This is a genomic window from Flavobacterium hankyongi (assembly GCF_036840915.1).
Classification (GTDB): domain Bacteria; phylum Bacteroidota; class Bacteroidia; order Flavobacteriales; family Flavobacteriaceae; genus Flavobacterium; species Flavobacterium hankyongi.
This window is the reverse complement of record NZ_CP085725.1, coordinates 2,940,912-3,171,597: the sequence shown is the minus strand read 5'-3', so window position 1 is coordinate 3,171,597 and position 230,686 is coordinate 2,940,912. Positions and strand designations below refer to the sequence as shown.

At 32.7% G+C, this 230,686-nt stretch carries 191 protein-coding genes, 4 tRNA genes, 3 rRNA genes, 3 pseudogenes and 1 riboswitch (1 of these 202 running past the window's edge); of the genes and pseudogenes, 68 read left to right on the top strand and 133 right to left on the bottom strand.

Annotation, left to right across the window (positions count from 1 at the left end; genetic code table 11):
- Positions 1–109 precede the first annotated feature (109 nt).
- The 6 genes from LJY17_RS14415 to LJY17_RS14390 all read right to left on the bottom strand — a co-directional run bounded on the left by LJY17_RS14415 (position 110) and on the right by LJY17_RS14390 (position 4,993).
- Entirely contained in the window at positions 110–1,129 is a 1,020-nt protein-coding gene (locus tag LJY17_RS14415) for a T9SS type A sorting domain-containing protein (RefSeq protein WP_264544510.1), read from the bottom strand.
- Between the two features lie 115 nt (positions 1,130–1,244).
- Positions 1,245–2,711, bottom strand: coding sequence for a lipopolysaccharide biosynthesis protein (locus LJY17_RS14410; RefSeq protein WP_264544509.1), 1,467 nt, complete (start codon positions 2,709–2,711; stop codon positions 1,245–1,247).
- A gap of 48 nt (positions 2,712–2,759) precedes the next feature.
- Positions 2,760–2,888 (bottom strand): hypothetical protein, encoded by a 129-nt coding sequence (locus LJY17_RS14405; protein WP_338441552.1) that lies wholly within the window; start codon positions 2,886–2,888, stop codon positions 2,760–2,762.
- Positions 2,875–3,099: a four helix bundle protein gene (locus tag LJY17_RS14400; RefSeq protein ID WP_264544508.1), complete on the bottom strand. Its 225-nt coding sequence runs from the start codon at positions 3,097–3,099 to the stop codon at positions 2,875–2,877. The genes LJY17_RS14405 and LJY17_RS14400 overlap by 14 nt, the downstream gene beginning before the upstream one ends.
- A 16-nt stretch (positions 3,100–3,115) precedes the next feature.
- Positions 3,116–3,880 (bottom strand): FkbM family methyltransferase, encoded by a 765-nt coding sequence (locus LJY17_RS14395; RefSeq protein ID WP_264544507.1) that lies wholly within the window; start codon positions 3,878–3,880, stop codon positions 3,116–3,118.
- The gene (locus LJY17_RS14390; RefSeq protein WP_264544506.1) at positions 3,881–4,993 is read right to left on the bottom strand and encodes a hypothetical protein; all 1,113 of its coding nucleotides are present in this window, start codon (positions 4,991–4,993) and stop codon (positions 3,881–3,883) included.
- Positions 4,994–5,052: 59 nt separating this feature from the next.
- Here LJY17_RS14390 and LJY17_RS14385 point away from each other — a divergent pair, with 59 nt between their 5' ends.
- The 3 genes from LJY17_RS14385 to LJY17_RS14375 all read left to right on the top strand — a co-directional run bounded on the left by LJY17_RS14385 (position 5,053) and on the right by LJY17_RS14375 (position 7,532).
- On the top strand, positions 5,053–5,904 hold the full coding sequence (locus LJY17_RS14385) for a glycosyltransferase (RefSeq protein ID WP_264544505.1): 852 nt from the start codon (positions 5,053–5,055) through the stop codon (positions 5,902–5,904).
- Positions 5,905–6,012: 108 nt separating this feature from the next.
- Entirely contained in the window at positions 6,013–6,762 is a 750-nt protein-coding gene (locus LJY17_RS14380; RefSeq protein ID WP_264544504.1) for an MlaE family ABC transporter permease, read from the top strand.
- A gap of 2 nt (positions 6,763–6,764) precedes the next feature.
- Positions 6,765–7,532, top strand: a complete 768-nt coding sequence (locus tag LJY17_RS14375; RefSeq protein ID WP_264544503.1) for an ABC transporter ATP-binding protein — start codon at positions 6,765–6,767, stop codon at positions 7,530–7,532.
- A 74-nt stretch (positions 7,533–7,606) separates the two neighbouring features.
- Here LJY17_RS14375 and LJY17_RS14370 read toward each other — a convergent pair whose 3' ends face one another.
- The 8 genes from LJY17_RS14370 to porU form a co-directional block, all read right to left on the bottom strand.
- Positions 7,607–8,665, bottom strand: a complete 1,059-nt coding sequence (locus LJY17_RS14370; RefSeq protein ID WP_264544502.1) for a mannose-1-phosphate guanylyltransferase — start codon at positions 8,663–8,665, stop codon at positions 7,607–7,609.
- 49 nt (positions 8,666–8,714) lie between these two features.
- Positions 8,715–9,308 (bottom strand): SprT-like domain-containing protein, encoded by a 594-nt coding sequence (locus LJY17_RS14365; protein ID WP_264544501.1) that lies wholly within the window; start codon positions 9,306–9,308, stop codon positions 8,715–8,717.
- Between the two features lie 21 nt (positions 9,309–9,329).
- Entirely contained in the window at positions 9,330–10,049 is a 720-nt protein-coding gene (locus tag LJY17_RS14360) for an SDR family NAD(P)-dependent oxidoreductase (protein ID WP_264544500.1), read from the bottom strand.
- 103 nt (positions 10,050–10,152) lie between these two features.
- Positions 10,153–11,769 (bottom strand): pyruvate dehydrogenase complex dihydrolipoamide acetyltransferase, encoded by a 1,617-nt coding sequence (locus LJY17_RS14355; RefSeq protein ID WP_264544499.1) that lies wholly within the window; start codon positions 11,767–11,769, stop codon positions 10,153–10,155.
- 3 nt (positions 11,770–11,772) lie between these two features.
- Positions 11,773–12,771, bottom strand: a complete 999-nt coding sequence (pdhA, locus tag LJY17_RS14350; protein ID WP_264544498.1) for a pyruvate dehydrogenase (acetyl-transferring) E1 component subunit alpha — start codon at positions 12,769–12,771, stop codon at positions 11,773–11,775.
- 128 nt (positions 12,772–12,899) lie between these two features.
- Complete coding sequence (gene cdd, locus LJY17_RS14345; RefSeq protein WP_264544497.1) at positions 12,900–13,382, bottom strand: cytidine deaminase; 483 nt, start codon at positions 13,380–13,382, stop codon at positions 12,900–12,902.
- A gap of 72 nt (positions 13,383–13,454) precedes the next feature.
- Positions 13,455–14,627: a type IX secretion system outer membrane channel protein PorV gene (gene porV, locus LJY17_RS14340; RefSeq protein ID WP_264544496.1), complete on the bottom strand. Its 1,173-nt coding sequence runs from the start codon at positions 14,625–14,627 to the stop codon at positions 13,455–13,457.
- 40 nt (positions 14,628–14,667) lie between these two features.
- Positions 14,668–18,489, bottom strand: a complete 3,822-nt coding sequence (gene porU, locus LJY17_RS14335; RefSeq protein WP_264544495.1) for a type IX secretion system sortase PorU — start codon at positions 18,487–18,489, stop codon at positions 14,668–14,670.
- A 203-nt stretch (positions 18,490–18,692) separates the two neighbouring features.
- Here porU and gldJ point away from each other — a divergent pair, with 203 nt between their 5' ends.
- The 3 genes from gldJ (at position 18,693) to LJY17_RS14320 (ending at position 22,491) form a co-directional block, all read left to right on the top strand.
- On the top strand, positions 18,693–20,444 hold the full coding sequence (gene gldJ / locus LJY17_RS14330; protein WP_264544494.1) for a gliding motility lipoprotein GldJ: 1,752 nt from the start codon (positions 18,693–18,695) through the stop codon (positions 20,442–20,444).
- A 66-nt stretch (positions 20,445–20,510) separates the two neighbouring features.
- Complete coding sequence (locus LJY17_RS14325; RefSeq protein ID WP_264544493.1) at positions 20,511–21,794, top strand: UDP-N-acetylmuramoyl-tripeptide--D-alanyl-D-alanine ligase; 1,284 nt, start codon at positions 20,511–20,513, stop codon at positions 21,792–21,794.
- A gap of 58 nt (positions 21,795–21,852) precedes the next feature.
- On the top strand, positions 21,853–22,491 hold the full coding sequence (locus LJY17_RS14320; protein ID WP_264544492.1) for an endonuclease III domain-containing protein: 639 nt from the start codon (positions 21,853–21,855) through the stop codon (positions 22,489–22,491).
- Between the two features lie 238 nt (positions 22,492–22,729).
- Here the strand turns inward: LJY17_RS14320 and rrf are convergent.
- From rrf to LJY17_RS14290, 6 genes are all read right to left on the bottom strand, one after another.
- Positions 22,730–22,839 (bottom strand): 5S ribosomal RNA (rrf, locus tag LJY17_RS14315).
- Positions 22,840–22,978: 139 nt separating this feature from the next.
- A 23S ribosomal RNA gene (locus LJY17_RS14310) occupies positions 22,979–25,855 on the bottom strand.
- A 106-nt stretch (positions 25,856–25,961) separates the two neighbouring features.
- Positions 25,962–26,035, bottom strand: a tRNA-Ala gene (locus LJY17_RS14305).
- Between the two features lie 94 nt (positions 26,036–26,129).
- Positions 26,130–26,203, bottom strand: a tRNA-Ile gene (locus LJY17_RS14300).
- 90 nt (positions 26,204–26,293) lie between these two features.
- Positions 26,294–27,809 (bottom strand): 16S ribosomal RNA (locus LJY17_RS14295).
- Together the 16S, 23S and 5S rRNA genes with 2 tRNA genes alongside form the textbook arrangement of a ribosomal RNA operon.
- A 960-nt stretch (positions 27,810–28,769) precedes the next feature.
- Positions 28,770–30,023, bottom strand: coding sequence for an ABC transporter permease (locus tag LJY17_RS14290; RefSeq protein ID WP_264544491.1), 1,254 nt, complete (start codon positions 30,021–30,023; stop codon positions 28,770–28,772).
- Positions 30,024–30,029: 6 nt separating this feature from the next.
- Between LJY17_RS14290 and LJY17_RS14285 the strand changes: the two genes are divergently transcribed.
- Positions 30,030–31,325: an exo-beta-N-acetylmuramidase NamZ family protein gene (locus LJY17_RS14285; protein ID WP_264544490.1), complete on the top strand. Its 1,296-nt coding sequence runs from the start codon at positions 30,030–30,032 to the stop codon at positions 31,323–31,325.
- Positions 31,326–31,366: 41 nt separating this feature from the next.
- Here the strand turns inward: LJY17_RS14285 and LJY17_RS14280 are convergent, their stop codons facing one another.
- Entirely contained in the window at positions 31,367–31,864 is a 498-nt protein-coding gene (locus LJY17_RS14280; protein ID WP_264544489.1) for a YkgJ family cysteine cluster protein, read from the bottom strand.
- 71 nt (positions 31,865–31,935) lie between these two features.
- Between LJY17_RS14280 and LJY17_RS14275 the strand changes: the two genes are divergently transcribed.
- A complete protein-coding gene (locus tag LJY17_RS14275) occupies positions 31,936–32,637 on the top strand; it encodes a class I SAM-dependent methyltransferase (RefSeq protein WP_264544488.1) in 702 nt (233 codons plus the stop codon).
- 46 nt (positions 32,638–32,683) lie between these two features.
- Here LJY17_RS14275 and LJY17_RS14270 read toward each other — a convergent pair whose 3' ends face one another.
- The 10 genes from LJY17_RS14270 to LJY17_RS14225 form a co-directional block, all read right to left on the bottom strand.
- Entirely contained in the window at positions 32,684–33,841 is a 1,158-nt protein-coding gene (locus LJY17_RS14270; protein WP_264544487.1) for an aminotransferase class V-fold PLP-dependent enzyme, read from the bottom strand.
- Positions 33,842–33,898: 57 nt separating this feature from the next.
- Positions 33,899–34,291 (bottom strand): energy transducer TonB, encoded by a 393-nt coding sequence (locus LJY17_RS14265; protein ID WP_264544486.1) that lies wholly within the window; start codon positions 34,289–34,291, stop codon positions 33,899–33,901.
- 165 nt (positions 34,292–34,456) lie between these two features.
- Positions 34,457–34,855: an energy transducer TonB gene (locus tag LJY17_RS14260; protein WP_264544485.1), complete on the bottom strand. Its 399-nt coding sequence runs from the start codon at positions 34,853–34,855 to the stop codon at positions 34,457–34,459.
- Positions 34,856–35,150: 295 nt separating this feature from the next.
- A complete protein-coding gene (locus tag LJY17_RS14255) occupies positions 35,151–35,783 on the bottom strand; it encodes a 7-carboxy-7-deazaguanine synthase QueE (RefSeq protein ID WP_264544484.1) in 633 nt (210 codons plus the stop codon).
- Between the two features lie 157 nt (positions 35,784–35,940).
- On the bottom strand, positions 35,941–37,629 hold the full coding sequence (locus tag LJY17_RS14250) for a tetratricopeptide repeat protein (protein WP_264544483.1): 1,689 nt from the start codon (positions 37,627–37,629) through the stop codon (positions 35,941–35,943).
- 19 nt (positions 37,630–37,648) lie between these two features.
- Positions 37,649–38,437 carry a substrate-binding domain-containing protein gene (locus LJY17_RS14245; protein ID WP_338441542.1) on the bottom strand — a complete coding sequence of 263 codons (789 nt, stop codon included), beginning with the start codon at positions 38,435–38,437 and terminating at the stop codon, positions 37,649–37,651.
- Positions 38,438–38,781: 344 nt separating this feature from the next.
- Positions 38,782–39,588 carry an energy transducer TonB gene (locus LJY17_RS14240; RefSeq protein ID WP_264544480.1) on the bottom strand — a complete coding sequence of 269 codons (807 nt, stop codon included), beginning with the start codon at positions 39,586–39,588 and terminating at the stop codon, positions 38,782–38,784.
- A 24-nt stretch (positions 39,589–39,612) separates the two neighbouring features.
- Complete coding sequence (locus LJY17_RS14235; protein ID WP_264544479.1) at positions 39,613–40,161, bottom strand: ExbD/TolR family protein; 549 nt, start codon at positions 40,159–40,161, stop codon at positions 39,613–39,615.
- A gap of 18 nt (positions 40,162–40,179) precedes the next feature.
- Positions 40,180–40,791, bottom strand: coding sequence for an ExbD/TolR family protein (locus LJY17_RS14230; protein ID WP_264544478.1), 612 nt, complete (start codon positions 40,789–40,791; stop codon positions 40,180–40,182).
- A 61-nt stretch (positions 40,792–40,852) separates the two neighbouring features.
- Positions 40,853–41,680 (bottom strand): MotA/TolQ/ExbB proton channel family protein, encoded by an 828-nt coding sequence (locus LJY17_RS14225; RefSeq protein ID WP_264544477.1) that lies wholly within the window; start codon positions 41,678–41,680, stop codon positions 40,853–40,855.
- Between the two features lie 384 nt (positions 41,681–42,064).
- Between LJY17_RS14225 and LJY17_RS14220 the strand changes: the two genes are divergently transcribed.
- The 4 genes from LJY17_RS14220 to LJY17_RS14205 are packed head-to-tail and all read left to right on the top strand — an operon-like array spanning position 42,065 to position 44,762.
- Positions 42,065–43,570, top strand: a complete 1,506-nt coding sequence (locus tag LJY17_RS14220) for a DUF853 domain-containing protein (protein WP_264544476.1) — start codon at positions 42,065–42,067, stop codon at positions 43,568–43,570.
- Between the two features lie 6 nt (positions 43,571–43,576).
- On the top strand, positions 43,577–43,945 hold the full coding sequence (locus tag LJY17_RS14215) for a DMT family protein (protein WP_264544475.1): 369 nt from the start codon (positions 43,577–43,579) through the stop codon (positions 43,943–43,945).
- Between the two features lie 4 nt (positions 43,946–43,949).
- Positions 43,950–44,384, top strand: coding sequence for a YybH family protein (locus LJY17_RS14210; RefSeq protein ID WP_264544474.1), 435 nt, complete (start codon positions 43,950–43,952; stop codon positions 44,382–44,384).
- A gap of 12 nt (positions 44,385–44,396) precedes the next feature.
- Positions 44,397–44,762, top strand: coding sequence for a cupin domain-containing protein (locus tag LJY17_RS14205; protein WP_264544473.1), 366 nt, complete (start codon positions 44,397–44,399; stop codon positions 44,760–44,762).
- On the opposite strand, the gene LJY17_RS14200 is transcribed toward LJY17_RS14205, so the two are convergent.
- From LJY17_RS14200 to LJY17_RS14085, 24 genes are all read right to left on the bottom strand, one after another.
- Complete coding sequence (locus LJY17_RS14200) at positions 44,759–45,979, bottom strand: hypothetical protein (RefSeq protein WP_264544472.1); 1,221 nt, start codon at positions 45,977–45,979, stop codon at positions 44,759–44,761. The two genes, LJY17_RS14205 and LJY17_RS14200, sit on opposite strands and share 4 nt — an antisense overlap.
- Positions 45,963–48,461 carry a DUF2339 domain-containing protein gene (locus tag LJY17_RS14195; RefSeq protein ID WP_264544471.1) on the bottom strand — a complete coding sequence of 833 codons (2,499 nt, stop codon included), beginning with the start codon at positions 48,459–48,461 and terminating at the stop codon, positions 45,963–45,965. Before LJY17_RS14195 ends, LJY17_RS14200 begins: the two co-directional genes overlap by 17 nt.
- Before the next feature lie 130 nt (positions 48,462–48,591).
- Positions 48,592–49,944, bottom strand: a complete 1,353-nt coding sequence (locus LJY17_RS14190; RefSeq protein ID WP_264544470.1) for an FAD-dependent oxidoreductase — start codon at positions 49,942–49,944, stop codon at positions 48,592–48,594.
- Between the two features lie 65 nt (positions 49,945–50,009).
- Positions 50,010–52,397, bottom strand: a complete 2,388-nt coding sequence (locus LJY17_RS14185) for a penicillin acylase family protein (protein WP_264544469.1) — start codon at positions 52,395–52,397, stop codon at positions 50,010–50,012.
- Positions 52,398–52,512: 115 nt separating this feature from the next.
- On the bottom strand, positions 52,513–52,920 hold the full coding sequence (locus tag LJY17_RS14180) for a glycine zipper family protein (RefSeq protein ID WP_264544468.1): 408 nt from the start codon (positions 52,918–52,920) through the stop codon (positions 52,513–52,515).
- A gap of 163 nt (positions 52,921–53,083) precedes the next feature.
- A complete protein-coding gene (locus LJY17_RS14175) occupies positions 53,084–54,169 on the bottom strand; it encodes an agmatinase family protein (RefSeq protein WP_264544467.1) in 1,086 nt (361 codons plus the stop codon).
- Positions 54,170–54,265: 96 nt separating this feature from the next.
- Positions 54,266–56,365, bottom strand: coding sequence for a T9SS type A sorting domain-containing protein (locus LJY17_RS14170; protein WP_264544466.1), 2,100 nt, complete (start codon positions 56,363–56,365; stop codon positions 54,266–54,268).
- An 83-nt stretch (positions 56,366–56,448) separates the two neighbouring features.
- Complete coding sequence (kynU, locus tag LJY17_RS14165) at positions 56,449–57,714, bottom strand: kynureninase (RefSeq protein WP_264544465.1); 1,266 nt, start codon at positions 57,712–57,714, stop codon at positions 56,449–56,451.
- A 282-nt stretch (positions 57,715–57,996) separates the two neighbouring features.
- Positions 57,997–59,046: a tRNA preQ1(34) S-adenosylmethionine ribosyltransferase-isomerase QueA gene (gene queA, locus LJY17_RS14160; RefSeq protein WP_264544464.1), complete on the bottom strand. Its 1,050-nt coding sequence runs from the start codon at positions 59,044–59,046 to the stop codon at positions 57,997–57,999.
- A gap of 127 nt (positions 59,047–59,173) precedes the next feature.
- The gene (locus LJY17_RS14155) at positions 59,174–60,403 is read right to left on the bottom strand and encodes a 3-phosphoshikimate 1-carboxyvinyltransferase (protein ID WP_264544463.1); all 1,230 of its coding nucleotides are present in this window, start codon (positions 60,401–60,403) and stop codon (positions 59,174–59,176) included.
- Positions 60,400–60,729 carry a DMT family transporter gene (locus LJY17_RS14150; RefSeq protein WP_264544462.1) on the bottom strand — a complete coding sequence of 110 codons (330 nt, stop codon included), beginning with the start codon at positions 60,727–60,729 and terminating at the stop codon, positions 60,400–60,402. The genes LJY17_RS14155 and LJY17_RS14150 overlap by 4 nt, the downstream gene beginning before the upstream one ends.
- Positions 60,729–61,055: a nucleotide pyrophosphohydrolase gene (locus LJY17_RS14145; RefSeq protein WP_264544461.1), complete on the bottom strand. Its 327-nt coding sequence runs from the start codon at positions 61,053–61,055 to the stop codon at positions 60,729–60,731. The genes LJY17_RS14150 and LJY17_RS14145 overlap by 1 nt, the downstream gene beginning before the upstream one ends.
- Positions 61,055–61,507, bottom strand: a complete 453-nt coding sequence (gene dtd / locus LJY17_RS14140; RefSeq protein WP_264544460.1) for a D-aminoacyl-tRNA deacylase — start codon at positions 61,505–61,507, stop codon at positions 61,055–61,057. Before dtd ends, LJY17_RS14145 begins: the two co-directional genes overlap by 1 nt.
- A 3-nt stretch (positions 61,508–61,510) precedes the next feature.
- Entirely contained in the window at positions 61,511–62,479 is a 969-nt protein-coding gene (gene rsgA, locus LJY17_RS14135) for a ribosome small subunit-dependent GTPase A (RefSeq protein WP_264544459.1), read from the bottom strand.
- Between the two features lie 75 nt (positions 62,480–62,554).
- On the bottom strand, positions 62,555–63,640 hold the full coding sequence (locus LJY17_RS14130) for a bifunctional 3-deoxy-7-phosphoheptulonate synthase/chorismate mutase type II (RefSeq protein ID WP_264544458.1): 1,086 nt from the start codon (positions 63,638–63,640) through the stop codon (positions 62,555–62,557).
- Position 63,641: 1 nt separating this feature from the next.
- Entirely contained in the window at positions 63,642–64,517 is an 876-nt protein-coding gene (locus tag LJY17_RS14125; RefSeq protein WP_264544457.1) for a prephenate dehydratase, read from the bottom strand.
- Positions 64,518–64,760: 243 nt separating this feature from the next.
- The gene (folE, locus tag LJY17_RS14120; protein ID WP_264544456.1) at positions 64,761–65,447 is read right to left on the bottom strand and encodes a GTP cyclohydrolase I FolE; all 687 of its coding nucleotides are present in this window, start codon (positions 65,445–65,447) and stop codon (positions 64,761–64,763) included.
- 11 nt (positions 65,448–65,458) lie between these two features.
- On the bottom strand, positions 65,459–66,142 hold the full coding sequence (locus tag LJY17_RS14115; RefSeq protein ID WP_264544455.1) for an SDR family NAD(P)-dependent oxidoreductase: 684 nt from the start codon (positions 66,140–66,142) through the stop codon (positions 65,459–65,461).
- A gap of 6 nt (positions 66,143–66,148) precedes the next feature.
- Positions 66,149–66,460 (bottom strand): TIGR03643 family protein, encoded by a 312-nt coding sequence (locus tag LJY17_RS14110; protein WP_250592814.1) that lies wholly within the window; start codon positions 66,458–66,460, stop codon positions 66,149–66,151.
- A 7-nt stretch (positions 66,461–66,467) separates the two neighbouring features.
- On the bottom strand, positions 66,468–67,994 hold the full coding sequence (locus LJY17_RS14105; protein ID WP_264544454.1) for a cryptochrome/photolyase family protein: 1,527 nt from the start codon (positions 67,992–67,994) through the stop codon (positions 66,468–66,470).
- Positions 67,991–69,304 (bottom strand): DASH family cryptochrome, encoded by a 1,314-nt coding sequence (locus LJY17_RS14100; protein ID WP_264544453.1) that lies wholly within the window; start codon positions 69,302–69,304, stop codon positions 67,991–67,993. Before LJY17_RS14100 ends, LJY17_RS14105 begins: the two co-directional genes overlap by 4 nt.
- A complete protein-coding gene (locus LJY17_RS14095) occupies positions 69,282–69,431 on the bottom strand; it encodes a DUF2256 domain-containing protein (RefSeq protein WP_264544452.1) in 150 nt (49 codons plus the stop codon). Before LJY17_RS14095 ends, LJY17_RS14100 begins: the two co-directional genes overlap by 23 nt.
- The gene (locus LJY17_RS14090; protein ID WP_264544451.1) at positions 69,412–70,719 is read right to left on the bottom strand and encodes an ABC1 kinase family protein; all 1,308 of its coding nucleotides are present in this window, start codon (positions 70,717–70,719) and stop codon (positions 69,412–69,414) included. The genes LJY17_RS14095 and LJY17_RS14090 overlap by 20 nt, the downstream gene beginning before the upstream one ends.
- Complete coding sequence (locus LJY17_RS14085; RefSeq protein ID WP_264544450.1) at positions 70,716–71,390, bottom strand: TetR family transcriptional regulator C-terminal domain-containing protein; 675 nt, start codon at positions 71,388–71,390, stop codon at positions 70,716–70,718. Before LJY17_RS14085 ends, LJY17_RS14090 begins: the two co-directional genes overlap by 4 nt.
- A 123-nt stretch (positions 71,391–71,513) precedes the next feature.
- On the opposite strand from LJY17_RS14085, the gene gldA reads away from it, so the two are divergent.
- Complete coding sequence (gene gldA / locus LJY17_RS14080; protein ID WP_264544449.1) at positions 71,514–72,407, top strand: gliding motility-associated ABC transporter ATP-binding subunit GldA; 894 nt, start codon at positions 71,514–71,516, stop codon at positions 72,405–72,407.
- 12 nt (positions 72,408–72,419) lie between these two features.
- A complete protein-coding gene (locus LJY17_RS14075) occupies positions 72,420–72,992 on the top strand; it encodes a hypothetical protein (protein WP_264544448.1) in 573 nt (190 codons plus the stop codon).
- On the opposite strand, the gene metF is transcribed toward LJY17_RS14075, so the two are convergent.
- The 9 genes from metF to LJY17_RS14030 form a co-directional block, all read right to left on the bottom strand.
- A complete protein-coding gene (gene metF, locus LJY17_RS14070) occupies positions 72,989–73,945 on the bottom strand; it encodes a methylenetetrahydrofolate reductase [NAD(P)H] (RefSeq protein ID WP_264544447.1) in 957 nt (318 codons plus the stop codon). The genes LJY17_RS14075 and metF overlap by 4 nt on opposite strands.
- Before the next feature lies 1 nt (position 73,946).
- A complete protein-coding gene (metH, locus tag LJY17_RS14065) occupies positions 73,947–76,625 on the bottom strand; it encodes a methionine synthase (protein ID WP_264544446.1) in 2,679 nt (892 codons plus the stop codon).
- A complete protein-coding gene (locus tag LJY17_RS14060) occupies positions 76,625–77,620 on the bottom strand; it encodes a homocysteine S-methyltransferase family protein (RefSeq protein WP_319800132.1) in 996 nt (331 codons plus the stop codon). The genes metH and LJY17_RS14060 overlap by 1 nt, the downstream gene beginning before the upstream one ends.
- 164 nt (positions 77,621–77,784) lie before the next feature.
- Positions 77,785–77,886, bottom strand: a riboswitch (SAM riboswitch).
- Positions 77,887–77,943: 57 nt separating this feature from the next.
- Positions 77,944–79,203 (bottom strand): trans-sulfuration enzyme family protein, encoded by a 1,260-nt coding sequence (locus LJY17_RS14055; protein ID WP_264544445.1) that lies wholly within the window; start codon positions 79,201–79,203, stop codon positions 77,944–77,946.
- 25 nt (positions 79,204–79,228) lie between these two features.
- Positions 79,229–79,654, bottom strand: a complete 426-nt coding sequence (locus LJY17_RS14050; protein ID WP_264544444.1) for an OsmC family protein — start codon at positions 79,652–79,654, stop codon at positions 79,229–79,231.
- Between the two features lie 11 nt (positions 79,655–79,665).
- Positions 79,666–82,074 carry a bifunctional aspartate kinase/homoserine dehydrogenase I gene (gene thrA / locus LJY17_RS14045; protein WP_264544443.1) on the bottom strand — a complete coding sequence of 803 codons (2,409 nt, stop codon included), beginning with the start codon at positions 82,072–82,074 and terminating at the stop codon, positions 79,666–79,668.
- 13 nt (positions 82,075–82,087) lie between these two features.
- On the bottom strand, positions 82,088–83,059 hold the full coding sequence (locus LJY17_RS14040; protein WP_264544442.1) for an alpha/beta fold hydrolase: 972 nt from the start codon (positions 83,057–83,059) through the stop codon (positions 82,088–82,090).
- Positions 83,060–83,170: 111 nt separating this feature from the next.
- Positions 83,171–83,620, bottom strand: coding sequence for an OsmC family protein (locus tag LJY17_RS14035; RefSeq protein ID WP_264544441.1), 450 nt, complete (start codon positions 83,618–83,620; stop codon positions 83,171–83,173).
- Positions 83,621–83,630: 10 nt separating this feature from the next.
- Entirely contained in the window at positions 83,631–83,795 is a 165-nt protein-coding gene (locus LJY17_RS14030) for a hypothetical protein (protein ID WP_264544440.1), read from the bottom strand.
- A gap of 739 nt (positions 83,796–84,534) precedes the next feature.
- Here LJY17_RS14030 and metK point away from each other — a divergent pair.
- Positions 84,535–85,785 (top strand): methionine adenosyltransferase, encoded by a 1,251-nt coding sequence (metK, locus tag LJY17_RS14025; protein WP_264544439.1) that lies wholly within the window; start codon positions 84,535–84,537, stop codon positions 85,783–85,785.
- Positions 85,786–85,897: 112 nt separating this feature from the next.
- Positions 85,898–86,755, top strand: coding sequence for a porin family protein (locus LJY17_RS14020; RefSeq protein WP_264544438.1), 858 nt, complete (start codon positions 85,898–85,900; stop codon positions 86,753–86,755).
- A gap of 64 nt (positions 86,756–86,819) precedes the next feature.
- Here LJY17_RS14020 and LJY17_RS14015 read toward each other — a convergent pair whose 3' ends face one another.
- The 6 genes from LJY17_RS14015 to LJY17_RS13990 form a co-directional block, all read right to left on the bottom strand.
- Positions 86,820–89,105, bottom strand: coding sequence for a hypothetical protein (locus LJY17_RS14015; RefSeq protein ID WP_264544437.1), 2,286 nt, complete (start codon positions 89,103–89,105; stop codon positions 86,820–86,822).
- 155 nt (positions 89,106–89,260) lie between these two features.
- Entirely contained in the window at positions 89,261–91,960 is a 2,700-nt protein-coding gene (locus LJY17_RS14010; protein WP_264544436.1) for a TonB-dependent receptor, read from the bottom strand.
- 57 nt (positions 91,961–92,017) lie between these two features.
- Positions 92,018–92,893, bottom strand: coding sequence for a GLPGLI family protein (locus tag LJY17_RS14005; protein WP_264544435.1), 876 nt, complete (start codon positions 92,891–92,893; stop codon positions 92,018–92,020).
- A gap of 108 nt (positions 92,894–93,001) precedes the next feature.
- Positions 93,002–93,820, bottom strand: a complete 819-nt coding sequence (locus LJY17_RS14000; RefSeq protein WP_264544434.1) for a GLPGLI family protein — start codon at positions 93,818–93,820, stop codon at positions 93,002–93,004.
- Position 93,821: 1 nt separating this feature from the next.
- Positions 93,822–94,742 (bottom strand): carboxypeptidase-like regulatory domain-containing protein, encoded by a 921-nt coding sequence (locus LJY17_RS13995; RefSeq protein ID WP_264544433.1) that lies wholly within the window; start codon positions 94,740–94,742, stop codon positions 93,822–93,824.
- 47 nt (positions 94,743–94,789) lie between these two features.
- Positions 94,790–94,957 carry a hypothetical protein gene (locus LJY17_RS13990; protein ID WP_264544432.1) on the bottom strand — a complete coding sequence of 56 codons (168 nt, stop codon included), beginning with the start codon at positions 94,955–94,957 and terminating at the stop codon, positions 94,790–94,792.
- 169 nt (positions 94,958–95,126) lie between these two features.
- Between LJY17_RS13990 and LJY17_RS13985 the strand changes: the two genes are divergently transcribed.
- Entirely contained in the window at positions 95,127–95,915 is a 789-nt protein-coding gene (locus LJY17_RS13985; RefSeq protein WP_264544431.1) for a hypothetical protein, read from the top strand.
- On the top strand, positions 95,915–96,529 hold the full coding sequence (locus LJY17_RS13980; protein ID WP_264544430.1) for a deoxynucleoside kinase: 615 nt from the start codon (positions 95,915–95,917) through the stop codon (positions 96,527–96,529). Before LJY17_RS13985 ends, LJY17_RS13980 begins: the two co-directional genes overlap by 1 nt.
- Positions 96,530–96,560: 31 nt before the next feature.
- Here LJY17_RS13980 and LJY17_RS13975 read toward each other — a convergent pair whose 3' ends face one another.
- The 5 genes from LJY17_RS13975 to LJY17_RS13955 all read right to left on the bottom strand — a co-directional run bounded on the left by LJY17_RS13975 (position 96,561) and on the right by LJY17_RS13955 (position 104,025).
- Positions 96,561–98,987, bottom strand: a complete 2,427-nt coding sequence (locus LJY17_RS13975) for a sodium-translocating pyrophosphatase (RefSeq protein ID WP_264544850.1) — start codon at positions 98,985–98,987, stop codon at positions 96,561–96,563.
- Positions 98,988–99,095: 108 nt separating this feature from the next.
- A complete protein-coding gene (locus LJY17_RS13970) occupies positions 99,096–99,626 on the bottom strand; it encodes an inorganic diphosphatase (protein WP_264544429.1) in 531 nt (176 codons plus the stop codon).
- Between the two features lie 98 nt (positions 99,627–99,724).
- Positions 99,725–100,336, bottom strand: coding sequence for a DNA-3-methyladenine glycosylase family protein (locus tag LJY17_RS13965; protein ID WP_264544428.1), 612 nt, complete (start codon positions 100,334–100,336; stop codon positions 99,725–99,727).
- A gap of 102 nt (positions 100,337–100,438) precedes the next feature.
- Positions 100,439–102,907: a DUF5686 and carboxypeptidase regulatory-like domain-containing protein gene (locus tag LJY17_RS13960; RefSeq protein WP_264544427.1), complete on the bottom strand. Its 2,469-nt coding sequence runs from the start codon at positions 102,905–102,907 to the stop codon at positions 100,439–100,441.
- A gap of 140 nt (positions 102,908–103,047) precedes the next feature.
- On the bottom strand, positions 103,048–104,025 hold the full coding sequence (locus LJY17_RS13955; RefSeq protein ID WP_264544426.1) for a pyruvate dehydrogenase complex E1 component subunit beta: 978 nt from the start codon (positions 104,023–104,025) through the stop codon (positions 103,048–103,050).
- A gap of 208 nt (positions 104,026–104,233) precedes the next feature.
- Between LJY17_RS13955 and LJY17_RS13950 the strand changes: the two genes are divergently transcribed.
- The 9 genes from LJY17_RS13950 (at position 104,234) to LJY17_RS13910 (ending at position 111,292) form a co-directional block, all read left to right on the top strand.
- Positions 104,234–104,980 carry an electron transfer flavoprotein subunit beta/FixA family protein gene (locus tag LJY17_RS13950; RefSeq protein ID WP_264544425.1) on the top strand — a complete coding sequence of 249 codons (747 nt, stop codon included), beginning with the start codon at positions 104,234–104,236 and terminating at the stop codon, positions 104,978–104,980.
- 57 nt (positions 104,981–105,037) lie between these two features.
- Positions 105,038–106,006, top strand: a complete 969-nt coding sequence (locus tag LJY17_RS13945) for an electron transfer flavoprotein subunit alpha/FixB family protein (protein WP_264544424.1) — start codon at positions 105,038–105,040, stop codon at positions 106,004–106,006.
- Between the two features lie 218 nt (positions 106,007–106,224).
- On the top strand, positions 106,225–106,845 hold the full coding sequence (locus LJY17_RS13940; RefSeq protein WP_264544423.1) for a bifunctional nuclease family protein: 621 nt from the start codon (positions 106,225–106,227) through the stop codon (positions 106,843–106,845).
- Positions 106,845–107,669, top strand: a complete 825-nt coding sequence (locus LJY17_RS13935) for a thymidylate synthase (RefSeq protein WP_264544422.1) — start codon at positions 106,845–106,847, stop codon at positions 107,667–107,669. Before LJY17_RS13940 ends, LJY17_RS13935 begins: the two co-directional genes overlap by 1 nt.
- A gap of 17 nt (positions 107,670–107,686) precedes the next feature.
- Positions 107,687–108,493, top strand: coding sequence for an energy transducer TonB (locus LJY17_RS13930; protein WP_264544421.1), 807 nt, complete (start codon positions 107,687–107,689; stop codon positions 108,491–108,493).
- Between the two features lie 31 nt (positions 108,494–108,524).
- Positions 108,525–108,854, top strand: coding sequence for a 2TM domain-containing protein (locus LJY17_RS13925; RefSeq protein ID WP_264544420.1), 330 nt, complete (start codon positions 108,525–108,527; stop codon positions 108,852–108,854).
- Positions 108,854–109,345, top strand: coding sequence for a dihydrofolate reductase (locus LJY17_RS13920; RefSeq protein WP_264544419.1), 492 nt, complete (start codon positions 108,854–108,856; stop codon positions 109,343–109,345). Before LJY17_RS13925 ends, LJY17_RS13920 begins: the two co-directional genes overlap by 1 nt.
- Positions 109,346–109,845: 500 nt before the next feature.
- Positions 109,846–110,577 (top strand): bifunctional demethylmenaquinone methyltransferase/2-methoxy-6-polyprenyl-1,4-benzoquinol methylase UbiE, encoded by a 732-nt coding sequence (gene ubiE / locus LJY17_RS13915; protein WP_264544418.1) that lies wholly within the window; start codon positions 109,846–109,848, stop codon positions 110,575–110,577.
- Positions 110,578–110,581: 4 nt separating this feature from the next.
- The gene (locus LJY17_RS13910; RefSeq protein ID WP_264544417.1) at positions 110,582–111,292 is read left to right on the top strand and encodes a porin family protein; all 711 of its coding nucleotides are present in this window, start codon (positions 110,582–110,584) and stop codon (positions 111,290–111,292) included.
- Positions 111,293–111,295: 3 nt separating this feature from the next.
- On the opposite strand, the gene LJY17_RS13905 is transcribed toward LJY17_RS13910, so the two are convergent.
- Positions 111,296–112,024 carry a TrmH family RNA methyltransferase gene (locus LJY17_RS13905; RefSeq protein WP_264544416.1) on the bottom strand — a complete coding sequence of 243 codons (729 nt, stop codon included), beginning with the start codon at positions 112,022–112,024 and terminating at the stop codon, positions 111,296–111,298.
- 35 nt (positions 112,025–112,059) lie between these two features.
- Between LJY17_RS13905 and LJY17_RS13900 the strand changes: the two genes are divergently transcribed.
- From LJY17_RS13900 to accD, 3 genes are all read left to right on the top strand, one after another.
- Positions 112,060–114,600, top strand: coding sequence for a BamA/TamA family outer membrane protein (locus LJY17_RS13900; RefSeq protein WP_264544415.1), 2,541 nt, complete (start codon positions 112,060–112,062; stop codon positions 114,598–114,600).
- 42 nt (positions 114,601–114,642) lie between these two features.
- The gene (gene fbaA, locus LJY17_RS13895) at positions 114,643–115,710 is read left to right on the top strand and encodes a class II fructose-bisphosphate aldolase (RefSeq protein WP_264544414.1); all 1,068 of its coding nucleotides are present in this window, start codon (positions 114,643–114,645) and stop codon (positions 115,708–115,710) included.
- A 79-nt stretch (positions 115,711–115,789) separates the two neighbouring features.
- Positions 115,790–116,644, top strand: a complete 855-nt coding sequence (gene accD, locus LJY17_RS13890) for an acetyl-CoA carboxylase, carboxyltransferase subunit beta (RefSeq protein WP_264544413.1) — start codon at positions 115,790–115,792, stop codon at positions 116,642–116,644.
- A 52-nt stretch (positions 116,645–116,696) separates the two neighbouring features.
- Here the strand turns inward: accD and LJY17_RS13885 are convergent, their stop codons facing one another.
- Positions 116,697–117,947 carry an ABC transporter permease gene (locus tag LJY17_RS13885; RefSeq protein ID WP_264544412.1) on the bottom strand — a complete coding sequence of 417 codons (1,251 nt, stop codon included), beginning with the start codon at positions 117,945–117,947 and terminating at the stop codon, positions 116,697–116,699.
- 124 nt (positions 117,948–118,071) lie between these two features.
- On the opposite strand from LJY17_RS13885, the gene purH reads away from it, so the two are divergent.
- The 6 genes from purH to rodA all read left to right on the top strand — a co-directional run bounded on the left by purH (position 118,072) and on the right by rodA (position 125,371).
- A complete protein-coding gene (gene purH / locus LJY17_RS13880; protein WP_264544411.1) occupies positions 118,072–119,604 on the top strand; it encodes a bifunctional phosphoribosylaminoimidazolecarboxamide formyltransferase/IMP cyclohydrolase in 1,533 nt (510 codons plus the stop codon).
- A 143-nt stretch (positions 119,605–119,747) separates the two neighbouring features.
- Positions 119,748–120,776: a rod shape-determining protein gene (locus LJY17_RS13875; RefSeq protein ID WP_264544410.1), complete on the top strand. Its 1,029-nt coding sequence runs from the start codon at positions 119,748–119,750 to the stop codon at positions 120,774–120,776.
- Positions 120,777–120,850: 74 nt separating this feature from the next.
- Positions 120,851–121,678 carry a rod shape-determining protein MreC gene (gene mreC / locus LJY17_RS13870; protein WP_264544409.1) on the top strand — a complete coding sequence of 276 codons (828 nt, stop codon included), beginning with the start codon at positions 120,851–120,853 and terminating at the stop codon, positions 121,676–121,678.
- Positions 121,671–122,177, top strand: a complete 507-nt coding sequence (locus LJY17_RS13865) for a rod shape-determining protein MreD (protein WP_264544408.1) — start codon at positions 121,671–121,673, stop codon at positions 122,175–122,177. Before mreC ends, LJY17_RS13865 begins: the two co-directional genes overlap by 8 nt.
- The gene (gene mrdA, locus LJY17_RS13860; RefSeq protein WP_264544407.1) at positions 122,174–124,114 is read left to right on the top strand and encodes a penicillin-binding protein 2; all 1,941 of its coding nucleotides are present in this window, start codon (positions 122,174–122,176) and stop codon (positions 124,112–124,114) included. The genes LJY17_RS13865 and mrdA overlap by 4 nt, the downstream gene beginning before the upstream one ends.
- A complete protein-coding gene (rodA, locus tag LJY17_RS13855; RefSeq protein WP_264544406.1) occupies positions 124,115–125,371 on the top strand; it encodes a rod shape-determining protein RodA in 1,257 nt (418 codons plus the stop codon).
- Positions 125,372–125,382: 11 nt separating this feature from the next.
- Here the strand turns inward: rodA and LJY17_RS13850 are convergent, their stop codons facing one another.
- Entirely contained in the window at positions 125,383–126,195 is an 813-nt protein-coding gene (locus LJY17_RS13850) for a DNA/RNA non-specific endonuclease (protein ID WP_264544405.1), read from the bottom strand.
- An 89-nt stretch (positions 126,196–126,284) separates the two neighbouring features.
- Here LJY17_RS13850 and LJY17_RS13845 point away from each other — a divergent pair, with 89 nt between their 5' ends.
- A complete protein-coding gene (locus LJY17_RS13845; protein WP_264544404.1) occupies positions 126,285–126,911 on the top strand; it encodes a hypothetical protein in 627 nt (208 codons plus the stop codon).
- 54 nt (positions 126,912–126,965) lie between these two features.
- Here the strand turns inward: LJY17_RS13845 and LJY17_RS13840 are convergent, their stop codons facing one another.
- The 4 genes from LJY17_RS13840 to LJY17_RS13825 form a co-directional block, all read right to left on the bottom strand.
- The gene (locus LJY17_RS13840) at positions 126,966–129,068 is read right to left on the bottom strand and encodes an OmpA family protein (protein ID WP_264544403.1); all 2,103 of its coding nucleotides are present in this window, start codon (positions 129,066–129,068) and stop codon (positions 126,966–126,968) included.
- Between the two features lie 10 nt (positions 129,069–129,078).
- Positions 129,079–130,014, bottom strand: coding sequence for a PorP/SprF family type IX secretion system membrane protein (locus tag LJY17_RS13835; protein WP_264544402.1), 936 nt, complete (start codon positions 130,012–130,014; stop codon positions 129,079–129,081).
- A 30-nt stretch (positions 130,015–130,044) separates the two neighbouring features.
- Positions 130,045–132,702 carry a gliding motility-associated C-terminal domain-containing protein gene (locus LJY17_RS13830; RefSeq protein ID WP_264544401.1) on the bottom strand — a complete coding sequence of 886 codons (2,658 nt, stop codon included), beginning with the start codon at positions 132,700–132,702 and terminating at the stop codon, positions 130,045–130,047.
- A gap of 224 nt (positions 132,703–132,926) precedes the next feature.
- On the bottom strand, positions 132,927–135,092 hold the full coding sequence (locus tag LJY17_RS13825; RefSeq protein ID WP_264544400.1) for a carboxy terminal-processing peptidase: 2,166 nt from the start codon (positions 135,090–135,092) through the stop codon (positions 132,927–132,929).
- A gap of 143 nt (positions 135,093–135,235) precedes the next feature.
- Between LJY17_RS13825 and surE the strand changes: the two genes are divergently transcribed.
- The 4 genes from surE to LJY17_RS13805 are packed head-to-tail and all read left to right on the top strand — an operon-like array spanning position 135,236 to position 139,453.
- The gene (surE, locus tag LJY17_RS13820) at positions 135,236–136,003 is read left to right on the top strand and encodes a 5'/3'-nucleotidase SurE (protein WP_264544399.1); all 768 of its coding nucleotides are present in this window, start codon (positions 135,236–135,238) and stop codon (positions 136,001–136,003) included.
- On the top strand, positions 136,000–136,272 hold the full coding sequence (locus tag LJY17_RS13815; RefSeq protein ID WP_264544398.1) for a hypothetical protein: 273 nt from the start codon (positions 136,000–136,002) through the stop codon (positions 136,270–136,272). Before surE ends, LJY17_RS13815 begins: the two co-directional genes overlap by 4 nt.
- Before the next feature lies 1 nt (position 136,273).
- The gene (gene lpxB, locus LJY17_RS13810) at positions 136,274–137,386 is read left to right on the top strand and encodes a lipid-A-disaccharide synthase (RefSeq protein WP_264544397.1); all 1,113 of its coding nucleotides are present in this window, start codon (positions 136,274–136,276) and stop codon (positions 137,384–137,386) included.
- Positions 137,387–137,422: 36 nt separating this feature from the next.
- Complete coding sequence (locus LJY17_RS13805; protein ID WP_264544396.1) at positions 137,423–139,453, top strand: ComEC/Rec2 family competence protein; 2,031 nt, start codon at positions 137,423–137,425, stop codon at positions 139,451–139,453.
- A 6-nt stretch (positions 139,454–139,459) separates the two neighbouring features.
- Here LJY17_RS13805 and LJY17_RS13800 read toward each other — a convergent pair whose 3' ends face one another.
- The 6 genes from LJY17_RS13800 to LJY17_RS13775 all read right to left on the bottom strand — a co-directional run bounded on the left by LJY17_RS13800 (position 139,460) and on the right by LJY17_RS13775 (position 147,646).
- Entirely contained in the window at positions 139,460–139,999 is a 540-nt protein-coding gene (locus tag LJY17_RS13800) for a thioredoxin family protein (protein ID WP_264544395.1), read from the bottom strand.
- 4 nt (positions 140,000–140,003) lie between these two features.
- A complete protein-coding gene (locus LJY17_RS13795; RefSeq protein WP_338441511.1) occupies positions 140,004–140,462 on the bottom strand; it encodes a thioredoxin family protein in 459 nt (152 codons plus the stop codon).
- Between the two features lie 47 nt (positions 140,463–140,509).
- Positions 140,510–142,015, bottom strand: a complete 1,506-nt coding sequence (locus LJY17_RS13790; protein ID WP_264544393.1) for a peptide MFS transporter — start codon at positions 142,013–142,015, stop codon at positions 140,510–140,512.
- A gap of 1 nt (position 142,016) precedes the next feature.
- On the bottom strand, positions 142,017–143,675 hold the full coding sequence (locus tag LJY17_RS13785; RefSeq protein WP_264544392.1) for a peptide MFS transporter: 1,659 nt from the start codon (positions 143,673–143,675) through the stop codon (positions 142,017–142,019).
- A 78-nt stretch (positions 143,676–143,753) separates the two neighbouring features.
- Positions 143,754–145,445 (bottom strand): peptide MFS transporter, encoded by a 1,692-nt coding sequence (locus LJY17_RS13780; RefSeq protein ID WP_264544391.1) that lies wholly within the window; start codon positions 145,443–145,445, stop codon positions 143,754–143,756.
- A gap of 29 nt (positions 145,446–145,474) precedes the next feature.
- On the bottom strand, positions 145,475–147,646 hold the full coding sequence (locus tag LJY17_RS13775; protein ID WP_264544390.1) for a S9 family peptidase: 2,172 nt from the start codon (positions 147,644–147,646) through the stop codon (positions 145,475–145,477).
- Between the two features lie 145 nt (positions 147,647–147,791).
- On the opposite strand from LJY17_RS13775, the gene LJY17_RS13770 reads away from it, so the two are divergent.
- Positions 147,792–149,108, top strand: a complete 1,317-nt coding sequence (locus tag LJY17_RS13770) for a hydroxymethylglutaryl-CoA reductase, degradative (protein WP_264544389.1) — start codon at positions 147,792–147,794, stop codon at positions 149,106–149,108.
- Between the two features lie 2 nt (positions 149,109–149,110).
- Positions 149,111–150,022: a GYDIA family GHMP kinase gene (locus LJY17_RS13765; RefSeq protein ID WP_264544388.1), complete on the top strand. Its 912-nt coding sequence runs from the start codon at positions 149,111–149,113 to the stop codon at positions 150,020–150,022.
- A gap of 59 nt (positions 150,023–150,081) precedes the next feature.
- On the opposite strand, the gene LJY17_RS13760 is transcribed toward LJY17_RS13765, so the two are convergent.
- The 5 genes from LJY17_RS13760 to LJY17_RS13740 form a co-directional block, all read right to left on the bottom strand.
- Positions 150,082–152,175 carry a peptidylprolyl isomerase gene (locus tag LJY17_RS13760; protein ID WP_264544387.1) on the bottom strand — a complete coding sequence of 698 codons (2,094 nt, stop codon included), beginning with the start codon at positions 152,173–152,175 and terminating at the stop codon, positions 150,082–150,084.
- A gap of 96 nt (positions 152,176–152,271) precedes the next feature.
- Positions 152,272–152,466 carry a hypothetical protein gene (locus LJY17_RS13755; RefSeq protein ID WP_264544386.1) on the bottom strand — a complete coding sequence of 65 codons (195 nt, stop codon included), beginning with the start codon at positions 152,464–152,466 and terminating at the stop codon, positions 152,272–152,274.
- A 10-nt stretch (positions 152,467–152,476) separates the two neighbouring features.
- Positions 152,477–153,031 carry an LPS export ABC transporter periplasmic protein LptC gene (lptC, locus tag LJY17_RS13750; RefSeq protein ID WP_264544385.1) on the bottom strand — a complete coding sequence of 185 codons (555 nt, stop codon included), beginning with the start codon at positions 153,029–153,031 and terminating at the stop codon, positions 152,477–152,479.
- Positions 153,032–153,034: 3 nt separating this feature from the next.
- Positions 153,035–154,264, bottom strand: a complete 1,230-nt coding sequence (locus tag LJY17_RS13745; RefSeq protein WP_264544384.1) for a hypothetical protein — start codon at positions 154,262–154,264, stop codon at positions 153,035–153,037.
- Entirely contained in the window at positions 154,257–154,991 is a 735-nt protein-coding gene (locus LJY17_RS13740) for a type III pantothenate kinase (RefSeq protein ID WP_264544383.1), read from the bottom strand. The genes LJY17_RS13745 and LJY17_RS13740 overlap by 8 nt, the downstream gene beginning before the upstream one ends.
- A 128-nt stretch (positions 154,992–155,119) precedes the next feature.
- Between LJY17_RS13740 and LJY17_RS13735 the strand changes: the two genes are divergently transcribed.
- Positions 155,120–155,192 (top strand) — tRNA-Phe (locus tag LJY17_RS13735).
- 48 nt (positions 155,193–155,240) lie between these two features.
- On the opposite strand, the gene LJY17_RS13730 is transcribed toward LJY17_RS13735, so the two are convergent.
- The 8 genes from LJY17_RS13730 to LJY17_RS13695 form a co-directional block, all read right to left on the bottom strand.
- Entirely contained in the window at positions 155,241–156,287 is a 1,047-nt protein-coding gene (locus LJY17_RS13730; protein WP_264544382.1) for a T9SS type A sorting domain-containing protein, read from the bottom strand.
- 119 nt (positions 156,288–156,406) lie between these two features.
- Positions 156,407–158,161 carry a DUF885 domain-containing protein gene (locus LJY17_RS13725; RefSeq protein WP_264544381.1) on the bottom strand — a complete coding sequence of 585 codons (1,755 nt, stop codon included), beginning with the start codon at positions 158,159–158,161 and terminating at the stop codon, positions 156,407–156,409.
- A 105-nt stretch (positions 158,162–158,266) separates the two neighbouring features.
- Complete coding sequence (locus tag LJY17_RS13720; protein WP_264544380.1) at positions 158,267–158,629, bottom strand: nuclear transport factor 2 family protein; 363 nt, start codon at positions 158,627–158,629, stop codon at positions 158,267–158,269.
- A 40-nt stretch (positions 158,630–158,669) separates the two neighbouring features.
- Positions 158,670–159,572, bottom strand: coding sequence for a pseudouridine synthase (locus LJY17_RS13715; protein ID WP_264544379.1), 903 nt, complete (start codon positions 159,570–159,572; stop codon positions 158,670–158,672).
- A 44-nt stretch (positions 159,573–159,616) separates the two neighbouring features.
- Positions 159,617–160,405 carry a tetratricopeptide repeat protein gene (locus tag LJY17_RS13710; protein ID WP_264544378.1) on the bottom strand — a complete coding sequence of 263 codons (789 nt, stop codon included), beginning with the start codon at positions 160,403–160,405 and terminating at the stop codon, positions 159,617–159,619.
- On the bottom strand, positions 160,402–161,319 hold the full coding sequence (locus tag LJY17_RS13705; protein ID WP_264544377.1) for a geranylgeranylglycerol-phosphate geranylgeranyltransferase: 918 nt from the start codon (positions 161,317–161,319) through the stop codon (positions 160,402–160,404). Before LJY17_RS13705 ends, LJY17_RS13710 begins: the two co-directional genes overlap by 4 nt.
- 44 nt (positions 161,320–161,363) lie before the next feature.
- The gene (locus LJY17_RS13700; RefSeq protein WP_264544376.1) at positions 161,364–162,302 is read right to left on the bottom strand and encodes a mevalonate kinase family protein; all 939 of its coding nucleotides are present in this window, start codon (positions 162,300–162,302) and stop codon (positions 161,364–161,366) included.
- A gap of 47 nt (positions 162,303–162,349) precedes the next feature.
- Positions 162,350–163,429 carry a diphosphomevalonate/mevalonate 3,5-bisphosphate decarboxylase family protein gene (locus LJY17_RS13695; protein WP_264544375.1) on the bottom strand — a complete coding sequence of 360 codons (1,080 nt, stop codon included), beginning with the start codon at positions 163,427–163,429 and terminating at the stop codon, positions 162,350–162,352.
- Between the two features lie 78 nt (positions 163,430–163,507).
- Between LJY17_RS13695 and LJY17_RS13690 the strand changes: the two genes are divergently transcribed.
- Positions 163,508–163,984 (top strand): TspO/MBR family protein, encoded by a 477-nt coding sequence (locus LJY17_RS13690; protein ID WP_319800131.1) that lies wholly within the window; start codon positions 163,508–163,510, stop codon positions 163,982–163,984.
- Positions 163,985–164,091: 107 nt separating this feature from the next.
- Here the strand turns inward: LJY17_RS13690 and LJY17_RS13685 are convergent, their stop codons facing one another.
- The 11 genes from LJY17_RS13685 to LJY17_RS13635 form a co-directional block, all read right to left on the bottom strand.
- The gene (locus LJY17_RS13685; RefSeq protein ID WP_264544374.1) at positions 164,092–164,988 is read right to left on the bottom strand and encodes a hypothetical protein; all 897 of its coding nucleotides are present in this window, start codon (positions 164,986–164,988) and stop codon (positions 164,092–164,094) included.
- A 206-nt stretch (positions 164,989–165,194) separates the two neighbouring features.
- Positions 165,195–167,747, bottom strand: coding sequence for a ligand-binding sensor domain-containing protein (locus LJY17_RS13680; protein ID WP_264544373.1), 2,553 nt, complete (start codon positions 167,745–167,747; stop codon positions 165,195–165,197).
- Positions 167,748–167,795: 48 nt separating this feature from the next.
- Positions 167,796–169,013, bottom strand: coding sequence for an NAD(P)/FAD-dependent oxidoreductase (locus LJY17_RS13675; RefSeq protein ID WP_264544372.1), 1,218 nt, complete (start codon positions 169,011–169,013; stop codon positions 167,796–167,798).
- Entirely contained in the window at positions 169,010–169,675 is a 666-nt protein-coding gene (locus tag LJY17_RS13670; RefSeq protein ID WP_264544371.1) for a glycerophosphodiester phosphodiesterase, read from the bottom strand. Before LJY17_RS13670 ends, LJY17_RS13675 begins: the two co-directional genes overlap by 4 nt.
- Positions 169,676–169,741: 66 nt before the next feature.
- Positions 169,742–171,145 carry an alpha-amylase family glycosyl hydrolase gene (locus LJY17_RS13665; RefSeq protein ID WP_264544370.1) on the bottom strand — a complete coding sequence of 468 codons (1,404 nt, stop codon included), beginning with the start codon at positions 171,143–171,145 and terminating at the stop codon, positions 169,742–169,744.
- 2 nt (positions 171,146–171,147) lie between these two features.
- Complete coding sequence (locus tag LJY17_RS13660) at positions 171,148–172,986, bottom strand: glycoside hydrolase family 13 protein (RefSeq protein ID WP_264544369.1); 1,839 nt, start codon at positions 172,984–172,986, stop codon at positions 171,148–171,150.
- A 41-nt stretch (positions 172,987–173,027) separates the two neighbouring features.
- Complete coding sequence (locus tag LJY17_RS13655) at positions 173,028–175,142, bottom strand: glycoside hydrolase family 97 protein (protein ID WP_264544368.1); 2,115 nt, start codon at positions 175,140–175,142, stop codon at positions 173,028–173,030.
- 4 nt (positions 175,143–175,146) lie between these two features.
- Entirely contained in the window at positions 175,147–177,438 is a 2,292-nt protein-coding gene (locus LJY17_RS13650; RefSeq protein WP_264544367.1) for a glycoside hydrolase family 65 protein, read from the bottom strand.
- Positions 177,439–177,456: 18 nt separating this feature from the next.
- Complete coding sequence (gene pgmB, locus LJY17_RS13645) at positions 177,457–178,113, bottom strand: beta-phosphoglucomutase (protein ID WP_264544366.1); 657 nt, start codon at positions 178,111–178,113, stop codon at positions 177,457–177,459.
- Positions 178,113–179,471: an MFS transporter gene (locus LJY17_RS13640; RefSeq protein ID WP_264544365.1), complete on the bottom strand. Its 1,359-nt coding sequence runs from the start codon at positions 179,469–179,471 to the stop codon at positions 178,113–178,115. The genes pgmB and LJY17_RS13640 overlap by 1 nt, the downstream gene beginning before the upstream one ends.
- A 191-nt stretch (positions 179,472–179,662) precedes the next feature.
- The gene (locus LJY17_RS13635; RefSeq protein WP_264544364.1) at positions 179,663–180,679 is read right to left on the bottom strand and encodes a LacI family DNA-binding transcriptional regulator; all 1,017 of its coding nucleotides are present in this window, start codon (positions 180,677–180,679) and stop codon (positions 179,663–179,665) included.
- A 228-nt stretch (positions 180,680–180,907) separates the two neighbouring features.
- Here LJY17_RS13635 and LJY17_RS13630 point away from each other — a divergent pair, with 228 nt between their 5' ends.
- From LJY17_RS13630 to LJY17_RS13615, 4 genes are read left to right on the top strand one after another with little or no spacing between them, the layout of a single operon-like run.
- Complete coding sequence (locus LJY17_RS13630) at positions 180,908–183,943, top strand: SusC/RagA family TonB-linked outer membrane protein (protein WP_264544363.1); 3,036 nt, start codon at positions 180,908–180,910, stop codon at positions 183,941–183,943.
- 9 nt (positions 183,944–183,952) lie between these two features.
- Positions 183,953–185,515 (top strand): RagB/SusD family nutrient uptake outer membrane protein, encoded by a 1,563-nt coding sequence (locus tag LJY17_RS13625; protein ID WP_264544362.1) that lies wholly within the window; start codon positions 183,953–183,955, stop codon positions 185,513–185,515.
- 17 nt (positions 185,516–185,532) lie between these two features.
- Positions 185,533–186,636: a SusE domain-containing protein gene (locus LJY17_RS13620; RefSeq protein WP_264544361.1), complete on the top strand. Its 1,104-nt coding sequence runs from the start codon at positions 185,533–185,535 to the stop codon at positions 186,634–186,636.
- Between the two features lie 46 nt (positions 186,637–186,682).
- Positions 186,683–189,565 (top strand): alpha-amylase family glycosyl hydrolase, encoded by a 2,883-nt coding sequence (locus LJY17_RS13615; protein ID WP_264544360.1) that lies wholly within the window; start codon positions 186,683–186,685, stop codon positions 189,563–189,565.
- 90 nt (positions 189,566–189,655) lie between these two features.
- On the opposite strand, the gene LJY17_RS13610 is transcribed toward LJY17_RS13615, so the two are convergent.
- From LJY17_RS13610 to LJY17_RS13590, 5 genes are all read right to left on the bottom strand, one after another.
- Positions 189,656–190,306, bottom strand: coding sequence for a hypothetical protein (locus LJY17_RS13610; RefSeq protein ID WP_264544359.1), 651 nt, complete (start codon positions 190,304–190,306; stop codon positions 189,656–189,658).
- A 61-nt stretch (positions 190,307–190,367) separates the two neighbouring features.
- On the bottom strand, positions 190,368–193,772 hold the full coding sequence (locus LJY17_RS13605; protein WP_264544358.1) for a hypothetical protein: 3,405 nt from the start codon (positions 193,770–193,772) through the stop codon (positions 190,368–190,370).
- Positions 193,773–193,861: 89 nt separating this feature from the next.
- Positions 193,862–195,115: an aspartate kinase gene (locus tag LJY17_RS13600; RefSeq protein WP_264544357.1), complete on the bottom strand. Its 1,254-nt coding sequence runs from the start codon at positions 195,113–195,115 to the stop codon at positions 193,862–193,864.
- Positions 195,116–195,158: 43 nt separating this feature from the next.
- On the bottom strand, positions 195,159–195,632 hold the full coding sequence (locus tag LJY17_RS13595) for a GNAT family N-acetyltransferase (protein WP_264544356.1): 474 nt from the start codon (positions 195,630–195,632) through the stop codon (positions 195,159–195,161).
- Position 195,633: 1 nt separating this feature from the next.
- A complete protein-coding gene (locus tag LJY17_RS13590; RefSeq protein ID WP_264544355.1) occupies positions 195,634–196,458 on the bottom strand; it encodes a M48 family metalloprotease in 825 nt (274 codons plus the stop codon).
- Positions 196,459–196,587: 129 nt separating this feature from the next.
- On the opposite strand from LJY17_RS13590, the gene fbp reads away from it, so the two are divergent.
- A complete protein-coding gene (fbp, locus tag LJY17_RS13585) occupies positions 196,588–197,595 on the top strand; it encodes a class 1 fructose-bisphosphatase (RefSeq protein WP_264544354.1) in 1,008 nt (335 codons plus the stop codon).
- A 33-nt stretch (positions 197,596–197,628) separates the two neighbouring features.
- On the opposite strand, the gene LJY17_RS13580 is transcribed toward fbp, so the two are convergent.
- From LJY17_RS13580 to LJY17_RS13565, 4 genes are all read right to left on the bottom strand, one after another.
- Positions 197,629–198,135 (bottom strand): TlpA family protein disulfide reductase, encoded by a 507-nt coding sequence (locus LJY17_RS13580; protein ID WP_264544353.1) that lies wholly within the window; start codon positions 198,133–198,135, stop codon positions 197,629–197,631.
- A 10-nt stretch (positions 198,136–198,145) separates the two neighbouring features.
- Entirely contained in the window at positions 198,146–199,033 is an 888-nt protein-coding gene (locus LJY17_RS13575; RefSeq protein ID WP_264544352.1) for a carboxypeptidase-like regulatory domain-containing protein, read from the bottom strand.
- Between the two features lie 54 nt (positions 199,034–199,087).
- A complete protein-coding gene (locus LJY17_RS13570) occupies positions 199,088–199,291 on the bottom strand; it encodes a hypothetical protein (RefSeq protein ID WP_264544351.1) in 204 nt (67 codons plus the stop codon).
- A gap of 340 nt (positions 199,292–199,631) precedes the next feature.
- A tRNA-Gln gene (locus tag LJY17_RS13565) sits at positions 199,632–199,702 on the bottom strand.
- A gap of 161 nt (positions 199,703–199,863) precedes the next feature.
- Between LJY17_RS13565 and LJY17_RS13560 the strand changes: the two genes are divergently transcribed.
- Together LJY17_RS13560 and LJY17_RS13555 are read left to right on the top strand one after the other, a co-directional pair.
- A complete protein-coding gene (locus tag LJY17_RS13560) occupies positions 199,864–203,064 on the top strand; it encodes a DUF2723 domain-containing protein (protein ID WP_264544350.1) in 3,201 nt (1,066 codons plus the stop codon).
- 64 nt (positions 203,065–203,128) lie between these two features.
- Entirely contained in the window at positions 203,129–203,755 is a 627-nt protein-coding gene (locus LJY17_RS13555; RefSeq protein ID WP_264544349.1) for a polysaccharide deacetylase family protein, read from the top strand.
- Position 203,756: 1 nt separating this feature from the next.
- Here the strand turns inward: LJY17_RS13555 and LJY17_RS13550 are convergent, their stop codons facing one another.
- Positions 203,757–204,053 (bottom strand): thioredoxin family protein, encoded by a 297-nt coding sequence (locus LJY17_RS13550; protein WP_264544348.1) that lies wholly within the window; start codon positions 204,051–204,053, stop codon positions 203,757–203,759.
- Positions 204,054–204,105: 52 nt separating this feature from the next.
- Positions 204,106–205,341, bottom strand: coding sequence for a metallophosphoesterase (locus LJY17_RS13545; RefSeq protein ID WP_264544347.1), 1,236 nt, complete (start codon positions 205,339–205,341; stop codon positions 204,106–204,108).
- 125 nt (positions 205,342–205,466) lie between these two features.
- Here LJY17_RS13545 and polA point away from each other — a divergent pair, with 125 nt between their 5' ends.
- Entirely contained in the window at positions 205,467–208,313 is a 2,847-nt protein-coding gene (gene polA / locus LJY17_RS13540) for a DNA polymerase I (RefSeq protein WP_264544346.1), read from the top strand.
- A gap of 307 nt (positions 208,314–208,620) precedes the next feature.
- Here the strand turns inward: polA and LJY17_RS13535 are convergent, their stop codons facing one another.
- A complete protein-coding gene (locus LJY17_RS13535; protein WP_338441492.1) occupies positions 208,621–208,839 on the bottom strand; it encodes a hypothetical protein in 219 nt (72 codons plus the stop codon).
- A 179-nt stretch (positions 208,840–209,018) separates the two neighbouring features.
- Positions 209,019–210,044 carry a LacI family DNA-binding transcriptional regulator gene (locus tag LJY17_RS13530; protein WP_264544345.1) on the bottom strand — a complete coding sequence of 342 codons (1,026 nt, stop codon included), beginning with the start codon at positions 210,042–210,044 and terminating at the stop codon, positions 209,019–209,021.
- Between the two features lie 234 nt (positions 210,045–210,278).
- On the opposite strand from LJY17_RS13530, the gene rplM reads away from it, so the two are divergent.
- The 4 genes from rplM (at position 210,279) to tsf (ending at position 213,114) form a co-directional block, all read left to right on the top strand.
- Positions 210,279–210,734, top strand: a complete 456-nt coding sequence (rplM, locus tag LJY17_RS13525) for a 50S ribosomal protein L13 (protein WP_264544344.1) — start codon at positions 210,279–210,281, stop codon at positions 210,732–210,734.
- Positions 210,734–211,120: a 30S ribosomal protein S9 gene (gene rpsI / locus LJY17_RS13520; protein ID WP_264544343.1), complete on the top strand. Its 387-nt coding sequence runs from the start codon at positions 210,734–210,736 to the stop codon at positions 211,118–211,120. The genes rplM and rpsI overlap by 1 nt, the downstream gene beginning before the upstream one ends.
- A 144-nt stretch (positions 211,121–211,264) precedes the next feature.
- Complete coding sequence (gene rpsB, locus LJY17_RS13515; protein WP_264544342.1) at positions 211,265–212,023, top strand: 30S ribosomal protein S2; 759 nt, start codon at positions 211,265–211,267, stop codon at positions 212,021–212,023.
- Between the two features lie 128 nt (positions 212,024–212,151).
- Positions 212,152–213,114 carry a translation elongation factor Ts gene (gene tsf / locus LJY17_RS13510; RefSeq protein WP_264544341.1) on the top strand — a complete coding sequence of 321 codons (963 nt, stop codon included), beginning with the start codon at positions 212,152–212,154 and terminating at the stop codon, positions 213,112–213,114.
- 55 nt (positions 213,115–213,169) lie between these two features.
- Here tsf and LJY17_RS13505 read toward each other — a convergent pair whose 3' ends face one another.
- Positions 213,170–215,272 carry a M3 family metallopeptidase gene (locus LJY17_RS13505; RefSeq protein WP_264544340.1) on the bottom strand — a complete coding sequence of 701 codons (2,103 nt, stop codon included), beginning with the start codon at positions 215,270–215,272 and terminating at the stop codon, positions 213,170–213,172.
- A gap of 88 nt (positions 215,273–215,360) precedes the next feature.
- On the opposite strand from LJY17_RS13505, the gene LJY17_RS13500 reads away from it, so the two are divergent.
- Positions 215,361–216,011, top strand: a complete 651-nt coding sequence (locus LJY17_RS13500; RefSeq protein WP_264544339.1) for a queuosine precursor transporter — start codon at positions 215,361–215,363, stop codon at positions 216,009–216,011.
- A gap of 52 nt (positions 216,012–216,063) precedes the next feature.
- On the top strand, positions 216,064–216,432 hold the full coding sequence (locus LJY17_RS13495) for a hypothetical protein (protein WP_264544338.1): 369 nt from the start codon (positions 216,064–216,066) through the stop codon (positions 216,430–216,432).
- A gap of 20 nt (positions 216,433–216,452) precedes the next feature.
- On the opposite strand, the gene LJY17_RS13490 is transcribed toward LJY17_RS13495, so the two are convergent.
- Together LJY17_RS13490 and LJY17_RS13485 are read right to left on the bottom strand one after the other, a co-directional pair.
- On the bottom strand, positions 216,453–217,691 hold the full coding sequence (locus LJY17_RS13490; RefSeq protein ID WP_264544337.1) for an MFS transporter: 1,239 nt from the start codon (positions 217,689–217,691) through the stop codon (positions 216,453–216,455).
- 29 nt (positions 217,692–217,720) lie between these two features.
- Positions 217,721–218,347 (bottom strand): PAS domain-containing protein, encoded by a 627-nt coding sequence (locus LJY17_RS13485; protein WP_264544336.1) that lies wholly within the window; start codon positions 218,345–218,347, stop codon positions 217,721–217,723.
- A 185-nt stretch (positions 218,348–218,532) separates the two neighbouring features.
- On the opposite strand from LJY17_RS13485, the gene pyrH reads away from it, so the two are divergent.
- Positions 218,533–219,240 carry a UMP kinase gene (gene pyrH / locus LJY17_RS13480; protein ID WP_264544335.1) on the top strand — a complete coding sequence of 236 codons (708 nt, stop codon included), beginning with the start codon at positions 218,533–218,535 and terminating at the stop codon, positions 219,238–219,240.
- A gap of 56 nt (positions 219,241–219,296) precedes the next feature.
- On the top strand, positions 219,297–219,860 hold the full coding sequence (gene frr, locus LJY17_RS13475) for a ribosome recycling factor (RefSeq protein ID WP_264544334.1): 564 nt from the start codon (positions 219,297–219,299) through the stop codon (positions 219,858–219,860).
- A 163-nt stretch (positions 219,861–220,023) separates the two neighbouring features.
- On the opposite strand, the pseudogene LJY17_RS13470 reads toward frr (LJY17_RS13475), so the two are convergent.
- A pseudogene (locus LJY17_RS13470) lies at positions 220,024–220,500 on the bottom strand (IS982 family transposase); the annotation flags it as partial.
- Positions 220,501–220,680: 180 nt separating this feature from the next.
- On the opposite strand from LJY17_RS13470, the gene LJY17_RS13465 reads away from it, so the two are divergent.
- Positions 220,681–221,055 carry a hypothetical protein gene (locus tag LJY17_RS13465; RefSeq protein WP_264544333.1) on the top strand — a complete coding sequence of 125 codons (375 nt, stop codon included), beginning with the start codon at positions 220,681–220,683 and terminating at the stop codon, positions 221,053–221,055.
- Positions 221,056–221,082: 27 nt separating this feature from the next.
- Here the strand turns inward: LJY17_RS13465 and LJY17_RS13460 are convergent, their stop codons facing one another.
- The 3 genes from LJY17_RS13460 to LJY17_RS13450 are packed head-to-tail and all read right to left on the bottom strand — an operon-like array spanning position 221,083 to position 223,461.
- Positions 221,083–221,589, bottom strand: a complete 507-nt coding sequence (locus LJY17_RS13460; protein WP_264544332.1) for a GNAT family N-acetyltransferase — start codon at positions 221,587–221,589, stop codon at positions 221,083–221,085.
- A 20-nt stretch (positions 221,590–221,609) separates the two neighbouring features.
- Entirely contained in the window at positions 221,610–222,206 is a 597-nt protein-coding gene (locus tag LJY17_RS13455; RefSeq protein WP_264544331.1) for a response regulator transcription factor, read from the bottom strand.
- Positions 222,207–222,225: 19 nt separating this feature from the next.
- A complete protein-coding gene (locus LJY17_RS13450) occupies positions 222,226–223,461 on the bottom strand; it encodes an MFS transporter (RefSeq protein ID WP_264544330.1) in 1,236 nt (411 codons plus the stop codon).
- 83 nt (positions 223,462–223,544) lie between these two features.
- On the opposite strand from LJY17_RS13450, the pseudogene LJY17_RS13445 reads away from it, so the two are divergent.
- The 6 genes and pseudogenes from LJY17_RS13445 (at position 223,545) to LJY17_RS13420 (ending at position 230,349) form a co-directional block, all read left to right on the top strand.
- Positions 223,545–223,987 (top strand): annotated as a pseudogene (locus tag LJY17_RS13445) (hypothetical protein).
- 55 nt (positions 223,988–224,042) lie between these two features.
- A pseudogene (gene frr / locus LJY17_RS13440) lies at positions 224,043–224,598 on the top strand (ribosome recycling factor).
- Between the two features lie 134 nt (positions 224,599–224,732).
- Positions 224,733–225,809, top strand: a complete 1,077-nt coding sequence (locus tag LJY17_RS13435; RefSeq protein WP_264544329.1) for an exopolyphosphatase — start codon at positions 224,733–224,735, stop codon at positions 225,807–225,809.
- A gap of 65 nt (positions 225,810–225,874) precedes the next feature.
- The gene (locus LJY17_RS13430; RefSeq protein WP_264544328.1) at positions 225,875–227,116 is read left to right on the top strand and encodes an MDR family MFS transporter; all 1,242 of its coding nucleotides are present in this window, start codon (positions 225,875–225,877) and stop codon (positions 227,114–227,116) included.
- Positions 227,117–227,124: 8 nt separating this feature from the next.
- Positions 227,125–227,988, top strand: a complete 864-nt coding sequence (locus LJY17_RS13425) for a hypothetical protein (protein WP_264544327.1) — start codon at positions 227,125–227,127, stop codon at positions 227,986–227,988.
- A 39-nt stretch (positions 227,989–228,027) separates the two neighbouring features.
- On the top strand, positions 228,028–230,349 hold the full coding sequence (locus LJY17_RS13420) for a DUF5686 family protein (RefSeq protein ID WP_264544326.1): 2,322 nt from the start codon (positions 228,028–228,030) through the stop codon (positions 230,347–230,349).
- On the opposite strand, the gene LJY17_RS13415 is transcribed toward LJY17_RS13420, so the two are convergent.
- Positions 230,332–230,686 carry the end of a cation:proton antiporter gene (locus LJY17_RS13415; protein ID WP_264544325.1) on the bottom strand. It continues 1,919 nt past the right edge of the window, so only the last 355 of its 2,274 coding nucleotides appear in the window; its start codon lies beyond the right edge, outside the window; the stop codon is at positions 230,332–230,334. The two genes, LJY17_RS13420 and LJY17_RS13415, sit on opposite strands and share 18 nt — an antisense overlap.

Genomic DNA, 230,686 nt, shown 5'->3' with positions numbered 1-230,686 from the left:
TACTTTTCTAATGAGAGTTTATTCAAGGAGTTAAAAAGATACTATTATAAGTATAAAAAAGCCTTAGCGTTTTACAAACGCTAAGGCTTTTTTATATAAATGAGTTAAACTATGCTTTAATTAACTTGTCACTAAAAATAATTTTATCATTTTGATCTAAAATCTTCAATAAATAAACACCTGTTTGCAAAGTATTTGTTGACACCGAAAACTCCTGTTCATTAACTACGTTCTCTTGTTGAATTAACCTACCATTTAAATCATAAATAGAGACTAATTTTGCTTTGATAGAGGCATCTTGTTTTAATTTAAAATTACAAACCTCTCTAACAGGCATTGGATACATAGTAAAATTTGAAGCTAAAGCATTAGAAGTTAACCCTAATGTTATTGAACCTATTAATTGAAAAGGTAACGCTTTATTAGAACTACTTCCCGTGTCAACTAAACCAGACCAGGTTGATGCATTACGTTGTTTTGCATTCCATGATGGATCACTTTGTGTACCTAATATAGTTATAGGAGGAATAAAAGCACTAGAATCATTTGTTGCATGAACCTGAAATTCAATCCAATAAGTACCTGCTGTAAGCGAAGTTGAAATAGTAGTATTGAAACGCCAAATTTTTCTTGTTGTACCAGTTGTATTGGCCACTCTGTAAACAAATTCTTCACCAGAACCAGCAGCATTATACACATTTGCAGTCATGTTACCATATACAACTGTTGCTGTTCCTGAAGATGGATCACCATTCCAAATTCTAACTCTTACGGCGTCAATAGGAGGAGTAGCCCCTGCATAATTTGTTTGATAACCATAAAAATTAACGTTTGTTAAATTCCAAGTTGCCCCAGCTGGCACAACAAAATCATCAGCAATCGAAAAGTCATTTGTAGCCGCATTGTTATAAAAGCCCGAAAAACCTAAAGTTCCACTAGGCAATTCTAACTCTGACCAAGTATAACCTGTAGGTGCTGTTGTACTTGTAGCGGCGTGATTCGTCCCTGTCGAAAATGGCCCATTTGAATAAATAACTTGAGAAATACCTTCAAAAGGACATAAGCTTAAAAGAACAATTGAAACAATTGCATTGATTCTTTTCCCAAAAAAAATGTAGTTTTTTTCCATATTAGTTTACTTAATTAATTGACACAAATTTATTAAAAAGCAAATAAGAATGATACTATCTTTTTTAGAATCTAAAATTGAATATTATTTGTAAAGGAGAATGAAATTATGATGATTACTTCATCAAAGATTTAGGCAATACGTCCTTAATAGAAATAATTTTAAAAATTTGGTTTCCTAAAGCAAAAATTAAAAAGGCAACTACAGGTTTGTAACATAGTGATATAAATTTATTATCAAAGTCGGGCAGAAATTTTCCAACGACCAACACTACAATTAAAAGCCCTAATACATAAAAATATCTTATACTAAAAGGATGTACTCCAAACTTTTTATAATTAAAACCAATTTTTATCAGGTTGTAAACCGTTAGCGAAATGGATGTGGCAATAGCCACTCCAGTAATACCCATTTTAAAAACCAATAAAAAAATCAGATTGTTTAGAATGGTCAGTAATGCCAACGCTATTGTGGTAGTATTATTGAATTTATAATATTTCGAATTAGTAATAATGTAACCATTGAATCCCGTAGCCAAATCAAACAAAAGTGCAAAACCAAGGATATAGACAACAGGCAATCCTAGCACCAAATCTTCTCCGTTTTTCATCAAAAAGAATAAATCCTCGATTCCTACTGCCACTAACCCAAACAACACAGTTCCCATAGTAAATAAATAGAACGATGTTTTATGGTGCAGAGTTTTTAGGTCGGCCATATTATCTTCTTCGATATACTTCGCAATAATAGGTGCTGAAATTGTGTACACTCCCAATGCTGGAACGGTAATCATACGTACTAAATTGGCTGAAGTGTTGTAAATTGCTAATTGCGAAAAATCGTCGATAAACTCACCTATCATAAAGGCATCAATGTTTAATGCTACAATCGACCCCAAACTTCCAAAGAAGGTATAGAAGGAATATTGCATTAGTTCTTTCTGGAAATTATCTTCTTTTAAAAACTTGAATGATGTTTTTCCAGTAAATCTATCCAAACGTTGAACATAGAAAAACATCCCTACAAGCGCCAACACAAAGAACAGGACTACTATCCAAATAGCTGTAGTGGCTTCTACTTTACAAAAGAAATAGGCTCCAAAAGCAAAAATTAATCCTAACTTGGGAAATACGTTTTCGAAAATATTAGGTACTACTATTCGTTTTTTAATCGAAATAAACCTTGAGAACAACTGAATGAGTGCCAAACACAATATTGTTGGGAAAATATACTGAGCAAAATTGTAAAATTGGGTTTCTCTGATTTGTTCTATAAAATAAGATAGCCCCCAAAACAAAATAGTAATAATTACAAAATTTCTGAGGATAAACCAAATCGAATATTTTAAAAGATTGTGTTGGTTTTGCGACTCCTCCATTTTAGGATAAAACCGAACATTAGCGTGCATAATCCCAAAAGTAACCAATGGTAAAGTCAATAACGCAGTTGGCAGAATATATTGTATTTTACCTGCAAAATCCAAATCCTCAGGATATAAAAATACAGTCGACAGTATACCTATCAATGTACTGAAATAACCTACGATACTGTATTTTAAACTTTGCCTTGCTACTACGCTCATGTTGAGTTATGAGTTATGGGTTATGAGTTATGAGTTTTACTTCTCAACTTATAATTCAAAACTGTTTCTGGTTTTCTTTGATGTTATTATTATGCTTCTGATGATTCTTAAAACTTCTTGTGTTTGATTAAAAATAGGATGAAATTCATTTTCTGAAATATATTCAGAAACTTTCATCACATTCCTTTTGTGAAATAGACAATTTATGAATAAAATCTGCTTTTGATTGTGCATTAATAGCTTCACGAACATTTGCTCCAACAGAAGTTATTGAACGTAAAAATTGTTTACTTAACATAAACTCTTTTCTTTCTTGTAAAAGTTTAAACAAATTAACTCCATCAAGAGCTAATTGATAACTTTTATTTTTCACAATACTTTCACTCATAACTTATAATTCATAACTACTTAGCAATAAAAATAAAGTTATTGATGTACTTATTAAAATCGTTCAAATACTCGTCTTTTTGAAAATCGGACATTTGTGAAACTTCAAAAGGTTTTAAGGCTAATGTTTTTCTATCAAAATAAAATACTTCATACCCAAAATTCAGAATAAAGTCGAAAATCTCGTTAATTGGGTAGTGAGCATGACGCAATTCTATTTCAATGATGAATGTTGGCTTAATAGTTTGTAAAATACTTACACATCCTTTTATAGTATCAAATTCGTGACCTTCGACGTCAATTTTGACTACATCAATTTTAGACAATCCTTTCTCTTGCACAAATTCGTCAAGTGTAACCATTTGGATTTCTACTTTCTCCACATCCTCACCCATCGCTTCGAGTGATGCTCGTGTATCTTGCAATCCATTTCCTTTTTTGGGAATATTTAAAACGGCTGTCCCTGATTTTGAAGACACTGCCAACGGATAAATATCCACTTTAGGAAATAAGGGTTTAATATAATTTACCAGACTTTTGTTGGGTTCAAAACCAATAATTTTTCCACTTGATATATTCTTTTCTGCCTGATACAGATAAATACCTTTATTTGTTCCAATATCTATAAATACTGAATCTGGCTTTAAAACTTGCTGAATGTAAAGCAATTCAGGTTCGCATTTGTAGTCTCCAGTTTTTAGAGAAGACAATGTTTTGTAATATCTTTTTTTATATAAAGACGGCCAGTATTTATAAGCTAATTTGATTAAATTTTGTAACATTCAGTTTTCTGTTAATTCTATCAATTGTTTTTCCAATTCGGTTTTTACTTTATCAAAGGTATATTTTTCTACAAAAGGTTTTAGTTTTTGATATTCCTTTTTGAGATCTTCACTTGTTATATTTTGCAAAACTCGCAACAAATCAGATTCGCTCTCGTAACTCCAATTGTGCCAATCCATTTTTGGGTAAGACGAAGGAAAAATTCCAATTTTACCATTATAAATACAATCGGCTTCTGCCCCACTTACTTTTGTACTTCCATACACCTCATCGACCCAATAAAAAGAAGTATTTTTTTTAATTGGACATAATAACAAATGCGCTTTGGCAATAATATTACTATACTCTTCCCAAGGAATAAATCTATGATAATATGTAATCGATATATTTGAGTTACATTTTAGTTTCAATAACTCTAATTGGTTAAGTACTTTTTCATTTTCAGGTTTGCCCAAAAAAACAAAATGTAGTTTAGAGGTTGGTTGGAGTTTTTCAATAATTCTAAAAATTAAATCGATGTCTTTTCGCTTTCTTGACACATTGCCTGGCATAACAATTTCGATTACTTCCGAAGTTGGAAACTCAGAATTTTGACAGTAATTCATCTGAATTAAAGCTGATTTACCAACAAAAGCTCCATCTTTTTTAATCGTTTCCAAAGCCGAAGCTGAAATCACTCCAAACTTTTTAGCTCCAGAAATCAATTTTCTTTTTGAAGCTATTTTTTCCTTCAAGTATAGTTTCAAGAAATATGTGAATCGTTCCTTTTCCCTTAAAATATTTCTCAACGAAATACTTTTAAAAAACAAACTGAAATTTAAATTATGTACCAAACACAAAACCGGTTTTTCCTTGAATAACTTTTGATAAGCTGAAAAATCACGATGCAAAGTATTAACTACTACTCCATCATAGGTTGAAAAATTGGTTTCCGCTACCGAAGAGATAATTGTTAAATGTTCTTTTGGGATTGCCGTAAGTTTATCACAAACCTTTTGACTTACAAAAAAATGAAAATCAATTTGATACATTTTACAAACCAACAAAAACCATTGCTCTAACAAAGCTGAATGGGTTTCCATTTCGACAAAAGCAATTTGTTTCTTTCTCAAAGGTTTCATTTTTCTAATCCCACAAAAATAAGGATATTTGTACATTACTTTATTGAAAAATGAATTACTATATCGTCATACCTGCTCACAATGAAGAAAAGTTCATTGGTTTAACCTTAGAATCATTGGTAAATCAAACTGTTTTACCTAAAAAAGCTGTGATTGTCAATGATAATTCGACCGATAAAACAAAGGAAATTGTTCAGGAGTTTATGGCTAAACATTCTTGGATTTCGTTGGTTGAAAAAAAATCGGAAGCGATTCATTTACCAGGAAGTAAAGTAATACAGGCTTTTCATACTGGATTAGCAACACTTGATGATGATTATGATATTATGGTGAAAGGAGATTCTGATTTGATTTTCCCTTCCAATTATTTTGAAACGATTATCAATCATTTTAAAAATGATGCCAAAATTGGTATGGCTGGTGGATTTGCCTACATCGAAAAAAACGACGAATGGATTTTAGAAAATTTAACGGATAAAGATCATATTCGTGGTGCTTTTAAAGCCTACCGAAAAGAAACTTTCAAACAAATTGGTGGTTTAAAACCTGCAATGGGTTGGGACACGGTTGATGAATTACTTTGCAAGTTTTATGATTGGAAAATTGTGACCGATGAATCTTTAAAAGTAAAACATTTAAAACCTACAGGAGCTAATTATAATCAAGCATCTCGTTACAAACAAGGTGAAGCCTTTTACACTTTAGGTTACGGATTTTTCATCACAGCGGTTGCTTCTTTAAAATTGGCCATGCGCAAAGGAAAACCACTATTATTTATTGATTACATTAAAGGATTCTGGAAAGCAAAAGCCGACAACAAAACCATGTTGGTAACTCCAGAACAGGCAAAATTTGTAAGAGCTTATCGTTGGAAAAAAATAAAGGCTAAGATTTTCAAGTAATCAGTATACAGCTAACAGTATTCAGAGTTTAGATTTTCATCAAAAAGTACTACTTTTACCACACAGTATTTATACTGAATACTGCAACCTGAACACTGAACACTGATTATGATGTTAATCCGTTACTTATCGCAAATAGGAAGATACTTTTTAATGCTTCAAGAGATCTTCAAAAAACCCACCAAATGGGCGGTAATGCGAAGCCTAATATTTAAAGAAATCGATGATTTAGTAATAGATTCATTAGGAATTGTATCGTTTATTTCTTTCTTCGTAGGAGGAGTAGTTTCTATTCAAACCGCTTTAAATTTAACCAATCCATTAATTCCAAAATATTTAATTGGATTTGCTACAAGGCAATCAGTAATTTTAGAATTTGCACCAACATTTATTTCAATCATTATGGCAGGCAAAATGGGTTCTTTCATTACATCGAGTATTGGAACAATGCGTGTTACTGAACAAATTGATGCATTAGAAGTAATGGGGGTAAACTCGTTAAACTATTTGGTTTTCCCTAAACTTGTTGCACTAATGCTTTACCCTTTTGTAATTGGATTAAGTATGTTTTTAGGTGTTTTTGGCGGATGGTTGGCGGCTGTTTATGGTGGCTTTGCTACTGCTGATGAGTTTATAAATGGTATTCAAACCGAATTTATTCCGTTTCACGTTACCTATGCCTTTATAAAAACTATTGTTTTTGCCTTTTTATTAGCTACGATTCCTTCTTTTCACGGTTATTATATGAAAGGTGGAGCTCTCGAAGTAGGTAAAGCAAGTACGATTTCGTTTGTTTGGACATCTGTAGTGATTATTTTGTGCAATTATATTTTAACACAACTTCTTTTAACTAATTAATTATGATTGAAGTTAAAGACATAAAAAAATCATTTGGAGAGCAAATGGTGTTAAAAGGAATTTCGACTACGTTGGAAGCTGGAAAGACCAATTTAATTATTGGTCAATCAGGTTCTGGTAAAACAGTTTTTTTAAAATCTTTATTGGGAATTCATCAAGTAGATAGTGGCACGATTTCTTTTGACGGTCGTATTTATTCTGAAATGTCCGACGATGAACGACGTGAATTACGTACCGAAATAGGAATGGTTTTTCAAGGAAGTGCTTTATTTGATTCAATGACTGTTGAAGAAAACATAGGATTTCCATTAAAGATGTTCACACACAAAACAGTCAAAGAAATAAAAGAACGTGTAGATTTTGTTATAGAAAGAGTAAATCTAATTGATGCACATCATAAGAAACCATCTGAAATTTCTGGAGGTATGCAAAAACGTGTAGCTATTGCTCGCGCTATTGTAAACAATCCGAAATATTTATTTTGTGACGAACCCAACTCTGGGCTTGACCCAAAAACAGCTATTGTAATTGACAATCTTATTCAGGAAATTACGAAAGAGTACAACATCACAACCGTCATTAATACGCACGACATGAACTCTGTAATGGAAATTGGAGATAAAATTGTTTTTTTGAAAAATGGCTTAAAAGCATGGGAAGGAGATAAAACGCAAATTTTCAAAACCGATAACGAAGCTGTTACTGATTTTGTATACTCCTCTGAATTATTCAAAAAAGTTCGCGAAGCGGTATTAAAGGAAGGAATTTAATAATTGCTATAAACATTTAAATAAAAAAATCTCATAATTTCTTATGAGATTTTTTTATTAGTGAAGCTTAATTGTTAGTTACCTAACTTAGCAACGACAGCTTTAATATCTTGCTCTTTACTCTTTGGATAAATTAACAAAACGCCCTCTCTATCTACAATAATATAATCGTGTAATCCGTCGATGATAATTAACTTATCAGCATCTGAACGCACAATGTTATTCGATGCATTTTCTAATACTACTTTAGCATTAACTACTGCATTATTATTATGATCTTTATCTAATTTTTCATGTAATGAACCCCAAGTTCCTAAATCATTCCAATCGAAAGTGGCCGGTAAAACATACACATTATTTGCATTTTCCATTACTGCATAATCAATTGAAATATTTTCTGCTAAAGAATAGTTATCTACGATAAATTGTTTTTCATTAGAAGTATTAAAACTATTCCATCCATTTAAGAATAATGCATTCATTTGAGGCTGAAACTTTTCAAAAGCTTCCACAATAGATTTTACACTCCAAATAAAGATTCCGCCATTCCAAAGAAAGTTTCCACTTTCTAAAAAAGACTTAGCCGTTTCATAATCAGGTTTTTCTCTAAATTGCTTTACTTTTTTAACAGCATTCGAATCCGCTTTATCATATTCAATATATCCAAACCCTGTATTAGGAAATGTTGGTTGAATACCCAATGTCATTAATGCATTTTCGCTTTGACAGAAATCAAAACATTGTTGCAAATTATTTGTAAAAGCAATTTCATCTTCAATCCAGTGATCGCTTGGAGCCACCACCATTACCGCATCGGGATTTTGCTTTTTAATTTTTAACGAAGCATATAAAATACATGGAGCCGTGTTACGCATAGCAGGCTCTAACAACACTTGTTCTTGTTTTACCTGAGGCAATTGCTCTAGAACCAAGTCATTGTACTTTTCATTCGTTAATATTAAAATATTTTCAACTGGAATAAGTTTAGCTAATCTCGAAAAAGTCTTTTGGATAAGTGTTTCCCCAGATCCCAACATATCGTGGAATTGTTTTGGAAATTCTGTAGTACTCACAGGCCAAAAGCGAGAACCAACTCCCCCGGCCATTAATATTGCATAATAATTTTTATTCATAATATTTGAGTTACAAAGTAACAAGCTTGCAAAGGTACAAAGATAAACTTTAACTCAACAGCTCAACTTCAGCATTTGGGTTAAACAAATATACTTTTCCAGTTGCAATTTCTAAACATTCTATTCGCTTTGTTCTAAGCGCTACTTTTTTAAAAATTTTCCCATTATGAATTCTAAATGTACTTCCATAAGGAATTTCGAAAACATAATTTTTATCGTTTATTGGGTCAAATTGTTTTAAGGCCAATGCCAAAGTAGTATCTGTATCACTACTTGCTTTAGGATTCCTAAAATGTCTTGCAATAAGTGGAAGTAAATTATTAGGAAAAATTTCTGGTCTAATAAAAGGAACCATTAATCTTTGAAAAGTCATTTTCCATTCATCTCCATGTGGTTTTATTTGTCGTCCATACTTTTCAAAAGCTACTAAATGGGCAATCTCATGAATTAATGTGATTAGAAACCTGTATTTATTCTGTGAAAAGTTCACTGTAATAACATGAGAACCATCTGTATCTCGACGATAATCTCCGTGTCTTGTAATACGTTCATTTACAATTTTGAGATGCACATGATTAGCTTTAATTAACTCAAAACACATTGGAACAGAATTCTCAGGTATGTATTTATATAAAACGTCCATTAAATTATGAATTCACAATTGCTAAGGAGTTGTTGAAGAAACCTGAAGCACTTTTCCGTTATAATATTTATTTCCAGTCAACGCAAAATTAAAAATATAGTCAGCCATTTCTTTTGCTGTTATTGGCGCTCGATAGCCAGGAAAAGCTTCTTGAAGCATTTCTGTTTGCACGGCACCTAAAGCCAAAACATTAAAAGCAATTTCTTTTTCTTTATATTCTTCTGCTAATAATTCTGACAAAGTAATTACTGCTCCTTTACTCGAACTATAAGCAGCTAAACCAGCAAATTTCATGCTACCTTGAATACCTCCCATTGAACTGATTGTAACAACATGACTGCCTTTTGATAAATAAGGAATACAAACACGTGTTAAAGCTGCAACACCAAAAACATTCACTTTATAAATATCTTCAAATTCTTTAGTCGAAATTTGTTCAAAAGGTTTGTGAAGCAAACTTCCTGCATTATGAATTATAATATCCACTTTTTTCCATGTTGAATTGATGAATTTATCCACTTCCTGTAAATCTTCTTCAATAGATAGATCTACCGATAAGCAAGTAATATTTGAATTCTCAATTAATAATTGAGGTGTTTTTCTTGAAATGGCTAATACTTGATAACCTGCATGAGCGAATTGCAACGCTAATTCGTATCCTATTCCTCTAGAAGTTCCTGTGATGATTATATTTTTACTCACAAATTTATATTGTTTTTTGGTGTTCGTGACCCGAGCCATTTTGGCGAACAGATGAAATAATCTTCGATTTCAAAATACTATTTTTTGTAAAAATAAAAAATCCCGAATGAATCGGGACTTTTCATTCTATAATTTTATTTTATTATGCTAACATTGTAACTGGGTTTTCCATAAATGCTTTGAACGTTTGCAAGAATTGTGCTCCAGTTGCACCATCAACAGTTCTATGATCACATGCTAAAGTTACTGTCATTGTATTTCCAACAACGATTTGACCATTTTTAACCACCGGTTTTTCTACAATAGCACCTACTGATAAAATAGCTGAATTAGGCTGGTTGATGATAGATGTGAAAGATTGTATACCAAACATTCCTAAGTTAGAAATTGTAAATGTACTTCCTTCCATTTCTGCAGGTTGGATTTTTTTAGCTTTCGCTCTTCCCGCCATATCTTTAACAGATGCACCAATTTGCGTTAAGCTCATTTGGTCTGTAAATTTCAATACTGGAACCACCAATCCGTCTTCAACAGCTACAGCTACACCAATATTCACATGGTGATTGATAATTGTAGCTTCATCTTTCCATTGAGAGTTCACTTGAGGATGCTTTTTCAATGCCATAGCAGATGCTTTAATCACCATATCATTGAAAGAAACTTTCGTTTCTGGCAAACCATTAATCATATTACGTGAAGCAATCGCATTATCCATATCTAACTCGATAGTCAAATAATAATGTGGTGCAGTAAATTTAGATTCTGATAAACGTTTTGCAATTACTTTACGCATTTGTGAATTTTTCACTTCCTCTTGGAAAACTTCTCCAGCAGGAACAAATGGTTTAACTGCACTAACAGCAGCTTGAGCTTGAGCAACAGCTTGAACTGGCGTACTTACAGCAGCAGCTCCTGGCACAAAATTCTCAACATCTGCTTTTGTAATTCTTCCGTTTTCTCCTGAACCATTTACTTGTGAAAGATTAATTCCTTTCTCTTCTGCAATTTTTTTAGCTAACGGAGAAGCAAAAATTCTACCAGATGTAGTTGCAACCGGAGTTGTAAGCGCAACTGGAGTATTCGTTTCTGCTTTTACTTCCTCAGTTTTTGGAGCCTCAACAGCACCTCCAACTTTAAAGTTAGCCACTACACCTGAAACATCTGTTCCCACAGGGCCTAAAATTGCTAATATACTATCAACTGGTGCCGAACCACCTTCTTCAATACCAATGTACAACAAAGTACCAGCATTGAATGATTCGAACTCCATAGTTGCTTTATCTGTTTCTATTTCAGCAAGGATATCTCCTTCTTTAACTGCGTCTCCAACTTTTTTTAACCAAGTCGCAACTGTTCCTGTTGTCATGGTATCAGACAAGCGAGGCATAGTCACTACTTTTACTCCTACAGGTAATTCAGCTGTTGGAGCAGCAACTTGTGAAGATTTTTCTTCTACAACTGGCACAGCAGTTTCAACTTTAGAAGCAGTTCCTCCATTTAATAATGCCGAAATATCTTCTCCTTCGTTTCCGATAATTGCTAACAATGAATCTACTGGTGCAGATTGACCAGCTTCGATTCCAATATGTAATAGCGTTCCTGCATTGAAAGACTCAAACTCCATAGTAGCTTTGTCTGTTTCAATTTCGGCAAGAATATCACCTTCTTTTACTTTGTCACCCACTTTTTTAAGCCATGTTGCCACGGTTCCTTCCGTCATCGTATCGCTCAAACGAGGCATTGTAATTACTGTTGCCATAATTTATAATCTATGAGGGATAAATGGATAATTTTCTTGTTCATATACTACGTCGTATAATTGCTCTGCAGTAGGGAATGGAGATTCATCAGCGAATTTTTCACATTCAGTTACTAAATCGGCAACTCTCTGGTCGATAGTTTCGATTTCGGCATCAGTAGCATATTTGTTTTCTTTAATCATATCGAGAACCTGAGTAATCGGGTCGATTTTTTTGTATTCTTCCACTTCTTCTTTGGTTCTGTATAATTGTGCATCAGACATTGAGTGTCCTCTGTAACGGTATGTTTTCATTTCAAGAAAGGTTGGTCCGTCGCCACGACGTGCTCTATCAATAGCTTCGTGCATAGCTTCAGCAACTTTAATAGGATTCATACCGTCAACTGGCCCACATGGCATTTCATATCCTAAACCTAATTTCCAGATATCTGTATGATTAGCTGTTCTTTCTACTGAAGTACCCATTGCATATCCATTGTTTTCAACGATAAATACAACTGGCAATTTCCAGTTCATAGCCATATTGAAAGCTTCGTGTAATGAACCTTGACGTGCAGCTCCATCTCCAAAATAAGTTAATGTTACTCCCCCTGTTTCAAAATATTTATCAGCGAAAGCGATACCTGCACCTACTGGAATTTGTGCTCCTACAATACCATGACCTCCATAGAACCCGTGTTCTTTAGAAAAAATATGCATTGAACCTCCCATACCTTTTGAAGTTCCAGTAACTTTACCATATAACTCCGCCATTACTTTTCTTGGATCTACACCCATTGCAATAGGCTGAACGTGGTTTCTGTATGCAGTAATCATTTTGTCTTTAGACAAATCCATTGCATGTATGGCTCCTGCAAGAACTGCTTCTTGTCCGTTGTATAAATGTAAAAATCCTCTAACTTTTTGTTGGATATAAACGGCTGCTAATTTGTCCTCGAATTTACGCCAAAACAGCATATCTTCATACCACTTTAATAAAACTTCTTTTGTTACTTCTTTCATGTGACTTTGTAAAGTATTGTGTGTAATTATTTTATAAGACGCAAAAAATTGACCTCACACAAATTTGCGAAGAGCAAAAGTAAGACATTCCTAATAATTGATAAAATTTACAGCGTAATTTTTCTAATTTATAAATAGTTTTTATCAAATGTAAGCGGTAATAGATTTTGAATCGAATCTGATTTATACACTTCACCTGTTTCTCCCATAAAATATATTTCTATGGAAAGATCTTGCCTAAACTCATATTCAAATATAGACTGACGACAGGCACCACAAGGTGGGATAGGTTTTGTCGTTATATTTTCTGTTGCACCAGCAGTAATAGCCATCTTTACAATTTTAGCATCAGGATATACTGCTCCTGCTTGAAAAATAGCTACTCGTTCAGCGCACAATCCAGACGGATAGGCCGCATTTTCTTGATTTGACCCCACTACTATTTCTCCATTATCCAACAATAATGCAGCTCCAACTTTGAATTTTGAATAGGGTGCATACGCATTTTTCCTTACTTCAACCGCTTTCTTCATTAAATCTTGATCTTCTTTAAAAAGTTCTTCAACTGAATTAAAGACTAAGATTTTCGTGTCAATTTTAATTTCTTTCATACTTTATAAGGGAAAAAAAATCCAAATTTCAAAAAAATGAAATTTGGATTTTTTATTAATTATTTTCTATTTCTAATATTGATCATAGTCATCACCAAAATTAAACGTTAATGAAAAACGCAATGTGTTTTCCAATGGATTTTTGACTTTCGATGCTGAAAACAGATAAGAAACATCTAATGTTATAGCAGTATATCTAAATCCTGCCCCTATCGTTGCAAATTTTCTAGCACCTTTATCTTTACTTTCATTAAAGTACCCAGCTCTTAAAGCAAATGAATCTTGGTACCAATATTCTAAACCTGCCGAATATGTAAATTCTTTTATTTCCTCTTTAAATCCATCAGGCGCATCACCAAAAGATTTAAAAACACCTGATGCCCAACTTATATTATTGTATTCATCAGCTGCTGCTTGATACTCGCTACCATCAACGATACCATTACCATCTTTATCAGTAACAACTTTTGGAGTAGGTACTAATAATTTTGTAAATTCTAAATTAGCAGCAACCTTATTATATTCATCAAAGATAAAATCGAAACCTCCACCTAGTCTTAAATTAGCAGGTAAAAAGTTGGAACTTCTTTCAATATCACCTTCGTATGAAATTTTTGGCCCCAAATTTTGTATATTAAATCCTAAACGATATCTACCGTTAAAATCATTAAAAGCCATCTCTTCAGACTGATAAAAACCAGCAACATCCACCGCAAAAGTATTCGCCGAAGAAGCATCAGTATTTGTTGTTGCAAATCTCAGGTTTGAACGGATATATCTACCAGCAACAGCCATAGAAAATCTATCACTTAATTGAAGTGCATATGATAAATCGAATGCCAATTCGTTTGGTTTAACATTTCCTAATGAATTACTCTCTCTATCAGTTAATTCAATTTCTCCTAAACTAAAATAACGTAAACTACCAGCAAAAGCACTTCTTTCATTAAATCTATTGAAATAATTGATTTGTCCTAATGAAATATCATTTACCAAATCAGTCAAATAAGGTGTGTAACTAGCTGTAAATCCTTGCTTTTTTAAGGAAAAAGCATATTTAGCTGGGTTAAATTGTTGTGAAAACGCATCAGGAGAAGTAGCAACTCCATTATCACCCATACCAGCAGAACGAGCATCGGCTGCAATCAATAAGAACGGTACTCCAGTGGTAATAGGTCTTTCGTTTTGGGCTTGTATATTCAGGGCAAATAATAGTCCGGTAATTAGAAAACCAATTTTTTTCATTTCAGCTTTTATAAATATTTGACAAATATATATTCTTTTATTAAAGTATTACTAGTTTCTCAAACTTTTCCGTCTTTTTATTCGTTAAAGTTGACTTAACAGTTAATTTATACACATATACTCCCTTACCTATTTTATCCCCAAAATCATCTCTTCCATCCCAAGTAATATCTCTTGAAGTAAAACCTTCTGTAGTGATTAATTGATTTTTAGACCACACTATCTTTCCAGTAACTGTCATAACTTGAACTTGTACCTCAAGAGGTTCTGAAGGTTTATTATGCGTAAACCAAAACTCAGTATGATTAACAAATGGATTTGGATAATTTAAAACATTTGTAATCATCAATGTTTCATCACCCACTACTATAAACTGTAACTCTGCAGTTATCAAATTATTGTACACATCCCATGCTTTAAATGTTAAAGTATGTAATCCTGGAGCTAAATTTCTAAAAGGATACTTTAATTTTCCTTGCGTATAATCATTTAACTCAGTTTCATAATAATCATTTAACACATAAGGTTTTGTTTCATCACCATCCAGATAAGCAATGATATCATGACCAATTCCACTTGCCGTATTTATTCCATGCTCATCCTCAAGAAATGCCAAGAAAAGAGGTGATTGATCTGTAATTCCTCCAGAAACAAATGTTTCATCATTCATATAAATTCTGACACGAGGCCCAGTGATATCAACCTCTGCATTAGTATTTATTCCTCCTACCTTAATAGTAGTATCCCATCCTGTTTGATTTTGAAGTAATGTATTATGTTTTGCATAAAAACTCACCTTACCATTACCAACATTTATTTTTATATCTTTTGGAACTACAAACCCAAATTCAAACAAACCGTTATTTACAGAAGCATTACCTCTAAAAATAGTTTCTCCAAGGGTTACAAAACTCATTGGAGTCCCAATCCCATCATTAACCAATGTACCACGATTAACATCTTTATCAAAAATCTGAACCGCCACATCACCATTATAAGATGTCAAAACATTATCTAACTCATCCGTCACTTCTCCCGACAATTTAACAAAACTAAGCGCTTGTAAATTATCTGTAGATAAAGCAATTGGAACATCATTTATTTTTGTTAATCGGACTTTAGGCTTAGCAATAGCTAACATCAAGGCTGGATCACCAATGTAAGAAATAACATTATTCCCTGGGTTTGAAGAAGCAGCCTTTGTTAAACGAACAGCTTCTGCAATAGAAGGATAAACATTTGATCCATACGAGAACAATCTTGCTCCAAAATTAGTATTAAAAGTCTCGCCTGTACCTTGTCCAATTTGCCTCGTCGTTGTTACCATCGCTATTGAACCTCCTGCTGGATTTTGATATACAAGCTCGCCAGCTGTTGGCCTTAAAGGGTTATCAAAACGAGTAAATTCACATGTCACAGTTATAAACAATGGGTATTTATATTTGTTTGCCAAAGTTTTTGCATCTGGAATTTCAAAGATTCTCTCACTTGAAAGACCATCTTCTCCCCCATGACCTAAATAGTTAAAAACCAACGCTCCTTGACCAAAAGCATTAAACATTTCTTCTCTCGCTTTAGGATACTTTTGCCCTCCTGATGTAGTTTCCTGAACATAGGCATCCATATAGATTTTTTTAAGATTGATGAATTTTTTTTGATTTACTATTACATCACCCAAAGCATTCATGTTTTGCTGCAAAGTACTATCACTGCCTTTATCAATATCGTCTGAAATAAATACTATATTATTACGCCATCTTCCATATGATTTTAAGTCGTGGTAGTCAATAATTTTAGTAACCATCTGTTCTGCTTGCTCAACATTACTTACCAAAATTCTACCAACAGCTAAATCCAAACCTAAATTTGACAGCATATTTCCTTCATTAGAATCCATTAATCCAAAATAATCGTCTGAGACAAACGAAGAAACTAAAGAAAAACTTTCTAAAGAATGAAAAATAGGAACCACATTAGTATTATTCTGAATTCTATCTTTAAAATCAAAAGAAGCATCTCCAAACAAGCAAACGTATTTTATTCTATCTCCAGGAACAAAAGGATCATTATCGTAAATATATTTCACAAAATTCCTAATTGCACCAATATCTGGCTTACCAGAAGAAAACTCTTTGTACAACATCTCTAATGTAACCACTTTAACATTCAACGAAGAATAATTTCTATGAAAATTTGCCAATCTTTCTGCCTGACCTGACAAATAAGCTGGTGAAACAATTACATAATCGACATCCTTTAATTGACCTTGATTATCATAAAAAATGGTGCCTTTTAAATCCTGATTTGAAACAGAAGGATCACTATCTTTTTCTGGACTATAAAAGTCGTTATTATCAACTACAATATATTTTTTAGCTTGCCCCATTGTAGCTTTAACAGAAATTGTTGACAACCCTGAGTTTTGCTTAGAAGTAACATTATATATATCTGTAATATCCCAAATTTGCCCAATACTGGTTGCGTTACTTATCTGATATTCACAAACACCAACTTGAGTAGTAACATCATTAACTTTAAAACGAAATTGTTTACCAAAACCTTTCAAATCTGATTTAGCAGTAATTGCTATATAATCAAGAAATGCATTACTACTAGGAACACCATTATTATTATATTTTAATACAACAGATATATTTTGTGAATTTGAAGAATATGACGTGTCAAGAATATTTGCCGATGCATAAACTGGACCTTGTGGGTTTGATGCAGTAAATGAAATAGCACCAATTGACTGCCCATTAACATTGACCCCCATATTCGTAACTGACGCAGCTGACGCAGCAGCCCTAACCTTTATCTTGATTGGATTGGCCGTTTGTATGTTAGGAAAATTAAATTGAAAAGTTTGTTGATTTTCAAAATTAAACTGCTCACCATACCATGTTCTCCCTAATCTAGCTATATTAACCCTATCAATTTCATGAAATTGATAATCATCAAAAGAGGAGTAAACATTATTAGGAGATTGAATTGGTTCATTTAAATTTTGAATTCTTTTACCGTTCCCAATTGAAGAAGTAATGTAGTAATAGGATTTATCTCCGTACAAATTAACGTGTGTTTCACTATCATCATTCCAATTATCAACTCCTTCCGCATAAAAAAGAATATAATCATTATCTTGGAAAGAACCATCTTCTTCACCAATAAATTGAATAGCATTTTCAGCAATATCAAATGGATAAGGCACAGAATTTACAAGCGGAATCATCCTCCCACCATTACCGTATATTTTAATAGTCCTAGGATCAACATTAACATTAAAACCCAAGCTAGATAAAAATGCTTTAGTAATTTTATACACACCAGATCTTTGAACATAAAACCTTTTCCATTCTCCAGTTTTTAAAACAGAACTTGACAAGGCCATTACATTTTTGGAAGAAACTGAAGACACAGTTGAATAACTAAATGAATATTCTAAACTTTTTACCTTTTTATAAACACCATCTTGTTTAATAATTGGCGAAAAAGAAAAAACAGCGTAGTTCACATCTCTAGCCTTAGCATTAGAAATTGTTGCTACAATATTAGATTTTATTTTTGCTTTATTTAATTCCCCTAAAGTCTCTGAAGAAATATTTTCCAAAACAAGATTTGAAATAATTAAACTACCTTCATCAATATCAGCATCAGTCTTAAATTTCTCCGATAATAAAATGGTTTTACTTTCATCATTAAACTGAAGACTTTCGGACTTTATAAATGGAATTCTAAACTGGAAAGATTGATTGTGTTTATACAAACTATTCTCAATCCATTCAACAGAAACTTTCCTCTTTTCCTGAGCAAAGGAAAATAAATAAAAAAAAAGTGTAACTATTAAGGAGTATTTTTTCATATATAACACTATAACGTCGTAAAAGAAATTTTATTTCAGCTTGTAAAAATATGGTATTTAATACAATAATAAAAAACATTATTCGTTAACAAAAATGGGAAAAAAATCAAATTTTAAGATTTTTTTAAATATTTATCAAAAAGGTGTTGCAGTTTAATGGTTAATTATTATATTGCGCCACAAAATAATTACCTACTGAAAGTATGAAAGTAAACAAAATTATGACTGTAAGAATACTATTCTCCATGATAGTATTGTTTGGTTTTGCTAGCTGTAGCAAAAAGTCAAGCTCGAAAAACACTTCGTCAGCTACTGGATGGAAAATTAATGACCCTAATGGAGGTTTCCAGTACAATTCAAGCTTTACTAAACAAGAAACTGCCCCTGGTTTAGTACTAGTTGAAGGAGGTACGTTCACAATGGGTAAAGTTCAAGACGACCCAATGCACGACTGGAATAACTCTCCAAGTCAACAACACGTACAATCTTTTTACATGGATGAAACAGAAGTTACTAACATGATGTACATGGAGTATCTTGATTGGGTTAAGAGAGTATTCCCACCAACTGACGAGAATTACAAACATATATATGAAGGTGCATTACCAGATACTTTGGTTTGGAGAAATAGATTAGGTTATAATGAAACTATGACTAACAACTATTTAAGACATCCAGCTTATAAAGATTATCCTGTTGTAGGTGTAAACTGGTTACAAGCTACTGAGTTTGCTAAATGGAGAACAAATCGTGTTAACGAAGCTATTCTTGAAAGAGAAGGTTACATGAAAAAAGGAGCAAAAGTAGTTGATGTAGATGCAAATAATACTTTTGATACTGAAGCCTATTTAGTTTCTCCTTCTACTTCATTTGGTGGTAATGAGGAAATTATTTTACAAAAAACTGGTCGTGGAGGCAAAAAAGCTAAAGCTAAAAAAGCTAAAGGAGATGATGCTGATGCTACTGCTACTGCTGGTGCTGAAGGACCGACTAATGTATATGCACAAAAAACATCTGGTGTTTTATTACCAGAATATAGACTTCCAACAGAAGCTGAGTGGGAATATGCTGCTGCTGCAGATGTAGGTCAAAGAGAATACAACATTTATAGAGGACAAAAGAAATATCCTTGGAAAGGTCAATATACTAGATCTGGTAAAAGACAAACAAGAGGTGATCAATTGGCTAACTTCAAACAAGGTAAAGGAGATTACGGAGGAATTGCAGGATGGTCAGATGACGGTGCAGATATTACAGCTCCCGTAAAATCTTACAAGCCTAACGATTTCGGACTATATGATATGGCTGGTAACGTTGCTGAATGGGTACAGGATGTATACCGACCAATGGTTGATGATGAAGCAAATGACTTCAACTACTTCCGTGGTAACGTTTATACTAAAAATAAAATCGACAAAGATGGCAAATTAGAGTTTGTAACTTCTGAAACAATCAAATATGATACGTTAAGTAATGGTAAAGTTGTTGCAAGAAACAAACCAGGAGAAATTGCTCAAGTGCCTGTTGACGAAAACGAAACTTATTTAAGACAAAACTTCTCTACAAGTAACAATATTGGATACCGAGACGGAGACAAACAATCAACTCGTTATTTTGATTTTGGAAGCGCTGAAGAAGGAGAAAAAATAAGCGAAAAGAAAAGAATGTATGACTCTCCTATTCACAAAGTAGAAGTTGTTAAGGATAGTACTGGAAAAATTGACAGCACTGCTAAATTGAGTCGTAAGTTTGACAAAACTGGAAAAAGAACAACTTTAATTGGCGATGATGTAAGAGTTTACAAAGGAGGGTCATGGAGAGACAGAGCTTATTGGTTAGATCCAGCTCAGAGAAGATACTGCCAACAAGAAATTGCTTCTGACTACATTGGATTCAGATGTGCAATGTCTAGAGTAGGTCCAAAATCTGACTTCAAGAAAAGACCAAGAAACTAATAATTTTGTTTACATATAATTAAAAGCCCCTTTTTGGGGCTTTTAATTTTTTCTTACTTTCGCAATATGAGAATAGAAGATATCTACCAATGTTTTTTACAATGTGACTCAGTTTCTACTGATACACGTAAAATTGAACCTAATTCCCTTTTTATAGCATTAAAAGGGGAAAAATTTGATGCAAATACCTTTGCTGAAGAAGCACTAAAAAAAGGAGCTTTGTTTGTTATAATTGATGACAAAAAATATTTTACTAATGAAAATAAAATGTTATTAGTAAAAGATAGCTTACAAACATTACAAGAACTCGCAAATTATCATAGAAATCAATTAGGATTACCAATAGTTGCATTAACAGGTAGTAACGGAAAAACAACTACAAAGGAACTTATTAACTCAGTTCTCTCTATGAAATACAACACAAAAGCCACTATTGGAAATCTTAACAACCATATAGGTGTGCCTTTGACTTTGCTTTCATTTGATGAAAACACTGACATAGGCATAGTTGAAATGGGTGCAAATCATCAAAAAGAAATTGAAATGCTTTGCGAAATAGCACAACCAGATTATGGCTATATCACAAATTTTGGTAAAGCCCACTTAGATGGTTTTGGGGGTTTTGAAGGTGTTATAAAAGGGAAAAGCGAACTATATTCTTATCTAAGAAAAAATGAAAAAACAGTTTTCATCAATAGTGATGACCCCTTACAAGTAGAAAAAGGAGCTAATATTAAATGTTTTACTTTTGGCCTGAAAAATGAGGCTAATATTATAATAAAATATGTTGAAGCAAACCCAATGGTTAAAATTAGTTTCAATAATCAACTAATCAATTCACATTTAATTGGAATTTACAATGCCAACAATATAAATGCTGCAATTACTATTGGTAAATATTTCAACATAACCGATTCAGATATAAAAAAGGCAATTGAAGATTACCAACCTAACAATAATCGCTCACAATTAATTGAAAAAAAAACAAACAAAATAATTCTAGATGCATACAATGCTAACCCAAGCAGCATGCTTGCAGCAATAACCAACTTTATACAACTTGATTCAAACAACAAAATTGCCATTTTAGGCGACATGTTTGAACTAGGTGACGAAAGCATTGATGAACATAAAAAAATAGTTGAAATCCTCACTAAAGAGCCTTCTGTTAAAACGTTTTTCATAGGTAAAGATTTTTATAGTAATAAAATAGACATAAATCACGTTTTTTTCTTCGAAAATTTTTTAAGTTTTGCTGAAAAATTTAAATCAATTCCTATTGAAAATAAAACAATTCTAATAAAAGGTTCCAGAGGAATGGCCTTAGAAAAAACATTAGATTTACTATAATATTAATCCAGCCTTGCGCTGGATTTTTTTATTAAATTTATTTACAAATAAAATAATCATGAGTGCAACTAAGACATGGGAAGAAAAATTAACTCCTCTCCTAACTAAATATAAAAACAAAAAACATCCTTTAGAGTATCAAAACTTATATCAGCTTATGATTATGGTGATACTCTCCGCACAAGATTCTGATGCAAATATTAACAAAATCACCCCTGCCTTGTTTAAAATTTATCCTAATTTGGAAAGTTTGTCAGTTTCTAACACCGAGGCTTTGATTCCCTTTATTTCAAAAGTGAGAAACTTTGGAACAAAAGCAGGATGGATCATTGAAATTGCTCAAGAACTAAAAGAAGATAAAAAAATTCCACTAACAATGGAAAGTTTAGTTTCACTAAAAGGAATAGGAAGAAAATCGGCAAACGTTATCATGCGTGAGATGAATTCCCCTTCAGAAGGCATAATTTGTGATTTACATGTTATAAGAGTGGCTCCTAGAATTGGCTTAATCCCCGAAACCAAAGACGGGAACAAAGTTGAAAAACAGCTAATGCAAGTTTTACCAAAAGAAATTTGGGGAGAAATTGGCATGGCTATTTCATTTTTAGGGCGCGAAATCTGCCGACCTACCAATCCTAAATGTGATCAATGTCCGATTAATATTCATTGTGACTACTTCAAGACGCTTAAAAATTAGACTGAAGCACAAAATATAACATATTAAAAATCAACACAAAGCAGTTTTTTTTTATGGCGTGCCCCTAAAGGGTGTCGGGCTGTCCACTATATCTTTTGCATTTAACTTGCAAAAGGATATCGTTTCCATCCCTCACGCTATATTTTCAATAAAATAACGGGGCAATTTTTCATTTTTTTATTTCATAAAACTATATAAAACAAAAAACCCCTCATCGAATGATGAAGGGTTTTCTAAAGAAAGGCAGCGACATACTCTCCCACAGGATTGCAGTACCATCTGCGCAGGCGGGCTTAACTTCTCTGTTCGAGATGGGAAGAGGTGAGCCCCGCCGCAATAACCACCTTAAGGTCGTTTTGCAAGGGTGATTTGGTTAAAACCAGACCAACATTACACAATATCTTAACATACTGAGATAAAAATCATTGATCCCTGAGGTATACTCGAAGGGAGAAAGTTTGCCGCGCCCCTTGCGGGGCGCATGCACGTACATAAGCTTACGGGTTATTAGTACTACTCGACTATGACATTACTGCCTTTACATCTATAGCCTATCAACGTGGTCATCTTCCACGACCCTTAAAAGAAATCTCATCTTGTGGTGGGTTTCGCGCTTATATGCTTTCAGCGCTTATCCCTTCCCGACGTAGCTACTCTGCGATGCCCCTGGCGAGACAACAGATACACTAGAGGTCAGTCCAATTCGGTCCTCTCGTACTAGAATCAGATCCACTCAAATTTCTAACGCCCACAGTAGATAGAGACCGAACTGTCTCACGACGTTCTGAACCCAGCTCGCGTGCCACTTTAATGGGCGAACAGCCCAACCCTTGGGACCTTCTCCAGCCCCAGGATGTGACGAGCCGACATCGAGGTGCCAAACCCCCCCGTCGATATGAGCTCTTGGGGAGATCAGCCTGTTATCCCCGGCGTACCTTTTATCCTTTGAGCGATGGCCCTTCCATGCGGAACCACCGGATCACTATGCTCTACTTTCGTACCTGATCGACCTGTATGTCTCTCAGTCAAGCTCCCTTATGCCATTGCACTCTACGCACGGTTACCAAGCGTGCTGAGGGAACCTTTAGAAGCCTCCGTTACTCTTTTGGAGGCGACCACCCCAGTCAAACTACCCACCAAGCAATGTCCCCCACAATATGGGGTTAGACCTCAGATAAGCAAAGGGTGGTATTTCAACAATGACTCCACAACGCCTGGCGACGCCATTTCACAGTCTCCCACCTATCCTACACATCACTTATCCAAGACCAATACTAAGCTATAGTAAAGGTGCACAGGGTCTTTTCGTCCCACTGCGGGTAAACGGCATCTTCACCGTTACTACAATTTCACCGAGCTCATGGCTGAGACAGTGTCCAGATCGTTACACCATTCGTGCAGGTCGGAACTTACCCGACAAGGAATTTCGCTACCTTAGGACCGTTATAGTTACGGCCGCCGTTTACTGGGGCTTCAATTCAATGCTTCTCCGAAGATAACATCTCCTCTTAACCTTCCAGCACCGGGCAGGTGTCAGGCCCTATACTTCATCTTACGATTTTGCAGAGCCCTGTGTTTTTGATAAACAGTCGCCTGGACCTTTTCACTGCGGCCAGCTTGCGCTGGCGACCTTTCTCCCGAAGTTACAGGTCTATTTTGCCTAATTCCTTAGCCATGAATCTCTCGAGCACCTTAGGATTCTCTCCTCAACTACCTGTGTCGGTTTACGGTACGGGTTCTTATAATCTAAGTTTAGAGGTTTTTCTTGGAAGCCCTTAGGCACACTATCCCTTTGTCCGAAGACGCCGAGTACTATCGCATTTCACCAAATTCTCCGGATTTGCCTAGAGAACCTATAGCTAAGTGCTTTAACGAACTATTCCGTCAGTTCGCGGTGCTTTCATCACTCCGTCACCCCATCACAATTATAAGAAGTACGGGAATATTAACCCGTTGGCCATCGACTTCCCCTTTCGGGTGCGCCTTAGGACCCGACTAACCCGCAGCTGATTAGCATAGCTGCGGAAACCTTAGTTTTTCGGTGTGCGGGTTTCTCGCCCGCATTATCGTTACTTATGCCTACATTTTCTTTTCTAACCAGTCCAGCATACCTTACGATACACCTTCAACCCTGTTAGAATGCTCCCCTACCACTTGTATATAATACAAATCCATAGCTTCGGTAGTATACTTATGCCCGATTATTATCCATGCTCGTCCGCTCGACTAGTGAGCTGTTACGCACTCTTTAAATGAATGGCTGCTTCCAAGCCAACATCCTAGCTGTCGATGCAGACAAACCGCGTTCTTTCAACTTAGCATACATTTGGGGACCTTAGCTGATGGTCTGGGTTCTTTCCCTCTCGGACTTGGACCTTAGCACCCAAGCCCTCACTGTTAGTGAACATTATATAGCATTCGGAGTTTGTCAGGAATTGGTAGGCGGTGAAGCCCCCGCATCCAATCAGTAGCTCTACCTCTATATAACTTTATAACTAACGCTGCACCTAAATGCATTTCGGGGAGTACGAGCTATTTCCGAGTTTGATTGGCCTTTCACCCCTACCCACAGGTCATCCGAAGACTTTTCAACGTCAACCGGTTCGGACCTCCACTATGTGTTACCACAGCTTCATCCTGCCCATGGGTAGATCACACGGTTTCGCGTCTAACACTACTGACTAAAGCGCCCTATTCAGACTCGCTTTCGCTACGGATCCGTGACTTAATCACTTAACCTTGCCAGCAACGTTAACTCGTAGGCTCATTATGCAAAAGGCACGCCGTCACCCCACGAAAGGGCTCCGACCGCTTGTAAGCGTATGGTTTCAGGATCTATTTCACTCCGTTATTCACGGTTCTTTTCACCTTTCCTTCACAGTACTGGTTCACTATCGGTCTCTCAGGAGTATTTAGCCTTAGCGGATGGTCCCGCCAGATTCAGACAGGGTTTCACGTGCCCCGCCCTACTCAGGATACCACTATTCTTATCTTTTCTTACTTATACGGGACTATCACCCTCTGTGGTTTACCTTTCCAGGTAATTCTAATTCAATCCGCAAGAAATATCGTGGTCCTACAACCCCAACATTGCCGTAACAACATTGGTTTGGGCTAATCCGCGTTCGCTCGCCACTACTTACGGAATCACTTTTGTTTTCTTCTCCTCCGCCTACTTAGATGTTTCAGTTCAGCGGGTTTGCCCCCTATCGGGTACTATATCTTCAATATAGTGGGTTGCCCCATTCGGATATCTACGGATCAATTCGTGTGTGCCAATCCCCGTAGCTTTTCGCAGCTTATCACGTCCTTCTTCGCCTCTGAGAGCCTAGGCATCCCCCATACGCCCTTATTTTGCTTATTGTACTTTTCGTTTTTATACATTACTGTATAAAAACTGTGTTCTTTCTACTTTTTAAATGTTTTTTTATCTCAATATGTCAATGAACGGTTGTTCCTTTTGGAACCAGTGGAGAATATCGGAGTCGAACCGATGACCTCCTGCGTGCAAGGCAGGCGCTCTAGCCAGCTGAGCTAATCCCCCGTATATTTAGTCGTCAGTTAACAGTTTTCAGTTAACAGTACTTCAAACGGTTACTCAACCTCTAAAATTTCCTTTTTTAATCAAAAAAACTTAGTAGTCCCGCCCAGACTCGAACTGGGGACCCCTACATTATCAGTGTAGTACTCTAACCAGCTGAGCTACGAGACTCTGTTTTTTAATTATTGTATTATTTGAATTAACAGCAAGAGTAAAAAAAATCTTAAGAACTTTTTCCTAACTTCTTTTTATAGTCTCTAGAAAGGAGGTGTTCCAGCCGCACCTTCCGGTACGGCTACCTTGTTACGACTTAGCCCTAGTTACCAGTTTTACCCTAGGCAGCTCCTTGCGGTCACCGACTTCAGGTACCCCCAGCTTCCATGGCTTGACGGGCGGTGTGTACAAGGCCCGGGAACGTATTCACCGCAGCATGGCTGATCTGCGATTACTAGCGAATCCAGCTTCACGGAGTCGAGTTGCAGACTCCGATCCGAACTGAGAACGGTTTTGTAGATTCGCTCCTACTTGCGTAGTGGCTGCTCTCTGTACCGTCCATTGTAGCACGTGTGTAGCCCAAGGCGTAAGGGCCGTGATGATTTGACGTCATCCCCACCTTCCTCACAGTTTGCACTGGCAGTCTTGCTAGAGTTCCCGACATGACTCGCTGGCAACTAACAACAGGGGTTGCGCTCGTTATAGGACTTAACCTGACACCTCACGGCACGAGCTGACGACAACCATGCAGCACCTTGAAAAACGTCCGAAGAAAAGTCTGTTTCCAAACCTGTCGTTTCCCATTTAAGCCTTGGTAAGGTTCCTCGCGTATCATCGAATTAAACCACATGCTCCTCCGCTTGTGCGGGCCCCCGTCAATTCCTTTGAGTTTCAAACTTGCGTTCGTACTCCCCAGGTGGGATACTTATCACTTTCGCTTAGCCACTCAGATTGCTCCGAACAGCTAGTATCCATCGTTTACGGCGTGGACTACCAGGGTATCTAATCCTGTTCGCTCCCCACGCTTTCGTCCATCAGCGTCAATCCACTTGTAGTAACCTGCCTTCGCAATTGGTATTCCATGTAATCTCTAAGCATTTCACCGCTACACTACATATTCTAGTTACTTCCAAGTAATTCAAGTTCTACAGTATCAATGGCCGTTTGATCGTTGAGCGACCAGATTTCACCACTGACTTATAAAACCGCCTACGGACCCTTTAAACCCAATGATTCCGGATAACGCTTGGATCCTCCGTATTACCGCGGCTGCTGGCACGGAGTTAGCCGATCCTTATTCTTACGGTACCGTCAAGACTCTTCACGAAGAGTTGTTTCTTCCCGTACAAAAGCAGTTTACACACCATAGATGCTTCATCCTGCACGCGGCATGGCTGGTTCAGGCTTGCGCCCATTGACCAATATTCCTCACTGCTGCCTCCCGTAGGAGTCTGGTCCGTGTCTCAGTACCAGTGTGGGGGATCTCCCTCTCAGGACCCCTACCCATCGTTGCCTTGGTATGCCGTTACCACACCAACTAGCTAATGGGACGCATGCTCATCTTGTACCGTTGGAACTTTAGTAATAAATAGATGCCTATTCATTACACTATGGGGTATTAATCCAAATTTCTCTGGGCTATCCCCCTGTACAAGGTAGATTGCATACGCGTTACGCACCCGTGCGCCGGTCTCAAGGAAGCAAGCTTCCTCTACCCCTCGACTTGCATGTGTTAAGCCTGCCGCTAGCGTTCATCCTGAGCCAGGATCAAACTCTTCATCGTATAATTTTTAAAAGCTTGCGCTTTTGATTTGTAGACAAAGAATGCTAGGTTTTTCAAATCTCTCGATTTCTCTTACTCTTATTTTTTTGTGCTTCAAACATCTCTGCTCGAAGCGGCTGTCAATCCAATATGTCTATGAACGTTTCTTCTTGTTTTTCGCTAAACTTCTTTCGTTGTTTTTGCGGGTGCAAAGGTAGAAATCTTTTTCTAATCTCGCAAATAATTTTTGATTTATTTTTTATCTTTTTTCAAGACTAAAATCTTAAATTATTTACTCAATATTTCAAATGAACTTCTCTTCGTTTGCGGGGTGCAAAGGTAAAAACTCTTTTCTTATTTACCAAAACTTCTTGAAACTTTTTTTTGAGAAAATTTTCAATCCGTTTTTCTAATCAATAATACTTAAGAACCTCTCCGTTGCGGGGTGCAAAGATAACATCTTTATTTTCTTATCTCCAAATCTTTTTCGTGATTTTTTTTAATTTTTTTGCTCTCGCTTTAAACTCAATCACTTAAAGATTTTTTAACACTATGATAAAGAACTTTGCTTGTTTACAACCGTTTTGTTGTTGATTGCGGGTGCAAAAGTACCACCTTTTTTCAATTACGCAAGCCTTTTATAAAACTTTTTTTAATCTTTTTTACACTTACTCTGACCCACAGTAAGTTAGATGTAAAAGTTTTTTTTGATAGTATTACAGTGTCGAAAAGTAATGGAATTTAAACATCCGTTTTACACTATACATATATAATAAGTACCTTTCTTTTTACTATACTATATATATACTTATCCTATACACTATTATATATAGGTATACTATATATATGGTACGCGTGAGGGATTGGAGAATTTGTTTGAGCTCTTTTAAAATAGATTTTAAAAAGCGAGTGCAAAAAGCCCGACCCAATGCAAAGCATAGGGACACGCTATAAATAAAAAAAGTGAATGAGATTTAAAACCTAACTAAACTTAATAGCTTTGACTGGTGAAATCTTGGTCACAATATGTGATGGTATGTGTAGTACTAAAAAACAAACAGCCACTGTCCCTATATTAAGTAAGAAGATATACAATAGATTTATATCTACTGGGGCTGTATTTACATAATAGTTTTCGGGATTAAGTTTTACAATACCGAAGTGTTTTTGAATAAGTAATAACCCTATACCTATTACATTACCCCAAAGAAGTCCTTGAGCAATTAAATACAGTGCATTGAAAAGGAATATTTTTCTGACTGTCCAATTGTTTGCTCCAATCGATTTCAGAATACCAATCATTTGTGTACGTTCTAATATTAGAACAAGCAGAGCAACAACCATATTAATGGTGGCTACTACAATCATAATTGAAAGAATAACCAATATGTTAAAATCAAATAGCTTTAACCATTCGAATATATAAAAGTACTTTTGAGAGATTGTTTGCGTATCTAATGTCTTAGATATATCATCTTTGTTTTGAGTGTTATTATAAACTTCGGCTCCTTTTTCTTCAATCTTATCAAAATCATCAACAAATACTTCAAAAGCACCTACCTCGGTAGGTTTCCATTTATTCATTTTTTGAATATGGCGAATATCTCCTAATAAGAATGTAGCATCAAACTCTTGAAATCCTGAATTATAAATCCCTACTATTTTGAATACCCTAAGATTTGGCAATTGATTCCCTCCTTCTTTCATAAAAAAGGTATTGCATTTATCACCTAGCTTTAGTTCTAATCGGTTCGCTAAATATTCGGATATAAGTATCTCAGAGTTTAACTCTTCTTTAAGATTAGGAATTCTTCCTTGGACTAGATATTCTGTTAGATTGTCCCATTTATAGTCTTTACCTACTCCTTTAAATACTATCCCTTCGAATGATCTCTCAGTTCTAATAATCCCTCCTTTACTTGCTACAGCCTGAATATGATTTATTCCTTGTACCGATTTAAACTTTGGATAAAAATCTTGATTTGTTGAGACTGGATTAAGACTTACTTCTGATTGGTTGTCATCGAAATTTGAAATTACAATATGACCGTTAAAGGCAGCAATTTTTTGACGTATTTTGTTTTGAAGACCAATTCCTGTGGCCACTGACACAATCATCATGACAACACCAATAGCAATAGCAGCAATCGCAATTTTTATAATTGGCGAAGATATATTACTTTTATGGTCTTTAGCCCTAGTTAATCTTCGGGCAATAAAATATTCTAAATTCAAAAGATAATGATTTACAGTTTTTCTTTTCGACGTATAAATACATTCGTTGGTGTCAAAAATACATTTTTATTCTTGTTTTTTACAATGATTTCGTGTGGAAATTGCAAGAAAAGCAATCAGTCGTCAGTTAACAGTTTACAGAAAGGAGATAGTATAGAAATTAAATGCAAAGATGCAACTCAAAGTGAAATGTACAAACTTGTATTAGGTGCTGATAACTCAAAAACCTATTTACCGCTTTTAAAAGGCAAGAAAGTTGGCATCGTTACTAATCAAACGGGAATACTTTCTAACAAAACTCATTTAGTAGATTTTTTAATTGAGAAAAAAATAAAACTACAAAAAATTTATGCTCCAGAACATGGATTTAGAGGAACTGCAGATGCTGGTGAATTAATAAAGGATGGCAAAGACACTAAAACTAGCTTACCAATAGTTTCTTTGTATGGAAATAACAAAAAACCAAAACCTGAACAATTAGCAGGTATTGACATTATGATTTTTGATTTGCAGGATGTTGGCGCTAGATTTTACACCTATATATCATCTTTACATTATGTGATGGAAGCTTGTGCAGAAAACAACATTCCGTTACTGGTTTTTGACAGACCAAATCCAAACGGAGGAATTGTCGATGGATCAATTTTAGAAAAAGAACATAGTAGTTTTGTAGGCATGCATCAAATACCTGTGCTTCATGGAATGACAATTGGTGAATATGCTAAAATGATTAACGGAGAAAAATGGCTTCACCCTTCGACAAACTCAGGGCAAGCGGTTCAATGTAATTTAACTATTATCCCTTGTTTAAACTATAAACATGAATCTTCATATAGTTTACCTGTAAAACCTTCACCAAATTTACCTAATGATCAAGCAATCAATTTATATGCGAGTTTATGTTTTTTTGAAGGAACCAATGTAAGTGTAGGACGTGGAACCGAAAAACAATTTCAAATTTACGGCTCTCCATATTTAAATAACAATGGATTTAGTTTTACACCAAAACCAAATTTGGGGGCTAAAGATCCTGTTTGGAATGGAAAAGAATGTTTCGGAGAAGATTTAACCAAAATAGAAAAAGTAAAACGCCTTGAATTAAAATGGCTGATTAAAGCCTATAAAGAAAACGCACAAACAAAGACTCCATTCTTTAATGACTTTTTTACCAAATTAGCTGGAACAAAAAAACTGCAGCAACAAATTGAAAGTGGCGCTTCTGAAACTGAAATTAGAAAATCTTGGGAAAAAGGATTGAAAGATTTCAAAGAGACAAGAAAAAAGTACTTGTTATACAATTAACTTTTTAATCTTATTCAATATAAAAAATAAAAAATGCCACTCTAGAGTGGCATTTTCTTTTTCATTTCTTCTACTATATTATAAGCCGCAGGACAAATCGCTACATTCTTTAAAGTCAGATTTGATATTTGCTGAAACTTTTTTCTGTCTGTATGTGGAAATTCACGACATGCTTTTGGACGCACATCATAAATCATACAATAATTCTCTGCATCTAGGAAAGTACAGGGTACACTCTGTAAGACATAATCATTGTCTTCGTCAATTCGCAAATATTGATCTATGAATTGTTGCTGTTTTTGACGAAAGTGCTTTGCGATTCGTTCAATATCTGCCGATGTAAATAATGGCCCAGTAGTTTTGCAGCAATTGGCACATTGTAAACAATCGGTACGCTTAAATTCCGCATCATGCAATTCCTGCATGACATAATCAATATTTTTTGGCGCCTTCTTTTTAAGCTTGTCGAAATACTTTTTGTTTTCGTTATGCTTATCTTTGGCTAGTTTTTGTATTTCTTGTAATGAAGGCTTCAGCATTTAATTCAGTTTCAGAATGCAAAATTACTCAAATCAAATCAACAAGCAACCAAATTAACACATCAGTCACAATGAAGGATCTTTTCGGTAAAGCCATATTAGATTATCAAACCAATAATTCCCCAGAAGATTTAATTACAGAAACCAATATTTCAGAAGCAGATGAAATGTCGGTTGAATATTTATTTCGTTCCTACAAAGAAATGCCGAAATTGGAACAGAAAGCATTACAGCTTTCAAAAGGAAAAATATTGGATATAGGTTGTGGCGCTGGAAGTCATGCTATTTACTTACAAGAAAAAGGATTTGACGTTACTGGAATAGACATTTCTCCAAATGCTATTGAAGCATGTAAACTGAGAGGTGTTAAAAATGCTTTTACTAAAAACGTATTGGATTTGAATTCTGACGAGAAATTTGACACCATTTTACTTTTAATGAATGGGACAGGAATTTTTGGCACACTAAAAGAAACTACAAAATACCTTCAAATACTGAAATCGCTTCTTACAGAAAAAGGACAAATACTGATTGATTCCTCTGACTTGATTTATATGTATAACCAAGATGAAGATGGTGCTTTTGAGATTCCAGCCAATGGTTATTATGGCGAACTAACTTTTACTGTACATTATAAAGAAGAAACCGAAAAATCCTTTCCTTGGTTATATATAGATTATAACACACTACAAAATGCCTGTCATGCAAACGGTTTACAGTGTGAATTAGTTTTGGAAGGAAAACATTTTGATTATTTAGCGAAATTATATTAAAAAATAAGGTGATTTCGAGAACCTCAATCACCTTATAAATTTTGATCTATTTTTTAATCAAATCAGTTTTAGCAATAATCTCTTCTAATGCTTGATACAACTTATCTAAATCTTCTTGTGAATTATAACCATTGATAGAATATCTAACGTAGATATTTTCGTTTAATGGCATAACAGGAATTTGAATTTTGTATTTGTCATACAAAATTGCTTTAAGTTCAGCAGGTTTATCTGTTTTAACAGGAACACTAGCCATTTGCCCCAAGAATTCTTCTGTAATTGGGCATATTGGTTGGGTTCCTAACAAATCACAAAAACGCTTATAGTTTTCTAGAACTATTTGTTTAGATTTTTTAGAAACTTCCTTCCAATTATTTTCTTCTAAAAACGCAATAACCATAGGAGTACATAAATACTGAGCAACATCATTAGTTCCTTGGTATTCATGATAATCTAAAAATTGACTATCGCTTGGAGCTAAACTTTCATAGCCCCAACTCACCACTAATGGGTCAAGAGAATTCTGCAATTCTCTACGAACATATAAAAATGAGCTCCCTTTAGGCGCCAGCATCCATTTATGTAACGTCCCTGTATAATAATCAGGATTCAATTCAGAAAGATTTAAATCGACATGTCCTGGAACATGGGCACCATCAATAATTGTTATCAATCCAAGTTCTCGAGCTTTGTCGCAAATTTCTTTAACTGGAAATATTAAAGCTGTTGCACTTGAAAAATGATTTAAGAAAACTACTTTGGTGTTTTCAGTATAACCTTTCCAAAATTCTTCTAAGAGCTGCTCTTTAGATTTAACTGGTAAAGTAATAGGTTGGCGAATATATTTTGCACCACTTTTCTTGCAGTAAAAATTCCATGTTCTATCCATAGCACCATACTCATGATCTGTAGCTAAAATCTCGTCACCAAACTCAAGATTTAAACTTCTCATTACCGTATTAATTGCCACAGTTGGGTTAGGAATAAAGAAAAAATCTTTTTCGGAACAATGAATAAATTCTGCCAGAGCTTTCTTAGCTGTCTTCAGATAATGAGGTTGTTTCATTTGAATAAAACTCACTGGCTCAGTTTCTAATTCTTTTTGAAAACCTATATATTCGTCAAAGATTGGTTTTGGACATGAACCAAAAGATCCATGGTTTAAAAAGGTAATTGAATCATCAATTTGAAAAAGGGATTTCATAAAATAGTTTTAACAATGTAAAAATAAAAAATCCCGAACATCAATTCGGGATTTTCTTTATTTAATTGTTATAGGGAAGTTATAAACAACTGGAACATTTTGTCCTTTTTGTCTACCTGGTGTCCATTTAGGACATTTAGACAAAACTCTTTTGATTTCCTTACCTGCACTACCAACGTCCTTAAGTATATCTATTTTACTTACCGATCCATCGACGTCGATTATAATACTTACTTGAACAACTCCTGTTGCACTTCCTCCATCCTCCTCTTCAGGAACTTGGTAGTTTTTCATTACGAATTTCATGAACTCATTTATTCCTCCAGGGAACATTGGCTTAACCTCTACTGATTCGAAAGGTATTGGTGCTTCCACAATTTTATCTATTTTATTAGAAAAAACTAGGTTAATACATAAAAAAGATAAAATCAAAATAGTAATTTTCTTCATACGTAATCAATTATGTGTTACTTTCCAATTAATAAAACTGGATAACAATAATACAATTGATTTTGATAAGAGACACAAAAAAATCGATTAAATGCATTTAATCGATTGATTTTTAATAAAATACCCACAAAAAATTTGTGGGTATTTTATTAAACTATTAAAATTCTAATTTCTTATTGTAACTGGTAGTGTAAAAAGAACTCTTGCCGGTTTACCATTTTGATCACCTGGAGTCCATTTAGGACACAAAGACAATACTCTTTTTATCTCATCTGCAGTTCCATGACCTAAGTCATTAATAATTTTGACATCTGCAATCGAACCATTTACTTCAATAACAAAACTAACCTTTAAAACACCTCCAGAGAAGTCTTCTACATCAGGTACTCTGAAGTTTTTACCTATAAATTTAATAAACTCGTTATTTCCACCAGGAAAAATTGGCTGGTTTTCAACCGTTTCAAAAGGGATAGCTGCAGTCTTGTTAACTACACTCATAGGTGCCTGCGCTAATACTATTTGCTGAGCAAATAATACAATCAAAAAGAGTATAATTCTTTTCATAATGTTGTGGTATTTTATAGGTTACTAAAAAATGACACCAAAACAATTTATTAAGCTTTAATGTTGGGGCAAAAAAGATTTAAAAAATTTCTGTAAAGATAATTTTTTTAATTTTAATAACAAAAATTTAACGTTTTTTATTTGGTTTGACGGCAATTATCCAAATTGACTATATAAATTTTTGTTTAAGTTTTATAATTATTTGGATAATACATCTAACCTCATGAATCTTCTCCTCTTTTATGAGGACGCTAATTAAACTACTTTCAATAAAAGATATAAGAATAAATATTTTTTAAGGAATATTTAAATATTTATGTGTTTGAAGCGAAACTCTCCATTTAGGATTGTTCATTACATAATCTACAATTAAAGGTGTTATTTCTTCTTTTTTACTCCACTCTGGTTGCAAAAATAAAATAGCATCATCATTTACTTTTTCGGCTTGCTCTTCTGCAAAAATAAAATCATGCTTATTATAAATAATAACTTTTAATTCATTTGCTATTTCATAGGCTTCATCTACAGGAAGTTTGGTTTTTTTAGGAGATAAACAAAACCAATCCCAAGATCCAGAAACAGAATAAGCCCCAGAAGTTTCAATGTGCACTCTAAGACCTGCTCCCTTTAATTGAGATGTCAATTGTGACATATCCCAAGTTAATGGCTCTCCGCCTGTAACTACAACTGTCTCAGCATATTTTTTTGCATTGTCAACAATTATTCCAATGTGTGTTGGCGGATGAAGTTCTGCATTCCAACTCTCTTTTACATCACACCAATGACAACCTACATCACAACCACCAATTCTTATAAAATATGCAGCAGTACCAGTATGGTATCCTTCTCCTTGAATGGTGTAAAATTCCTCCATTAAAGGCAACATTTCTCCTTTTTCGACAGCCAACTGTGTTTCTTTTGCAAGCATGCTATGATATTTTGTAATTATTGGGGTGCAAAGGTAAGCAATTCAATCCTTACATTAAAGATTTTTAATGTTTTAAGAATCTTAGCAAAAAGAGATTATAATTAAAAGCCAAGGAATAAGTCATAAAAAAACCGCTCCAAATGGAGCGGTTAGTATATTATTTCAATAATTTTTGAAGATTTAATGTGTCTGTATTTGTAGGTTCTAATGCTAAAGCTTTAGCAATATAATCATTAGACTTTACTTTATCCGTTTTAGCATAATATCTTGCTAATTCTTGATAAGATTCAACAAACTTAGATTTATTTTTCTCAACAGTTTCTGGCCCTTTGGCTGTAACAACTTTTACAAACTCTTCATAACTCTTAGCCATTTGATCTTTAGCAGCAGCTTCTGACAACAAACCATTAACTCTCGCTCTATAAATATGAGCATCTTGAGTTGTTGGAGATGCAACATTAACATTTCCAAAAGCTACATCTGCTTTTTTAAGAGCTTCAAGAACCTCTGGCTTTTTCACATCTTTACTTGCATACTCAAAGTATAAAGAATATCCTAAGAAGAAATTATCATACAAATAGTTTTGTGAATTTGGGTTTGAAGTAGCAACTTCATAAATTCCAGCAGCATATTTATATAATTTTTGGTCAAAATATACTTTACCTATATCATTTAATTCATTAGCCATTGGCTTGTCTAAACCAACTGCTTTTTTAAAATTCTCAACAGCTGTATTATATAAAGTTTCATCAATTACCGGTTTAGCATCACCACTTACAGCTGGAATTGCTTTTTTAAGTTGTGCCATACCTAAATACAAGTAGTCACGACCAATAATTTTGTTTTTTGAATTTGATGTATATTCTGTTAAAGCAGAAATTGCAGCATCAATGTTTCCATTTTCATAAGATGAGTAACCTAAGTAACGTAAAATTCTAGGATTTACATTATCCAATTTTTTCATCTCAAGAGCTTCTTTTTCTAAAGCTTTGTAATCTTTAGCAACAATCAAGAAATCTGCATGACGCATACGAGAAGCCAAAGAATAATCAGTCAAACTCATGTATTTCTCATAACTTTCTAATGCTTTAGCTGTATATTCTTTATACTTTGATTTATCTGCCAAGGCAATACCAAAATAAGTTTCAGCTAATTCGCGATGAACTGGACCATAATTAGGATTTTCAGCTAAAACCTTATCTAAAGCTGCTTTTGCTTCTGTATAAGCTTTTGCCCCTTTAAGTAATACACCCAATTGCATTTTAGCTCTTAATAAAGAAGGATCAGCTGCAGCTGCATTACGATAAGCAGCATAAGCTTCATTTTGATTTTTATCTCTATAATAGGCATCACCAAGTGCTAATAAAGTTTGAGCATCATTCATGTTGATTGCTTTTGCTCTATTTAAAACTTCAACTGCTTTTTTGAAATTAGGATTATCTGAGTTAGTATATGCTTTTCCAATATATACATACTGTTCCAAATCCTTCTTCTTCATGTCTTTTGTAGCTTGATCAAAATTGAATTGAGCTGCAGAAGCATTTCCATTATCTAAATCAATTTGGCCTAATCCAATATAATTGTAAGCTGCAAATTCTTTTGCTTTTAATCCTTTATCAAAAAATATCTTTGCAGAATCCTGAAGATTTTGACTTAAATACACATTTCCTAATAAAAAAGCTGCTTTACCATTGTCCGGAGTATTTTTTACAGCTTCTTTTAATATTGATTTGGCTTTTTCATACTGTTCACCATCGATTGCTTTTTTAGCTGCATCAACATCTTGAGCAAAAGAAGTGTATCCTAGTGCTAAGAAAACAACGCTGAAAAATTTAATTTTATTCATTTTAGTTGTATTAATTATTTTACTTTTTTTCAATTTCTTTTCGAACTATAATGTTACGACTTGGCATTCTCATGGGAACTAATCCAGATTTAAGAATTATACGTTGACCAATCTCTCCAGCAACAAAGGAAGCAAATCCCATACCTAAACCAGAATATCCTTGATAATTTAACATTTTTATAACACGAGTAGCTGGGTACGTTTGTCGTCCAATTTGATCTTGAGTAGGTTGTACAAAGTTACCATTCTTTGCCTTTACTTCCAAAACACTAACTTTATCAACGATGCTTTGAAATTCTGGCAGTGGTTGAGAAATCCAATTAACCCCAACAACTCCAATCATTCCCTTGTTCTTAGAAACAAACTCAATTACTTCGTTATTATTGTTGAATGAATAAATTTTCTCTTTAGGAAGTTGCTGAACACCAGCTACTTTTTTCATGTAAGCTACTGTACTAGAATTAGCATTATCGAAAACCAATCCAGCAAATTTTGATTGATCCTTTTCTTGCATAAAAGCCGAAATATCATTCAAATCAATTTTAATATCTCCGTCGGACTTATTGGCAATAAAAGCCACTGCATCCATAGCCAGAAGCGTTTCTTTCGGCTTAATTTTCTTTTCATCAAAAACTTTTGCTTCTCCTGGAGACAGAGACCTTGTTAAAATTGCAAGATCATACTTACCTTCAGATAGAAGTTTTACAATTTCCATTTCTGATTTTCCAACAAGCTTAATTTTGGCATCATATTGATTTTCAAAAACCATTACCTGGTCTTCAATTATTGGCAAAATTGTTTCATCCACCAATATACTAACGCTACCAGTTAAAATTGTATCTTTTTTATCAGTATCTTTTTTTGATTACAGCTAAAAATAATTAAAGCAGAAACCACTACAACAAGTAGAAAATGTATTTTTTTCATATTAAGATTTTTGGAAAAATCGTATAAACCGAAGGAATGCATAAATGATGATTATCAATCCAAGTGCAATACGATAATTTTGAGGCATTTTTAAAGGCAATTTATCCCAAAATAAAATAGCAAGTCCAAAAGTGAGATAAATTAAAAAGAAGAATATACCTATAACGAGAAGAAATCGCTCTTTTAGCGATTTCTTCTCTTTTTTATCTGAATAATAATTACTCATTACTCTGTTCTAATGTCTAACATAATTGGCAAACTATATCTAACACGAATCTTTTTACCATTTTGTTCACCTGGACTCCATTTAGGTGCATTTTTAAGCATTCTGATTGCTTCTGCTCCTGTTCCGAATCCAAGATCTCTAATAACTTTGATATCTGTTAAACTTCCGTCTTTTTCAACAACGAATTCAACAAATACACGTCCTTTAAGATCTTGTTCAACTTCTGGAGTACGGTAGTTCTTTTGAACATATTTAGCAAAACCAGCAGCACCTCCAGGGAATTCTGGTTGTACTTCGATACCTGCTGAACTATATACATTGTTATCTACAACTTCTACAGTTTTTTCAGCTTCACCCGATGGTTTGTCTATTTTAAAGTCCGCATCTTTATCACCTTTAATATCTTTTTCGGCGATATTTTTGTCTTTAAGCTCTTCAATTGTTTTAATTTCTTCCGTTACCTTTTTAGCTTCTACAACTTTAGGTTCAACGAATTTAACCTCATCAATCTTAGGCTTTGGTGGTTCAATTTTTTTAGGTGGTGGAGGTGGTAAATTTTCTTTTGGTTTTTCCATATTTACCAAAACCACTTTTTCATCTAAAGAATTCTTTGCTTCATCACTACTAGGAATCAATTCAATCAATTTAGGTGCACTCACCGCAATTGAAAATACAATTCCTCCAAGCAATAACGAACGTAAAGAAGTTTTTGGATTTTCTTTACGTAATACGTAAGCTCCATATTTTTTATTACGTCCTTCAAAAACTAAGTCTAACCACTGTGATTTGAATATATCTAATTTCATTTTTTCAATATTTAGGGTTAGTTGTTATTTATCTAGTAAAGCTTTTTCCTCCTTAGGCAAATCTACAATCGCATACGTAGGAACTTTAGCAATTGCCATTTCATCTAAGATGTCAACCATATTTTTATAGTTGGTTTTCTTATCAAGCTTAATAATTACAATTAATCCTTTTTTAGGATCATTATATTTTGCCGGAACAGATTTTACTTTTTCTAAAATCTCCTTACGAATTCCTTCTTTACCATAAGACGAATCTTCTGGTCCTTCAAGAGGAGCTGAGAATTGTCCCATATACCATTTTACCTTATTGTTTTCACCTAATAAAATAGTCATACTTCGATCATCAGCCACGTCAACTACAGGAGGCTTAGGATCATCAGGTTTTGGCTTATCCGGCATTCCCAAGTTCATCGACTGCGGCTTTGACAACGAGGTAGTAAGCATGAAGAACGTAATTAAAAGGAATGCTAAGTCAACCATTGCAGTTAAATCTACCTTTGAATTCGATTTCTTACTTCTTACCTTTTTGTCGCCTTTTTTGCCACCGCCGGCGTCGGTATTTAATTCTGCCATTTCTTGTTTTTTATACTGTTAGAAATTTTCTCCGCGTAAACCAGTTACCAAATTGAAACTGTTTACCTCTTGTTCTTGCAAAATATCCATTACTTTTTTAATGTTTGGATACTCTAACTTAGCATCACCCTTAATAGCGAATTTTAATTCTTGCTGATGTAATTCAGTATTTGCTATACGAGCGTTATAAATCCATTCCTTTAATTCATTGTTTAATGAATCTTTAGGAATCCCTGGTTGCAATCCTGGTTGATTTCTTTCTGAACCATTCATAGCAATTATTTGTTTCAAATTTGCTATTGGCACACCAAAACCATCCATTAGAGCAAAACGTTGTCTTTCTTCTGGAGAGAATGCGATACCGTATTTTTGACCCATCATCTCTAAAGTTCTTACTCTTACATCTCTTCCTAAAACACCGAAGAACACTTTTCCATCACCAACTGTAAGTGTCGCTAAATCTGTTTCTGGCAATTTAGTTTGCACAGTAGAGTTAGGTGTTTCTACAGTTAACGGCTCTGGCTGTTTTGCAGTAGCGGTTAAGATAAAGAAAGTAAGCAATAGGAAAGCCACGTCACACATCGCCGTCATGTCGATAGCACCAGCTTTTTTTTGCGTTTTTACTGCCATACTTTATTTTTTAAATGTATAACCTTTAAAATATAACGTTATACAAGATGTTGTTATTATATTATTTTAAGCTTCCTTTGAAACGTCTGTAAGTATTTACAATCGCGTTTGCAGCTTCGTCAATTGAATACGTTAATGTATCAATTTTAGAAGTAAAGAAGTTATAAACAACAATAGCTAAAGCAGAAGTTGAGATACCAGTTGCAGTGTTGATAAGCGCCTCAGAAATACCGTTTGCTAACATCGCTTGGTCAGGAGTACCTGAAGTAGCTAATGCACCAAACGCCTTGATCATACCTGTTACTGTTCCTAATAATCCTGCTAATGTACCTAAAGATACTAAAGTAGATAAGATTGTTAAGTTTTTCTCTAACATTGGCATTTCTAATGAAGTTGCCTCTTCAATTTCTTTGTGAATAGTTTCTGTAGCTTCTTCAGAAGAAAAACCTTCAGCTTTAACTTGGTTATATTTTACTAAACCAGCTTTGATAGCATTTGCAACAGAACCTTTTTGTTTGTCACAAGCATCGATAGCACCATCGATATCACCACCATTTACACTAGCCTGAACTTTTTTCATGAAAGCATCTAAATTACCTTTACCAGCAGCTTTAGAAATAACTGCGAAACGCTCAAATGAGAAAACAACTACCATCAATAATAAGCCCATTAAAACAGGTACGATAGCCCCTCCTTTGTAAACCATTCCTAAATAGTTTCCTGGTAGTGGATGACCTTCTGGATTTCCTCCTTCAAAATTAGATGGAGCTCCCATAACGAATTTCCATACTAACCATCCTACTACGATACATGCTACGATTACAAGACCAGAGAAAATATCTCCTCCGTTTGAATTTGAACTTTTTTCTTTTTTAACGTTGTTTGCCATTTTTTTAAAATTTAAATTTTTAATTGATTAATTCTAACGTGAATTTAATGAATAATGGGAGCAAATTTAATTTTTTAGATGTAATAAAAAAACTTTTTTTCAATTAATAACACCCAAATATTAGCATTCCCACAACGTTTATCATGGCAATTATGAATATTATCTATCAAAGCGCCTGAAAAGAGTTAAAAAATGAATATTTTTCATTGTAATTGGCTTTTTTATGAATTATTCTTAAATCCAACGAAACATCCTTTTTTCAGAGGAAAATTCAACAAAATCAAGATAATATAACAACATCAATAATTAAGCCACAGTAATTTAACAATGTATTTTTTAATACAATTTTAATATCTTGCACCTAAGATTATATTTTTATCAAAAATGAGCAGAATAGAAGAATTTACCACAGAAATAAATCAAGGATATGCCTCTAAAGGAGCAAATATTAATTTAGGAGGTGCAATACTCGATGGAGAAGCATATAGCATCCCAATAACAATTCCATTAAAGACCTTAAACCGTCACGGACTTATAGCTGGCGCAACAGGTACTGGTAAAACCAAAACAATCCAAGTACTTTCAGAACAGCTATCACAAAATGGAATTCCCGTATTGATGATGGACATTAAAGGAGATTTCTCAGGAATTGCCGCAAAAGGTGAAGAAAAAGACTTTATTGAAGAGAGACACGCTAAAATCAACATTCCCTTTTCTCCAAAAGAATTTCCTGTAGAACTCATGACCCTTTCTTCACAAGATGGTGTTAGACTACGTGCTACAGTTTCTGAATTTGGACCTGTTCTTTTTTCCCGAATATTGGATTTGAATGAAACACAAGCTGGTGTTATTGCTGTAATTTTCAAATATTGTGATGATAAAAAAATGCCTTTATTAGACTTAAAGGACATTAAAAAAGTAATGAATTACATTACAGATGAAGGTAAAGAAGAAATATCTAAAGAGTATGGTAAGATTTCTACAGCAACTACAGGGACAATCCTTAGAAAGATAATCGAATTAGAACAACAAGGTGGTGATATTTTCTTTGGCGAAAAATCATTTGAAATAGATGATTTAATGCGCATTGACGAAAATGGCTACGGTTATGTAAACATCGTCCGTTTAAACGACATACAGGACAAACCAAAACTATTCTCGACTTTCATGCTAAATTTACTAGCTGAAATTTACAACACAATGCCTGAAAAAGGTGACGTTGACCAACCAGAATTAGTCGTATTTATTGATGAAGCACATTTAATTTTTAATGAAGCTAGTGATGCTTTATTGGACCAAATTGAAACAATAATAAAACTGATTCGTTCAAAAGGGATTGGCGTTTATTTCATCACACAAAATCCAACCGATATTCCAAAAGGCGTTTTAGCTCAATTAGGTTTAAAAATCCAACATGCTTTAAGAGCATTTACCGCTAATGACCGTCAAGCGATAAAACAAACTGCAGAAAACTATCCTATTTCTGAATTTTACAAAACCGATGAAATAATTACCGCATTAGGGATTGGAGAAGCTTTAGTTACTGCACTAAACGAAAAAGGTATCCCTACACCTCTTGTAGCCTGTATGATGCGTGCTCCTGAAAGCCGAATGGACATTTTGACTGAAAAAGAAATTGGAACAATAAATTCAAAATCAAAATTAGTTGAAAAATATTCAGAAGAAATTGACAGAGAAAGTGCTTATGAAATACTGACTAAAAAAATAGAAGAAATTTCGGAAGAAGTAGCCGAAAAAGAAGAAGAGAAACAAGAAAGTAAAGGCCCTAGTACAGGTGAAGTGATTGGAAAATCGGTTCTAAAAGTCGTTACCAGTGCAAGTTTTATTCGCGGAGCATTTAATGTATTGATGAAAGTATTGAAGAAATAGTTATAAATGAAGGGATATATCACAGTTGGCTTACTGATTCTGTCAAATATTTTCATGACATTGGCATGGTATGGTCATTTAAAGTTTAAAGAATTAAAATGGTTTGAAAATGCAGGACTAATCACAATTGTTCTAATCAGTTGGGGATTGGCTTTATTTGAATATTGTTTTCAGGTTCCAGCTAACAAAATTGGTTTTCAGGGTAATGGCGGACCTTTTTCAGTCTTACAATTAAAAGTGATTCAGGAAGTGATTACATTAATAATATTTGTAATCTTCTCCATGATTTTTTTCAAAAATGAATCGTTACGATGGAATCATGCTGTAGGAATGTGTTTTTTGGTTTTAGCCGTATATTTTATCTTTAAAAAATAAAAGCATGAGAAAAACAGTTTTGCTTTTAAGCTCCATTTTACTCTTCAGTTGTAATCAAAAAATTGATAAAACAACTATAAAAGAGGAAATTACTAACGCAGAAAAAGCATTTAATAATTGCGCTTCTAAAGAAGGTATTGCCAATGCATTTTATGAATTTGCCGCACAAGATGCTGTAATTAAAAGAGAGAACGACACACTCATTAAAGGAAAAGAAGCAATCAAGAATTATTATAACAATCCAAAATACTCAAAAGCAAAAGTAACTTGGAAACCAGATTTCATAAACGTTTCTGATGATGGAACAATGGCTTATACCTATGGACAATATATTTGGACTGCCACAGATTCAACAGGAAACAAAAAAGACTTCAAAGGCATCTTTCATACAGTTTGGCAAAAACAAAAAGATGGAAGTTGGAAATATATCTGGGATTAAAACATTTAGATTATGAAAAAGTATTTTATTCAGAAGTCACCATTTGTAGTTCCAACTACTGATGGAAAATTAATAGAAGAACATCACGGACTTGCCACAACTAACAATAGCGAAATTTCAATCGCTCATATGGTAGCACCTCCTGGTTGGAGCGAACCTTTCCAAACACCAGAATTTGATGAATATACTTATATCATTTCTGGAAAGAAACAGTTTATTATTGATGATGAAAAAGTTATTCTAGAGGCGGGACAATCAATTAAAATAGAAAAAAACACAAGGATTCAATATTCGAATCCGTTTGATGCCCCTTGTGAATATATTGCTATTTGCAAGCCTGCATTTAGTATGGATTTAGTTCATAGAGAAGAAAATTAATTTTTCTTCTCTAAATCTTTCAGTAATCCAAAAGCAAAATAAGCAATTAGAATTCCGCCAATAAGTATTGAAGCCCATAAAAACCATTGGCTTTGCCAAAACTTATTATCCTTTGTTCTCTTAAAAAGATTAACTTCTTTAAAATTCTCAATAACTGCTAAAGACATATCATCTTCAGGATTTAAATTAAAATTCACTATATCGTAATCAGGCTTAACATAATTTGAATCGACAGCAATCTTGTAATTTTCATTCGCTTTAATATGAGTGACAATCTGAACAGGTCTTTGTAAAAATTCTACCGACTTAATTTCTAAAACAGGATTATCCTGATTCGCAATTTCTATGAATAGTTCTTTTTCAAAAATTTCTTCAAATTCAAAATAATTGTTTCCTTTAGAATTCAATTGAAAAGAGCTCAATGTCCCTTGATAAAATTCTTGATTACGTTTTATCTCACGAGATTTGTTCACCAATAGTTTTGCTTCTCGCAAATACATCTCTGGTCCAGTAATTTCAAATCTTACACCGTTTATTATTTGTGGTTTTTTGAAAGTAACATGAATTACTGAAACTTTATTTTTCTTGTCTATTTCAATTTTATAATCAAAACCAGTTAATTTAACAGAAGGAAAAACATCCATTTTACCTTCTTCAAAATAAGAAGCCAAAATAACGTTTAGAGGAAGTGAGTTTTTATCAATAAAATCAAATTTGATATACTTATAATTATTCAGCGGAAACAAAAACTCTCTATCTACAAAGGTTTGTCCTTCCTCACTTAAATTATTTATTTGTTGGTTATACACTAACCCAAACCACTTTTTATTATCATAACTTCCACTAATATTGTAATGTTTAGCTACCGCAGAATTGCCAATTTTCAATAATAATCGATCCAACTTTGCCGCTTCTGAATTTTCAACAACTATTGAAGTTAATTTGTTAGGTATGCTATTTCTCTCAAGAATTTTACAAGTCTTAAGATTTAAAACATCTTTACTTTTTGAAAATTTTGCGTAAGGAACTTCATTATTTTTTTTATCTAGAATTCTAAAATGGTCTAACGTTCCTCCACACGCTGAAAGAATCCCAGGGGTAATACCAACCAAATGCAATCCATCTTGCTTAACTTCCGATAGAGTCCCACTGTATTTTTGTCCAATCGCTGAATTGGCCAAAAATAAAAGCAGGAAACAATTAATCAATCTTTTCATCTTGAACAATATTTTCGTTTTCGTCTACTACTAACTTCTTAATCTTTTGATATACAAATGATATAGTTAACACCAATACTCCAAGCAAAATAAACGCAACAATTTTACCTGTTTCTGACACATTATTGATGTCGTACACGAATAATTTCACAATCGTTAATCCTAAAAGTGACAAAGCAATAATTCGCAATTCTTTCCACTGCTTTTTTATTCCATAAACCAACAAGGCAAAAGACAATATTCCCCACAAAATAGGATAACCAATTTTCACAACTTGTGTTTTGATACCGTCCAACATTTCGTCGGTATAAAAGTCAAACATATAATCTTCTTTTCCAGCCAGTTTTTTCACATTTGACATTATACTTTTCAAATCTGTAAAATAAAGACAATGCACTATGAGTTCATTACTCAAAACATAAACTCCACAAAAAACTAATATCCAAAGTGCTATTCTTGACTTGAGGAAACTGAAAGGAGATTCATTAAGAATTTGTTTTGCTAAAATCAAAATAAAATAGGCGGTGCATCCCAAGATAATGTAGTGGAAATAAAACGCGACTCCAGAATTTAAATTTGCTATAATATTTGAACTAACTTCATTAGAAGGGATTCTGTAAAAATACACTACATACAAAAAGACATTCATCACAACTAGTAATGTGACCAACGGAAAGATTTTTTCCTTATAAAGTTTTAAGGCCAAGTAAACAAGAATTGTACTAAAAACATAATGATAAGTAACTGGCAAAGACATGGCCGAAAACTCATTTGACAAATATGTCCCTGATTGATAACCAACTTCAAAAATACCTACAAAATATGCTATGACTAAAATTTTCCATTGAAGTACAGAACTATATAAAACAGGGTCAAATTTAAACGAAAACACATTTGTTACCGATTCTTCTTTTTTAAGTAAAAAACGAATTGCAATTAAAGAAGCCAAGACAACAATACCAGCTAAAAATGCTGGATTAAAAATTATTGTAAGTTTATTATCAGATAGGTTGTAATGATTATTCCAATCCAGAACCAAACTAATAACAGTTAATATTTGAACTAGAAGAGCTCCTATTTTAAATAAATCAATTTTTGATTTTTGTGACAACCAAAGCAACAATACCGCTTCACAGGCCCAAAACAATGTTATCTGATTGCCTTCAAACTGAACCGGAATAGTTATCGTTATAAATGTAAACACAAACCCTATTAATAAATACACTGCTTTTTTATCCAATCCAAATCTCTTGTATAATATTGCTGCATATACAAGATTATATATCGCCAATGACAAAGTAAACAACCCTTTAGCCTCAACACCCCAATTATGAATAATTCCGAGTCCCAAACCAAAATAGGCGAAGGTATTTGCTAAAACAATAAAATAATCCATTTTAGAGAATTCTCCCTTGCTTCTTACGTTGTTTAAAACTGCTGTAATACTAAACAAAAAGTAAAATAGGGTTGCAAAAATTAGCGCTCCTTTATGTGGCAATTTATTAGCATCCAATTCACTAATATACCAGGAGAAAAACAATAGTGTGGTAAATAGAAAAGATAACAATGTCAAAAGATTCCATTTCTTAAAGTAAGCAATCCCTAAAATACCAATATTAAGAATAGCTATATAAATAAATAACACCACATAATTTCCTTGACCAGTACTAACCATAAATGGCACAGCAAAACCACCAATTAAAGACAACACTGCCAATTCTTGGCGATCATAAGCCAAAGATACAAATGTACTGAAGGCTGTAATTACAACCATAATGGCAAAAGCTACACTTTGACTAAAAAGATGATAATCATGGAATGCTATGGCAATAGTAAAGTAAAAAATACTGATAGCTCCTGCAACCATTACAGAACTAAAAGCCTTATAGTTTTGCTTCAGTTTATGAGCTACACCCATAACGAGTGAACCAGCTAAAATACCTATTCCTACACGAGCTGTTTCATTAATCCAGTTTTTATCGATGGCATATTTCACAAAGAAACTAATCCCCAAAACCAAAATCAGGATTCCAATTTTATTAATCAGATTTTCACCAACAAACTTCTCTAAATCTGGATTGTTTTCCCTGAATTTCTCAAACCAAGACTTTTTAGACTCAACAAATATTTGTTTCTTTTCGATGATAGGTTTAACTACTTCTTTGGCAATGTCTACTTGAAGCGGTTCATTGCTTTCTTCTTTTAAAATTGGCTCAACGTTTTGCTCAATTACTTTTTGCTCATCAATTTTTGCAAAAACAGGAGTTTTGTTTTCTTCTTTACTTATATGGAGAGTAGTCTCTAATTTTTTCTCTTCTGTAACAGTAGAAGTTTCTTTTTTTTCATCCAATCGCTTATTCAAATCATTGATTCGTTGCTGCAATCTAGAAATGGAATTTTGAAGATTATCGAATTTAGCATTCTGATTATTCATTATAACAATTACAAGAACTATTATAATTAACAATAAAACTATTTCCATATGTTGATTTTGGTTTATATACCAAATATAGGTTTTCTTACAGAACTTATGTAAAAATAAAAACTCCAAATTCTAAATGATTTGGAGTTTTCATTAAAAATTCTGAAACTCAGAATAACTATTTATTATTTTAATGCACTTTCGAATTCAATAATGAAATTATCTTTTCTTCGACTTCCTTACTGTCCCATTTATTTTCAATATCTGAAATTGTCATAACCTCTTCCATTATTTTATTTTGAAAATCACCTATCGCAAGAGCTTCAGAATATGGCTGGGTACTAAATGTTACTCGACTATACAATGGCAACCATTTTTCTGGATGTTTGTCAGAAAACCATTTTTCGATTTTCTTTTGAAGCAAGAATTTTTCATCGGCCGTTTTAGCACTCATTTCAATAAAGTTTCTCAATGAAAGTTCTGCAATGGCATCTGCATTTGATTTACGAGATTTTCCATATTCTTCAAAGATTTTCTGCCAGTCATCTCCATATTTTTCAATCATTTGAACCAAGACCGTAATATCTTCAAATCCTGCATTCATTCCATGTCCATAAAAAGGGACAATAGCATGAGCAGCATCACCAATTAATGCAATATTATTTTCATGAGTCCACGGAAAACATTTCATCATCACAAGATAACTCGTTGGATTTTTAAAGAAGTCTTGTACCAAATCTGGAATAACTTCTTTTGTATCTGGGAAATATTTAGCAAAAAAATCGACTAAATCTTTTTCTTCCTTTAAAGCTTCAAAAGAATTTTCTCCTTCAAAAGGCATAAAAAGTGTACAAGTAAAGCTTCCGTCAAGGTTGGCCAATGCCATTAACATGAATTGACCACGTGGCCAAATATGCAATGAATTTTTATCAATTTTATGAGTCCCATCAGGATTAGCAGGTATGTGTAATTCTTTGTAGCCAATTTTCATGAACTCCTGCGAATAATCAAACATACTTTGACGTTGCATACGATGACGTATTCTTGAAAAAGCACCATCGGCTCCAAAAACCTTATCGTATTTTAATTCTGTCCACTCCCCTCTTTCGGTATCTCCTATATGTAATGTAGCATCTGCTAAAGTTACATCCCAAATTTTATGTTCAAATTTAAATTCGACACCAACTTGTTCCGCTAAATCAATCATTTTTCGATTTAAAACTCCGCGTGAAAGTGAAAAAATTGCTTCACCATCTTTACCATAATACTGATAATTTAATTTACCATCTTGTAAGTGAATAGCACGCTTATCAACTGGGATTCCTATTTTGCGAATTTCATCATCAATTCCTATATCTTCTAAAGCTTTCCATCCACGATTAGACATTACAAGATTAATCGAACGTCCTGAAAATTCAACTGTTCTAATATCAGGGCTACGATCAAAAACATGAACCGTGTGTCCCATTTTTTTTAAATAGATTGCTAATAATGTTCCAACCAATCCAGAACCTATTACAGCAATTTTTTGAGGAGTTTGCATTTATTTTTTTATAAGCAGTTGTGCAAATTTAAGGTTTTAAGCCTAAAAACGCATGAATTTTGTAATTATTTGACTTTAAATACAAGTTTCGTTGATGTATTTTCAATCTCTTTCTTATTCATCTTCATTTTTCTAAACTTCCCATCGATATACATTTGTGCTTGATCATTATAATGTTTACTCATAGGATTACCAGACTGTCCTGTTGGTAAAATACTCCATGAATTTTCTACATCGCTAAAATCAATTACTCTTCTGGTTGAAGGTCCAGCAGAAATATCATATGATTCAGCATCTGTATAATAATACATCACATTATTAATTACTTCATTTGCTCCTGGTGCTTCAAAAACACCAACATTAAACAAGGGACGCAATAAAGCCACCTGACCAATAGGATGCTTATACTCAACCTTATGAACTCTTCCCCAATTCCAAGTTAAAATATCAGTCCCTAATTGAGAAGATAGATTGGTAATAGTTTCTTTGAAAGATTTGGTTAAAACATCTTGTCGATTCTCTTTTTTATTTTTAGTTGTAACATCATCCCACCAAACAGAATTCTCAATCTTAGACTGATTATCTATACATTGTTTCATGATGTGGGTTTTCATAAATTGTTTGAACGCAATTTCTCCCATTTCGTCTTTAAACGTATTTTTAAAATAGAAATAAATCAGTTTATTATAAATCGTAGGAGCTATATCAGAAGTAGTATTGCTGCCTTTCCAACTAGTCAATTGTTTTATCGCTTCTTTTTCAGTATCAGAAAGACTTTTTTTATCAATCCAAGACGCAAAATTATGTGCTACGTTTGAACTTACCGAAGAAATATTATCATAAATCATTTTTGACACATCTTCTTTTGTCCAATTATTTTTTACTTCCAATAAATTAGCAATTCGTTTCGCTCTATCTTCTGGCAAATAATAACCAGGATACTCGTAACCATCGATAGCTTGTGGCATATTATTCGCTGAATAGACATAGTTCCATTGCGGATTTACTGCTTTTGGATTTTTAGAAAAATCAAGATATTCTACTTTGTCATCAATGCCATTTGTTCCGCTAAGAATATAATTAGAGTTAACTCCTTTTTGGAATTTATACAACTTTCCTGAAGTCTGCCAAGCTATGTTATTTTTTGCATCACCGTACATAATATTTAGACCTGGTGCCGAAATATAAGAGACTCCTTTTTGAAACTCACTTAAACTTTTAGAATGACTTAAAGAATACACTGCATCAAGAATTTTATTTTCCTCATGAGTATAAATCCATTTGAAAGCGACTGGCTGTTTAGGATTAAAATCATGAAGAATTCCGTTCATTATTGCTCCATGATTTGTTTCTTTGATTTTTAATACAAACGAAGCACTATCTTTTACTTTTATCTCTTTATTTCTGATTTTAAAATCTGTAAATCCATTAATTGATTTATACTGATTATCATCAGAAGGATTTATTTCTTCAAGATAAAAATCAGCATCGTCATTTTCAAACATCGTTAAACCGTAAGCATATTGACGATTATGACCTAACAGCGGATAAGGGGTTCCTGCCAAATAATAACCATAAATTTCATGCTCAGGAGTTACAATATGAGCTTCGTACCAAGTCCCAGGTTGCGAATAGGATATATGTGGATCATTTGCAAAAATCACCTTCCCAGTTGTTGTTTTCTTGGGCGCAATTACCCAACTATTACTACCAATAAATGGTGGAAATGGAGATTTATCTATCAAATCTGCAATTGCTTTTGATGCTGCTACAAATTGTTCTTGTGTTTTACCGTAATTGGTTTTAATTTTTGTGGTGTTATAAGAACCATCGACGCCCAGTTCTTTCAGATAACTTTCACCAAGTTTATTTTTTAAATCTGTTAACAGTGGATCTGTTTTTTGTGCACATGCAAAGCTAAAAGCCATATACCCAAAAATATTATACACATCTTTTAATGTGAAAGCTTTTTTCTCGATTCCAAGTAAAGTAAATTCGACAGGAGTTTTACCATTTTCCAAATATTGATTTATACCATCCAAATAAGCCATGGCAAGTTGGTAAGGTTTACCATTTTTATCTAATTGAGCAATTGCCTTTTCAGAATTTTCGTCGATACCTAAGGCTAAAAAAAGCTTATCATTATCTAACGCTTTGTTTCCAAATATTTCAGAAAGTTTTCCTGGAGCAATACGCCGCAATAATTCCATTTGCCACAATCGTTCTTGTGCGTGAACATAACCCAAAACAGTTTGAGCATCTTTTTCGGAAGCAGCGTAAATATGCGGAATTCCGTATTCGTCAAAATATGCTGTTGTTTCTTTACTTATGTTTTTAATTTGAACTTCACCTTCATATTGAGGTTTTGTAGAATGTAAATAACCATAAACTCCAATTGAAATAAGAACAATTAGGACAAGTAAGAAGAGTAAAAATCGTTTAATTTTTTTCATCTGAGTGATTTGTTTCCCAAATGTAATTAATTATGAAATTGTTATCACAAAAAAAGTGTGCCTAAGTCATAAAAAAAACTTAGACACACCGCCCCAAATTTAAAGAAGTAACTCTTTATTCTTTCTTTTTACTTTCATCAACAATAGCCCCTGTACCAGCACCAACTCCTGCTCCTGCCAAACCTCCAATAATGGCACCTTCTGCTTTGTTTTTACTAATTGCTGCACCAGTAACAGCACCAACTCCTGCTCCAATTACTGCGCCTTTTGCTGCTCCACTCCATTTTTTCTTAGCAGGGGCTGGAGCCGTTTGATTTACAACAACAACCTCTTTTTTACTTTCTGCACGTTGTGAATTTACCAATTGCATTGAATCTATAATTCTTTGTTTTTCAATTTCCATTTTCATTGAATCTATGCTCGCTTGTCTTTCTTTTTCCAAATCCAGAGCTTCATTGTTGGTATCTTTACAAGAATATAATAATCCTATACTTAACGACACCAATAAAATCAATTTTTTCATAACGTTTCATTTTAGAATTAATAATAATGATTAAATCACAATACAAAGTAATAGCATAGCTACAAGTTTATTCTTATATCATTTTTAGGAAAGATTACATAATTTCAACTCAAAAAAAAGGCGAACAAATGTTCACCTTTTAAATATTATTTTTCAGAATTATTTATTTTCTTGGAAATATAATCTTATTACCTGTATTAAGACCATTGTTTTTTGCAAGAACTCCACACATATGAAACAACATTCTGGCACCAACATTTCCATCCCAATCATCTTTACCAGGGGCAACTTCAACTAAATCGAATCCGATAATTTCTTTTCCACTTTCTGTTAACTTATTAAACAAATAAGTCGCTTGTTCAAAAGAAAATCCTCCAGGAACTGGTGTCCCCGTATTAGGACAATACCACGGATACATACCATCTATATCGAACGAAATACACACTCTTTGTGGTAATGACTCAATTATAGCATCACACTGTTGTTCCCATGTTTTACCTTCAAACGATTCTGCTTTTAAATCGGCATCCGTATTAACTAGAACTCTTCCTTTAGAATCATTAACTACTTCAACTTCTTGCTCACAAAAATCTCGTATCCCAACCTGAACAATTTTAGAAATCTCTGGTATTTGCAATGCATTATACATTACCGAAGCATGTGAAAAAGTAAATCCTTCGTATGCGATACGTAAATCCATATGGGCATCCAAATGAAGAATTCCAAAGTTATCATACTTTGACGCCAAAGCTTGATAATACCCTAATGGTGTGCTATGATCTCCGCCCAACAAAACAACTTTCTTGCCTTTATTTAACCAATTTATAGTTTGCTCTTTAACAGAATCAACCATATTGGCGCAAGCATCATTAATTTTATTTAGATTTTCTCTTAATTCAGGATTTTTACCAATATCCCCGCCTTCTTCTAAACACTCAATTATAGGCTGAGCTAATTTTTTAAATTTTTTAGATTTACGTTTTAATTTAGGTGGATATTGGTCTAAATAAATGCCAAGTTTCCATAATTCAGGAAAATCTTGGTGATTTAAATCTACTTGATATGAAGATTCTAAAACTGCTTCTGGCCCTTTTGAAGCACCTGCTCCATAACTAACGGTAACCTCCCAAGGCACAGGAATAACAATGATTTCTGAATCTTCTGCCGAAAAAGGCAATCCAAAAATAGTTGCATCGGCTAAACCAGGTTGACTAGGATCGAAATTTTCTATAATTTGTTGCTTATTCATCTCTAAAATAATTTAACACAAAGGTATTTGTATTAAACGAATAAAAAAAGCCTGTTCATACAGAACAGGCTTTTATAACTTAATATTAGCGTTATATTAATTTTTAATAAACTTAAGAGTTGTATTAGTCCCTTTAAATTTGGCTGTATAAACTCCAGAAGAAAGGTTTGAAACATCAACTTTTTCTTCATTCGTTTCTAAATTTTTCTGAATAAGTTTTTGACCTAATAAATTAAAAATTTCAATCTCTTGACCCGAAATAAAATCTCCACTAATTATAATTTCAGTTGATGCAGGATTAGGATATAATTTTAAATTTTTCTTTACAAATTCATCAACACTCAAAGATGGTTCAACAATTAACGAAAAACCACAGTTTACAGATGTTCCGCTAGTAGCCATCATTGTTACAGGATATGTTCCAGGAGCAAGTACAGATCCAACCGCAGGACTTTGAGTTATAACTGCATTACATGTTTGACTAATAGCATTTGACAAACTTGCAAAACTAGGAACCACATAAGTGTTTCCTACGTTTGCATTAACGGTTTGATCTGAAGGACAGCAAATTTTAAGTGGTACAGCTGACATTGTATAACCAGCTGCAGTGAATTTATCAGTCATTGTTTTAACTTCTGCACAAGTATAACACATATCAATTGCTGCTTGTCTAACAGCAATCGCAGCATTTTGTTGATTTGTAGAACTATTTGTCATTGACAAGCCTTCTAAGAAAGCTTTATCGGTTTTTTCTCTACCAATAACATCCCATATTTTCATTAATACTGTAGACCAGATTTGACCGTCTGTATGAATAGATCCTGTAAGACCTCCAGGATAAACTGCTACATAGTTTGTTGTACGTCCTGCCCAACAAGTATTATGCCCATCCCAGCTAAACATGTAATGATATGCTGCATCTGAAGTTGTCCAATGGTTTAATATTCTACTATGAGATTGAGCCCAATAGTCACCACTTCCTTCACTCAAACCATTAACTTGAGAAAGAGATCCACCAGTTAACCAGTCGTGTAATCCATGACCTAATTCATGCCAAATCACATCCCCATCTTCTCCGTCATCAACACATCCTTCTCCAAAAACTAAAACTCCGTTTGAATAATGAGAGTTATCTGCTCCATTTTCCCCAGATGGGTCAAACCATAAAACACCCGCATGAGTATTATCTACATTTTGCACACATGGTATACCTAATGTTTGATTAATATACCTTAAACTATTATCTGTATGATAGAAAACATTTGCAGCTTCAAATCCATCTTGACTTCTTGTGAAAGCAAAGTTTGAAGTTGCTTGTGTAAACAATCCTTTGTTTGGATTTTCTAAGTTTTTGATTTCAACATATGAGCTTTTTAATTTGTATGTTCCAGCTGTATTATCAACTTGAGGCAAAACAACATTTGCTCTTTGAGCATTTAATTGAGCAGTATCTGTATCTCCTTGACCAGTTCCATCTGTATATCCAGTATCTCCATATGTTGCATGCGCACTTGACAAAGGATCAGCCAAAAACACCATTGCAGAACCTGTTTCATAAGCTAATGCTGACTTTTTCTCAACTGACATAAAGAATTTCTCTTTATTTGAAGTTTCTGTTTTTACATCGTGAGCAACTTCTTCCCCATTGAAACCACAATGAATTGCAATATCTTTTACACTTAAGACTTCCCCAGAATTTGCATCTAAAATAACCTCCCAGCTACCAGGTTTTTCTTCAAAACTTGTTACAATCCTGTAAACTAATTTTGTGGATGCTAATTTATTGTAAACAAACAATTTATTCTCTTGAAAAGTAACCATACCAGCAACCCCAATTTCCTTATCAGAAATGGCAATAGCATTTTCTTTTGTTATTTGAGGAACAGTTGAGATTTCAGATACATTTTTATCAAAACTTAAGTCTGTATAAGTTATTTCTCCATTAGGAGAGAAATGAACGACAAGTTCTGTATCGAATACTGGAACTCCATTTATCATTTGTTGAAATCTAAGTGTCTCTCCAGATAGACTTTTACGAACAAATCTAAGTGATAAATTAGAATCAGAATTTAAGCTTAATTCCTTAACATTTTCCTTTATCCAGGCTCTGGCTTGCCCTTCCTTATCTGAAGTTTGAGCATTTGAAAAAGAAAAAAATAAAGAAAGTAAACCTGCAAAAAGTAGGTTTTTTTTCATTACAATTTGATTTTTAGTTAGTTGCTAACAAATAGAGTGAAATTTTACCCGAAAAACAAACAAACTGTAAATAAAATGTTAAATTATTTTAAAATTCCTCTTTTTAAAATTTGACCAAAGTTGTACATATCTTCGAAAGATGTGTAAAAAGGAACTGGCGCTAATCGAATAACATTTGGTTCACGCCAATCAGTTATAACACCATTCTTCATAAGATAATCAAATAATTCACGGCCTTGTCCATGGAGATATACCGACAACTGACAAGCTCTATCATTAGGTGTAATAATTTCGAATTCAGCACTTGGAATTTCTTTATCAATTTCGTGAAGAATAAACTCAAGATAGGCTGTAATCAAATCTCTCTTTTTGATTAATTTTTCCATTCCAACTTCAGCAAACATTTCTGCCGAAGCCAAATAAGGTGCCAATGATAAAATTGGTAAATTACTCACTTGCCATCCATCTGCACCATGAACAGGATCAAACTGAGGTTCCATTTTAAAGCGTCTTTCTTTATTATGTCCCCACCAACCTGCAAATCTAGGTAAATTAGAATGATGATGCTTTTCATGCACAAAACATCCCGAAGCATTTCCGGGTCCTGAATTCATGTATTTATATGAACACCATGCTGCAAAATCAACATTCCAATCATGTAACTCTAACTTTATATTTCCTGCTGCATGAGCTAAATCGAAACCAACTATTGCGCCAGTTTTATGGCCCGCCTCAACAATAGCTTTCATATCAAAAACTTGCCCTGTATAATAATTTACTCCACCAAATAAAACCAAAGCTAACTCATCTCCAACTTCTTCAATTTTACTTAAAATATCTTCTAAACGAATATTATGTTCTCCATCTCTACGCTTAATCTCAACAATAGTATCTTCTGGATTATAGCCATGATGTCTTACTTGACTCTGGAACATGTATTGATCTGAAGGAAATGCTTTTTCTTCACAAATAATCTTAAAACGTTTAGATGTTGGTCTGTAAAATGAAACCATCAATAAATGCAAGTTGATGGTTAAAGTATTCATTACAGTTACTTCACTTGGTTTAGCACCAACAATTTTACTTAATGGTTGTGCAAAACGTTCTTGATAATCCCACCAAGGTTTATTAGCGTAAAAATGTCCTTCAACTGCCAAATTTGCCCAATCATCCATTACTTCATCAACATATTCTTTCGCTTTTTTGGGCTGCAATCCTAATGAATTACCTGTAAAGTAAATTACATCTTTACCATTGTGTTGCGGAAAAATAAATTCATTTCTATATTGCTTTAATTCGTCTTGAGAATCTAGTTGTTGTGCAAATTCAAGGGTATTTTGAAAAGTCATTGTTTAGTATTTAATTTGAGTAAAAATAATAAAATTGAAAAAAAAATAAGGTTTTAATTGTAAGTTTTACATTCTTTCTCTGAACTATTAAATTTCACAACTAAATAAATCTTATTAATGAAATGTCTAACATCAAAAACAAGATAAAAGCCTTTTCTTTTTAATGCAGCATATTTAAAAGAGAATCGATGAAATATTTGGAAAACTTTAAACTTTTTGCTAATCACTTGCATAAAAAAAGCGTTCGATAATCGAACGCTTTTTTTTATTATTATATGTTTATTACAAAATCAACATAGCATCACCGTATGAGTAGAAACGATATTTTTGCTCAATAGCTTCTTTGTAAGCTTTCATCATTAAATCGTGACCACAAAATGCCGAAATCATCATTAACAAAGTCGATTTAGGCGTGTGAAAGTTAGTCACCATACAATCTGCAACGCTAAAATCGTACGGAGGAAAAATAAATTTATTTGTCCAACCTTCATAAGGATTTAATGTTTTGTTTGAAGATACAGAACTTTCCATTGCTCTCATTGAAGTTGTTCCAATAGCACAAATTTTCTTTTTACTTAATTTTGCCTTATTTACTATATCACAAGCTTCTTCGGTTATTTTTAATTCTTCAGAATCCATTTTGTGCTTCGATAAATCTTCAACCTCAACAGGGTTAAAAGTTCCTAAACCTACGTGTAATGTTACTTCAGCAAAATCGACACCTTTAATTTCTAAACGCTTCATTAAATGCTTAGAAAAATGCAAACCAGCTGTTGGTGCAGCTACAGCTCCTTCTTCTTTTGCATAAATTGTTTGATAACGTTCAGCGTCATCTTCGTTTACTTCACGATTAATGTATTTTGGAATCGGAGTTTCTCCTAAATCTACTAATTTTTGACGGAATTCTTCATAAGAACCATCATACAAGAAACGTAGTGTACGACCACGCGAAGTTGTATTATCAATTACCTCAGCTACTAATGAATCATCATCACCAAAATATAATTTGTTACCAATACGGATTTTACGAGCAGGATCTACTAAAACATCCCATAAACGTTGTTCCGCATTTAATTCTCTTAATAAAAATACTTCGATACGAGCACCTGTTTTTTCTTTGTTACCATAAAGACGCGCAGGGAAAACTTTTGTATTGTTCACAACCATTACATCACCTTCATCAAAATACTCGATAATATCTTTGAACAATTTGTGTTCGATTTCTCCAGTTTTACGGTGTACTACCATTAAACGAGATTCATCACGATTTTCTGCAGGATACTCAGCTAATAATTCAGCTGGAAGATTAAAATTGAAATTTGATAACTTCATACTTAAATTTAGAATTACGAAATCAGATTTTTTCTGATATCAAAAGTGGGTGCAAATATACTATCGTGAGATAGGGGTTGTCAAGTGTTTTACGTTTTATTTTTAAAAACTCTTTATTTACAACGCTTTACAATTCGTTTATTTCGAAACCAACTGCTTTTAAATCCTTCCAAAAATTAGGATATGATTTTGAAACTACATTTGCTTCTTCAATTATAAGATTTGTTTTTAATGCTAAAGGCGTGAAAGCCATTGCCATACGATGATCTTGATACGTTTTTACACGTACATTATCATTTATAGCATCTGAGTTTTTTAAATGTAATGATTCATTGCTTACAAAAATTTCAGCTCCTAGTTTTGTCAATTCATTTTTTAAAGCCTCAAGCCTGTCCGTCTCTTTTATTTTTAGTGTGTGTAAACCATACAAATCACATCCAATTCCTAATCCGAAGCATGTCACCGCAATGGTTTGTGCTATATCAGGACAGTTATTTAAATTATGAGTTATGAATTGAGAATTATGAATTGATTTTTTCTCTATTGTAATTGAATTATCTTTATTAAAAATAGTCTCGACTCCAAAATCTTTATAGATTTCATCCAAAGCCGAATCTCCTTGTAAACTATTTCTCTTATAGTTTGACAAACTCACTTTTATCCCAATAGCAGACAAAGCTACAATTGAATACCAATAAGAAGCGGAACTCCAATCAGATTCTACAGTTAATTGACTAGCTTCGATAAGATCAGCATGACTTACAGTTATTTTATTTTCTTCGAAAGAAGTTTTAACACCAATTTCTTCCAATAGTGAAAGCGTCATTTTTATATAAGGAATAGACGTAATTTCTCCTTCAAGCGTTAATTCTAATCCGTTTTCAAGTTTAGGGGCAATTAACAGTAATGCCGAAATGTATTGACTACTAATATTTGCTGGTAAAGAAACTTTGTTTTGAATAATTTTTTTTCCTTTTATTTTTAACGGAGGAAAACCTTCATTTTCTATATATTCAATTTTAGCTCCAAGTTGGTGTAAAGCATCAACCAAAATTTTAATTGGTCGTTCTTTCATTCGAGAAGACCCTGTGAGAATAACTTCTAAATCTTCTCTAGTAGAAAAATACGCTGTAAGAAACCTCATAGCAGTTCCAGCATGATGAATATCTTTCATCATTGAATCTGACGACAAAGCTTCCTGCATCACATCCGAATCATCAGAATGTGAAATATTCTCTAGTTCTAAATTAGGATACAATGCCTTAAGAAGTAAGGCTCTGTTTGTTTCAGACTTTGAACCAGAAATTGTAATTGATGATTGTTTATTTACAATTGATTTTTTGAGAAGTAAATTCATGTATTGGAAACAAATTTTAATCCAACAATAGAAAGTATTAAGGTGGACAAAAAGAAAACTCTCCAAAATGTTGCAGGCTCGTTAAACAAAATAATTCCAGCCAAAACACTTCCAACCGCTCCAATACCAGTCCAAACAGCATAAGCAGTCCCAATAGGAATTTCTTTGGTGACTTTTACTAATAAAACCATACTTATGGTCAGACAAATCAAAAATCCGAAATACCATAACCACATAGTTGTACCAGAAGTTTCTTTTGCTTTTCCCAAACAAGTTGCGAAACCAACCTCAAATAAACCTGCAATTATTAGAACTATCCAATTCATTATTTTAGTTTTTCATTGTTATGGTGGCGGTCGTGATCACGTTTCGTTTTTAAATCCATTTTTTTATCAAAAGCCGTCTGCAAGTCAACGCCTGTTTGATTTGCCAGACACAAAACAACAAAAACCACATCGGCTAATTCTTCACCTAAATCTTTGTTTTTATCGCTTTCTTTTTCTGATTGTTCTCCATAGCGACGAGCAATAATTCGAGCTACTTCACCTACTTCTTCTGTAAGTTGAGCCATATTTGTTAATTCGTTAAAATAACGAACTCCGTGATTTTTTATCCAATTATCAACTTCTAGTTGTGAGTTTTTTAAGTCCATTATTCCTTATTTTTTGTATCAATTATTATAGTTACTGGACCATCATTTATTAGTGCAACTTTCATATCAGCTCCAAACTGACCAGTTTGTACTTTTTTACCCAATTCGACTTCTATTTGCTTCACAAAAGCTTCATACATTGGAATAGCATAATCAGGCTTTGATGCTTTAATATAACTTGGACGGTTTCCTTTTTTTGTAGCAGCGTGAAGTGTAAACTGACTTACCACAATCATATCACCTCCTATATCTTTTATAGAAAGATTCATTACTCCATTTTCATCTCCAAAAATGCGAAGATTTACAATTTTAGCTGTCAGCCAATTAATATCTTCCTGATTTGATGTATCTTCAATACCAATCAAAACCAACAAGCCCTTTTCAATATTGGCCACCTTCTCTCCTTCAATAGTAACCGAAGCTTCTAAAACTCTTTGTATTACTGCACGCATTTTCTAGAATTTATTTGGGTCTCTTTCACTTCCATAAATATCATTTCTGTAAGTTTCATCATCTCCTTCTAATATTTGCAAGTACGAATTATACCTCGACCATGCTATTTCATCATTATCCAATGCATCTTTAACCGCACAATGGGGTTCTTCTTTATGAAGACAATTATTAAATTTACATTGATCTTTCAAAGCAAAAAACTCAGGGAAGTAATCTCCAATCTCCTTCTTTTCCATATCTACAATTCCGAAGCCTCTAATACCAGGTGTATCGATAATTTTGGCTCCAAAACTCAAATCAAACATTTCCGCAAAAGTTGTAGTATGTTGCCCTTGACTATGAGAATCTGATATTTCTTTGGTTTTTAGATTCAGAGTTGGTTCCAAAGCATTTACCAATGTTGATTTCCCAACTCCTGAATGCCCTGAAAACATAGAAACTCTATCTTTCATTAGTAACTTCAAGTCATCCAACCCTTTTTCTTCTTTAGCAGAAACTCCCAAACACTGGTAACCAATATTTGAATAAATGTATTGCAAATAAAGCTGCTCATCTAAAGTAGCTTCATCATAAGTATCTATTTTATTAAATACCAAAACAGCTTCAATTCCGTAAGCTTCAGCAGTAACCAAAAATCGATCGATGAAACTTGTCGTTGTTGTCGGATTATTGATGGTAACTAATAAAAAAACAATATCAATATTTGCAGCAATAATGTGTGTTTGCTTAGAAAGATTTACTGATTTACGAACAATATAATTCTTTCTATTGTGAATATTAGTAATTACACCAATCGTTACATCGGCAGAAGTATCCAAATCGTAATCTACAACATCGCCAACCGCAATAGGATTAGTACTTTTAATTCCTTTGATACGAAATTTACCCTTAATACGGCATTCTAAAAATTGATTTTCTGCGGTTTTAACCGTGTACCAACTCCCAGTAGATTTATATACGATTCCTGTCATTTAAAATTACGAATCAGAAGTTAGAAGTTAGAAGTAACTAAAAACTCTAATTTTTGTCAAAAATACGATTATTAATTAATCTGCTTTATAAACTTTTTCCTGATGATTAATACTTTCCTGATGGATTGCTTTAAAAATTTTCAGTACAAACTCTTCACTCAACCCTTTTTCTTCTCCATCTAAAATCATTTTACCTAGAATTTCATTCCAACGTGTGTTTTGTAAAATAGCAACGTTCTTTTCTTTCTTAAGAGCTCCAATTTGGTCAGCAACTTTCATACGTTTTCCTAAAATCTCTAACAATTTCTCGTCAAACTCGTCAATTTGAGTTCTTAATTTGGAAATACGTTGGTGGTAATCATCTGTTTCATCATCTGCTTTACGAACTCTTAAATCAACAAACATTTGTTTTAAAACATCCGGCGTAACTTGCTGAGCTGCATCGCTCCACGCTTCATCTGGCGTACAATGTGTTTCGATCATTAAACCGTCAAAATTCAAATCCAAAGCCTGTTGAGAAACTTCTTGAATCATATCGCGTTTCCCGGTAATATGAGAAGGATCACAAATAAGTACCAATTCTGGAAATTTATTTTGTAGCTCAATAGCTATTTGCCATTCAGGATTATTTCTGTATTTCGATTTTTCATAAGTCGAAAATCCGCGGTGAATCATTCCCAGTTTTTTAATTCCTGCATTATATAATCGCTCTAACCCACCTATCCACAGAGATAAATCTGGATTTACAGGATTTTTTAACAACACTATTTTATCTGTATTTTGCAAAACATCAGCAATTTCTTGAACTGCAAATGGGTTTACAGTCGTTCTTGCTCCTATCCAAAGGATATCCACATCGTGCTGTAAAGCTAATTTTACGTGTTCAGCAGTCGCTACTTCGGTAGCAATTAACAAACCTGTTTCCTTTTTTACTTTTTGTAACCAAGGTAACCCTATTGCTCCAACACCTTCAAATCCTCCTGGTCTTGTGCGTGGTTTCCATATCCCAGCTCTAAAAACAGAAACATCAGAATTCTTTAATTCATTTGCTACTGCCATTACCTGATCTTCGGTTTCTGCACTACAAGGTCCTGCAATAACTAATGGATGATTTAATTGCAGATTGTCTAACCAACTTCTATTCTCTTTTTTAATTTCCATCTTATTCACTTAAAACAATTGACTTTTCTTTATTACTAACTTTATTTAGAGGCAACACCGCCGACTCATATTCTCCTAACAACTTAAAATGTGTTGTCATGATTTCTAAAACACTTTTTGCTTTTTCAAAATGTTTGTATTTATCAAACACTACATCAACAAAAAATGAATATTGAAAAGGCTTCTCTACTATAGGCATCGACTGAATTTTAGTTAAGTTTAACTTACAATTGTTCATCACATTCAATATTGTGGCTAAACTCCCTGGTGTATCATCTAATTCAAATTTTATCGAAGCTTTATTGATTTTATTCTGTTCAAGACTTGACTTATCCTTTTCCAAAATCATAAATCGGGTAATACTACTTTCGACCGATTGTACTTCTGAAGCCATTATATCTAATTCAAAGACTTGAGCTGCTGTAGGCCCTGCCAACGCTGCAATTCCTTTTATTTTTTCATCATAAATTCTTTTGGCAGTAATGGCAGTATCAGAACTTTCAATTACTTTAATGTGTTTATGTTTTTCCAGAAACTTAGCACATTGTAATAATGCAATGGGATGTGAGTACACTTCTTTAATATCTTCAATTTTTTGTCCTGGTAATGCCATTAAATTTAAACTAATTTTTAAGAAATATTCTCCTAAAACATTAAAATGATTATCATCAATTAAAGCATAATTAGGAATTAAAGCACCAGCTATAGAATTTTCTATTGCCATCACTGCATAATCTACCAAGCCTTTATTTAATTGCTTAGCCACGTCTTTAAATGTTTTACATTCAACAACTTGAACTTTATCGCCAAAATAATTATTGGCCACTTGCTGATGGAATGATCCTTTGATTCCCTGAATTGCGACCTTGGTTTCCATATTCTATTTTTTAAAAATCAATCCCGAATAAAAATTCGAATAAAAAAATCCCGATGTGGTCTACATCGGGATTGCATTGAATAGTAACTTTATATTTTTAACTTAAGTTTACACAATAACAATCCCGCATCTTATACCAGAAGTAAAAGAAGAAATTGTTAAAATATGTAAATAAGTTGTTCATGTATTTCTAAATGTCATTTGCAAATATAAAAAACTAATTAAATCAATCTTTAAATAAATTTAAATTTTTAAATAATTATGTAGTTCAATTACTTTTTGCTCATTTTGAAACACCCCTCCATAATAACTAGTCACGGTTGCTGAACTTTCGTCTTTGATACCGCGAGAAGAAACACACAAATGCTTAGCATCCACAATTACAGCAATATCTTCTGTTTCTAAAATTTCTTGTAACTCTAAACCAATTTGCATCGTCAATCGTTCTTGCACTTGTGGTCTTTGAGCAAAATATTGAACAATTCGGTTAATTTTTGACAAACCAATTACTTTTCCTTTTGAAATATATGCCACATGAATTTTGCCATAAATAGGCACGAAATGATGTTCGCAATTCGAGTAAAATGTAATGTTTTTTTCTACCAACATCTGGTTGTATTGGTATTTATTTTCAAAAAGAGCCACTTGAGGTTTGTTTGCCGGATTTAATCCACAAAAAATTTCATCGATATACATTTTAGCCACACGCTGTGGTGTACCTTTTAATGAATCATCTGTCAAGTCCAGACCTAAAATTTCCATAATTTCTTTGAAATGATAGGCTATTTTTTCTTTTTTCTCTGCATCAGAGATTGCAAAAGCATCCGCTTTCATGGGTGTTTCTACAGAGGTAAATAAATGATTATCTCCTATTTCATCGATAGAAAATGAGACTAATTTTGATTTATCTAATGTTGGGTTCTTTGTCATAGCTTTTAAATTTAGTTACTGATAGAAATCAGTCCATTATCTTGAATAAAAATTTGCCCAGTGATTCCATTCGAGGTATCACTTAATAAAAACACAGCAGTTTTAGCCACATCTTCGGGTTGTAAAATGCGTTTCAATGGATGTTTTGCCACCATATTTTCCTTGATTGTTTCATTTCTTAAAATGCCTGCCGCCAAGGGCGTTTCTACGATAGAAGGAGCAATAGCATTTACACGTATTTTTGGAGCTAGCTCAGCTGCTAAACTTTTCACTAACCCTTCAACCGCACCTTTTGCTGCACCTATACTCGCATGAAAAGACATGCCGCGTTGCGCTGCCACTGAGCTAAACAATACAATACTCGCTTGCTCAGAATTCTTTAATTGTGGCAAATAATGTTGGATTATTTTCACGGCTCCCATTACATTTACTTGCCAATCATTTAGAAAATCATCCGCTGAAAGTCTATTAAAAGGTTTTAAATTAATCGTACCTATTCCATACACTAACCCATCTAAACTCTCGATTGTTGGCAATGCATCCATCAATGCATTTAAGGCAAAATGGGTACCATTGAAAGTGAAATCTGGAGCAGTTCTAGAAATCACATAACAATAATCGCCTCTATCCGAAAGTTGTTTGACTATTTCTTTGGAGATGCCTTTGCTTCCTCCTATTATTAAATATTTTTTCATGATTTTTTATCTTTTTGATATCTTATTTCCTGTTATTTGTCTTTGTAAAGCACACTTAAATCGGTTAATCTCTGGATTGCGTTTTTGTGCATGTTTTTGACTTACACCCGAGTTCACTCTTTTTCGCCAAAGATTGAAAGACGAACGCTTTAATTCTTTTCTCATGATTTGGATTACCTCTTTTTCAGGAATTCCAAATTGATATTCAATAGCTTCAAAAGGCGTTCTGTCCTCCCATGCCATTTCTATGATTCTATCAATTTCAGCCTCTGTAAATGCCGAATTGGTTCTTGGCGCTATAATTTTCGCTACACTCATTTTGGATCTAACAATTTCTGGTTTGAATTAAATACTGAGCCCGTTGATTAATTTTATTTATTTCTTTTGAATCCATTTTATTTAGCAAGGCATACATCATTTTCATGCGCTGGTTGGTTTCAAAACGACTTCTATTCCGATCTAAAAAATGCCAATACAAACTATTAAAAGGACAACTGTTTTCTTCTGTTTTTGTTTTTTTGTCGTAGGTACAAGACGAACAATAATTACTCATTTTATCAATATAATTTCCTGATGAGATATACGGTTTTGTAGCCACAATTCCTCCATCAGCAAACTGACTCATTCCTCTAGTGTTAGGTAATTGTACCCATTCGATTGCATCTACATATACCCCTAAATACCAAGCATCCACTTCGTCTGGATGTGTTTCCATTAAAAGCGCATAATTGCCTAAGACCATTAATCGTTGAATGTGATGCGCGTAGGCATGATCCAATGAATTTTGCGCACAAGTGGCTACACATTTCATTTGGGATTTCCCTGTCCAAAAAACTTCGGGTAAAGGATGATGATTATCTAAAAAATTACTGGACTTTACTTCTTCAAACTTGTTCCAGTACACCATTCTTACGTATTCTCTCCATCCTAAAATTTGACGTATAAATCCTTCCACTTGGGCTAATACAATATGTTCTTGATTATTTAAGTAATATTCTTCTACTTTTTGCACCACTTCTTTTGGACTCAACATTTTTACATTCATAGCAAAAGATAAGTTAGAATGAAACAACAACACTTCTTCTGTATGCATGGCGTCTTGATAGGTTCCAAAATGAGGTAACAAATGAGTTAAAAAATAATCCAATTGTTCCAATGCTTGGGCTCTTGATTTAGGATAATTTGATGTAGTTACCGATTTCCCAAATGTGACAATCCCTCTTTCATTTAACCCTTCAACAATGTTTGTGACATCATTATTAAATTGAACAGCTGCTGGAATAGGCACTTGATTTTTCCATTTGTTTCTGTTTTCAGAATCGAAATTCCATTTTCCACCTACTGGTTTGTCATGAACCATTAAAATCTGGTGTTTTTTACGTAAGTGGCGATAAAAATTTTCAAGTAAATAATATTTCTTTTCCTTCCCTAAATCGGCAATATCTTGTAAACTACAATAAAAATGTTCCGACTCATAGGCTTTTATTTCAACAGAAAAAATTGATTTAAACTTTTTGAATTCTTGGTACAGACGGAATTCATCTGGCAATTGATACTGTATGGCTGAAATTTCGAATTGCGTTTGTAACAACGCTATGTTTTTTTCAAAAGAATGCTGATTATGCCGATCATTGATTTTAAAATAATAAACCTGACATCCTTTGGTTTGTAATTCTTCAGCAAAATTTCGCATAGCAGCAAAAAAAGCAACCACTTTTTGCTGGTGATGCCTCACATAATCGGTTTCCGATTGTACTTCCATCAACGCGTATAAATAACGTGATTGGTCTTCTTCCTGAAACCAAGAATGATTACTATTCAATTGGTCACCTAAAATCAAGCGTAAAATCATAACTCTACCGCTTTTTTAGTTAACCAAAGGTTTAGAAACACATGAAAATTATCGTAATTTTTGGCTTGTAAGTCAATATTGAATTTTCGATCTCTAGGATCATTTCCTACACCGGCTAAATAATTCCAATTCCCATAATTAGAATGCACATCATAATCAATTAAATAAGCTTCAAAATAACTCGCCCCAATACGCCAATCCTGTTCCATTTCTTTTGCAAAATAACTCGCAACGTTTTGTCTGCCTCTGTTGCTCATCCAACCTGTAGCTTTTAATTCCAACATATTAGCGTTGATAAAATCGTACTTGGTTTTTCCATTTATCCAATCATTAATGACATTTTCATTGGTTTTCCAATTATAATCTTGATTCAAAATTCCAGAAAGCTGAAACAAACGATTGCCATATTTCATGCTTACACATTTGAAAAAATCACGCCATAATAATTCGAATAAAACCCAATAAGTAGAGTCACTTTCTAGAACTTCGTTTTCAAACTTTCTAACCTCATGATAGATAGTTCGTGCCGAGAGCGACCCATTAGCCAACCAAGGAGAAAATTTTGTACTGTATTGAATACCTACTAATTCATTTCTTGTTTCTTTATAAGTAGTAATTTGTTGATGCTCCCAAATGTATTTTTTCAGATGACGTAAGGCTTCTGTTTCTCCTCCTTTACAAGGAAAAGCCGAGCGTTCATCTTCAACAATAGATTCGTAACCTAATTGTTCTACTGTAGGTATTGTAGAAGAAAAAGGCATTTCTATTTTTTTGAAGAGCACCTTCGGTTTTATAACTACTTCATTTACTGCCCATTTTTGTTCCACTTTTTTACGGTATGCAGTAAAAACATCAGGCAATTGCTCTATGGAAAAAGGTAAATTTGAGGGCTCAATTAAAAATTGATCATAATCAAATTTCCAATTCACAGTTGGAAATGCTGTTTTTATTTTTTGTTCGATACTTAGTTCTTCATACGTCCATTCTGCTTGAGTAATGATTGTATCGAATGGAAAAACTGCATGAATTTCTTCAAAAGCGCGAACTGCATCGGTTTGAAAAAAGTAAAAAGAAATATTGTTTTTAGACAAATTCTGCTGCAAATCAGCTAAAGTTTCCAATAAAAATTGCGCACGAAAAACTTCCATTTTTTTCCATCCATAGGGAGTGGATTCTAACCATGTTGGTTCAAGACAATACACTGCAATCACTTCGTCTGATTCTTGAATATGATTCCAAAAAGCAGCATCATGTGTTCGCAAATTATTTCTGAACCAAATGATTTTTTTATTTCCTTTTTCTGCACGCATCGCTACAATATTTTACTTCTTCCCAATTTTTTTCCCATTTCTTTCGCCAAGAAAATGGCTTTTCACAAGTAACACAAATCTTACTGGGCAAATACGATTTGTTCCCTTTATGATAAGTATTTTTCAAAGTCGTTGATTTTGATTTTGGCTTTGATATCAAACATTAAATTATATAAGCCAAAAAACGTCCTATTCACATAGATGAAATGTTTAGAACCACGATTCCCGTTCATTTTACGCAATTGTTTATCATTGGCAAACTTTTCACTGAGTGCTGCTATTTTTCCAAAAAACTCTGGATTTGCAAAATCGAATTCCGGTTTATGAATAGGTTCCGTAAAAACCGTCAGCAATTCATGAAACATAGCGGTGAAAAATTCGATTTCTTTTGGATTGTCTGTTGATTTTAAGATTTCTAATTCGAAAAGTTTCTTTTTAAAATAATCCATGTCTGCCAAAGCACTTGGTGTAGACACTTCAAAATAAGGTTTGTAAAACGAATCCGGAATTTGTTTCATACAACCAAAATCGATAGCAATTAAATTCGCTTCATCGTCTATTAAGAAATTCCCTGGATGCGGGTCTGCATGAAACTTTTTCAATTGGTGGATTTGGAACATATAAAAATTCCAAAGCGTTTGTCCCACTCGATTCCTTTTCTCTTGAGATGTTTCGGTATTACAGAATTCAGATAAATGCACTCCCTTCATCCAATCCATGGTTATGATTTTATCCGATGACAATTCCGGATAATAACTTGGAAGCTTTAAATTCTCTATGATTTGACATTCATTTCGAACCGTTTCACTTTGTTGTAATTCTAGTTTATAATCTGTTTCTTCCGTTAATTTATCTTCTACTTCTTGAAAATATTCATCGGAAGTACCTTGAAGATTAAACATGCGAACCGCAATTGGTTTTACCAAAGCTATATCAGTACTTATACTTTCTCTAACTCCTGGATATTGAATTTTTACAGCGAGCTCTTTACCATCTTTTTTAGCTCTATGAACTTGACCAATACTTGCCGCATTGATAGAATCGGGTGAAAATTCATCAAATAGTTCTTCTGGATATTTTTTAAAATAATTTTTAAATGTTTTACGCACTAAAGGCGCTGAAAGTGGAGGTACAGAGAATTGAGACAAAGAAAATTTTTCCACATACGATTGTGGCAATAAATTTTTCTCCATACTTAACATTTGCGCTACCTTTAGTGCACTCCCTTTTAATTCTTTCAAACCATCGTATATATCAGCGGCATTATTTTCATGAAGCTTATCTTTTGTTAGATTGGGATTCACTACTTTTTCACCATAATATTTAAGGTAATTTCCACCTACTTTTACCCCTGTAGTGACTAATTTCGCTACACGTTCTACTTTGTTGGTTGGAATAGAATCTATCTTTTTCATTTTTTTGAATTAAAATTTCCAAATTTTTCTTTCCAGATGAATTTTCCAAAATCTAGAATACTTTCGACAGGCACATTATACACCACATCAAAACTAGCTTTTACTGACTTTTCGATGAATACATCTGTTTTTTCGAAACTAGCAGAGGTATCTTCCATCCAATATTTTAAGATAGACATGAATTGCAACCAAGCTCCTTCGTGCACGACTCTATTCTGAATATCAGTAATTCGTTGATTTTCTATTTTATACGGAGTATCTAATACTGTTTTCACATAAGACAAGAAATCTTTTCGCAGTGATTTCAACTTCATTAGATTCTTCAAAGGCATTTTTTCTTGTTGCAACAAATGCATGACAAAACTTCTATTAGCCGTAGCTACTTCAAAGAAAGTGAAATAAAAACATGATAATTTTTGTGACGCATCATAATGTTCATAATCTGAAGAGTTAGACAACAACTCTAAGGTGTAGTGCAACATATCTGAAAAAAACTGTTCTTCTAAAGCTTCAAAAGAGGCAAAGTATTTGTAGAACTCTGCTTCCTCCATGCTATTATTTTTTGCAAACTCATATATAGAATTTGGTTTTTTCCCATTTATAAGTACATAATCAGTGTAAAGAGATACAATGTTATCCTTAGTTATTTCGAATGTTTTTTTCTTTGCCATGATTTCCAATATTTTGTTTAACAAATTTAAACAAATGATAAACAAAAAACTATTAAAGGACAATTAATTTACAATCAGGCTATAACTAAAATTTATTACTTTTGCTATAAATACAAACGAATTATGTCAATTGAAGTTCAAAATATTTCCAAAAGTTATGGTGCTCAAAAAGCGCTTGACAATGTTTCATTTACAGTAAAAAAAGGAGAAATTGTTGGTTTCTTGGGACCAAACGGTGCTGGAAAATCGACTTTAATGAAAATTTTGACAACCTACATCAATTCAGATGAAGGTATTGCCAAGGTTAATGATTTTGACGTAATTACTAATCAATTAGAAGTGCAAAAGTCAGTAGGTTACTTACCAGAACACAATCCGTTGTACTTAGATTTGTATGTAAGAGAGTATTTGACTTTTAATGCTGATGTGTACAAAGTAGAAAAATCTAGAATTGACGAAGTTATTACACTAACAGGACTTACTCCTGAAGCACATAAAAAAATTGGCCAACTATCTAAAGGGTATCGCCAACGTGTTGGATTAGCAACAGCACTATTACACAATCCTGATGTTTTGATTTTAGATGAACCTACAACAGGTTTAGACCCTAATCAATTAGTCGAAATACGTGAATTGATTAAAAACATAGGTAAAGACAAAACGGTATTCCTTTCTACACATATTATGCAGGAAGTTGAAGCTATTTGCGACCGAGTAATTATTATTAATCAAGGAAAAATTGTTGCTGACAACAACATTGACAACCTCATCACCGAAATAAACGAACAAATCATTGAAGTAGAGTTTGACAAAACTGTGGATGAAAACTTGGTTGCTCAAATTCCTAATATCACTTCATACATTCTAAACGGAAATCTTTGGCAATTTACATTTGCTGCTAGCGAAGATATGCGTTCTACTGTTTTTGATTTCGCACAGGCTAATGGATTAAAAACATTACAACTTTCACAGAAAAACAAAGATTTAGAAAGTGTGTTTAGGGAGAAAACGAAGTAATTTACTAACTAAATGACAAAAGAACGAAATTTTACAATAGCAAAATTAGAGTTTAGAAAACTAACAGATATTGATTTACTCTACATAACTGGATACACCATAATAGTTATTGCAAATTTATTCTTAGATAAAGGCAATAATTTTAATATTAAATTACAACTTACATTATTTTCTTCTGTAGTTATTGGAATGCAAACTTGTACTACTCCATTTGGATTAAGATTTAGAAATGTTTATTTCTCCTTAATATGGTTTAGTCTTAGTTTGCTATTTTTAATCAACAGTTATTCGCTTTGTTATATTCCTTTAATAACATTTATAGCATATCATATAATTCGTTTAGTTTTTTGGTTTCGATATGATCGAGAACTTATACCATTCTTCTTAGCAAAAGGTGGGTCGTTTAGATATAAAAGCAAAATTGAAAATAAAGCTGGCAATAAAAACGACAGAAATTTCACATATATATTATGTCTAATATGGGCATGCTATTTTATATTAACATTAGGAGGCATCATAAATGAAACAAAAAAAAACAAGGTTATAAAGACAAATAAAAAAATAGAACTAAAGTCAAACTACTAAAAAACTTCCTTAGCAATCTGTCTAATATTTTCTGCTTTCCCCATAGAATAGTAATGTAAAACCGGAATTCCAGCTTTTTGTAATTCCTTACTTTGCTCGATACACCATTCGATTCCTATTTCTTTTACAGCTTCATTATCTTTTGCTTTTACCACTGCCATGATTAAATCATCTGGTAAATCTACTTTGAAACGATGTGGTATTAAATTCAGTTGTTTTTTAGTCGAAATCGGTTTTAATCCTGGAATAATAGGAACCGTGATCCCTGAAGCACGACATTTGTCTACGAACTCAAAGAATTTTTTATTGTCAAAAAACATTTGAGTGATGATGTAATCTGCTCCGTTTTTGATTTTCTGCTTTAAGAAATAAATGTCACTGTCCAAGCTTGGTGCTTCCATGTGTTTCTCTGGATAACCCGCTACACCAATACAGAAATTTGTTTTATTCGTATTCTGTAAATCTGCATCCAGATAAATTCCGTTATTCAAGTTATTAATTTGAGTTACCAGTTCCGAAGCATACGAATGGCCTTCTTTTTCAGGTTTGAAATAGATTTCACTTTTTACAGCATCACCACGTAAAGCCACTACATTATCAATTCCTAAGAAATCCATATCGATTAGGAAATTCTCAGTATCTTCTTTAGTAAAACCACCACATAAAATATGCGGAATAGCATCTACCTGGTATTTATTCTGAATCGCCGAACAAATACCAACCGTTCCTGGACGTTTCTTAACGATTTTCTTTTCCAACAAACCATTTGGCAGTTCTTTAAATTCATATTCTTCGCGATGATAAGTTACATCTATAAATGGTGGTTTAAATTCCATTAACGGATCAATACTATCAAAAATGCATTGAATATTTTGTCCTTTTAACGGCGGTAAAATCTCGAAAGAGAATAATGATTTTCCGTTGGCTTTTTCTATATGTTGAGTTACTTTCATTTTAATCTGCTATGTTTGGGTTAAGCCATTTCTCGGCATATTCGTAAGTACAATTTCTTCGTTGAGCATAATCCTGAACCTGATCTTCTTTTATTTTTCCAAGTCCAAAATATTTACTTTCTGGATGTCCAAAATAATACCCTGATACCGAAGAAGCTGGCCACATCGCCATACTTTCCGTTAGTTTTACACCTATTTTTTCTTCTACGTTCAGCAAACTCCAAATCGATGGTTTTTCCAAATGATCGGGGCAAGCTGGATAACCAGGTGCTGGACGTATTCCTTTATAGTCTTCTTTAATTAATTCCTCGTTAGACAAATGTTCTTCGGATGCATATCCCCAAATCTCCTTACGGATTTTCTCATGCAGATATTCTGCAAATGCTTCTGCAAAACGATCGCCTAAAGCTTTCACCATGATAGAACTATAATCATCGTTGGCTTCTTCAAATTCTTTGGCTTTTTCATCAACCCCGAAACCAGTTGTCACACAAAAAGCTCCCATGTAATCCTTTTTGTTGCTTTCTTTTGGCGCAATAAAGTCTGCTAAAGCAATGTTTGGAGCACCAACGGTCTTTTGTGACTGCTGACGAAGCGTTAAGAAAGTTTCCAATACATTTCCGTTTTCATCATACAATTCGATGTCATCGTCTTTTACTTGATTCGCAGGAAAGATGCCGTAAATACCTTTGGCTTCTAACCAGTTTTCATCGAGTAATTGCTTCAGCATTTTCTGCGCATCGGCAAACAAAATCGTTGCCTGTTCCCCTACCACATTATCCGTTAGAATAGCAGGATATTTTCCAAACAATTGCCACGAACCGAAAAAAGGTGTCCAGTCGATATATGGCACCAATTCCTGCAACGGTACTTCAATGGTTTTTGCTCCGATGAAGTTCGGTTTTTTGGCTTCGAAATTATCCCAATTCAATTGCAGTTTATTGGCTCTTGCTTTTTCAATGGTATGGTAACTCTTATCGCGCTGACGGTTTAAAAAGGTTTCGCGAAATACTTCATATTCTGCACGGATAGTACTGGCGTATATTTTTCGGTCTTTGTTTAACAGATTTCCAGCTACGGTTACCGCTCGCGAAGCATCGTTTACGTGTACCACGGTTTGACGGTATTCCGGTGCGATTTTCACAGCCGTATGTGCACGCGAAGTCGTCGCCCCACCAATCATAATCGGGATTTGGATATCGCGTTTGTCCATTTCTTTGGCCAGATACACCATTTCATCCAACGAAGGCGTAATCAATCCGCTTAAACCGATAATATCTACATTTTCAGCAATGGCTGTTTCAATAATTTTCTCTGGTGGCACCATTACTCCTAAATCGATGATCTCAAAATTGTTACAAGCCAATACTACGGATACGATATTTTTACCAATGTCATGCACATCACCTTTTACAGTAGCCATCAATACTTTTCCAGCGGATGATGATTTTCCATCTTTTTCTGCTTCTATATAAGGTAGCAGATACGCCACGGCTTTTTTCATCACACGAGCTGATTTTACTACTTGTGGCAAGAACATTTTTCCGCTTCCAAACAAATCTCCTACCACATTCATTCCTGCCATCAGATTGATTTCGATGACTTCGATTGGTCTTGCTGCTGCTTGTCGGGCTTCTTCCACATCGGTTTCGATAAACTCGTCGATTCCTTTTACCAAGGCATGCGTAATTCTATCCTGTAAAGAGCCGTTTCGCCACTCCTGAATTGCTTTTTCATTGGATTTAACATCACCTTTGTAGCTTTCAGCCAATTCCAAAAGTCTTTCAGTAGCATCATCTCGTCTATCCAATAAAACATCTTCAACATATTCCAATAAAGTAGGATCGATTTCATCGTACACTTCCAACATTTCTGGGTTCACAATACCCATTGTCATCCCATGTTTGATAGCATGGTACAAGAATGCAGAATGCATCGCTTCACGTACTTTGTCATTTCCTCGGAACGAAAATGAAACATTACTCACACCCCCTGAGATATTCGCATAAGGTAGATTTTCACGAATCCATTTGGTAGCCAAAAAGAAGTCCAACGCATTACGACGATGTTCTTCCATACCAGTAGCTACCGGGAAAATGTTTGGATCAAAAATGATGTCTTCTGCAGGGAAGTTGATTTCGTTTACTAAAATATCATACGAACGCTTACATATTTCGATACGACGTTCATAGGTATCGGCCTGACCAATCTCATCAAACGCCATTACAATTACTGCCGCTCCATAACGTTTTACCAACTTTGCATGGTGTAAAAAGGCTTCTTTTCCTTCTTTCAAACTGATGGAATTCACCACGCATTTTCCTTGCGCTACTTTTAGACCAGCTTCAATAATTTCCCACTTGGAACTGTCGACCATAACTGGCACCCTTGAAATATCAGGTTCAGCGGCAATCAGATTCAAGAATTTGGTCATGGCATATACGCCGTCCAACATTCCTTCATCCATGTTGATATCGATGATCTGCGCACCGCCTTCTACTTGGGCGCGAGCAATATCGAGTGCTTCTTCGTAGTTGCCTTCTTTAATTAAACGTAAAAATTTTCGCGAACCGGTTACGTTAGTACGTTCACCTACATTTACGAAATTGGTTTCGGGGGTAACGATTAAAGGTTCTAATCCCGAAAGTTTTAAATATTTATTACAAGCTCCTTCATTCATTATGCTTCCTCCAGTACTCTTGGTTTGTAATTTGCGGCCACTTCAGCAATTAACTTGATGTGCTCCGGTGTAGTTCCACAGCAACCGCCTATAATATTGATTAAATTATCATCTAAGTATTCTTTGATTAAAACCTGCATTTCTTCTGCGGTTTGATCGTATTGTCCGAAAGCATTAGGTAATCCTGCATTGGGATGCGCCGAAATGTTAAACGAGGTATTGTGTGCCAAACGTTTTAAATACGGCTTCAACTGATCGGCTCCTAAAGCACAATTGAATCCAACACTCAACAACGGAATGTGTGAAATTGAAATCAGAAATGCTTCCACGGTTTGTCCCGATAAGGTTCTGCCGGAAGCATCTGTAATCGTTCCGGAAACCATGATAGGAATATCAAGATTACGTTCTTCTTTTACTTCTTCAATTGCAAAAAGAGCCGCTTTAGCGTTTAATGTATCGAAAATTGTTTCTACTAACAGAATATCGCTTCCGCCATCGATTAGCGCTTCTACTTGCTCTTTGTAAGCAATGCGTAGCTCATCGAAAGTGACTGCACGGAATCCCGGATCATTGACATCGGGACTCATACTCGCAGTACGATTGGTTGGGCCAATAGAACCTGCCACAAAGCGTGGTTTATCGGTAAATTCATCTGCTACTTCGCGGGCAATTTTAGCCGATTCGTAATTTAACTCATATACCAAATCTTCCATATGATAGTCAGCCATACCAATGGTAGTTCCTGAAAACGTATTGGTTTCCACGATATCGGCACCAGCTTCAAAATAAGCGCGGTGGACAGATTTAACGGCTTCCGGTTGGGTTAGCGACAGTAAATCGTTATTCCCTTTTAGTGGATGTGGAAAATCTTTGAAACGCACACTTCGAAAATCTTCTTCTTCGAATTTATAACGCTGCAACATAGTACCCATCGCTCCATCAAGAACGAGGATTCTTTTTTGTATTTCGTCGTAAATGTTTGCTTTTTGCGGCATGATAACAAAAAATCTAAATGTTTATTAACTAGCCCCGATAGTAGCAACTACCTTGTAGTGCGAATAGCGGGAAAATGGATTGCAAAAAAGCCCAAGCCTTTCGCTACCAATTTTTACACATAAAATGTCATCATGAAATACAGAGAGATACTAAAAAAGTATTCTTGTTATCTTTCCCCAAAATGGAGTAGAATGTAGCACCTTCTACAAGAGTAGGGTTGCTAAGGCTTCACTGGGTCTATTCCCTCTGCCTTTCGTGATAACTTCAGTTTGTATAAGAACAGGGCAAAACTACTACCTATTTTTATAGAAACCAAATTTTTTTAAGACAGCGCTTGTTGGAGGTCATTAATAACATCCTGAACTGTTTCTAAACCGACTGAAACACGAACCAAACCATCAGTAATGCTTACAGCCAAACGCTCTTCTTCTGTTAGTTTACTATGAGTTGTTGAGGCCGGATGCGTTACAATCGTTCTTGTATCACCTAAATTGGCCGAAAGCGAACACAATTGAATTTTATCTAAAAATTTACGTCCTGCTTCGATACCTCCTTTAATTTCAAAAGCTACGATATTCCCTCCTAAACGCATTTGCTTTTTGGCAATTTCATATTGTGGATGTGATTTCAAGAAAGGATATTTCACTTGTTTTACGTTTGGATGACTTTCTAGAAACTCAGCTACTTTCACTGCATTTTCACAGTGTCTTTCTACACGAATTGGTAATGTTTCTAAACTTTTAGATAATACCCATGCATTAAAAGGCGACAAAGCTGGTCCTGTATTTCTTGAAAAAAGATAAATCTCACGAATTAAATCAGCTCTTCCGACAGTCACTCCTCCTAGTACTCGACCTTGACCGTCGATTAATTTAGTAGCAGAATGCACGACCAAATGGGCTCCGTATTGAATTGGATTTTGTAAAAAAGGCGTTGCAAAACAGTTATCGACAATTAAAATCAAGTTGTATTTTTTTGCAATTTGTCCTAACAATTCTAAATCGATAATATCTACAGCTGGATTGGTTGGTGATTCAGCAAAAAGTATTTTGGTATTTGGCTGAATGTAACTCTCGATCGTTTCAGGTTTGTTGATGTCGAAATAACTTGTTGTAATATTCCATTTCGGGAAATACTTAGTAAACAACGTATGTGTAGAACCAAAAACACTTCCTACGGAAACAATATGATCGCCAGCTTCCAATAAAGCTGCAAACGTTGAATACACAGCTGCCATTCCTGTCGCAAAAGCGTATCCGTCTTCAGCCCCTTCCATCTTGCAAATTTTTTCTACAAACTCACTTGTATTTGGATTGGTGAATCGACTGTAAATATTGCGTTCTTTTTTTCGCAAAAGTGCAGTTATTTGCCCAGGGATGCCAAGAACCCCAATTTTATTTTCATCGGAATTTATTCCTAGTCTGTTTGGGGTTTCTTCTGTAAAAGAGGCACGCATATCTTCCGCATCTTCAAAAACGAAACTTGATGTTAGATATAACGGAACGGAATGTTCTAAAAACTGGGTTCTTTCTGTTTGGATACGAATCGCTTGGGTTTCAAATCCGAATGCTGAATTGCTCATTGTCTATTGTTTGTTGTTTATTATTTTATGCTCTTTGAGCATTTACTTTAACTTGATAATCGATTGTTGCTGTTGGTTCTAATGTTTTAGAAACAGAACAATATTTTTCGAAAGATAATTGTGCTGCTTTTTGAGCTTTTTGTTCATCTATATCTCCTTCTAAATAAATAGTTACTACAATTTTTTTGAATGGCTTAGCCTCATCAATTTGAACTCTTTCGCCCTCTACTTCTGTATAATAACTTGTAATATTTTGTCTTTGCTTTTTTAGTATTGAAATGACATCGATAGCGCTGCAACCTGCTACGCCCATTAACAATAATTCCATTGGACTTGGCGCTAAATCGTTACCGCCGAATTCTTTTTTGTTGTCCAAATACACCTTATGACCGCGTTCATTTTGCAATTCAAAATGATAATCCTGATCTATTCTTTTTAATGTAATTTTCATGATTTCACTTATTATCCTTTATCTGCAATTCGTAATATGTCTCCAAAAACACCTCTTGCCGTTACCGAAGCTCCTGCTCCTGCACCTTGAATAACAATTGGTCTTTCTCCATACGATTCTGTGTAGATTTCAAAAATTGAGTCGGAACCTCTCAACTGTCCTAAAGCAGAACTTTCTGGAACAGAAACCAATTTAACTTCCAAAATCCCTTTGTCTTGTTGTAGATCACCAGAAAGTTCTCCTATATAACGAAGCACATTTCCTTTACGTTGACTAAGCTTGATTTTATTATAATGATCATCAAGCTCTTGTAGATTAATTAAAAACTCAGATGTAGAAAGGCTTCTTAACGATTCAGGAATAAGGTTTTCTATAGAAATTTCATCAAACTCATTTTTTAAATCTAACTCACGTGCTAAGATTAAAAGTTTTCTAGCCACATCGTTTCCGCATAAATCTTCGCGAGGATCTGGTTCGGTATAACCATTACTTATAGCTTCTTTTAGCACTTCACTAAACTTTTTATCTTCGTTTGAAAAATAATTAAACAAAAAACTTAATGAACCTGAAAAAACACCTTTTATTCTGGTTATGTTTTCACCAGAAAGATGTAATAACTTGATAGTATCAATAAGTGGTAATCCTGCGCCAACGTTGGTTTCGTACAAATATGTTTTTTGGTTTTTGTCGAGTGTATTTCTAAGTTTTTTATAAAACTCGTAGCTAAGCGTATTCGCCACTTTATTTGATGAAACTAAATCAAAACTGTTTTCTATTAATTCAAAATAGTTTTGTGCAAATTCTTTACTCGCTGTGTTATCTATAGCTATTAGGTTTTCCAAATGATTTTCTTTGGCAAAATTTACCACATCAGTAATAGAATATTTTATCCCTTTTTCAGAAATCTCTTCACGCCAGTTTTCAGAATTTCCATCTTTTTTAAGCAATACTTTTTTAGAATTAGCAATGGCAAAAAGATTTAATTTTATGTCTTTCTTCTCTTCTATTTTCTTAGCAGAAGTAAGTATTTGGTTTATTAATGTTCCGCCTACAACTCCGTGTCCAAAAACAGCAATGTTGATTTTTTTTGTTACTCCAAATATTTCTCCATGAATCACATTTAAAGCTCTGTTTAAATCTTCCTTTTTGATTACTAAACTTATATTTCTACCCGTAGTAGTATTATTAAACAAAATTGGAACCACTTTATTTCTTATTAAAGCTGTATAAGGCTTATGGAAAGTACTTAGATCCTGTCCTATGATTGATATTACCGAAATATTATCATCAACCGTTATTTTATTGACATCGCGAGTATAGAAATCATTTTCAAACTCTTTTTCCAGTCCAATTAATGCTTCCGAAGCTTTATCTGTGTTGACAACAATACCTATTCCGCGTTCTGAAGAACCTTGTGAAATAATACTAACACTAATGTTATTATCTGCCATTACTCTAAAAATTCTGGCATCAACACCTGTTTTCCCTAAAAGGCCTCTGCCTTCAAGATTGATAAGTGATACATTATTTAAAACTGAAAGTGATTTTATTCCTTCGTCTGTTTGCTCTGAAGTAATGAGCGTCCCTGCATTTTCAGGATTGAAAGTATTTAGAATACGAAGGGGAATGTTTTTTTCTACGAGTGGAATTATTGTTTTGGCGTGTAGAATATTGGTTCCAAAATTTGCCAACTCGTTTGCTTCATTAAAAGATAGCTTTTCAATTTTTTTAGCATCAGCAACTAATTCTGGGTTTGCTGTGTAAATTCCGTCTACATGAGTGAAGTTTTGAAATTCTTCGGCATCAAGATAATTAGCCAATAATGATGCTGTGTAATTACTTCCGTTTCGACCAAGTGTCGTTGTTTCGCCAGTAACTGTTGAAGCAATAAAACCAGTTACTACGTGAATTTCATCTTCATTATCAAAAAACTTAAGAACATTCTTTTTAGAAATCGTATCGATAGGCTGCGCATTTCCAAAGTTTGCATCTGTTTTAATAAGCCCTCTAGTGTCTACGTATTTTGCCTTAAGTCCCTTTGAAGTTAAAATTTGAGTAACATACTTGGCCGATAAAATTTCTCCGAAGGCAATAATTTGATCTTTTATTTTATCACTATAATCGCCAAGTAATTTAACGCCTTCAAACAATTTTGCCAATGTTTCATACTCTTGATAAAAAAGAGATTCTTCTACATCGTGCGTTTGATATTTTACAAATTGTTCAAATTGGCGTTCGTAAGGCTTTCCGCTTTGTGCCAACTGAAGAATTTCTAATAATTCATCTGTTGCATTGCCTCTTGCAGATACTACCACAGCAATTTTTTCGCCATCAAAATATCGTTTGGCAATAATGTCTATTACCTGATTTATTCCTTTTTCGTTTGATAGAGATTTACCTCCAAATTTTAAAATTTTCATTGTCTTGTTTGTTTTAGTAATTAAAAATGGGTGCTAAAAATTTGTTTAGTTGTTTGTATTCAATCAAAAATGCATCATGTCCGTGTATTGATTGAATTTCATAAAACTGAACTTCTATTGTGTTGTGTTGTTTAAGCTTAGTAAAAACATTTTTAGTCTCATTGGTTGTAAAAAAGTAATCAGTATTTACAGCCACTAAGTGAATACTAGTTGTTGTGTGTTTAATTGTGTTTAGTATATATTGTTCATCATAGTTCTCTCCTATTGTTTTTAATAAATGATTCATTAGTTTATAGGCTGAAAGTGTAAATCTTTGTGACAATTTATTGCCGTGATGTAATAACCAGCTTTCGACTTTATACAAATCATTTTCTTTGTTTTTCTCGTTTTTAAATTTTTCTTGCAAAGACTCTGGCGTTCTATACAAAAGCATGGCATGTAATCTTGCATCATGTATTGGATTATCCGAATTATTTAAAATTGCATCCTGAACTAAAACATTTGCAATCAACCAATCTGAAGACTTCCAACTTGTTGCAATGGGAATTAGATTATCAATACTATTTGGTTTTAAAAAAAGCATTTCCCAAGCAATTCCCCCTCCTAAGCTCCCACCTATTACTGCAAAAAGCTTGTCAATTTTTAGTTCTTCTAAACCTTTCCAAAAAATTAAAGCAATATCTTTTGTTCCAAATTCTTTATAGTTTTCAGTTAGTCCTTCTTCATTTTCAAATCCATTGCCAGGAATATTAAAAGCTATAATTGTAAATTTTTGTATGTCGATTGTTCCTCCTTCACTGATTAAATCTTTCCACCAACCGTTATCGCCAGCCACATTCGAATTTCCTGTCAAAGCATGATTTACTAAAACTATTGGTGCCTTACCTAGTTGTTTTCCAAAAATTTGATAGGTAAGAACAACATCTATTGTTCTATCAATTTTTAGTTTAAAATCTTTAATCTCTATTTTATATAATTCTTCCAAAACTTCTTTTTTAAAAACTGCCCCCAGCCTAAACTCCAGAGGCAGTTTTAACAAACAAAAAACAAAAAACTAAATAGATTTCACTATGGAGAAACCTATTATTATTGTGGGTTACGCTGCATTAAATTCTTTCAATAATGTCAGCGAAACTGGTGTTTCATTAATTAAATTATCTCTTAGAGGACATCTCTCCTTTACCTTATCCATCCATTGTTTCAAAATATCAATTGGAGCATCAGAAGTTGGTTTAATCAATACTTCGATTTTTCTAAAGCCTGCTCTTGAACGAGTTTTTAATCCTTCTGCTCTTTTTGTTTCTAGCTCACCAGAAACCTGAACTTCAAGCGATTTCAATTCAACTCCCAATTCAATAGCAACCAACTTCCCAACCGCATTAATACTTCCTGCAAATCCTGCCAAAAGGTATTCTGCTGGTGAAGGAATTTTATCTTGCTCATCAGCAACTGAATTACTTATACCCAAACTAATTTGTGATGATTTCACCAAAAATTGGTTTCCGTTTCCTGAATATCCTGATATGCTTATTACTTTATTGCTCATAACTTTTGATTTATATGAATAAAATTTCGTTTTCACCAGAATTGATTTGAACTAACAATCTTTCTGCAATGGTTACTTTAAAATCTTTTTTTAAATCAGATACATTTTGTACTCCACTAAACGAGTCTGACATTCTACTTTTTCTTCTTTTTAAATTGTTTTTAATTCCTAACATGGCTTAAATTTTTATTGAATTTGTAATTACTTTTTTTTTGAAAGGTGACAGAATAAAAAAAGTCCTTTCGGTGGGTTACCAAAAGGACTCTTAGTTTTGAACTATAACTAAAAATTAACTATTCCGCTTTTGGCAACCATGATATATGTGATACATACGAGTAATACACGTACACATACACATCATCATTGAAATATTTTTAATATTATTTGTTGCCTTAGTTTTCATTTTACTGTAATCTGATAATTTTAAATTTAAGTTTTACGTTGGTCTTAGTGTTAATAAAAAAGCCTCTGCAGTTGCAGAGGCTTTAGCTATATATTTTTGATTTGATTCAAAATTAAGTAACAGTGTCCTCTGCGGAATACTTCCACATTGATGTAATACACATATATCCCTTAATTGAATTCATTTTTTCTTTCGTTTTGATGTTGCAAAGTTTAGAAGTAATTCTGAATTGACCAAACAAAAAAACAAAATTTAACAATATTTCTTTTTTAGGTTATATTTAAATACTACGTATTTACAAATTTGAATATTTCATAAATTATCAAAAAAAAGTTAAGAATAATTTGGAATTCAAATTCGTTTCATACATTTGCACTCGAAAATCGTGAGGAAAAATTTGTACTGATTGCAACCTCAATAAAAAATGCTAAAGCAGAAAACTCCTTTAGCACTTTCCCTGCAATCTTATTTTTTTTATCTTCACTAAAATTAATTAAAAAATAATTTTATTATGGCATATTTATTTACGTCAGAATCTGTAAGTGAAGGACATCCAGACAAAGTGGCTGATCAAATTTCTGATGCATTAATTGATAACTTTTTAGCATTCGATCCAGAGTCTAAAGTAGCTTGTGAAACTTTAGTTACTACTGGTCAGGTGGTTTTAGCCGGAGAGGTTAAATCTAAAACATACCTTGATGTGCAAAGCATTGCTCGTGAAGTAATTAAAAAAATTGGTTACACTAAGAGCGAATATATGTTTGAGGCAAATTCATGTGGTGTTTTATCTGCAATTCACGAACAATCTCAAGATATTAATCAAGGAGTTGACAGAGCTAGTAAAGAAGAACAAGGAGCTGGTGACCAAGGAATGATGTTTGGTTATGCAACTAATGAGACTGCAGACTATATGCCTCTAGCTTTGGATTTATCTCATAAATTGTTACAAGAATTAGCAGCTTTAAGAAGAGAAAATTCGGTAATCACATACTTACGCCCTGATGCAAAATCACAGGTAACTTTAGAATACGATAACAACAACAAACCAGTTCGTATCGATGCTATTGTAATTTCGACTCAACATGACGATTTTGGTCCTGAAGCAGAAATGTTAGCTAAAATTAAAAAAGATATTATTGAGATATTAATTCCTAGAATTATTGCTAAATACCCTCAGTACGCGCATTTATTTAACGATAAAATTCAGTACCACATCAACCCAACAGGAAAATTCGTAATTGGAGGACCTCACGGAGATACAGGTTTAACAGGAAGAAAAATTATTGTTGATACATATGGTGGAAAAGGAGCACACGGAGGTGGAGCTTTCTCAGGAAAAGATCCTTCAAAAGTTGACCGCTCTGCTGCGTATGCAACACGTCATATCGCTAAAAATTTAGTGGCTGCTGGTGTAGCTGAGGAAATTTTAGTTCAGGTTTCATATGCTATTGGAGTGGCTAAACCAATGGGAATTTACATTAATACATACGGGACTTCTAAACTTAATTTGACTGATGGCGAAATCGCTAAAAAAGTAGAAGAGATTTTTGACATGAGACCTTATTTCATTGAACAAAGATTAAAATTAAGAAACCCAATTTATAGCGAAACAGCTGCTTACGGGCATATGGGACGTAAACCAGAAACAGTTACAAAAACTTTTAAATCTCCAAATGGAAATGAAAAAACAGTTACGGTAGAATTGTTTACTTGGGAAAAATTAGACTATGTTGATCAAGTAAAAGCAGCTTTTAACTTGTAACGAAATACGTTTATCGATTAAAACCGGCTTTATGTCGGTTTTTTTTATTGCAAATTTTTAACTCTCATTTTAAAAGATACATTTGCCTAAAAATTTCTAAAACAATCTAAAAATGAAAAAGTTAATGTTATGCATGGTAGCGATTGCAGCTTTGTCTTCTCAAAGCATTTTCGCCCAAGATGTGCCATCTGGAAAAGGAATCTACTTTAAAGTTAATGGCGGTTATAATTTTGCTATTAGCAATTCGCAACACAGTCTTTATGAAACACCTATTGTTATTGCCTCATCAACTCCATTTTGGAATATCACCGAAACTACTGGAGATGATCAATATGAAGTTATAGATGTAAACTTGGGCAAAGGGCTAAATTTTGGAGGAACATTTGGCTATATGTTTAACGATCGTTTTGGTGCAGAGTTAACTGTCGATTATTTAATGGGAAGTAAGACTGAGGCAAAACATAGAGAAACTAGTGGAGAAGAAACAATTCAAAAGCTTTACTCTAAAATGATTCAAATTAAACCAACATTTGTTTTATCAGGCGGATATTCAAAAGTTAATCCATATGCCAAATTTGGAGCCATAATAGGTTCAGGAAAAATATTTGAAGAGTACACTAATACTGGAGGTGGTAGCACATATGAGGCAAAAGCTGAAGCTAAAGGAGGTATTGCTTTTGGGTTTCATGCAGGAATTGGTATTAATTTTGGATTAACTTCTAATCTTTCACTTTTCGGGGAATTAAATATGAACAACTTATCTTACGCTCCTGAAAAAGGTAAATTAACTAAATTCATTGAAAATGGGGTTGACCAAATGTCAACTTTAGACGTAAATGAAAGAGAATATCAATACTCTGACAATCCAAATTTAAACTCATCAAACCCTAATCAACCATCTCAAGGACCAAAAACTTCTTACAATTTTGGAACATTAGGAATAAACATTGGTCTAAAGTACAGCTTATAATAATTCATTTATTATTTGTTTTTTGTTTTTAAAAGAAAAGCCTCGCAATGCGAGGCTTTATAATTTATAATTTCCCAGATTTTATCTTCTTAAGAGTTTCCTTGATCTCATTTTTTATTATTTGATCTTCAACCATATCTGAATATTTAACTGCAAGTTCCTGTGTTTTCAAAGCCTTAGTTTTTTCACTATTCTTGTAATATAGTTGTGCCAAAGTATCCAAATAATAAGCATTGTTTTTTTGCATAATCAAACTGGTTTCAGACCAATTTATTGCTTTTTGAATACTCTCTGAATTAACTGATTTTTTAACCACAAACCATGCTACATTATTAATCATATTAGAAATAGAGTTTTTAAAATCAATCCACCCAAGATTTTGATTAACTGAGTATAATTTATCTAATGATTCTATACTGTTTTTATTATTGCCAAAGTGAATATTAAAAAAAGTTTCAAAATCATTTACATACTCATTTTCTAAATCATCAGTCTCTGCTAAACTATTTATGAGAGTAAAATAATTTTGAACAACATCTATATTTTCATAATTTTCTAAATATAGTACCTTACTCAAGATATTTAGATCATTTTTTTTCTGACTGCTTGTTTCAGAATAATATACATTTGTACTAATAGCGTCTGATAAAATTTTATCGACTTTGACAGGAGCTTCAAATGAATATAAACTTGGATTGACAAGTACAAATGTTTTTTCTTTAAGTGAATTATAACGCTTTAGAATATAATCTATAGACAAATAGTCTGTTTCATTTAGTGATTTTTCTTTTTTGAAAATTTGATTTGTAAAACCTTTATTGCTTATTTCTCTTCCAATTAAATTTACTAAATCAAAATTTGGATTGCTATTTTTAGAATAACTTTCAATTACTTTTCTCCAATTCATACCGACTATCTTTTCGTTCCACTTTATAATTGGAAGGTCATAATCCATCTTAATTTCAGGAACTGAATAATCTACTGAATCATTATCCACAACACTTCCGGATGGAATTTCTCGTTTTTTTTCTGGATATTCATATTCTAAAGTTTCAATTTTCTTAAATGCTTTTAATAAAATCTCTGGACTTGAGTTTAGGTTGTTAAGTATTGAATTTGTTTCTTTATATACCAAATATTCATTTAAATCTTTCTTTAAACTAGTGTAAGAAGAAAAAAGATATCCTTTGTCATGAATACTACCAATTATTTTGGTTAAAACATTCCCTTTATAATCTGTAATAACGATTACTGGATTTTCATTAACTTTATACTTATCGAACCATTTTTTGTCTTTTTGAGATGCAATTACATAGCTAAATGGGTAACTATCTTTATACTTTGCTTCAGATAAAGAATAATAATATATATCTGATTGCTGATCATTTATAAAACTATCAAACTCTTTATCGAGATTATTATTCTTTGGATCATAAATAATTACCAAAAATTGGTTTTTATTTTTAGATACATCTTTCAAAGATTTAGTTAAATTTTTTGAAGTAGGAATTTTTATTGACTCATAGGCAGCGCTTGTTTCTGGGTAAGCCACAGCTGCAGAATCTACTACCGCAACAGCAGAATCAACAACTACTTCGCTAGGAGTAGCTATATAAGATTCTTTCCCTTCATAAGTCCAATTTTTTTCTGACTTGGATTCTAAAGGTTGAATTTCGTTTTCTACACTTCTTTCTAAAATATTCTCTAGCTTAAAAGTAATTGGCTCACGACTTGCCAAATCCGAAACAACTAATTCGTTGGTATCTTTGTTTAAGTAACCTTTAAGCTGTATATCTGATAAATTATTATACGTAAAATTTAAATCTATTTCTTTTACATTTTTAGGTAAGGCATATTTAGTATGCTCGCTTTTCCCTGAATAATTTTCATAGACAAGATAGATGAATTTAGAACGAGGAATTTCTATTGTAAATTCATTAGCCTCTGAGCTATCAATATCCTTTGCAAGCTCTTCTAATCTTTTATACTGAACAGGTAATTTTCCTTCTTGAGTACCTATATAAATATTTGAAAAATAATATAGAATTTGATCTTTCTTGATTTTTACTTTTATAACATTTTCTTGAATATTACTAGTTGAATTGGATGCCGTTAACAAAAAGTTTGATTTGTTTTTTATCTGATTACCAAAATAAAGTGAATCTCCTTTTTTCTGGTAATCCCCGTAAATCATTACTAACTCAAACTTATTTCCTTCTAATAAATTGAATTTAAATTTTTCATTTCTTGTTGTGGCAATGTACTTTCCTTTTTCTGAGTTTTTGTTTTGTGCAAACGAAGTAATTGCTAATAAGGAACAAAATATTGTTCCTAAAATCATTTTTTTCATCTTTTAATCATAGATTATTTACAAAATCAAAAGTAAGTATTTATTTACTTTCTTAACTAATAAAAGCCTCGTTATACGAGGCTTTTATTGCGTTAGCGGGTGTAGCTAACTACCGTGTAGTGCGAAACACGCGACCCGCGAGGGTAACGCCCTGATTACAATGCGTATTTTAAACTAAGTATTATATATCGAGGTTGTACTGAATAGGCCGAAAAACTACTTTGACCTCCCAACTGGTCAAAACTACTGTCATTTAAAGATGTAGTATTAAGCAAATTGGTCCCAGATAGTTTCCATTCCCATTTACTATCTTTCTTTTGATACATTATGTTTGCAGTTAAGAAATCATATTGGTTTTTAGATGTATTTGATTTATTTCTATTATTGAAGTAACTATACTCTGAAGTAAAAGAAAAAGCATCCCAGAAAAAATATTCTAACTTCACCGATGGACTATCTATATAAAAAACATCACTAAAATTGTCATTAATCGAATAGCTATACGCTAACTCTAAATTAGGCGCTTCTTTAAAATTAGTCGAAAATCTTAGATTATAATTCTGAGCAAAAGATTTAGTCATTTGAATAGATTCAGAATCATCCTGTGCTACTCTAATATTATTGAATTCGCTCCAATTTAAACTTAAACCAAACGAAGCTTTGTAGTATCTTAAAAATGATCTTCCATAGTTAGCCATACCAGAAAGTGTTTGATCTGCAAAATTAGAATTGATATTTACTGCTGAAGAAACTCTATTTGGACCAATAAGTAAAGCTCTGTTTTTAATAGCCTCAACCTGTTTAGTGTAAGTTATGTTTGCAAAAATATTCTCGAAATTAAACATGTTGTACTTAAAGTATCTTAAAGAATGTACTTGTGACAATGAGTTTTCAAGATACCTGTTTCCACTAAAAAGACTGTTATAATTTGAAAAAACATATCCTTGAGCCAATTTGCTTATATCGGTAAAATTATTAGCTAAAGAGAAATTATAGGTTAATGTTTCTGATTTTTTTAATTGCCATAGAGCATAAAAATCAGGCAAGATTCTATTAAATGAATTTTTATTTGAAAAATTTAATTGCTCATCATTTGTTTGATAATTATGAACCGAAAAACCGGGATTAAAAGTAAACTTGCCAGTTAAAAACTTATAATGTAATCCTAAAAAAACATCATTAAAACTATAATTTACATCATTGTTATTTTTAGCATCAGTTAAATTATTTTGTGATTGATTGTCTAAAATTTGGAAAATACTTGAGTCAAAATTTTGATATGAATATGTATTACCAATTGTAACGTTCAGATTACTCTTTGGCGTAAGCATATAATAATAATCTACTTTTGCATCTAGTTTATTGGTTTTAACAAATCTATTTTGCGTGATATTGTTTCTATCTTGAAAAATATTATATCCAGTCAAAAGGTTGGCGAAAATTGGCACTTGATCCAAATTTGCATTATAAAAAGGGTCTTCTGCTTGATATAAATGTTGTGTTTCAAAAGCAAATACATTCTTCTCATTTAATGTGTAATAATAATTGAGGTTTTGATTAAATGATAATGGTTGTTGCTTTTTATCTGTATAAATATCATTTAAAAGATTTGAAAAAACTGAAGTACTTTCTTTTTGATCAGACAACTTCAATAAAGCGTCATAATCAAAATGTAATTTTGTTGAAGGAACATAACTTGAACTCAATTTAAACAATCCTAAATTGGTTTGTTGAGTTGCTAAATCTTTTCTTGTTTCAGACAAATTATTAGGCAATCCAGTAGTAATTGAATTTGTCTCTATTTGTGATTTATTTGAAGAAAATATTCCAAAACCACTTAAAGTCCAAGTCTTTGAAGGGTTATAGCTAAAATTTGCAGCGCCAAATTTTGTATCAATTTCTTTGGCTTTATTGTTTCGTAATCCAAGAATTCCTAAATCGTTGGAAGAAACATTAAAATTTGTTCCCCCTTTTCGCATCATGTTTTTAAATCCGCCTGTGAATTTAAAATAGTCCTGCATGGTGAGAGGAAGCTCTCCAATATTATTCAAATTCCCAACCACATTAATGCTATACTTAGGATTGTAATAAAATAGTTTTGGATTGATTATATATCTATCTTCTTTATGGCCAACACCTATTCCCGCTGTTACATCTCCAAACCAGAAGTTTTTTTTCCCTTCTTTAAGTTTAATGTTTATAGCAACGTTTTCTTCATTGTTTTCAAGTCCTTTCAAGTTAGTAACTTCGTTGTAGTTTCGAAGCACTTGAATTTTATCTAAAGCATCGGCAGGAATATTTTTTGTTGCAATTTTTGTATCACCATCAAAGAAATCTTTTCCTTCAACCATTACTTTTTGGACCTTTTTTCCTTCAACTTCAATTTCGCCATCTTTGTTCACTTCTACCCCTGGGAGTTTTTTAAGTACATCTTCAAGTTTTCTTTCGGTACCATTTTTAAAAGAATCGGCATTATAAATAATAGTATCTCCTTTGACAGAAACAGGCATTTCTCTTACCACCTCAACAGTTGCCAATTCTGTAGCATCGCTAGTTAACGTAATATTTTTGTTTATGTTTTCAGTTCCAGTAGTAATAGTAATGTTCTTAGTTTTTAATCCTAAGAAAGTAAACCTAACATTATATGTAGAATTTGGATTTAAGAAAAGTTGGAACTTTCCTTTATCATTAGTAATTGAATACGAATCAACAGCTTTTGTTTGCTGATTCACAGCCATAACATTTGCCATTTCGAGCGCAATTCCAGTAGTATCTTTTACAATTCCATCAAATTTTACATTCTGAGCAAATGAAAATGTTGTAACGAATAATAGTAATAAGGTAATGTTTTTCATGTTTCAAAAAAAGGAACCTCCTAAGAGATTCCTTATTATTATTTTATAATTTAAAAATTAACCGCCGATTCTTATTTGCATACCACCATTAGCACCTCTTCCTTGATTCATTTCTCTGAATTCTTCCATTTTTTTGGTAACAATTTCGTCATATTCTTTTTGAGTAACTACTTTTCCTTTAGATGGCGCTTTAATTTCCTTTTTGTCCTTAACATTCATTACTACTTTTGAACAAAGAATTGTTGTTTTACCAGCATTTACTTCTAAAATAAGACCTGGTAATCCTTGATAATTCTCAGGACCTGTACTCACTGGAATTTCAGGAGTATACCAAGCTACAACCTCAATTTCTTTAGGCAATTCGCCTTCTTTCATTATATCTGTAGTTGGTTTTTTCTCTTTGTTTTCTTCAGACTTTCTCATTCTAAAATTTCTAAAATCAGATTTAGTAGCCTTTTGAGTAGTAGTTGCTTTGAAACATAAATAATCTCCAATTTGCTTCGTTTCCTGACTCAACTTCCACTTCAAGTTTGGTAATGTGTCCTGAATTAAAAACTCTTTACCCATCATTTCTTTATCGATAGCAAAAGTTTTTTCCTTAATGTTTTTATAATGAGTACCTCCACCTCCCATCATAGAGCCCATCATGCGAAATCCGCCTCCTTGAGTTCCTGGAGCTTCTAGTTTTTCTTCTTCTTTATATATTGAAGCTGATTTATCGAAGTTAAGGAAGAATGTTTTTTCGAAAACACTTTTCATTCTTTCCTCTATCATTTTCTTCATCTCAGGAGTTATGTCTTTATTCTCCTCCATTCTGCTTTTAAAATCGGCAGTACTGGTTTTAGATTCATAAACAGCCATTCCTTGAAAATCTTGTGCAAAAGTAAAAGCTGAAATTAATATGGTTGATACTGTGAAAATTATTTTTTTCATGATTAATGATTTAATACAACAAATATGACGAATGAATTCGTTTTTTGTTACTAAAGGTTTGTTAAATAACCAATAGGACTCTAAAAATCATTAAAGGTTTAACCTAAACTATTTTGTGAAATTTGTAGACTCTATTTCTCTAAGTTTTTTTTGAACAATTAAATCGTAGTCAGTTTTACTAATTTGTTGTCCTTTAGGAACTTCAATTTTGTTTTTATCTTTGGGATTCATTATAACTTTGGAACACAAAAAATTCTTCTCACTTGTATTAAGCTCTAAAATTAAGCCAGGAAGCCCCCAGAATTCTTCAGGACCGTTATTTACAGGAATTTCAGATGAATACCAAGCTGTTATTTCTTTTGGCTGCGGCTCCTTGATAGTAAGAAATGAAGTATTTCTTTTTTGTGCATCAGCCTTTTCCTGTTCGTATTCTTCTTTCTCTTCCTTACTTACCGGTATAATTGCTGTAGCTTTGTGGCAAGTATATTCACCTATTTGTTTTGTTTCTGCTAACAATTTCCAATTGTATTTTTGCAGTGTATCTTTTACGACAAATATTTTAGTCATTAAATCTTTTTGGGTATTTATGATTTTATCTTTTACACTTTTATGTAAAGAGATTGTTATACCATAAGGCGACCAAGAACCTCCATTTTCATTAGTGTTGTTTAAATCTACTTTTTCCTCTTCCTTGTATAGTGATGCATTTCTATCAAAAGATAAGGTAAATGTTTTAGTTGCTTCTTTTTTAAAACGCTCCTCAATAAATGCTTTCATTTTTGGATCCATTTTTGGATCATTCTGAAAATGAGCAAAGCTATCTTTATAACTCGTCATTACTTGATAAGTAGCCTGTCCTGATCCATTTTGAGAAAAAGCAGAAATAAGAGTTAACAACAACATAGTTGCAATAAATATTTTTTTCATATTATTTTTCGAATTTTACTTTTATATCGATTGCCATTGACTCATAAAACCGAATTTTTGTTCTACCATTTATTCCTGTTTTTTTAAACTCATCCTTAAAGTTAGGCCTATTGTACCTTACCCAACTCTCTACTTTCCTTATACTTGTCTTTTTTATAAATTTAATACCTGGTGCTATCGAAGCAAAGGTAGTTTTGGGATTTTTGTAATTTGAATTATAGACTTCAACTCCAACACAAACACCATCAAGTGGAAAATCAATATTATACTTTTCTAAATTAACTTCATAAATTTGAGTTTTATTGCCTGGCGATACAATTATAGATTCAGTATTAATTAGCTTTCCTGGTTTATCATTAATTCTATCATACTCATAAAAACTGATTTTAAAATCACTTATATAATCAAGTTTCCATTCTTTAATATCTGGATTATATTTTGCCGCTTTACTTAACGGAAACGAAATCGAAGTAATTTTACCGGCGTGACCACCAACATTTTCAATATAATTAACATGTTCTGTTCCAAACTGAAAACCAAAATATTCTTCTTTTTCATTATTCTTTTTGGCTGTAATTTTTATTGGGGCTGCATATTTTTTATTCTTTATTGCGACTTCATCTAGGGAATACGTTTCTGGGTATAGATAAATTGTATCGATTGATTCTTCTTTTCCGTCAAACAATATCTTAACTGTTTTATAGCCAACAAACGAAATTTTTAAGCTATCATGTTTTTTACCAGCAATTATAAATTCTCCATTAGACTTCGAAAAACAAGATTTTGAATTATTTACATTAAGAATAGTAACCAATTCTAGAGGTCTCTCATTTGTTGCATCTAATACGATACCTAAATGCTTTTGTGAAAATCCAACAAAACAAGAAAGTAATTGAATTAAAAAAAATAAAAATAGTCTCATTAAGTTAAAATAAAGCATAAGCCATTAGCTTATGCTTATTAAAAAAATTATCCTGGATTATATAATCCCATATCCAAATACTTGTTCCCATCCCAAACGTACAAATGACCATTTTGAATATAATTATGAACTCCATTTGGTGGGTTTTTAGCTAATGCTATTGCTGATGAAAACATAAATGTAACCATCAATACAAAAAAACTAATTTTTTTCATTTTAAAAAATCAATATAAAATAATCCTACTCTTTCGATTTTCGGCTTACTCGATAAAATAATATAAATGGCCATTTTACATTCTACGTAACAAATCAAAAAAAAAAAAAAACGAAAAACAAAGAAAAATCTTACTTTTTGAAATAATTAACTTTCATAACTTAGCTATTATGAAAAATTTAGCATTTACTTTATTATTATTCAGTGTTTTTGCACATGCTCAGTACACCAATTCTGTGGCTTCGCAAATGAACAAACAATTTATTCAAGCAGACAAATATATTGGTGAAGACTCTATGGGTTTTCAATATTTTATAAAAAACAACGTTTTGTTTAAAAAGAAAAATACTGATTTTTTACAATATAAAAATCCATCTTTAGGAAAAATAAGTAAAGTAGATATACAAAATCCACTGAGAGTAATTTTATTTTACGAAGGGTTTAATACTGTTATCGCTCTGGACAGTCAATTAAATGAAGTTCAAAAGGTAAACTTTTCTGAAAACACAAATAATATAGTTGCAACTGCTGTTGGTAGTGCATCTCAAAATAATCTGTGGGTTTTTAATTCGGTATCACAACAACTTGGTTTATTCAACTATTTAAAGAACACTTATCAAACAATAGGCCTTGTTTTTGAAAAAGGTATTAAGAACTATACTTCTGACTTCAATTATTTCTACTGGATCGACCAAGACAATAATTTTTATAGTTGTGACATCTTTGGAAAGAAAAAAATAATAAAAACACTTCCTACTTATGAATCGGTTTTTATTGTGGATGAGAAATTAGTTTTGTTAAAAAACAAAGAAAAACTCGTTATTTATGATTTAGAAAAAGATAAAATTATTCCTGTTGACAATATTGAAAAAAGCTTTAAAAGTTTTGAGTACAAAAACCAAAATTTAGCTATTTTTACCACCGAAGGAATTACAAATTATAAAATTAATTTACCGTAATGCACATAGCGATAGCAGGAAATATTGGAGCTGGAAAAACAACACTTACCAGACTTTTATCGAAACATTTTAAATGGGAACCACACTTTGAGGATGTAGATGAGAATCCGTACTTAGATGATTTTTACCACACAATGGATCGTTGGAGTTTTAATCTTCAAATTTATTTCTTGAATAGTCGTTTTCGTCAAATTTTAAAAATTCGCGAAAGCGGTAAAAAGATAATTCAAGACAGAACCATTTATGAAGATGCACATATTTTTGCACCTAACCTTCATGCTATGGGATTAATGAGTAATCGTGATTTTGAAAATTATGCTTCATTATTCGAATTGATGGAAAATCTTGTAGGGCCTCCTGATTTATTGATTTATTTAAGAAGTTCTATTCCTAACTTAGTAGGCCAAATTCACAAACGTGGTCGCGAATATGAAAACACAATTTCAATAGAATATTTGAGCCGTTTAAATGAAAGGTATGAAGCTTGGATTCAAACATATAATAAAGGAAAACTTTTAATTATTGATGTAGACAATATAAATTTTGTTGACAAACCTGAAGATTTAGGAACTATTATCAACAGAATTGACGCCGAAATAAACGGATTATTCTAAAATAAAAAAAGGCTCCCTTGGGAGCCTTTTTTTATTTTTCCGCTTCTGCAGCACAACAAGCCATTTTACATCCATCAACATTTTTAAACTTTCCTCCTTCATCAAAATGTGCCATACACATTTCTTTTTCTTCAGCAGAGCAGCCCATTTCGTCACACATTTTAGCGCATTCATCTTTTGTCATTGTGGTTAACTTAGCCATGTCACATTTTGTTGAATGTTTCATTTCACATTTCTCAGTTTTAGCACAACAAGAACCTTTCATTTCAGCTCCTTCTGAATGACCACTTCCTAAAATTGGTGCCATAACCAAACCAATTAAACACGTTAATTTGATTAAAATATTCATTGATGGCCCTGATGTATCTTTGAATGGATCTCCAACAGTATCTCCCGTTACAGCAGCTTTGTGAGCATCTGATCCTTTGTATGTCATTTCGCCATTAATCATAACACCAGCTTCGAATGATTTTTTAGCGTTATCCCAAGCACCACCAGCATTGTTTTGGAACACTGCCCAAAGTACACCTGAAACAGTAACCCCTGCCATATAACCACCTAACATTTCAGCGATTAATTGGTTGTTACTTCCGTAAACTAATTTACCTAATAATACAATTGCGATTGGAAAACCGATTGTTAAGATTCCTGGTAACATCATTTCGCGTAAAGCTGCTTTTGTAGAAATCTCAACACATTTTCCGTATTCTGGTTTACCAGTCCCTTCCATGATTCCCGGAATTTCTTTAAACTGACGACGTACTTCGTACACCATATCCATTGCTGCTTTTCCAACAGAATTCATCGCTAAAGCCGAGAAAACAACTGGAATCATTCCACCAATAAATAACATAGCTAATACTGGTGCTTTAAAAATATTAATTCCGTTAATTCCTGTAAACGTAACATATGCCGCAAATAAAGCTAGTGAAGTTAACGCTGCCGAAGCAATTGCGAAACCTTTACCAGTTGCAGCTGTTGTATTTCCTACAGAATCTAAAATATCTGTACGTGTGCGAACTTCTTTAGGTAATTCGCTCATTTCAGCGATGCCACCAGCGTTATCAGAAATTGGTCCGAAGGCATCAATAGCTAATTGCATTGCTGTAGTTGCCATCATCGCAGAAGCCGCTAAGGCTACTCCGTAGAATCCCGCTAAAGCATAAGTTGACCAAATAGCACCTCCAAATAACAATACCGTAGGGAAAGTAGAAATCATACCCGTTGCTAAACCAGCTATAACATTAGTTCCAGCACCCGTTGACGATTTTTGAACAATTGCCAATACTGGTTTTGTACCTAATCCTGTATAATATTCTGTTACAGATGAAATTGCACCACCTACAAACAATCCAATCAAAGTAGCATAAAATACTCTCATTGAAGATATTTGTTGTGCTCCTTCACCAAAGAACTCCATTGTCATTACTTCAGGCAACATTTTTTGTACCAAGAAAAAGCAAGAAACTGCTGTTAAAACAATTGAAACCCAGTTACCAATATTTAATGCTTTTTGAACTTGAGCTTCTTTCGCATTATCATCAGATATTTTTACTAGCATAGTTCCAATGATAGAGAATAGAATTCCGAAACCAGCAATTGCCATTGGCAATAAAATTGGGCCAATACCACCGAAAGCATCTTCAATTTTACCCCCCATATCTTTGATAACATAATTACCTAAAACCATAGCTGCTAAAACTGTTGCCACATACGAACCGAATAAATCGGCTCCCATTCCAGCGACGTCTCCTACGTTATCACCAACGTTATCTGCAATTGTAGCAGGATTACGAGGATCGTCTTCTGGGATACCTGCTTCTACTTTACCAACTAAATCGGCACCAACATCGGCAGCTTTGGTATAAATACCACCTCCTACACGAGCAAACAATGCAATTGATTCAGCACCAAGTGAAAATCCAGCCAAAGTCTCTAAAACTACAGTCATTCCATCAACATCTGTCCAAACTCCACCCATAAAGGTGTGATAGAAAAATATAAAGAATCCTGTTAATCCTAAAACTGCTAATCCAGCAACACCTAATCCCATTACCGTTCCTCCTCCAAATGAAACTTTTAAAGCTTGAGGTAAACTGCTACGAGCTGCTTGTGTTGTACGAACATTAGTTTTAGTTGCTATTTTCATACCCATATTTCCAGCTAAAGCTGAAAAAATAGCACCGAAAATAAAGGCAATAACTATTAATAAATGTGTTTTTACTCCTGGAAGAAAAGTAATTCCTGCTAAAGCAATACTTGCTATAATCACAAAAATTGTTAGAAGCCTATATTCAGCTTTTAAGAACGCTAAAGCTCCTTCGTAGATGTGTTCTGAAATTTCTTTCATTTTACCGTCTCCGGCATCTTGCTTAAGCACCCAAGCTCTTTTCGCAACCATAAAGGCCAAGCCAATTAATGCCATTACTATTGGCACATAAATCATTAATTCCATAATTAGTTGGTTAGTTAAATTTTAATTTTAGTTAATTCAATAACCAATATAAACAAAAAAGCAACATTTTAATAAAAATGTTGCTTTTTTAATACACTATCTTATGAACAATTAACGAATGCTAAATAATCCTTCTGGTTTATTTTCGATTGCGTTAAAACGATCAATACATTCTTTTAAAATTCTTTGCGCCTCATTTACATCTCCCCAACCTTCAACATCAACAGTTTTGTTTTCTAAGTCTTTATATACTTGGAAAAAGTGCTCAATTTCTTTTAAAAGGTGTGGATTAATATCTCCTAAATCATTTAATTTATTCCAAATTGGATCTGAAACTGGAACGCAGATTACTTTTTCATCTGGACCTTTGTCATCTGCCATGTGGAAAACTCCAATTGGTTTTACTTCGATAACACAACCAGGGAAAGTTGGTTTAGTTACTAACACCAAAACGTCTAACGGATCTCCGTCTAATGCTAATGTTTCCGGAATAAAACCATAATCAGCTGGGTACATCATTGAAGAGAATAACATACGATCGAAACGCATTCTCTTTAAGTCAAAATCATATTCATATTTGTTACGACTTCCACGAGGAATTTCAACTAAAACGTCGAAAGTTTTTACTTTATCTGCAGTCATTTTGCTTTCCTTTTTATTTTTTGAGGGTGCAAAGGTACGGCAAAAAGTTAGAAGTAAGCAATTAGAAATTAGAAGTTTTTCGAAAAAATTACTTTTTCTTAATACTGATAGGTAATTTTTCGACCTCGTTTTTGAAGATAATGATGCCAAAGTAAAAATGAAGCAAATGTTCTATGAGGAGACCACTTTTTCGCATACAATTCCATAGCATCCTTTTCATGGATATCTAAAAGTTCTTTCATAGTATTAACGATAGCAACATCACCAATAGGTAAAACATCTTCTTTTTTTAAAGAAAACATTAAATACACGTCAATAGTCCAATTTCCGATTCCTTTTAATTTGATAAGCTCAGCTCGAACCTCGTCAGCAGATTTTAAAGAAAGTGATTGTAAATCAATTTTATTTTGCAAAACTGCATCTGCAAGATGGTTGATATATTTTGCTTTTTGACGACTTACTCCCAAGGTTCTAAATTGCTCTTCAGTAATATGGATTAAATTCTCAGGAATAATATCTCCAACCACATCTCGCATTCTTAAAAAAGTAGCTTTTGCAGAATCTATTGAAACTTGCTGCTCGAGAATAAGTAAAACCAATGTTTCAAAACCTTCTGGACGTGACGGAATAATTTCTGGCAAACCATACTGATTTATGATTTGTTCAAAAATTTTGTCTTTTTGGATCAAATATTGAATTGCTTCTTTCATTGTTCAAAATTAGCCCCGATAGTAGCGGCATCCTTTTTTGTGGTCATTTCGACTACGCTCAATGACCACAAAAAAGATACAGCGAATAGCGGGAAAAAGCTCCTAGAAATAAAAACCAAATGATCCTTTTATACCAAATTTATTAGCATCGGGAAGGTTGAGATAACTTCCTCGCCAACAAAAATCTAATCTAAAACATTTGAAGATATTACCCACACCTGCATTGTATTCCCAATACCCATCAACTGGTGCTCTATAAGTTATATTTGAAGCATTCATCGCCTTGTTTTCGTCTGAAACACTACCATAAACGGCTTTTACCCCAACAATTTCTCGCCAATTTAATTTTTTAAGGAAAGGGATTCTAGAGAAGAATCTTCCATTAAAATGATGTTCTAGATGTAATGATGTATACTGATCTGTGATAAATTCATAGTAGTTCATCAAATTATAAGTATTATCTATTACGAAATACGACTGGTTACCTGGCACAACAGCCATCAATCCTAGTGGTACGGTTCCAAAAGTTTTTCCTACTTCGAAAGTTGTAAACAATCTTCCCATACCAGCCAAGAATATTGGTTGACGATAGTATAACTGTAGTTTTTGATAATCAAAATCACTTCCAAAAATTCCTTTTACCCCTTGACTAAAATTAACATAAACACGAGCATGATTGTTGTCGACTAAAAGTCTTTCTACCCCGTAGCCTACTGTTTTTCTTCCTGGTGTATAATCAACTCCCAATGTAAGTTCATATTGTTGCAGTGCTGATTTTACAACTCCGTCTTGAAAATAGCTTAAGCTAAAGGTTGGCGAAGCCGATTCAAGTGTACGATAAGAAACTCCTGCCTGAATGACAAAGTTTTTTAATGGCTCCATTTCCGCCTGAAAAGTTGTCAAATTAACATTGGTTAACTTACTATTGTCTCCACTTGCAAAGAATGAAGATGAGGCAAAACTTCGACCAAGTACATCATTTGAAGTTGTTAAACTCACCCCTATTTGTTCTACATCGCGACGGTTTCCAAGAGTAAGTATAATTCTGTTCTTTTTATCGACCATAACTTTTCCTGAAACTCCGTATTTAAATTTGTTGTCTTTAAATCCATAAGCTGTATAGGCTTGAAGTCTCCATAAATCGTTTGATCCAAAATAGGTTCGTCCTCCAAAACGTAAACGTTGCCCTTCAACATCATTGTAACCAAAAATGGAGAAAATTGGCCCATAATCAATAAATCCTTTCTGTATGTATCCGCTAGCAAGTATAGTTGTTAAATTATATAGTTGCTTGAATTTTTTTACAGTTTTAAGCGTGTCCAACATTTTATAAACTCCAAGCTCATCTTTACTTAGGTTTTCCATTCGGTTTTCGTCCCAATATGCCTCGGTTTTATTATAGATATTAGGATCAAAATCATTAATGCTTTCTCTGTAAAACTTATCTTCTTTAGGCTCATTAAACTTATGATCATTGAAAATGGTTGTGCGCTTACCATAAACCCCTTTTGAAGATTCTTTTTTATTAAGAGCAAAATCAGACATCATATAATCACGTTTTAACAGAAAAACAGAATCATTTAAAACATCAAACTCTTGCTCAATATATATATCTTTTACCCAGTTAATATTAGCACTTTTTGAAGCTGCCATATTAATTTTTTTGATAGCAAATGTTGAATCATTTACCCAAAAATCCCCTTTAAACGTCAACTCATTTTTACGTCTTGGATAATACACAATATTATAACACCATTTTTTATCAATGTATGCACTATCTGCCAAAACATAATTATAAGTATTAATTCCTGTTCTAGACAGAGGACTCACGAAATTTTTATCAAAGAAATTTAGGTAGTTGTTATAGATATCATAATCAGAATACAAATCTTTAATAAATGTATCAACCCCATTTCCATTACCTAATCCTGAATTTTTATTCGCCTTTAGTATTTCTTTCTTTTTACCATTTGTATTATCACCATAGACATCGTACAAAGATTCGTTAATGAAAATTGGCAAGTATGTTTTTCCAGTAATTCTTGAAGTGTCTACTTGATCAAAAATAAACTCCATTCCTTTGAACAATCTATTTTTCATAAAAGCCGAATCAATAGAATTCATGTCAAACTCTACTTTTTCATACTTTTTCATGGCATATTGATTGAACATATATAACCCGTTTTTACGCTTTTTCTCCCAAATTTTTCTCAGAATATCAAGTGCTGGATTATTTTTCTTCGAAGTTTTCCCGGCATAAATTTTTACTTCTTCAAGTAAATTAGCTCCACCAAAAACTATTTTCATGTTATAGTTTACAGCTTTGGTAAGTTTTACCTCTGTAGTTTGAAACCCTACATAAGAAACCACCAAAACTGAATGATTATTATCAGACTGAATATAGAATTTACCATTCTCGTCTGTAGTAACACACTCTCGAGTACCTTTAAAACAAACATTTGCATAAGGAACAGTCCCTCCTAAATCATCATAGACCAAACCGCTAACCTTTGTTTGTGAAAATGATAAAGTCACAAAAAACAAACTTATTAAGGCAAAAAAATGTTTCATAAAAAATTATTTGGCATTTAAAATGGAGCAATTTTTATTCCACAAACAACAAAACTGTCATGAAAAAAAAACTTCATCAAAAAAGATGAAGTTTCAAATATACTTAATTATAGAATTTAAAAATAATTAGTAAGTATCAATTACTTATACATTACTTTTTTAACTGCTTTAATTACATCCTGAGCGTTTGGCAACCATTCTTTCAACAATGTTGGAGAATAAGGCGCAGGCGCATCTGCAGTTGTGATTCTTTGAATTGGCGCATCTAAATAATCAAATGCTCTTTCCTGAACCATATATGTAATTTCTGAAGCAACTGAAGCAAACGGCCAAGCTTCTTCAAGAACTACTAATCTATTTGTTTTTTTAACCGAATTAATAATACAGTCATAATCCATAGGACGAACAGTTCTCAAGTCGATTACCTCACAAGAAATTCCTTCTTTTGCTAATTCTTCAGCAGCAGTCAAAGCTTCTTTAATGATTTTACCAAAAGAAACGATAGTAACATCTTTACCTTCTCTTTTAATATCAGCAACACCAAGTGAAATTATATATTCTCCATCAGGCACTTCACCTTTATCACCATACATTTGCTCAGATTCCATGAAGATAACTGGATCATTATCACGAATAGCCGCTTTCAATAAACCTTTAGCATCATAAGGAGTTGAAGGAACAACTACTTTCAATCCAGGAGTATTTGCAAACCAGTTCTCGAATGCTTGTGAGTGCGTAGCACCTAACTGTCCTGCAGAAGCTGTTGGACCACGAAATACCATTGGCATTGGGAATTGTCCAGCAGACATTTGACGCATTTTTGCAGCGTTATTTATAATTTGGTCAATACCAACTAACGAGAAGTTGAAAGTCATAAATTCAACAATAGGACGACATCCATTCATAGCTGAACCAACCGCAATTCCAGCAAAACCTAACTCTGCAATTGGAGTATCGATAACACGTTTTGGTCCAAATTCATCTAACATTCCTTTAGAAGCTTTATAAGCTCCGTTGTATTCTGCTACTTCTTCACCCATTAAATATACCGATTCGTCACGACGCATTTCTTCGCTCATCGCTTCACAAACCGCTTCTCTAAACTGTATAGTTCTCATATTATATATGTATCTCTGTAAAATTGAAACGCAAAAATAAAAATTTTAAATCATTTAAAGCATTTTTAAATCAACTAACTCGATTAAAATCGAATATAATTTTCGAAAACGAAATAGTTTTTGAAAAAAATATTATGCACGCATACTATAATTCGGTTTTTTTACCTAAATTTGTGATTCAATTTTGTAAAAACCAATTTATTAGACAATGAAAATATTAGTTTGCATCAGCCATGTGCCTGATACTACTTCAAAAATTAATTTTACCAATGGTGATTCTGAATTTGACACCAATGGAGTACAATATGTAATTAATCCTAATGATGAGTTTGGACTAACTAGAGCAATTTGGTTTCAAGAACAACAAGGTGCAAACGTAACCGTTGTAAATGTAGGAGGACCTGACACTGAACCAACATTAAGAAAAGCATTAGCAATTGGAGCAAACGAAGCAATTCGTGTGAATGCAAATCCAACTGATGGTTTATTTGTAGCTAAGCAACTAGCAGAAGTTATTAAAACTGGTGGTTACGATTTAGTAATTGCTGGAAAAGAGTCATTAGACTATAACGGAGGAATGGTTCCAGGAATGATTGCTGGTATTTTAGGATCAAACTTTGTGAACTCTTGCATCGATTTAAAAGTAGAAGGAAACAATGCAACTGCTGTTCGTGAAATTGACGGTGGTAAAGAAACTGTTTCTACAACTTTACCATTAATTGTTGGTGGTCAAAAAGGATTGGTTGAAGAAAAAGATTTACGCATCCCTAATATGCGTGGCATCATGACAGCTAGAACAAAAGCTTTACAAGTTTTAGAACCAGTTGGCGCAGATGTTGCTACAAAAGCAGTTAAGTTTGAAAAACCAGCTCCAAAATCAGCAGTAAAACTAGTAAGTCCTGATAATTTAGATGAATTAATCAACTTATTACACAACGAAGCTAAGGTTATCTAATTTTAAATTTTAAATGATTTAGACATTTAAAATTCAACATTCAAAACAATAGAAATTATGTCAATTTTAATATACGCAGAATCAGCTGAAGGAAAATTCAAAAAAGTAGCTTTTGAATTAGCTTCTTACGCAAAAAAAATAGCCGAATCTACAGGCACAACAGTTACCGCTTTAACAATCAATGCTGGTGATGTTTCAGAATTAGGAAAATACGGAGTAGACAAGGTATTAAAAATAACTAACGATAAATTAGCAAACTTCACCGCTAAAGCTTATGCAGATGCAATTAAACAAGCAGCTGAAAAAGAAAGTGCTAAAATCGTTATTTTATCATCTACCACAGATAGCTTATATACTGCACCACTTGTTGCTGTTAACTTAAATGCAGGTTATGCTTCAAACGTAGTGGCCTTACCATTAAGCACATCTCCTTTCCAAGTAAAAAGAAATGCTTTTTCTAACAAAGCATTCAACATTACTGAAATCACTACAGATATTAAAGTGTTATCTATTGGAAAAAACAGTTTTGGATTAGTAGAATCTAATGGAGCAGCTGCTGCTGAAGATTTTGCTCCATCAATTTCTGATGCAGATTTTGGCGTAAAAGTACAATCAGTAGAAAAAGGTTCAGGAAAAGTTACAATCGCGGATGCAGACGTAGTAGTTTCTGGAGGACGTGGATTAAAAGGTCCAGAAAACTGGGGAATGATCGAAGAATTAGCAGCAGTTTTAGGCGCTGCAACGGCTTGTTCTAAACCAGTATCTGACTTAGGATGGAGACCTCACAGCGAGCACGTAGGACAAACGGGAAAGCCAGTTGCAACTAATTTATATATTGCCATTGGTATCTCTGGAGCGATTCAGCATATTGCCGGAGTTAACTCTTCTAAAGTAAAAGTAGCCATCAATTCTGACCCAGAAGCTCCTTTCTTTAAAGTAGCTGATTATGGTGTTGTTGGTGATGCTTTTCAAGTAGTACCAGCTTTAATCGAAAAATTAAAAGCTTTTAAAGCTCAAAATTCATAATCATAGTATTGAAAACTATGTTGAAAAGAGTCACATTCTGTGGCTCTTTTTTATTTTTAAGAAGCGAAAGTTTTTTGTTACTTTGCATAGAATGTTCCTGCTATTCGTTACAATCTTTTTGTTTAGACAAATAAACAAAAAGTATTTTTACTATTATCAGGGCTATATGATAAACGATATTGCATTTTTGCAGTCTAAAAAACACAATCAAAACCTCAATGAGTTTAGTAAAATTATCCATCAAAGGCATATCATACAGTCAAACACAAAATGGCGCTTATGCATTAATTTTAAACGAGGTTGATGGTGACAGAAAATTACCAATTGTTATTGGCGCATTCGAAGCACAATCAATCGCGATCGCTTTAGAAAAAGAAATTAAACCTCCTCGCCCATTAACACATGATTTGTTCAAAAATTTTGCTGAGCGATTTGACATAGTCATCAAACAAGTGATTATCCACAAATTGGTTGATGGTGTTTTTTATTCAAGCATGATTTGTGAGCGCGATAAAATTGAAGAAATTATAGATGCAAGAACATCAGATGCTATTGCATTAGCACTTCGTTTCAACGCGCCTATTTTTACTTACAAAAATATTTTAGACAAAGCAGGCATTTACCTTAAAGTAAATCCTGAAACCGAAAATCTAGAAAATCTAGACGATATTCTTTCAACACCAGAAACTTTTGGACTTGAAGACAGTGACGAACCTAAAAGTTCTTACTCAACTTATAGCTTGTCTGAATTACACGAAATGCTCGAACAAGCCGTTCAGGATGAAGATTATGAAAAAGCAGCAAAAATAAGAGACGAAATTTCGAAAAGAGAATCATAATGAAGCAGTATTTAGATTTAGTTAAGCACGTTTTAGAAAACGGTAATCAAAAAGGAGACAGAACAGGAACGGGAACCAAAAGTGTTTTTGGTTATCAAATGCGTTTTGATTTAAGTGAAGGTTTCCCCATGGTAACCACAAAAAAACTGCATCTTAAATCTATTATTCATGAGTTGTTATGGTTCTTGAAAGGAGAAACCAATATTGCTTATTTAAAAGAAAATGGCGTACGCATTTGGGATGATTGGGCAGATGAAAATGGAGATTTAGGACCTGTTTACGGCCATCAATGGCGCAACTGGAACAGTGAAGAAATAGATCAAATCGCAGAATTGATTGAAACACTAAAAACAAATCCAAATAGTCGCAGAATGTTAGTTTCGGCTTGGAATCCTTCAGTTTTACCAGATACTTCTAAATCATTTGCGGAGAACGTTTCAAACGGGAAAGCTGCTTTACCTCCTTGTCATGCTTTTTTTCAGTTTTATGTAGCTGATGGAAAATTATCTTGTCAATTATACCAACGTAGTGCTGATATCTTTTTAGGAGTTCCATTCAACATTGCGTCATATGCATTATTCACACTAATGATCGCACAAGTTTGTGATTTACAACCAGGAGAATTCATTCATACTTTTGGCGATGCTCATATCTACAACAATCATTTTGAACAATTAGAATTACAACTAAGCCGTGAACCAAGACCATTACCTAAAATGATTTTGAACCCTGAAGTGAAAAACATCTTCGAATTTACCTTTGAAGATTTCACCTTAGTTGATTACGATCCGCATCCACATATTAAAGGAATTGTAGCGGTTTAATTCGAAATAAAAATATAATGAAAAAATTACTCATATTGGCATTTATCTTTGCCACATCACACTTCTTTGCTCAAGAAGAATATGTAGAACATCCAAAATCACCTGCGATTAAAGAAAATGACAGTATAATCATTTTAAGCAGGATTTCAAAAGAAGGCAGTCTAATTTCTGAAACTACCATAAATAAAAAAAAACTAAAAGGATTCAGAACAACCTATTATAAGAATAAAAACAAACACTTTACCGAAGAATTTACTATCTCCAACTTAGCTTCAAAAAAAATACTTAATCTTAAGATTATTAGTGCTTGGGATACAGATAATGTTCAGACAGTAATTGAGGGTAATGGTAATTATAACTATGAAAATAAATATTATAAAAACTCTGGTACTTATTTGAATGGTTTAAAAACTGGCATTTGGAAATATTCAACTGAAAATAACTGGTGCACTGAGCTATACGAAAACGGCAAACTTGTTAGCGGTAGTAGAAGAGATAAAGAAAATAAAGTTACGATTTACAAAGAAATTGAAACTCCTCCGTTATTTACAAAAGGAGAAGTTCATTTCAAAAACTATATAATTAAGAATATGATAAATTTAAATAGTAATGAAATGGTCTTGGTTGGAAACATGGATCTTGAATTTGTAGTAGACATTGACGGCAAAATAACTGATGTCAGAATACTAAAAAAATTAGACTCTATAACAACTGATCAAATCACGTCATTACTTAAAAAATATACTTTTATCAAACCAGGATATCAAAGAGGAATACCTGTAAGAGTAAAACATCATATGCCAGTATCTTTTGATATAAGATAATTTATTATATTTAATCCGTAAACTAAACCTTATGGATATAAATCAACACGAACTATACGAATATGCACGTTTGCGTTTAAAGCAAAAAAAACGCTTGTATTATCATTTTGTTCTTTTTGTTTTAGGAAGTATATTCTTTGTAATAGCAAACAAACTTCTTGGAGTTTTTCCTGAATCACATTGGTTTCTATGGGCAATTACTATTTGGAGTTTTATTTTTATACTACACTTCATACGTGTGTTTATAACCGATAGTTTTATGAACAAAAACTGGGAGCGAACACAAATAGACAAACTAATTGCAAAACAAGAACGCAAAATAGAGCAATTGCAAAAAGATTTAGATCAAAAAGAAGCATAATGATTACAGTAATAGCGGCAGCTGGTGAAAATAATGAACTTGGCAAAAACAATGATTTACTTTGGCATTTACCCGATGACTTTAAAAGATTTAAATCACACACAACAGGTCATTACATAATAATGGGACGAAAAACATTTGAATCGTTCCCAAAACCTCTTCCCAACAGAACACATATAATCATTACTCGTAGTAAAGATTACAAAGCTCCTGAAGGATGCATAGCTGTAAACAATCTAGAGAAAGCAATTGAAGTATGTCCTAAAAATGAAACTATTTTCATCATAGGTGGAGGAGAAATTTACAAGCAAAGTATCTCTATTGCAGATTGTATTGAACTTACGCGTGTACATGAAAATTTTGACGCAGATACTTTTTTCCCAGAAATAAATTCTTCAGAATGGAAATTATTGTCTTCAGAGTTTCACGACAAAGATGAAAAGCACAAACATACCTTCTCTTTTGAAACGTATCAAAAAATAAAAAAATAGCAAAAAAAAAACACTTCATTACGAAGTGTTTTTCTCTAATACTGTCGTTTAGGTGTAATAGCAATCTAATTTTGTTTTCTACTGTTCAACCAAACCTATAATGGCCAATAAAAAACGGATATTAGAATCTCTAACGCCGCATTACCAAATACCACTAAAGTAACGCAACAAAACTAAAATTTCCAAAAACAAATTTAACCCAAAGAACGTTTGTGACACTTTTAAAAAAACGATACTAATAATCGCTTTCGATTGCGTTTATAAAACAATCGTGTCAATTATTTTACCTTAAATACACCACTAAGTAATAAAACTCATTTTCGACGTAATTAGAAGATAAATTTAACACTTTATTTTAATTGCCACAATACCAAACACTTAGTATTTTAAAAAATACCCGTTTTCAGTTAGAAAAAACGATAAACATAATATAAACATCGACCAGATACCTGTTTTTCAGGGTTTCAAAATTAAATTCTATATTTGCTGAAATTATTTTTATGTCAATTAGCACAAAACCATACAAAAATTCCGGCTTAGGAAAGAAAGAACAGGTAGCAAAAATGTTTGATAATATATCAGACAATTACGACAATCTGAATCGAGTAATTTCATTTGGAGTTGATGTAAAGTGGCGTAAAAAGATTTTAAAAATGGTTTCGGCTAAAAACCCTTCTACTATATTAGATATAGCTACAGGAACTGGAGATTTAGCAATCTTATTATCAAACACAACTGCCCAAAAAATAGTTGGCCTAGATATTTCAGCAGGAATGCTTGAAGTAGGAAAACAAAAAATTGATCAAAAAAACCTATCTGATAGAATAGAAATGGTTTTAGGCGATTCTGAGAAAATTCCTTTTGAAGACAATTCATTTGATGCCATAACAGTAGCTTTTGGAATTAGAAACTTTGAAAATCTTGAATTAGGCTTATCTGAAATAGTAAGAGTATTAAAGCCAAATGGTATATTTGTTATTTTAGAAACTTCTGTCCCTGAAAAATTCCCTTTCAAACAAGGCTATAGCTTTTACACAAAATACATACTTCCACTTATTGGAAAAATGTTCTCAAAAGACAAAGTTGCATACAAATATTTATCTGATTCTGCATCAATTTTCCCATATGGCAAAGCCTTAAACAATATTTTAGAAAAAATTGGGTTTATAGATGTAAAACACCTTCCGCAAACATTTGGTGTGGCAACCATTTATAGTGCAACAAAAAAATAACAAAATGAGCAAAAGACTCTTCATCCTAGTTTTTTTAATCGCCTCGACAATAACTAATGCACAGGTATTTAGCAAAAGTATGTTTGCCAGAAAACCTATTATAAACCTTGAAAACTTTGACAAACAACGTATTCATTTTGGTTTTTATTTAGGCTTTAATAACTACGATTTTAAAATTGACAAAAAATACGACGACAAAGACATTATAGTTGATAGTCAAATGGGATTTAACGTTGGTTTAATTTCAAATTTAAGATTGACTGAACATTTCGATTTACGTTTTGAACCAGGACTATATTATGGACAGAGAAATCTACATTTTCAAAACATATCAGATCCTGTTGACGCCTTAAGGGAAGTAAAATCAACTTATATCCATTTTCCTTTATTACTTAAGTTTTCAGCTAAGCGACTTGGAAATATTAAACCTTATTTAATAGGTGGTGTTTCAACTTCTTTAAACCTAACTAGTAATGCAGATTCACCAGATGACAACTCTGCAGATAGGTTTAGAATGCTTAAAAATACTAGCAACTATGAAATGGGTGTTGGTATCGATTTATATTTTGAATACTTCAAATTTTCTCCTTCGATAAGAGGTGTATTTGGAATGAAAAATGAGTTAATCCCTGATGCAGATCCTAACAGTCCTTGGACAGGAAATGTAGCTTCAATGTCAACTCGTGGAGTGTTTCTTAATTTTGCCTTCCACTAAGAGTTAAGTTCCTCGCTTAAATTCACTTAATACAATTGCAGTAGCTGTTGCAACATTTAAGCTTTCAGTTACTTGAAGATTACCAAATCTTGGAATAGAAATTTTGTGAGTTGCAATTTTTTCAATTTCAGATGAGATTCCATTAGCTTCATTTCCCAATACAATCACAGCACTTTGCTTGAGATTGTTCTTATAGATATTTTCGCCATCCATAAATGTCCCGTAAATTGGTAAGTTTAGTTCTTCTAGAGTCACTTTTAGATTAACATAACTTACATTCACTCTAGATATTGAGCCCATTGTAGCTTGCACTACTTTTGGATTATACAAATCGACTGTTTGTTCTGAGCATATTAACTGCTCAATTCCAAACCAATCGCAAAGTCGAATTATTGTACCAAGGTTTCCAGGATCTCTAATATCATCAAGGGCGACAATTAATCCTTCTTTGATTATCTTTTTATCCTTTGGAATTTTAAAAATTGCAAGACTATCATTTGAAGTAGTTAGCGCTGATATTTTTTTCAATTCAGAATCTGTAACTATGGTTTTCTTTTTCTCATCAACATCAAAAAAAATTGGTTTAGTCATAAAAATATGATCCAATTCAAAATTAGAATGTAATAACTCATCAATTACCTTTACTCCTTCAGCAATAAATAAACCGTGTTGTTTTCTATATTTTTTTTGAACTAAACTCGTTATAAGTTTTATTTGGTTTTTACTAACCATAAAAAAGTGTATTTTTGAAATAAATTTCTGATTCTTTGAATAATTTCTCTACAAAAATATCAATATTTATCATAATTGTGGCACTTATTTCGGCATGTAATGTTGTAAAAAAAGTCCCTACTAATAAATCTCTTTTAACTAAAAACAAGTTAGAGATTAATGGCAAAAATATAAATGATGAGAACTTAACATCATTAATTGTTCAACAACCCAACTCATCAATTTTAGGTTTTAAACTAAGATTACACTTATACAATTTAGCAAAAGAGAACACAGACTCACTTTTTAAAGCTAAATACATTAATAATCCTAAAAAATATTATCATCAGTCAAAATGGTTATCAAAAAAACAGGTCGATCGTTTAGGAAAATCATTTTGGTATTCAGGCATTCATACTTTTCTAAAAAAAACTGGAGAACCTCCAGTAGTATTAGACACTGCCAAAATAAAAAGATCTATCAAACAGCTAAAAGCTTACCATTTTAATGAAGGTTATTTTAATACTAAAACACAATATAAAGTAAATTACAAAAATCGCTTTAGTGAAGTAGATTATAAAGTAACTACAGGGGAACCTACATTTTTAGACACTGTTTCAAGAAATATAGAAACACCAGCTATTGATTCACTTTACCAACTCACACAAAGCAAGTCATTAATAAAGGCTGGTGAGCAATACAAAACTTTAAATTTTGATACTGAACGTGCCCGTTTAACATCATATTTTAAAAATCATGGTGTTTATTATTTTCAACAAGAAAACATTGATTTTGTAATTGACACAACAACTAAAAAAGCTCCTGTAAGAATTAATATTTATGATAGAGAAGTAAAAGAAGGTGATTCAATTAAAAAGAAACCTCATCAAATATACCGAATCAGTGAAGTAAACATTTACACTATCGAGAAAGAAGCTAAAAACCAAAAGACATTTGCTGATAGTGCAATAACCCGAAGATACAATATTTACAGTAACAGCAAACTTCGATACAGACCAAGAGCTATCACAAGTGCAGTATTTATTCAAAAAGACAGTTTATATAGTGAAGAAGCAAAATCATTAACCTTACGATCATTAAGTAATTTGAATATTTTTTACTATCCAAACATAGAGTATAAAGAAGATTCTATTGGTAAGTTAAAAGTGAACATCTTTTTAAAATCTAAAGACAAATTTAGCTTTAAAGCTAATGCAGATTTTACACATTCGAACATTCAGCAATTTGGGATCTCTGGTAGTACATCTGTATCAATGAGAAACATATTTAGAGGAGCAGAAATATTAGAAATAGGATTACGTGGTAATATTGGTTCATCAAAACAATTCTCAAATCCAGAGGATAGCTTTTTTAATGTAACAGAAATAGGTGCCGATTTACGTTTATCATTCCCAAGACTATTTCTTCCTTTTAAAACTACAAGAATTATCCCAAAAAGAATGTTTCCAACCAGCTATATAAGTGCTGGTTTTGCAAGACAACAAAACATAGGACTTGATAAAGAAAACTTCACCTCCATAATAAATTACAGTTGGACTCCTAAAAAGAATACAAATTTTAAATTTGATTTAATCAATGTACAATATGTAAAAAATGTTAATGTAGAAAATTACTTTAATGTTTATAACTCATCATACACCAGACTAAACGAATTAGCACATATTTATAACACAATACCTTTGTTCTACGATGAATTTGGAAATTTAACAAAAGAAGCTGGTGGTGCTGATGGATTTATGTACAGCGCATTAAACAATCAATTTCCAACACTAGACCCTCTTGGTTCCGATTATAGAACAATACAAGGAATTAAAGAAAGAAAAGATCGTCTTACCGAAAACAACTTAATTTTCGCATCAAACCTTTCTTATTACAGAGATTCAAAAACCGATTTCTTGGACAGACAATTTTATAGTTTTAGAGGTAAAGTAGAATCCGCAGGAAATTTTCTTTCACTATTATCAGGCGTGACCAAACAAAAGGAAAATCCAGATGGTACAAAAGAAATCTTTGGTCTGCAATATTCACAATACATAAAATCTGAATTTGAATTCATAAAACACTGGGACTTAAAAAATAACAAAATAATTGCGTTTAGAAGTTTTTTTGGTATTGCAATTCCATACGGAAACTCTACATCTATACCCTTTTCTCGAAGCTATTTTGCAGGCGGAACAAATGACAACAGAGCTTGGGAATCATATAGCTTAGGACCAGGCAGTTCTGGAGGACTAAATGACTTTAATGAAGCTAATATGAAAATAGCATTAAACGCCGAGTATAGATTCAACTTTTTTGGAGATCTAAACGGAGCGCTTTTTGCAGATTGCGGAAATATCTGGAATGTTTCTGATAGCGAAACAGAAGAAACAAAAATTTTTAGTGGTTTGAAATCTCTTGAAAGTTTAGCATTAGGGTCTGGAATTGGTTTTAGATATGATTTTAATTTCTTTTTGATCCGATTAGATTTAGGTTTTAAAACCTATAACCCTGCCCAATCAGAAAGTCAAAAATGGTTTAAAGAAATGCGTTTTGATAAGTCAGTTTTAAATATTGGTATAAACTATCCTTTCTAATAAAGTAAATTTGTAATTTTGTCAATCTAAAAAAATAAATACATGGCACACAATATAAAACCAGGAGTTGCTACTGGTGATCAAGTTCAAGAAATTTTTAATTACGCAAAAGAAAAAGGTTTTGCTTTACCTGCAGTAAACGTTGTAGGTTCAAGTACAATAAACGGAGTTCTTGAAACTGCTGCAAAACTAAAAGCACCTGTAATAATTCAATTCTCTAATGGAGGAGCACAATTTAATGCTGGTAAAGGCCTGTCTAACGAAGGACAAAAATCGGCTATTTTAGGAGCTATTGCTGGAGCAAAACACATACATACATTGGCAGAAGCTTATGGAGCAACTGTTATTTTACATACAGACCACTGTGCTAAAAATTTATTGCCTTGGATTGATGGCTTGTTAGATGCTTCTGAAAAACATTTTGCCGAAACTGGCAAACCATTATACTCTTCACACATGATTGATTTGTCTGAGGAACCTATCGAAGAAAACATTCATATCTGTAAAGAATACTTGGCTCGTATGAGTAAAATGGGTATGACTTTAGAAATAGAATTAGGAATTACTGGTGGTGAAGAAGATGGTGTTGACAACAGTGATGTAGATAGTTCAAAATTATATACACAACCAGAAGAAGTGGCTTACGCATATGAAGAGTTAATGAAAATTTCCCCTCGTTTTACAATTGCAGCTGCTTTTGGTAACGTACATGGAGTTTACAAACCTGGAAATGTAAAATTAACTCCAAAAATCCTTAAGAACTCTCAAGATTTTGTTCAAAACAAATATAATACAGGTAACAACCCTGTAGATTTCGTATTCCATGGCGGTTCAGGTTCTACACTTGAGGAAATCAGAGAAGCAATTTCATACGGTGTAATCAAAATGAACATTGATACTGATTTACAATTCGCATTCACCGAAGGCATTAGAGACTACATGACTTCTAAAATTGATTATTTAAAAACTCAAATTGGTAGCCCAGATGGTGCTGATTCTCCAAACAAAAAACACTATGACCCTAGAAAATGGGTTCGTGAAGGTGAAGTAACTTTCAACAAAAGATTAGAACAGGCTTTTGCCGATTTAAATAACATTAATACACTTTAATTATGAGTTATAAATTATGAATTATAAGTTCAACCTTGTAACTCATAACTTATAACTTTTAACTCATAACTGTAAAATTATGGCTTGGTTTAAAAGAAAAGAAAAAGGGATTACAACTCCTACTGAAGATAAAATGGATGTACCTAAAGGATTATGGTACAAATCTCCTACTGGTAAAATTGTAGATTCTGATGAATTGGAAAGAAATCTTTGGGTGAGTCCAGAAGATGAATTTCACGTAAGAATTGGAAGTGCAGAGTATTTCAAAATTTTATTCGACAACAATGAATTCACAGAATTAGATCCTAACATTACTTCAAAAGATCCATTAAACTTTTCAGATACTAAAAAATACTCTGATCGTTTAGTAGATGCAATGAGCAAAACCAAGTTAAAAGACGCTGTACGTACTGCTGTTGGAAAATCTAAAGGGAAAGATTTAGTGGTTTGTTGTATGGATTTCGCTTTTATTGGTGGTTCTATGGGAGCTGTTGTAGGAGAAAAAATCGCTCGTGGTATTGATTATTCAATCAAAAACAATATTCCATTCGTTATGATTTCTAAATCGGGTGGAGCTCGTATGATGGAAGCTGCATATTCATTAATGCAGTTAGCTAAAACATCAGCTAAACTAGCGCAATTAGCAGAAGCAAAAATTCCTTACATCTCTTTATGTACTGATCCAACAACTGGAGGAACTACTGCTTCATATGCTATGCTAGGAGATATTAATATTGCAGAACCTGGGGCTTTGATTGGTTTTGCTGGTCCACGTGTTGTAAAAGATACTACTGGAAAAGATTTACCAGAAGGATTCCAAACATCTGAATTCGTATTAGAACATGGTTTCTTAGACTTTATAACTCCACGTAAAGAACTTAAAGATAAAATCAACTTATACCTTGATTTAATTTTAAATCAAGACGTTAGATAAAACAAAAAGCCCGAGAAATTCTCGGGCTTTTTTATTCACTATAATATATTTTTTACATCCCACTGCGAATAGCTTCCACCGGATCTAATTTAGAAGCCGATATAGCTGGAATAATTCCCGCTAACAGCCCTATGAAAGCAGCTAAAACAGTTCCTAAAACTATATTCCAGAAACTTAACACAAATTCAAAATCAAGTACATTGGTAAGTACCAAAGCAATAATCCAAACTAGGATAAGTCCAATAATTCCACCTATTACACATAAAACGATCGCTTCAAATAAAAACTGAAGTAGTATAAATCTATTTTTTGCTCCTAGTGATTTTTGAATTCCAATTAAATTAGTACGTTCCTTTACCGAAACAAACATAATATTAGCAATGCCAAAACCTCCTACCAACAAAGAGAAACCAGCAATAATCCATCCAATTATATTCATCTGAGTAATAAGTCCATCAAGAATATCTGTAAATCCAGAAAGTACGTTGATAAAAAAATTGTCAATCTCTCCTACTTTTAATCCTCTAAAATTTCTAAGCTTAGTACTTAATTCCCCTTTAAAAGCATCCATATCAACACCTTCCACAGGTTTGATAAACATAGACGGAGTTAACGTTTCATTATTATCTCCATACAATCTTCTCACAAAATTAACTGGCAAATACACTGTTGTATCATCATCTTCGCCAAAAATTCCTGCACCCACTTTTTTAAGCACTCCAATTACAGTAAATCGTTGCCCATACAACCTTACTTTTTTCCCAATAGGATCTAAACCATCAAAAAGGTTTTTAGCCACATCATGACCTAAAACTATCAAAGGAGCTCCAGAATTTGACTCAGACTCATTAAAAAAACGTCCTTCTTTAAAACCTAATTTTTGAATATTTTCAAACTCATACGTAGTAGGCATTACACTTATAGAACTTACCGTTACCCCTTCATACTTTACATTTTCTCTTTTAGTAAAAAGCATGTAAGCCATGGCTTCAACATCATTTACAGAACGTTTTAAATATTCATATTCTTCATAAGTGACGTTAGGGAACTGTTCTCTTTTCCATTGAGGAACATCAGTTGGTCCAAAAGAAAATTTAAGTAGATAGACTGTATTTTTATCGAGAGTACTTAAATCCTTTTTTATTTTTCTGTCCAAAGAATCAACAGCAGCAAGCACAGCAATTATAGAAAATATCCCTACGGTAACTCCTAACAATGACAATAAAGTTCTAAGCTTATTATTTCGCAATGCATTAAGTGCGAATCCAAAACTTTCTTTTAATAATCTAACGTATATTATCATTGTTCATCTATTTTCTATACTGTTTAGTATAAAAATACTGATTTTTGTTACAAAATTTTAAAAGAATCTATCTTCAATTCAGATTAAAAAAAACTATTTTTGCAGTACAAATTACAACAACACAATGAATACTACAAAAACAATTAAATCGGCACTAATTTCAGTGTTCGATAAAACTGGCCTTGAACCCATTGTTCGTCAACTTCATCAACAAAACGCAACTATTTATTCAACAGGAGGAACTGAAGAGTTTATTCTAAACCTTGGAATCCCAGTAGTTCCTGTAGAAGATGTTACCTCATACCCTTCAATTTTAGGAGGAAGAGTAAAAACGTTACATCCTAAAATTTTTGGCGGAATTTTGAATCGTCAAGATAACGAGTTAGACATTGAACAAATGAGAGAATATGAGATTCCTCAAATTGATGTTGTAATTGTTGATTTATATCCTTTTGAAAAAACTGTTGCATCGGGAGCAAGCGATACTGATATTATTGAAAAAATTGACATCGGTGGAATTTCCTTAATTAGAGCTGCTGCAAAAAATTTCAAGGATACTGTTATTGTTCCTTCAGTGAATGAATATTCTTTATTTTTAGATATAATTACAAACCAAAATGGTGAAACTTCATTAGAACAAAGAAAAGTTTTTGCAACTAAGGCTTTCAATGTTTCTTCGCACTACGATTCGGCTATTTTTAATTACTTCAACAAAAATCATGAAGAAGCTGTTTTAAAAATTAGCGAAACTAAAGGAAATGTGCTACGCTATGGCGAAAATCCTCACCAAAAAGGATTCTTCTTTGGTGACTTTGACAAAATGTTCACTAAACTTCACGGTAAAGAATTATCATACAACAATTTATTAGATGTTGATGCTGCAGTGAATTTAATGAGTGAATTCAAAAATGATGAACCAACATTTGCTATCTTAAAACACAATAATGCTTGTGGAATAGCAACTCGTAAAACAATGCGCGAAGCATACTTAGAAGCTTTGGCTGGTGATCCAACTTCAGCTTTTGGAGGTGTTTTAATTGCAAACGGAAACATTGATTTAGCAACTGCCGAAGAAATAAACAAATTATTCTGCGAAGTTGTAATTGCGCCAAGTTATGACACAACAGCATTAGATTTATTAGAAGAAAAGAAAAACAGAATTATTTTAGTCCTAAAAGAAACTGAAGTTTCTAAAACTTCAGTTAGAACTTGCCTTAATGGTGTTTTAGTTCAAGATAAAGACTTAGTAACTGATAATGAATCACATTTAAAAACAGTTACTAATACATCTCCGTCTCAAGAAGAAATTGAAGATTTATTATTTGCATCAAAAATTTGTAAACACACTAAATCTAACACCATCGTTTTAGCAAAAAACAAGCAATTGTGCGCTTCTGGAACAGGACAAACTTCAAGAGTTGATGCCTTACGTCAGGCAATTGAGAAAGCAAAATCATTTGAATTTGATTTAACTGGAGCAGTTATGGCAAGTGATGCATTTTTCCCATTCCCAGATTGTGTAGAAATTGCTAATCATGCAGGTATAACAGCTGTAATTCAACCAGGAGGATCCATCAAAGATGAATTAAGCATCAATTACTGCAACGACAATAAAGTATCGATGGTATTCACAGGAATTCGTCATTTTAAACACTAAAAAAGAGCCTTTTTATAAAAATTTCTAAAATGCGTCAATATATTTTTATTGACGCATTTTTATTTTGAATTAAACCAAATAATTTTTATACTTTTGCGTTTGGATTATACTTTATTTAAAATACTCTAACCCTAAGATAATATATGGGATTTTTTGATTTCATGACCGAGGACATCGCAATCGACCTTGGAACAGCAAATACACTAATTATTCATAACGATAAAGTCGTAATAGATAGCCCTTCAATTGTAGCTCGTGATAGAATTAGTGGCAAGATTATTGCCGTTGGTAAAGAAGCAAACATGATGCAGGGTAAAACTCACGAAAACATCAAAACAATTCGCCCTCTTAAGGATGGAGTTATTGCAGATTTTGATGCTTCAGAACAAATGATTAAAATGTTAATCAGAAGTATACCTGCTTTACAAAAACGTTTATTCACCCCTGCCTTACGTATGGTCATTTGTATTCCTTCTGGAATTACTGAAGTAGAAATGCGTGCAGTAAAAGAATCTGCAGAGCGTGTAAACGGAAAAGAAGTTTACTTAATTCATGAGCCAATGGCTGCTTCTATTGGTATTGGTATCGACATCATGCAACCAAAAGGTAACATGATTGTGGATATAGGTGGTGGTACTACCGAAATCGCTGTAATTGCATTGGGTGGAATTGTATGTGACAAATCAGTTAAAATTGCTGGTGATGTTTTCACAAATGATATCATTTACTACATGCGTACACAACACAATTTATTTGTGGGTGAAACAACTGCTGAAAAAATCAAAATTGAAATAGGTGCTGCAATAGAAGATTTAGATTCTCCACCAGAAGATATGTCTGTACAAGGACGCGACTTGTTAACTGGAAAGCCTAAACAGGTTGAAGTTTCTTCTAGAGAAATTGCAAAAGCATTAGACAAATCTATTCAACGTATTGAGGATGCTATTATGGAAACATTATCGCAAACTCCTCCAGAATTAGCTGCTGATATTTACAACACTGGTATTTATCTTGCTGGTGGTGGTTCAATGTTACGCGGTTTAGACAAACGTATTTCTCAAAAAACAGATTTACCTGTATTCATTGCAGAAGATCCATTAAGAGCTGTTGTACGCGGAACAGGAATGGCTTTGAAAAATTTAAACAAATACAGAAGTATACTAATTAAATAAATCCCAAATTAAAAATACAAATTCCAAAACTGTGAATTTGAGTTTTAAAGATTTAAAAATTTTAATTTCTACTAATGCAGCAAATATTTAATTTTATATTTAAAAACAGTACTCGCTTACTGTTTTTGCTGCTTTTGATAACTTCATTAGTGCTAGTTATTCAGTCACATTCTTACCATAGAAGTCAAATGGTAAATTCGGCTAACTTTTTAACTGGTTATGTTTATGAAGAAGTAAACGAAGTTAAGACTTACTTTAGCCTTCGTGAGCAAAATGATAAATTAGCCAGAGAAAACGCCGAATTGAGAAGAATCCTTTTCAATAAAAAAGACAGCACTTCAACTCTTGAAAAAGATTCGGTAAAAGGATACGACAAAATAGATGTAATTCAGTCTAAAGTAGTTCACAATTCATACAATACTTCAGAAAATTACTTAACAATTAATAGTGGCTCTTTAGACGGCATCAAACCTGACATGGGAGTTGTTAGTAGCCAAGGAATTATTGGAATTGTAGAAAAAGTTTCTCCTAGATACGCAACGATTTTTAGTATTTTGAACGTAAAATCTAAAATCAATGCCAAGGTTAAAAGAACAAACCATTTTGGTTCTTTAATTTGGAATGCTAAAAATGCTGGTTATGTACAACTAGTAGAGATCCCAAGACTTGCTTCAGTTAAAAAAGGAGATACAATTGTGACAGGAGGAAATTCAAGAATTTTCCCTGAAAATATTCCTGTAGGAATTATTGACAAAATTTATGTTGATACCGAAACAAATTACTACACTTTAAATGTGCGCTTATTTAATGACATGACCAATTTAAATCATGTTTATATTATCGAGAACAAACACAGTAATGAAATAAAAAAACTAGAAGCCGAAACAAAGAAAGATGAATAGTGCTGTTATCCTAAATATCATTCGCTTTGTATTGTTAATTGCTGCTCAAGTAGTAATTTTTAACAACATTGAACTTTTCGGTTTTATAAACCCGTACCCTTATATACTTTTTATTTTACTGTACCCTGTAAATTCAAATCGCGCAAGCTTACTAGTTGCCAGTTTCCTATTAGGTTTAACAGTCGATTTTTTTGCTAATTCTGGAGGAGTTCATGCTGCTGCGAGTTTAATTCTAGCAAACCTGAGACCTACATTCTTTAAATTTGCTTTTGGATTGAGTTACGAGTATCAAACAATAAAAATCAATGATCGCCTTTCTCCTGAAAGGTTCACGTTTATATTCATTTCAATAATTACACATCATTTTGTGATGTTTCTATTAGAATTTTTCAAGTTTCAATTCATACTTGATATTTTATTGAGAACAATTACAACCACTCTTTTTACGTTAATAGTTAGTATCCTAATAATTTATTTATTTAAGCCAAGTAAACGATGAGAAAACTCTTATTACCAGTTATGATAATTGTCGCTGCAATTTTAATCATAGCAAGGCTTTTCTTTTTACAAATTATTGATGACTCACTTCGCTTAAAATCGGAAAATATTTCGATTAAGATTAAATATGAGTATCCTGAGCGAGGTTATATTTACGACCGAAATGGAACCCTGTTAGTTGCCAACCAACCATCATATGATATCATGGTTGTACCTCGTGAAATTAAAGACTTAGATACTTTAGAGTTTTGCAACTTACTTCATATTACTAAAGACGACTTTAAAAAGAAAATAGAAAAGGCAGTTGTATACAGTCCAATGCTTCCATCAGTATTCTTGGGTCAGTTAAATAAATTAGAGTACGCTGCTTTTCAAGAAAAAGAAAGAAAATTTGAAGGATTCTATATTCAAAAGCGTTCACTTAGAGATTATCAAATTCATGTTGGCGGAAATGTTTTTGGATTCATCACTCAAGCAAATGAAGCTACTATCAAGAAAAATCCTTACTATAAAAGCGGTGATTTACTAGGAAAACAAGGGGTTGAAGAAATGTATGAAAAAGAACTTCGAGGAGTAAAAGGAGTTAAACACATTCAACGCGACCGCTTCAATAGAGAAATAGGGCCATTTAAGGATGGGAAGTACGATACCATCGCTGTTCAAGGTAAAGATATTACACTAACCATTGATGCAGAGCTTCAAAAATATGGTGAAGCTTTGATGAAAAACAAACGAGGTGGTATTATAGCCATAGAACCTAAAACAGGTGAAATTTTGTGCTTGGTAACTGCTCCATCATACGATCCGTCAATTTTAGTTGGAAGACAACGATCTAGAAACTACACTAAACTTTACAACGATTCAATTGCAAAACCTCTTTACGACAGAAGTTTACTTGCAGAGTATCCTCCCGGCTCACCTTTTAAAATTTTAACTGCCTTAGTTGGTTTACAAGAACAAGTAATTGATACAAATACTACTTTTGCTTGTCATCATGGTTTTAGCTACGGTAGAAAATTTATGAGATGCCACAGTCCTGCGGGGATGTACAAACTTCACAACGGTATTGCGCAATCATGTAATGCTTATTTTGCTAATGTATATTTAGACATTCTAAAAAAGCAACCTAAAACTAGCATAAGTGTTGATGTTTGGAGTAAGCACGTAAAAAGTTTTGGATTAGGACAATTCATGGGATATGATTTACCCACTGGACGAAAAGGATTAATTCCAGACAACGCTTTTTATGAAAGATGGGCATATCCAAATGGAAGCATTCGACCAACCTATATAGTTTCAAATTCAATTGGTCAAGGTGAAGTATTAATGACTCCAATTCAGTTGGCAAACATGATGGCTACAGTAGCTAACGAAGGTTATTACTATACCCCTCATATTATTAAGAAAATAAAAGGACAACCTATAGACGAAAAATATAGAACCAAACATGTAACAACAATTGACAAAAAACACTTTAAACCAGTAATTGAAGGTCTTGCAGAAGTTTTTAAGACTGGTACCGCTTATTTTTTGGGAGTTGAAGGGCTTGAAATTTGTGGAAAAACAGGTACTGCTGAAAACTTTGCCAAAATAAATGGTAAAAGAGTACAATTAGCAGACCACTCTATTTTTGTTGCTTTTGCTCCCAAGCATGATCCTAAAATTGCCATCGCAGTTTTAGTTGAAAATGGAGGTTTTGGATCAACAACAGCAGGTCCAATCACAACATTGATGCTTGAAAAATATATCAAAGGGAAAATAACTCAAAAAGATAGAGAAAAAAGAGTTTTAGAAAAAAGTTTACAAGCCGAATATAATAAGTACTCTAAAAAATTCATTGACTCTATGTACAGAATAAAGCTGAGAAAAGATTCAATTGACAGAGTAAAAAATAAAAAGAAATTAGATTCAATTAAAAAATCACAAGCACAAACATAGATGAAAAATCAAAGTGTACAGAAAAACATTGACTGGATAACCATTATCATCTATTCAGCATTGGTTATACTTGGGTGGATGAATATCTATTCTGCAGATATTAATCCTACCTCGGATTACATTTTTGACTTTAACGAAAACTATGGTAAACAATTAATTTTTATTGCTTTTACAATTGTACTCATCATAGTAATACTCACTATTGATGCTAAATTTTACGAACGATTTTCTAGTGTTATTTTTGGTTCCTCTTTGGTTTTGCTCGCTGGCCTATTCATTTTTGGAAAAACAATAGCCGGACAGCGATGCTGGTATGCCATTGGCGGATTTACTTTACAACCTTCCGAATTTGCAAAAGCAGCAACAGCATTAGCATTAGCTAAATATTTAAGTGACCCTCAAGTAAATCTTAAAAACTTTAACCATCAGCTTTTAGGATTGCTCATAATGGGGCTTCCAATTTTGTTGATTCTACCTCAACCCGACCCTGGAAGTGCATTAATATTTGTAATGTTTATATTAGTACTAAACAGAGAAGGTTTACCATCTTGGTATTTATGGACTGGTGCATTTGCAATTATTTTATTTATAATGGCATTACTAATTAAACCTCAATATGTTATCTTAATTTCTTTTTGTGGTGTAGTAATTCATTATCTAAAATCTCGAAAAATTCATCGAAACATTATTGCTAGTACAATTGTCTTTGCATTAATGGTAGGATTTTCACTATCTGTAGATTATGTTTTTGAAAATGTATTCAAACAACACCATAGAGACCGATTTAATATTTTATTAGGTAAAGAAGTTGATATGGCTGGCGTTGGTTACAACACAAATCAGTCGGAAATTGCCATTGGTTCTGGAGGATGGCTAGGCAAAGGTTATCTTGAAGGAACACAAACAAAAGGAAATTTCGTTCCTGAACAACATACCGATTATATTTTTACAACTGTAGGAGAAGAATGGGGATTTGCAGGCTCGACAGTAATAGTATTACTATTTGTTTCTTTAATGCTTCGAATTTTATACTTGGCCGAAAATCAGAAAACAAAATTTAGTCGCGTTTATGGATATGGTGTGGCATCTGTACTATTCACCCATTTTTTTGTAAATGTTTCAATGGTTATTGGAATCTTTCCAACTATTGGTGTGCCTCTTCCATTCTTATCTTATGGAGGATCAAGTTTATGGGGATTTACAATTTTACTTTTCATCTTTCTAAAATTAGACGCTAACAAAGTAAATGAATGGTAAAATAAAGTATTTTATTTAAAAACCCATCCCTTATAATCACTAGATTGCTCTAACTCATTTTCGATGTTATCTGGTAAACGTGGAAAGAAATCTATTCGTGTCATTTTTTCAATTTTGTCAATAGAAACAACAAATTTATTTAGCGGCTTTTCTGAATCTTCATGAGGTATTAAAAAAGCAATTGTTTTATATTCACCTCTTGAATTATCCAACAATATCTTATAAAAATATTTAGGAATCGACACATTTTCTTTACCAATAGATTCCAAATCATTTGTCAATACTCCACCTGTTATAACGTAAACACCATCATATTTAGATGCCCAATACCTAGTTTTCTGCTCTAATCTGTTCCAAATCCCAGCGTTAAATTCATTCAACTGTGGTGAAATATTTGAAGTGTAAAACGTTTCATTAAAAGCCTCAATCGAAAATCTACGATCACCAGCAGGACACAAATGCCCTTTATCATATCCAGATTTTTTATAATTTCTCCAACTTGCAGAACCAGTCTCGACATCTGGATCTTCCTCAAAATAGGGGCGATTATAATTTGTATGACTAAGTTGATTCTTTTTTAATTCATATGCAACCCATTCAGCTTGCTCATGTTTTTCACTATATGACAGTGTATAATATTTATGCACAACTATTTCATTTGTAGTAGACTTAGGAAGATAAAAATCTCCACTCACTGTTTTTGGAGCATCATAAACAAATTTTTCTTCGGTTGCACTATCTACTTGGTCTGATTTTTGCTTTTCACACGAAAGAAAAAACAAAACTAAAATTGATGAACCTAAATATTTAACAATCTGTATCATAATGCAAATGAAATTATTGTACTTTTATCATGTAAATATATATAAGTTCATCGACAGAAATTATTTAATTTAAACTAAAACTTTTAAACATGAAACTGAAATGGATTATTGCTAGTGCTACACTACTTTTAGGAATTTCTGCTACTGCACAAGAAAGCGTACTTACACCAGAACAAATAAAACTTCAAAAATCTAAAGATTCAATTGCTACTGTTAAAGCAAAAGCTGAGGCTGACAAACAAGCACAATTAGAAAAAGCTAAAGCGGAACGCGAAGCACAAAAAGCGAACCAAGAAGCGGAGAAAGCAAAGAAAGAGGCCGAAAAAGCACAAAAAGAAGCTGAAAAAGCCGAAAAAGAAAGAAAAGATGCTGAAGAAAAAAAAATTAAAGCCGAAGAAAAAAGAATAAAAGACACTGAAAAAGCGGCTGAAAAAATGGAAAAGGCTCAAAAGAAAATGGAAAAAGAGCAACAAAAGATCACCAAAGAAAGAGAGAGGGCTACTAAATTGTATCAAAACTTAGTTAAAGAAAAAGAAAAACAAACAAAAATTGATGAAGATATCATAAAGGAATCTGAAAAGCTTGAAAAACAAAACAGTAAAGGCAAATTATCTCCAAACGATGTTGAGAAGTGGAATAATAAAATTACTAAACTAAGAGAAAAATCAGCAGATCAACGTAAAAGAGTAGAAAAAGCAGAACGCGAAGCAAGATGACAATATTAAAAAAAAGCCACAATCATGTGGCTTTTTTAATCTTTAGACTTATGACTATAAATCTTTAATAACAAACTCGCTTCTTCTGTTTAATTCATGTTGCTCCTCTGTACATGCATTGTCAGAAGCACATTTAATAACTGGAACAGATTCACCATATCCTTTTGCAAATATTCTTTTAGGACTAATTCCTTTATCAATAATATAATCTCTTGTTGATTGTGCTCTATTTGCAGAAAGCACTCTGTTGTATGTTGTACCTCCTCTACGATCTGTATGTGAACCTATCTCTACAATCATATTTGGATACTTATTCATTAATTCTACAACTCGGTCTAAAATAGGTTTAGAATCACGACGTATATACCATAAATCATAATCGAAATAGATAGGCTCTGTTTTAATCACCAATCTATCTTTATCATCCTTCACAACATCTTTCTCTGCTGCAACTATTTCTTTAATTTTTTCTTTTTTCTTAGCTTCAGCAACAGCTTTTTCTCTTTCTTTTTCTTCCTTTTCTGCTTGAACTTTTTGTTCTTCAGCAAGTTTATCCGCTTTTTTCTGTTCTTCTAATGCAATTTGCTCCTCATGTTTAATTACTTCAAGTGATTTTAAAGCCATCGAAGCATCGTTTAACTGACCTCTTTCTTTTTGTAAACTAAATGAACGAGCATCATCATTATAACCAACTTTACTAGCAGAAACTATATAATTACTTTCGCAAGCCACTTTAAAACTGAATTTTCCATCGGCAGCTGTAGTTATTTTTTCAATTTCATTTTTGTTCCCATCAGCTAAAATTACTTGTGCGTTTTCTAAAGGCAAATTAGTATCTACATCAGTAATAATGCCAGCAATGAGTTGCATACAATCTTCAACAATTAATGGTTTTGTTTCTAAAATGGAATAAATATCATCACCGCCTTTTCCGCCTTTTCTATTTGAAGAAAAATAACCTTCTTTTGAATCTGAATCAATATTAAAAGCAAAATCATCAACACCGGTGTTTATAGGTAAACCAACATTTATTGGAATAGAAAAATCATTTTCCTTAATATCAGACACAAAAACATCTAATGATCCAAAACCTTCATGTCCGTTTGAAGAAAAATACAGCTTCCCATCTTTAGACACAAAAGGGAATTGCTCCTTTCTATTTGTATTGATTAAACTGCCTGCATTTATAGGATCTCCATAAGTCTCTGCATTTATACTAACATAATAAATATCAAAAGATCCTTTACCTCCCGGCCTATCCGAAGCAAAATACAATCTTTTGCCATCAGGACTCAACGCTGGGTGCTCATTAGAAAAATCAGGACTATTAAATGGTAAAGAAGTTATGTTACTCCATTTTCCACCAACTAATTCTGCTTTATAAATTTGAAGATTAGAAATTTTCTCTTTGTTTTTAGCTCTGCTTCCGTTTTTAGTATTATTTCTGGTGAAGTAAATTGTTTTACCATCGGTACTAAAAATTGCGTTAGACTCATGCATTTTAGTATTTATTTCTTGTGAAAAAGGGATGGCTACAGAATCCTTTATATTACTATTTTTAACAGAAATTGTAACTAAATTTAAATATCCTTCGTTATTCCATTTATACACTTTATCAAAAAAACCAGGTTCTTTTTTAACTGCCGAGTAGATTAAATTTTCACCGTTTTGAACTGCGCCAAATTCAGAATTGGTAGTGTTAATTTCTAAATTTTTAATTTTGTAACGCTCCCCAATTGCTGTAACATTCTCTAAAGTTTTAAGTTCTTTATCTAAGGATGCAACAGCATCGTTATTTCCAACTTTAGAAAAATAATCTCTTGTGATTTGATTGGCTTCGGCATAATTTCCATTTGCCTTTAAAGTTTGTGAAAATCTAAAATAGTATTCTTCCGAGACTTCTTTTTCAAAATTTTTAATCAAGAATCTATAGTACTTTTGAGCACTTTTAAAATCGTTTGTATAATAATAGCAATCTGCTAAATTTCTAACTACTTCAAGCGATGTATTTTTCTCGATAGCTGTTTCATACAAAGGCAACGCTTCACTATAATAAGTTCTATCAAAATATCTTTTAGCTCTGTCTAGATCTTGATCCTGAGCTTGAGCACTATATGCTAAAAATCCGATGAGTATAGTAAGTAATATTCTTTTCATATGGTATTTTTTAGAAGAATCGTGGTGATTTATCATAACCTTTTCCTAGCATGTCTAAACTGAATAATAAAAACACTTCATGTGAGCCTGAATTAAATTGCCCCATATTAGACAATGTATAATCATATGAATATCCTATTTTAAGTGTTTTAGTAACATTTACTGCCATTAATCCACTCACAGAATCATCAAGTCTATAAGCAGCTCCAAGTTCAAATCTATTATTATACAAAACATTAGCAGTCACATCTAAACTCAATGGTGCTCCAGAAACAAATTTTGTCATTACTGCTGGCTTCACCTTAAACATGTCACTAACTTCAAAAACATATCCTCCTGTTAAAAACACATGAATATTTTCTGAACCATACGATTGTATTCCTTGACGTTCTTCAATGTGTTTCGTAGGTAGCAAATTAGGTGCAGATAATCCTATGTAATATTTATCCGTAAAATAATAAGCCCCAACCCCAACGTTAGGCTTGAAGGTGTTTATGTTTTGGCTAAAAGCCAAATCTGTTGAAGCATCACCGCTTTCAAGCTTAAATCCATTAAAATTTGTAGCAAGTGACGTAAAACCTGCTTTCATACCAAAAGAAAAACGATGTGAGTTATTTAATTGTAAGACATAGACAAAATCAGCATAAAAATTATTTTCCTTTTTTGCTCCATCACCAATATCATCTGAAATAACAGATAATCCCATTTCTATTTTCTTGCTAATTGGCATATGTCCAAAAACGGTAAGCGTCTTAGGAGCTCCAACCGCTCCAACCCATTGTGTTCTGTAAAGTGAACCTAAATCCAACATAGCTTGTTTGCTCGTTGCATAAGCTGGATTCACTACACTCATATTATACATATAATGGGTATATTGAGGGTCTTGCTGGGCAAGAACATTATAACTAATGAGGAAAAAACTCAGTATTAATAGTATTTTTTTCATCTAAAATTTATTTAAAAATAGCTTATAGAATTATCTGTTTAAGTAAAGTCTTCCTTGCTTAGGAGCTTTGTTATTTTTATTGAAATAAACCACGTAAAAATAGACTCCGTTAGGAGCAACATCTCCCATTGTTTTCGAAGTAGAATTTTTACCATCCCAATTAGGTTTATTCCTATTACCTTCAAACATTAAATTCCCGTATCTGTTATAAATTTCTAGTTTATAATCTGGATAAATAAACTGAATATCCGGAATTGTAAACGTATCGTTTACACCGTCTCCATTAGGTGAAAAACCGTCAGGAATAAAGAATTCAGGAGTCTCTTCACAATTTGTAAGATTCACTTTAACTGCTAAACCATCTTTAGAAACACACCCTGTAGTTGTTGATGTATTAAAAGCGTAATAGATAACTCCATCTTGCAATAACTGTGTACTTGACACAATGTTTCCGCCTGTAAGCGCATCATACCAAATAATATTTCCTGATGCATTTGTATTATTCGTTAAATCTTGAATAGTAGGATTATCTGTACCACAAAATTGTTCTCCTCCATTTGTTAATGTAGGTGCTGGTACAGTATCTATTGTCACAACAATCATTGTTCTTGCTGATTCACAACCGTTAGCATTAACTTCCGAAACATAATAATCTTCACCTGAAACTAGTGGTGTAGTTGTACTTAAAGCTAATGTAGATCCCAAAGAATCATACCAAACAAATTGATTTCCACTTGGAACTAAATTAGCAACTGTAGGATTATTAGCTTCACAAAAAGTCTGATTTGTTGCTGAAGGTGCAACTGGTAAACTATTAATCAAAAACACATCCGAAACATTGCTAACTATAACTCCACAGCTATTAACATTGTTTGACAAACCAGTAACAGTTATTGTAGTTATTCCTGCATTTGTTAAAAGTCCTTGAGGAATAGTAAATGTCGCTCCACCTCCTACTAATGTTAAACTTTGGATGTTTCCTGTTGAGCTGTTTGCTCCAGACAAGTCATAATTTATAGTAACATTAGTCAAAGTTCCCAATCCAGATACAGAAACTACAACTGGCTGATTAAGACAAACAGCATTAGGCGCAGATATATTCATAGCTATTGTTGAAGGCAGAGGGTTAACTATAAATGAAGCTGATACATTTGCAGGAGCATTACATCCAGTAGCTCCATTTGCTATACTAGTAATTGTTATTGTAGTTGAACCAGCATTTGGCAATAAGTTTCCGGGAATTGAAAACACTGAATTTCCACCAGAAACAATAATTGTAGTTGTTTGTGCCGAGGCAATATTTGCTCCTGAAAGATCATATGTTATTGAATATGTTCCATCAACTAAACCTGTTAAATTACCTAAATAAGCTGTTGTTGAATTATTTTGACAAGTTGCATCTACATTTAATGTAGAATTAACAACTGTTGGTACTGGGTAAATATTTAAATTATCCTGAATTGTTGGAATTGGATTTACACAAATCCCTAGGCTATTTGTTGCAACAATGTTAGTTACATTAATTGAATAGGTTCCAACTGAAGGAAAGTTTGCGTTTGGAATATTAAAAGTAGCCACTCCATTATTAAAAGTAACAGTTAGTGTGACTGGGGTTGCTTGACCAGAAACTATGTAAGTAATATCATAAGTTCCATTAGGAACCAATACTGGTGACTGAGAAAGCACTCCAGTAAATACTGCTGATGCTACTTGATTTTGACATACATCTGTATTTACTTGGAGAAGAATACCTGAATAATCTATAGGATCCTCAATTATAACTCTTACTACAGCAGTTTTTTGCTCACAAATAGGGCTTATAGGTAAAACTTTATAAGTGAACGAATAGGTTCCAGCTCCAAAGTTGTTATAGATATTTTGAACATTAATAAATGAATCAGAAGGGTTGGCTATTTCACCTGTACCATTGTTGTCCGTCCATGTTCCACCCGAATCTTCTCCTGTGAGTAAATTGTATAAATTCACATTGGTATAAAGCGATAAATTAGTTGTACTACACAACTGTAAATTTTGTGGCGTTCCAGCATCAACTGGAGGAACCAATGTTAAATTTACATTTATAGAACTTTCAGGACACGGTCCAAGTGCTGGAACAGTATAGGTTAAATTATAAACTGTGATTGCTGTTACATTAAAACTACTTGGATTAATAGTGTATCCTGCTATTGGAGTACCTGTTGTGTTATTGTACCAATAACCATTTGTTTGTGGAGGAATATTTCCGAATTGATAATTGAATAATTCAAATAAATTAAGCTCAGTATCATCCCCACAACGAGATCCATCTTCCTTCACACCTGCATAAGGCCCTATAAGTACAGCAACTGTAGATGTATTGTCTGCACAACCCGGAACTCCAGTAACCGTATAAGTATAAGTATAAATTCCACTTTCTCGAATCTGTTGCGCGTTAAGAATCCCTGTTGTCGAATTCAAACCACCAGATCCCAAATCATCAATCCAAAATCCTCCTGGTATTGGTGTTCCTCCTAAAAGAGTAAAAAGATTTAAAGCTTGATTTGTGGGATTTGTAATATCACAAACAGTAATAGCACCATCGTTACCCGCACATTGCGATTGTGCAACATTTGATGTTAAAAAAAGAGCAAACGTAAGTAAAGCGGCAAAAATATATTTATTGCCTTGTTGGAGTATTTTTATATCCATAAGCTTTGGTTAAATTCCCTACAAAAGTAAGATCAAAAAAACATAATGAGAAAAATCTTGATAAAATAAACCGATTAGACTCAAAAAATCGTTAAAACGCTTAAAAAAACCGACAAAACATAATTCCGTTAGCATTAATACATAAAATTACCTACAAACTCATAACATAAAAAAAGACCTCCTATCGAGGTCTTTTTTATATCATTATATTAAATATTAATCTCTTAAGATTTTACTACTTTACCTTTAGAAGCAATTGATTTATTTGTATTTCCTGAAGGTTTTTTGATATCACCTAAAATATTAATTGCTTCATCAACGTATGCGTCTTTAGAAAGTGATTCGTGCCAATCTTTACGTTTTAGACCTAAAGATGAATCTTTAGCAATAAGAGTAACTTCATCTGGCAACGATTCAAATTTCATATTATTGGTATACTTAGTAATAGCCTTGAATTTTTTAGTAGCTTCCTCAATATCAGCTTGTTCATGTTTAAATTTATCGATATTTAAACTAACAACATTATTTTCTTTACGGCTGTTAATCCATTTAGCATTTTCATCGATTAATCTAAATTGCTCACTGGCTTGAATTCTTTTTTGGCTATTAAAAATGACTGCTTCTAAATTATTTATTGAACGAACTTCATCGTACTGAGCTCTATCAATTCTATCCCAAGCAATTGCATTTTTTTCATCACGCTCACCAATTTTAATATACGAATAACGATCTGGCATTGCAATATCACTTGCTACTCCTTCTAATTGTGTCGAACCACCGTTAATTCTGTAGAATTTTTGAGTTGTTGTTTTTAATGCACCAAAATCTCCAAAAGGTGAGTTTTTAACAAACTGATTTAAGTCGATTACGTTTTGAACAGTACCTTTTCCATAAGATTGTTTACTTCCTATAACAATTCCTCTTTTATAATCTTGTATTGCAGCAGCAAAAATTTCTGAAGCAGATGCTGAAAAATTATTGATTAAAACGACAAGAGGTCCATCCCATTGCACTTTAGGGTTGTGATCGTATAATACTTCTTTTTTTGAAGAAGCCGATTTAATTTGAACAACTGGTCCTTCTTTGATAAACAAACCTGTAATATCCACAACGGTTTTCAAAGATCCACCACCATTATCTCTCAAATCCATAACAATACCTTGAACTCCTGCTTTTTTAAGTTTTTCAACTTCTGCAGCAACGTCTTTAGCGGCGTCACGGTTGTCATCATTTTCGAAATCGATATAAAACTTAGGCAAATAAATAACTCCGTATTTAACACCATTTTTGTTGACAATACTAGATTTAGCATAGGTTTCTTCAATCTCTACTACATCACGAATTAGAGTTATTATTTTTATAGAACCATCAACTTTTTTAACTGTCAAAGCTACTTTTGTACCTTTAGGACCTTTAATTTTTTTCACTACATCGTCAAGTCTCATACCTACCACTTCCACTGGCTCTGCAGATCCTTGCCCAACTTTTAATACAACATCTCCTGGTTCAAGTTCTTTATTACGCCATGCAGGCCCTCCAGAAATTAATTCTGAAATTTCTGTAAAATCACCTTTCTTTTGCAATCTAGCTCCAATGCCTTCTAACTTTCCACTAATACTAATGTCAAATCTTTCTTTTTGCTCTGGAGCAAAGTAAAAAGTATGTGGATCGTATTGTGTTACAATTGAATTAATGAAAATTTCAAACCAATCGTCACGCTGTAATTCTTCTACAAATTCGAAATAATCATTTAATGATTTTAATGTAGACTCTCTTGCCTCCTTCTCTAATTGTGAAAAAGTTTTAGGAGTATAACTAGGATCTTTTACTTTTTTATCTTCTTCTAATTTTTGCTTATCAACAACAGAAGCTAAAACAGAAAGTTTCATTTGAAGTCTCCATCTGTTTTTTAATTCAGAATAGTTTTTTGCAAATTCATTTTTATCAGAATCTATATTAAGACTTTCATCAGAACTAAAACTAATCGCTTTATCACTCAATGCTTTGTAAACCACTTTAGATTCTGACATACGTTTTTGCAATCTTTCGTATACCAGATTAAAGAATGACAAATCTCTAGCTTTTATTAAATCATCAAGTTTTGTTTCATAAACCTTAAACTCTTTGATGTCTGATTCCATGAAAAATCTTTTTGATGGATCAATAGCATCTAAGAAATCATTATATACTCCTTTCGAAAATTCATCATTCATGGTTTCAGGAGCATAATGCCCTTTTTCAATAACAAATTCGATTAATTCAAGCAACATTTTATCTTTCTCAGGATCATACTGAACTTTTGGCCTGAAACTCCATAGCGTAGCAGAGATTGCCACGACAACCAACATTAATTTATAGTTCTTTTTCATAAAAGTTAAAATTGCATTCATAATTGAAACTAAAGTACACAAAAAACTATGCCAAGATTTTCTTTCTTACATAATTTTTTGTTAAACATGTAAATTTAGCAAGAAGCACATAAAAATGTTTAATTTAGCAATACTTTTTTTATGTTAAATTTTGAGCCAAAATCATGGACAAGCCTCTTATTCTAGTAACTAATGACGACAGCATAGTAGCTCCGGGTATTAGAACTCTTATCGACATTGCAAGACAAATTGGAAATGTAATTGTTGTAGCTCCCGATAGTCCACAAAGTGGAATGGGACACGCAATAACAGTAAACAACACTTTACAGATTAACAAAATTTCTGAAGATGGAGCTGAAGTAACAGAATACACTTGTTCTGGAACCCCTGCTGATTGTGTAAAAATTGCAAAAAATGAAATCTTAAAGCGAAAACCAGATCTTTGTCTTTCTGGAATAAATCACGGCTCAAATTCATCAATAAACGTAATTTATTCAGGGACTATGAGTGCTGCAGTTGAAGCCGGCATTGAAGGCATTCCTTCAATAGGTTTTTCATTAGCCGATTTTAGTTGGAAAGCTGATTTTGAACCCATCAAAGATTATGCAAAAAAAATAATAGAAGAAGTTATAAAAAACAGATTACCACAAGGCGTTGTCTTAAATGTAAATTTTCCTAAGCTAAAAAAGAAAGATATTAAAGGCATTAAAATTTGCAGACAAGCGAATGCTAAATATGAAGAGAAATTTGACAAAAGAATTTCTCCTTTTGGAAAAGAATACTATTGGCTTTCTGGTCAATTTATAAATAACGACAAAGGAGAAGATACAGATGAATGGGCTCTTAAAAATGGTTATATTTCAATCGTACCTGTACAGTTCGATTTGACTGCTCATCATGCTATTCAACAACTTAATACTTGGAACCTATGAAAAAAATAGATCTTTTATACGGGGCCTTAATTGGTTTTTTCACCACTTTTATAGGTGTTTTTATTTATTTAAAACTAACAACTGATTTAAGCTTTTTAGACGGAATTCAAACAATGAAAAGTCAAGGGCTACTCGGAAAAGTCATAACACTTGGTGCTATACTGAATATAATTGCTTTTTTTACTTTACTAAAATTCAATAAAGAACTAATGGCTCGTGGTATTGTATTGGCTACTATTTTACTAACTGTTTTGACATTATTCGTTTAAAATGAAATACTATATTATTGCTGGAGAAGCATCAGGCGATTTGCATGGTTCTAACTTAATGAAAAACATTTTCATAGAAGATCCAAAAGCAGAAATCCGTTTTTGGGGTGGTGATTTAATGCAAGAAGCTGGCGGAACGTTAGTCAAACACTTTCGTGATTTGGCTTTTATGGGTTTTATTGAAGTAGTTGCCAATTTAAAAACGATTTTAAATAACATTAAAATTTGTAAAACTGATATTTTAAGCTTCAATCCCGATGTAATTATTTTTATTGATTATCCTGGGTTTAATATGAGAATTGCCAAATGGGCAAAGAAATTAAACATAAAAACGCATTACTATATTTCACCTCAAATTTGGGCTTGGAAAGAAAATAGAATAAAATCCATTAAAAGAGATGTAGACAAAATGTATGTTATACTCCCTTTTGAGAAAGATTTTTATGAGAAAAAACACAACTTTCCAGTTGAGTTCGTTGGTCATCCATTAATTGATGCTATTCATAATAGAAAAGTTAGTGATCCGATAGTATTTAAAAAAGAAAACAATTTGGATGAAAGACCTATAATTTCTCTTTTACCAGGAAGCAGAAAACAGGAAATTTCAAAAATGCTTTCTGAAATGCTTTCTGTAGTTGATGATTTTAAAGACTATCAATTTGTTATAGCAGGCGCTCCAAGCCAAGACTTTGAATTTTACAAACAATTTTTGACTAATGAAAGTGTACACTTTGTTTCCAACAAAACCTATGATTTACTAAGCGTTTCGCATGCGGCATTAGTTACTTCTGGTACTGCGACACTTGAAACTGCGTTATTTAAAGTTCCTGAAGTTGTTTTATATAAAGGAAGTTGGGCTTCTTATCAAATTGCGAAAAGAATCATTACTCTAAAATACATTTCGTTAGTAAATCTTATCATGGATAAAGAAGTGGTTACAGAGTTGATTCAAGACAATTGTAACAAAAAACAAATAAAACTTGAGCTTACTAAAATCCTATCTGAAGATTACAGAAAAACACTTTTAGACAACTATGATTTACTAGAGCAAAAACTTGGAGGTGAAGGTGCTAGCAGCAAAACAGCTCATTTAATTTATTCGAGTATAAAATAATTTAAGTTTTTTCTTACAATTTTGTATTTTCGATTTATGAAAATACATGAATTTCCTATTGTAAAAATTACAATATTTTTTATAATTGGTCTCCTAACGGGTTATTATTTAGAAATTGATTTGACATACTCAGCTATAATTCAAATTGTGTCAATTCTTGTCTTTTGCATTTCTTTTTATTTCTCAAATAAAAAATTCACTCAAACCAATACATTTGGTGCTTCAACTTTGTTTTTATTTTTCTGTATTGGTATAACAACCAATATTCTTAATGATAACAGGATTAATAAAGAACATTACACTCATCAATCAAGCATACTTGAGAGACACAACTTTGTAATTATTACTAGAGAAAAACTTAAAACCACTTTAAAAAACCAACGATGCCTTGCCGAAATAATAAAAATCGACAACAAGAAAAGTAGCGGAAAAATAATTTTAAATATAAAAAAGGAAGAGAAAAACAATGATTTTGTGTCTGGAACTAAACTTTATATTTCAGGTTTTTTAACACCAACACAAAAACCCAATAATCCAAATCAGTTTGATTATTCAACCTATCTTAAACACAAAAACATTTACGCTCAAATTTATACTACTTCTGAAAAAACAAAAATCAGCAATGAGGTTCAAAAAGACATATATCATTACATCTTTAAATTCAGAGAAAAAATCATAACAAAACTCAAAGCCAGTGGATTTAATCATGAAGAGCTTTCGGTTCTTTCAGCATTAATTTTGGGACAACAACAAGACATTTCACCCGAGATTCAAAAAGATTATCAATTTGCTGGAGCTGTACATATTTTATCTGTTTCAGGAATGCATGTGGGATTTATAATGCTTTTTATTTCATTCTTACTTAAACATTTACCAAACAACAAAAAATCAAATTTCATCAGAATAATCATAACTTTGCTCTCTTTATGGATGTTTTCACTAATTGCAGGTCTGTCTCCATCAGTAGTTCGTTCTGCAGCTATGTTCAGTTTTGTTGCGATTGGGAGTGTAATAAACAGGCAAAACAATATGTTTCACACCATTATTGTTTCATTACTAATCATCCTTTTAATAGAACCAGGTTTTATCTTTGATATTGGTTTCCAACTGAGCTATCTGGCATTATTCTTCATTATTTGGTTACAACCAATACTAAAAAAATTATGGACGCCTAAAAATAAAATCATTACCTTTTTTTGGGACATCTTAACGATTTCAATAGCAGCACAAATAGGCACATTACCTCTAAGCATCTATTACTTTCATCAATTCCCAGGTTTATTCTTTATAACAAACTTGGTTTTAGTACCAACGGTATTTATAATTATGATATTAGGAAGTTTATTAATGCTTTTTTCTTTAATAGATTTCATACCAATATATCTTTTAAAAACGGTTGAAATTTCAGTGTTTATAATGAATTCTTTTATAAAAGAAATTGCATCTATAGAATCTTTTGTACTTAAAAACATACCATTAACGTTTACTTTACTACTGGCTTCTTATTTAGTAATTACTGCAACTATTTTACTTTGTAAAAAACTTAATTACGCAAGAACACTTACTCTATTAGTTAGCTGTATCATCTTTCAGATTTCACTAATAGAAGCAAATTGGGAATCGAAAAGTCAGGATAATTTAATCATTTTTAATTCTAAGAAGAAAAGTATCTTGAGTTTTAAAAAAGGAAATGAGTTAGAAATTGCCTGCGACACTACAATAACTGAAGACAGTTTTGAAAGAAATACAATTCAGTCATACGCAACAGCAAACTACAGTACAATTACAAAAACAGATCTAATCAAAAATTGTTATTTTTATAAGAATAAAAAAATAATAGTAATTGATAAAGAAGTCATATCCAAGTTTATCACGAAAGCAGATGTTGTTATCATTAGAAACTCTCCAAAAATTAATTTGGCACGATTACTACAAAAAGCAAAACCGGAGATTGTTATAGCAGATGCGTCAAACTACAAAAGCTATGTAGTTTTATGGAAAGAAACTTGTAGAAACAAAAATATCCCTTTCCATAGCACTCATGAAAAGGGATATTATAAATTATAAACATTTTTAAGACTTAGCTTTCAATTTTTTTGTCATAGCTTTTTTTTCTTCTTTTGTATATGGAATAAACTTAGCTATAATTTGATTTGCACCATCTAACCAAGCAGAAGGCCCTCCTGCAACATATCCTGTACTTCCTAATTGTTCGAAATTAATTTTCCCGTCTTTATCAGTTGCTTTTACAAACCAAACAGTAGGAAATCCTCTAATGGCAAACATTTGTTGTAATTGTGCATTTTGAGCTTTTACATCATCAGTTTGAGCACTTCTTCTTGGATAATCGAGTTCTACTAAAACAACTTTTTCTTTTGCCCATTTTTCAAATTCAGGGGTTTTAAAAACTTCTTTTTGCAAACGAATGCACCAACCGCACCAGTCACTTCCTGTGAAGAACATAAAAATAGGTTTATTTTCTTTGTTAGCAATCTCAACCGCTTCTTTTACATTTGTATGCCATTTTAATGATTCTTCATTATCATTATTTTCAGCAAAGCTAAAAATCAAAAATATAGGCAACAAAAACAATAAGTATTTTATTTTTTTCATAGTCTTATTTTAAAAACCTTAATAATTCTTCAGGAGTCTTAAAACCTGTAGCCTTTTCTTCAACCTCACCATTTCTATTAAGAATATAAATTGATGGATATCCTTCAACCTTTAAATATGAAGTTAATTGATGTGCACTATTTCTTCCTTTTCTATTAGGATCAAAGTTTGGGTTATTAAAACTTGCTCCTTTATAATTTACTACAGAATTCCCTTCAGCATTGAACTTAACTGCATAATAATTTCTATTAATTACTTCAGAAACCTCAGGGTGTTGTAGTGTATTTGTTTCAAACATTTTGCACTGAGAATACCAATCAGTGTACACTTCCATGAAAATAGGCTTAGGATTCTTTTTTTGGCGAGCTAAAGCTTCGTCAAGAGACATCCATCGTATCTCTTGCGCTTGAACACTTAATGCCCCCAAAAACAATAATAATCCTAAAAGTAACTTTTTCATCATTCAATTTTTATTTTCAATATCTCAAAAACAATGCCGAAAATACAAAATTATTTAACGTCTTGCATTAATTTTCTAACCAATGGTGAAATAGCTATTAACGCAACGCCTGCAATCAAAGCATACAGTCCCAACTGCTGATAACCATCTGCATAAGTATTTAATTTTTCAAGATTAGATGCATTCTCAGAAGCTTCTGCAATTCCTGCTCCTAACAAACCTGCAAAATACTGTCCATACGCACTTGCTAAAAACCACATCCCCATTATGACTGCTTGTGTTTTTTGAGGGGATAATTTGGTCATAGCACTCATTCCAATTGGTGACAAACACAACTCTCCAAAAGTAATGATAAACCATCCAAAAGTGAATAAATCTAGCGAAGTTTTTCCATCAGAACCTGCAAAAAATTTTGTGTAATAGAAAATCCAAAAACCTCCTGCAAGAAATAAAAATCCTAAACCAAATTTCACAACAGTATTAGGCTCAATTTTCTTTTTTGCCATCCATAACCATACCATTCCTACTAATGCTGCGAAAGCAATTACGAATAATGAATTGGCTGAATTATTCACTCCGTTTGGATCTAATTTTATACCTAAAACAGTATTATTTAAATTATTGGCTGCAAATAAACTTAATGAGCCACCGCTCTGTTCGAAGAATGCCCAGAAAAATATTGAGAATATTATGAATACTAAAGCAGCTAACAATTTCATATTTTCTGACTTAGAGAAATTTTTCATCTCATAAAGCAAATACAAAATAGAAGCAGGACCAATAATCATCATGAAATAATCTGTGTACTCTGTATTAGCAACCATTAAAATTATTACAGGGATAATGGCTAATGATCCAATATATGTTACAATCTCAAATACTTTACGTTTAGAGTTTTCTAAATGAGCCAATGGCGACAAACCAATTTCTCCCAAACTTTTTTGCGTTTGTGTAAAAGTCAACAAACTTATAATCATCACGATTGATGCGAAACCAAAAGCATAATTCCAACGCAAATGTTCAGGAACTAATGAAGACCAAAGATTTCCATTAGCCACAGCAATACAAATATACCCTCCAATTAAGGCTCCTAAATTCACCCCTGCATAAAACAATGAAAATCCAGCGTCACGTCGCACATCTCCATCCTTATATAGCTGCCCAACCATTGATGAAATATTCGGTTTAAAAAAACCCGTTCCTACAATTGTGAAAGAAATTCCAATAAAGAAAAAGTTTTTAGGATCTAAAGCCAAAATAATACTTCCTACAATCATTAATAATCCACCCCAAAACAAAGAACGACGAAGTCCTAAAATTTTATCTGCAAATAAGCCTCCAATAAATGTAAAAGCATATACCCAAGCCTGAGTTGCTCCATATTGTAAATTAGCAGTTGTTTCATTCATTGTTAGCTGACTTACCATGAAAACGGTAAGCATACCTCGCATTCCATAGAAACTAAAACGTTCCCACATTTCGCTAAAAAACAAATACCAAAGTTGTTTTGGATATTTCCCTTTAAAATTTTGAATTTCTTCTAACGTTGTTGCCATACTAATTAATCCCTCTTTCTTTCATTACTTTATTTAACTGTTTCAATAAGGCAAACATCAATAATGTTGCAAACATTAATAGTCCAAAATTAACCCAGAAGAAGTTTGATTTATCATCATACTTATCCCACATTGATGCTAATACTCCCGACAATTTGTTTCCAATAGACGTTGCTAAGAACCAACCTCCCATCATTAACGAAGTAATATTAACTGGACTTAGTTTAGAAACCACAGAAAGCCCCATTGGTGACAATAATAATTCTCCAATAGTAATTACTCCATAATTAGCAAACAACCACAAAACAGATACTTTTTCAGAACCATTTTGTCCAGCTTTTACAGCTAGAACCATTACTAAAACCGATAAAGCAGAAATTAATAATCCGAAAGCAATTTTTGTAGGTGTTGATGGTTCCTTCTTACGACTTCTTAAATAAGTAAAGAAAGCTACTATCAAAGGCGTCAGAGCTATAACCCAAAAAGGATTAATTGATTGGCTTAAATTAGAAGCCCAAACTGAAATTTTAGCATCTTCTTTAGGCAATTTATCTTTAGCAACGTTTCTAAAATATAATGGATAATTAACCTCTTTAATTACCTCTCCATCTTTTTTCTGAATTCTAAAAGCATGATCATAAAGTGCAACCGAATCTTTTTTGTATTCTAATTCTTTGGTTAAATAAATTTTATCAGTAACTGTTTTAGCAATGCCCGTAACTTCTCTATCTGTATATTTATCTCCCCAATTATTTAACGCCGAACCATTTAATTTAAAAACAGCCCAAAATAAAATCACAACCGCAAATATCGCCAATAAAGCACCTATTGGTTTCTTATCATCTTCTTTTGCTTTAAAATAAAGACTTGAATAAAACAACACTACAGGAATACATGCAAAAATAAAAGCATCTGTACTATCTGATCCAAAAATTGCACTGTCTAAATTTGCTTCTGAAGCCACTCCTTTGATTAACCATCCAATCACTCCGAAAACTACTGATGGCACTAAAATAAACATTACAATTTTCCAGAATGGCATATCCCCTTCTTGGGTGCCTTTTTTTCCTGTTTTGTCCCCATAATGTTTAGTTCCTAAAACAAATACTATTACTCCAATAAACATTCCGATACCTGCCACAGAGAATGCCGCTGCCCAACCAAATAAATTCTCAAAAACGGCTCCAAAAAAGTTACAAATAAAGGCTCCAACATTTATACCCATGTAGAAGATATTGTAACCTTCATCCTTTTTGGATTTATATTCTTCATCATTATAGAAATTCCCTAATAAAGTAGAAATATTTGGCTTAAAAAACCCATTACCAACGATTACTAAAGTCATAGCTAGGTATAACATAGGTAAACTATGAATCCCCATCATTAGGTAACCAGCCCCCATCATTAATCCACCAGAAATAATAGAAGTACGATATCCTAAATATCTATCTGCAACCAAACCACCTATAAAAGGAGTCAAAAACACCAAAGCGATAAAAGTTCCATATAAATCGGAAGCTTCAGCTTCGGTCATGGCAAAGCCCGTTTCAACATCTTTTAGGTAAAGGGTAAAAATTCCAATCATTAAGTAATAACCGAAACGTTCCCACATTTCAGACAAAAACAAAAAAGGCAAAGCCTTAGGATGTGATTTCCACATAATTTTATTCAATTTGGTGTTAAAAAAAGTCCCGCTTAAAGCGGGACTTGAAAGATACAAAAATATTTTTTAATGGAATTATCTCACTCCGTGCATCATTTTTTTCAACTTTGGTGTCAAGGCAAACAAAATGATTGATGCAATACCACACAATACAACAAATACCATAAAGAACTCATATAAATTATGAATTTCAAAACCTGCAAACACTGGATTTGTAGCACTAATTTGGTTATCAGTCAACAATTTTAATTGTTCAGCTGTTGGAGTAACAGTCTTATCTAACACACCTTGTAAATCGATTCCTAATTCTTGTGCTTTTTTGAATTTATCACCAGTTGCTGGTAAAATTGAACCTAAAGTCCCTGATAAAGCATATCCTGCAGCATTAGAAATAAAGAATACTCCGTAAGCCAATGAAGCAAAACGTTTAGGAGATAATTTACCAACCAATGATAATCCGATTGGAGATAAACACAATTCACCAAAAGTTTGAATTAAGTATAATAAAATTAACCAATAAATAGCTAACAAACCACTGCTTCCTAAATCTTTCACATTGTGTGCAATAATGAAATAGCTCAAAGCGATTAATGCTAAACCAAAAGCTTGTTTAACAGTTGATATTGGCTCTTTTCCAGATGCTCTTAATTTATCCCATAATAAACTGAATGGAAATGCAAACATAACTACGAATAATCCGTTGAAAATTTGCACCATTGAAGGGGGCATATTCCAACCAAAAAAATTACGATCTGTTTGGTTATCTGCAATGAATGTCAAAGAAGAACCGGCCTGCTCAAAAGCTGCCCAGAAGAAAATAATAAAGAATGACATGATGTAGATTACCCAAATACGTTGTGTTTCTACTTTTGTCAACGTTTTATCTAAAAGAATTAATAATGCTAACGATATCCCACTTGAATAAATGATAGGATAAATAATAGTTTTAACTACATTATCTCCTTCGGTTGTATAATGAAAAGCAAAAAACAAAGCTACAAATACAGCTATTGCAGTAAAAATTGAAGTCATAGTAAAATGAGCTTTTTGAGACTCTCCTTCTTCATAATCTGAAGCATCGTGACCTGATGGTAATCCGCCAATTGGTTTTCCTTCAGGCGTTACCACATATTTATTTTTCAATACGAAGAAAACAACAGTACCAATTAACATTGCAATTGCTGCAGCTAAGAATCCCCATTTGAAAGCATGAATATCTCTGATTCCGCCAGCATCTTTAACATCTCCAACAAATGGACAAATAAACTGACCTAAGAAAGCCCCAATATTGATACCCATATAGAAAATCGTGAAAGCTGTATCTAATTTTGTTTTTTCTTGTTTTGGATATAAACTCCCTACCATTGATGAGATATTCGGTTTAAAGAATCCATTTCCAAAAATGATAATACCTAAAGCACTCCACAATAAAGTATTTGCTAAGCTTAAGTTTGTACCAAAAACGCTAGCACTAAAGAACAACAACAATTGGCCAATAGCCATCATAGTTCCTCCTAATAAAATACAGTTTCTGTTACCAAAGAAACGATCTGAGATAAATCCGCCCAATAACGGCGTTAGATAACATAGTCCAAGAAAACCTCCATAGATTAATGAAGCATCTGCTTCTTTCATCATCAAAGAATTTACCATGAACAATGTTAAAATTGCTCTCATTCCGTAGAAGTTGAAACGCTCCCACATTTCGGTTCCAAATAACACCCACAATCCTTTAGGATGTCCTTGCTTTATTGTTGCTTCACTCATTTTATTGTTTTTGGTTAATAAATATAAAATTATAGTTTTTCTTTAATGAAATTTGTCATTTTAGTGTATAACTGTAAACGTGTTTTTCCTCCAAAAATACCGTGATTTTTATCTGGATAAATTGCCCAATCAAATTGCTTGTTCGCTTGTACTAAAGCTTCAACCATTTTCATTGTATTTTGCACATGTACATTATCATCTGCCGTTCCGTGAATTAATAAAAAGTTTCCTTTTAATTTGCTCACATGATTTATAGGTGAATTATTATCATAACCACTTGCATTTTCTTGAGGTGTTTGCATATAACGCTCAGTATAAATGCTGTCATAATATCTCCAAGACGTAACTGGCGCTACAGCAATCGCTGTTTTAAACACATCAGCTCCTTGAAAAATACAGTTTGACGCCATAAATCCTCCAAACGACCAGCCAAATATACCAATTCTAGATTTATCTACATAAGAATACGTTCCAAATACCTTTGCAGCATCAATTTGATCTTCCACTTCGTATTTTCCTAATTCTTTTTGAGTACATTTTTTGAAATCGGCACCTTTGAAACCAGTTCCACGGCCATCAACACAAGCAACGATATATCCTTGTTGAGTCAACATCATAAACCAATAATCATCAGTTCCATTCCAGTTATTATCAACTTGCTGTGAACCAGGGCCTGAATATTGATACATAAATACAGGGTATTTTTTATTTGCATCAAAATCTTTTGGCTTAATCATCCATGCATTTAACTTATGCCCTTTTTCAGTAGTTAATTCAAAAAACTCTTTAGATGGCAAATTATAAGCAGTTAACTTTTCTTCAAGTTTTTCATTCGAAGCAATAACTTTTATCTCTTTGCCTGATTTAGTTTCATGTAATGTATACTTTGGTGCATTTTTAGCACTTGAGAATGAGTTAATGAAATATTGGAAATTTGGACTAAAAGTAGCATTGTTTGTTCCTGTTAGTGTTGACAAACGTTTTTTACCACTTCCGTCTAATTTTATTGCATATACATCGCGGTTAATTGATCCATTTTCAACAGATTGATAATAAATCATTCCATTCTTCTCATCAAAACCATAATAGTTTGTTACTTCCCAAGCTCCTTTAGTAATTTGCTTTTTCAGTTTACCTGTTTTGTCATAATGATAAATATGGTTGTAACCGTCTTTTTCTGAAGTCCAAATAAAGCTATTGTCTTTCAAGAAAGTTAAGTTATCTGTCACATCAACATACGCTTTATCTTTTTCGTTTAAAACAACTTTAGTTGTTCCAGAATTTCCATCAACAAATAATAAATCTAAGTTATCTTGATGACGGTTTAACACCTGAGCAGATAATGTGTTTACATCATTCGTCCATTCGATACGAGCAATATAAAAATCACTGTATTTATCTAAATTGATTTTTTGAGTTTTACCTGTTTTTGCATCATAAACATGTAATGAAACTATTGCATTCTTCTCTCCTGCTTTAGGATATTTGAAAACATTTTGTGTTGGATATAAACCTTCGTTATACATATCCATCGAAAATTGAGGCACATCAGTTTCGTCAAAACGAATAAACGCAATCTTATCTGAACCTAAATTCCAATCATAAGCCTTTACAAAAGAAAACTCTTCTTCATAAACCCAATCCGTAACACCATTAATGATGCTGTTTTTCTTACCATCTGTTGTAATTTGTGTATGCTTTTTTGAAGCCAAATCATATACATACAAATTGTTTTGGTACACATAGGCCACTTTAGTTCCATCGGGTGAAAAAGTAGGTTCTTGTACTTTATAATCAGCCAATTTTGTTAATGACTTCGAAGCGATGTCATAAATAAAGAAATCGGCAACAAACGAATGACGGAAAATCTGATCACTATTATTAGCAATCAATAATTTCTTTTCATCTTTACTAAAAGTATATGAATCGACACCTTGTAATGCTGTAAAATCTTTGCTATCAAGTAAAGTTGCGACCTTATTTAGTGTAGCAAAATCATATAGATTGATTTGTGATGATTTTGATGCTCTATCAAAATCTAAAACTGTGTATTGATTTGTATTTTTCATCGCTTCAAGAGCAGTCATTCCCTGCGCTCTAAAAGCTCCTGTCCAAATCTCGTCTAAAGTTAATTGCTTTTGAGCCAACATTGAAATTGAAACAAAAAGCAATACAAAAACCGAAGTAATTTTATTTTTCATTATCGAATTGATGATTAAAGGGCCAATTTTAAGGAAAAAAACCGAAATAACGACTTATTTTTTTGTTAAATAGATATTCTGAGTCGATTCTTCTGTCCAATTCAAGTACTAATTCTATCTTTGCATCTGTAAAAAAGAATATAAAATGACCAAAGCAGTTAGCGGATTTTCGAAATTAACGAAAGAAGAAAAAATCAACTGGATCGTTGAAACTCATTTTTCAAATGCAGTAGAAGCCAAAAATATCATCAAACAATATTGGAACGATGATTTGGCGTTACAAAAACTTCATGACGAATTTATTGAAAACACGATAACCAATTTTTACCTACCACTAGGAGTAGCTCCTAATTTTACCATAAATGGAAAAAATTACACTATTCCCTTTGCAGTTGAAGAAAGCTCTGTAGTTGCAGCAGCGAGTAAAGCAGCTAAATTTTGGGGAAATCGTGGCGGATTTAAAGCTACCATTATCAACACCGAAAAAATTGGTCAGGTCCATTTTATTTACAATGGTGATAAGTCAAAATTAGAGCAATTTTTTACCGAAGTAAAACCTAAATTTTTCACTGAAACCGAAAGCATTACCAAGAACATGCAAAAACGCGGTGGTGGAATTTTAGACATTGAACTTCGTGATAAAACTTCTGATTTAGAAAATTACTATCAACTTCACGCAACTTTTGAAACTAAAGATTCAATGGGGGCAAACTTCATCAATTCATGTTTGGAACAATTTGCCAAAACATTGAAAGAAGAAGCACAAAATTATATTTCATTCAGTGAAGAAGAGAAAAACATCACAGTTGTGATGAGCATTTTATCTAATTATGTTCCTAACTGTTTGGTTCGTGCCGAAGTTTCTTGTTCTATTGAGGAATTATCTGAAAAACACATTGAAAATCCACAGGAATTTGCCGAGAAATTTGTTCAGGCGGTGCGCATTGCCGAAATAGAGCCTTACAGAGCAGTTACCCACAACAAAGGGATCATGAACGGAATTGACGCCGTTGTAATAGCTACTGGTAACGATTTTAGAGCTGTAGAAGCAGGTGTTCATGCTTATGCTTCTCGCAATGGAAAATACTCAAGTTTATCACATGCTAAAATAGAAAATGGCATTTTTACTTTTTGGATGGAAATTCCGTTAGCACTTGGGACTGTTGGAGGATTAACCAGTTTACATCCATTAGTAAAAGTAGCATTAGAAATGTTAGAAAAACCAAGTGCACAAGAGTTAATGCAAATCGTGGCAGTTGCTGGATTAGCGCAAAATTTTGCTGCATTACGTAGTTTAACAACAACTGGAATTCAACAAGGACATATGAAAATGCACTTAATGAATATTTTAAATCAGTTTAATGCCAACGAAGAAGAGCGCAAACAAGTAGTAAAGCATTTTGAAAAAAATACAGTTACTCATAGTGCGGTAGTAGATTATTTAGCAGAAATTAGAAAGTAGTTTTGAAACAGACCTTTTATAGTAACGGAAAACTTTTAATCACTGGTGAATATGTAGTTCTTGATGGTGCTAAAGCATTGGCTTTACCCACTAAGTTTGGTCAAAGTTTAATTATTGAAGAAACAAATTCAGGAATAATTCAGTGGAAAAGTTTTGACAGTGATGGAAGTATTTGGTTTGAAAGCGAATTCAATCTAGAAGATATTTTACAAAAAAGAGAATTTAAAGACAATAAGATCAAAACAACTTTGATTGAAATATTGCATCATGCTGTTTTGTTAAATCCAAACTCTTTAAAAACCAATATAGGTTACAAAATCACAACAGAACTTACATTTCCTAAATTTTGGGGATTAGGCACTTCTTCTACCTTGATAAACAATATTGCACAGTTGTTTCAAATTGATGCCTTTACATTACTTAAAAATAGCTTTGGAGGCAGTGGTTACGATATTGCTTGCGCACAAAATAACTCTCCTATTATTTATCAGTTAGAAAATAATACTCCAATAATTACTCCAATACAATTTAAACCAAGCTTTAGCGAAAAGATATTTTTTGTTTATCTTAATAAAAAACAAAGCAGCAAAGCAGCGATCACCAATTATTATAACAAGCAAGCGAATATCCAAAAAATAATTCCAGCAATAAATAAAATTACTAACAGAGTTATTAATGCTTCTGAAACTAAAACATTTGCTCTTGCTTTAAAAGAACACGAAATCGAATTAAGCAACATTTTGGAATCGCTGACAATACAAGAATCTTTATTTAGTGATTTTGATGGTGTAATAAAAAGTCTTGGAGCTTGGGGAGGCGATTTTGTCTTGGCAATTTCAAAAGATGATCCTACAACTTATTTTAAAGAAAGAGGATATCAAATTATCATCCCATATAAAGATATGATTCTCTAAAAAAATAAAAGGCCTCGCACATTGTGAGGCCTTTTTATATTATATCCCGATTTCAATTATTAATTGAACTCAGCTCTGTTATCTTCGATTTCAGCATTCTTTCTTAAAGCACCATAAACTCTTCCAGCTGCAGAACCTTTAGATTGTGAATTTACTCTTGTAACCACATCTTTGTAATCTTTAACAGCAGGTGCTTTTGTAGTAGATTTAACTTTAATTTTGAAAACTCCTGAATTACCAGCAATTGTTTGAGAAACAACCCCAGGTTTTATTGAAAATGCAGTTCCAACAACTTTTGGCTCAGGACCAATAGTTTCGATAAATGAACCAGCAGCAGCAACATCTTTAGCTTCTTTAACTGGTGAACCTGTAGCTTTAGAAACAGCTTCTAAAGTAGTACCAGTCATTTTAGCTTCAATTAATTTAGCTTTTTTCTCATTTCTTAATTTAGTACCAAAAGCATTTTTAGCATCTTCAATTGGCATTAGACCTTCTGCATTAACTTTCTTTAAACGAGCAACTACACTTCCTACTTTAGTGTTAAATCTTTTGATTTCACCTTCTTTAGCTCCAAATGCCCAACGAACGATTTCTCTTTGATCACCAATTCCTTGAATATTCTCATCTAGAGCTAACACTTTTGCAAGTGGAGCGATAGTTAATTTATTTTCTTTTGCAGCTGTAGCGAAATCTTTTTCATTAGCTGCCATTTCAAACTTAGTAGCTTTTGTAAATACTGCATCACTAGTTGCTTCTGAAGGAATAATTTTTTGAGCAATAGTTGCTAAACGAATTCCATCTTGTTTATCTGTTACGTTGATAATGTGGAAACCAAATTCTGTTTCAACTAAACCAATTTTTCCAACTGGATTTCCAAAAACAAAGTTTTCAAAGTTTTTAGTCATTTGTCCTTTTGAAAAATAACCTAAGTCACCACCTTGCTGTTTTGAAGAATCGTCAGAATTAGTAAATGCTAACATTGCAAATGATCCAGGATTTGCCTGTAATTGAGCTAATAATTCGTTAGCTTTTGCTTGTGCTTCTTCCTTAGTCCTAGTCGCTTGAGATCTAGCAGCTCCTTTATAAGCTAATAAAATATGACTAGCTTTAGCATTGATTCCTGATTTTTTACCTAATGATTTAGAAATACAGTAATAATCCCCAAACATATATGGTCCATAAGTACCTCCTTGAGGTGTATTGAAAATTGCTTCTGCATGTTCAACAGGTAAATCTTTTTTAGCGATATATGTAGAATCGTATTTAATATCTGAATTTGTGTTTACAAAATCAATAACATTAGTTGTATTACGGAAACCAGCAACAGTATCATTCTTACCAGTTGCAGCATTATAAACTACTGAAGAGTTCATCAAAGCATTAACTTTATCTTTTACTGCTTTTTCGTCCTCAGCAGATGGTTTGTCTTCGATTAAAACGAATTCAATTTCACGAGATTCTTCAGCTTTATACTTTTTCTCGTTCTTTTTCATGTAAGCGATAATTTCGCTATCTGTCAATTCTACTTTCTTATCATCAATTGTTGAATAAGGAACAGAAACTACATCAAAAGTGACTTTATTGTTTTCCAACTCGTAGTTAAATTTACCTTCCGCTTGAGTAGTATAAAAACCAGATTTCACCATTGTGTTATACATTTGCTCAACAGCAAATTGTGACAATGATTTTTCGTATGCCAACCATTGTTGCCATCTTTCTGGTGATGAATTTTTAATAGAACCAATAAATTCATTAAACTTAGCTTTATCAAATTTACCAGCAGCATTTAAAAATTGAGGATTTTGTGCAAACTGAGGATCTTCTTTGATAATATTAATCAATTGATCGTCACCTAAACGCAATCCTAATTTTTCATATTGTCCTTCAAGTAAAACTCTTCTAACTTCCTGCTCCCAAACTCCATTAGTAGCTTGCATCATAGTTACTCCTTGTTGACTTTTTTGTGCATTATCAACTTTAATTCTAAAGTCTTCGAAAGGAATATCTACACCATTAATGGTACCTGCATTTCTTGTTCCTGTTCCAAAACCTTTATTTTCGATTAAAGCTCCAATAATAAACGCAAAAAGAGATAATCCCACAATTGCGATTACTAGTAATGAACGCTGTCTAATTTTAGATAAAACTGCCATTATATTATAATATTTTTTTATTCAGTGGGCGAAAATACAATTATCTATGAAATAATAAAAGATGTTCGCATTTATTTTAAGAGAAAGTTTAAATTTTTATTGATTCTTGTTCCTATCTTCAAATTTCTTAGCAAATTTTTTTCTAAAAAAAAACATACCAACAGCCATCAAAGCGAATAGAAGACTCAAATAAGCTTGATTTCTATTTGAATTGAATTTTGAAATTCCATCATATATAAAAAAAGCTGCAGCAACTAAATAAGCGTATTGTGTGTATTTTAAATAATTCATTTTTAAAGTTTTAAAGACTATATACTCCGTTAATTTTTTGTGTATCTAAGTGCTTAAAGTCCTTACTAAAATCTATCCCTTCACCATTGATAACATTTCCTTTATCAGTGAATTTATAATTCTTTTGTGTAAAGAACCATTCGTTTTTTTGATCGTAATACAATTGTTCTGTTTCCAACTTTTTACCTTCGTGCGTAGTTATAGTAACTTGTCCCCTTAAATCTATAAGATTAGAAACCGAATAGGAAATAGCATAATTTGAAGTAACAAAACTTTGATTTCCATTTTCGTCATAAATAGTTACCTTAATTCCTTTTGGAAATTCAGTGTAAGGAAAATCCAGATGTGAATAATCTAACATTTGAGGAGAAACTAAAACAGCTTTTATTTTTCCAGAATCAGTGTATTTTAAATCAAAATCCTGTGCCTCACCAACAGGATTTAATTCGGTAACATTAATTTTCCTAACCTCGTTAAAATTACTTTCACAAGAAATAAAAAAAAGTGTTGCTGCCACAGGAAGCATCACTTTTCTAAATATAATTTTAAACAGAGCGAATTGCATTAATTAATCGTATTTGCGTTTTACGAACCATCTATCGTTAAACGACAATCCAACAGAAAAGTTTTGATAATTCTCCTGAATTAGTCCAGAATCTACAGTTCCTCTTTTACCCAATTCGTAACTAAAATTAATATTCGAGAAACCACTTAATGGAAATCCAAAACCAAAAGTAGCAGCTTTATCTTTAATTGATTTAGAATTTAAAATCAAACCTGTATTTTCATAACGAAGACCAGCTCTATAAGTAATTCTTTTCAAATAGCTAGAAATAGAATTATACTTAGGAATATAGTATCCTCCCAAAGAAATTTTAGAAGCAGCCTCATAAGAAGCATTCTCTACAACTACGTTAGAATAATCTCCTTTACCTTGAAAACCAGACTCAAACCCAACAAACCATTTTTTATCTTGACCAATCCCAGAACCTATAGTAAATTTTGCAGGGAGTTTTACTTTTGAATCCTCAACATCAATATCCCTTGTATCCCAAACATTTTCTGTACCTAGAGCATTATATGTAATCTTAGCCAGTTCTCTTGTATTGTTCGAATTTAAATTTGAAGCAGGAGAAAAAGTAGCACTTGTGATAAAGTCATATTTTTTAATTTTTGTTTTATAACTAGCACCCGTAGTAATAACCAATCCACTCATTCTTGAATTATTCAATTCACGACTTCCAAATTGAACTCCAGATTTAAATTCTGACACACTTGTTTCTATTTCACCAAAATTATATGCAACATTTAATCCAAAACTCAATTTCTGTGTCACTTGATAAGATCCTGCAACAAAAAATCTATTTAACCCACCATCTCCAAAATATCTTTTAGCATTTGTTGACGTCTCTTTTAGAATTTTAAAACCAACAGAACTATAAGGCATTAAACCAAAATTAAGCCCAATTTTACCCACAGGAAATGCTACACTCAAATAATCAAATGAAGTTCTTTGTGCTTTTTCTTCTTCAGAAGCAGTTTTAAACTTACCTGGAGAAAATGTACCAGCAACTGTAAAAGTTGTCAGTTTTAAAGAAGAAAGCGCTGCAGGATTTTGCAAATTAAGATGAATACTATCATTTAAAATCCCAATACCCGCCATAGCTCTAGTATCAATTGTTCCTTTAAACTTAACTTCACCTATTCCGTAAAATGAATATGGCGAAGCAGTACCTTCTTGAGCAAATGTATTTAATGAAAAAAGGAATAGACTTCCTAAAATTATTTTCTTAATCATTGTTGATTTGATATTGATATAAACTGTTCAAACTTTCAAGTAAAAAATTTGAATTGGCAAATATGGTATTTTTTAATCGTTTAGCCAAAAAATTAGCGTCTCCACCAGTTAAAATTATGATAAAGTTTTCCTTTTCAGCCTTTATTGCATTTATATAACCATCTATTTCGAAAGTCAAACCATTTACAACGCCAGAATGCATCGAGTTGCTAGTCGAGTTTCCTACAACTTTTTCAATATCTTCTAACTCTAACAAAGGGAGTTTGGCAGTATAATTATGCATTGCTTCATAACGCAATCTTGTTCCTGGCGAAATTGCTCCACCATGGTAAACATCATTTTGATCAACATAATCATATGTCACGCAAGTTCCAGCATCGATAATTAATCTATTTTGGGCAGGAAATTGCAACACAGCTCCAGCAACCAAAACCATTCTATCTATCCCCAAGGTATTAGGTGTTGCATAATTATTTTGAAAAGGAAACGGCTGATCTCGATCTATAACATGAATTTTTATTCGGCCAAAAAGAAAATCCAAACCCTTTTCATCTATTTTCCCAACCGAAGAAAGTACTAAAACCTCAATATTGGAAAATTTTTTAAAAATTTTTTCAATAGATTCTTCAAGGGTTTCTTTTAGAAAAACAGATGTTTCCAAAACTGTATTTTGCTCAAATACAGCACTTTTTATTCTGGTATTTCCAACATCAATAGTTAATATCATTCTTGATTTTTTTGAGAAACAAAGGTAGTAATAGATTTTTTTAAAAAATTGTTTTGGATAAATGAAAAATGGTTCTATATTTGCACCCGCAATCAGCAAGTAGAAATGCTCAACTGAAAGCAACCAAAGGTGCCTTAGCTCAGTTGGTAGAGCAACGGACTGAAAATCCGTGTGTCCCTGGTTCGATTCCTGGAGGCACCACCTTAAAAAACCCACTCATAGAGTGGGTTTTTTGTTTTTATTCTTTTCCTACTCTTTCACTATTCGCTTGGTAACACTTCCCTCATTTGATTGAATTTTAAAGAAATAAATTCCCTTTTGAAAATCTGAAGTCGGTATTGTATTAGATAATTCTGTAAGATTATTTGCTCTAAGTAGTCTTCCATTCACATCATAAATTGTAACCGATGCATTAGTTAAGTTTTGGAAGTCTATGTTTAAGCTATTAGCCATTGGATTAGGATAGAGTTTTAAATTTGAAATTGTTTCAAATTCACTTACTGCCAAAGGTAAAATTGTAATTGTGTTTGCCACCGAATTTGTAACCCCTGAAGAACCACAAGACCAATTGGAACGATTCATAAAACGCGATTTCCATGTAGAAATATCAGTGGCAGTTGTTGGTCCTGTGTATTGCACCTGAACTTGTCTACATGGATCTATCATCCCTAAAGCGTTTATCCCATCTGTTAATGCGTTTTGACTACCATTCCCGTTGGGTAAGTTAGACGTAATTGCGTAGCCGTTAATATAAGAGCCATCTGGTGTCCAGCCATTTAGACCAATAAGAATTGATACAGTATTTATAACAATATTATTAAACCCCGTTACAAAATAAGGGTTAGAGGCATTACCCTGATAAACAAACAAATTCTCTCCATTAGAACTGACAACATCAGCTAATGACATTTGGTTCACAACAATAGATTGATTTTGAGGAGATCCTTCAACTGTTTTTAAACTTGCCATTCCTGAACCCAAAAAATTTAAATCCAGCACAGTACCAGAAGCCAAACTGGTTGTAGTTGTCCAAGTTATAGTACCCTCTCCAGAGAGATTAGAGCTATTTGTTTCCCATGCTCCGGGTGTACCGGTCAACCAACCTATATCTGTAAATTTAATAACTGTATTTGAAGTAATATCTTTTAATAAAACCACCCTAAAAATATTGGCATTTAAATCACAACCAATAATCATCATATCTCCTGCACTTAGTGTAGTTTGAGAAAAGGAAGCTGTCTTTATAAAAAGAGTCACAAAAATGATTATCAATAATTTAAAGTAGTTATTTTTCATATTTTAATAATTGTGGATAGACAAATGTAACCGTTTAATTAATTTTAATTACTGTTTTTAGGCAAAACAATTAAAGGTCTTTTTAATAAAAAAGACCACTTAATGTGGCCTTTTATTTTTTATTTCTCGATCCAATCATTGATTTTTTTCTCTAATAAAGCCAACGGCATTACTCCAGATTCTAACACTTTTTGATGGAAGACTTTAATATCAAACTTATCTTTCATAGCATTTTCAGCTTTTTTTCGAAGTTCAATAATTTTTAGTTGGCCAATTTTATACGATAAAGCCTGACCAGGAATAGCCATATATCTTTCTACTTCAGAAATAATACTTGCCTCGCTCTCTGCTTCGTTTTCAAGCGAATATTTTATCGCCTGCTCACGTGTCCATCCTTTAGAATGCATTCCAGTATCTACCACTAAGCGAATTGCACGATGCATTTCGTTACCTAACATCCCAAAATATTGGTATGGATCATCATATAATCCCAATTCTTTCCCTAAACTTTCTGTGTAAAGCGCCCAACCTTCTCCATAAGCTCCAAACCAATTGAATTTTCTAAAATCAGGCAACTCTTGATTTTCCTGTTGTAAAGAAATTTGAAAATGATGCCCTGGAATTGCTTCATGTAGAAACAAATCTTCGTCACCATAATAGTTGTATTTTGTAACATCTGGAATTGGCACATAAAAAACGCCAGGACGTGAACCATCAGCAGCTCCTTGAACATACTCGGCACTTGCGGTTTTTTCTCTAAAAGCCTCTACTCTTCTTATCTCAAAAGGGGTTTTAGGTTGTAATGAGAAAAGCTTATCTACGTTTGGCTTTATTTTTTTGTGAATTGCTTCAAAGTTAGCAATGACTTCTTCAGGTTTCTTAAAAGGCATTAACTCCTTTTTATTACGAACATAATTAAAGAATTCAACTACAGTCCCTTTAAAACCAACTTTTGCTTTAACTTTTTCCATTTCAGATTTTAAACGAGCCACTTCACTCAAACCTAACTCATGTATTTCTTCAGGTGTTTTTGTTGTAGTAGTCCATTGTTTAGCATAAACTGCATACAATTCCTTACCACCAGGAATACTTCCTATTCCACTAGTATTTCTAGAAGCTGGCAAATATTCTGTTTTTAAGAAATCGACCATCTTTTTATACTGAGGCATAAGTTTATTATTAATCATTGAGGCATAATCATTCTTTAAGGATGATTTTACATCGGCTGACAAATCATTTGGCAAACTTTTTATAGAAGAATAAAAAATATTATCTTCCACTTTTGGAGTGATTTGCTCTTCAAATTGCGGAATCAACTTAACCGTCAAAGCCTTAGGCAGGACCATTTTTTTAGCCATTCCTTTTTTCATATACACAACAGCAGAGTCAATCCAAACACTGTAAGCGTCCATTCTTTTCAAAAAGTTTCTATAATCTTTTTCTGTTTTGAAAGGCTGTGCTGCAGTTGCACTGGCAAATTGCGTCATTGTTAAATGTGTACCCCAAAACTGATGTATTGGCATCAAATTAGCATCTGTTTTTAGAAAATCTTTTCCAACAGCAGTTTCCCATTTGATAATTTCGTAGCTTATTTTTTCTTCTGGTGTAAGACTTTCTGAATCTATTTCGGCTAATTCTGATTCGTATTTATTAAAGAAATCGGATTGTTTTTTTCGATATGAATCGGTCATTTCGAACACAAACTGGTCATTGAATTCGTTTTGACCATTGAGAGTTGCATTAAGTGGTTCTAACTCGTTTTTCTCTTTAAAATAGTTATTAGTAACAGTAGCAAAATCTGCTGTCTTCGTTTCTTTTTTACAACTAGTAAACACAAAAGGAAGTGCTGCCGATAAAAGAATTACTTTTTTCATAGTTATAGATTAGGATGATTGATAGTAAAGCTAATAAAATTGGTTGTTTTTAAAACAATAAAGCCTTTAAACTTAACATTTTATTTAGGTTTAAAGGCTTTTGAGTTATCCGTGGTACACTCGGGATGCTATTATTTTTCCGTCTCGGACTTCTAACACTTCTGCTACGAACATATCTTCTTCTCCATCGACTTGTCTTATGTATTCCATAAAAACGCGATCTGTGTTTGCTGTTAAAGAAGTTACTTTATAATGCAAACTTGGAAGTCTGTCAAATGCATCTTGCCACCACTCGCGCATGGCTTGTTTTCCTACAACCAATCCATTGGTTTCGGGTTGACGAATTTTTAGTTTTGGACTAAAATGTTTTGCTTCATCATCGTAAAGCGATAATAATTTTTCTAATTCTTTGGTGTTAAAGGCTTCGAACCATCTAAAGGCGATAGATTGTAAATTTTCTGGTGTCATAAATAGTATTAAAAAATCCCGAACGAATCGGGATTGTATTTTATTGTGTATTTTTTAAATTGATTATTTCTTGATCTGTTAAAAATCTCCAATTCCCTCTCGGTAGATTTTTCTTTGTTAATCCTGCAAAAACAACTCGGTCAATTTTTATAGCATTGTATTTTAAATGTTCAAAAATGTTACGGACCACTTTTACATTGGCAGTTTTCATCTTTACCCCGATTTCTGATTTTGGTTCTCCATCAATATATGAAATCTCTTCAACAAAAATTCTGTGATTATCAATAGTTAGTCCTGATGCGATTTTTTCAAGATCTTCAAATTTCAAATTTCTATCTAAAGAAACTTGGTACACTTTTGACGAACGTTGATTAGGAAGTGTGAATTTTCTAACCATATCAGAATCATTAGTAAACAATAACAATCCCGTTGTTGTCTTGTCCATACGACCTATAGGCTGAATTTTTGCTTTTGTAGCATTACGCACTAGATCAAGAACATTATTGGAATTCACATCCTCATCTTTTGAAGTTGTAAATCCTTTAGGTTTATTCAATAGAATATACTCTTTCTTTTCAGGTATAAGTGTTGCTCCATCAAAATTAACTACATCTCCAGGTTTTACTTTATACCCCATCTCTGTAATTACTTCACCATTCACTTTTACGTTACCAGATTGAATATAAATATCTGCATCACGGCGAGAACAAACCCCTGAGTTTGAAATGTATTTATTTAAACGGATATCGTCAGATTTTTCAGTTTTTGCCGGTTTAGGCTTACTTACTGTCGGTTTAGGTTTAGAAAATCCTGTCTTTGAGTTGTCTTTCTTAAATCCATCTTTAGCTGCTGCGCTAGGTCTTTTCCCTCCTGCATTTGATTTCCCTCCAGAATTTGATTTTCCTGTCGTATTTCTTTTATTATTACCTCTTCCGTTATTCATCTTTCAATATTTTTTTGCAAAGATAGGAAATTAAGATTTTACAATTACTTTCTTCTCACTTGATAAGGATATGTCTCATAAACTACATTATCCTCATTGATTTTATAGCCTAATTCATAATCTGCCTTTGCCTCTTTCATAATCACTTCAGCGTCTTCTTTTTTTCCAAGCTTATAAAAACAAAGTCCTTTATATGTTTTAACATCAGAATAATTAGGATATTTTTTCAATGCTCTGTCAAATTCTACAATTGCATCCTCATATCTTCCTTGTTCATATTTTGAAATCCCTAAATAGAATAAGGCTGTATGATGTACCCAGTCTTCACCATTTTTCTTCAACATTTCATCTACATAATTCTGAAGTAATTTTTCGGCTTTTATAAATTCGGTCAATTGCAAATAACTCAATGCCATGTAGAAATCAAACGTATGATCCATTACATAACCATTCCCGTATTTCTTTTTACAATCTTCAAAATCGGCGATGGCATCTTTATACGTTTTTGCAAAAATACATTTGATGAAAGCTCTGTAAGGTTGCCATCTTTCTGGATTATACAAAACTGCTTTATTAATATACTGCATGCCTACTTCATATTTTCTTTCTTTAAAGTATGGCATTGCTTTTTGTTGCCACAAGTAAGCAATTGTGCTATCTTTTTTAAGACCAGCGTCAATACAATCTTGCCATTCTTTCATTTGAAAAGTATAATTGTACTTATGCGCACAGTTTGTTAAATGCTCTTCAATTATTTTATTTTGAAAGTCATTTTTACCTTCATTTTGACCATAAAAAATAAAAGGAATTAAAAGAAAAAAGAAAAATCTCATATACGTAAAATTGCTTTACCGTGAATTAAAACAACAGGATTGATTAAAACGATACTAAAAACTCCTGCCACAATCAAAATTTTTAAAGCATTATGAAGTTGAACATATCCAGAATGCTCATTTGATTGCCAAAGTTTCATCAAAAAGCTTATTAGCGCCATAAATGCAACATAAAAGTAAATATCCATGTACCCTACGTCGAATTTTTCGATTAAAATATAAACCGGAATTACGGTCGAAATAGTCAAAATTGTAATGACTTGTTTCGAAATTCTTTCACCAAAACGAACAGGTATAGTTTGATAGTTATTTGCTACATCTCCTTTTAAATTTTCTAAGTCTTTAATCATTTCACGAATCAAAATTAAAAGAAACAGAAATGTTGCATGAGCAAAAATCACATGATAAAAGTTTTTGAAATACAATAAAATTCCAAAAAAAGGAAGCACTGCCAATAGCGATGCAGTAAGGTTACCAATTATTGGATATTTCTTTAATTTATGAGAATAAAACCAAATCAGAAAAATATAGACTGCAAAGAATAATGCTGCTCTAAAAGAAATAATAAAAGCTAAAGCTGTAGCTAAGAAATTGAGTCCGAAATAAACCTGAAGTTTTGTTTTTTGACTTACTAGCCTATCTAACATTGATTTGTTAGGACGATTTATTAAGTCTTTCTCGGAATCATAAAAATTATTGATGATGTAGCCTGATGCAATTGTTAAAGTCGAAACAAAAACCAAGATAAACAGGCGCCAATCCAATAACACCTCAAGCGCTCTCCTTTCGGGAGCCAATATAAATATTGAAGATAAATATTGTGCTAAGACAATAATAGGAATATTATAACCTCTCACCACAGAAAACAAACTGAAAATTTTCATCAGCAATAATTTTGTCTTCCTTGTGAGCATGATTAACTATAATTTGAAAGTGATTACACTTCCGAAAATAAAAATTAAAACTGATAAACTACTTCCAGCTTATAATCTTTTAACGATTCTTTAGCTTTTGCAAAGTCTTGAGCAAAACCAAGGATATAACCACCTCCACCTGAACCACACAATTTTAAGTAATAATCGTTGGTATCGATTCCACGTTGCCAAACTTGATGAAAATGTTCAGGAATCATTGGTTTAAAGTTATTCAAAACAACTTTTGAAAGTTTTTTTGTATTTGAAAAAAGAGATTTCATATCTCCGTGCAGAAAGTTTTCTACACACGCATCAGTATATTTTATAAATTGTGACTTAAGCATTTTACGGAAGCCTTCTTCTTTAAGATTTTCCATAAAAATATTAACCATCGGTGCTGTTTCCCCAACCATTCCAGAATCAAGCAAGAAAACAGCTCCTTTACCATTAGCGCTTTGAGTAGGAATTCCTGTAGCTTCGATATTATCTTTTGAATTGATTAAAATTGGAATGCTTAAATAACTATTTAAAGGATCTAGTCCTGAACTTTTCCCGTGAAAAAAAGATTCCATTTGAGAAAAAATAGCTTTTAACTGTAATAGTTTCTCGCGAGTTAAATTTTCAAGAACTGTTATTTTACTGTTTGCATACTTATCATAAATAGCTGCAACTAAAGCACCACTGCTACCTACTCCATACCCTTGCGGAATACTTGAATCGAAATACATTCCGTTAGCTACATCTGCTTTTAATGCTTCCATATTGAAAGTTACCAATGATGGTTGTTCAGACTGCAATTCACTTAAATAAGCAGCAAAACGCTTTAAACTTTCGTTGGATTTGATTGCATCAACTGAAGGATTCTCTTCAATTTTTAAAGCTCCGTTGTAAAAATTATAAGGAATTGCCAAACCTTTAGAATCTTTAATAATTCCATACTCTCCGAAAAGCAGAATTTTTGAGTAGAATAGAGGTCCTTTCATGTGGTTAAGTGTTAACGGTAATTAGTTTACAGTTATAAAGATACAAATTAAATTGACATAGCACCATGTCCAATTTCGTCACAAATATATTGACCATTTTGACAATAGCCAACTAATTCGTCCTTAATAAATTGCAAAACTTTTTCTTTAGTGTCTTTTGGATATAAAACATGAACATTAGCACCAGCATCTAGTGTAAAACAAACAGGTATTTGCGTTTCATTTCTAAATTTCCAAATCTTATTAATGATCTCTAAAGTATTCGGTTTCATCAAAATAAAATACGGCATAGAAGTCATCATCATGGCATGTAAAGTAAGCGCTTCACTTTCTACAATTTTGATAAATTCTTCCGTATTTCCTGTTTCTAGGATAAATTTCATTTTCGACAGATTTTCATGAGCTTGCTCAAATCGTCTTTCGGCAAAAGGGTGATTGTGCATTAAATCATGTCCAACGGTACTAGATACTTGCTTCTCCCCTTTATCAACCAACAGGATAGTGTCCTGGTAATTCTTAAAATTGTCATGGATACTTGAAAATTCAACTCCAAATAAATTTGAACTTTCTGTAATTTCTTTATGCTCGCCCCAAACAACAACTTCACCTTTTACGCTTCGGCAAGCACTACCAGACCCTAAACGTGCCAGTAAAGAGGCTTTTTGATAAAAATATTCTTCTTTAATTTCAGGATTTAATAATCTTTCTAGACTCATGACATTCATAGCCATTGCTGCCATTCCTGAAGCCGAAGAAGCAATACCAGAACTGTGTGGAAAAGTATTTTGAGTATCAATCGTAAAATGAAAATCTTTCAAATACGGACAAAACTCAAAAATACGTTCGAAGAATTTCTGAATTTTAGGTTTAAAATCTTCTTTTGGCTTGCCTTCAAATAATAAATCGAATGAGAAATCACCATCGTTTTGTTTTTTCGAAAAAGCTAATTTTGTAATTGTTTTACAATTATTTAGTGTAAAGCTAATTGATGGATTTGCTGGAAGTTGGCTCCCTATTTTTCCCCAATATTTAACTAAAGCAATATTACTTGGTGCACTCCATTCAAAAGAACCTTCGGTTGTAGAAATTGTATAATTTGAAGCGATAAAATCCTTTTCAGAAAACATAAAAACTAAAATTTAGGCAAAGATACTTTTTTTGTTCAGGAATGTTTAAATTTACGTTCAAACAAATGAAATTAAATTTTGAAAAGAATACACCTCTCAAAAGCATTAGTATCCGTTTTTACCTGTTTATTAGTTGGATTTCTTTCTGGTTTTGCTACGCAATCCTCAGTAAAAACTTGGTTTCCTACAGTTATAAAACCTTTTTTTAATCCGCCTTCGTGGGTATTTGCTCCGGTATGGACTCTTTTATACATCCTGATGGGACTGGCTTTTGCTATTGTTTGGAGCAATGAGAAAAGTAATAACAAGAAACAAGCAATGACTCTTTTTGGCATTCAATTGTTTCTAAATGCTTTGTGGTCTGTTTTATTTTTTGGGTTGTGTAATCCTTTTTTAGCCTTCCTTGAAATCTTATTACTTTGGCTGTTCATTTTTGAAACCATAAAAGCTTTTGGTAAAATTGATTCGTTGGCTTCAAAATTATTATATCCTTATTTGGCTTGGGTTAGTTTTGCAACTATTTTAAATGGTAGTATTTGGTATTTAAATTCTTAATACACTGAAAATAATTTACACTTAGTATTCCAAATATTTTTAGAAAAATAACCACCAATAAATATTGATGGTTATCTATTTTAGAATACATTTTTTGAAACCTAAACTTAAAAAGTATAAAAGCTACAATCTCTTACAGTGTTATTAAAAGCATCAACCCACACTAACGAAGTTGGCGTATTTAAACCGTAAATACTCTTATCAATTACAACATAATACTTAGAATCATACTGAGAACCAACCGAAAAGTTATTTACAGTAAAAGAACTTAAATCACCAACACCAGGAACCATCGTAGATACATTTACAGGCATAGTTGTGATACCATTTGTTGGATTTATATCCACATAGGAAAGTATTGTCATCGGGATTGGTTGACCTGCCAAACCAGCAACTGAAGGGGCTGTATACAATCTAATAAAATTACCATTAACATCTGTTGGAGCAATAGAATACCTTCTAGCCCCTTTTCCAGATGGAATATAAGTGTAAACAATGGAAGCATTGAAACTTGATGTTGTTGCATCAAAGGTTAACTTGTAGATGGAAGATCCACGTAATCCGTACAATTTATTAATATCATCATCTAATAATTCTATCTCATCCATTAAAATATTAGCACCTAAATATTTAACTGGACCTGACACCCCCCATAAACTACCCGAATCATAATATATCCATGATTCGGTCGAACTTGTTTTTTCTAAGGAAGCAATATCATCATCAAATGCTGCGATTCCATTGTAAGAAAAATTATTCACAGAATTAGTGTTTGTGAACAAATTAGTATTAAAATCATATTTTTTTCTCACCAATTCTAAATTCACATTATCTACAGCTAGAACATAATTAAAAATAAGCGCTTTACTTGCATTTTCTTTATTATCATTGCTTAATTTAGAATTTGGCAAATCCATTTTTTGCTCTAAAGATTCTTTCTCACAAGATACCAATCCAATTCCTACTACGGCAAGGAACAAAACGCCATAAACAGTTTTTTTCATTTTTTTAATTTTAAAATTTGTTCTGCAAAACTATAGTCGACTGGCAATTAGAAAATTTCCTACACCCTTGTTTGTGATAATCTGGCACAAAAAAGTGATGAATAGAGATTAAGCTTACATAGAGACTTTTTCATAGTGGGATGAAAACAGTCTTTTTGGGGACAAATTTTTTAACGGAATCATCGTGTTTATTGAATATAAAAGCCTTAAAAGTGTATTTTTTCTATTTCTGTAAGATATTTTTCTCCCACAGGAATTATAAAATCTTTAATATAAATATCCTTTTTACTTTTTTGGTCAATTTTATCAATTCGTACAATATAGGATCTATGCACTCTCAGGAATTCTAGAGCATCTGGCACAGAGTGCATAAAATCTCCAATTTTCCCTCTTATCGTATATTTTTTTGTAACTGTGATAACATCTATATAATTTCCAGAGGATTGTACAAATAAAATCTCGGAAGTTTTTATCCTAACCTCTTTACCTGCTTCCTTAAACAAAAAGAAACCTTCTTTCTTTTTCAATCTCTTCATCCACAAACGAAGTAATTCCCTTACGATATCTTTATTATAGGTTAACACCTTTATTTTGAAAAAGAAATAAATGACTACCGCCAAAAAACTAATCCATAAAAGAAAGAACCATGAAGTTTGCCAAAAAGGCTTTTGAATTTTGAAAGAAAGTGTAGCACATTCCTCCGGGAAAAATCTTCCATCGTCTATAACCTTTACATATAACTTATAATTTCCTGGCGGTATATACTCATACGAAATTCTCCTATCGTTTGTGGTTTTCCATGTTTTATCCAATCCTACTAATTTGTATTGATATACAATTGTATTTTTAGGAGCAAATGAAACAGCTTCCACAAAAAAATCAATCTGATTTTGATTATATCTCAAATCCAAATTTGAGTTACTTTTCGTATACAGTACATTATTTATTTTAACATCTTTAATTCGTAAAAAGTGGTCTTTTTTAGAAATCAATTCTGAAAACTGTCTTTTAGAAAATATGGATAACCCTTTTGTGGTTCCAACATATACAGAGTCCTCTAGGATTTCTACATCATGTATTTGATTGCTTTGTAATCCATTATTTGTGGTTATGTAATCAATGTTAAATTTCTTTTTATCCATAAACGATATTCTGTTGAGACCTTTATTAGTACAAACCCAAATAGTGTTTTCATTTTCTACTAGCAACTCTGTAACAATGTCGTTAGATAATCCTTTCGATTTATCTACTGTAAAAAATGTACCATCTTTAATATTGTATACAATGACTCCTTTACCTAGAGTTGCTAAATACAATATCCCTTTAGACTTCACATAATCAATATCGTCTATTCTGTACTTAAAAATATCGTTATTTAGTTTAGATATTTTTCCTTGATGCAAGACTTTCAATCCGTCTATAGTTCCTAAATAAAAAGTATTGCTTACCTTGGAAATATCATGTATTCTAAAATGTAAAGTATCCGAAAATATTCTGTTTTTATCAACTACAGTATATATTCCATAACGCGCAAAAATTAAACTTTCAGAATCATCAGACATTTTTAACACACCTCCAATGTTTTGATAGTTGTTATTTTTCGGGAACGTTATTATCTTATTATCTGAATAACAAAAAGTAGTATTAAGAATTGAATTGTATTGCACAATAGATGGAATATTCATCAGACCATTATACAATTTTACAATGCTGCCATCTTTCTCTTTTTTATAGACATTGCCATTAAATCCTCCAATAAAAAGCTGATTGTTTTTATTTTTCGTGAGAGAATTTATTCTTGTATTTTGAAATTTAAAATTTTTAATCTGATTTGGTCTTTTATAAAAAACACCCGCATCAATAGAAGTCACCCATATACCTCCATAACAATCTTTTAAAACTTTTGTAACAGAATTAGCCTTTAAAAAACTAGCAACTTTTACTCCTTTATCATCAAAAACGCTATAACCTTTTCCTCGGTAACCTATCCAAAAATGTCTTGCGTCGTATTGTCCAACACCAATTGCAATATAGTTCTTGTATTCAATATCAATTGCTTTACTATTAGAATTATAAAAACGAACTAAACTATCACATATTACAAGTTTAGAGTCTTTAAAGCAGGAAACTATATTCCTAAAAAGTCCTTTTTTTAATGGTAAACTTACCACACTTTTTCGAGGAGAAAAGTATTCGATTTTTTGCAATGAATTTATAGGATATAGATTCAAATAACAAGGAGTTTGTTCCTTTGCACTCTTCCTATACAGTTCTGTTAAAACTCCTTTTCTATCAATTTTAAGTAAAGTAGAGCCATCCGATATGTACACATCTCCTTGTTGAGTAACTTTTAATTTTCTTACAAAAAAAGTAGGTATTTTCTTCCGATAGATATAACTCGAAAATACATGATTGTATTTATATGGTTTAAAGCTTGTGGATCCGTTTATAAAATAAAATAGTTTTCCATTAAAGGTAGAACACCATACTTGTTGATTTGATTGAGGAAAAAAATCAAAAACGGTAATATCTGTAAGACCATTTTTGGGGGCGTAATTCTTAAATTCATAACCGTTATAAGTGCTAAGTCCTCTGTCGGTTGCAAACCATACTACCCCATTTTTATCTTGAAAAGCACTGTATACTTCGTTACTGGAAAGGCCTTCTTCTGTTGTGAAGTTTTGAAATTCTTTTTCTTGACTTAGTACACAAAAAAAAGGGAAAAATAAAAAAAATAGAACTAAACAATTTTTGTTCATCTCTTGGCCTATAAATTTCGTTTAAAAAACGAATTTATAAAGAATCTATTATAACAAACTTAAATTATTGCTAATAATAAATCCACTGGTCCAGGCATTTTGAAAGTTAAAACCCCCAGTAATGGCATCGATATTTAAAATTTCGCCTGCAAAATAAAGGTTTTTATGAAGTTTACTTTCCATGGTTTTGAAGTTGATTTCTTTTAAATCAACTCCACCTGCCGTAACAAATTCTTCTTTGAAAGTACTTTTCCCGTTAACTTGAAATTGTCCATTGGTTAATTGATTGACCAAATCTGTCATTTGTTTTTTAGAAATATCAGCCCATTTAGTATCTAAAGAAATTCCTGAAGCTTTAAGCAAGCTTTCCCATAATCGTTTTGGGAAATCGAAAGGGCAAAATTTAGACACTGATTTCTTTGAATTTTCTTCTTTTATTTCTTTTAAATCTTCTAAAACTATATCAAAATCCAAATCATTTAACCAATTTACTTGAAGTGTAAACTGATAATTTTTTTCAAACAATTCTCTTGCACCCCAAGCCGATAAACGCAAAATTCCAGGACCACTCATTCCCCAATGTGTAATCAATAATGGTCCAGAAGCCTTTAATTTTGAATCTTTAACTTTTACCGAAGCAAAAGCAGAAACTCCCATCAAATCCTTAATTCGATTATCTTTTATATTGAAAGTAAATAATGACGGAACGGGAGAAACAATATTATGTCCCAATTTTTGCATCATATCCCACATTTTAGGATTACTCCCTGTGGTCATGACTAATTTTTGACATTTAAAAGATTGTTGGTTTGTCTCAACTTTCCAATAATTCTCTCCTTGAAAAATCTCTTGAACACTTTGTCCTGTTAAAACATCTATTTTAAGCTTTTTAGTAGTATTTAAAAAACAATCGATAATTGTTTGTGAAGAATCGGTCACTGGAAACATTCGACCGTCATCTTCGATTTTAAGTTCGACACCATGTTTTTCAAACCATTCAATTGTATCTCCAGAACAAAACTGATGAAAAGGCCCTCGAAGTTCTTTTTCACCTCGCGGATAAAACTTCACCAAATCATTAGGGATAAAACACGCATGTGTGACATTGCAACGTCCACCACCCGAAACACGCACTTTAGAAAGCACTTCTTTTCCTCTCTCGAGAATCGCAATCTTTATTTTTGGGTTCTTTTCAGCTATATTAATGGCTGTAAAGAAACCAGCTGCTCCTCCACCAATAATTAATACATCGTAGTTTGAAATCATAATCTATCTGGGAAATCAGAAATAATGGCATCGACGCCAAGATTTTTGACAAAGGTAATATCTTCGGGCGAATTTACAGTCCAAGCATGAATTTGAAGTTTATTTTGGTGTGATTTTTCAATAAATTCTGGGGTAAGCAATTTGTAATCAACATTGACGCTAAAAGCTTTGATTTCTTTGGCAAAATCGAAAGTAGCTTCCAAGTTGTCTTCGGTTAAAACACCTATTTTAGTCATAGGTTCCAAAGCGCTTACTACTTTTAAAATTTCCCAATCAAAACTCGAAACAACAATGTTTTTGTACAACAAATCACTGTTAAGGGTAAAGTTATCTATCAAAAGAACAGTTGGATGTGCTGCCTTTTTATCTTTAATTTCAATATTAATAAACTTATTTCTGGGCAACCAATGCAACACTTTATTTAAAGTAGGAACATCTCCTAAACGCCATAACTCATCTGAGGTAAAATGACGTACCACGCCTGAAGCATTTGCTATGGTTCTATCGACAGTTTTGTCGTGAATAACCACAACTTCTCCATCTTCAGACAATTGAACATCAAGCTCGATGCCATCAGCCCCTAGCAAAAATGCTTCTTTAAATGAATCTATAGTATTTTCGGCGACGTAGCCCTTGGCGCCTCTATGTCCTATTTTCAGCATACCTAAATGTACAAAAAAAGCACAAACCGCAAAAGATTTGTGCTTTTTTCTCGATATCAAGATATTTTAATTCGTTAAAATCAAATACTGCCAAGGCTTTAATTCTATGTTTTGGTCTTTAACCAAAATCATTTCTTGATTACTCATATAATCTTTAAAAGTACCCTCAGCCTGAATTTTTGCATTTTGACTGTCTTTTGTAAGATTAGCTATGAAAATTACTTTTTTACCATTACTCTCACGCTCAAAAGCCAGAATTTTATCATCCGCAGAAGTCTGTAATCTAGTATATGAAGCCAGAGTTTTTCCTCCTTTTAGTGCTGGATTTTCTACTTTTAACTTTCCAAGTTTTTCATAAACAGACATCATTTTTCCAACTGAATGCGGAATAGTATCTTTTTCAAAAAAACGTAATCTTTTATTTAGATCATATTCCTGACCATTATAAATAAGAGGCATTCCAGGCATGGTGTATATCAAAGCTGCAAAAGTTTCTACAGCATCACCCATACGCTCATACTCTGTTCCGTTCCAAGAATTTTCGTCATGGTTAGACGTGAAATTCATGTAAATATCATCAGGCTGAAGTGTTTTTCTTGTCTTTTCAATGTAAGCATCAAAATCTTTTACTGTTTTTTTACCTTGAGCAATTCCATTCAAAATATGATGCCCTTCCCATGCATATTGCATATCAAAAGCCCTTTTCATTAATTCCGGCTTTTCTGCCTCGGCTAACATAAAAACAGGTTTAATTTTATTTAATTCAACCTTTGCATTTTCCCAGAAATCAGTTGGTACCTCAGCGGCAACGTCACATCTAAAACCATCAACATTAAATTCCTTAACCCAATACTTCATGTCTTCAATCATTGCTTTTCGAAGATTAGAGTTTTTATAATCTAATTCGGCTACATCTGTCCAATCAAAAGGCGCTATCATTTTCCCATTTTTATCATGAGTATAAAAATCATTATGCATAGTAACCCATGGATGATCCCAAGCGGTATGATTAGCTACCCAATCCAGTATAACATAAATTCCGTTTTTATGAGCTGTTTTTACTAGCTTTTGAAAATCTTCTTTAGTACCATAATTAGGATTAACACTTCTATAATCTTTTACCGAATAAGGACTTCCTAAATATTTTTGTTTTTCAATAGTATCTGTAATTTGCTCAATTGAAAGATCACCTTTTGCTTTACGATTTTTATACCCAATTTCATAAATTGGCATTAGCCAAAGTATTTTCACTCCAAGTTTCTTTAGTTTAGGAATGTCTTGCGTAAATGCATTAAAGGTCCCTTCTGGAGAGTACTGACGAATATTTGCCTCATAAATGATCGCGTTGTCTGCTAAAGCAGGAGATACAGCTTCAATGTCTGATTTTGCAGTTTCTGTTTTAGGCTCAACTTCTTTTTTACAACTCACTAAAGAAGTAATTATCAATGCACTGATAACTATTTTTTTCATTTCTATTTTTTTAATTCGATTATCATTGATGACTTAGCGTCTAGTAATAATTCGGTTTTAAGTTCAACATTCTTATCCGAAAGCACATCGTGTCCAGAAGTAAATCCTTTTAAATTTTCTTCAAATCGAGATAAATTGATTTTCTGATTATCGGCTGCATTATTAATTACAACCATTACAGATTCACTATTGGTATGGCGAAAATAAACATAAACATTGTTTTCCGGAATATAATGCGTCAGTTTTCCTGAATGTATTACCGATTTTGATTTTCTCCAATTGAATAATTTCTTTGAAAAATCGAAATATTGCTTTTGTATTTCGGTTCTACCCGAGGCAGAAAAAGCATTGTTGCCATCACCATTCCAACCGCCTGGAAAATCCTGACGAATATCTGCATCGCCTTTGACTTTATCTCCTGCCATTCCAATTTCTGAACCGTAATAGATTTGCGGAATGCCGCGCATAGTTGCCAAAAGCGTCAGACCCAACTGATATTTTTTGAAATCATTCTTATAAATTTCATTAAAACGACCGGTATCGTGATTTTCTAAAAAAAGTAATAAATTATTCGGATTAGCATACAAGAAATCATTCGCAAAATTTTCATAGAATTTAATTGTTCCATTGCCCCAGTCGGCTTTGTCTTCATTAAAAACATTTCCAAAAACATCATGTAAGGTAAAATCCATCACGCTTGGCAAGTGTGAATTATAGTTTTGAATTTTAGCAATCGGGCTGTCTTTTTGCCAATAGGATATTTGAGCTTGATCATGCATCCAAACTTCTCCTACGATATTAAAATAAGGATATTCATCGGTAATGGCTTTTGTCCATTTGGCGATGCCTTCTTTATCATTATAGGAATACGTATCTACGCGAAAACCATCTAAATCGGCATATTCTATCCACCAAATCGCATTTTGAATTAAATAATTTAGCACTAATGGATTTGACTGGTTCAAATCGGGCATTGAAGGGACAAACCATCCGTCCATACAATATTTAGCATCACGCTGAGAACCGTTTGTATCGTATTGCGTAATCATTCGGTAATTGCTTTGTGCATATCCCGGAAACTGATGAAACCAATCATAGGTAGGCATGTCTTTGAACATCCAGTGCTCTGCTCCCCAATGATTGGTTACATAGTCCATAACTAATTTCAAGTCTTTTTTATGCATTTCAGCAGCCAACTGCTTGTATTCTTCATTGGTTCCATAACGTGCATCTATTTTATACACATCCGATTGACCATAGGTATGATACGAATAACCCTTGTCATTATCTTCACAAAGTGGTGTGCTCCAAATAGCAGTTGCGCCTAATTCTTTAATATAATCTAAATTGTTGATGATTCCCTGAATGTCACCACCGTGTCTTCCGCCAGGCAAACTTCTGTTGGCTTTTTCCTGTAATTCAGACGAAGAATCATTGTTTAGATTTCCGTTGGCAAATCGGTCCGGCATTAATAAATACATCACATCCGAAGCGTCAAAACTTTTACGTAAGGCCGAATTTTCTTTTCTAGCTTTGATTTCGTAATTTCTTTTGAATGTTTTTTTACCATTTGCAAACGTAAATTGCAATTGCTGTGCTTTCACATTTTTGGCATCAATCGTTACAAAAAGGTAATTTGGATTTTCAGTTTTTGTTATACTAGTAATTACCACATTATTAGAAACGGAAACCGAATTTTGGGCTATGTTTTTTCCATAAAACATGACCTGCACTTCACTTTTATTCATGCCTTCGTACCAAAATGGAGGTTCAACTCTATCGATTTGAGCAAAAAGTGATGCTGTGAATAGAGTGGTTAATATGTAGATTAGTTTTTTCATTTTACACCCCTAAAGTCCCCTCAAGGGGACAATTCTAAAAATTAATTTATTTTTTTAATACTGATTCCGAAACCTCCACCTGCAGCTGTTTTCAAAAATAATTTTGTTTTGTTGGTTACTTTTTGTTTTGTGATTTTATACGCTTGTGGATTGGTTTTATAATCGGCGTTATCGGCATCAGCATAAATAGTAGCTTCATATTTTTTACCTTTTTCTAAAAAGTCAAAATTTACCGTTGCTGTTCTGGCATTATAACCGTTTGAATTCCCAACAAACCAATCATTTGAATTTTTATCTTTTCTAGCAATAGTGATGTAATACCCTGGCTCAGCTTCCAAATATTTTGACGTTGCCCATTCTACAGGAACATCTTTGATGAATTGGAACGCATCTAAAAATCTATTGTAATTTTCAGGTAAATCGGCCGCCATTTGCAACGGACTGTACATTACCACATACAACCCTAACTGATTTGCTAAAGTTGTATTGACATGAGAATTGTTATTTGGATTTAGTTTGGCAATGTCCATTTCGAAAATACCAGGTGTATAATCCATAGGCCCGCCCATTAATCTTGTGAAAGGCAAAATGGTAGTATGATTTGCTTTTGAACCACCAAAGGCCTGGAATTCGGTTCCGCGGGCAGATTCATTTCCAATCATATTCGGATACGTTCTGCAAATTCCGGTTGGACGAACGGCTTCGTGCCCATTAATCATAATTTTATAATCGGCCGCTTTTTCAATCACATATTGATAGTGATTTAAAATCGATTGGCTGTAATGGTGTTCTCCAACTGGCAAAATATTACCTACATAACCTGTTTTAGCAGCTTCGTACCCATTATCATTCATAAATTGAAATGCTTTGTCTAAATGACGCTCGTAATTTCTGGTGGAACCCGAAGTTTCGTGATGCATAATCATTTTGATTCCTTTAGATTTTGCATATTCATGAATGCCTTTCACATCAAAATCGGGATAAGGTGTTACGAAATCAAAAACATAATCTTTTTCATGGCCAAACCAGTCTTCCCAACCTTCGTTCCAACCTTCCACTAAAACCGCATCAAATCCGTGCAAGGCTGCAAAATCGATATACTCTTTTACATGTTTTGTATTGGCAGCGTGTTTTCCGTTTGGTTTTGTTTTAGAAAAATCGGTAATTCCTAATTGTACCGAAGGAACCTCATCTGTATACGACCAAGAGCTTTTCCCTGTAATCATTTCCCACCAAACACCAACATATTTAACTGGTTTAATCCAAGATGTATCTTCAATTTTACAGGGTTCATTTAAGTTTAAGGTCATACGGGAAGCCAATACATCACGAGCATCAGCACTCACAATAATCGTACGCCAAGGCGAAACACAAGGCGCTTGCAAATGTCCTTTATCTCCCTTTGAATCGGGTGTTAAATGCGATTGAAACACGAAGGTTACATCATCTAAATTCAAACTCATGCACGAATAATTAATTAACGCTGCTTCATGGATGTTGATATATAAGCCATCGGCGGTTTTCATCATCAGTGAAGTTTGCACACCAGTATCTGAAAATTGTTTTTGTGATGCGTTGTCAGTGACTGCTTTTTTAAACAAACCTCTAATTTCAGAAAGTTTGCTTTCGGTATAATCGTATTCCTGTGTATCATAATCGCCCGGAATCCAAAACGCGGTATGATTGCCTGTCATGGCAAATTCGGTACGTTCTTCTTTCAGCACAAAATAGGTTAGATTTTTCTGCTCTGGAAATTCATATCGGAAACCCAATCCTTCATTGAATAATCGGAAACGAACAATGACTTGTCTGTCAGTTTGATTTTGTTTCAGTGTTAGCAACAATTCGTTGTACTGATTTTGAATAGCCGTTTCTTCTCCCCAAACTGGTTTCCAAGTTTCATTGAACGTACTTTCTTTGGTTTCCGAAACCGTAAAATCATTCAGCAACGATTTTTTATCATTTTTTAATTCCAATCCTAACTTACTTTTTTTAATAACTTCTTTATTCTTTAAAAAAAGTTGATAAGTAGGTGTTCCATCACTTTCTAAGGCAAATTTCATTTTGAAATTTCCGTTAGGAGAAACCAGCTCCTGAGCCTGCAAACCAAAAAATGACAAAAACAGTATAACTACTGAAACAAAATTTTTAAACATAATATTAATTTTTGATTAACTGTGATGCGCCGTTTACGATAACTTCAAGCGAAGTATCTCCTTCAACCGAAACATTTGTTCCCTGATGGTTTACTTCAACTTTCACAATTGAATTTCTGAAATTTACTTTGAATGAATACCCTTCCCATTGTGATGGAATTCGAGGTTCGAACGTTAGTTTCCCTTTTTTAACACGCATGCCGCCAAAACCTTCCACAATACTCATCCAGGTTCCAGCCATAGAAGTAATATGTAAACCTTCATGCACTTCTTTGTTGTAATCGTCTAAATCTAAACGAGAAGTACGCAAATAGAATGTATAAGCTTGTTCCATACGACCTAAAACCGCTGCCTGAATCGAGTGTACACAAGGTGACAAGGAACTTTCATGAACTGTAAACGGTTCATAAAAATCGAAGTGACGCTCTAATTCTTCTTTTGAAAAATGATCTTCAAAGAAATAGAAACCTTGCAATGTGTCTGCCTGCTTGATGTACGGCGAACGCAGAATTCTGTCCCAAGACCATTTTTGGTTAATCGGGCGTTGTGATTTATCTAAATCGGCCACTGTAATCAATTCTTTATCTAAGAAGCCATCTTGTTGCAAATACACATGATGTTCTTTTGAATACGGAAAATACATTTTGTTTGCGACTTCTTTCATGCTTAGCATTTCCTCGTTTTGCAAGTTTACTTTGTGCATGATACGAGCATAGTCAGCTGGATAATCCTCTTTAACTTTTTCAACTTGTTCCAAAGCATAATTAATACACCATTTGGCAATGTAATTCGTGTACCAGTTGTTGTTTACGTTATTTTCATATTCGTTAGGCCCGGTAACTCCCAAAATTACATATTGTTCTCTTTTGGTAGAGTAAGTTGCTCTTTGATGCCAAAAACGCGCAATTCCAATTAATACTTCCAATCCTTTTTCTGGAATGTAGCTGTAATCACCGGTGAATCGGTAATAATTGTAAATAGCAAAAGCGATAGCACCGTTACGATGGATTTCTTCAAAAGTGATTTCCCATTCGTTGTGACATTCTTCGCCGTTCATAGTAACCATTGGGTACAAAGCAGCTCCATTTTTAAAGCCTAATTTCTCTGCGTTTTCTATGGCTTTATCCAATTGATTATAACGATATGCCAAAAGATTTCTGGCTACCTGCTGGTCTTTTGTCGCCATGTAAAACGGAATACAATACGCTTCGGTATCCCAATACGTCGACCCACCGTATTTTTCACCGGTAAAGCCTTTTGGACCAATGTTTAAACGGGAATCTTTCCCTAAATAGGTTTGGTTTAATTGGAAAATATTGAAACGAATTCCTTGTTGGGCTTTTACATCGCCATCGATAGTGATGTCGCTCATTTCCCAGATTTTTGCCCAGGCTTGTTTTTGGTTTTCTGCCAAAGTATCAAAACCTAATGCATTTGCTTTAGTCAGAATCGCTTGCGCAGCAGGAATTAAATTATCTAAAGGATGATTTGTGGAAACGGTATAACCTCCAAATTTTTGAAGACTTGTCGTTTGTCCTTTTGCGACTTCTACTTCATAAGAAAAAACAACTTTATCAATACTTTCTTCTACATTATCATGAATTCCTTCTTGCAGAACATCATTTACATAGATGCTGTTTTGCATGAAAGTTGTTGCAATAAAATGCGTTTTGAAAGTTCGAGCCGTCACAAAAGCTTGATTATCGCCTTGCATTATACCTTTAGGCTCCCAGAATTTTTCTTCCCAGTTGGTATCTTCGTTTTCAATTCCGCCATCTAAATAGGGTTTGAAAACAATTTTAGCATCACTATTTACTGGTGTTACTTCGTATTTAATAACACCCAATTCATCTATATCTAAAGATAAAAAACGAGTGACTTTTACGTTAATTTCTATTCCATTTTGTAGAATAGCTTCGAATGAACGGTAATAAATCCCTTCTTTCATGTTAAGTTCACGACGGAAATTGGTAACCGATTTGCATTTAGCCAAATCCAAATTCTCACCATTCACCTCAACGTTTATTCCAATCCAATTGGGAGCATTCAGTACTTTGGCAAAATATTCGGGATAGCCGTTTTTCCACCAACCTACTTTGGTTTTATCTGGATAATAAATTCCAGCAATATAACTTCCTTGAAAAGTTTTACCTGAATACGTTTCTTCAAAATTAGCACGTTGCCCCATCGCCCCGTTTCCAATACTGAACAAACTTTCAGATGATTTTACTCTATAGGCATCAAATCCTTCCTCAATGATGGACCAATTATTTGGTATAATATAATCTTGGTTCATTTTTTTAAATCTTAAATCTTAATTTTTAATCAGTGTTTCGATGAAACTAGTGTCCATGTGCAAAAAATTCGGAAAACAATATTTCGCTTCTTTTAATACACTTTTTTCACCAATTCCAATGCTTAGCATTCCGGCAATATTGGCTGCCTGAATACCCGCTACTGAATCTTCGAAGACAATTGCATCTTCGTTACTAACTCCTAACAGTTTTGAAGCTCTTACGAAAACTTCGGGATCTGGTTTGGCGTTAGTTACATCATTTCCATCTACTATAACATCAAAAAAATGGAGCAACCCCACTTTTTCAAGTATAGGTCTAGCATTTTTACTTGCCGATCCTAAAGCAATTCCCTGACCTTTTTCTTTAATAAATTCTAAAGTTTCTCTAACATCTGGCAAAATTTCGGAATCATCCATCTTTTCTATGTATGATAGATAATCTTCGTTTTTTTGAGTTAGCCACTTTTGCTTCTCTTCTTCTGTAGCAGTAACATTCCCAAGTCCTAATATTATTTCAAGAGAACGTACTCTGCTTACTCCTTTTAATTCTTCATTATGTTCTGGCGTAAATAAAATATCAAGGCTGTCGGCCAATTTTTGCCAAGCCATAAAATGGTATTTTGCCGTATCGACAATAACACCATCTAAATCGAATATGAAAGCTTTTTTACTCATTATCCCTTAATTGCTTTTTCTTCTGTGATTAAAAAATTACTCAAACCTCCTAAAATAAGTGAGGTTCCTGCCAATAACATCGGAGCGATTGCTGTGGTTCCAAATAATTTAGAAAGTTCATTTACACCACCAAGCGCAGCGATGATTTGAGGAATCACAATAAACATATTAAACAATCCCATCATCATACCCATTTTGTTTTCATCAACAGAGCTTGACAGCATGGCATAAGGCATTGATAGAATACTTCCCCATGACAAACCAATCAATAGAAAACAAACATTAAGCATAGATTGCTCCTTGATGAATCCCATTAGTACAAATCCTAAACCTCCTGCAACTAAAGAAAACATGTGAATGTATTTTCTATTCACGCTTCTTTTAGCCGCATAAAAAGTTAATAGTAAAGCGAAAGCCATTGATGATAATCCGTATAATCCCATTGCAGAACCTACTTTATCAGAAGCGGTTTGGAACAGTTTATTAGCAGCGTCAAAAGCTTCTTGCTGACCTGCAATTGCAAAATCGAAAGCTTCTTTATTGGGCGCTGGTGAATTGAAAACATGTTCCGTTAAAGCTGGTGTAGCCATACTCCACATGGTAAAAAAAGCAAACCAACTAAAAAACTGAATTACTCCAAGTTTTTTCATAGTGGATGGCATATCCCTTAATGAAGAAAAGAGGTCTCCAAAGAAGTTTTTTTCTTTCTTTTCTGCTTTAAAAGTTTCAATGTCTTTTGGTGGATACTCTTTAGTAGTTAAGACAGTATAAAGAATACTGATTAGAAAAACCAAAGCACCTATCCCAAAAGCGATTTTTACATACTCAGGAATAACTCCTGGTGCCGAAGTGTCTTCGAAACCCATTTTATTCACTAACCATGGTAAATTAGAAGCAATCCAAGTTCCAATACCAATAATTAATGTTTGCAATACAAATCCGTAAGAGCGTTGAGAATCTGGTAATTTATCAGCGACCAAAGCCCTAAATGGCTCCATACTTACATTTATTGAAGCATCAAGAATCCATAAGAAACCTGCTGCAATCCATAATGCAGAAGAATAGGGAACAAAAAACAAAGCGAATGAGCTTAAAATAGCTCCAATTAAAAAATAAGGCTTACGGCGACCAAAGCGTGGCGACCATGTATTATCACTTAAATACCCAATGATAGGTTGAACTATCAAACCAGTTAAAGGTGCTGCAATCCACAGTCCAGGTATGTCGTGCGGTTCTGCCCCTAAAGTCTGAAAGATTCGTGACATGAATCCTCCCTGTAGAGCAAAACCAAATTGTATCCCCAAGAAACCGAAACTCATGTTCCAAATTTCCCAGAAACCTAATTTACGCTTTTCCATTATCGTAATTTAAAGTTTATACTACGACAAGCGATATGTGCTTATCAATACATATTTTTAGTTTCGAAGTAAAAAAGTATGCGTTTGATAATATTTACGTAAATATACTAAAGATTTAAATTGATTGTACACCCTTGAGATGGAAAACCCCTAAAAATAAGGCACTACAACGTTAGAGTCTTAATAACTTTTTATTTTGTTGATTCTCTTTCGACTAAATGTGTCTCCACAATTTCTGTGGTATAGAACTCATCATCTTCATCGTTTTCTAGTCTATCTATTAATAGTTTGGCAGCTTTTTGTCCCATAATAATTCCATCTTGACTAACTGTCGTTATTGATGGTGTAGAATAATTTGAAATAATGCCATCTGTAAAACCAATGACTGATAAATCTTCAGGTACACTTTTACCCAGCTTTCTTGCTGCTTTTATAGCTGTAACCGCAAAGAGTTCGTTTACTGCAAAAACTCCATCAATATCATTTTCTCTGATGTAGTTTTCAATTTCAACTGCACAATTATCAATATCTTCTATTTTTAAAATAAGTTCATCTTTTACAATAAGATTGTTTTGTTTTAACGCTTGGATATAACCATCAGTCCTATATTTTCCTACGCTTACATAATCAACCGTCGTTATTAAACCTATTTTCTTTTCACCTTTAAATATAAGATAGTTAACTGCATCTTGAGCAGCAGTTTTGTCGTCAATAATTACTTTATCACAAAAAATATCATTCGTTATTCTATCAAACATAACAACAGGCATTCCTTGATTGATAACTTCCTGAATATGATGAAAATCTCCTTTTGATTGTGTTCCTTTTGATAATGACATAATAAAACCATCTATACTTCCTCCTGCTAACATCTCCATATTAATTACTTCTTTATCAAAAGATTCGTTAGAAAGACATACGATAACATTGTATCCATTTTCATTAGCAACACTCTCAATACCACTAATAACAGTTGCAAAAAAGTGGTGTACAATTTCAGGAATTATTACAGCTATAGTTTTTGTTTTTCTGTTCTTCAAACTCAAAGCAATGTTATTTGGTTTAAAATTATAAAGTTTTGCAAAGGCCTGTACTTTTTCACGAGTGTCTTCACTTATCTCAGAACTATTCTTTAATGATTTAGAAACAGTTGATATTGAGACATCTAACTCTTTTGCAATGTGTTTTAAAGTAATTTTCTTTTTCATTAATGGTTTTTGAAAAATAGTGATTCGAAAATAAAAGTAATTTTTATTTTTTGGAATGACAATTTTACCTACAAAAAAATGTCTTTTATTAAAAGTTTTTAACACGAAAACGTTTTCGCAGACACAATTAACAAGTACTCGTGAAATTTATCTAATATTTTACCTAAATTTAACATTCGAAGTAAAAAACATGTGTTTTAAAATCAATTTTTAACCTAAACAAATTGTATGAAAACATTGTATAACAAGTTTTTACTTTTACTACTCATGCTACCAGCTACTTTGCTCGCTCAGAGTAAGTTGTCAGGAATTGTTACTGACAAAAAATTAGGAGAACCATTACCTGGAGTAAACGTACTTGTAAAAGGAACAACTAATGGAGTTTCCACTGGCTTTGACGGAGGCTTTATATTAACAAATTTAAAGCAAGGAGATATAATCACCTTTTCCTTTTTAGGATTTACTGAACAAACAATAACATTTACGGGACAAAACAATATAACTATTGGTTTACAAGAAGAATCTTCAAAACTTGATGAAGTAGTTGTAATTGGTTATGGATCAGTTAAGAAAAAAGATGCTACTGGATCAGTCGATTTAATTACTACAAAAGATTTTAACAAAGGACCTGTAGTTTCTGTTGATCAATTATTAACAGGTAAAGCACCAGGCGTAAGAATTACAACTGCTGGTGGAGCACCTGATTCTGCACCTAACATTCGTATTAGAGGAGGCAGTTCATTGAGTGCACAAAATAATCCATTGATTGTAATAGATGGCGTGCCAATTGATTTAGTAAACGCGGCAGGAAATGGAAACCCATTATCATTAATTAACCCTAATGACATTGACACCTTCAGTATCTTAAAAGACGCATCTGCTACTGCTATATATGGATCAAGAGCATCGAATGGTGTAATTATCATAACGACTAAAAAAGGAACTACTGGAAAACCAGAATTTAATTTTTCCAGCAGTATAGCCATAGGAAATGCAAGAGACAGAATTAAAATGATGGGAGGACCTGAATTTACAGAATTTGTAAGAACACATTTTCCTAACCAAACACATAATTTAGGAGTAGATGACCCTTCAACTTCTCCAGTTAACGATCCAAATGAAGACAACCCTCTAACTCCTCAAATAGAAGGTAGAATTTTATCAGACACTAACTGGCAAGATGCCATTTATCAAAACTCGGTAACTTCCGATAATAATTTTAGTGCTAGAGCTAATTTATTAAAAAAGATACCTTTTAGAGCTTCTGTAGGTTATACAAACGCTGAAGGATTAGTTAAAACAAATGAATTTGAGAGAGTTACTACTTCATTAAAATTAACTCCAACTCTTTTTGACAATCATCTTAAAATTGATATTAATGCTAAAGGATCTTGGTCTGAAAAAAATGCCATTGATGAAGGTGGAGTTTTTGGCGGTGCAATAAATATGGATCCTACAAAACCACTAGACTATTTCAATGTAGGTGTAAACAACGGAAACCTAGGCAAACAAGGTTCAGACAACCCATTATCAATACTATATCAAAGAGAAAGACCTGAACAAATCAAAAAATTATTAGGTAATATCGAGTTTGATTACAAATTACATTTCTTTCCAGAAATTAGAGCAGTAGTAAATTTAGGATTAGAAGCTTCAAGATCGAAAATCAGAGAAGTTTATTCAGAAAATGCGATTCAATCTTTAAGAATTTTACCTAGTGGTACTTTAGTATATAACCCTGGTGAGAATTATAGAGAAAATCAGCATATAACTAATAAAACTTTAGATTCATATTTAGTTTACACAAAAGAATTAAATGGATTCTTGAAAAAATTTGATGTACAAGGTGGTTATTCCTATCAAAGTTTTAAAAATGATGGAAACAAAGTACTATACCAATACAATAACACAACAGGATTAAGAGAGGTAGTTTTTAATCCTCAAAACCCTACAAACAGATATTATCAACCTTTAGTTTTAGAGTCATTCTTTGGAAGAGCTAATGTAGATTTGGCAAATAAATATTTGTTTACATTTTCCTATAGAGCAGATGGTTCCTCATTATTTAAAAAAGAAAAACGATGGGGACACTTCCCAGCTGCAGCATTTGCCTGGAAAGTTTCTGAGGAATCATTCTTGAAAGAAAATAAAATTGTCAACAACTTAAAATTACGTTTAGGTTGGGGAAAAACTGGGCAGCAAGATATTACTGGGGCAGTAGGTTATTTCCCTTCTACTCCATTATTTAATCCTGCTGGAAGTAGTAGCCAATATTTACCAGGATTTAATTCCTACTCTGCACTTCCATTTGACCCAAATATTACTTGGGAGAAAACAACAACTTATAATGCCGGTTTAGATTTTGGATTATTCAGTGATATCGTATCTGGAAGTTTAGATGTATATAAACGTAAAACAACAGACTTATTAGTAAAAGTACCTACTCTTCCGGGTCAAGGTTTATCAAATGAATTTGTTTCTAATATTGGTTCAACAGAAGGAGAAGGAGCAGAAGCAAGTTTAAATATTAAACCTATAAAAACAGACAATTTTAGCTGGGATGTAAATGGCAATTTAGCATTTACACACACTGAAGTAACAGATTTAAAAGGAAGAAGCTCAGTTTCAGCTCCAGATTCTGGTTTACCCATTGGTACTGGTGTCAGCTTAGCGTATCACCCACTAGGAAATCAACCATTTTCTGCTTGGGTTTTTGAGCAAGTGTATGACAGTAATGGCTTACCAATTGAAGGAACTTTCGTTGACAGAAACAATGATAACCAAATAACGGCTGAAGACAGAATCTACAAAGCAATGCGCCCTAACTGGACTTTTGGTTTTGGAACAACTTTTACTTACAAAAACATAGATCTATCAGCAAGTTTTAGAGGTCAAGTAGGAGGACTAACTTATAATGCAAGAGCAATGCAAAGTGGTAATGCAAACCAAGTAGTTCCTGTAAACAGTAATGCCTTAACAAATATATTAAGTGGCCCAATTTTATTCCAAGACAATAATGACCCACGTTATTTCTCAGATTATTTTCTTGAAGATGCTAGCTTCTTAAGATGTGAAAACATCACTTTAGGATACAGAGTAAATAATGCTATCAAAAACGGATCGTTACGCCTTTATGTGGCTGCAAACAATTTGTTTTTAGTAACTAAATATTCAGGTCAGGATCCTGAAAATTTTAATGCTATCGACAACAATTTCTATCCAAGACCACAAGTATTTAGCTTTGGTGTGAATGCTAACTTTTAAACATCAAAAATGAAAAATTTAAGATTAAAACTTATCGGATTTGGCTTAATTGGACTATTGTTCGCTTCTTGTGTAAATGATTTAGATACTAAACCAGTAGTAGAACTTTCATTAGACCAATTATTAGCTAATGATCCACAAGCAATAGAAGGATTGCTATCGAAAATGTATGGTACCTTCGCTTTGTCTGGACCAAACGGCCCAGGTAGCGCAGATATTTCAGGACCAGACCCAGGAGAAACGGCTTTTTTGAGGGGAATTATTAACCTTCAAGATTTTACTGCTGATGCAATAAAAAACAGATGGGGAGATGATGGCCTTGATCAATTAACAACAACTAAAGGTTGGACTCCTAACAATAAATTCTTTAGATATCTTTATGACAGAGTATATTATACAGTTCCACAAACAAATAATATACTTAAAGTATTAAAAGAAGGTGTTGATGTACCAAACGAAGAGCAATATATAAGTGAATTACGTTTTTTGAGATCCTTAGCATATTATTACATGATTGACTGCTTTGGAAAAGGTGTAATTGTAACTGAAAACGACTTAAATTCAACAACTGCTGTACCTGAATCTAACAGAACTCAATTGTTCAATTTTGTTGAAAGTGAACTTATAGACATAGAAGGTAAGATTTCTACAACTAACACTTACGGAAGAGCAAACAAATCTGTTGTTCGTATGTTATTAGCTAAACTTTACCTTAATGCTGAAGTTTACACTGGTACTGCACGTTATAATGACGCAGCTATTTATATCAAGAAGGTAATTGATGAAGGAGGATATACTCTAGCTCCTAACTTTTTAGCTAACTTTTCAGGTGACAACAATACTTCTCCAGAAATTATTTTCCCATTACTTGCCGATGCAGTTTCTAGCCAAAGTTATGGAAACACAACTTATATAGTAAATGGGAGCTTAAGTTCAGATACTATGACATTGAGTAATTATGGTGCATTACAAGGTTGGGGAGGGCATAGAGCAACAAAAGCCTGGTACGGGCTATTTGGCAGCACACCAACTGCTTTAGACGCTTCTCCTGATTCAAGAGCACACTTGTTTTGGAAAAATGGTCATACTTATGAAATGAATGATTATAAAATTTGGACAAATGGGTATCCTGCTATAAAATTCAGAAATTCAAATTTATCAGGAGGATCTGGATCAACAGATTTTTCAGGAACTGATTTCCCTTTATTTAGATTAGCAGATGCTTATTTAATGTATGCAGAATGTGCGGTGAGAGGAGCAACTGGAACAACAACATCTCAAGCACTAACTTATGTAAATGACATAAGAGATAGAGCAGGTGCAACACCAATAACGCTTACTGAATTAAATCTTGACTTTATTATTGACGAAAGAGGTAGAGAATTAAATTTTGAAGGACATAGAAGATCTGATTTGATTCGATTTGGAAAGTTTGCAGGAAACACATACATATGGCCTTGGAAAGGTGGTGTTGCTGGTGGACAAGCTATTTCTGCTAATTACAACCTATTCCCTATTCCAACAACTGCATTACAAGCAAATCCTAATTTAACTCAAAATCCTGGTTATTAATTTTAACACAAAGAACAATGAAAAAAATATTCAAAATAATATCAATAATGACTTTACTTGCTGGTTTTACCGCTTGCGAAGTAGAAGACAAAAACCCAATTGTCGAAGTTGGTGACAAACCAGTACTAGTATCACCAGAAGAGGGCACATCATATGTGCTTGATCCAGCAAACCCAACTAATCCAGCAATCACAGTTGTTTGGAATCATGCCAAATACTCTATAAGTACAGAAGTAAATTATGATGTTGAGATAGCATTGGCAGGAACTGAATTTGCTGCCCCAATATCACTACAAACTACAAATGCGAGACAAATATCTTTAAGTAACGAGCAATTTAATGCTAAAGTTCTTGAAGCGGGTCTTATTCCTTTCACTGCTGGAAGCTTAGACATTAGAGTAAAAGCTTCTTTAGGGACATCTAATGTTATGGAAGTTATTTCAAACGATATAACTATAAACATAACTCCTTTCACAACTGATTTACCAAAACTATGGTTACCTGGAAGTTATCAAACTGATTCTGGATACGGTTCAGATTGGACTCATTCAACTGCTCCAAATTTAGCAGCTTCTGCATATGGTAAAACAGATTTTGAAGGTTTTGTATATTTTGCGACAACCGAAGTTTCACCTAGTGATGGTTTTAAATTTACTAATCAATCAGATTGGAACGGTGGAATATTTGGTGACGATGGTACTTTTAGTGGGGTAATTACATCACCTGGAGATAATATTGGCGTTACACCTGGTTATTATTATATTAAAGCTAACACAAAACCAACAACATCAGACAACCCTAATGGTCTAAGCTATTCATTAACCCCTACTATCTGGGCAATAACTGGTTCTGCAACTCCTAATGGATGGCCTGATCCTGCTCCAGATCATGACATGACGTATAACCCGACAACAAAAAAATGGGAAATAACAATTGCATTATCTGCTGGTGAATTCAAATTCAGAGCAAATAATGGTTGGTCATTAAATTTAGGAGCTGATAACGATGGCGATGATTCAATGGATTTTGGAGGTCCAAACTTAACAGTTTCGACTCCTGGAACCTACACGGTAATTTTAGATTTAAGCAATCCTAGAAAATATACTTACAGTATACAGTAATTAAAAAAAGGCTGGACAAACCAGCCTTTTTTAACATACAGATACAATGAAAAAAATTACACAAATATTTCTCTTCTTTTTTTCAATTATAAGCTGGGCACAACAACAAACCATAAGTTATAGTGTTAACCCAACCGCTTTTGAAGAAAATCAATCTATTACATTAACTTTTCAAGGAAGCTCAATTAGTGAAGCAACCTGGGGTGTAACAGGTAATGCTTTGTATTTGTGGGCATGGTCATATGATATTAATGATACAAATAACCAAGATTGTCCCACAAATGGCTCGTGGCAAAATTCTAGCGAAACCAATAGACTGATCTACAATTCGGGATCAGATACCTACACAATAACTTTTACACCGAATACCTTTTATAACAGGTCAAACATTGGCCGAATAGGTTTTCTAGTAAAAGCGAAGAATGGAGATGGTGACAAAAAAAGTCAAGACATCTTTGCCGAAGTAGGTTTATTCAATGTTACTTTAAATTCTCCTGTAGAAAATTCAGCAACAATAATAACTTCTGGTAGTAACTTAAACATTTCAGCAAATAACACAAATGGCGTAGCTGACTATAATTTAAAAGCAAACGGTGTGAGCATCAATACAAGTAATGGTGTTTCAACATACAATTACAATCATACCAACATTACTTCAAATACATCCTATATACTTGAAGTGACTCAATCAAGTGTAACTAAATCTAAAAAATTCAGTGTAATTGTAAATCCAGGAACTGTTTCTCAGGCTATGGCTGGAGGTTTAGAAGATGGCATTAATTACAACATTTCAGATCCTACAAGAGCTACCCTAGTTTTAACTGCTCCTAGCAAAGATTTTGTTTATGTCGCTGGAAGTTTCAACAACTATCAACCGACTACCACTTATGCAATGAAAAAAGATCCAACTAGTGGTAAATTTTGGCTGGAACTAACTGGATTAACTTCAGGTCAAATCGAACACTATCAGTATTGGGTTGTAGATCAAACCTCAATTGCTAACTCACCTTCTTTAGTAAAAACTGCAGATCCATTCTCAACTTTGGTATTATCACCTTATGATGATCCTTGGACACCAGCATCAACCTATCCTAATATGCCTACTTATCCTGTAGGACAAGAAAGAGAAGTTACCGTTTTACAAACTGGGCAAATAGCTTATCCATGGATAAACACTTCTTTTACAAAACCAAAAAAAGAAGATTTGATAGTTTATGAAGCTTTGGTAAGAGATTTTGATTCTGATAGAAACTTTCAAGATTTAATCGATAAAATTGACTATTTCAAAAATTTAAAAATCAACGCTATAGAACTGATGCCAGTTATGGAGTTTGAAGGCAATGAAAGCTGGGGCTACAATACTTCCTTTCATATGGCATTAGACAAACACTATGGCCCTTCAAACAAGCTTAAAGAACTGATTGATTTATGTCATACTAATGGTATTGCTGTAATTTTAGACATTGCTTTAAATCATGCTTTTGGTCGTAATCCTATGAATAGAATGTGGATGAATGATCCTGATGGTGACGGATGGGGCGATCCAAGTACAGAAAACCCTTATTTCAATACAGTCGCAAGACATAGTTATAGTGTAGGTTCTGACTTCAATCATTCTTCAACATACACTAAAGAATATGTAAAAAGAGTTACTAAACATTGGATTCAAGAATATAAAATAGATGGTTTCAGATGGGATTTGACCAAAGGATTTACTCAAAATTGTACAGCTGGTGATGATTCTTGTACAAATTCATATCAAGCAGATCGTGTCGCTATTCTAAAAGAATATGTAGACCATTGTTGGTCATTAGATCCAACACATTATGCAATTTTTGAACATTTAGGCACTGAAAATGAGGAAAAGGAATGGGCAAATTATCGTATAGCCGAAAATCCAAGTAAAGGTGTTATGATGTGGGGTGAAATGACTTCACAGTATGAAATTTTAATGAAAGGAAATGCTGGTGCAGATATTAGCGGTATTGGAAACAAAAGCAGACCTTCATTTTTAGGAAAACGATTATTAGGGTATCCTGAAAGTCATGACAAAGAACGTTTAATATATACTGGTCTTACTAGCGGAAATGCTGGTGGCGCTTTCCCTGTTTTCAATAACTTACAAAATGCTTTGAACAGAATGTCTACAATTGGCGCAGTTTCTATTTTAGTACCTGGTCCTAAAATGATTTGGCATTTTGCTGAATTAGGGATGGATGATTCAATTTATACATGTTCAAATGGCACTGTTAATACTGAGACAGATCCTACTTCAGGCGATTGTAAATTAGCCACAAAACCTCAACCTCAATGGACAGAAAATTGGTTAGGTGATGCAAATAGAAGTGTAATTTATAACAATTGGAGAAAATTCAACATTCTTAAAACTCAAGAAGCTGTTTTCGAAGGAGATTATACAATTAGCAACGATGCTAGTACTGTAAAACAAAGAGTTTATGTTTTTGATAATTCGTTACCTGCAACTACATTAAAAAATGTTGTAATACTGGGTAATTTTTCTGTGGCCAACTTGACGATAAATCCAAATTTTCCTTATACTGGAACTTGGTACAACTTAATGGATGGCTCATCTATAAATGTAACCGATACCCAAGCAGTAATTTCTGTTACTTCGGGAGGATTTAGAATTTATGGGAACCAACCAGCACAAAGTCTATCAACTCAACAATTTGATTTAACTGAATCAATTACGTTGTATCCTAATCCTTCAAGTGATTACTTCAGTTTATCTGACTCTATTAAAAATGTAGATGTTTATACTATTACTGGTCAACTTGTAAAAAGTTTCAAAGGAGGTTTTACAGCAGAACACAATTTTTCTATCTCTGACTTATCAAAAGGAGTATATTTTGTAAAACTAACTAACGATAATAATAGACAAGGAACTATAAAATTTATAAAAGAATAATTTAAGTTTGAGTTGAGATTACCCCCATTTCTATGATAAAAGGCTCCAAATGGAGCCTTTTATTTTTTGTAGTATGTAAAAAAGTAAATACTATTCTACTTTTTCATCATCAATATAGGTCTTGTTTCCATTTTTATTGATGTAATATTTACCACCTCTAGGACCTTCATATACTTTTCTGTCGTTATATTTTCCAATAACTTTATCAGTTGTATTAGGATTTGCTTTTTCGGTAGAAACTCTTTCTTTTTTTGGCTTAATAGTTTTTGTTGCTTTTGCTTCTTCTTTTACTTTAGCATCGGCTTTATTAGCAGTAGCTTTGGTTTTTGCTACTTTTGATTTAGCATCATCTGCTTCGGTTTTTACTTTTGCATCTGCTTTGTTTACAGTAGCTTTAGTCTTACCTTTAGTCGATTTTGCTTCGCCTTTATCGGAAGCATTATTTACTTTGTCTTCGGCTTCTGCCTTTGTTTTTTTAGCTTTCGATTTCGCTAACTTTGCGTCTTCTTTTACTTTAGCGTCTTCTTTGTTTTCGGCTGTTTTAGCTTTTTTCTCTTTGGCTTCAGCTTTTTCTTTTGCTTTTTCCTTAGCGAGTTTGGCCTTTTCTTTTTTCTCTTTAGCTAATTTAGCTTTTTCTGCTTTTTCAGCAGCGTTTAATGTCTTTTTTGCTGTTTCAGTTTCCTGAGCGTAAAAACTATTAGAAAAAACAAATAGTAAACACAGCAATACTAATTTTCTCATTGCTTTAATTTTTTAGATGTAAGCTAAATTTACTAATTTTTTTGTTAAAAAAGATAACTCTCTAAAAATAAGCCCTTAACTGAACATTTCCAGTATGTATTACTTTACTTAACTCTGACTTTCTTCCTTGGTAATTAATATTTATATCCAAGTAATCGGTAAGTCCTTTTTGAAGAAGTAATCGCCATGTTAAGTTTTTACCCGCTTGTAATCCTTCGAGCATTTGGAAACCAACTGGCGAAAATTCATTACCGTTAAAATCATTATTTACAGAGGAAATTTCACCATTAGCAGAAAACTTTTTCTCACTTAGATAGTTAAACGACAAACCAAATCTATTTTGTTTTAACACTTCCTTATCTCCAATACTATTTTCTTTGCTCTTATACTCGTAGAAAACATCTAAACTGGCATTTTTATTAAATAAATAAGAAATTTTAGGCTCAAATTGATTTCCATTAATTTTAAAATTTCTTGCAAAATAATTTTCAGAATTTACTATTGATGTAAATACTTTATCAGACAAGGTAAACAGCCAATATTTTTTAACTAGATGAATGTATTGTACTTCGTGAGAGGTATTTTTGGCTTCCTGCTCTCCCGATGATTGTAAACTTTTGATTTGATTATAAATAAAACTATAACTAACCGAATGTTTTTGCTTTCCTCGATTGTAAAATAAGCTGTTTCTGAAACTTGTATTTAAGCCTAACAAATCTTTATTTTTTGTAGAAAAAGGATTCAAATCGAAATTGTCATTTTCTCTTTTTATTTTTCTTTCAATCAAATAAGAGCTTTGATTATAGAAGTAAGAAAGAAACTTTCTAATGCCACTTTGGTTTTGCCAAATGTTAGGATTCAAAGTAATTGATTCCGAAAATTTATTTTGATGTGTCTTGATGAAAATTTGATTGGGCAAAAATATTTTAACATACTTGGCCTGATCTGGGAAAGCTGCTATTTCAAATTCTTGAATCTCTTGTATTCCGTTGTTGTTATAATCATTCCACGCATAAACCCCTTTTCCTGGATCAACCTGTAAAAAGCTAAATTCTTGTTGAGGAATTGTTCCCGATGTGGTTTCGTAAACTGTTGTATTCTGAATAAGTTGATTAAAGAATCGGTCATTGTATAGAATTCTTGAATTAAGCGAAGGCTCATTGCCTCTTGAATCTTTATATTTTAAATTTCTATAGTTAACAAAAACAGACAAATCACTAGTCTCACTTTGTATTAATTTTGATTTCAGATAATAGGATTGAGAAGTATTCACTCTTTTTAAAGCACCTGAACTTATACTATCGTTTACCCGGTTAAGATATCCTAATTCTACAAAAACCCTTGTAGAATCTCCTCTTCCAACGAATCCTCCAACTTCAGAAAATCGCTGACTTAAATTAGACAATTGTGCTGTTGTTTTATCTTTTTCCTGATTATTTTCATGTCTAAAGCTTCCGCCTACCCAATTTTTGCTAAAATGATATTTGGCATACGCTTGATTTCTAATAAAATTTGATGTAGTTGTATTACTAGTACTATTCATATAGCTTCCATCATTTTGAAATAACCAGCCTTTGTTTTTATAAAAACCAGAAACCAAATGTCTTCCTCCTGAAAAACTTTCAGAAAAATCTAGTTTTTCAAATTGATATTTCCAATTTGATTTTTCTGCCAACGAAAAATTAATACCACTAACAATCAAAGTTTGATTTCCAATAGGATTAGTTAAATTCCAGTCTCGATTAAACTCAATAGCAAATAAACGCTCAATAGGTTTAAAGCTCTTTTGAATAAGTTGGTAATTACCAAAAGCATCAACATTCCATTTTCCAGTAAACAATCGTTGTTTAAAGTTTAGTTTCCCTGCAAGTCCTTGATTGTTTTTATCATCAATATCTGAGAATAAATTTTGGTCATTATTGCTTATTCCTACTTCAAAATCGACAAGTGTTTTTTCATTTGGATTAAATTTCCCAAGCATTGTAGCAACCTGAATTTTTGTTGGCGCTATTAATTTAACTACTGGTTCATAACTTCCCTGCATGACTCCAGCAATTGGCTCAACATATTTAAAAACCCTTCCATTAGTAATGGTGCTAGAAACAATATAATTTCCTTGATTTGCACCCAAAAAACTAAACTTTACGCTATACAAAATATCTGCAGGATTATTAGAAAACTCAAAAGCTTCTACTCCACTTATCAATACTTTTTTATATAAAATTTTATTGTCCGAATAGGCTTCTTGAACTGCTGAAGGGGCAATCATCAATGTTTGATCATCTCCTGCATTAGCTAAAACTTGAGCTTGTTCTGTAGATAAGTTTTGCTGTAATGGCTGATTTTTTACATCATTTTCAGAATACACGTAACCTCCCAAACTCCATTTCTCTTGTTCGTGATTTACACCACCATAAGCTACAAATCGAGTAAAATTTCTATCTGAATATTGATATTCTACAACAATCCTCATCTCGGAAGTGATAGGATATAATGAAGTAAAAGTTATTTCTCCAGCATTGTAATCTATAACGTAATCGTTGTTTTCTCCTCTTTTTAAAAGAATACCGTTTACAAAAACTCGCTCTGAACCCGAAATAACCAAAATATACAATTCGTCATTTGGTCCTTTTAACTTGTATGGCCCTTGATTTCCTTCTTGACCTACAAAATTACTTTTAGCATATTGTCCACGAACCAATGCTCCAGAAGCAAAAATTTCGGTCTTTTTTTCAGGAGTACCAAAAGTAAAATGTGAGGCAACTCCCTGCACCTTTTTATTAAAATTTAAAAAACGAGTTTTTCTATTTTCCAAAAACAAATCTCCTCCCCTCACACTCCATTTATCACTAAATAATTCAATGAAAATTTGATCAAATTCATCCAGTTTTTGTGAATAACCTCCTTCTTGTAAAGGGATATTGCTATCTTGAATTGAGGCTCTTAAACTAACTTTGTCTGATAACTTTCCCACAATTTGTAAATCTAAATTTGAACTTACTGAAGTGTTTTGATTATTCCCTATAGTCACTCCTCTTGAAATACTACCTGAAGTAGTTAAGCCATCAAACGGAGTTAATTTCTTGGCACCTGCATTAGAAATCCTATATAATTTATCCAATCCATTTTCACTGCTTACGACTTTATTTTTGTCGTAAATCATGTATTCTTTAGTCAAAAAATCAGGGAATTTTAAATAGCGAACAACTAAAGTATCTTGAGTAGTAAAACCATTTTTAAAAACCAACTGAGCTTTAGGGAAATCAACTCTATAAAAAGAAGTATCAATATCTTCACCTTTTATATTTTGAAGTTTAAAAAAACTCTTATTAATGCTTATACTATCAATTTTTATGGAATCTTGTTTGGATACAACCTTTTTTAAATGATACGGCGATTCTTGTGCTAAGGTTTTTAGCGAAAAAAGAAAAAAGAATATTAGTAAAAGTGCCTGTAGTTTAGACATATAAAAGAAACTCCAAAACATCAAAGATATTGCAATTAAGGCAAATATCCATTTTTGGTGTTTTGGAGTAAAATAGCTTTTTAAAAAAATTATTCCTTAGTCACAACTTGAAGAGTTTCGCGACTCATTTGACGAAGTAAAACCGATTTGTTTTTTTCTACAGTTTTCATTGCTTTTTCATCAAAATGTCTCACGGTGTATAATGAGACATTTTCATTATACGATACCTTGAATTTTTTAGAAAGGATTTTCACTAAATCTTTAAATGTTCCAAATTTATCTTCAATACATACTGAAAAGCTAATCGCAGAGTTCTGAATCAAACTCACTTTAAGTTTATGCTGATGTAACAAAGCAAATATTTCGCTAATGTTTTCTTCCATTATAAAAGAAAAATCTATTGATGAAAGAGACAATAAAAGTTGGTCCTTCTTAACAATAAAACATGGCGATTTAGGCTCTAAATCTTCTCCCTTAGAAACACTTGTTCCAGGCAAAAGTGGATTTATAAATGATTTTACATACAAAGGAATTTCTTTTCTTTGAAGTGGCTGTAATGTTTTAGGATGAATTACACTTGCTCCATAAAAAGCCAACTCAATAGCTTCTCGATATGATATTTGATTAAGAAGTGTTGCATTTTCAAAATAACGAGGATCTGCATTCATAACTCCCGGAACATCTTTCCAAATTGTAACACTTTCTGCATTTAAGCAATAAGCAAAAATTGCAGCAGTATAATCTGAACCTTCTCTTCCTAAAGTAGTTGTAAATCCATTCTCATCTGACCCAACAAATCCTTGTGTCACAAAAAGTAATTTCTTTTTAGCGATCTTACCAATGTTCTTTTGAGTAATATCCCAATCAACATTAGCATCGCGATACGTATTATCTGTTTTTATATAATTTCTCACATCTAACCACTGTGAAGTAACACCTCTATAGTTCATATAATGGCTTAAAATCGTTGTCGAAATAATTTCACCATAACTTACAATTTGATCGTACACGAAATTATAATTAGGCGATTTATTACTTCTTACGAAATATTCAAAATCAGCAAAATGACTATCTACATCAAGAAACACTTCATGCTCTTCATCTTCAAATAAATCTAAAAGAATCTGGTAATGATATTTTTTAACCTCTTGTATAGAGGCATTCAAATCTGGTGACTTATCAAAATAATTCTTGATAACAACTTCGAGAGCATTGGTTGTTTTACCCATAGCCGAAACTATCAATAACACATCTTCGTAACCTACTTTTTGCAAAACGTCAAAAACGTTTTTTACACCTGAAGCATCTTTTACTGACGCTCCTCCAAATTTGAAAATTCTCATAACTTATTATTTTTCAAACCATATTGTGGTTTGACTCAGATTTTTACAATTTATTTATAAATTCATTTATTCCTATTTCATCCATTTGAACCACTCGCCAGTCCTCAAGTATTCTAGCACCAGACTTTTCATAGAACTTAATTGCAGGTGTGTTCCAATCAAGTACATTCCATTCAATTCTACGTACATTATCTTTTTTACCTTGTTTTATAATTTCAGAATACAATTCGAAACCTATTCCAGTTCCTCTCATTTCTTCTCTAACTATCAAATCTTCCAAGTGGATTGTTTTCCCTTTCCATGTAGAATATCTGTAATAATACAAAGCAACACCTACTATTTTATGATTTACTTCAGCCACAAAAGTGTAAAAAAGTGGATTATCTCCAAATCCGTCTCTAACAAGGTCAGACTCTTTTATTACAACAGCATCAGGTTCTTTTTCGTATATAGCCAGTTCTTTTATTAGTTCAAGAACATGAGCCATGTCGTCTTGCGTTCCTTTTCGGATTATCATTTTATTTTTTCTTTTTTACTACTGCTTTTTTAACTGCTGCTTGTTTCACATATGGTTTATAAAGACCATCTGCTATAGCTCTTTGCTTTGCAACTTCAGCTCTTTGTTTAGGTTCTGGATGTGAACTCATCATTCTTGTTAAAAAGTTAGATTCGGTTCCTTCACTTTGTTTAGCCAAAATGGTAAAAGCCGATTCTACAGCATTTACATTATACTTATGGCGTTTCATGAAATCATATGAAAAAAGATCGGCTTCTGATTCTTGTTGACGACTATGGCGACTATCTATCATTGCACTACCAATTTTTGCATATTGACTGTCCGTTAATTTTGCAACTTTATCAGACTGTGAAGCCACTGCATCTACCAATGCCTCTTTTTTATACGCTGCTTTTACAGCATCTCTTGTATCATGATTTGCAACGTGACCTATTTCATGGCCAATAACTGCTAACAATTCATTATCATCCATGATATCCATTAATCCTGAAAACACACGAACACTTCCATCAGCCGTCGCAAAAGCATTTACGTCTTTAGTTAAATACACTTTGTAGTTTAATTTCAAACCATTCTCAGCACTATGTTTACCAAAAATTTTATTCAGCCTAAGAGTATATGCGTCTTTTGGCCCAGCCACTTTGTTTTCGGCATCCATTTTCACCACAGCTTCTTTAGATAAAGCTGCTGCATCTTCATCGTTAAATGTAAAACCAGCCACACCCTTTTGAACTGCACCTAATGCTTTTTCTCCAAGATTAATTTGCGCATGCAACGTTCCACTAAACATTACTACTGCTAAACCAACTATTTTAATTGTTTTCATTGTGTATAATTTTCTAACAAATATAAAATATCTTAAGGTGATAAAAATGGTTCAATTTGAAGTTTTTTGTGATTTAATTTAGAAAATAAATCATGATATTTGCTTCACTAAACTACAACGATTTCTTACATGGAAGAACGCAATAAAACCTTAGGTGAATTCATCATCGAAAAACAAAGTGAATTTCAATATTCATCAGGAGAATTATCAAGAATTATCAACTCTATAAGACTAGCTGCCAAGGTTGTTAATTACAAAGTAAACAAAGCAGGATTAGTGGATATTGTAGGAGCTGCTGGTGACCAAAACATTCAAGGAGAAGACCAACAAAAATTGGATGTTTATGCCAATGAAGTTTTTATTCAAACCTTAATAAATCGTGAAATTGTTTGCGGTATTGCGTCAGAAGAAAACGATGATTTCATTACCGTAGCAGGTTCAGATAATAGTCACAATAACAAATATGTTGTTTTAATGGATCCACTTGACGGCTCATCAAATATTGATGTGAATGTTTCAGTAGGGACTATTTTCTCAGTTTTTAGAAGAGTTACTCCAATAGGAACTCCTGTTCAATTAGAAGATTTTTTACAACCAGGAGTAAATCAAGTTGCCGCTGGATATGTAATTTACGGCACCTCAACCATGCTTGTTTACACTACAGGACATGGCGTTAACGGATTTACTTTAAATCCTGCAATAGGAACTTTTTATTTGTCGCATCCTAACATGCAGTATTCTAAAGATGGAAAAATATATTCGATTAATGAAGGAAACTACATCCATTTCCCTCAAGGAGTAAAAGATTATTTAAAATACTGTCAAACTGAAGAAGGAGATAGACCTTATACTTCACGTTACATTGGAAGTTTGGTTTCAGACTTTCACAGAAACATGATTAAGGGAGGAATTTATTTATACCCAACCAGCTCTAAAGCACCAAAAGGTAAGTTACGTTTACTTTATGAATGCAACCCAATGGCCTTTCTTGCTGAACAAGCTGGCGGAAAAGCATCTGATGGATACAACCGTATTATGGAAATACAACCAACAGAATTACACGAACGTGTTCCTTTTTTCTGTGGAAGCTCAAATATGGTAGAAAAAGCAGAAGAATTTATGCAAAAGAATAAATAGAAAAAGGACTCTAATTGAGTCTTTTTTGTTGCTTTAATCTAATAAGTATTTATCAAACTCTTTGTGAATATTTTTATCACTAGGTCTTGGAGCATCAACATTTGCCAATTTTCCCTCTTTATCAAAAATCATATAACGGGGTATTGATTCCAATTTAACCCCCTTCAATGCTTCGGATTTTTTAAACCCAATAGTCATCAAATTATATTTTAAATCTAATAGAGATTCTTTGACACATGCTTTTTCCCAATCTCCCTTTTCCAAATCAATTGACAGATAAACAAAAACCACTTTATCTTTATATTTCTTATGAAGCTTTAAAGAATTGGGCATTTCTTTTCTACAAGGCAAACACCAACTAGCCCAAAAATCAACGTAGATAACTTTACCCTTATTTTCTTCTATAATTTGATCTAATGAATTTATCTCGAATTGAGTATTTTCAATATTCTTTATATTCGGATTTTTAAACTGTGCACTTTCTTCACAAAGAGAAAAAGTTAAAATTGAAATACTGACTATGATTATTTTTTGCAACATTATTTAAAAATTAAAATTCTACATCCATTAGATAATGACAATCTTGTTCTACCCATTTATTACTTAAATCCACAGGAATTGTATAAACTGGAAAATTCTGATATGATTTTCGTATATATTTTTTATTATATTTATATGCTTTAATTGCTGGAACAGCAGATATTACACCAATATTAGACTGAATATATCCAAAAGGGTATTTATCTTCACTTAGTAATTCCATCACAACAAATATTCCCTCTGAAGGCATCTTCAAGTTATATTCAGAAACATCCACCTCAACCCATTTTTTTTCATTATTCTTAACAACTTTAATCCCGTTTTCAATTAACGCCTTATCAGGTAATTTGGTTATTGTATCCACAGAATAAAGATTCGAAATAAAAGGTTGGTACTTCAGACCTTTAACTCCTTCAAAGTCAGAAATAGCGTAAATTATTTTCTTTATTACTCTATCCCCATTTTTAGTTTCATATGGTATAAAAGTAGCTATTTTGTGCTCCCAACTAAAATTTCTAACACAGGTAAGTATCCTATCTGAAATAGGTAATTCATAAATTATTTTTTCTTTTTCTGAAGAAATATTTATCTCACTTAGTTCATTTGTTTTTTCAATTAAGTAAAACTTTGAATCATTAAACCCTTGCCACTTTTTTTTCTCATAAGAGATATGAGAGATTTCAATTTCAATGTACTTATCGTCTTTTTGAAAGTTTAAAAATCTAAATTGTCCTTTTTCATTTGAAATAGTTGTAAAATAATCATCTCCATTTCTAACTTTTATAGTTGCTTTTTCAATTGGTAAATTTGTAGTTTTAGAATAAACATATCCCATAAAGAAAGATTCTTGGGAATACGATATATTTACAAACAATAAACAAATAAATAAAAATCTCATTTTAACAATTTAAAATTAAGGAGTGTATTAAACACTCCTTAAATATTCAGTGTATTAAATTCCACACCCTCCCCAAATTAGTTGACCACCACAATTCCATTGACAATTTATTGCAACAGGTTGACCTTCTGGAGATGTCAAAATTCGTTCTTGACCAGTAGGAATACATGTAGGGTTCAATAAACCTCCATTAATTTTTTTTTGTTCATCTCTACCTAAAGTAGAAACACCTTCTAAATTTAAAATGTTTTTTAACATAACGTAAATAGTTTGAAATTAATTTTTACTCAAAAATTTAAAGTGTTGAGCTTTACACTATCCTTGCAAGAATTTTTTATATCAAATAATAATTGAAATTAGATTTTAAATTAACAGCTTTTTTCTTATAATTAAAAACGTAGATAAATTTAAAATCATGAATGTCAAAATATTTTAACACAATTTTAATAGTCTTCCCAGAAGAAATAAAAGATGCTTAGTAAAGGCGTAGCAAAATTTATAAAACAAAAAAGGACTCAATTTTTGAGTCCTTTTTTATTGTCTTAATTTTCAAACACATATAAAATAAAAAAGGCCTGAAAATCAGACCTTTTTTTTGTTGGCTCACTAGGACTCGAACCTAGAAAGACGGCACCAAAAACCGTAGTGTTACCATTACACCATGAGCCATTAAACCTGCATTAATTCCTTAATGCGAGTGCAAATTTACACCCATTTTTTATTTCTGCAAGTATTTTTGAAGAAAAAATCAAAAAAAATTTTTTTAACCTTTTCTTTAGACAAAAAAATAGTTTCTTTGTGTGGTCAAACACATACTGAAACATAATTATATGTCATTCAATTTCAATAAGTGGAACACCATTTTAGGCTGGGTTTCTTTTTTTATTTCATTACTTGTTTATTCTTTAACTGTAGAACCAACAATGAGTTTTTGGGATTGTGGCGAATATATTGCCACTGCTGCAAAACTTGAAGTAGGTCACCCACCTGGAGCACCATTATTCCAAATGATGGGAGCTTTCTTTTCTATGTTTGCCATTGGTAAAGAAAATATTGCATTGATGGTAAACATGATGTCTGTATTTTCAAGTGCCTTTACAATCTTATTTTTATTTTGGTCACTGACTATTATACTAAGAAAAGTCGTTTCATCTTTTACTGAAATAAATAAAGACAATGCAATTGCAATTCTTGGAAGTGCTTTTGTGGGGTCATTAGCATTTACATTTTCAGACAGTTTTTGGTTTAACGCAGTTGAAGCAGAGGTTTATGCTATGGCAACTTTTTTAATTGCTTTACTTTTTTGGCTTGGTCTTAGATGGGAACAAGAAATGCATTTACCTAAAGGGAATAAATGGTTGTTATTAATCGCTCTAGTTGTTGGATTATCTTTTGGAGTGCATTTCATGGCGTTGCTAACAATACCTTCAATTGGATTCCTATACTATTTTAAACACTACGAAAAAGTAACCATTAAAAACTTCATTGTTGCCAATATTGTAGTAGTTTCAATCTTATTGTTCATCTTCAAGCTATTATTACCATGGACAATGACATTCTTTGGAGCAACAGAAGTATTTATGGTAAACAATTTAGGATTACCTTTTAACTCAGGAACAATCTTCGTAACCATTTTATTAATTGCTTTCTTCTATTTTGGATTAAAGTACACTCGTCAGAACGGCAAAGTATTCTACAACACACTTATTTTATGCGTTCTATTTATCTTAATTGGATTCTCAACTTGGATGATGTTACCGATTAGAGCGAATGCAAAAACTCCAATTAACGAAAACAATCCTTCTGATGCTAGAGAAGTTCTTGCTTACTATAATAGAGAACAATATGGAGAGCAAAAATTATTTTACGGCCCACAATTCTCGGACTCTTATGCTGGTTTAGACGAAAACAATCCTTATACTGACGATAAACCAAACTACGAAAGAGATTACAAAAAAGGAGAATACGTTATCGTAAATGAATACAAAAACGGATCTCAAAACACTGATGATAATCATAAAGCTTTCCTACCTCGTTTATGGAGCAACGAACATGCTGTAAATTACATGCGTTTTACAAATGTTCTTGACTTTAAAGTAAAGCCTGAATATGCCGAAGAAGAAGAATTACTTCAAGTAGTTTCTGAATTCAGGACAGCTTATGCATCAGGGAAATTAGAAATTGACGATTATGACAAATTCTTAAAAAGCTATGGCCACTACTTAGATGTAGAAAAACCAAGTACTATAGACAATCTTACTTTCATGTTTGAATACCAATTTGGCTACATGTATTGGAGATATTTAATGTGGAATTTTGTTGGAAGACAAAATGACAAACAAGGTGAATATGATTTAAAAGACGGAAACTGGATATCAGGCATCAATTTTATTGACGAAATAAGACTTACATCACAAGAAAACTTACCAGCAGACTGGAAAAACAACAAAGGAAGAAACACATATTTCTTCTTACCATTCATTATTGGATTAATTGGATTCTTTTTCCACGCTCGAAAAGATCTGAAAAGTTTTTATGTTGTACTTGCGCTATTCTTGTTTACAGGATTGGCTTTAAAGATTTACTTAAACGAACGTCCTTTTGAGCCTCGTGAGCGTGATTATGCTCTTGTAGGATCATTCTATGTATTTGCTATTTGGATAGGCATTGGTGTTTATGCGATTTATGACACCATCAAGAAATATATCCAACCTAAAATTGCTGCACCAGTAGTCATAACAGCTTGTTTACTTGCTACACCAGTGCTTATGGCTTCTCAAAACTGGGATGATCATGACCGTTCTGGCAAACGCACTGCAGTTGCTTCTGCAAGAGCATATTTAGATTCTTGCGAACCTAATGCAATTTTGTTTACCATTGGCGATAATGACACTTTCCCTTTGTGGTATTTACAAGAAATAGAAGGCTATAGAACAGACGTGAGAATTGTAAACACTAGTTTATTAATGACCGACTGGTACATTGACACAATGAAATCAAAAGCATATGAATCTGATCCTGTTCCAATTTCTTTCTCTCATGAAGATTATGTTTCAGAAAAAAGAGACTATTTGGCTTTTGAAAAAAGAACAGATGCACGTTTGGATGTAAATGAATTTTTCAATTTCATCTCAAGTGACGACCCTCGCACATTGATTGAACTACAAAACGGACATCATATTCAATTTTATCCAACAAATAAAATTAGAATTCCTGTAGATAAAAGCGAGGTTCTAAAACACAAAGTGGTTAATCCTAAATTAGCCGATTCAATTGTTCCTTACATTGATGTAGACATCAAAGGGAATGCTCTTTATAAAAATAGATTAATGATGTTAGACATCGTTAGAAATAACAACTGGAAAAGACCTATATATTTTTCTCCAGGAGCTTTTGCAGACGATGATTATATCTGGATGAAAGAGTTTTTACAACTTGATGGTATGGTATACAGATTAGTACCTATTAGAACTCCATTGCCTGAAGACGCATATACTTTCGACATGGGAAGATTAGATACTGATATAATGTACAACATAATCATGAAATGGGACTGGGGTAATGGAGATAGTCCTAAAATTTATCATGACCCTGAAACGAGAAAAGACTGTATTTCTCACAGAACTAATATGGCAAGGTTAATGAACCAACTAATTACTGAGGGTAAAAAAGATAAAGCTAAAAAAATCATTGAATTAGCATTAGCAAAAATGCCAATTGATTATTATGAATTCTACAGCACAGTAGATCCTTTTGCTGATGGATATTACAAAATTGGAGAAACACAAAATGCTCAAAAATTATTAAGTAAATTAGCTTCAAAATACCAAGATGAGTTACGTTATTATAGCGGAATTCATCCAAGCGATCAAAATGATATGGCAATAGATATAATTACCGCTATTGAAAGATATAGAGGTTTATTAGAAGTTGCTAAGAACAATAATGATACCGCATTCTATAACCAAATGAAAGCTACATTTAACGCTACAAATAAACGTTTTGAACGTTTTGGTAGAGATATGGAATAAATAATTTTCTAAAACAATTAAAATAAGGCTTTCAGTAAATCATTGAAAGCCTTATTTTTGTTACATGAGTCACTATTGGATAAAAACTTCTTCATTCATAAAACGTTTGTTTCACAAACAAGTATGGAGTATCCCAAATAATGAGCAAAAAATATATTTAACTTTTGATGACGGACCAACACCAGAGGTAACTACATGGGTTTTATCTGTATTGAAAGAAAACAACATTAAAGCAACTTTCTTTTGCATAGGTAAAAACATTGAAAACAACCCTGATATTTTCAATCAAATCATTTCAGAAGGGCATTCGTTAGGCAACCATACTTTTAACCATTTAAACGGATGGAATACTTCAACAAAAGACTACATTAAGAATATTGAATTGTGCGAAAATCTTTTGCCGAAAAATAAAAGTAAACTTTTTAGACCTCCTTACGGAAAAATTTCAATTAAACAATCAAGGCTCGTTCGAAGATTAGGATACAAGATTATCATGTGGGATATTCTTTCAGCCGATTTTGACCAAACTATAAGTCCTGAAAAATGTTTAGAAAATGCTACCCAAAAAGTAACTACTGGTAGTATTATCGTTTTTCACGATAGTGTAAAAGCATACAAAAATCTAGAACATACTCTACCTAGAGCAATAGTCCACTACAAAGAAAGAGGTTTTGTTTTTGATGTTTTGTAAATTAAATCTGGTCCTGAACAAGACCTATAAGAGTGTTAGCATCCAATTCTCCTGATTGACGCCATTTCATTTGCCCTTCTTTATAAATCATAAGTGTAGGTAAACCCTTAATACGAAGCGCTTCTGCTAATTCTTGATTTTTATCTACATCAATTTTGATTACTTTGGCTTTATCGCCAAGTGCTGCAGCCACATCTTTAATCACAGGATTCATAGACTGTGATGATTCGTTCCAATCTGTGTAGAAATCGATTAAAACAGGCACATGGGCATTAATAAGCTCTCCAAATTTTGACATAAGCGTACTAATTAGTTATAGTTTGCAATACAAATATACTATTTTTAACGAATTACGCTATTTTTTCAGCTTTTTTTAACGTGATTACTGTAATTTCAGGCATTATTCCTACGCGTCCTGGATAAGCATGAAAACCAAAACCACGATTCACATAAACATATCTCCCTAAATACTCATAACATCCAGCCCATTGCTTGTACATGTATTGCGCCAAACTCCATTTAAAATATCCTGGAATTTCTATTCCAAACTGCATTCCGTGAGTGTGTCCACTCAATGTTAAATGGAAATTTTTATGATGATGTTTTACTATTTCGTCCCAATGACTTGGATCATGACTCATCAGGATTTTGAAATCATGTTTATCTAATCCTTCAGAAGCTTTATCGATATCTCCCATTGAACCAAAGTGTTTCCCCCAGTTTTCTACTCCCACTAAAGCTAATTCTTGATTTCCCTTTTTAATTTTAACATGCTCGTTTAAAAGTAATTTAAAATCAATTTGTCTATGTAAGTCTTTAATATCTTCAAAGTTCTTTGCTTTTGCTTCTTCAGAATCCCAGTCCAAGTAAGCACCATAATCGTGATTTCCTAAAACTGAATATTTTCCAAAAGCCGGTTTCGTCAAACGATTAAAAGTCTCAATCCACGGGTGCATTTCATCAGCCTTAGCATTTACAATATCACCTGTAAATAATAAAATATCTGAACCTTGCTTGTTAATCAGATCGACAGCATAATTAATCTTTTCTTCATTATCAAAACTACCAGAATGTATATCAGAAATATGTGTTATGGTGAAACCATCAAAAGCATCTGGCAAATCTGGAAAGTACAAATGCTGACTAAAAACTTTAAAATTGTATTTTCCTTTGGTAACCCCATAAAGTAATGATAAAAAAGGTACTGCAGCTAAACCAAGGGCTACTTGGCTAACAAATTTTCTTCTTTCGGGCAAAAAAGATGAACGGCTATCGTATTCGATAAAATAATTTGCTACACCTGATAAAAAGCGAATAATATCTTCACCCAAAAGCACCGTTGTTAGTATAATTTTAGGCAAATAAATTGTAAGCAAAAGACCTAAAGCAAATAGACTCTGCTTGGTCTGCCCTACTTTTCTATCAAAATTAAAAATCGTGTAAAAAATATACACATAAATCACAAAGCTTACTAGGACATAGCCCCACAAAACCCATTTAGACCTAACTAATGTTCTAAACGCCTGTAACGCATAGATTTCGACCAATAAAAGAATAACCGCAACTATAATAAATCGGAATAACATCTGTATAAATTTTGAACAAAGTAACAAAGAAACTGAACACAATAGGATTTTGTTAATCAAATTTTAACTATTGATTGACAACTTCAATTCCGATTGATTATTTTTACATTTCAAATTGCAAAACAATGTCACAAAAACGCTTATTTCTACTCGACGCATACGCTTTAATTTTTAGAGGTTATTACGCTTTTATCAAAAATCCAAGAATCAATTCTAAAGGCATGGACACTTCAGCCATTTTAGGATTTATGAATTCATTAATTGATGTTATCAAGCGTGAGAAACCAGATCATTTAGCAGTTGCTTTCGACAAAGGAGGTAGCGATTATCGTTTAGAAATGTATACCGAGTACAAAGCAAATCGTGACGAAACTCCAGAAGCCATTAAAATTGCCGTTCCTTATATTCAGGAATTATTACAAGCCATGCACATTCCAATTATCGAAAAATCTGGCTTTGAAGCCGATGATTTAATTGGAACATTGGCAAAACAAGCAGAAAAAGAAGGCTACCAAGTTTTTATGGTGACTCCTGATAAAGATTTTGGACAATTGGTTTCCGAAAACATTTTCATGTACCGTCCAGCCCGATTAGGAAACGATATTGAGATCTGGGGAGTTGAAGAAGTTAAAGCAAAATTTGAAGTCCAAGATCCTTTACAAGTTATCGATTTCTTGGCGATGATGGGTGATGCTGTGGATAACATTCCTGGATTACCAGGTGTTGGCGAAAAAACAGCGAAAAAATTTTTAGCAGAATATGGATCTATTGAAAATCTATTAGACAATACACATCAATTAAAAGGCGCCATAAAAGACAAAATTGAAGCCAACAAGGAGCAAGGATTGCTTTCTAAAAAACTGGCTACTATCCTACTCGATTGCCCAGTTACTTTTGACGCTGAAGATTATGAACTCTCTAAACCAGATGTTGAAAAAACAGATGCTTTATTTCAAGAATTGGAATTCCGTCAATTAAAAACACAATTCGACAAGCTTTTTGGTTCTGGAAAAGAATATGACGAAATTGACGTTTCGACTTCGCTCAACGACAAATCAGTAAAAAAATCTTCTCCAAAGAAAACAGCTGAAAATCAAATGGATTTATTTGGTTTCGCAGATGAAGATAGTGACGAACCAAAATCACACTCATATTATGCAACTTTAGAAAACACTTCTCACTTTTATCAAATAGTACAGGGAGATTTACCTTTAAAATTATTACTTCAAAATCTTCAAAATCAAACTTCAGTATGTTTTGACACTGAAACTACTGGCATTGATGCCATAAATGCCGAACTTGTTGGCTTAGCCCTTTCATGGGAAAAAGGAAAAGGTTTTTACGTTCCGTTTCCAGAAAATCAAGAAGAAGCACAGGAATTAATCAATAAATTCAAACCGTTTTTCGAAAGCGAAAACATCGAAAAAATTGGTCAAAATATAAAATACGATTTAAAAGTTTTAGCAAATTACAACATTGAAGTAAAAGGCAATTTATTTGACACTATGATTGCGCATTACCTCATCAATCCTGACATGCGTCATAACATGGATGTATTGTCTGAAACTTATTTAAAGTATTCTCCAAAATCTATCGAAACGTTAATTGGCAAAAAAGGTAAAAACCAATTATCAATGCGAGATGTAGCTCTAGAAGACATTAAAGAATATGCTACTGAGGATGCTGATGTTACTTACCAATTAAAAGAACATTTTCAACCTATTTTAGAACGCGTAGGTACTAAAAAGTTATTTGACGAAATTGAAGTCCCTTTAATACAGGTTCTTGCCGACATGGAACGCGAAGGAATAAACCTTGATAAAGATTTCTTGAAATCGATGTCGATTGAGATGCAAAAGGAAATCGAAACTTTCGAGAACACCATTTATGAAGAAGCTGGAGAGAAATTCAATTTGGCTTCACCAAAACAATTAGGTGATATTTTATTCGACAAATTAAAAATTGGCGGTGCAAAACAAAAGAAAACCAAAACAGGTCAATATGCTACTGGTGAAGAAGTTTTGAGTTATTTAGCCAATGAACACCAAATTGTAAAGGACATTTTAGAATGGCGCCAATTGGTAAAATTAAAAAGTACCTATGTAGACGCATTACCTGAACAAATAGATAAAAAAACCAATCGAGTGCATACCGATTATATGCAAACTGTTGCCGCGACAGGTCGTTTAAGTTCTAATAATCCCAACTTACAAAATATACCAATCCGTACAGAAAGAGGTCGCCAAATACGTAAAGCTTTCATTGCACGCGATGAAAATCACACTTTACTTTCTGCCGATTATTCCCAAATTGAGTTACGAATTATCGCAGCTCTTTCAGGAGAAGACAATATGATTGCTGCCTTTCAAAACAACGAAGATATTCACCGCAGTACCGCCGCTAAAGTGTTCAACGTACCTTTAGAAGAAGTAACCAAAGAACAACGTAGCAATGCTAAAACGGTAAACTTTGGAATTATCTATGGAGTTTCTGCTTTTGGATTATCCAACCAGACATCTTTATCAAGAAAAGAAAGTGCAGAACTTATTGATGCTTACTACAAAACCTATCCAAAACTAAAATCATTCATGGCAAATCAGGTAGATTTTGCCCGTGATAATGGTTATGTAGAAACAATTTCAGGTCGTCGTCGTTATTTAAAAGATATCAATTCAGCCAATGCGGTGGTTCGTGGCGCTGCCGAGCGAAATGCTGTGAACGCGCCAATTCAAGGAAGTGCCGCCGATATTATTAAAATTGCGATGATTAACATTCACAAACGATTAAAAGAAGACAATTACAAATCAAAAATGTTACTTCAGGTGCATGACGAATTGGTGTTTGATGTACACAGCTCTGAAATTGAAAAAATCCAACCGATGATTAAACACGAAATGGAAAATGCTTTTAAAATGGCAGTCCCGTTAGAAGTGGAAATGGGATTAGGAAAAGATTGGCTGGAAGCGCATTGATTTAATTAATAATTTTAATAGTCATTCTGAAAAAGTGAAAAATCAAATCGCTTATTCAGAATGCCTTTTAATCTCATTCACCTCTAAACCTTATTTTTTTCTTGTTCCATTTCACAGAATCAGAACTATAATCTTTCTTAAACTTTTTATAATGCAAAACTGTATCTTCTTCTTGAGTTGTTGGGTATATAACATAAAAATCCCTATCTTGTCTGTAATTAAGGTATTTCCCTAGAGATTCCAGTAATTTAAAATAGGATTTTGATTTTAGAGTATCCTTTTGAGAAGCTATTTTAACAACATTTTTCTATCCTTTTCTTAAATTCAACTTTACAAAATTATCTATCGATTCTATTGGTAATTTAATAAAATTCTCTGGCTTTATGTCTAAAAAATATGGTAATGAGTCAAGCTCCATGCCTGTTCCGCATCCAACAGCACTAAAATATTTCTCAAGTTGATAATAATAAATATTTGAGCTATCATCTAAGATAAAATTTTCTGTTCCATATTTATATCTAGGCATTATTGGAGGAGGAAGTACAGAAGTATCTCCTTCTTTATATCTTTTTTGTAATTCAGAATTTTTTCTAAAATATTCAGAAATAATAAGCGGCTTATATTTTTTTCTTGAATTTCTTTCTTCTTCTCACAAGAAAAAAGTACAAGTACGAAACATAAGGAAAAAACTATTCGCATAAAAAACTAATTAGGCTTTTTCACAGAATCTCTGTATCGCAACTCTGTTTTTATCACAGTTGTTTTGTATTTATTTTTCTCAGCTTTTTTCTCAATACGGTCAATTAAAAGTTTAGCTGCTTCTGCTCCAATTTGCGGTCCGTGTTGGCTAATTGTCGCTAAACTTGGCGTTAATCGTCGTGACCAAGCACCGTCAGCAAAACCAACCATTTGCAATTCATCAGGAATTTTAATTCCTTTTTTCACTGCTAATTTCATTGCCAAAGTCGAAGCATGCTCATCTAAAGCAAATATTCCGTCAAAAGAAATATCGTTAATCAAATGTGTTAGCTTCTCATCAAACTCTTCAATAGTGTCAGTCAAAATAACCAATTCATCTGCAACAGTTATATTGTTTTCTTTCAAAGTATCATAATAACCATTTGCTCGAAGTTGAGACACACTCAAACTAGCATCACACGTTAACAAAGCTATTCGTTTACAACCTGTAGTAATTAAATGTTGCGTAGCATGTACTGCTGAATCATAATCGTCTACAATCACTTTATCACAATCAACACTATCTGAAATTCTGTCAAACATAACAATTGGAACACCATCCTTAATCGCTTCCTTAAAATGTGACATTTCATTTTGTATTTGTGTTTGCTCTGCAATAGACAAAATAAAACCATCAACCGTACCATTGCTTAGCATGTGCATGGCTTGCTTTTCTTTTTCTATAGACTCATTAGAGATATAAGTAATTACATTATATCCTTTATCATTAGCATATTTTTCGATACCACTAAAAACTTTAGCAAAAAAAGGATTCAATATATTAGGTATAATTACACCAATAGTATTAGTACGCTGTCTTTTTAAATTTTGCGCCATACTATTGGGCTTATAATTTCTCAGCTTTGCAAACTCTTTTATTTTTTCACGAGTTGCAACACTAATTTCCGGACTATCACTTAATGCTTTAGAAACAGTGGATACAGAAACACCTAAATCGATTGCAATTTGTTTTAATGTGGCTTTTGGCTTCATCTTTACAATATATATAGTGTAAAAATACTAAAATAAATATTCTTTCGGCCAAATGAAATTCATTCACAACTTCACATGAGAAAGATAAAAAAGAAAGATTTGTATTAAAACTTGTAATTAACTGACAGGCAATTAAAAAAGAAAATTTAAAATGCTATTTGCTTTATAAATAAATAATTGTACTTTTGCACTCCCTTAATTGGGAATGGAATGTTTAATTAAAAAGTAATTATTGTGAACACATTAAGCTACAAGACAATTTCAGCTAACAAAGCTACTGTAAACAAACAGTGGATCGTTGTTGATGCTGAAGGTCATAACTTAGGTCGTCTTGCTACAAAAGTTGCGATGCTTTTAAGAGGTAAGTACAAACCAAGTTATACACCGCACGTGGACTGTGGAGATAACGTAATCATTATCAACGCAGAAAAAATCAATCTAACTGGAAACAAATTGGCAGACAAAACTTACGTTCGTCACACAGGTTACCCAGGAGGACAAAGATTTTTAACAGCTAAAGTAATGCAACAAAAAAATCCTGCATTATTAGTAGAGAAAGCTGTAAAAGGAATGCTACCTAAAAACAAATTAGGCGCTGAGTTATTCCGTAATTTAAATGTAAATGTAGGTTCTGAGCACAAACATGGCGCTCAACAACCTAAAACCGTTAATCTAAACGATCTTAAGTAATGGGAGTTATTCACAAAATCGGTAGAAGAAAATGTGCCGTGGCACGTGTTTATGTATCTGAAGGTACAGGAAACATCACTGTAAACAAAAGAGCGTTCAACGCTTACTTCCCAACTGCAACGTTACAGTACAAAGTATTACAACCAATGTCTATGACAGAAAATGTAAACAACTTTGACGTAAAAATCAATGTATATGGTGGTGGTACTACTGGACAAGCTGAGGCTGTTCGTATGGCTATTGCTCGTGCAATGTGCGAAGTAGGAGAAGGAAACAGAGCAATCTTAAAACCTGAAGGATTATTAACGAGAGACCCTAGAATGGTTGAACGTAAAAAATTCGGTCAGAAAAAAGCTCGTAAGAGATTCCAATTCTCTAAACGTTAATATTTATTATTATTTATTAAAACTAAGTTATTGTTGCTCTTCCGTACTGAGGTCGGAAATTAGTTTAGCATCTAAATGGTTAAGACCTGATTCAAAATCGCTACTTAATCATTGCTAATTCAACAGAACGTAAACTATTACAAAATGGCAAATAAAATAGAAGTTAAAGACTTACTAGAAGCTGGTGTTCATTTCGGACACATGACTAGAAAATGGGATCCAAACATGGCTCCTTACATCTATATGGAGCGTAATGGTATTCACATTATCAATCTATATAAAACAGCAGCTAAAATCGAAGAAGCTAATGAAGCTTTAAAGAAAATCGCTGCTTCTGGTAGAAAAGTACTTTTCGTAGCTACCAAAAAACAAGCTAAAGACATCGTTGCTGAAAAAGCAGCGGCTGCAAACATGCCTTACATCACTGAAAGATGGCCTGGTGGTATGTTAACTAACTTCGTTACTATCCGTAAAGCTGTTAAAAAAATGGCTTCTATCGACAGAATGAAGAAAGACGGAACATTTGACACACTTTCTAAAAAAGAAAAATTACAAATCGATCGTTTACGTGCAAAATTAGAGAAAAACTTAGGTTCTATCTCTGATATGTCAAGATTACCAGCTGCATTATTTGTAGTTGATATCAAAGCTGAACACATCGCAGTAAAAGAAGCTCAAAAATTAAACATTCCTGTTTTTGCAATGGTTGATACTAACTCTGACCCACGTCAAGTTGACTATGTAATCCCTGCAAACGATGATGCTTCAAAATCAATTGACAAAGTATTATCATTAGTTACTGCTGCTATCACTGAAGGTTTATCAAACAGAACTTCAGAAAAAGAAGTAGAAGCTACTGAAGAAGCAAAAGTTGAAACTACAACTGCAGCTTCAGAAGAATAAATAAAATAGATTCCAATCTCAATTCCAAGTTCCAACGAATTGTCAAATTTGATGATTTCTTAAAATTGGAACTTGGAATTTGAAGATTGGAATTTTTTACTTTTAAAAACTTAAAAATTTAAAACACTATGGCAACAATCACTGCTGCAGACGTAAATAAATTAAGACAATCTACAGGTGCCGGAATGATGGACTGTAAAAAAGCTTTAGTTGAAGCTGATGGAGATTTCGATAAAGCAATTCAAATCCTTAGAGAAAAAGGACAAAAAGTTGCTGCTAACCGTTCTGACCGTGAGTCTTCTGAAGGAGCTGCTGTTTCTTTTATCAATGCAGACAACACTAAAGGAGCTATCATCACTTTAAACTGTGAAACTGATTTCGTAGGTAAAAATGAAGCTTTCGTAGCTTTAGCCAAAGATTTAGTGGAAAGAGCGATCAACTTCTCTTCTAAAGAAGAATTTTTAGCTTCTGATTTCAACGGAATTACTGTTGCTGAAAAATTAATTGAGCAAACTGGTGTAATTGGTGAAAAAATCGAAATCGGTGGTTTTGAAATTTTAGAAGGTGCTTTCGTTGGATCTTACGTTCACGTTAACAAAATTGCTGCTTTAACTGCAATTTCTGCTCCAATTGCTAACGCTGATGTTTTAACTAAAGACATCTCTATGCAAGTTGCATCTATGGGTGCTGATACATTATCTTATAAAGATTTTGATCCTGCTTTTGTTGCTTCTGAACTTGCTGCTCGTATAGCTATAATTGAAAAAGAAAATGAAGAGGCAAAACGTTTAGGAAAAACGTTGAAAAATGTTCCTAAATATATTTCTTACTCTCAATTAACTGAAGAAGTTTTAAAACAAGCTGAAGAAGATGCTAAAGCTGAATTAAAAGCTGAAGGTAAACCAGAACAAATTTGGGATAAAATTATTCCTGGAAAAATTCAACGTTTTATCTCTGACAACACTACTTTAGATCAAGAAAAGGCTTTATTAGATCAAAACTTCATCAAAGATGATAGTAAAAAAGTTGGTGATTATGTTAAGGAGTTCAATGTTGAAATTACAGGTTTCAAAAGAGTTACTTTAGGGTAATCTATATCATAAATAAAAAAAGAGACTTCTAATTGAAGTCTCTTTTTTTATTGTACTATTTCTTAAATCCTCTTGCTTTCATCAAAGCATCAGATTTTGGATCTTTTCCTCTAAAAGCACGATAACCTTCTGCTTGATCTACCGTATTACCTACACTAAATACATGATCATACAACCGTTTAGCAACTGCCTTATCATAAAAACCTCCTTTAGCTTCTAAAAAAGCTTCTGTAGCATCAGCAGAAATCACATCTGCCCACAAATAACTGTAATAACCTGCTGCATATCCATCACTCGAAAATATATGTCCAAACTGAGGAATTCTATGACGCATCACTATTTCAGAGGGCATATTCAATTCTGCTAAAGTTTCCTTTTCAAATTTTTCAGGATCAATTATTTGATCACCAGCTAAGTGCAATTTCATATCTATAATAGAACTCGAAATAGTTTCAACTGTTGAAAAACCCTCATTAAAAGTTGCCGCTTTTTCTATTTTGTCAACCAAAGCTTGTGGAATTGGCTGATTAGTTTTATAATGTAATGCAAATTTGTTCAACACCTCTGGAGTTGACAACCAACGCTCAAGAATTTGAGACGGGAACTCAACATAATCCCGTGCAACAGCAGTACCAGACAATGAAGGATAAGTTACATTTGAGCACAAACCATGCAACGCATGTCCGAATTCATGAAACAATGTATTTGCATCATCCCATGAAATTAAAACTGGTTGCCCATCAATGCCTTTGATAAAATTTGAATTATTAGAAACAATAGTTAACACATCTCCATCAATTTTATACTGATTACGATATGCATTCATCCAAGCACCTGAACGTTTTCCTTTACGCGCATAAGGATCAAAATACCATAGCCCTACTTTTTGTCCACTACCTTTTTTAGTTACTTCCCAAACTTTTACATCGGGATTAAAAACTGGAATATTTGCTGCAGGCTTAAATTCTAGACCAAACAATTCACCAGCAACCCAAAACATTCCTTCTCGAAGCTTATCTAATTGTAAATATTCTTTAATTTCATTTTGATTTAAATCATACTTTGCTATGCGCACTTTTTCTGCATAATAACGATAATCCCAAGGAGCAATTTTAAATTTACCTCCTTCTGTTTTTACAATTTTTTGCATCTCAGCAACATCTTTATGCACTTGATTCACTGCAGGTTTCCAAACAGACTCCATTAGCTCCAAAGTTGCTTCAGGATTTTTAGCCATTCTATCTGTCAAATTCCAATGTGCAAAAGTTGGAAATCCTAAAACTTTAGCTTTCTCAGCACGTAATTTTAAAATCTCAGATAAAATCTTTTTCGTATCGTGTGTATCATTGTTATCACCGCGTTTAACGAACATTTCGAATACTTTTTTACGTAACTCTCGATTAGGAGAAAAAGTCAAGAAGGGATCCACAAACGAACGTGTATTTCCAATACAACCAAGAACATTTAAATTACGTTCTTTTGCTTCAGCTTTAGCGGCTCTGACAATTCCATCTGGCAAGCCATCAAAATCAGATTCTTTCAGCAAAGCTACATAACGGTCATTTTCATCAGCTAATAAATTATCACTAAATTGAGTAAACAAAACTGATAATCGTGCATTAATTTCTTTTACTTTTTGTTTATCAGCAACCGATAATTGAGCTCCTTGTTTAACAAAATTCTTATAATACAGCCAAACCAACCGTTGTTGTTCAGCAGATAAACTTTTCATCTCTTCCGACTGATAAACACTTGCAATACGCTCATACAACTTTACATTTTGATAATACTGACTAGTTAAATCGGCCAAAATAGGCTCCATTTCTGATTGCAGTTTATTGAATTCTGGAGTACTAATATTTGAACCATAAATCCCGTACACCACCGAAACGTTTTTCAATCTTTTGCCAACCTTCTCAAGTTCTACTATTGTGTTTTCAAATGTAGGTTTAACCGAATTATTAGCAATTTCATCCAATCCTTTAATTCGCTCTTGAATAGCCACATCAAAAGCTGGCTTAAAATCGGATATTTGATATAAATTGAATGCAGGAACACCTCCATAAACGCCGACCCAATCTCTCAAAAGAGGATTATCTTGAGCATTTGCAATTGTTAATGTTGCTCCCATAATAATATTTACTAATGTTTTTTTCATTATAAAGAAATTAGTTTAATCCAAATTTACTAAAATTGTAAGATATTTACCTTTCGTACGAATTATTTACTCTTGAAAAAAACAGAATATGTTCCAATCCAAAAAAGATTATGTTTTTGTCATTCTTGCAGGAATCTTTATAACTAACGCAGTTGTAGCCGAACTGATAGGAGGAAAATTAATTCAAATTGGCCCTTTTGTAATGAGTATAGGAATCCTGCCCTGGCCGATAGTTTTTTTAACTACAGATTTAATAAACGAATATTTTGGACAAAAAGGGGTTCGAAAATTATCCTTCATAACAGCGGGGTTAATTGCTTATGCTTTTTTAATATTATTTTTAGCCATTGTAGTTCCAGCTGCCAAAGGAATAAGTCCTGTTAATGATGAACAATTTATGGCTGTTTTTGGGCAAAGTATGTGGATTATTGTGGGAAGCATTACTGCTTTCTTGCTTTCGCAACTTATAGATGTAATGGTTTTTCATTATGTAAAAGAAAAAACAGGCAATAAAAAAATATGGCTAAGAGCAACAGGATCAACTGTAATATCACAGCTTATAGATTCATTTATTGTTTTAGGAATAGCATTTTGGCTACCAGGAAAAATAAATTTTGAAACTTTTATATCATCCGCTTTAACAGGCTATACGTTTAAATTAAGCGTTGCTATTTTATTAACCCCATTAATTTATTTAGGTCATTATTTGATAAGAAATTTTTTAAATGAAGAAAAATAACATCCTACAAACTTCAATTCATTAAATTTGTACTCCTGAATCATTAAATAAAATGGCCGACTTAGTAAAAGAATTTGGAGAAACGATTTCCAAAAACATTCCTGGTTTTATAGCAACTAGTATAATTGAAATAAGAAACGGAATTTGTTATTATTCTAAAACTTCTGACAAAAATTATGATATTGACCTAGGCTCAACATTTATACTAGAAATGGTAAGAGCAAAACTAAATGGCATAAACGCTCTACAACAAAAACAAAAAATAGATGACATAACAATTACCTTGACATCACAGTATCATATCATAAATGTTTCAGAAGATAACGAGTACTTAATTTATCTTGCTGTAGATGCATCGCAAGCAAATTTAACTATGACAAAAGCATTGCTTGCTAAACATAAAAAAATGATTAAAGGCTGATGAATCAGCCTTTAATTTTATCATTTAAATAAAGTCATAGCGATTTTTTGTTTTATCTCTTCTTTTTCTTTTTTCACCATCAAAAAAACCAAATAGGTAGAAAAAGCACCAACTACGGCTAGGATCATATTAAAAGTCCAATTCGCGTCAAAATCATAATTCTGAATGATTGTTAATCCTGTTTTAGAACTAATCAAATGCGCAAAACCGTAACTCATTTGGAATGCAGACATAAATATACCTTCGTGATTTTTATGACTGCGTTTCATTACAAAACCACTTGCAAAAGTAAAGGTCAGCATATTTCCGAATGTAATTAGAAACATAAACACCCAGAAAACCCAAGGTTGATGTATTAAAAACAGTAATCCATATGAAAAACCAATAAACAGTAGCCCTATCATAACAGCAATAAGATCACCTATTTTGTTTTTTTGAACAAAATTCACCACCGATATCTCAAAAAGTATATACAACAATCCACTAAATGCTAAAAACATACCACTATCAAATTCTGTCAATTTAAATGCTGCTTTGTGATAAATAGGCAAAATTGAAAATACCTGAAAAAACAAATAACCAGTTATCATTGCAATTACCCAATTAAAAATAAAAGGAAGATCTTTTAACGGAGCTAATTTATCTTGCTTTTGGTTAACTAAATTCAATTTATACAAATACTTCCTTTCTTTAACAAGAATAGCAAAAAGCACAATAGCCAAAATACAAGTAATACCATCTACTAAAAAAAGAGTATCATAACCGTCATTCAAAATAAGATATGCTCCTAGAACTGGTCCCACAACCAAACCTAAATTAGTGGCCGCTCTAATCAAAGAGAGTGATTGCAATCGCATATCTTTATTTACATAATTATTCACTGTCAACATCATAGCAGGACGATACATATCAGCAATGGCTGTCAAAAAGAAAACAGACAGACACAAAAGCTCAAACGTTTTCACATACCGTAACATGATAAAAACAACACCGCTCGTGAACAAACTAAACACCATTATTTTATAGGCACCAAAATAATCTGAAAGCTTTCCACTTATAAAAGTTCCAATTAAAGAACCTAAACCAAAGGAAACCATTATCCAACCTACTTGGGAATAAGTCAAATTCAAATCTTCCTTTAAATATTTAGACAAAAAAGGGACTACAACTGTCCCCATGCGATTAATCAAGGTAATCAATGCTATTATTTTGATTTCCTTGTTAAAATCACTGAAGTTTTTAAAAAAAATATTATTCATAATTTTAAAGCAGTCAAATTCATATAAGCCTATTTACCAAAAAAACGACTAAAAAAACCTCTACTTTCTTTCTCCTTCTCTTCTTCGGTTTGTGTATTTGCTATTTCAATTAATTCTGCTGTTTCGCGCTCATCATCAACCATGAGTTTAGTTATCAATTGAACATAAGTAAGTCCTAATTCTTCTAAATATCCTATCAAGTACTTTTCACTTCCTGCCATTCCACTTACTTCTTCTATTTGCAATAGCTTTCTGTACAAATCTTCAACTTTTTTTACAACACCATTAGGAACAGCTTTCCTACGAGCAATGTACTTTACAATATTAGCATCATCATCAACGACATAATCAAAATCAGTAATAACCCAATAATATCTACCAGATTTTGATAAATTTTTCACAATACCATGAAACTTATGCCCTTTCTTTATGTTATCCCATAATACTTTAAAAACAACTTGAGGCATTTCAGGATGTCTAATCAAATTATGTGGCTGTCCAACAAGTTCAAATTCATGATAACCAGAAGCTTCTACAAATGCATCATTAGCATACTCAATAGTACCAAATAAATCAGTTTTGCTTACAATAGTCTTGGATTTGTCCCAAATCACTTCTTCATCAATAGGAGTAGGTCGTTTTAATTCTAAATTCATAACTTAAAAAATTTGCTCATTGACTACAAAATTATCTTTATCAAGAATCACCAAAAATGATATTTATCAGTAGTCAAGAAAAAATCTTTTTTAAATTAACGCATCGTAAAACATAAGATTTAACCATAAATTATAGCCTAAATAATTCAAGATTATAATTATATTTGCACCCAAACAATCATCTAATGAAATACAAAAGAATACTCTTAAAATTAAGCGGCGAAGCACTTATGGGAGATCGTCAATATGGTATTGACCCTAAAAGATTAGGCGAATATGCCGAAGAAATTAAACAAATTCATGATTTAGGAGTAGAAATTGCAATTGTAATTGGTGGCGGAAATATTTTTAGAGGCGTTGCTGGAGCAAGTAATGGTATGGATCGTGTTCAAGGTGACTATATGGGAATGCTAGCCACTGTAATTAACGGCATGGCTTTACAAGGCGCATTAGAAGAAAAAGGAATGCTAACACGCTTACAAACAGCTTTAAAAATTGAAGCCATTGCAGAACCTTATATTAAACGTCGCGCTGTAAGACACCTAGAAAAGAATCGTATTGTAATATTTGGAGCTGGAACAGGAAATCCGTATTTTACAACTGATACTGCCGCAGTCTTAAGAGGTATTGAAGTTGATGCAGATGTAATTTTAAAAGGAACTCGTGTTGATGGTGTTTACAATGCCGATCCAGAGAAAAATCCAGACGCAGTAAAATTTGATTACATTTCTTTTGATGATGTATTAGCAAAAGGATTAAATGTAATGGACACAACAGCATTTACTTTGAGTCAAGAAAATAAATTACCAATTATTGTGTTTGACATGAACAAAGAAGGTAATTTATTAAGAATTTGTAAAGGAGAAAACGTAGGAACAGTAGTTAATGTATAACAAACAGTCAAAGTAATCTAAACAGAAAACTAAGACCGAAAACTGAAAGCTAAAAAATGACTGAAGAAATTAATTTTATACTAGACAGCACTAAAGAATCTATGGAAGGTTCTATTGCTCACTTGGAAAAAGAATTTTTAAATATTCGTGCGGGTAAAGCATCTCCACAAATGTTAGGTGGTGTGTTTGTAGATTATTATGGCTCACAAACTCCTCTATCACAAGTTGCAAACATTAATGTTCCCGATGCTAGAACTATAACGGTGACACCTTGGGAAAAAAACATGTTACAACCTATTGAAAAAGCAATTATGATTGCCAATATTGGTTTTAACCCAATGAACAATGGTGATAACATTATTATTTCTGTACCACCATTAACTGAGGAGCGTCGTAAAGACTTAGTAAAACAAGCAAAATCTGAAGCCGAAGATGCAAAAATTGGTATTCGTAACGCACGCAAAGACGCAAATACAGACATCAAAAAATTAGAAAAAGATGGTACATCTGAAGATATTTGTAAAACAGCTGAAGAAAATGTTCAAAAATTAACAGATGCATATATCAAAAAAATTGATGACCATTTAGCTATCAAAGAAGCTGAAATAATGAAAGTTTAGAATTTTACTATATGTAAATAAAATCCGCCAAAGAGCGGATTTTATATTTATTATAATTTTAACTTTATTATTAACAAAATTTTAATATTTTTGAAATCCCAGCAAATTAAGTAACCCAAAAACGAGACCTAATGAAAAGTCTAAATTAACCTGTTAGACGTAATTAAATCACTTTATTTTTAATATTATTTATTGGTATTTCAAAGATAAATTTATTGATATATTTAACCAAAGTTAATACTGTTGTTTTACCCAAAATTCTTGTTTTTTAAACCATTAAAAGTTTTAACAAAATTATTTCTAATTCAGTAGTCTTTGGAAATTTTGCGTCAATTCTTTTTCTAGATTTTCTAAAGATATAAGGGTGTGGCTTATAATTTTTGATTCATTCTTTTTAGTCTTTTTACTTTAATATTAACTGTTTGAAACAAATCCAATTGAATGTATTCAGATAAACAGTCTCTACAGCCAAGCAACACACAATCAAATATTTGCCGATTTATTTATTTTAAAAAACAAACACCGTAAACTTCTGCTTTTCTAATACCTAACAAATAAAATATATTTATTAAACAAACACCATGAAGTTTATAGCCAAAGAAAAATGTGAAGCACAAAATCCTTTAAAAGAAACAGTTTCAATTATTTCTTATAAATTTTAAATTTTACATCAAAAAAAAAACATAATTATCTATTTAGAATAAATACATATTGGGTTATGTAGAAAAAATTCTACTCTTTAAAAAAAAAGCAACTCAACTATTAAATATACATTTACTTGCTTAAAAAATTTTTTAACATTTAAAAATACAAAATCACAATGTCAGACTTTTTAAAACAATTTGGGGAAGATTTAAAGAAAAATGTTCCTGGTTTTATCGCAGTAGCAGTAGCCGAAATTAAGAGTGGTATTTCTTATTACACATTATCTGCAGATCCCAACTTTGACCCTGAATTAGCTTCGGCTTTCAACCTAGAGGTAGTAAAGGCAAAATTAAACGCAATTAACGCATTAGGTTTAAATGAAACAATAGAAGATATCATGATTAACCTTAAAACTCAAATTCACATTATCGATGTTTCTGAAAACAACGAGTATTTCATTTACTTAGCAGTTGATTCTACAAAAGCTAATTTGGGTATGACAAAAGCTTTACTTAACAAGTATAAAAAAGATATTAAAACCAAAATGTAAAAAATTACTTTTAACAAAAAGCCACCTTCATTGGTGGCTTTTTTTTTGGTTTAAATTCTTAAATCTATAATCAATTAAATTAATTTTAAAGGATACGTAATTTGCGAGATACTTACTTTCAAAAAAACCTAATTTCTTATAAAGATTAATAGCCGATGTATTATCGTCAGAAGTATATAAACTAAGTTCCTCAGCTTTTGTTTGAACACAAAAATCAATCACAAAATTTAACATCTTCTCTCCAAAATACTTTCCTCTGTAATCCGGATTAACATACAAATAAGCCAAAGTTACATCATAATGCAACTTAGACTTCATACCTTTTTGAAATAGTAAGACAGAAAAGCTCACTATTTCTTCTCCTTTTAATTTTACAAAAATCTTAACTTTATTTCGTTCAAATTTATGTTTAAGTGCAGCAATAGAATCAGCAGTTCCACCTATAAATTCATTAAAAATCAATCCTGATTTTAGCAAAATCCCTTCTATCTTATGAAAAGACTCTTTTTGCAATTCTACAATTTTAGTATCCAAATTTTTATTAATTTAGAATGTTACAAAACACTTCTCCAAAAATAATTTGCTAACTCAACATTATTCGAAATATCCAATTTATCAAAAATTCTTTTTCGTATAGTTGAAACAGTAGTTTCTTTAATAGCTAATTTCCAAACAATTTCCTTATTACCCATTCCTTTAGAAAACAATATTGCAACTTCAAGTTCTCTATCCGAAAGAGTATTTATTTTTTGAAACATTTCTTGATTTAAACCCAAAAAAAAATTTTTATAATTATTAAGAACAAATTTAATCGCTCCCTTTATCCTGTTATCACTAGATTGTTTAGATAAAATTCCTTGTACAAAATCTTTAACCGTAAAAAAATCTACATAATTAAGATCTGAAGTGAAAATTACAATTTTTGAATCTCCTGCAAGTTTTCTGATATTTTCTATTTGAGTAGAAACATTTAAATCAGGGGAAAAAAAATCAAGAAAAATAATATCATATTTATTTATTCTTAATTTCTCCAAAACTTCGTCTACAGTTGAAGCTTCGTCAAAAATAAAATTATCAAAACCTTGTTCAATAGCGAACACTAAACCCTTTCTAACAATCCAATGATCATCTGCTATTAGACAATTTATCATAATTTTAAGCCTTTCTAAATTAACCAAAAATTGATTTTACAATATCTTTTTCCTTTGATTTTCTTTCTTCTATAACTCTTCTAATTAGGAAGTAAGAAATTAACACCCCAAACAATGAGACAAAAATATTATTTACAAAGTTCCATTTAAAGCCATAACTCGCAATTATAAACATACTCACTTTTGCACTAAGAATGTGTGCAACAGAATAACTCATTTGAAAAAAAGATAAAAACTTACCTTCTTGTTTCTTAAAAGCGCGTTCCAAAACAAAATCAGGAGCAAAAGGAAAGCTTAACATAACTCCTAAAGAAATAAAAATCAAAGCACCTATAACAAATGAATAATTTGAAGCAAAACTTAAGAACAAATTCCCAATTGCCAAAAAAACTAAGCCTTGAAGAATAGAATTCAGCGGGTGGATACTTTTTTTCTTTATAAAATGTACTACCTGAAGTTCAAAACCAAATAATAAAATTCCATAAAAAATTAGACTATACGAGTTATATTCAGAACTTAACTTCAGAAAATCTGTGTAAAAAATAGGCAAAACTGTAAAAAATTGAAAGAAGACGAAACCTGTAATTATAGTAACTAAACAATGAAGTAACAAAAGTTTATCCTTTAGAAACGCAAACTCTTCTTCCTTGTAATTTGTAAATTTAATTTTATATAAATCTTTTTTCTCTTTTACAAATAAAACAAAAACCAATATTGCAATTATTGAAGATAGTCCATCAATAAAAAACAGATATTTATAGCCAAAAGTCAAAATAACAAATCCTGCTATTACTGGTGAAATAACAAATGCTAAATTCGAAGCTGTTCTAACTAAAGAAAAAGCATTTACTCTATTTTTCTTTTTTACATAATCCTTTATTGTAGCAGTCATAGCTGGTCTAAACATATCAGCTATTACATTATACAAAAACACAACAAAACACAACAAATAAAAATCTTTTATAAAACGCATAAACAACAAGATTAAACCACTTGTAAACATGCTAAAAACCATTATTTTATAAGTACTAAAATTATTTGTTAATCTGCCACTTAAAATAGTACCAATTATGGATCCTAAACCGAAACAAAGCATAATTGTACCAATCTCCAAATATTCGAATTTTAAATCTTCCCTAAGATATTTAGATAAAAAAGGAACTACCATTGCTCCTATCCTATTAATTATAGTCATTAATGCAAACATCCAAACCTCTCTTGGCAATCCTTTATAGCTATCTAATAATTTGCTCATTTGTATAATTTTAATGCAAAAAAATTGCGTGCAAACATAGTAATAAAAAATTGATTTTTTTTTACTAAAACCCCCATTAAACTATGAAATACAAAAGAATACTCTTAAAATTAAGTAGCGAAGCACTCATGGGAGATTGTCAATATGGTATTGACCCTAAAAGATTAGGCGGATATGCCGAAGAAATTAAACAAATTCATGATTCATGAGTAGAAATTGCAATTGTAATTGGTGGCGGAAATATTCGGAAATGGAACAAGAAATCCTTATTTTACAGTTGATACTGCCGCAGTCTCAAGAGGTGATACCTATCCAGAGAAAAATCCAGATACAGTAAAATTTGATTACATTTCTTTTAATGATGTATTAGCAAAAGGATTAAAAAGGATTAAATGTAATGAACACAACAGCATTTACTTTGAGTCAAGAAAATAAATTAACAATCATTGTGTTTGACATGAACAAAGAAGGTAATTTATTAAGAATTTGTAAAGGAGAAAACGTAGGAACAGTAGTTAATATATAACAAACAGTCAAAGTAATCTAAACAGAAAACTAAGACCAAAAACTGAAAGCTAAAAATGACTGAAGAAATTAATTTTATACTAGACAGCACTAAAGAATCTATGGAAGGTTCTATTGCTCACTTATAAAAAGAATTTTTAAATATTCGTGCAGATAAAGCATCTCCACAAATGTTAGGTGATGTGTTTGTAGATTATTATGGTTCACAAACAAGTCGCCAACATTAATGTTCCCGATGCTAGAACTATAAAGGTGACACCTTGAAAAAAAAAAAAAACATGTTACAACCTATTAAAAAGTAATCATGATTGCTAATATCGATTTTAACCCAATGAACAATGGTGCAACATTATTATTTCTGTACCACCATTAACTGAGGAACGTCGTAAAGATTTAGTAAAACAAGCCAAATCTGAAGCCGAAGATGCAAAAATAGGTATTCGTAATGCGCGTAAAGACACAAATACAGACATCAAAAAATTAGATAAAGATGGAACAGCTGAAGATATTTGCAAAACAGCTGAAGAAAATGTTCAAAAATTAACAGATGCATACATCAAAAAAATTGATGACCATTTAGCTATCAAAGAAGCTGAAATAATGAAAGTTTAGCAATTTGACTATATCTAAATATAAAATCCGCAATTTGGCGGATTTTTTCTTTAGTATAATTTTAACTTTATTATTAACAAAATTTTAATATTTTTGAAATCCCAGCAAATTAAGTAACCCAAAAACGAGACCTAATGAAAAGTCTAAAATTACACTTTACACTAATCCTACTTATTTTTACACAGTCTTTACTTTTTTCTCAAGAAAATGAAAACATTTTTGCAGGAATTGAAATTGGAAGCAAAGGAATAAAAATGTCTGTTATTGATGTTTATAATATCAAAAAAGGTGGTTTTAACATCAAATCTTATTGGACAGAAAATGTTGCCTTAGCCAAAGGAATTTCAATTGATGGAAACTTAGCACAAGAAGATATTGACAAAGCAACAAACGTAGTTGCAAACAATTACAAAAAGATAAAAAATGAAATTGGAGTGATTGATGCTAATATTTTCATTGTAGGATCATCAGGTGTGGCTATGGCAAAAAACACCAAGGCACTTATTGACAAAGTGAAAGCAACAACAGGTAAAGAAATGGAATTTATAGATGCTCAAATGGAAGGCAAAATGCTTTTAAAAGGTTGCATTCCCCCTGTTGACTATAAAGACTCTATGGTTTTAGACATTGGAGGTGGTAATACAAAAGGTGGTTATGTTGATGTTTTTAATAGTGAAAACTTTGTGTTTTTTCCATTGAGTTTAAATTATGGAACAATTACACTAACGGAAGCAGTCCTTAAAAAAACCAGAAATGATGAAATAAACGAATTCAACATCAAATCTTTTGGTTTCTTACCAACTCTTCGCGAGCAAGTTGCAGCAATGTATGGCTCAAAACCTACTGCACTTGAGAAAGAAAAAGTTTACATGTCTGGTGGAGCTGTTTGGGCTTTTTACACTTTATATAGTGGAGCAGCTAAAGAAACATTCAACGAATTTAAACTTGAAGATGTAATCAACTATGATGCTATACTCAAAAACAATTTCAAAAAATTTGAAGAACAAGCAAAAACGGATAAAGAAGTTGAAAAAGTTCTAAAAACATATTCTCAAAAATACCTAATCTCAGGTAGCAATATTTTACTAGTCTGTTTGGAAGCAATCCCTAACATAAATAACAAGAAATTATATTTTGCTAAAGAAGGACAAATAGCTTGGTTAGTTTCTTATGTTGCTGACCGATCTAAAAAGGTGAAGAAAATCTACTAAGCATATTTTTAATAATCAAAGAAAATTAGAGTTCTATTTTTTAATGATTGCAAGCACCAAAACTAATGCAGCGTTATTTAACCTCCTATATTAAAAATTTCAAAGGATTTTCTCGTGAAATATGGGTGTTAACGCTTATAACTTACATAAACAGGACAGGCGCAATGGTGATGCCTTTCTTGACAAAATATTTACATGAAGAATTCTTCTTCTCGTTCAACGAGATAGGTTGGATGATGGTTTGTATTGGAGTAGGCTCCTTAACTGGCTCATGGCTTGGCGGAAAATTAACAGACAAAATTGGTTATTTCACCATAATGTTATCAAGTCTTTTCTTAACAGGCTTTGGTATAATAGCTTTGATGTTTTTATATGATTTTGTCGAGTTATGTGTTGGATTATTCTTGATAACCGCAATTGCTGACATGTACAAACCAGCAATGTATGTAGCAGTTTCTAACTTTACTAACAATGAAAACAGAACTAGAGCCTTAACACTTATTAGGCTTGCAGTAAATCTAGGGATTGTTTCAGGGCCAATTATTGCTGGTGTACTAATCCAAAAAGACAACTATGACTTGTTGTTTTGGATAGATGGCTTAACTTGCATAATTGCGATCACAGTTTTCATGTTATTAATTGACGAGAGTAAAATATATAAAGCCAGAAAAACTATATTAAGAAAACAAAGAATTGAAGCAGCTATTGTTGAAAAAAGCAATATGTTTGACAAAAATTTCATTCTCTTTTTATTCGCAAGCTTTATTACAGCATTTTTGTTTTTCCAATTATTTACTACAATACCGCTTTACAATACAGAAAAATTAAAGCTCAATGAAGTTGAAATAGGATTACTACTTTCTCTAAACGGAATAATAATTTTTCTTTTTGAGATGCCTCTAATTGGGTTTTTAGAAACCAAAAAGTATGAAGACACCAAAATAATCCTATTAGGTTCTGTCTTTATGACACTAGGTTTCTTTTGCTTATTAATTTCAAAATCAATAACCATAATGGCCTTAAGTATTTTTTTAATAACTATTGGTCAAATATTATTATTCTCTTTTTCTAACACCTTTGCATTCAACAGAGCAATTAAAGGACATGAAGGAAAATATATGGCATTATATACAATGAGTTTTAGTATCGCGCAAATCACAAGTCCTAAAATTGGTTTTTCAGTTATCGAAAATTTTAACTACTTTTCAAACTGGTTATTAATGGCAATTGTTGGCTTAATAGGAATTAGCTTATATTATATCTTAGACAAGAACATTAAAACAGAAAACAACATCAAAATACAGTAATACTATCAATGCAAAAAAATACTCAAAAAGTAAATAATAATTTAAAAACTGTAATTATTCTTCTTGCAACAACGCTTCTTGGAAGTATGTACTATATCTACAAAATGTCAGATAGATCAAAAGATATTATTGTTTCACTTAGAGAGGAAAAACATAATGTTTTAAAAGATTTAGAAAAATCTCAAAAGCTATTAGCACAAACAATGACAAGTAATAGCTCTTTATCAAAAAAAGTAGCATCAGAAGAATTACGAATCAGAAAGTTGATTTCCGAATTAAAAAAGAAAAAAAATCTTAGCGCAACCAACATCGCTGATTACAAAAAAAACGTTACAGATATTGACAATCGAATTGGAGATTTATTAAATGAAGTTACTCTTTATAAAAGAAAAATTGACAGTACAAACATTGCTCTTAAGAAAGAAAAAACAAAAAATGACACCTTGATAAGTGCGCATAAAAAGTTAACCAAGAAAATCTCCACAGCTTCTAAACTTTATTTTTACGATTTTAAGACTAATTTTTTTAAAACTCGTAGTTCAGGAAAACAAATAGAAACTAAAAAAGCAAGCAAAACAGATTTAATCACAGTTTCATTCGAAATTGCCGAAAATGAATTTACAAAGCCAACAACAAAAGAGTTTTTTGTTCAAATTATAGATAATAAAAATAATATTGTAGGAACAAAAAAAGAAAAGAAATTTGGTGCTAAATCATTAGCCTATAGTTCATCAAAAGAAATAAAATATGACGGAAAAACAACTCCAGTCACTATTGAAGTTCCTACCAGCGATTTAGAATCAGGTTCATTTTTTATTAATGTGTTTGACAAATCTAAACTAATATTGAATTCTTCATTTGAATTAGAATAATACACTTAACACTAACCAAAAACCACTAAAATCTGCTTTATGCAGATTTTTTTATGGAATACATCTATATTTGTCATACCATTTTATTGGTTTATATTTTTTTGGATGGTTATAAAGAAGATTTTTTTTGCAGTAATTCTACTTTCTTTTGGTTTGACAATCAAAACAAGAGCTCAAATAAATAAATATTCTGCTGAAGAAATAATCAAAAAAACGATTGATCTTAAAAAGACAAACGAAACAAGGAATTTTGAATCAACTACCTACAACAAATTAATAATCACTGCAAATCCTGAAGACATAAAAGGTCATGTCGACACCATTTTTGTTATAAAAAAAGGCAAAAAAATCCTCAAAGAAATTGATTCTTCAGACCAAACTTTCAAAAAAGTAATTTCAAAACAGCATTTATATCAAACAGAGAAAATTTCAAAAATCAAAACCCTTAACGGTCAAAATAAAGAGATTATTCTCGCTACTAGAATGGCTGGTTTTAAAGAGCCCATATACGAATATTTTGCACTTCAATTACAACCTCAATCAGCTTATGACGAAAAAATATATTTAGTTGAAAAAGAATATTTTAGCCCAATTTCTAAAAGAGGATTTACAAAATATAATTACAATTTAAAAGACTCATTAATTCTAGAAAACAGAAAAGTTTACAAAGTCACATTTGAACCAAAAACAGAAAGCAAAAAAAACAAACTTTATGGGGTTTTATTTTTAGATGCCGAAAAACTTAGCATTGTAAAACTTGAACTTAAAGTATCAGGAATTCTCAAAGTATATTCATTACATGAATTTGATTTTAATAGAGATTTAAACAACTGGATTCCTAAAAAAAATAGCCTTACTATCAAAAAAGGCAATAGCAAATCACCAATAAAAATTTTGGGTGAAACCATAACCTTTGAAGGAACGAATCCTAAATTCAATCCAGAGAATAAAAAATATGCTTCCGATTTTATCGAAATCAAATCGTATACCACGTATTTTGAACCACGTTTTAATCAGATTACTAATCTCAAACAAAAAGAAATTGCAATCGAAATAAACGAAAAAGCAATTACAAAAAAAGACAACTTATGGTATACATATTTTAATGATTCGACCGATGTAAGAAGTAATCCTACATATGTTTCACTAGATAGTTTGGTTGAAAAAAGAAGGTGGGAAAATAAAATAAAAATTGGCCGTAAAGTAATTAACGGATACTATCCAATTGATTTTTTTGATGTGGATTTAAGATACCTTATTCGTTATAATAATTATGAAGGATTTAGAGTTGGAATTGGTGGTGTTACAAACGAAAAACTATCTAAAAATTACAAAATTGAAGGATATGGAGCCTATGGAACAAAAGATGGCTTCTTTAAAATATTCTTATCGAATGCTTACAGATTTGGTAAACAAACCGAAACTTGGTTTGGCATTTCCTACAAAGATGATTTGAATGAAATAGCTAACACAAATTTCGAAATCGACAAACGTGTTTTTAAAATTTATGATCCAAGACCGTTTAACATTAGTACATTTTATAACCACGAAACCTGGAAAGCATTTTTAGAAACCAAAATAATTCCTAAAACACAAAGTATTTTCCAAGTAACTCATAGCTTTATTGAACCTAAGTTTGATTATTCATTTGAAAACAAAGGCATCTTATATGATGATTTTTATGCAACACTATTTACTACTTCAGTACAATGGAATCCGTTTAGTAAATTCATGCAAACCCCAAGTGGAAGAATAGAAATAGAAAAAAGATACCCTAAGTTTACATTCCAATTCTCACAATCTCTAAATGGGATTTGGAACAATTACTTTGATTTTGGAAAATTTGAATTCAGGTTTGATTATCAGAAAAAATTCAATTCAAATCATAAGATTTCTTTTTTAGCTGAAACAGGTTATGCTTATGGAGATGTCCCAATAACGCATCTATACAATCATTCACCAAATAATCTTAATAAAAGTAAAATTCTTCAAAGAATAACTTTTGCAGGAAGAGATAGTTTTGAGACTATGTTTTATAATGAATTCTTTTCCAACAAGCATGTATTTTTCCAGTTAGAACATCAATTTCCGAAACTGGAAATTTCAAAAAGAATAAATCCTGTTTTTTCATTAGTTAGTCGCTATGGTGTAGGAACATTAGACAACAAAGAACAGCACAAGAATTTCTATTTTAAAACTCTTGATAAAGGATTTTTAGAATCTGGTTTTGAACTCAATCAAATTTACAGAGGCATAGGTTTCACAGCGACATATAGATATGGAGCTAACCATTTACCTCAATTTGAAGACAATATTGCAATAAAACTAAGTATTCAAATTAACTTAGGTTTTAATAATTAAAACAGAAGGAACAAAAGAAAGCCATTCTCTTTGCGAATCGACTAGTTTTTTCCAACTTTCTAAACTTATTATCATCAAATCTTGCTTAGTCAAAAAATTACTTTCAAGAGATTTTTCACCAATTAATGAAATGTTTTGGGGAAAGTTTTGTTCCAAAGAATGTATTGTAGATTTTAATAAAAAGTTACTTTCAATTTGTTCTTTTATATCAACGATACTTACATCTGAATTATTATTAAAAACAAAGCGATGAATATAATCAGATAAAAAAACATCTTCAACACTAAAAATTGGCACAAAAATCTTATCTGTGTTTTGAAATTCGTTATCAATTAAA

Coding starts and splice junctions, on each gene's coding strand:
- thrA (WP_264544443.1), bottom strand. CDS start 82,074: ATGAAAATTTTAAAATTTGGAGGTAAATCTCTATCAAACGAAAAAGGA.
- LJY17_RS13910 (WP_264544417.1), top strand. CDS start 110,582: ATGAGCAAAAGACTCTTCATCCTAGTTTTTTTAATCGCCTCGACAATA.
- LJY17_RS14230 (WP_264544478.1), bottom strand. CDS start 40,791: ATGGCAGTAAAAACGCAAAAAAAAGCTGGTGCTATCGACATGACGGCG.
- LJY17_RS14010 (WP_264544436.1), bottom strand. CDS start 91,960: ATGAAAAACATTACCTTATTACTATTATTCGTTACAACATTTTCATTT.
- LJY17_RS13530 (WP_264544345.1), bottom strand. CDS start 210,044: ATGAAGCCAAAAGCCACATTAAAACAAATTGCAATCGATTTAGGTGTT.
- LJY17_RS14370 (WP_264544502.1), bottom strand. CDS start 8,665: ATGAATAAAAATTATTATGCAATATTAATGGCCGGGGGAGTTGGTTCT.
- tsf (WP_264544341.1), top strand. CDS start 212,152: ATGGCAACAATCACTGCTGCAGACGTAAATAAATTAAGACAATCTACA.
- LJY17_RS13570 (WP_264544351.1), bottom strand. CDS start 199,291: ATGTTAAAAAACATTTTAAATTTAGAAGGTGTTTCTACTTTAGGTAGA.
- gldA (WP_264544449.1), top strand. CDS start 71,514: ATGTCAATTGAAGTTCAAAATATTTCCAAAAGTTATGGTGCTCAAAAA.
- LJY17_RS13865 (WP_264544408.1), top strand. CDS start 121,671: ATGAATAGTGCTGTTATCCTAAATATCATTCGCTTTGTATTGTTAATT.
- LJY17_RS13660 (WP_264544369.1), bottom strand. CDS start 172,986: ATGAAAAAACTAATCTACATATTAACCACTCTATTCACAGCATCACTT.
- LJY17_RS13930 (WP_264544421.1), top strand. CDS start 107,687: ATGAAAAAATTACTCATATTGGCATTTATCTTTGCCACATCACACTTC.
- LJY17_RS13955 (WP_264544426.1), bottom strand. CDS start 104,025: ATGAGAACTATACAGTTTAGAGAAGCGGTTTGTGAAGCGATGAGCGAA.
- LJY17_RS14150 (WP_264544462.1), bottom strand. CDS start 60,729: ATGAATTGGATAGTTCTAATAATTGCAGGTTTATTTGAGGTTGGTTTC.
- LJY17_RS13990 (WP_264544432.1), bottom strand. CDS start 94,957: ATGAAAAAAATTAGTTTTTTTGTATTGATGGTTACATTTATGTTTTCA.
- LJY17_RS14155 (WP_264544463.1), bottom strand. CDS start 60,403: ATGAATTTACTTCTCAAAAAATCAATTGTAAATAAACAATCATCAATT.
- LJY17_RS14250 (WP_264544483.1), bottom strand. CDS start 37,629: ATGAATAAAATTAAATTTTTCAGCGTTGTTTTCTTAGCACTAGGATAC.
- LJY17_RS14210 (WP_264544474.1), top strand. CDS start 43,950: ATGAGAAAAACAGTTTTGCTTTTAAGCTCCATTTTACTCTTCAGTTGT.
- LJY17_RS14275 (WP_264544488.1), top strand. CDS start 31,936: ATGAAGGATCTTTTCGGTAAAGCCATATTAGATTATCAAACCAATAAT.
- LJY17_RS13620 (WP_264544361.1), top strand. CDS start 185,533: ATGAAAAAAATATTCAAAATAATATCAATAATGACTTTACTTGCTGGT.
- LJY17_RS14180 (WP_264544468.1), bottom strand. CDS start 52,920: ATGAAAAAATTGATTTTATTGGTGTCGTTAAGTATAGGATTATTATAT.
- LJY17_RS13435 (WP_264544329.1), top strand. CDS start 224,733: ATGAAAAGTCTAAAATTACACTTTACACTAATCCTACTTATTTTTACA.
- purH (WP_264544411.1), top strand. CDS start 118,072: ATGAATACTACAAAAACAATTAAATCGGCACTAATTTCAGTGTTCGAT.
- polA (WP_264544346.1), top strand. CDS start 205,467: ATGTCACAAAAACGCTTATTTCTACTCGACGCATACGCTTTAATTTTT.
- LJY17_RS13805 (WP_264544396.1), top strand. CDS start 137,423: ATGAAAATACATGAATTTCCTATTGTAAAAATTACAATATTTTTTATA.
- LJY17_RS14130 (WP_264544458.1), bottom strand. CDS start 63,640: ATGGAAATTAAAAAAGAGAATAGAAGTTGGTTAGACAATCTGCAATTA.
- LJY17_RS14395 (WP_264544507.1), bottom strand. CDS start 3,880: ATGTTACAAAATTTAATCAAATTAGCTTATAAATACTGGCCGTCTTTA.
- LJY17_RS13770 (WP_264544389.1), top strand. CDS start 147,792: ATGACCAAAGCAGTTAGCGGATTTTCGAAATTAACGAAAGAAGAAAAA.
- LJY17_RS13745 (WP_264544384.1), bottom strand. CDS start 154,264: ATGATTAAGAAAATAATTTTAGGAAGTCTATTCCTTTTTTCATTAAAT.
- accD (WP_264544413.1), top strand. CDS start 115,790: ATGGCTTGGTTTAAAAGAAAAGAAAAAGGGATTACAACTCCTACTGAA.
- LJY17_RS14105 (WP_264544454.1), bottom strand. CDS start 67,994: ATGATTTTACGCTTGATTTTAGGTGACCAATTGAATAGTAATCATTCT.
- rpsI (WP_264544343.1), top strand. CDS start 210,734: ATGGGAGTTATTCACAAAATCGGTAGAAGAAAATGTGCCGTGGCACGT.
- LJY17_RS14185 (WP_264544469.1), bottom strand. CDS start 52,397: ATGAAAAAAATTAAACGATTTTTACTCTTCTTACTTGTCCTAATTGTT.
- fbaA (WP_264544414.1), top strand. CDS start 114,643: ATGGCACACAATATAAAACCAGGAGTTGCTACTGGTGATCAAGTTCAA.
- lpxB (WP_264544397.1), top strand. CDS start 136,274: ATGAAATACTATATTATTGCTGGAGAAGCATCAGGCGATTTGCATGGT.
- metH (WP_264544446.1), bottom strand. CDS start 76,625: ATGAATGAAGGAGCTTGTAATAAATATTTAAAACTTTCGGGATTAGAA.
- LJY17_RS13845 (WP_264544404.1), top strand. CDS start 126,285: ATGAAACTGAAATGGATTATTGCTAGTGCTACACTACTTTTAGGAATT.
- LJY17_RS14125 (WP_264544457.1), bottom strand. CDS start 64,517: ATGGAAACCAAGGTCGCAATTCAGGGAATCAAAGGATCATTCCATCAG.
- LJY17_RS14170 (WP_264544466.1), bottom strand. CDS start 56,365: ATGAAAAAAAACCTACTTTTTGCAGGTTTACTTTCTTTATTTTTTTCT.
- LJY17_RS13635 (WP_264544364.1), bottom strand. CDS start 180,679: ATGAAAAAGAAAATTACTTTAAAACACATTGCAAAAGAGTTAGATGTC.
- LJY17_RS13685 (WP_264544374.1), bottom strand. CDS start 164,988: ATGAAAAAAACTGTTTATGGCGTTTTGTTCCTTGCCGTAGTAGGAATT.
- LJY17_RS13650 (WP_264544367.1), bottom strand. CDS start 177,438: ATGAACCAAGATTATATTATACCAAATAATTGGTCCATCATTGAGGAA.
- LJY17_RS13630 (WP_264544363.1), top strand. CDS start 180,908: ATGAAAACATTGTATAACAAGTTTTTACTTTTACTACTCATGCTACCA.
- LJY17_RS14235 (WP_264544479.1), bottom strand. CDS start 40,161: ATGGCAGAATTAAATACCGACGCCGGCGGTGGCAAAAAAGGCGACAAA.
- LJY17_RS13710 (WP_264544378.1), bottom strand. CDS start 160,405: ATGAGATTTTTCTTTTTTCTTTTAATTCCTTTTATTTTTTATGGTCAA.
- LJY17_RS13535 (WP_338441492.1), bottom strand. CDS start 208,839: ATGCCTAGATATAAATATGGAACAGAAAATTTTATCTTAGATGATAGC.
- frr (WP_264544334.1), top strand. CDS start 219,297: ATGACTGAAGAAATTAATTTTATACTAGACAGCACTAAAGAATCTATG.
- LJY17_RS13960 (WP_264544427.1), bottom strand. CDS start 102,907: ATGAAACATTTTTTTGCCTTAATAAGTTTGTTTTTTGTGACTTTATCA.
- LJY17_RS13785 (WP_264544392.1), bottom strand. CDS start 143,675: ATGTGGAAATCACATCCTAAGGCTTTGCCTTTTTTGTTTTTGTCTGAA.
- LJY17_RS14100 (WP_264544453.1), bottom strand. CDS start 69,304: ATGCGTGCAGAAAAAGGAAATAAAAAAATCATTTGGTTCAGAAATAAT.
- LJY17_RS13505 (WP_264544340.1), bottom strand. CDS start 215,272: ATGAAAAAAACATTAGTAAATATTATTATGGGAGCAACATTAACAATT.
- LJY17_RS13945 (WP_264544424.1), top strand. CDS start 105,038: ATGTCAATTTTAATATACGCAGAATCAGCTGAAGGAAAATTCAAAAAA.
- LJY17_RS13555 (WP_264544349.1), top strand. CDS start 203,129: ATGAGTCACTATTGGATAAAAACTTCTTCATTCATAAAACGTTTGTTT.
- LJY17_RS14280 (WP_264544489.1), bottom strand. CDS start 31,864: ATGCTGAAGCCTTCATTACAAGAAATACAAAAACTAGCCAAAGATAAG.
- dtd (WP_264544460.1), bottom strand. CDS start 61,507: ATGCGTGCAGTAATACAAAGAGTTTTAGAAGCTTCGGTTACTATTGAA.
- LJY17_RS13790 (WP_264544393.1), bottom strand. CDS start 142,015: ATGGCAACAACGTTAGAAGAAATTCAAAATTTTAAAGGGAAATATCCA.
- porV (WP_264544496.1), bottom strand. CDS start 14,627: ATGAAAAAAATTGGTTTTCTAATTACCGGACTATTATTTGCCCTGAAT.
- LJY17_RS14015 (WP_264544437.1), bottom strand. CDS start 89,105: ATGAAAAAAATGATTTTAGGAACAATATTTTGTTCCTTATTAGCAATT.
- LJY17_RS13980 (WP_264544430.1), top strand. CDS start 95,915: ATGCACATAGCGATAGCAGGAAATATTGGAGCTGGAAAAACAACACTT.
- LJY17_RS13965 (WP_264544428.1), bottom strand. CDS start 100,336: ATGAAAGAAGCAATTCAATATTTGATCCAAAAAGACAAAATTTTTGAA.
- LJY17_RS13815 (WP_264544398.1), top strand. CDS start 136,000: ATGAAAAAAATAGATCTTTTATACGGGGCCTTAATTGGTTTTTTCACC.
- LJY17_RS14035 (WP_264544441.1), bottom strand. CDS start 83,620: ATGAGCAATAAAGTAATAAGCATATCAGGATATTCAGGAAACGGAAAC.
- lptC (WP_264544385.1), bottom strand. CDS start 153,031: ATGCAATTCGCTCTGTTTAAAATTATATTTAGAAAAGTGATGCTTCCT.
- LJY17_RS13675 (WP_264544372.1), bottom strand. CDS start 169,013: ATGATTTCAAACTACGATGTATTAATTATTGGTGGAGGAGCAGCTGGT.
- LJY17_RS13715 (WP_264544379.1), bottom strand. CDS start 159,572: ATGAATAACGGAAGAGGTAATAATAAAAGAAATACGACAGGAAAATCA.
- LJY17_RS13545 (WP_264544347.1), bottom strand. CDS start 205,341: ATGTTATTCCGATTTATTATAGTTGCGGTTATTCTTTTATTGGTCGAA.
- LJY17_RS13885 (WP_264544412.1), bottom strand. CDS start 117,947: ATGATAATATACGTTAGATTATTAAAAGAAAGTTTTGGATTCGCACTT.
- LJY17_RS13920 (WP_264544419.1), top strand. CDS start 108,854: ATGATTACAGTAATAGCGGCAGCTGGTGAAAATAATGAACTTGGCAAA.
- LJY17_RS13465 (WP_264544333.1), top strand. CDS start 220,681: ATGTCAGACTTTTTAAAACAATTTGGGGAAGATTTAAAGAAAAATGTT.
- LJY17_RS13840 (WP_264544403.1), bottom strand. CDS start 129,068: ATGAAAAGAATATTACTTACTATACTCATCGGATTTTTAGCATATAGT.
- pyrH (WP_264544335.1), top strand. CDS start 218,533: ATGAAATACAAAAGAATACTCTTAAAATTAAGCGGCGAAGCACTTATG.
- queA (WP_264544464.1), bottom strand. CDS start 59,046: ATGAAGTTATCAAATTTCAATTTTAATCTTCCAGCTGAATTATTAGCT.
- LJY17_RS13600 (WP_264544357.1), bottom strand. CDS start 195,115: ATGAGAATTTTCAAATTTGGAGGAGCGTCAGTAAAAGATGCTTCAGGT.
- LJY17_RS13830 (WP_264544401.1), bottom strand. CDS start 132,702: ATGGATATAAAAATACTCCAACAAGGCAATAAATATATTTTTGCCGCT.
- LJY17_RS14285 (WP_264544490.1), top strand. CDS start 30,030: ATGATTTACAGTTTTTCTTTTCGACGTATAAATACATTCGTTGGTGTC.
- LJY17_RS13425 (WP_264544327.1), top strand. CDS start 227,125: ATGCAAAAAAATACTCAAAAAGTAAATAATAATTTAAAAACTGTAATT.
- LJY17_RS14405 (WP_338441552.1), bottom strand. CDS start 2,888: ATGAAAGTTTCTGAATATATTTCAGAAAATGAATTTCATCCTATTTTT.
- metK (WP_264544439.1), top strand. CDS start 84,535: ATGGCATATTTATTTACGTCAGAATCTGTAAGTGAAGGACATCCAGAC.
- LJY17_RS14220 (WP_264544476.1), top strand. CDS start 42,065: ATGAGCAGAATAGAAGAATTTACCACAGAAATAAATCAAGGATATGCC.
- LJY17_RS14200 (WP_264544472.1), bottom strand. CDS start 45,979: ATGAAAAGATTGATTAATTGTTTCCTGCTTTTATTTTTGGCCAATTCA.
- LJY17_RS13730 (WP_264544382.1), bottom strand. CDS start 156,287: ATGAAAAATAACTACTTTAAATTATTGATAATCATTTTTGTGACTCTT.
- LJY17_RS13875 (WP_264544410.1), top strand. CDS start 119,748: ATGGGATTTTTTGATTTCATGACCGAGGACATCGCAATCGACCTTGGA.
- LJY17_RS13905 (WP_264544416.1), bottom strand. CDS start 112,024: ATGGTTAGTAAAAACCAAATAAAACTTATAACGAGTTTAGTTCAAAAA.
- LJY17_RS13985 (WP_264544431.1), top strand. CDS start 95,127: ATGAAAAATTTAGCATTTACTTTATTATTATTCAGTGTTTTTGCACAT.
- metF (WP_264544447.1), bottom strand. CDS start 73,945: ATGAAAGTAACTCAACATATAGAAAAAGCCAACGGAAAATCATTATTC.
- LJY17_RS13800 (WP_264544395.1), bottom strand. CDS start 139,999: ATGAAAAAAATAAAATACTTATTGTTTTTGTTGCCTATATTTTTGATT.
- surE (WP_264544399.1), top strand. CDS start 135,236: ATGGACAAGCCTCTTATTCTAGTAACTAATGACGACAGCATAGTAGCT.
- LJY17_RS14030 (WP_264544440.1), bottom strand. CDS start 83,795: ATGTTAGGAATTAAAAACAATTTAAAAAGAAGAAAAAGTAGAATGTCA.
- LJY17_RS14085 (WP_264544450.1), bottom strand. CDS start 71,390: ATGGCAAAGAAAAAAACATTCGAAATAACTAAGGATAACATTGTATCT.
- LJY17_RS13725 (WP_264544381.1), bottom strand. CDS start 158,161: ATGAAAAAAGTAATTCTTTTATCGGCAGCACTTCCTTTTGTGTTTACT.
- LJY17_RS13720 (WP_264544380.1), bottom strand. CDS start 158,629: ATGACACCAGAAAATTTACAATCTATCGCCTTTAGATGGTTCGAAGCC.
- gldJ (WP_264544494.1), top strand. CDS start 18,693: ATGAAAGTAAACAAAATTATGACTGTAAGAATACTATTCTCCATGATA.
- LJY17_RS13950 (WP_264544425.1), top strand. CDS start 104,234: ATGAAAATATTAGTTTGCATCAGCCATGTGCCTGATACTACTTCAAAA.
- fbp (WP_264544354.1), top strand. CDS start 196,588: ATGGAAGAACGCAATAAAACCTTAGGTGAATTCATCATCGAAAAACAA.
- LJY17_RS13485 (WP_264544336.1), bottom strand. CDS start 218,347: ATGAATTTAGAATTAAAACGACCTACTCCTATTGATGAAGAAGTGATT.
- LJY17_RS13610 (WP_264544359.1), bottom strand. CDS start 190,306: ATGAGAAAATTAGTATTGCTGTGTTTACTATTTGTTTTTTCTAATAGT.
- LJY17_RS14360 (WP_264544500.1), bottom strand. CDS start 10,049: ATGGCTCGGGTCACGAACACCAAAAAACAATATAAATTTGTGAGTAAA.
- LJY17_RS13705 (WP_264544377.1), bottom strand. CDS start 161,319: ATGCTCACAAGGAAGACAAAATTATTGCTGATGAAAATTTTCAGTTTG.
- LJY17_RS14050 (WP_264544444.1), bottom strand. CDS start 79,654: ATGAAAATTACATTAAAAAGAATAGATCAGGATTATCATTTTGAATTG.
- rpsB (WP_264544342.1), top strand. CDS start 211,265: ATGGCAAATAAAATAGAAGTTAAAGACTTACTAGAAGCTGGTGTTCAT.
- folE (WP_264544456.1), bottom strand. CDS start 65,447: ATGACAAAGAACCCAACATTAGATAAATCAAAATTAGTCTCATTTTCT.
- LJY17_RS13835 (WP_264544402.1), bottom strand. CDS start 130,014: ATGAAAAAAATACTATTAATACTGAGTTTTTTCCTCATTAGTTATAAT.
- LJY17_RS14255 (WP_264544484.1), bottom strand. CDS start 35,783: ATGCTTGCAAAAGAAACACAGTTGGCTGTCGAAAAAGGAGAAATGTTG.
- LJY17_RS13500 (WP_264544339.1), top strand. CDS start 215,361: ATGTTCCAATCCAAAAAAGATTATGTTTTTGTCATTCTTGCAGGAATC.
- LJY17_RS14380 (WP_264544504.1), top strand. CDS start 6,013: ATGATGTTAATCCGTTACTTATCGCAAATAGGAAGATACTTTTTAATG.
- LJY17_RS13780 (WP_264544391.1), bottom strand. CDS start 145,445: ATGAGTGAAGCAACAATAAAGCAAGGACATCCTAAAGGATTGTGGGTG.
- LJY17_RS14215 (WP_264544475.1), top strand. CDS start 43,577: ATGAAGGGATATATCACAGTTGGCTTACTGATTCTGTCAAATATTTTC.
- LJY17_RS13550 (WP_264544348.1), bottom strand. CDS start 204,053: ATGTCAAAATTTGGAGAGCTTATTAATGCCCATGTGCCTGTTTTAATC.
- pdhA (WP_264544498.1), bottom strand. CDS start 12,771: ATGAAAGAAGTAACAAAAGAAGTTTTATTAAAGTGGTATGAAGATATG.
- LJY17_RS14205 (WP_264544473.1), top strand. CDS start 44,397: ATGAAAAAGTATTTTATTCAGAAGTCACCATTTGTAGTTCCAACTACT.
- LJY17_RS13825 (WP_264544400.1), bottom strand. CDS start 135,092: ATGAATGCAATTTTAACTTTTATGAAAAAGAACTATAAATTAATGTTG.
- LJY17_RS14270 (WP_264544487.1), bottom strand. CDS start 33,841: ATGAAATCCCTTTTTCAAATTGATGATTCAATTACCTTTTTAAACCAT.
- LJY17_RS13560 (WP_264544350.1), top strand. CDS start 199,864: ATGTCATTCAATTTCAATAAGTGGAACACCATTTTAGGCTGGGTTTCT.
- LJY17_RS13995 (WP_264544433.1), bottom strand. CDS start 94,742: ATGAGACTATTTTTATTTTTTTTAATTCAATTACTTTCTTGTTTTGTT.
- LJY17_RS14325 (WP_264544493.1), top strand. CDS start 20,511: ATGAGAATAGAAGATATCTACCAATGTTTTTTACAATGTGACTCAGTT.
- LJY17_RS14385 (WP_264544505.1), top strand. CDS start 5,053: ATGAATTACTATATCGTCATACCTGCTCACAATGAAGAAAAGTTCATT.
- LJY17_RS14320 (WP_264544492.1), top strand. CDS start 21,853: ATGAGTGCAACTAAGACATGGGAAGAAAAATTAACTCCTCTCCTAACT.
- LJY17_RS13775 (WP_264544390.1), bottom strand. CDS start 147,646: ATGAAAAATAAAATTACTTCGGTTTTTGTATTGCTTTTTGTTTCAATT.
- LJY17_RS13755 (WP_264544386.1), bottom strand. CDS start 152,466: ATGAATTATTTAAAATACACACAATACGCTTATTTAGTTGCTGCAGCT.
- ubiE (WP_264544418.1), top strand. CDS start 109,846: ATGTCAATTAGCACAAAACCATACAAAAATTCCGGCTTAGGAAAGAAA.
- LJY17_RS13580 (WP_264544353.1), bottom strand. CDS start 198,135: ATGTTGCAAAAAATAATCATAGTCAGTATTTCAATTTTAACTTTTTCT.
- LJY17_RS14260 (WP_264544485.1), bottom strand. CDS start 34,855: ATGAAAAGAATTATACTCTTTTTGATTGTATTATTTGCTCAGCAAATA.
- LJY17_RS13450 (WP_264544330.1), bottom strand. CDS start 223,461: ATGAGCAAATTATTAGATAGCTATAAAGGATTGCCAAGAGAGGTTTGG.
- LJY17_RS13615 (WP_264544360.1), top strand. CDS start 186,683: ATGAAAAAAATTACACAAATATTTCTCTTCTTTTTTTCAATTATAAGC.
- LJY17_RS13700 (WP_264544376.1), bottom strand. CDS start 162,302: ATGAAAGGACCTCTATTCTACTCAAAAATTCTGCTTTTCGGAGAGTAT.
- LJY17_RS13455 (WP_264544331.1), bottom strand. CDS start 222,206: ATGATAAATTGTCTAATAGCAGATGATCATTGGATTGTTAGAAAGGGT.
- LJY17_RS14355 (WP_264544499.1), bottom strand. CDS start 11,769: ATGGCAACAGTAATTACAATGCCTCGTTTGAGCGATACGATGACGGAA.
- LJY17_RS14225 (WP_264544477.1), bottom strand. CDS start 41,680: ATGGCAAACAACGTTAAAAAAGAAAAAAGTTCAAATTCAAACGGAGGA.
- LJY17_RS14240 (WP_264544480.1), bottom strand. CDS start 39,588: ATGAAATTAGATATATTCAAATCACAGTGGTTAGACTTAGTTTTTGAA.
- LJY17_RS13680 (WP_264544373.1), bottom strand. CDS start 167,747: ATGAACAAAAATTGTTTAGTTCTATTTTTTTTATTTTTCCCTTTTTTT.
- LJY17_RS14145 (WP_264544461.1), bottom strand. CDS start 61,055: ATGGACTTAAAAAACTCACAACTAGAAGTTGATAATTGGATAAAAAAT.
- LJY17_RS13595 (WP_264544356.1), bottom strand. CDS start 195,632: ATGATAATCCGAAAAGGAACGCAAGACGACATGGCTCATGTTCTTGAA.
- LJY17_RS14195 (WP_264544471.1), bottom strand. CDS start 48,461: ATGGAAATAGTTTTATTGTTAATTATAATAGTTCTTGTAATTGTTATA.
- LJY17_RS14005 (WP_264544435.1), bottom strand. CDS start 92,893: ATGAAAAAAATAATTTTCACAGTATCAACCATATTAATTTCAGCTTTT.
- LJY17_RS14060 (WP_319800132.1), bottom strand. CDS start 77,620: ATGCCGCAAAAAGCAAACATTTACGACGAAATACAAAAAAGAATCCTC.
- LJY17_RS13430 (WP_264544328.1), top strand. CDS start 225,875: ATGCAGCGTTATTTAACCTCCTATATTAAAAATTTCAAAGGATTTTCT.
- LJY17_RS13495 (WP_264544338.1), top strand. CDS start 216,064: ATGGCCGACTTAGTAAAAGAATTTGGAGAAACGATTTCCAAAAACATT.
- rsgA (WP_264544459.1), bottom strand. CDS start 62,479: ATGACAGGAATCGTATATAAATCTACTGGGAGTTGGTACACGGTTAAA.
- LJY17_RS13925 (WP_264544420.1), top strand. CDS start 108,525: ATGGATATAAATCAACACGAACTATACGAATATGCACGTTTGCGTTTA.
- LJY17_RS14020 (WP_264544438.1), top strand. CDS start 85,898: ATGAAAAAGTTAATGTTATGCATGGTAGCGATTGCAGCTTTGTCTTCT.
- pgmB (WP_264544366.1), bottom strand. CDS start 178,113: ATGAGTAAAAAAGCTTTCATATTCGATTTAGATGGTGTTATTGTCGAT.
- LJY17_RS14410 (WP_264544509.1), bottom strand. CDS start 2,711: ATGAGCGTAGTAGCAAGGCAAAGTTTAAAATACAGTATCGTAGGTTAT.
- LJY17_RS14000 (WP_264544434.1), bottom strand. CDS start 93,820: ATGAAAAAAATATTTATTGCAACTATGTTGTTGTTAACTCTTATTTCT.
- LJY17_RS14055 (WP_264544445.1), bottom strand. CDS start 79,203: ATGAGCAATTCAGCATTCGGATTTGAAACCCAAGCGATTCGTATCCAA.
- porU (WP_264544495.1), bottom strand. CDS start 18,489: ATGAAAAAATACTCCTTAATAGTTACACTTTTTTTTTATTTATTTTCC.
- LJY17_RS13740 (WP_264544383.1), bottom strand. CDS start 154,991: ATGATATTAACTATTGATGTTGGAAATACCAGAATAAAAAGTGCTGTA.
- LJY17_RS14375 (WP_264544503.1), top strand. CDS start 6,765: ATGATTGAAGTTAAAGACATAAAAAAATCATTTGGAGAGCAAATGGTG.
- LJY17_RS13655 (WP_264544368.1), bottom strand. CDS start 175,142: ATGTTTAAAAATTTTGTTTCAGTAGTTATACTGTTTTTGTCATTTTTT.
- LJY17_RS14090 (WP_264544451.1), bottom strand. CDS start 70,719: ATGAAAAAGATAGATTCTATTCCAACCAACAAAGTAGAACGTGTAGCG.
- LJY17_RS14265 (WP_264544486.1), bottom strand. CDS start 34,291: ATGAAGAAAATTACTATTTTGATTTTATCTTTTTTATGTATTAACCTA.
- kynU (WP_264544465.1), bottom strand. CDS start 57,714: ATGACTTTTCAAAATACCCTTGAATTTGCACAACAACTAGATTCTCAA.
- LJY17_RS13935 (WP_264544422.1), top strand. CDS start 106,845: ATGAAGCAGTATTTAGATTTAGTTAAGCACGTTTTAGAAAACGGTAAT.
- rodA (WP_264544406.1), top strand. CDS start 124,115: ATGAAAAATCAAAGTGTACAGAAAAACATTGACTGGATAACCATTATC.
- LJY17_RS13590 (WP_264544355.1), bottom strand. CDS start 196,458: ATGAAAACAATTAAAATAGTTGGTTTAGCAGTAGTAATGTTTAGTGGA.
- LJY17_RS13665 (WP_264544370.1), bottom strand. CDS start 171,145: ATGAAAAAAATAGTTATCAGTGCATTGATAATTACTTCTTTAGTGAGT.
- LJY17_RS13625 (WP_264544362.1), top strand. CDS start 183,953: ATGAAAAATTTAAGATTAAAACTTATCGGATTTGGCTTAATTGGACTA.
- LJY17_RS14115 (WP_264544455.1), bottom strand. CDS start 66,142: ATGAAAAAATATTTAATAATAGGAGGAAGCAAAGGCATCTCCAAAGAA.
- LJY17_RS14175 (WP_264544467.1), bottom strand. CDS start 54,169: ATGAATAAGCAACAAATTATAGAAAATTTCGATCCTAGTCAACCTGGT.
- mreC (WP_264544409.1), top strand. CDS start 120,851: ATGCAGCAAATATTTAATTTTATATTTAAAAACAGTACTCGCTTACTG.
- LJY17_RS14110 (WP_250592814.1), bottom strand. CDS start 66,460: ATGAGTGTAGCGAAAATTATAGCGCCAAGAACCAATTCGGCATTTACA.
- LJY17_RS13420 (WP_264544326.1), top strand. CDS start 228,028: ATGCAGATTTTTTTATGGAATACATCTATATTTGTCATACCATTTTAT.
- LJY17_RS14190 (WP_264544470.1), bottom strand. CDS start 49,944: ATGCAAACTCCTCAAAAAATTGCTGTAATAGGTTCTGGATTGGTTGGA.
- LJY17_RS13795 (WP_338441511.1), bottom strand. CDS start 140,462: ATGATGAAAAAGTTACTTTTAGGATTATTATTGTTTTTGGGGGCATTA.
- LJY17_RS13605 (WP_264544358.1), bottom strand. CDS start 193,772: ATGTCTAAACTACAGGCACTTTTACTAATATTCTTTTTTCTTTTTTCG.
- cdd (WP_264544497.1), bottom strand. CDS start 13,382: ATGAAAGAAATTAAAATTGACACGAAAATCTTAGTCTTTAATTCAGTT.
- mrdA (WP_264544407.1), top strand. CDS start 122,174: ATGAGAAAACTCTTATTACCAGTTATGATAATTGTCGCTGCAATTTTA.
- LJY17_RS13695 (WP_264544375.1), bottom strand. CDS start 163,429: ATGTTTTCTGAAAAGGATTTTATCGCTTCAAATTATACAATTTCTACA.
- LJY17_RS13940 (WP_264544423.1), top strand. CDS start 106,225: ATGAGTTTAGTAAAATTATCCATCAAAGGCATATCATACAGTCAAACA.
- LJY17_RS13670 (WP_264544371.1), bottom strand. CDS start 169,675: ATGCTGAAAATAGGACATAGAGGCGCCAAGGGCTACGTCGCCGAAAAT.
- LJY17_RS14075 (WP_264544448.1), top strand. CDS start 72,420: ATGACAAAAGAACGAAATTTTACAATAGCAAAATTAGAGTTTAGAAAA.
- LJY17_RS14365 (WP_264544501.1), bottom strand. CDS start 9,308: ATGGACGTTTTATATAAATACATACCTGAGAATTCTGTTCCAATGTGT.
- LJY17_RS14415 (WP_264544510.1), bottom strand. CDS start 1,129: ATGGAAAAAAACTACATTTTTTTTGGGAAAAGAATCAATGCAATTGTT.
- LJY17_RS13970 (WP_264544429.1), bottom strand. CDS start 99,626: ATGACTGCAGATAAAGTAAAAACTTTCGACGTTTTAGTTGAAATTCCT.
- LJY17_RS14400 (WP_264544508.1), bottom strand. CDS start 3,099: ATGAGTGAAAGTATTGTGAAAAATAAAAGTTATCAATTAGCTCTTGAT.
- LJY17_RS13490 (WP_264544337.1), bottom strand. CDS start 217,691: ATGAATAATATTTTTTTTAAAAACTTCAGTGATTTTAACAAGGAAATC.
- LJY17_RS13575 (WP_264544352.1), bottom strand. CDS start 199,033: ATGAGATTTTTATTTATTTGTTTATTGTTTGTAAATATATCGTATTCC.
- LJY17_RS13850 (WP_264544405.1), bottom strand. CDS start 126,195: ATGATACAGATTGTTAAATATTTAGGTTCATCAATTTTAGTTTTGTTT.
- LJY17_RS13640 (WP_264544365.1), bottom strand. CDS start 179,471: ATGGAAAAGCGTAAATTAGGTTTCTGGGAAATTTGGAACATGAGTTTC.
- LJY17_RS13760 (WP_264544387.1), bottom strand. CDS start 152,175: ATGGCAGTTTTATCTAAAATTAGACAGCGTTCATTACTAGTAATCGCA.